Origin of the sequence: Streptococcus marmotae, assembly GCF_001623565.1 — a bacterium.
GTDB lineage: Bacteria > Bacillota > Bacilli > Lactobacillales > Streptococcaceae > Streptococcus > Streptococcus marmotae.
Map to the genome: position 1 here is coordinate 1,310,514 of NZ_CP015196.1, position 230,686 is coordinate 1,541,199.

At 41.3% G+C, this 230,686-nt stretch carries 195 protein-coding genes, 2 tRNA genes and 16 pseudogenes (2 of these 213 only partly in view); 178 read left to right on the top strand and 35 right to left on the bottom strand.

What is annotated here, in order from left to right; translation table 11 throughout:
• The 3 genes in view from secA2 to gtfB are tightly spaced (at most 13 nt apart) and all read left to right on the top strand, a layout consistent with a single transcriptional unit that may run on beyond the window.
• Positions 1-471: the 3' portion of an accessory Sec system translocase SecA2 gene (gene secA2 / locus A4H00_RS06700; RefSeq protein WP_067088430.1), read on the top strand. 1,920 nt of this gene lie to the left of the window's left edge; the window shows 471 of its 2,391 coding nt (coding positions 1,921-2,391); its start codon lies off the left edge, out of view; its stop codon occupies positions 469-471.
• Positions 472-484: 13 nt separating this feature from the next.
• Positions 485-1,990 carry an accessory Sec system glycosyltransferase GtfA gene (gene gtfA / locus A4H00_RS06705; RefSeq protein ID WP_067088432.1) on the top strand — a complete coding sequence of 502 codons (1,506 nt, stop codon included), beginning with the start codon at positions 485-487 and terminating at the stop codon, positions 1,988-1,990.
• Entirely contained in the window at positions 1,983-3,296 is a 1,314-nt protein-coding gene (gtfB, locus tag A4H00_RS06710) for an accessory Sec system glycosylation chaperone GtfB (RefSeq protein WP_067088434.1), read from the top strand. Before gtfA ends, gtfB begins: the two co-directional genes overlap by 8 nt.
• Positions 3,297-4,292: 996 nt before the next feature.
• On the opposite strand, the pseudogene A4H00_RS06715 reads toward gtfB, so the two are convergent.
• A pseudogene (locus A4H00_RS06715) lies at positions 4,293-5,089 on the bottom strand (peptidylprolyl isomerase).
• Positions 5,090-5,224: 135 nt separating this feature from the next.
• Here A4H00_RS06715 and A4H00_RS06720 point away from each other — a divergent pair.
• From A4H00_RS06720 to gloA2, 6 genes are all read left to right on the top strand, one after another.
• Positions 5,225-5,560 carry a DUF2500 domain-containing protein gene (locus A4H00_RS06720; RefSeq protein WP_067088436.1) on the top strand — a complete coding sequence of 112 codons (336 nt, stop codon included), beginning with the start codon at positions 5,225-5,227 and terminating at the stop codon, positions 5,558-5,560.
• Positions 5,561-5,602: 42 nt separating this feature from the next.
• A complete protein-coding gene (locus tag A4H00_RS06725; protein WP_067088438.1) occupies positions 5,603-6,142 on the top strand; it encodes a hypothetical protein in 540 nt (179 codons plus the stop codon).
• A gap of 62 nt (positions 6,143-6,204) precedes the next feature.
• The gene (locus A4H00_RS06730) at positions 6,205-6,420 is read left to right on the top strand and encodes a PspC domain-containing protein (protein WP_067088440.1); all 216 of its coding nucleotides are present in this window, start codon (positions 6,205-6,207) and stop codon (positions 6,418-6,420) included.
• Positions 6,421-6,596: 176 nt separating this feature from the next.
• On the top strand, positions 6,597-7,721 hold the full coding sequence (locus tag A4H00_RS06735; RefSeq protein WP_067088442.1) for a LysM peptidoglycan-binding domain-containing protein: 1,125 nt from the start codon (positions 6,597-6,599) through the stop codon (positions 7,719-7,721).
• A gap of 102 nt (positions 7,722-7,823) precedes the next feature.
• The gene (locus A4H00_RS06740) at positions 7,824-10,154 is read left to right on the top strand and encodes a DNA translocase FtsK (RefSeq protein WP_067088444.1); all 2,331 of its coding nucleotides are present in this window, start codon (positions 7,824-7,826) and stop codon (positions 10,152-10,154) included.
• Complete coding sequence (gloA2, locus tag A4H00_RS06745; protein WP_067088446.1) at positions 10,154-10,540, top strand: SMU1112c/YaeR family gloxylase I-like metalloprotein; 387 nt, start codon at positions 10,154-10,156, stop codon at positions 10,538-10,540. Before A4H00_RS06740 ends, gloA2 begins: the two co-directional genes overlap by 1 nt.
• A 130-nt stretch (positions 10,541-10,670) precedes the next feature.
• On the opposite strand, the gene A4H00_RS06750 is transcribed toward gloA2, so the two are convergent.
• Complete coding sequence (locus tag A4H00_RS06750) at positions 10,671-11,027, bottom strand: DUF3397 domain-containing protein (RefSeq protein WP_067088448.1); 357 nt, start codon at positions 11,025-11,027, stop codon at positions 10,671-10,673.
• 153 nt (positions 11,028-11,180) lie between these two features.
• Between A4H00_RS06750 and rplK the strand changes: the two genes are divergently transcribed.
• Positions 11,181-11,606 carry a 50S ribosomal protein L11 gene (gene rplK, locus A4H00_RS06755; protein WP_067088449.1) on the top strand — a complete coding sequence of 142 codons (426 nt, stop codon included), beginning with the start codon at positions 11,181-11,183 and terminating at the stop codon, positions 11,604-11,606.
• 94 nt (positions 11,607-11,700) lie between these two features.
• Positions 11,701-12,390: a 50S ribosomal protein L1 gene (gene rplA, locus A4H00_RS06760; RefSeq protein ID WP_067088451.1), complete on the top strand. Its 690-nt coding sequence runs from the start codon at positions 11,701-11,703 to the stop codon at positions 12,388-12,390.
• A gap of 48 nt (positions 12,391-12,438) precedes the next feature.
• Here the strand turns inward: rplA and A4H00_RS06765 are convergent, their stop codons facing one another.
• Positions 12,439-13,533: a hypothetical protein gene (locus A4H00_RS06765; RefSeq protein WP_067088453.1), complete on the bottom strand. Its 1,095-nt coding sequence runs from the start codon at positions 13,531-13,533 to the stop codon at positions 12,439-12,441.
• Positions 13,534-13,698: 165 nt separating this feature from the next.
• Here A4H00_RS06765 and yghU point away from each other — a divergent pair, with 165 nt between their 5' ends.
• Positions 13,699-14,481: a glutathione-dependent disulfide-bond oxidoreductase gene (yghU, locus tag A4H00_RS06770; protein ID WP_067088455.1), complete on the top strand. Its 783-nt coding sequence runs from the start codon at positions 13,699-13,701 to the stop codon at positions 14,479-14,481.
• Between the two features lie 483 nt (positions 14,482-14,964).
• Here yghU and A4H00_RS06775 read toward each other — a convergent pair whose 3' ends face one another.
• Positions 14,965-15,909 (bottom strand): beta-1,6-N-acetylglucosaminyltransferase, encoded by a 945-nt coding sequence (locus A4H00_RS06775; RefSeq protein WP_067088457.1) that lies wholly within the window; start codon positions 15,907-15,909, stop codon positions 14,965-14,967.
• A gap of 132 nt (positions 15,910-16,041) precedes the next feature.
• On the opposite strand from A4H00_RS06775, the gene A4H00_RS06780 reads away from it, so the two are divergent.
• The 9 genes and pseudogenes from A4H00_RS06780 (at position 16,042) to A4H00_RS06825 (ending at position 23,636) form a co-directional block, all read left to right on the top strand.
• The gene (locus A4H00_RS06780) at positions 16,042-17,682 is read left to right on the top strand and encodes a putative polysaccharide biosynthesis protein (protein WP_067088459.1); all 1,641 of its coding nucleotides are present in this window, start codon (positions 16,042-16,044) and stop codon (positions 17,680-17,682) included.
• 103 nt (positions 17,683-17,785) lie between these two features.
• Positions 17,786-18,517 carry a UMP kinase gene (pyrH, locus tag A4H00_RS06785; protein WP_067088461.1) on the top strand — a complete coding sequence of 244 codons (732 nt, stop codon included), beginning with the start codon at positions 17,786-17,788 and terminating at the stop codon, positions 18,515-18,517.
• Between the two features lie 10 nt (positions 18,518-18,527).
• Positions 18,528-19,085: a ribosome recycling factor gene (frr, locus tag A4H00_RS06790; RefSeq protein ID WP_067088463.1), complete on the top strand. Its 558-nt coding sequence runs from the start codon at positions 18,528-18,530 to the stop codon at positions 19,083-19,085.
• Between the two features lie 152 nt (positions 19,086-19,237).
• Positions 19,238-20,092, top strand: coding sequence for an RNA-binding virulence regulatory protein CvfB (cvfB, locus tag A4H00_RS06795; RefSeq protein ID WP_067088465.1), 855 nt, complete (start codon positions 19,238-19,240; stop codon positions 20,090-20,092).
• A 56-nt stretch (positions 20,093-20,148) separates the two neighbouring features.
• Positions 20,149-21,504 carry a DUF1958 domain-containing protein gene (locus A4H00_RS06800; RefSeq protein ID WP_067088467.1) on the top strand — a complete coding sequence of 452 codons (1,356 nt, stop codon included), beginning with the start codon at positions 20,149-20,151 and terminating at the stop codon, positions 21,502-21,504.
• Between the two features lie 17 nt (positions 21,505-21,521).
• A complete protein-coding gene (locus A4H00_RS06805; RefSeq protein WP_067088469.1) occupies positions 21,522-21,737 on the top strand; it encodes a YozE family protein in 216 nt (71 codons plus the stop codon).
• A 142-nt stretch (positions 21,738-21,879) separates the two neighbouring features.
• Positions 21,880-22,842 (top strand): PhoH family protein, encoded by a 963-nt coding sequence (locus tag A4H00_RS06810; protein WP_067088471.1) that lies wholly within the window; start codon positions 21,880-21,882, stop codon positions 22,840-22,842.
• Positions 22,843-23,234: 392 nt separating this feature from the next.
• A pseudogene (locus A4H00_RS06815) lies at positions 23,235-23,384 on the top strand (ISAs1 family transposase); the annotation flags it as partial.
• A 179-nt stretch (positions 23,385-23,563) separates the two neighbouring features.
• Positions 23,564-23,636, top strand: a tRNA-Thr gene (locus tag A4H00_RS06825).
• Between the two features lie 57 nt (positions 23,637-23,693).
• On the opposite strand, the gene A4H00_RS06830 is transcribed toward A4H00_RS06825, so the two are convergent.
• Positions 23,694-24,950, bottom strand: coding sequence for an ISL3 family transposase (locus A4H00_RS06830; protein WP_067085967.1), 1,257 nt, complete (start codon positions 24,948-24,950; stop codon positions 23,694-23,696).
• A 274-nt stretch (positions 24,951-25,224) separates the two neighbouring features.
• On the opposite strand from A4H00_RS06830, the gene A4H00_RS06835 reads away from it, so the two are divergent.
• From A4H00_RS06835 to A4H00_RS06865, 7 genes are all read left to right on the top strand, one after another.
• Complete coding sequence (locus A4H00_RS06835; RefSeq protein WP_067088477.1) at positions 25,225-27,114, top strand: BglG family transcription antiterminator; 1,890 nt, start codon at positions 25,225-25,227, stop codon at positions 27,112-27,114.
• Positions 27,101-27,559 carry a PTS sugar transporter subunit IIA gene (locus tag A4H00_RS06840; RefSeq protein ID WP_067088479.1) on the top strand — a complete coding sequence of 153 codons (459 nt, stop codon included), beginning with the start codon at positions 27,101-27,103 and terminating at the stop codon, positions 27,557-27,559. Before A4H00_RS06835 ends, A4H00_RS06840 begins: the two co-directional genes overlap by 14 nt.
• A gap of 12 nt (positions 27,560-27,571) precedes the next feature.
• Positions 27,572-27,886 carry a PTS fructose transporter subunit IIB gene (locus A4H00_RS06845; RefSeq protein ID WP_067088480.1) on the top strand — a complete coding sequence of 105 codons (315 nt, stop codon included), beginning with the start codon at positions 27,572-27,574 and terminating at the stop codon, positions 27,884-27,886.
• Positions 27,887-27,905: 19 nt separating this feature from the next.
• A complete protein-coding gene (locus tag A4H00_RS06850; protein WP_067088482.1) occupies positions 27,906-28,952 on the top strand; it encodes a PTS fructose transporter subunit IIC in 1,047 nt (348 codons plus the stop codon).
• 12 nt (positions 28,953-28,964) lie between these two features.
• Entirely contained in the window at positions 28,965-30,242 is a 1,278-nt protein-coding gene (locus A4H00_RS06855; RefSeq protein ID WP_067088484.1) for a class II D-tagatose-bisphosphate aldolase non-catalytic subunit, read from the top strand.
• Between the two features lie 370 nt (positions 30,243-30,612).
• A complete protein-coding gene (locus tag A4H00_RS06860; protein WP_067088486.1) occupies positions 30,613-32,343 on the top strand; it encodes an ABC transporter ATP-binding protein in 1,731 nt (576 codons plus the stop codon).
• On the top strand, positions 32,340-34,082 hold the full coding sequence (locus A4H00_RS06865) for an ABC transporter ATP-binding protein (RefSeq protein WP_067088488.1): 1,743 nt from the start codon (positions 32,340-32,342) through the stop codon (positions 34,080-34,082). The genes A4H00_RS06860 and A4H00_RS06865 overlap by 4 nt, the downstream gene beginning before the upstream one ends.
• 711 nt (positions 34,083-34,793) lie before the next feature.
• On the opposite strand, the pseudogene tnpA (A4H00_RS06870) reads toward A4H00_RS06865, so the two are convergent.
• Positions 34,794-35,266 (bottom strand): annotated as a pseudogene (gene tnpA, locus A4H00_RS06870) (IS200/IS605 family transposase).
• A gap of 565 nt (positions 35,267-35,831) precedes the next feature.
• On the opposite strand from tnpA (A4H00_RS06870), the gene A4H00_RS06875 reads away from it, so the two are divergent.
• From A4H00_RS06875 to A4H00_RS07055, 39 genes and pseudogenes are all read left to right on the top strand, one after another.
• Positions 35,832-37,229: a glycoside hydrolase family 1 protein gene (locus A4H00_RS06875; RefSeq protein ID WP_067088496.1), complete on the top strand. Its 1,398-nt coding sequence runs from the start codon at positions 35,832-35,834 to the stop codon at positions 37,227-37,229.
• A gap of 8 nt (positions 37,230-37,237) precedes the next feature.
• Positions 37,238-38,338 carry a DUF871 domain-containing protein gene (locus tag A4H00_RS06880; RefSeq protein ID WP_067088498.1) on the top strand — a complete coding sequence of 367 codons (1,101 nt, stop codon included), beginning with the start codon at positions 37,238-37,240 and terminating at the stop codon, positions 38,336-38,338.
• A 156-nt stretch (positions 38,339-38,494) separates the two neighbouring features.
• Entirely contained in the window at positions 38,495-40,489 is a 1,995-nt protein-coding gene (locus A4H00_RS06885) for a BglG family transcription antiterminator (protein ID WP_067088499.1), read from the top strand.
• A gap of 16 nt (positions 40,490-40,505) precedes the next feature.
• A complete protein-coding gene (locus A4H00_RS06890) occupies positions 40,506-40,817 on the top strand; it encodes a PTS sugar transporter subunit IIB (RefSeq protein ID WP_067088500.1) in 312 nt (103 codons plus the stop codon).
• Between the two features lie 2 nt (positions 40,818-40,819).
• Positions 40,820-41,146, top strand: coding sequence for a PTS lactose/cellobiose transporter subunit IIA (locus A4H00_RS06895; RefSeq protein WP_067088501.1), 327 nt, complete (start codon positions 40,820-40,822; stop codon positions 41,144-41,146).
• Between the two features lie 3 nt (positions 41,147-41,149).
• Entirely contained in the window at positions 41,150-41,590 is a 441-nt protein-coding gene (locus tag A4H00_RS06900) for a DUF3284 domain-containing protein (protein WP_067088503.1), read from the top strand.
• On the top strand, positions 41,591-42,937 hold the full coding sequence (locus A4H00_RS06905) for a PTS sugar transporter subunit IIC (protein WP_067088506.1): 1,347 nt from the start codon (positions 41,591-41,593) through the stop codon (positions 42,935-42,937).
• A 408-nt stretch (positions 42,938-43,345) separates the two neighbouring features.
• Positions 43,346-44,095 carry an HAD family hydrolase gene (locus A4H00_RS06910; protein WP_067088508.1) on the top strand — a complete coding sequence of 250 codons (750 nt, stop codon included), beginning with the start codon at positions 43,346-43,348 and terminating at the stop codon, positions 44,093-44,095.
• Positions 44,088-44,672, top strand: a complete 585-nt coding sequence (locus A4H00_RS06915) for a VanZ family protein (RefSeq protein ID WP_067088510.1) — start codon at positions 44,088-44,090, stop codon at positions 44,670-44,672. Before A4H00_RS06910 ends, A4H00_RS06915 begins: the two co-directional genes overlap by 8 nt.
• A 60-nt stretch (positions 44,673-44,732) precedes the next feature.
• Complete coding sequence (gene ybeY, locus A4H00_RS06920) at positions 44,733-45,230, top strand: rRNA maturation RNase YbeY (protein WP_067088512.1); 498 nt, start codon at positions 44,733-44,735, stop codon at positions 45,228-45,230.
• Entirely contained in the window at positions 45,211-45,612 is a 402-nt protein-coding gene (locus tag A4H00_RS06925) for a diacylglycerol kinase family protein (RefSeq protein ID WP_067088514.1), read from the top strand. Before ybeY ends, A4H00_RS06925 begins: the two co-directional genes overlap by 20 nt.
• Positions 45,613-45,621: 9 nt before the next feature.
• A complete protein-coding gene (era, locus tag A4H00_RS06930) occupies positions 45,622-46,521 on the top strand; it encodes a GTPase Era (RefSeq protein WP_067088516.1) in 900 nt (299 codons plus the stop codon).
• A gap of 95 nt (positions 46,522-46,616) precedes the next feature.
• A complete protein-coding gene (locus tag A4H00_RS12350; RefSeq protein WP_335339452.1) occupies positions 46,617-46,781 on the top strand; it encodes a hypothetical protein in 165 nt (54 codons plus the stop codon).
• Between the two features lie 27 nt (positions 46,782-46,808).
• A complete protein-coding gene (locus A4H00_RS12355) occupies positions 46,809-47,051 on the top strand; it encodes a GNAT family N-acetyltransferase (protein ID WP_335339453.1) in 243 nt (80 codons plus the stop codon).
• Positions 47,052-47,250: 199 nt separating this feature from the next.
• Positions 47,251-48,075 carry a DNA-formamidopyrimidine glycosylase gene (mutM, locus tag A4H00_RS06940; protein WP_067091533.1) on the top strand — a complete coding sequence of 275 codons (825 nt, stop codon included), beginning with the start codon at positions 47,251-47,253 and terminating at the stop codon, positions 48,073-48,075.
• Complete coding sequence (gene coaE, locus A4H00_RS06945) at positions 48,072-48,668, top strand: dephospho-CoA kinase (RefSeq protein ID WP_067088518.1); 597 nt, start codon at positions 48,072-48,074, stop codon at positions 48,666-48,668. The genes mutM and coaE overlap by 4 nt, the downstream gene beginning before the upstream one ends.
• Positions 48,669-48,672: 4 nt before the next feature.
• Positions 48,673-49,875: a multidrug efflux MFS transporter gene (locus A4H00_RS06950; RefSeq protein ID WP_257721995.1), complete on the top strand. Its 1,203-nt coding sequence runs from the start codon at positions 48,673-48,675 to the stop codon at positions 49,873-49,875.
• Positions 49,875-50,024: a 50S ribosomal protein L33 gene (gene rpmG, locus A4H00_RS11490; protein WP_082815604.1), complete on the top strand. Its 150-nt coding sequence runs from the start codon at positions 49,875-49,877 to the stop codon at positions 50,022-50,024. The genes A4H00_RS06950 and rpmG overlap by 1 nt, the downstream gene beginning before the upstream one ends.
• 45 nt (positions 50,025-50,069) lie before the next feature.
• Positions 50,070-50,303 (top strand): preprotein translocase subunit SecG, encoded by a 234-nt coding sequence (gene secG, locus A4H00_RS06955; RefSeq protein WP_067088520.1) that lies wholly within the window; start codon positions 50,070-50,072, stop codon positions 50,301-50,303.
• Between the two features lie 206 nt (positions 50,304-50,509).
• Positions 50,510-52,843: a ribonuclease R gene (gene rnr, locus A4H00_RS06960; protein ID WP_067088523.1), complete on the top strand. Its 2,334-nt coding sequence runs from the start codon at positions 50,510-50,512 to the stop codon at positions 52,841-52,843.
• Between the two features lie 2 nt (positions 52,844-52,845).
• Positions 52,846-53,313 (top strand): SsrA-binding protein SmpB, encoded by a 468-nt coding sequence (smpB, locus tag A4H00_RS06965; protein WP_067088524.1) that lies wholly within the window; start codon positions 52,846-52,848, stop codon positions 53,311-53,313.
• Positions 53,314-53,711: 398 nt separating this feature from the next.
• Positions 53,712-61,871, top strand: a complete 8,160-nt coding sequence (locus A4H00_RS06970; protein ID WP_067088526.1) for a Rib/alpha-like domain-containing protein — start codon at positions 53,712-53,714, stop codon at positions 61,869-61,871.
• Between the two features lie 501 nt (positions 61,872-62,372).
• Entirely contained in the window at positions 62,373-64,613 is a 2,241-nt protein-coding gene (locus A4H00_RS06975) for a glycoside hydrolase family 68 protein (RefSeq protein ID WP_067088527.1), read from the top strand.
• An 897-nt stretch (positions 64,614-65,510) separates the two neighbouring features.
• The gene (tehB, locus tag A4H00_RS06980) at positions 65,511-66,371 is read left to right on the top strand and encodes an SAM-dependent methyltransferase TehB (protein WP_067088528.1); all 861 of its coding nucleotides are present in this window, start codon (positions 65,511-65,513) and stop codon (positions 66,369-66,371) included.
• A gap of 152 nt (positions 66,372-66,523) precedes the next feature.
• Positions 66,524-68,974: a heavy metal translocating P-type ATPase gene (locus tag A4H00_RS06985; RefSeq protein WP_067088530.1), complete on the top strand. Its 2,451-nt coding sequence runs from the start codon at positions 66,524-66,526 to the stop codon at positions 68,972-68,974.
• Positions 68,975-69,084: 110 nt separating this feature from the next.
• Complete coding sequence (gene tpx, locus A4H00_RS06990) at positions 69,085-69,576, top strand: thiol peroxidase (protein ID WP_067088532.1); 492 nt, start codon at positions 69,085-69,087, stop codon at positions 69,574-69,576.
• Positions 69,577-69,735: 159 nt separating this feature from the next.
• On the top strand, positions 69,736-70,437 hold the full coding sequence (locus A4H00_RS06995; RefSeq protein WP_067088536.1) for an ABC transporter ATP-binding protein: 702 nt from the start codon (positions 69,736-69,738) through the stop codon (positions 70,435-70,437).
• An 18-nt stretch (positions 70,438-70,455) separates the two neighbouring features.
• The gene (locus A4H00_RS07000) at positions 70,456-73,818 is read left to right on the top strand and encodes an ABC transporter permease (RefSeq protein ID WP_067088538.1); all 3,363 of its coding nucleotides are present in this window, start codon (positions 70,456-70,458) and stop codon (positions 73,816-73,818) included.
• A 319-nt stretch (positions 73,819-74,137) separates the two neighbouring features.
• Positions 74,138-74,831, top strand: a pseudogene (locus tag A4H00_RS11495) (protein rep).
• Between the two features lie 26 nt (positions 74,832-74,857).
• The gene (locus tag A4H00_RS07015; protein ID WP_067088542.1) at positions 74,858-75,145 is read left to right on the top strand and encodes a hypothetical protein; all 288 of its coding nucleotides are present in this window, start codon (positions 74,858-74,860) and stop codon (positions 75,143-75,145) included.
• Positions 75,129-75,689, top strand: coding sequence for a hypothetical protein (locus A4H00_RS07020; protein ID WP_067088544.1), 561 nt, complete (start codon positions 75,129-75,131; stop codon positions 75,687-75,689). The genes A4H00_RS07015 and A4H00_RS07020 overlap by 17 nt, the downstream gene beginning before the upstream one ends.
• A gap of 874 nt (positions 75,690-76,563) precedes the next feature.
• Positions 76,564-79,203, top strand: coding sequence for a DNA polymerase I (gene polA / locus A4H00_RS07025; RefSeq protein ID WP_067088548.1), 2,640 nt, complete (start codon positions 76,564-76,566; stop codon positions 79,201-79,203).
• Positions 79,204-79,393: 190 nt separating this feature from the next.
• Entirely contained in the window at positions 79,394-79,861 is a 468-nt protein-coding gene (locus tag A4H00_RS07030) for a deoxycytidylate deaminase (RefSeq protein ID WP_067088550.1), read from the top strand.
• Between the two features lie 136 nt (positions 79,862-79,997).
• Positions 79,998-80,891 carry an ABC transporter ATP-binding protein gene (locus A4H00_RS07035; protein ID WP_067088553.1) on the top strand — a complete coding sequence of 298 codons (894 nt, stop codon included), beginning with the start codon at positions 79,998-80,000 and terminating at the stop codon, positions 80,889-80,891.
• The gene (locus tag A4H00_RS11855; protein ID WP_157770991.1) at positions 80,888-81,082 is read left to right on the top strand and encodes a hypothetical protein; all 195 of its coding nucleotides are present in this window, start codon (positions 80,888-80,890) and stop codon (positions 81,080-81,082) included. Before A4H00_RS07035 ends, A4H00_RS11855 begins: the two co-directional genes overlap by 4 nt.
• Complete coding sequence (locus A4H00_RS07040) at positions 81,016-82,104, top strand: ABC transporter permease (protein WP_067088555.1); 1,089 nt, start codon at positions 81,016-81,018, stop codon at positions 82,102-82,104. The genes A4H00_RS11855 and A4H00_RS07040 overlap by 67 nt, the downstream gene beginning before the upstream one ends.
• Before the next feature lie 668 nt (positions 82,105-82,772).
• Entirely contained in the window at positions 82,773-86,447 is a 3,675-nt protein-coding gene (locus A4H00_RS07045; RefSeq protein ID WP_067088567.1) for a GbpC/Spa domain-containing protein, read from the top strand.
• 235 nt (positions 86,448-86,682) lie between these two features.
• On the top strand, positions 86,683-87,717 hold the full coding sequence (locus A4H00_RS07050) for a M42 family metallopeptidase (RefSeq protein ID WP_067088569.1): 1,035 nt from the start codon (positions 86,683-86,685) through the stop codon (positions 87,715-87,717).
• An 89-nt stretch (positions 87,718-87,806) separates the two neighbouring features.
• Positions 87,807-88,739 carry a DUF4268 domain-containing protein gene (locus A4H00_RS07055; protein ID WP_067091541.1) on the top strand — a complete coding sequence of 311 codons (933 nt, stop codon included), beginning with the start codon at positions 87,807-87,809 and terminating at the stop codon, positions 88,737-88,739.
• Between the two features lie 230 nt (positions 88,740-88,969).
• Here A4H00_RS07055 and A4H00_RS07060 read toward each other — a convergent pair whose 3' ends face one another.
• Positions 88,970-89,818: a DUF975 family protein gene (locus A4H00_RS07060; protein WP_067088571.1), complete on the bottom strand. Its 849-nt coding sequence runs from the start codon at positions 89,816-89,818 to the stop codon at positions 88,970-88,972.
• 181 nt (positions 89,819-89,999) lie between these two features.
• Here A4H00_RS07060 and tgt point away from each other — a divergent pair, with 181 nt between their 5' ends.
• The 5 genes and pseudogenes from tgt (at position 90,000) to A4H00_RS07085 (ending at position 93,834) form a co-directional block, all read left to right on the top strand.
• Entirely contained in the window at positions 90,000-91,139 is a 1,140-nt protein-coding gene (gene tgt, locus A4H00_RS07065; protein ID WP_067088573.1) for a tRNA guanosine(34) transglycosylase Tgt, read from the top strand.
• A 439-nt stretch (positions 91,140-91,578) separates the two neighbouring features.
• The gene (locus A4H00_RS07070) at positions 91,579-92,031 is read left to right on the top strand and encodes an Rrf2 family transcriptional regulator (RefSeq protein ID WP_067088575.1); all 453 of its coding nucleotides are present in this window, start codon (positions 91,579-91,581) and stop codon (positions 92,029-92,031) included.
• On the top strand, positions 92,028-92,222 hold the full coding sequence (locus tag A4H00_RS07075) for a hypothetical protein (RefSeq protein ID WP_067088577.1): 195 nt from the start codon (positions 92,028-92,030) through the stop codon (positions 92,220-92,222). The genes A4H00_RS07070 and A4H00_RS07075 overlap by 4 nt, the downstream gene beginning before the upstream one ends.
• Before the next feature lie 130 nt (positions 92,223-92,352).
• Positions 92,353-92,982, top strand: a complete 630-nt coding sequence (locus A4H00_RS07080) for an NAD(P)-dependent oxidoreductase (protein ID WP_067088579.1) — start codon at positions 92,353-92,355, stop codon at positions 92,980-92,982.
• A gap of 6 nt (positions 92,983-92,988) precedes the next feature.
• Positions 92,989-93,834, top strand: a pseudogene (locus tag A4H00_RS07085) (VOC family protein).
• A gap of 259 nt (positions 93,835-94,093) precedes the next feature.
• Here A4H00_RS07085 and A4H00_RS07090 read toward each other — a convergent pair.
• Positions 94,094-94,525 (bottom strand): MarR family transcriptional regulator, encoded by a 432-nt coding sequence (locus A4H00_RS07090; protein ID WP_067088581.1) that lies wholly within the window; start codon positions 94,523-94,525, stop codon positions 94,094-94,096.
• Positions 94,526-94,640: 115 nt separating this feature from the next.
• On the opposite strand from A4H00_RS07090, the gene A4H00_RS07095 reads away from it, so the two are divergent.
• Genes A4H00_RS07095 through A4H00_RS07110 form a run of 4 tightly spaced genes read left to right on the top strand, consistent with a single transcriptional unit; the run spans position 94,641 to position 98,055 of the window.
• On the top strand, positions 94,641-95,984 hold the full coding sequence (locus A4H00_RS07095) for a dihydrolipoyl dehydrogenase family protein (RefSeq protein ID WP_067088583.1): 1,344 nt from the start codon (positions 94,641-94,643) through the stop codon (positions 95,982-95,984).
• A 9-nt stretch (positions 95,985-95,993) separates the two neighbouring features.
• Complete coding sequence (locus A4H00_RS07100; RefSeq protein WP_067088585.1) at positions 95,994-96,731, top strand: SDR family oxidoreductase; 738 nt, start codon at positions 95,994-95,996, stop codon at positions 96,729-96,731.
• Between the two features lie 18 nt (positions 96,732-96,749).
• On the top strand, positions 96,750-97,142 hold the full coding sequence (locus A4H00_RS07105) for a DUF1304 domain-containing protein (RefSeq protein ID WP_067088587.1): 393 nt from the start codon (positions 96,750-96,752) through the stop codon (positions 97,140-97,142).
• A gap of 7 nt (positions 97,143-97,149) precedes the next feature.
• Entirely contained in the window at positions 97,150-98,055 is a 906-nt protein-coding gene (locus A4H00_RS07110; protein WP_067088589.1) for an alpha/beta hydrolase, read from the top strand.
• A 511-nt stretch (positions 98,056-98,566) separates the two neighbouring features.
• Here A4H00_RS07110 and A4H00_RS07115 read toward each other — a convergent pair.
• Positions 98,567-99,649 (bottom strand): M24 family metallopeptidase, encoded by a 1,083-nt coding sequence (locus tag A4H00_RS07115; protein WP_067088592.1) that lies wholly within the window; start codon positions 99,647-99,649, stop codon positions 98,567-98,569.
• 346 nt (positions 99,650-99,995) lie between these two features.
• Here A4H00_RS07115 and ccpA point away from each other — a divergent pair.
• The 7 genes and pseudogenes from ccpA to A4H00_RS07155 all read left to right on the top strand — a co-directional run bounded on the left by ccpA (position 99,996) and on the right by A4H00_RS07155 (position 108,432).
• Positions 99,996-100,996, top strand: a pseudogene (gene ccpA / locus A4H00_RS07125) (catabolite control protein A).
• Between the two features lie 226 nt (positions 100,997-101,222).
• A complete protein-coding gene (locus tag A4H00_RS07130) occupies positions 101,223-102,242 on the top strand; it encodes a glycosyltransferase family 4 protein (RefSeq protein ID WP_082815608.1) in 1,020 nt (339 codons plus the stop codon).
• 113 nt (positions 102,243-102,355) lie between these two features.
• The gene (locus tag A4H00_RS07135; protein ID WP_067088598.1) at positions 102,356-103,672 is read left to right on the top strand and encodes a glycosyltransferase family 4 protein; all 1,317 of its coding nucleotides are present in this window, start codon (positions 102,356-102,358) and stop codon (positions 103,670-103,672) included.
• Between the two features lie 79 nt (positions 103,673-103,751).
• Positions 103,752-104,099 (top strand): hypothetical protein, encoded by a 348-nt coding sequence (locus A4H00_RS07140; RefSeq protein WP_067088602.1) that lies wholly within the window; start codon positions 103,752-103,754, stop codon positions 104,097-104,099.
• A 394-nt stretch (positions 104,100-104,493) separates the two neighbouring features.
• Positions 104,494-105,111 (top strand): DUF1349 domain-containing protein, encoded by a 618-nt coding sequence (locus tag A4H00_RS07145; RefSeq protein ID WP_067088610.1) that lies wholly within the window; start codon positions 104,494-104,496, stop codon positions 105,109-105,111.
• Positions 105,112-105,139: 28 nt separating this feature from the next.
• Positions 105,140-107,089: a threonine--tRNA ligase gene (gene thrS / locus A4H00_RS07150; protein ID WP_067088612.1), complete on the top strand. Its 1,950-nt coding sequence runs from the start codon at positions 105,140-105,142 to the stop codon at positions 107,087-107,089.
• A gap of 329 nt (positions 107,090-107,418) precedes the next feature.
• The gene (locus A4H00_RS07155) at positions 107,419-108,432 is read left to right on the top strand and encodes a DUF3114 domain-containing protein (protein ID WP_067088619.1); all 1,014 of its coding nucleotides are present in this window, start codon (positions 107,419-107,421) and stop codon (positions 108,430-108,432) included.
• A gap of 118 nt (positions 108,433-108,550) precedes the next feature.
• Here the strand turns inward: A4H00_RS07155 and adhP are convergent, their stop codons facing one another.
• Entirely contained in the window at positions 108,551-109,567 is a 1,017-nt protein-coding gene (gene adhP, locus A4H00_RS07160) for an alcohol dehydrogenase AdhP (RefSeq protein WP_067088622.1), read from the bottom strand.
• Between the two features lie 128 nt (positions 109,568-109,695).
• On the opposite strand from adhP, the gene A4H00_RS07165 reads away from it, so the two are divergent.
• A tRNA-Thr gene (locus A4H00_RS07165) sits at positions 109,696-109,768 on the top strand.
• A gap of 442 nt (positions 109,769-110,210) precedes the next feature.
• On the opposite strand, the gene A4H00_RS07175 is transcribed toward A4H00_RS07165, so the two are convergent.
• A complete protein-coding gene (locus A4H00_RS07175) occupies positions 110,211-110,630 on the bottom strand; it encodes a CFI-box-CTERM domain-containing protein (protein WP_157770992.1) in 420 nt (139 codons plus the stop codon).
• Positions 110,631-110,878: 248 nt separating this feature from the next.
• Between A4H00_RS07175 and A4H00_RS07180 the strand changes: the two genes are divergently transcribed.
• The 7 genes from A4H00_RS07180 to A4H00_RS07210 all read left to right on the top strand — a co-directional run bounded on the left by A4H00_RS07180 (position 110,879) and on the right by A4H00_RS07210 (position 123,139).
• Entirely contained in the window at positions 110,879-114,124 is a 3,246-nt protein-coding gene (locus tag A4H00_RS07180) for a helicase-related protein (RefSeq protein WP_418080444.1), read from the top strand.
• A complete protein-coding gene (locus A4H00_RS07185) occupies positions 114,121-114,801 on the top strand; it encodes a DUF4391 domain-containing protein (RefSeq protein WP_067088634.1) in 681 nt (226 codons plus the stop codon). Before A4H00_RS07180 ends, A4H00_RS07185 begins: the two co-directional genes overlap by 4 nt.
• A gap of 153 nt (positions 114,802-114,954) precedes the next feature.
• Complete coding sequence (locus A4H00_RS07190; protein WP_335339454.1) at positions 114,955-116,766, top strand: site-specific DNA-methyltransferase; 1,812 nt, start codon at positions 114,955-114,957, stop codon at positions 116,764-116,766.
• Between the two features lie 10 nt (positions 116,767-116,776).
• Positions 116,777-117,430: a hypothetical protein gene (locus A4H00_RS07195; protein WP_067088637.1), complete on the top strand. Its 654-nt coding sequence runs from the start codon at positions 116,777-116,779 to the stop codon at positions 117,428-117,430.
• A gap of 194 nt (positions 117,431-117,624) precedes the next feature.
• Positions 117,625-118,374 carry a DUF6261 family protein gene (locus tag A4H00_RS07200; protein ID WP_067088640.1) on the top strand — a complete coding sequence of 250 codons (750 nt, stop codon included), beginning with the start codon at positions 117,625-117,627 and terminating at the stop codon, positions 118,372-118,374.
• Positions 118,358-121,432 (top strand): type III restriction-modification system endonuclease, encoded by a 3,075-nt coding sequence (locus A4H00_RS07205; protein WP_067088643.1) that lies wholly within the window; start codon positions 118,358-118,360, stop codon positions 121,430-121,432. Before A4H00_RS07200 ends, A4H00_RS07205 begins: the two co-directional genes overlap by 17 nt.
• A gap of 9 nt (positions 121,433-121,441) precedes the next feature.
• Positions 121,442-123,139: a hypothetical protein gene (locus A4H00_RS07210; RefSeq protein WP_067088648.1), complete on the top strand. Its 1,698-nt coding sequence runs from the start codon at positions 121,442-121,444 to the stop codon at positions 123,137-123,139.
• 105 nt (positions 123,140-123,244) lie between these two features.
• Here the strand turns inward: A4H00_RS07210 and A4H00_RS07215 are convergent, their stop codons facing one another.
• On the bottom strand, positions 123,245-123,466 hold the full coding sequence (locus tag A4H00_RS07215; RefSeq protein WP_067088650.1) for a hypothetical protein: 222 nt from the start codon (positions 123,464-123,466) through the stop codon (positions 123,245-123,247).
• Between A4H00_RS07215 and A4H00_RS07220 the strand changes: the two genes are divergently transcribed.
• From A4H00_RS07220 to A4H00_RS07230, 3 genes are read left to right on the top strand one after another with little or no spacing between them, the layout of a single operon-like run.
• Complete coding sequence (locus A4H00_RS07220) at positions 123,465-123,845, top strand: hypothetical protein (RefSeq protein ID WP_067088652.1); 381 nt, start codon at positions 123,465-123,467, stop codon at positions 123,843-123,845. The two genes, A4H00_RS07215 and A4H00_RS07220, sit on opposite strands and share 2 nt — an antisense overlap.
• A gap of 57 nt (positions 123,846-123,902) precedes the next feature.
• Complete coding sequence (locus A4H00_RS07225; protein WP_067088655.1) at positions 123,903-124,745, top strand: hypothetical protein; 843 nt, start codon at positions 123,903-123,905, stop codon at positions 124,743-124,745.
• Positions 124,742-126,019: a toxic anion resistance protein gene (locus tag A4H00_RS07230; RefSeq protein WP_067088657.1), complete on the top strand. Its 1,278-nt coding sequence runs from the start codon at positions 124,742-124,744 to the stop codon at positions 126,017-126,019. The genes A4H00_RS07225 and A4H00_RS07230 overlap by 4 nt, the downstream gene beginning before the upstream one ends.
• A gap of 523 nt (positions 126,020-126,542) precedes the next feature.
• Here the strand turns inward: A4H00_RS07230 and A4H00_RS07235 are convergent.
• Positions 126,543-127,175 carry an HXXEE domain-containing protein gene (locus A4H00_RS07235; protein WP_067088660.1) on the bottom strand — a complete coding sequence of 211 codons (633 nt, stop codon included), beginning with the start codon at positions 127,173-127,175 and terminating at the stop codon, positions 126,543-126,545.
• A gap of 100 nt (positions 127,176-127,275) precedes the next feature.
• Here A4H00_RS07235 and A4H00_RS07240 point away from each other — a divergent pair, with 100 nt between their 5' ends.
• The 11 genes and pseudogenes from A4H00_RS07240 (at position 127,276) to A4H00_RS07285 (ending at position 139,751) form a co-directional block, all read left to right on the top strand.
• Entirely contained in the window at positions 127,276-127,899 is a 624-nt protein-coding gene (locus tag A4H00_RS07240) for a TetR/AcrR family transcriptional regulator (protein WP_067088664.1), read from the top strand.
• A 151-nt stretch (positions 127,900-128,050) separates the two neighbouring features.
• A complete protein-coding gene (yycF, locus tag A4H00_RS07245) occupies positions 128,051-128,755 on the top strand; it encodes a response regulator YycF (RefSeq protein WP_067088667.1) in 705 nt (234 codons plus the stop codon).
• On the top strand, positions 128,748-130,097 hold the full coding sequence (gene vicK / locus A4H00_RS07250; RefSeq protein WP_067088670.1) for a cell wall metabolism sensor histidine kinase VicK: 1,350 nt from the start codon (positions 128,748-128,750) through the stop codon (positions 130,095-130,097). Before yycF ends, vicK begins: the two co-directional genes overlap by 8 nt.
• A 6-nt stretch (positions 130,098-130,103) precedes the next feature.
• A complete protein-coding gene (locus tag A4H00_RS07255; RefSeq protein WP_067088673.1) occupies positions 130,104-130,907 on the top strand; it encodes an MBL fold metallo-hydrolase in 804 nt (267 codons plus the stop codon).
• 583 nt (positions 130,908-131,490) lie between these two features.
• Positions 131,491-132,894, top strand: coding sequence for a ribosomal protection-like ABC-F family protein (abc-f, locus tag A4H00_RS07260; protein ID WP_067088676.1), 1,404 nt, complete (start codon positions 131,491-131,493; stop codon positions 132,892-132,894).
• An 89-nt stretch (positions 132,895-132,983) separates the two neighbouring features.
• The gene (pbp2b, locus tag A4H00_RS07265; RefSeq protein ID WP_067088679.1) at positions 132,984-135,062 is read left to right on the top strand and encodes a penicillin-binding protein PBP2B; all 2,079 of its coding nucleotides are present in this window, start codon (positions 132,984-132,986) and stop codon (positions 135,060-135,062) included.
• 431 nt (positions 135,063-135,493) lie between these two features.
• Positions 135,494-136,090 carry a recombination mediator RecR gene (gene recR, locus A4H00_RS07270; protein WP_067088682.1) on the top strand — a complete coding sequence of 199 codons (597 nt, stop codon included), beginning with the start codon at positions 135,494-135,496 and terminating at the stop codon, positions 136,088-136,090.
• Between the two features lie 60 nt (positions 136,091-136,150).
• Positions 136,151-137,197: a D-alanine--D-alanine ligase gene (locus A4H00_RS07275; protein ID WP_067088685.1), complete on the top strand. Its 1,047-nt coding sequence runs from the start codon at positions 136,151-136,153 to the stop codon at positions 137,195-137,197.
• A 116-nt stretch (positions 137,198-137,313) separates the two neighbouring features.
• Positions 137,314-137,481 (top strand): annotated as a pseudogene (locus tag A4H00_RS11670) (hemin ABC transporter ATP-binding protein); the annotation flags it as partial.
• Between the two features lie 123 nt (positions 137,482-137,604).
• A complete protein-coding gene (locus tag A4H00_RS07280) occupies positions 137,605-138,969 on the top strand; it encodes a UDP-N-acetylmuramoyl-tripeptide--D-alanyl-D-alanine ligase (protein WP_067088688.1) in 1,365 nt (454 codons plus the stop codon).
• 86 nt (positions 138,970-139,055) lie between these two features.
• Complete coding sequence (locus A4H00_RS07285; protein ID WP_067088690.1) at positions 139,056-139,751, top strand: YwaF family protein; 696 nt, start codon at positions 139,056-139,058, stop codon at positions 139,749-139,751.
• 262 nt (positions 139,752-140,013) lie between these two features.
• Here the strand turns inward: A4H00_RS07285 and A4H00_RS07290 are convergent, their stop codons facing one another.
• Positions 140,014-141,180 carry an IS30 family transposase gene (locus A4H00_RS07290; protein ID WP_067088693.1) on the bottom strand — a complete coding sequence of 389 codons (1,167 nt, stop codon included), beginning with the start codon at positions 141,178-141,180 and terminating at the stop codon, positions 140,014-140,016.
• Between the two features lie 242 nt (positions 141,181-141,422).
• On the opposite strand from A4H00_RS07290, the gene A4H00_RS07295 reads away from it, so the two are divergent.
• Both A4H00_RS07295 and A4H00_RS07300 read left to right on the top strand, forming a co-directional pair.
• Complete coding sequence (locus tag A4H00_RS07295) at positions 141,423-142,967, top strand: peptide chain release factor 3 (RefSeq protein ID WP_067088696.1); 1,545 nt, start codon at positions 141,423-141,425, stop codon at positions 142,965-142,967.
• A gap of 15 nt (positions 142,968-142,982) precedes the next feature.
• Entirely contained in the window at positions 142,983-143,363 is a 381-nt protein-coding gene (locus tag A4H00_RS07300) for a PH domain-containing protein (RefSeq protein ID WP_067088699.1), read from the top strand.
• A 245-nt stretch (positions 143,364-143,608) separates the two neighbouring features.
• On the opposite strand, the gene A4H00_RS07305 is transcribed toward A4H00_RS07300, so the two are convergent.
• Positions 143,609-144,232, bottom strand: a complete 624-nt coding sequence (locus A4H00_RS07305; protein WP_067088701.1) for a hypothetical protein — start codon at positions 144,230-144,232, stop codon at positions 143,609-143,611.
• 408 nt (positions 144,233-144,640) lie between these two features.
• On the opposite strand from A4H00_RS07305, the gene cshA reads away from it, so the two are divergent.
• The 7 genes from cshA to A4H00_RS07345 all read left to right on the top strand — a co-directional run bounded on the left by cshA (position 144,641) and on the right by A4H00_RS07345 (position 148,946).
• Positions 144,641-146,206, top strand: coding sequence for a degradosome RNA helicase CshA (cshA, locus tag A4H00_RS07315; protein ID WP_067088707.1), 1,566 nt, complete (start codon positions 144,641-144,643; stop codon positions 146,204-146,206).
• 450 nt (positions 146,207-146,656) lie between these two features.
• Positions 146,657-146,872, top strand: coding sequence for a hypothetical protein (locus A4H00_RS07320; RefSeq protein ID WP_067088710.1), 216 nt, complete (start codon positions 146,657-146,659; stop codon positions 146,870-146,872).
• On the top strand, positions 146,856-147,062 hold the full coding sequence (locus tag A4H00_RS07325) for a helix-turn-helix transcriptional regulator (protein ID WP_067088713.1): 207 nt from the start codon (positions 146,856-146,858) through the stop codon (positions 147,060-147,062). Before A4H00_RS07320 ends, A4H00_RS07325 begins: the two co-directional genes overlap by 17 nt.
• Before the next feature lie 44 nt (positions 147,063-147,106).
• The gene (locus tag A4H00_RS07330) at positions 147,107-147,304 is read left to right on the top strand and encodes a hypothetical protein (protein ID WP_067088716.1); all 198 of its coding nucleotides are present in this window, start codon (positions 147,107-147,109) and stop codon (positions 147,302-147,304) included.
• Positions 147,301-147,480 (top strand): hypothetical protein, encoded by a 180-nt coding sequence (locus A4H00_RS07335; protein WP_067088719.1) that lies wholly within the window; start codon positions 147,301-147,303, stop codon positions 147,478-147,480. Before A4H00_RS07330 ends, A4H00_RS07335 begins: the two co-directional genes overlap by 4 nt.
• A 40-nt stretch (positions 147,481-147,520) precedes the next feature.
• Positions 147,521-148,267 (top strand): DUF3169 family protein, encoded by a 747-nt coding sequence (locus A4H00_RS07340; RefSeq protein ID WP_067088721.1) that lies wholly within the window; start codon positions 147,521-147,523, stop codon positions 148,265-148,267.
• A gap of 10 nt (positions 148,268-148,277) precedes the next feature.
• Positions 148,278-148,946, top strand: a complete 669-nt coding sequence (locus tag A4H00_RS07345) for a CPBP family intramembrane glutamic endopeptidase (protein ID WP_067088724.1) — start codon at positions 148,278-148,280, stop codon at positions 148,944-148,946.
• A gap of 138 nt (positions 148,947-149,084) precedes the next feature.
• On the opposite strand, the pseudogene tnpA (A4H00_RS07350) reads toward A4H00_RS07345, so the two are convergent.
• The 4 genes and pseudogenes from tnpA (A4H00_RS07350) to nrdH all read right to left on the bottom strand — a co-directional run bounded on the left by tnpA (A4H00_RS07350) (position 149,085) and on the right by nrdH (position 153,409).
• Positions 149,085-149,518 (bottom strand): annotated as a pseudogene (tnpA, locus tag A4H00_RS07350) (IS200/IS605 family transposase).
• Positions 149,519-149,724: 206 nt separating this feature from the next.
• Complete coding sequence (gene nrdF / locus A4H00_RS07355; RefSeq protein ID WP_067088727.1) at positions 149,725-150,684, bottom strand: class 1b ribonucleoside-diphosphate reductase subunit beta; 960 nt, start codon at positions 150,682-150,684, stop codon at positions 149,725-149,727.
• Between the two features lie 307 nt (positions 150,685-150,991).
• Positions 150,992-153,151, bottom strand: a complete 2,160-nt coding sequence (gene nrdE / locus A4H00_RS07360; RefSeq protein WP_067088731.1) for a class 1b ribonucleoside-diphosphate reductase subunit alpha — start codon at positions 153,149-153,151, stop codon at positions 150,992-150,994.
• Positions 153,152-153,184: 33 nt separating this feature from the next.
• Positions 153,185-153,409, bottom strand: a complete 225-nt coding sequence (gene nrdH, locus A4H00_RS07365; RefSeq protein WP_067088734.1) for a glutaredoxin-like protein NrdH — start codon at positions 153,407-153,409, stop codon at positions 153,185-153,187.
• Positions 153,410-153,744: 335 nt separating this feature from the next.
• Here nrdH and A4H00_RS07370 point away from each other — a divergent pair, with 335 nt between their 5' ends.
• The 14 genes and pseudogenes from A4H00_RS07370 (at position 153,745) to A4H00_RS07430 (ending at position 166,494) form a co-directional block, all read left to right on the top strand.
• Positions 153,745-154,008 carry a phosphocarrier protein HPr gene (locus A4H00_RS07370; RefSeq protein WP_067088737.1) on the top strand — a complete coding sequence of 88 codons (264 nt, stop codon included), beginning with the start codon at positions 153,745-153,747 and terminating at the stop codon, positions 154,006-154,008.
• Between the two features lie 5 nt (positions 154,009-154,013).
• Positions 154,014-155,747, top strand: a complete 1,734-nt coding sequence (ptsP, locus tag A4H00_RS07375; RefSeq protein WP_067088739.1) for a phosphoenolpyruvate--protein phosphotransferase — start codon at positions 154,014-154,016, stop codon at positions 155,745-155,747.
• 766 nt (positions 155,748-156,513) lie between these two features.
• Positions 156,514-156,861, top strand: a pseudogene (gene trxA / locus A4H00_RS07380) (thioredoxin); the annotation flags it as partial.
• Between the two features lie 9 nt (positions 156,862-156,870).
• Positions 156,871-157,791 carry a thioredoxin-disulfide reductase gene (gene trxB, locus A4H00_RS07385; protein WP_067088746.1) on the top strand — a complete coding sequence of 307 codons (921 nt, stop codon included), beginning with the start codon at positions 156,871-156,873 and terminating at the stop codon, positions 157,789-157,791.
• Positions 157,788-158,111: a hypothetical protein gene (locus tag A4H00_RS07390; protein WP_067088750.1), complete on the top strand. Its 324-nt coding sequence runs from the start codon at positions 157,788-157,790 to the stop codon at positions 158,109-158,111. Before trxB ends, A4H00_RS07390 begins: the two co-directional genes overlap by 4 nt.
• Positions 158,112-158,221: 110 nt before the next feature.
• Positions 158,222-158,878 (top strand): DsbA family oxidoreductase, encoded by a 657-nt coding sequence (locus A4H00_RS07395; protein ID WP_067088753.1) that lies wholly within the window; start codon positions 158,222-158,224, stop codon positions 158,876-158,878.
• Entirely contained in the window at positions 158,875-159,012 is a 138-nt protein-coding gene (locus A4H00_RS11860) for a hypothetical protein (protein WP_157770993.1), read from the top strand. Before A4H00_RS07395 ends, A4H00_RS11860 begins: the two co-directional genes overlap by 4 nt.
• 3 nt (positions 159,013-159,015) lie before the next feature.
• Positions 159,016-160,068: an LLM class flavin-dependent oxidoreductase gene (locus A4H00_RS07400; RefSeq protein WP_067088756.1), complete on the top strand. Its 1,053-nt coding sequence runs from the start codon at positions 159,016-159,018 to the stop codon at positions 160,066-160,068.
• Positions 160,069-160,071: 3 nt separating this feature from the next.
• On the top strand, positions 160,072-160,635 hold the full coding sequence (locus A4H00_RS07405; protein WP_067088760.1) for a TMEM175 family protein: 564 nt from the start codon (positions 160,072-160,074) through the stop codon (positions 160,633-160,635).
• Between the two features lie 359 nt (positions 160,636-160,994).
• Positions 160,995-162,263 carry an ABC transporter permease gene (locus tag A4H00_RS07410; protein ID WP_067088764.1) on the top strand — a complete coding sequence of 423 codons (1,269 nt, stop codon included), beginning with the start codon at positions 160,995-160,997 and terminating at the stop codon, positions 162,261-162,263.
• Positions 162,264-162,290: 27 nt separating this feature from the next.
• Positions 162,291-163,658 (top strand): ABC transporter permease, encoded by a 1,368-nt coding sequence (locus A4H00_RS07415; protein ID WP_067088768.1) that lies wholly within the window; start codon positions 162,291-162,293, stop codon positions 163,656-163,658.
• A gap of 10 nt (positions 163,659-163,668) precedes the next feature.
• Entirely contained in the window at positions 163,669-164,292 is a 624-nt protein-coding gene (locus A4H00_RS07420; protein WP_067088772.1) for an ABC transporter ATP-binding protein, read from the top strand.
• 193 nt (positions 164,293-164,485) lie between these two features.
• A complete protein-coding gene (locus A4H00_RS07425) occupies positions 164,486-165,139 on the top strand; it encodes a response regulator transcription factor (RefSeq protein ID WP_067088776.1) in 654 nt (217 codons plus the stop codon).
• Positions 165,139-166,494, top strand: coding sequence for a sensor histidine kinase (locus A4H00_RS07430; protein WP_067088779.1), 1,356 nt, complete (start codon positions 165,139-165,141; stop codon positions 166,492-166,494). Before A4H00_RS07425 ends, A4H00_RS07430 begins: the two co-directional genes overlap by 1 nt.
• 64 nt (positions 166,495-166,558) lie before the next feature.
• Here the strand turns inward: A4H00_RS07430 and A4H00_RS07435 are convergent, their stop codons facing one another.
• A complete protein-coding gene (locus A4H00_RS07435; RefSeq protein WP_067088781.1) occupies positions 166,559-167,707 on the bottom strand; it encodes a cobalamin-independent methionine synthase II family protein in 1,149 nt (382 codons plus the stop codon).
• Positions 167,708-167,892: 185 nt separating this feature from the next.
• On the opposite strand from A4H00_RS07435, the gene A4H00_RS07440 reads away from it, so the two are divergent.
• Positions 167,893-169,056, top strand: coding sequence for an MFS transporter (locus tag A4H00_RS07440; RefSeq protein ID WP_067088784.1), 1,164 nt, complete (start codon positions 167,893-167,895; stop codon positions 169,054-169,056).
• 81 nt (positions 169,057-169,137) lie between these two features.
• On the opposite strand, the gene A4H00_RS07445 is transcribed toward A4H00_RS07440, so the two are convergent.
• The gene (locus A4H00_RS07445) at positions 169,138-169,986 is read right to left on the bottom strand and encodes a helix-turn-helix domain-containing protein (protein ID WP_067088788.1); all 849 of its coding nucleotides are present in this window, start codon (positions 169,984-169,986) and stop codon (positions 169,138-169,140) included.
• 108 nt (positions 169,987-170,094) lie between these two features.
• Between A4H00_RS07445 and A4H00_RS11865 the strand changes: the two genes are divergently transcribed.
• From A4H00_RS11865 to A4H00_RS07465, 5 genes are all read left to right on the top strand, one after another.
• The gene (locus A4H00_RS11865) at positions 170,095-170,238 is read left to right on the top strand and encodes a hypothetical protein (protein WP_157770994.1); all 144 of its coding nucleotides are present in this window, start codon (positions 170,095-170,097) and stop codon (positions 170,236-170,238) included.
• Between the two features lie 98 nt (positions 170,239-170,336).
• Entirely contained in the window at positions 170,337-170,675 is a 339-nt protein-coding gene (locus A4H00_RS07450; RefSeq protein WP_067088792.1) for a hypothetical protein, read from the top strand.
• A gap of 66 nt (positions 170,676-170,741) precedes the next feature.
• The gene (locus tag A4H00_RS07455) at positions 170,742-172,715 is read left to right on the top strand and encodes an ABC transporter permease (RefSeq protein WP_067088796.1); all 1,974 of its coding nucleotides are present in this window, start codon (positions 170,742-170,744) and stop codon (positions 172,713-172,715) included.
• Positions 172,715-173,338, top strand: coding sequence for an ATP-binding cassette domain-containing protein (locus A4H00_RS07460; RefSeq protein ID WP_067088799.1), 624 nt, complete (start codon positions 172,715-172,717; stop codon positions 173,336-173,338). Before A4H00_RS07455 ends, A4H00_RS07460 begins: the two co-directional genes overlap by 1 nt.
• Positions 173,335-173,826, top strand: a complete 492-nt coding sequence (locus A4H00_RS07465) for a hypothetical protein (protein ID WP_067088802.1) — start codon at positions 173,335-173,337, stop codon at positions 173,824-173,826. Before A4H00_RS07460 ends, A4H00_RS07465 begins: the two co-directional genes overlap by 4 nt.
• Before the next feature lie 912 nt (positions 173,827-174,738).
• On the opposite strand, the gene A4H00_RS07475 is transcribed toward A4H00_RS07465, so the two are convergent.
• Positions 174,739-175,434, bottom strand: a complete 696-nt coding sequence (locus tag A4H00_RS07475) for an ABC transporter permease (RefSeq protein WP_067088810.1) — start codon at positions 175,432-175,434, stop codon at positions 174,739-174,741.
• Positions 175,421-176,317: an ATP-binding cassette domain-containing protein gene (locus tag A4H00_RS07480; protein WP_067088814.1), complete on the bottom strand. Its 897-nt coding sequence runs from the start codon at positions 176,315-176,317 to the stop codon at positions 175,421-175,423. The genes A4H00_RS07475 and A4H00_RS07480 overlap by 14 nt, the downstream gene beginning before the upstream one ends.
• Before the next feature lie 94 nt (positions 176,318-176,411).
• Here A4H00_RS07480 and A4H00_RS07485 point away from each other — a divergent pair, with 94 nt between their 5' ends.
• Together A4H00_RS07485 and A4H00_RS07490 are read left to right on the top strand one after the other, a co-directional pair.
• Positions 176,412-177,272 (top strand): Rgg/GadR/MutR family transcriptional regulator, encoded by an 861-nt coding sequence (locus A4H00_RS07485; RefSeq protein ID WP_067088817.1) that lies wholly within the window; start codon positions 176,412-176,414, stop codon positions 177,270-177,272.
• A gap of 93 nt (positions 177,273-177,365) precedes the next feature.
• Positions 177,366-177,620: a hypothetical protein gene (locus tag A4H00_RS07490; protein WP_067088822.1), complete on the top strand. Its 255-nt coding sequence runs from the start codon at positions 177,366-177,368 to the stop codon at positions 177,618-177,620.
• A 431-nt stretch (positions 177,621-178,051) separates the two neighbouring features.
• On the opposite strand, the gene A4H00_RS11500 is transcribed toward A4H00_RS07490, so the two are convergent.
• The gene (locus tag A4H00_RS11500; RefSeq protein WP_082815611.1) at positions 178,052-178,222 is read right to left on the bottom strand and encodes a DUF3042 family protein; all 171 of its coding nucleotides are present in this window, start codon (positions 178,220-178,222) and stop codon (positions 178,052-178,054) included.
• Between the two features lie 68 nt (positions 178,223-178,290).
• On the opposite strand from A4H00_RS11500, the gene miaA reads away from it, so the two are divergent.
• The 8 genes from miaA (at position 178,291) to A4H00_RS11875 (ending at position 185,628) form a co-directional block, all read left to right on the top strand.
• Entirely contained in the window at positions 178,291-179,181 is an 891-nt protein-coding gene (miaA, locus tag A4H00_RS07495; protein ID WP_067088826.1) for a tRNA (adenosine(37)-N6)-dimethylallyltransferase MiaA, read from the top strand.
• The gene (gene hflX / locus A4H00_RS07500; RefSeq protein ID WP_067088828.1) at positions 179,178-180,428 is read left to right on the top strand and encodes a GTPase HflX; all 1,251 of its coding nucleotides are present in this window, start codon (positions 179,178-179,180) and stop codon (positions 180,426-180,428) included. Before miaA ends, hflX begins: the two co-directional genes overlap by 4 nt.
• The gene (locus A4H00_RS07505) at positions 180,415-181,041 is read left to right on the top strand and encodes a cystathionine beta-lyase (protein WP_067088833.1); all 627 of its coding nucleotides are present in this window, start codon (positions 180,415-180,417) and stop codon (positions 181,039-181,041) included. Before hflX ends, A4H00_RS07505 begins: the two co-directional genes overlap by 14 nt.
• A gap of 10 nt (positions 181,042-181,051) precedes the next feature.
• A complete protein-coding gene (rnz, locus tag A4H00_RS07510) occupies positions 181,052-181,981 on the top strand; it encodes a ribonuclease Z (RefSeq protein ID WP_067088836.1) in 930 nt (309 codons plus the stop codon).
• Positions 181,978-182,733 (top strand): SDR family NAD(P)-dependent oxidoreductase, encoded by a 756-nt coding sequence (locus tag A4H00_RS07515; RefSeq protein WP_082815612.1) that lies wholly within the window; start codon positions 181,978-181,980, stop codon positions 182,731-182,733. The genes rnz and A4H00_RS07515 overlap by 4 nt, the downstream gene beginning before the upstream one ends.
• A gap of 633 nt (positions 182,734-183,366) precedes the next feature.
• The gene (cls, locus tag A4H00_RS07520) at positions 183,367-184,914 is read left to right on the top strand and encodes a cardiolipin synthase (protein WP_067088839.1); all 1,548 of its coding nucleotides are present in this window, start codon (positions 183,367-183,369) and stop codon (positions 184,912-184,914) included.
• 349 nt (positions 184,915-185,263) lie between these two features.
• A complete protein-coding gene (locus A4H00_RS11870; RefSeq protein WP_157770995.1) occupies positions 185,264-185,419 on the top strand; it encodes a hypothetical protein in 156 nt (51 codons plus the stop codon).
• 53 nt (positions 185,420-185,472) lie between these two features.
• Positions 185,473-185,628, top strand: a complete 156-nt coding sequence (locus A4H00_RS11875; RefSeq protein WP_167541357.1) for a hypothetical protein — start codon at positions 185,473-185,475, stop codon at positions 185,626-185,628.
• Between the two features lie 145 nt (positions 185,629-185,773).
• Here A4H00_RS11875 and A4H00_RS07525 read toward each other — a convergent pair whose 3' ends face one another.
• Entirely contained in the window at positions 185,774-186,919 is a 1,146-nt protein-coding gene (locus A4H00_RS07525; RefSeq protein WP_067088843.1) for an IS110 family RNA-guided transposase, read from the bottom strand.
• Positions 186,920-187,173: 254 nt separating this feature from the next.
• Here A4H00_RS07525 and A4H00_RS07530 point away from each other — a divergent pair, with 254 nt between their 5' ends.
• From A4H00_RS07530 to ftsX, 16 genes are all read left to right on the top strand, one after another.
• The gene (locus A4H00_RS07530; RefSeq protein WP_067088848.1) at positions 187,174-187,788 is read left to right on the top strand and encodes a CPBP family intramembrane glutamic endopeptidase; all 615 of its coding nucleotides are present in this window, start codon (positions 187,174-187,176) and stop codon (positions 187,786-187,788) included.
• 140 nt (positions 187,789-187,928) lie between these two features.
• On the top strand, positions 187,929-190,154 hold the full coding sequence (gene recJ / locus A4H00_RS07535; protein WP_067088853.1) for a single-stranded-DNA-specific exonuclease RecJ: 2,226 nt from the start codon (positions 187,929-187,931) through the stop codon (positions 190,152-190,154).
• 114 nt (positions 190,155-190,268) lie between these two features.
• A complete protein-coding gene (locus tag A4H00_RS07540; RefSeq protein WP_067088858.1) occupies positions 190,269-190,781 on the top strand; it encodes an adenine phosphoribosyltransferase in 513 nt (170 codons plus the stop codon).
• 130 nt (positions 190,782-190,911) lie between these two features.
• The gene (metA, locus tag A4H00_RS07545) at positions 190,912-191,853 is read left to right on the top strand and encodes a homoserine O-acetyltransferase MetA (protein ID WP_067088864.1); all 942 of its coding nucleotides are present in this window, start codon (positions 190,912-190,914) and stop codon (positions 191,851-191,853) included.
• Between the two features lie 9 nt (positions 191,854-191,862).
• Positions 191,863-192,540, top strand: coding sequence for a DnaD domain-containing protein (locus A4H00_RS07550; protein ID WP_067088868.1), 678 nt, complete (start codon positions 191,863-191,865; stop codon positions 192,538-192,540).
• A gap of 3 nt (positions 192,541-192,543) precedes the next feature.
• Complete coding sequence (locus tag A4H00_RS07555; RefSeq protein ID WP_067088874.1) at positions 192,544-193,230, top strand: tRNA (adenine(22)-N(1))-methyltransferase; 687 nt, start codon at positions 192,544-192,546, stop codon at positions 193,228-193,230.
• Entirely contained in the window at positions 193,217-194,011 is a 795-nt protein-coding gene (locus tag A4H00_RS07560) for a Nif3-like dinuclear metal center hexameric protein (RefSeq protein WP_067088876.1), read from the top strand. Before A4H00_RS07555 ends, A4H00_RS07560 begins: the two co-directional genes overlap by 14 nt.
• Before the next feature lie 82 nt (positions 194,012-194,093).
• Positions 194,094-194,963: a glucose-1-phosphate thymidylyltransferase RfbA gene (rfbA, locus tag A4H00_RS07565; protein ID WP_067088879.1), complete on the top strand. Its 870-nt coding sequence runs from the start codon at positions 194,094-194,096 to the stop codon at positions 194,961-194,963.
• Entirely contained in the window at positions 194,963-195,556 is a 594-nt protein-coding gene (locus tag A4H00_RS07570) for a dTDP-4-dehydrorhamnose 3,5-epimerase family protein (protein ID WP_067088882.1), read from the top strand. The genes rfbA and A4H00_RS07570 overlap by 1 nt, the downstream gene beginning before the upstream one ends.
• Position 195,557: 1 nt before the next feature.
• The gene (locus tag A4H00_RS07575) at positions 195,558-196,046 is read left to right on the top strand and encodes a phosphoribosylanthranilate isomerase (protein WP_067088887.1); all 489 of its coding nucleotides are present in this window, start codon (positions 195,558-195,560) and stop codon (positions 196,044-196,046) included.
• Positions 196,047-196,088: 42 nt separating this feature from the next.
• Entirely contained in the window at positions 196,089-197,135 is a 1,047-nt protein-coding gene (gene rfbB / locus A4H00_RS07580; protein WP_067088890.1) for a dTDP-glucose 4,6-dehydratase, read from the top strand.
• A gap of 349 nt (positions 197,136-197,484) precedes the next feature.
• Entirely contained in the window at positions 197,485-197,982 is a 498-nt protein-coding gene (locus A4H00_RS07585) for a VanZ family protein (RefSeq protein WP_067088895.1), read from the top strand.
• Positions 197,983-198,020: 38 nt separating this feature from the next.
• Positions 198,021-199,148 (top strand): tRNA epoxyqueuosine(34) reductase QueG, encoded by a 1,128-nt coding sequence (queG, locus tag A4H00_RS07590; protein ID WP_067088898.1) that lies wholly within the window; start codon positions 198,021-198,023, stop codon positions 199,146-199,148.
• A 33-nt stretch (positions 199,149-199,181) separates the two neighbouring features.
• A protein-coding gene (prfB, locus tag A4H00_RS07595) for a peptide chain release factor 2 (protein WP_099092161.1) occupies positions 199,182-200,277 on the top strand; the annotation gives its coding sequence in 2 pieces (ribosomal slippage) (positions 199,182-199,253 and positions 199,255-200,277; 1,095 coding nt in all).
• Between the two features lie 36 nt (positions 200,278-200,313).
• A complete protein-coding gene (gene ftsE, locus A4H00_RS07600) occupies positions 200,314-201,006 on the top strand; it encodes a cell division ATP-binding protein FtsE (RefSeq protein WP_067088906.1) in 693 nt (230 codons plus the stop codon).
• Complete coding sequence (ftsX, locus tag A4H00_RS07605; RefSeq protein WP_067091556.1) at positions 200,999-201,928, top strand: permease-like cell division protein FtsX; 930 nt, start codon at positions 200,999-201,001, stop codon at positions 201,926-201,928. Before ftsE ends, ftsX begins: the two co-directional genes overlap by 8 nt.
• A gap of 34 nt (positions 201,929-201,962) precedes the next feature.
• On the opposite strand, the pseudogene A4H00_RS12445 reads toward ftsX, so the two are convergent.
• Positions 201,963-203,518 (bottom strand): annotated as a pseudogene (locus A4H00_RS12445) (IS1182 family transposase).
• Positions 203,519-203,723: 205 nt separating this feature from the next.
• A complete protein-coding gene (locus A4H00_RS07620) occupies positions 203,724-204,365 on the bottom strand; it encodes an MBL fold metallo-hydrolase (protein ID WP_067088910.1) in 642 nt (213 codons plus the stop codon).
• A gap of 139 nt (positions 204,366-204,504) precedes the next feature.
• On the opposite strand from A4H00_RS07620, the gene A4H00_RS07625 reads away from it, so the two are divergent.
• The 10 genes and pseudogenes from A4H00_RS07625 (at position 204,505) to proC (ending at position 216,112) form a co-directional block, all read left to right on the top strand.
• Complete coding sequence (locus A4H00_RS07625) at positions 204,505-206,970, top strand: bifunctional DnaQ family exonuclease/ATP-dependent helicase (protein WP_067088913.1); 2,466 nt, start codon at positions 204,505-204,507, stop codon at positions 206,968-206,970.
• Between the two features lie 480 nt (positions 206,971-207,450).
• A pseudogene (locus A4H00_RS12200) lies at positions 207,451-207,694 on the top strand (group II intron reverse transcriptase/maturase); the annotation flags it as partial.
• A 296-nt stretch (positions 207,695-207,990) separates the two neighbouring features.
• Positions 207,991-208,806, top strand: a pseudogene (locus A4H00_RS07635) (IS30 family transposase); the annotation flags it as partial.
• A gap of 73 nt (positions 208,807-208,879) precedes the next feature.
• Positions 208,880-209,984 (top strand): annotated as a pseudogene (locus tag A4H00_RS07645) (IS3 family transposase).
• A 43-nt stretch (positions 209,985-210,027) separates the two neighbouring features.
• Positions 210,028-210,762, top strand: a pseudogene (locus A4H00_RS07650) (ABC transporter ATP-binding protein); the annotation flags it as partial.
• Positions 210,755-211,564, top strand: a complete 810-nt coding sequence (locus tag A4H00_RS07655) for an ABC transporter permease subunit (RefSeq protein ID WP_067088920.1) — start codon at positions 210,755-210,757, stop codon at positions 211,562-211,564. The pseudogene A4H00_RS07650 and the gene A4H00_RS07655, both read left to right, overlap by 8 nt.
• Before the next feature lie 188 nt (positions 211,565-211,752).
• Positions 211,753-212,706: an alcohol dehydrogenase catalytic domain-containing protein gene (locus A4H00_RS07660; RefSeq protein ID WP_257721996.1), complete on the top strand. Its 954-nt coding sequence runs from the start codon at positions 211,753-211,755 to the stop codon at positions 212,704-212,706.
• 275 nt (positions 212,707-212,981) lie between these two features.
• Entirely contained in the window at positions 212,982-214,058 is a 1,077-nt protein-coding gene (proB, locus tag A4H00_RS07665) for a glutamate 5-kinase (protein ID WP_067088923.1), read from the top strand.
• A 17-nt stretch (positions 214,059-214,075) separates the two neighbouring features.
• Complete coding sequence (locus A4H00_RS07670; RefSeq protein WP_067088926.1) at positions 214,076-215,314, top strand: glutamate-5-semialdehyde dehydrogenase; 1,239 nt, start codon at positions 214,076-214,078, stop codon at positions 215,312-215,314.
• 12 nt (positions 215,315-215,326) lie between these two features.
• A complete protein-coding gene (gene proC / locus A4H00_RS07675; protein ID WP_067088930.1) occupies positions 215,327-216,112 on the top strand; it encodes a pyrroline-5-carboxylate reductase in 786 nt (261 codons plus the stop codon).
• An 817-nt stretch (positions 216,113-216,929) separates the two neighbouring features.
• On the opposite strand, the gene A4H00_RS07680 is transcribed toward proC, so the two are convergent.
• Complete coding sequence (locus tag A4H00_RS07680) at positions 216,930-217,343, bottom strand: TetR/AcrR family transcriptional regulator (protein WP_067088934.1); 414 nt, start codon at positions 217,341-217,343, stop codon at positions 216,930-216,932.
• A gap of 191 nt (positions 217,344-217,534) precedes the next feature.
• On the opposite strand from A4H00_RS07680, the gene A4H00_RS07685 reads away from it, so the two are divergent.
• From A4H00_RS07685 to A4H00_RS07695, 3 genes are all read left to right on the top strand, one after another.
• Positions 217,535-218,380 (top strand): DegV family protein, encoded by an 846-nt coding sequence (locus A4H00_RS07685; RefSeq protein ID WP_067088938.1) that lies wholly within the window; start codon positions 217,535-217,537, stop codon positions 218,378-218,380.
• 161 nt (positions 218,381-218,541) lie between these two features.
• Positions 218,542-219,033 carry a rhodanese-like domain-containing protein gene (locus tag A4H00_RS07690; protein WP_067088941.1) on the top strand — a complete coding sequence of 164 codons (492 nt, stop codon included), beginning with the start codon at positions 218,542-218,544 and terminating at the stop codon, positions 219,031-219,033.
• Positions 219,034-219,054: 21 nt separating this feature from the next.
• Positions 219,055-219,462: a GNAT family N-acetyltransferase gene (locus A4H00_RS07695; protein WP_067088946.1), complete on the top strand. Its 408-nt coding sequence runs from the start codon at positions 219,055-219,057 to the stop codon at positions 219,460-219,462.
• A gap of 132 nt (positions 219,463-219,594) precedes the next feature.
• Here A4H00_RS07695 and A4H00_RS07700 read toward each other — a convergent pair.
• The 3 genes and pseudogenes from A4H00_RS07700 to A4H00_RS07710 form a co-directional block, all read right to left on the bottom strand.
• Positions 219,595-220,862, bottom strand: a pseudogene (locus A4H00_RS07700) (aminotransferase-like domain-containing protein).
• 61 nt (positions 220,863-220,923) lie between these two features.
• Positions 220,924-221,574 carry a PAQR family membrane homeostasis protein TrhA gene (gene trhA, locus A4H00_RS07705; protein WP_067088950.1) on the bottom strand — a complete coding sequence of 217 codons (651 nt, stop codon included), beginning with the start codon at positions 221,572-221,574 and terminating at the stop codon, positions 220,924-220,926.
• Positions 221,558-222,007 carry a DUF1836 domain-containing protein gene (locus A4H00_RS07710; RefSeq protein WP_067088954.1) on the bottom strand — a complete coding sequence of 150 codons (450 nt, stop codon included), beginning with the start codon at positions 222,005-222,007 and terminating at the stop codon, positions 221,558-221,560. The genes trhA and A4H00_RS07710 overlap by 17 nt, the downstream gene beginning before the upstream one ends.
• 102 nt (positions 222,008-222,109) lie before the next feature.
• On the opposite strand from A4H00_RS07710, the gene yaaA reads away from it, so the two are divergent.
• Positions 222,110-222,841 carry a peroxide stress protein YaaA gene (gene yaaA / locus A4H00_RS07715; protein WP_067088959.1) on the top strand — a complete coding sequence of 244 codons (732 nt, stop codon included), beginning with the start codon at positions 222,110-222,112 and terminating at the stop codon, positions 222,839-222,841.
• A gap of 734 nt (positions 222,842-223,575) precedes the next feature.
• Here yaaA and A4H00_RS07720 read toward each other — a convergent pair.
• The 3 genes from A4H00_RS07720 to A4H00_RS07730 all read right to left on the bottom strand — a co-directional run bounded on the left by A4H00_RS07720 (position 223,576) and on the right by A4H00_RS07730 (position 225,797).
• A complete protein-coding gene (locus A4H00_RS07720) occupies positions 223,576-224,577 on the bottom strand; it encodes a hypothetical protein (protein ID WP_067088964.1) in 1,002 nt (333 codons plus the stop codon).
• A 112-nt stretch (positions 224,578-224,689) separates the two neighbouring features.
• Positions 224,690-225,235, bottom strand: coding sequence for an NADPH-dependent FMN reductase (locus A4H00_RS07725; protein ID WP_067088967.1), 546 nt, complete (start codon positions 225,233-225,235; stop codon positions 224,690-224,692).
• Positions 225,236-225,353: 118 nt separating this feature from the next.
• On the bottom strand, positions 225,354-225,797 hold the full coding sequence (locus A4H00_RS07730; protein WP_067088971.1) for a MarR family winged helix-turn-helix transcriptional regulator: 444 nt from the start codon (positions 225,795-225,797) through the stop codon (positions 225,354-225,356).
• Between the two features lie 145 nt (positions 225,798-225,942).
• On the opposite strand from A4H00_RS07730, the gene A4H00_RS07735 reads away from it, so the two are divergent.
• The 3 genes from A4H00_RS07735 (at position 225,943) to asnS (ending at position 229,046) form a co-directional block, all read left to right on the top strand.
• Complete coding sequence (locus A4H00_RS07735; RefSeq protein WP_237334193.1) at positions 225,943-226,440, top strand: cell wall elongation regulator TseB-like domain-containing protein; 498 nt, start codon at positions 225,943-225,945, stop codon at positions 226,438-226,440.
• A complete protein-coding gene (locus A4H00_RS07740) occupies positions 226,437-227,615 on the top strand; it encodes a pyridoxal phosphate-dependent aminotransferase (RefSeq protein ID WP_067088979.1) in 1,179 nt (392 codons plus the stop codon). Before A4H00_RS07735 ends, A4H00_RS07740 begins: the two co-directional genes overlap by 4 nt.
• 84 nt (positions 227,616-227,699) lie before the next feature.
• Complete coding sequence (asnS, locus tag A4H00_RS07745; RefSeq protein WP_067088984.1) at positions 227,700-229,046, top strand: asparagine--tRNA ligase; 1,347 nt, start codon at positions 227,700-227,702, stop codon at positions 229,044-229,046.
• A 42-nt stretch (positions 229,047-229,088) separates the two neighbouring features.
• Here asnS and A4H00_RS07750 read toward each other — a convergent pair.
• Positions 229,089-230,448, bottom strand: a pseudogene (locus A4H00_RS07750) (transposase).
• 236 nt (positions 230,449-230,684) lie between these two features.
• On the opposite strand from A4H00_RS07750, the gene A4H00_RS07755 reads away from it, so the two are divergent.
• Positions 230,685-230,686: a 2-nt sliver of a TlpA family protein disulfide reductase gene (locus tag A4H00_RS07755; RefSeq protein ID WP_067088988.1), read on the top strand. The gene runs 559 nt beyond the window's last position; only 2 of the gene's 561 nt are visible here; only part of the start codon is in view: it crosses the right edge, with 2 bases visible at positions 230,685-230,686; its stop codon lies beyond the right edge, outside the window.

The following is a 230,686-nucleotide window of genomic DNA, read 5'->3' on the forward strand; positions in this document are numbered from 1 at the left end:
GTCATCACTGGGGTGATTGACGATTTTCTTGCACAGGAGGAAAGCTTGAGTGAATTTGTTGTCAAACGCTTTATCTTTGATAACCTCTCCTACCATAGTCCTATGATTCACCAACCAGTTGATTATCAGAATCCTCGGCAAGTTCGCTCTCATTTGTTGCGGATTGCACAGGAAGAATTGGAACGCAAGAAAGAATTTCTCAAGCAGGATTTTGCCCAGTTTCAACGTGTGTCTATCCTGAAAGCTATTGATGAAGCTTGGATTGAGGAGGTGGATTATTTGCAGCAGCTAAGAGTAGTTGTTACTGCACGATCAACTGCTCAACGCAATCCAATTTTCGAATACCATCGGGAGGCTTTGGAATCGTACAATCGTATGAAACAATCTGTTTATCAATTGGTCGTACGGCATGTTCTCTTGAGTGAAGTTTCCTATAATAAAAAACAGGAAGTTCAGATTTATTTCGCATAAGAAAGAAGAAAAAATGACAGTTTATAATATCAATTTAGGAATTGGCTGGGCTAGCAGTGGCGTTGAATATGCCCAAGCCTATCGTGCCACTGTTTTTCGAAAAGTTGGCATAGAGGCAAAATTTATTTTTACAGACTTTTTTAGCCAAGACAACATCTGTGATTTGACCCGCAATATTGGTTTTCGTGATGAGGAGATTATCTGGTTGTATACCTATTTTACCGATATCAAGGTTGCACCAACAACCGTTACGATAGCCGATATTCGAAATGAACAGAGTAGGACTATTCTCCGAGAAGAAACAGACAACTCGATTACTCGCCTCTTTTTTGGTGAGAATGATTTTTTAACAATCTACCATAAAGGGAGTGATTCAGAGCTTGTTCGTTGTGTGGAAATCGTGTCAAAGGGGCATTTGGTTCGCAAGGATTTTTATACTTATACTAAGGTTTTTAGTGAGTATTACGCTCCCAAGGAAAATACAGCTACCTTATATCAGCGTAGTTTTTTCAATGAAGACGGTAGCCTTGCCTATGATGAAATGATTGGAGAAAACCAATCCATTTACCGTTTGTCAGATATGATTTGCTACTCTAAGGAAGAATTCATGGCCCATTTTATGAAGTCATTGCATCTAACAACGAAAGATGTTGTCATTTTAGACCGTTCAACGGGTGTGGGTCAGGCAGTATTTGCCAATCATGAACCCGCAAAACTAGGTGTCGTGGTGCATGCAGAGCATTACAGTGCAAATACGGTAACAGAACATACAATTTTATGGAATAACTTTTATGATTACCAATTCACTTACTCAGATGAGGTTGATTTTTTCCTAGTTGCTACCGAGCGTCAAAAGGAAACCATGGCAACACAATTTGCGCAATTTGAAGGCCGAAATCCAGTGATCTGGACGATTCCAGTTGGTAGTTTAGAGCAACTGCGCCAACCAGAAGTAGTGAGAAAGGCGTATTCTACAGTCACGGCTTCTCGCCTAGCAGCAGAAAAGCATATTGATTGGCTAATCAAAGCAGTTATCAAGGCTCATGAGCAAATACCAGAACTCACATTTGATATTTATGGGGCAGGTGGAGAAGAGCAAAAACTTCGTGAGTTGATTTCGAAGGGCCAGGCAGGCAGTTATATTCAGCTGAAAGGTCATAAAGACTTAGCAGATGTCTACCAAGAATACGAGGTTTACTTGGCTGGATCAACCAGTGAAGGTTTTGGACTGACGCTTCTTGAGGCAATCGGTTCTGGACTGCCTATCATTGGATTTGATGTGCCTTATGGTAATCAGACTTTTGTGAAGGAAGGAAAAAATGGCTTTTTAATCCCTAAATACGATACAAACCAAGAGTCAGAGATCGTAGCTGCTTTTGCAGATAGGATTGTGGCTCTATTCCAAAAACAAGATTTAGGAACTTTCCAACAGGTTTCTTATCAGGTGGCAGCAGACTACTTAACGGTAAACGTCGAAGAGAAGTGGAAACAACTGATAGAGGAGATGACGCATGATTAACCTATTTGACCATTATCACCAACAGAGTTGGGATTTGCATTTTTCACTTTTAAGAGCCGGGTACACACATCCTACCGTAGTCATTCAAGACGATGGCTTTTTACCGGAAGATGTAACGTCACCGTATTTGTACTTTACAGGTTTTTCAGAAGCAGAAGGTCGTCCCTTATACTTTAATGACTTGCCGCTACCGCGTTTTTGGGAAATTCGTTCAACAAACCGGCAGGCAGAAGTGTTTGACTTACATGAGAAAAAAGCGATTATTCATTTTTCTCCTGCACATTATAATCGTTTGGTTAAAACAGTAGATTGGTTAGATAGCAAGGGAAGAGTACGTTTTATCGATCGTTATAATCGCTTCGGAGCTCGATTTGCTCAGACAACCCTTTCTGAGCAAGGTGAATCTATAAAAACCAGTTATTACAATCGCAAGCAGCAGGAAGTTATTGTCGAACATCATGCAACAGGTAGCATCTTACTGCAAGATGGAGGGAAACAGCATATTTTTGCCAATAGAGAGCAGTTTGTGGCCTACTATTTGCAGGTGGCAGGTTTTGACTTGGATCGTATTTTTTATAATTCACTCTCTACGCCATTTTTTGTAACTCTGTCGCTGGCAGGGGCTGGAGAGGATATTCTCTTTTGGCAGGAACCAATCGTAGATGACATTCCAGGAAATATGCGGTTCTTATTTGATCAATCACCACGTACAACAAAGGTCGTGGTACAAGATAAGGCAACCTATGAAAAGATGCTCCCACTTTTGACAGAAGCCCAGCGTGAGTGCGTGTCGTATGTCGGCTTCCTGTATCCATTTAAGGAAGAGAGAGAATTGACAAAGGATGCGCTTATTTTAACCAATTCAGATCAAATCGAACAGCTAGAATTTCTCATTCAAGCCTTACCAGACTTGCAATTCCACATTGGAGCCCTGACAGAAATGTCTGGAAAATTGATGCACATGGGAGAGTATCCAAATGTTCAATTGTATCCAAATATAACGGTAGATAAAGCGAGAGAATTGCTGGAAAAAAGTAGGATCTACCTGGATATCAATCATCATGAAGAGATTTTATCGGCCGTCAGAGCAGCCTTTGAGCAACGGACATGGATTTTTGCCTTTAACGAGACTGTTCATCACAGGCAGTATGTAGCACCCCAGCTGGTCTTTCCAGCAGTAGATGTGTCTGCTATGGTTGCACAATTGAAATCTTGTTTGGAGCAGCCAACCTTTAGATACGAACTCTTGCAAGCGCAAGATCGACAAGCGAATGTAGCAAGCGAAGCAGATTATCAGAATCTTTAAGCTTCTGATACTTCTAACAGATACACCTTGCTCGCCAAACATCAGCATCTTTCGTCGTTCCCTTACCTTGCTGAACTGTTTAAAAAAGCAAATGTTTTTTCTGTAATAGTTATCAATTGTTGCAACTACCTATGGCTTCGTGTCCAATCAGATTTTGACTCTTATACTCAATGAAAATCAAAGTTAGCATTTTTGCGATTTTCTTAGATGGTTTGAGCATAAACTTCCTTTTTCTATCACTAGTCATTTCGTTTACTGAGAAAGTCTCCATTGAGCTCACTCGAATCCTTATATTTTTATACCCAAGAATGAATGGATATAGACATGATATGGGAGTGAGACAAAAATCGGTATTTCTCAGAAATCAATTTACTTCCCTTCTCTTTACTTCTGGGTTCGGGCTAAACTACTCCACTGGATTAGTTTACTACCCCCACCGCAAAGTTGACTAGCTTTCACAATTGAGAATTGTGAAAGGTTGGAAATAGGGCTAGCAAAGAAATGCTCGCTAGCCCCCTTTAATAGCATGTTGAACTATCAATGTTTTACAAACCAGACAAACCCCGCTTTCAAATTTTTAGGCTCAGGTATTAATAGTCACTCTCCTGACTATTGATATAAATCAAACTATTAAAGCTATAAACGAAGCAAAGCTGGACACTTTGGTCTCACTCCCGGTACAACAAAATGGCTATTTTTGAAATTAATACTCAATGAAAATCAAAAATAGCTACTTCGTCATATAAATATCTATTCTCTAAGAAAATAGATTAAACGAAGTGATCTAAAGGCGATACATTCAAAATAAGGGAGGTTGCTTGCGACCGTACTATTTAAGAAAGTATCCCAAAGTGCTAACTTTGATTTTAACTGAGTATAAATGAGTCTTATAGAGTATTAGACAACAAGAAAAGCGAATAGGTGTCGTTTTCTGTCAATCAGAATCTACACTTATCCGCTTTTTATGGTCATACTTGGATGTTTGTTTTGCTATCTTTATTTTTTTACATCCACATCCTTTATAATGTCAATCGCTTCAATTTTGATGTCTGTTTTGGGGTTGTCTTTTTCATCTGTTTCAGTCGCTGCGATGGTATCCACAACGTCCATGCCTTCAATGACTTGTCCAAAGACCGTATAACCACCGTCTAGGTTTGGATTTCCACCGTTTTTATAGGCTTCCTTGATTTTAGCGGGGTATTTACTAGCATCTAGCTGTCCAGAAGTATCTTTGGGATTTTGATTAATGAAGAACTGGCTACCATTAGTATTAGGACCAGCATTTGCCATGGATAAAGCGCCACGAATATTGTAGAGGAAGGCAGATTGTTCGTTCATAAAGCCACGTCCTTTATCAATACTTTCATCTTTGCCAGCCCAAATGGATTCTCCGCCTGTACCATTTCCTTGAGGATCCCCCCTTGAATCATAAATCCATTGATGACACGGTGGAAAATCACTCCATTGTAATAGCCTTCTTTGGCATGAGTCAGGAAATTTTCAACGGCCAAGGGAGCTTGCTCTGGGAAGAGTTTCAACTTGATATCGCCTTGACTTGTCTTGATGAGGACAGCCGCTTCATTGTCTGCAATTTCCGTTGTCAATTGTGGGAAAGTCGCATCAGGATTGTTAATAGCGTAAGCCAAATCCTTGGCATATTGACTGGCAGCGGTTGTGTCAGAGCTTGCGGCTGGGGCTGATGAAGGAGTTGAAGAAGTTGTGGTTGTAGAGTTAGTCGTACAAGCTGTTAGAATGAGGCTTGTAGCAAGCGCAAGTAATAGTCGTTTTTTCATAAGATTCCTTTCCGATTCATAGATTAGTCCTATTGTAGCATGAATTGCTCTCTTTTTCAAAAATCGCATAAAAGGAGTATTTTTGAGTAAAATTTGCTATACTAATAATATAAAAATTGAAAGGTGGATAGGGCTATGGGTACATTACCAATGATTCCTGTTTGGTTTTTGTTAGTCTTTACGGTTGTTATTGGAATGATCCTATGGCGACTGGGCAGCTCTCTTTTTGAAGCTCTACGAAACAATGCTTCGCCTAAGGAGGTTTTGCCTGCTAAGCTGATTGGCAAACGAACGCATGTGCATGGCAATGAGGGAGCCTATACTGCTTACTATGTCACCTTTGAATTCGACACTGGTGAGCGCAGGGAATTTCGGGTGAAAAGCCAAATCTATGCCCTATCCGCTGAAGGTGACAAGGGTGAATTAGCCTTCCAAGGGACACGGTTTCTTGACTTTAAGAGGCTTGACTAGGAAATGTGGCAGAAATAGATAATAAGTGAGGTAGAATACGATATGACAGTAGAAGAGCAGGTAAGAGAACTTTATAAGGACCATGCTCGGATGCCCTATATTGCTCCAGACCGTGATTTAGCGACATGGTTACTGGATGCCAAGCCTGTTCCCAAGCGGAATATGGAACCTTTAACAGACGGATTGTTAGCAGGGGATATCATCCTTTTGTGGCGAATTCAGTTTGATACCTTTACAACGGATTCCGTTTTTCCTAAATATTTTGAATATACTTACGGCATTGATGCGGCTAAGCATTTGGCAGATTTGGTGAAGAATGGCTACGCCGCTGTCGAAACAGCCTTTGATTCGCTGGATCATGTCAATGCGACCATGAAGAAAAACATGCTCAAAACAAAGAGTGTTACAGGTCTATCTAAAATGAGGTCAGCAGATTTGGATGTTGCTTTAAAAGAGCAGTTTTCGGAAGAAGAATTAGCACAATTCTTCAGTGTTCGCGGCTATAAACTGACAACTAAGGGAGAAACAGTCCTTGCAGCACATTCTGAGGTGATTGACCGTCATCCCAAGAAGAAATTTTAAGGATTGAGACTGTTCAAAGACAAGTTATTTAGTCATATATGAAGAGAAAAGGAGAAAAGAGTATGCAAAAACGATTAATGCGTGATCGATATGATGTAAAAATTGCAGGAGTATGTGCGGGAATTGCCAAGTATTTTGACTTGGATCCAACTCTTGTGCGTGTGATATGGGGAGTTTTAGCCTTTGCCTATGGCTTTGGTGTCATTCCTTATTTAATCTGTTGGTGGGTGATGCCAGTTGATAATGGGCAAGATGATGATCAGGAGATTCTTTTTTAAACAGAAATGGATGTAATATTGTAAATTACAATATGATGACAGAAAAGACAATCAGATGACAACTATTTCTTTTTGTAACAGTCAAAATACAGTTTCATGAAAAAGGCTTAAAAGGCCTTTTTTGTTTTCAAAATTATGGTAAGATGGTCTCTATCACAAAAGAAAAGGAAGAAATGATGTCTTTAAACGTAACGAAAAAAACACTCTTATTCTCAACTCTTGCTTTGTCGCTTTTTACTGCGACTGCTCAAGCAGATGAATTGCTGCCAGTTTGGACAGCTCGCTCGGTCGAGGAAATCAAAGCAGATATCTTAGCAAAGAAAGATAAGCAAACCTACACGATTCAGTATGGGGATACGCTTAGCACGATTGCTGAGGCTATGGATATCGATATGACGGTCTTAGCAAATATCAATAAGATTGCCAATATCAATTTGATTTTTCCAGAAACTGTCTTGATAGTCCAAACCGATGCGCGCCAAGAAGTAACGGCTATTGAGATTCAGTCGCCTCAAGGTGAAAACACTGAGGAACAGGTAACGACTAAAGTCGATTTAGAGAAGCAGGAGGTGGTTGTCAATGATCAAACAATCCCTGTGGAGGACTTAACAGAGCCAATAGAAACTCCACAAAAAGCTCCTGTTTCAGAGGCTCAGGAGTCAACTGCCCCAACTACTATACAAAATGAAGAAGCTGGCACATCGCTACCTGTAGCAGAAGCCGTAGAATCGCAAGAGGAAGTCGCTTTTTCTTCCCCAGTAGAGGAAAATCCTGCCCCAGCTCAGGGAACAACTGATCCAACTACTGTACAAAATGAAGAAGCTGGCACATCGCTACCTGCAGCAGAAGCCGTAAAATCACAAGAGGAAGTCGCTTTTTCTTCTCCAGTAGAGGAAAATCCTGCCCCAGCTCAGACTTCGACAGACTTCACTAGCATTGCGGCGGCAAATCCTGCTAATGCAGGACTTAAGCCACAGACTGCAGCATTCAAGGAAGAAGTAGCTAGTCTCTATGGCATTACCTCGTTTAGTCTCTATCGTCCAGGTGATGGTGGTGATCATGGTAAAGGTCTCGCAGTTGACTTTATGGTTGGCAATGACGCTGCGCTAGGAGACCAGGTCGCCAACTATGCGATTCAACAGATGACCAGTAAAAATATCTCGTACATTATTTGGAAACAACGCTTTTATGCCCCTTATCCAAGTATCTACGGACCGGCTAATACTTGGAATCTGATGCCTGATCGTGGCAGTATCACAGAAAATCACTTTGATCACGTTCATGTGTCGATGAATCCCTAAATAATTTATACTTGTAAACTCTCCAATCAACTCGACTTGTTGGAGAGTTTTTGCGATCAAGCCAATACTAGACCTACTAGTAAAGTATGGTATAATAGAAGCATGGCAAGACAAAATCAGACAAACAGAGGGCGGAACACGCGACGCCCAACAAAGGGTGAATTAGCCCGACAAGAAAAAATCAAATCCATTTTACTTCGGTTCCTAGCTGTTATTTTTCTCCTTTTTGCCGCAAGCAGATTAGGAGTTTTTGGTGTGACAGCCTATAATCTTTTTCGATTACTAGTTGGAAGTACGACCTACCTGTTGATTGTGGCTTTAGTTCTCTATCTTTTCTTTTCCTCCAAACTAAGGCAAAGAGAAGGAATGATTTCGGGTTTCTGGCTGGTATTCGCTGGAATTTTACTGGAATATCAAGCCTATTTTGATCTTTTATATAAGAAAAAAGATCTGCTACACCATACCTTTCAACTAGCCCTATCAGAGCTTTCTGCCTTTCGAGTAAAGGAATTCTTGGGCGGTGGTCTGCTAGGTGGCGGTCTGTATGTGCCCGTTTCTTTTCTATTTGCAACGCTAGGTACTTTTTTCATCGGTGCACTCTTGATTGCCTTGGGGCTGTTTTTCATGAGTCCGTGGTCAATTTATGATTTGGCAGATGGTGCAGTTTATTTGCGGGACAAATACCGAGAGGGAGCAGCGATTCGGGCAGAAAAGCGTGCTGTAAAGGCAGAAGAAAAAGCGCTGCGCCAAGCAGAGGAAGAAGCCAAACGATTGGTAGAAGAACAAAATGAGCCAGTAGAGCTTGAATTTTTTGAACCAGCAGAACGTCTTCCAGTTGATAGAGAGACAGGTGAAATCCTCGAAGCAGAAGAACGAGAGATTCCAATATTAGCAGAAGAGCGCGTCGAATCCTTTGAGGATGACTTCCCTGTCTTGTTAGCTGATGAAGAAGAAATCTTCGAAGAACCAAGAGCAGAAGAAATTGCGCTTGACTTCAAGCCGAAAGCCCAATTGGCCTACAAATTACCGACAATTGATCTTTTTGCACCAATAAAAGTTAAAAGTCAAGCCAATGAAAAGAAAATCGTCCGTCAAAATATCAAGGTCTTGGAAGATACCTTTGCAAGTTTTGGAATCAAAGTAGTGGTTGAGCGGGCAGAAATCGGTCCATCAGTAACCAAATATGAGGTGAAGCCTGCCGTTGGTGTGCGGGTGAATCGGATTTCGAATTTGGCAGATGATTTGGCCCTAGCCCTTGCGGCCAAAGATGTGCGGATTGAAGCACCGATTCCAGGAAAATCTTTGGTCGGTATTGAAGTGCCAAACTCTGAAGTTGCGATGGTACCGTTTAGAGAATTATGGGAACAAGCAAAAACTTCTCCGACTAAATTATTGGATATTCCACTTGGTAAGGCAGTAAATGGCTCCGTACGTTCCTTTGATTTGGCTCGTATGCCACATCTATTGGTCGCTGGTTCAACAGGCTCAGGAAAATCTGTTGCAGTTAATGGGATTATTGCTTCTATTTTGATGAAAGCAGGACCAGATCAGGTGAAATTTATGATGATTGACCCCAAAATGGTCGAATTATCGGTGTATAATGATATTCCTCATCTTCTGATTCCCGTTGTGACTAATCCTCGGAAAGCTGCGCGAGCACTCCAAAAAGTCGTAGATGAAATGGAAAAACGCTATGAACTCTTTAGCCATTTAGGTGTTCGGAACCTCGAAGGCTACAATACAAAAGTTGCAGAATTTAACCGTAACTCAGATGAAAAACAGATTCCTCTGCCCTTGATTGTGGTCATTGTAGATGAGTTAGCAGACTTGATGATGGTAGCCAGCAAGGAAGTAGAAGATGCTATTATTCGTCTGGGACAAAAGGCGCGGGCGGCTGGTATTCACATGATTCTCGCAACCCAGCGTCCATCGGTTGATGTCATCTCTGGTTTGATTAAGGCAAATGTTCCGTCTCGGATTGCCTTTGCTGTATCAAGTGGAACAGATAGCCGCACGATTTTGGATGAAAATGGCGCAGAGAAATTATTAGGTCGAGGTGACATGCTCTTCAAGCCGATTGATGAAAATCATCCTGTCCGCCTACAAGGATCCTTTATTTCAGATGATGATGTTGAAGCGATTGTGAGCTTTATCAAACACCAAGCAGAAGCTGAGTATGATGAGTCCTTTGACCCTGGTGAAGTAACAGAAGGAGACTTTGAGGGTGGAGCAGGTGATAGCGGTGGTGATCCGCTCTTTGAAGAAGCAAAAGCCCTAGTTATTGAAACGCAAAAAGCCAGTGCTTCTATGATTCAGCGTCGTTTATCGGTTGGCTTTAATCGTGCAACCCGCTTGATGGAAGAATTGGAAGCTGCAGGCGTGATTGGTCCTGCGGAAGGAACGAAACCAAGAAAGGTATTGGAAGCGCAATGATGCCATTAGACACCCTACATCATATTGCCATTATCGGTAGTGATTACCAAAAGACAAAAGAATTTTATGTCGATAAACTAGGCTTTGAACAATTAGATGAGCATATCCGACCAGAAAAGAATGATATTCTCTTCAACGTTCGCAAAGGAAATCTGGTACTCGAAATCTTTATTAAACCAGATGCCCCTAAACGCCCACCCATGCCGCAACCAGAACACACAGGATTACGACACCTTGCTTTCAAAGTAGCAGATGTCGAAAAATGCTTGATGGAGTTTGAACGATTAAACATTCCTCATGAACCCTTACGCTATGATGACTTTGATGGCAGAAAAATGGCCTTCTTCTTTGACCCCGACGGCCTCCCCTTGGAGATACATGAATGAGAAAAAAACAGCCCAGTGGGCTGTTTTTTCACGAGCCAAGAAGTGAGCGAGCTGCCAGTATAGCAAAAGAAGTGGATGGCTGCTAGAACAGAATTGTCAATAAAAAAGCGCTCCTTCTTGGAGCGAGAACTTAGCTTTTCATGGTGAATAAGGCAATAACGAGTGCAAGATACATCAGGAAAGTGAGAATGAAACCTGCTCTCCAAAAGAACTTCAAAAAACGACGATAGGAAAATGTTCGTCTGCCAAATAAGAGAGAACAGGTGATGCCTAGTGCTAGAATCGATAAAGCCAATATCAAATGTGGCAAAAAGCTATGATAGTAGACCTTGTCTGAAACAAGATAGAATTCAAAAGCAAAGATAGGAAAGGCGATGTCGGCAAAATTCCAGCCTTTCTTGTGCAATTTAAATAGTTTTACCATTGAAATCGAAACGATTAAGGGAAGGACGATAAAGAGTACAGAAGCAAATTTCAAGAATATCATGGTTTTATTCTATAAAAAAAGTAAGAAAAAGTAAACATAAAGCTTGATTTTTAGCGAAAATATTGTATAATGAGAGGGTATGTGGAAAATCACATACTTGTGGGAGGTAAAAATCTGTCATTACCGCAAAAACCACAATAGGAGGATTTAAAGATGGCTAAAAAAGTCGAAAAACTTGTAAAACTTCAAATTCCTGCGGGTAAAGCTACTCCAGCTCCACCAGTTGGACCAGCACTTGGTCAAGCAGGGATCAATATCATGGGATTCACTAAGGAATTTAACGCTCGTACAGCTGATCAAGCTGGAATGATTATCCCAGTTGTAATCTCAGTATACGAAGATAAATCATTTACTTTCATCACAAAAACACCACCAGCTGCTGTTCTATTGAAAAAAGCTGCAGGTGTTGAAAAAGGTTCAGGTACACCAAACAAAACAAAAGTTGCAACAGTTACTCGTGCACAAGTACAAGAAATTGCTGAAACTAAAATGCCAGATTTAAACGCTGCAAACCTTGAGGCTGCAATGCGTATGATCGAAGGTACTGCTCGTTCTATGGGATTCTCTGTTGTTGACTAATCAATAACAGCCCACAACCCGCAAGACTTCATCATTTCTGATGAGTGACGTGGGAGATGAAAATCGATATGACCACATTACAAGGAGAATAAACATGGCTAAAAAAAGCAAACAAATGCGTGCTGCACTTGAAAAAATCGACAGTACAAAAGCTTACAGCGTAGAAGAAGCTGTAGTACTTGCAAAAGAAACTAACTTTGCAAAATTCGATGCAACTGTAGAAGTTGCTTACAACTTGAACATTGATGTTCGTAAAGCAGATCAACAAATCCGTGGTGCAATGGTATTGCCAAACGGAACTGGTAAAACTTCACGTGTATTGGTATTTGCACGTGGTGCAAAAGCTGAAGAAGCAAAAGCTGCTGGTGCAGACTTCGTTGGTGAAGATGACCTCGTTGCAAAAATCAACGGTGGTTGGTTAGATTTCGATGTTGTTATCGCAACACCTGATATGATGGCACTTGTTGGACGTCTTGGACGTGTCCTTGGACCACGTAACTTGATGCCAAACCCTAAAACTGGTACTGTAACAATGGATGTTGCAAAAGCAGTTGAAGAGTCTAAAGGTGGTAAAATTACATACCGTGCTGACAAGGCAGGTATCGTACAAGCAATCATCGGTAAAGTATCATTTGATGCTGAAAAATTGGTTGGAAACTTCAAAGCGTTCCACGACACAATTGTAAAAGCAAAACCAGCTACTGCTAAAGGTACTTACATGACTTCTGTGACAATCACTACGACACAAGGTGTTGGTATCAAGGTTGATCCAAATTCATTGTAAAAATAGATAAAGTCCTATCGGTTGATAGGACTTTTTTACATGCCATTTCTACTTCATCCAAAGGGAAATAATCTGGTCGGATTCTTCGAGGGTGAGGGTGTCAAGCACTTCTTGTTTTTCACTATCAAAATAGATAAGGCGATTATGAACGGTGAAGAGTAGTTTTCCATCTGTAGTATACTTGAAGTTTTTAAGGTGTGATGTACTAATCTCATGCGTGTCATTGTTTAGAATATGCGATACATCAGTAAATGTTGTTTCACCTGTATCTAGGTTAAGAGTAGAGAAAGACAATTTTAGAGTGCCGGACGCAGAGGAGTCATGGGTGATAAACAGACGATTGCCATCCTGATAGAGATAGTCAGGATTTTTTTCGTTCAAGTTGATAAATTCTGGTTGCATAGTCTGTAAATCAAGGACTAGGAGTCGATTATCTGCTACAGTCCCAATCGAATGCAAGGAGGCATAAAGTACCCCCTGAATGATGGTAGCCTGTGTAAATCGGGGAACACCTCCATCTAATTCAGAGAGTGTTTGATCCGAGATAAGGGAGAGGTCGGCTTCGTCTAACTCAAGTAGGTGGATAGTTGAGTCCTTAGCAAAAGCTAGTAAATAAATGCGATTACTTGCAACATTAAACGTTTGCATTCCATCGGTAAGGTGCTCAAAGGTTTTACTCTGGACTTCTTTTCCTTCCTTGTCAAATTGGGTGAGGTTATTGGCAGACCATGTATAGAAAAAGTTTTGACTACTTCCCATTCCAATAGTAGAAGCGTGCTTGGTCTTTTGTACCTGTGTTTTACCTGTATCAAAGTCGATGCTAAAAATAGCGGACGGAGGAGAAGATGAGTCCATTTCCTCTTTTCTATGTTGGAAGACAAGATAGCGTTTATCAAATGAAATAGCAGGATAGAGCGTCGTATTCGATGGAAGTTCAGAATGTTTGTCTTGTTTGATGACTTGGAGTTTATCGTTACGAATCTGGATGGCAGAGATAGACTGGGTACCAATAAGGTAGGCATCTGCTTGTTCTGTTAACGGAATTTCCGGTAGCTTAGCAGGTATAAGCTTGGAGATAACCAGGTAACCCAGTAGTCCAATAAAAGTGAAAATAATAGCTAGGATAAGTCGTTTACGGTTCATGCTACTTTACCTCCGGTACTTTTGACAATCTACTTTCTAAGGATAGTATAGCATATAAAAGATAGAAAAGAAAGCGTTTTCTGGTTTTTGCGTATCAAATAATTGACATTTTTCCTAAAATTTTATAAGGTTAATACGAAGCGAAAAGAAGGGAAGTCATAGATTATGTCAGAATATGTAAAACCTCAAGTATGGGCGTGGGCAGATCAAAATGAAAAACGAGGCGGAAATCGTCCGACAGCTGGAAGCCGATTTGAACAGGTCTTGCCACGAGGAGAACAGCCGTTACAAGTGTACTCGCTAGGAACTCCAAATGGGATAAAAGTCGCCATTATGTTAGAAGAGTTGAAAGAAGCAGGCGTAGCAAATGCAGGTTATGACTTGTTTCGTATCAATATCAGTCAAGGTGATCAGTTTGGTTCAGACTTTGTTGAGATCAATCCAAACTCCAAAATTCCTGCCTTAGTCGATCAATCAGGCAATGAAGATATTAAGGTCTTTGAATCGGCTCATATCTTGCTCTATTTGGCGGAAAAATATGGGCACTTTATCCCCGAAAATCTCCAAGATAAGACGGAGATGATGAATTGGCTTTTCTGGCAAACTGGAGCAGCCCCTTTTGTCGGAGGTGGTTTTGGTCATTTCTTCCATTATGCTCCAACTGCACAAGAATACCCTATTAACCGTTATACTATGGAAACCAAGCGTCAGCTGGACCTCTTAGATCAATTATTGGCAACTCGTCCCTATATCGCAGGAGATGATTATACTATTGCAGATATTGCGATTTGGTCTTGGTACGGTCGGTTGGTAGAGGGCAATCTCTATCCAGGTTCGGCAGCATTTTTAGATGTCAAGTCTTATAAATATCTAACAGAGTGGACAGAAAAAATTGCGGCTCGCCCAGCTGTTCAGCGTGGACTAGCGGCAGAGTATCGTCCAATATAATTTTAATGCTCGTCAAAAATTAACATCTGGCATCGTTAACTCACCTTGCTTCAACAGCCCAGTGGACTGTTAAAGGTCGGAAATAAAGCTAGCAAAGAATTGGTCGCTAGCCTCTTCTAATAGAATGTTGCTTTATCAACGTTTTACAAGCCAGACAACTACTACGTCAAACTGTTAAAGCTATAAAAGAAACGGGGCTGAACACTTTTTATACGTAATCTTCCAGATTACATTATTTTGAGGATGAGTGCATCGCGCTCATCCTGGTTTGTCTCAAACTCTCAGCTAACTTACGTTTCCCCTGTGGTCTTTAGGACTATCACCGTCCGCAATTCTCAATTGCAAGGGGCAATCTGCGCTCGTTCTATTTCCAGCCTTCCACAATTCTCAATTGTGGAAGCTAGTCAGATGTTGATTTTTATAGAGTACAAATAATGAAAGAAAAAATCACACAAGTTTCAGCTGAGCTTGTGTGATTTTGGCTTATCTTTCGTTTACCTTGTTTAAAATATACTCTTTTAAATTAGGGTATTTTTCCAGATTAAATTTACGTGAAAAGAGGTGACCGAGAGCAATTCCCTTATCAAGCTGCGCCAAGTCTGCTTCGGAATCTGTCCATTCATAGGGGCGTCCGTCCCACCAGTTGATATAACGAAGATTGCCTTGAAATTCATCAGGAATATCATTGACAGGTTCATAGTGGTAGATAGCGCTAAGCAGGTCGAGACGCTTGAGGACCATTGGCAAGTAGTACTCATCTGAGCAAAAAGTATGGTGGAAGTGTTTCTCGATGAAAGGGCGTTCCCTTAGAATGCTCATCAGGACTTCGTGATTAAAGGATTTCCACTGTGAAAAGCCATCAAAGCCCATTTCAGATCGTTTTCCATGTAATCGGTCTACCCGAAGCAAGGTCTGGATTTTCCGTTCGAATCGCTGGTAGAACTGTAGCAGTTTCCTTGGCAAAGGAGAGAGGGTGCGCGGAGTAATTTTCCGGAAAAAGTGGTAGTGTTCGACAGTGTGGTATAATTTGAACTGTTCTGCTTCTTCCTGATTGTAGCGGGTGATGAAAATCTTGTCCAACTTGTCAGCGAAGAAAGCATGAATCGTATCTTGTGACCGTAAGGGCAAATCAGTACCTGAAATGAGATGATAGAAGGCATAGGGGCCTTTTTCCGCGACAAATTGATAGAGTCGGAGCTCGCATTCGACAAGCGAGAAGTCTCCCCAGTAAACAGCCATTCGTGGCGTAAAATACACTGTAGAATGCTGGGCAACCGCTTGGATATGCTGAATATCATCGTCGCTCAATGGACTTCGTTTATCAATATGAATGAAGATGTCATTTCGTGGGTCATCTAATAAGGATATTTGGAAAGCCAATTGGTCAAATTTGTCATAAGCCATAATGAGGTAGGCATGTTTGTGCATAGAAGTGTATCCTTTAGGTGTAGAGAGTAGTTTAAAATTCATTTTATTCTACCTAAAATGTTCTGATTTTACAAGTCAAGACTAAAAGTTTATAATGAAGGAACGACAGAATTTAGAATGAAAGACAGAGTTATGACGGAAAATACAAAGACAAATAGTGCAACGCGACAGGAAAAATTAGCAAAGGGAGTTGCTTGGCTGACCGCTGGGGATTTTATCAGTCGTCTCTTGGGGATTGCTTATATTATTCCATGGTTTATGTGGTTGGGCAGTCATCGGGCAGAGGCGAATGCCTTGTTTAGTATGGGTTACCAAATTTATGCGATTTTTCTCTTGATTTCAACAGTTGGTTTACCTGCTGCAGTTTCGAAACAGGTTGCTAAGTATAATGTATTGGGTCGTGAAGATACTTCCTATTATCTGGTCAAAGAATTTTTGAAATTGATGCTATTGGTTGGAGCTGTTTGTGCAGGAATCATGTATCTTTCCTCAGGCCTTTTAGCAGAGTTATCGGGTTCTCGTGAGAAGCTCATACCAGTCATGTACAGTCTTGTACCTTCTTTGTTTGTTTTTCCGGTGATGAGTACCATTCGCGGCTTATTTCAGGGGCATCACAACATGATGCCGACAGCTGTTAGCCAGGTGATTGAGCAAGTCGTTCGAGTTATTTGGATTCTGACGAGTACTTTCTATATTATGAAGTTGGGTTCGGGTGATTATCTGCAAGCAGTTGTCTATTCGACATTTGGTGCTTTTGTAGGCATGCTAGCCAGTATGGGGATTTTAGTCTATCTACTGTATAAAGAGGGGTTACTACAGAAAATTTTCAGACCCAAACCTGCGTCCGTAACAATTGATATTCAATCATTGATTATTGAAACAGCCAAGGAGGCAGTTCCGTTAATTGTGATGGGAAGTGCCTTTCAACTGTTTCAAACGGTGGATCAACTAACCTTCATCAAAACACTAGAAAAGATTACAGACTACTCCAATTCAGAATTACTGGGGCTATATACCTATATGTTAGCCAACCCAAGTAAAATCACTATGTTGATTGTAGCGATTGCAGGATCTATTGGTAGTGTGGCCCTTCTCTTGATTACAGAGCATTTTGTGAAAAAAGATTGGAAAGGGACAGCAGAATTACTGGTCAACAATATTCAAATGCTATTGATGTTGATTATTCCCGCTATGACAGGCACCTTGCTTTTGGCACGCCCGATTTACACAGTCTTCTACGGTCCGGCAGAGCCGATTGCCATCTATCTCTTTATTGCCAATATTTATCTGATTTTCTTCCAAGGTCTTTATATGGTCTATAACGTCATGATTCAAGCCCTCTTTGAAAATCGAAAAGCTATTTTGTACTTTTTTATTGGCTTTGGGATAAAAATAGTGTTACAAATTCCCTTTTTATATCTATTCCAGGCTTATGGTGCACTTTTATCAACAGCGGTTGGAATGGGAGTGTCAATTGTCTTGTTTGCACGTCGGATTCAACAGGTAGTTCCAATCAATTACAACAAGGTAGCTAAGGACTTTATGACGATTGGAGGAGTCTCTTTGATAATGGCTGTTTTCGTTATACTATCAGAGTTGCTACTCAATCGTGTGACTCCAGCAACAGGCTATGTTTCTAGTGCTGTTCATGTTGGGATTTCGGGGGTGCTTGGTGTTGCAGTCTTTGTGCTATTGACATTAAAAACACGTCAATTGGATCGCTTGCTTGGCGCTCGGGCTGTTGCCTTGCGTAAAAAATTACATATTTCATAGAAAAGTCTCATTCCCGAGATTTTTCTTTTTTATCTGCTCATCAGACTACATAAAATGAAAATTTTATGATAAAATGATAAAGATAGAATAGAGGAGTAAGATGATGAAACCAAAATATGAACGTATTCTTATAAAATTATCTGGAGAAGCCTTGGCTGGTGAACGTGGTGTAGGAATTGATATTCCAACCGTTCAAAAAATGGCGCAAGAAATTCAAGAAGTAGCTGCTTCAGGTGTTCAGATTGCTTTGGTCATTGGTGGTGGAAATCTTTGGCGTGGCGAGCCAGCTGCGGCAGCTGGTATGGATCGTGTTCAGGCAGACTATACTGGTATGCTTGGGACGGTGATGAATGCCTTGGTCATGGCAGATGCACTGCAACAGTTTGGTGTTGATACTCGTGTGCAGACAGCCATTGCCATGCAATCAGTCGCAGAGCCGTATATCCGTGGACGTGCCTTGCGCCATTTAGAAAAAGGTAGAATTGTCATTTTTGGTGCAGGAATTGGCTCTCCTTATTTTTCAACAGACACAACGGCAGCCCTTCGTGCGGCTGAGATTCAGGCAGAAGCCATTTTAATGGCGAAAAATGGGGTGGACGGTGTCTACAATGCTGATCCGAAAAAAGACGCAAATGCTGTGAAGTTTAACGAGTTGACTCACCGAGAAGTGATTAGTCGAGGCTTGAAAATCATGGATGCGACAGCCTCTACCTTATCGATGGACAATGACATTGACCTTGTTGTCTTTAATATGAATGAGCCTGGCAATATCAAACGAGTGGTATTTGGCGAACAAATCGGAACAACGGTTTCAAATAACAAAGAAGCAAAATAAAGGAGATTTTATGACAAAAGAAATTATTTCAAAAGCGCAAGAGCGCATGGCACATTCGCATCAAAGTTTAGCACGTGAGTTTAGCCATATTCGTGCAGGTCGTGCTAATGCAAGCCTATTAGACCGCATTTCAGTTGAGTACTACGGAGCAGATACTCCGCTCAACCAGTTGGCAGGGATTACCGTTCCAGAGGCGCGTGTTCTATTGATTACTCCATTTGATAAGTCTATCTTGAAGGACATTGAGCGTGCGCTTAACGCTTCTGATCTTGGTTTAACACCGCAATCTGACGGTACAGTTATTCGCTTGGTCATTCCAGCCTTAACAGAAGAGACACGTAAAAGCTTGGCCAAAGATGTGAAGAAGGTTGGAGAAAATTCGAAAGTGGGTATCCGCAACATTCGCCGTGATGCCATGGACGAAGCAAAGAAAGCGGAAAAAGCCAAAGAAATTACAGAAGATGAGTTGAAAACACTTGAAAAAGATATTCAAAAAGTTACCGATGATGCTATTAAGAAAATTGATCAAATGACAGCTGAGAAGGAAAAAGAACTCTTGGAAGTCTAAGGAAAATGTAGGGGCGGGGCTGTTGCCTTAGCCTTTTTGGCGTTACGGAGCCGTTATACTCAGGCTAGTTGGACAAGATTCTACAGAAGATGCACGAATGCATAAGAACAATCTGTCGCTAACTACCTGATAATAGAAATAGAAAGAATGATATGAACCAATTATTAGCGACCATTATCACGGGTCTGGTAACAGATGAAAACAAAGAATATTACTTTGTCCAAAAGGAAGGGCAGACCTTTGCTTTGGCAAAAGAAGAAGGAGTACACCAATTAGGTGAGTCTGTTAAGGGCTTTGTCTATACAGATATGAAGCAAAAACTTCGTTTGACGACCAAAGAAGTGACGGCAACCCGTACGAGTTTTGGCTGGGGAGAGGTGACAGAAGTCCGCCGTGATTTGGGTGTCTTTCTTGATACCGGTTTACCAGACAAGCAAGTGGTTGTCTCACTAGATGTGCTGCCAGAAATCAAAGAGTTGTGGCCAAAAAAGGGTGATAGGCTGTATGTTCGATATGATGTGGACAAGAAGGATCGCATTTGGGCACTTCCGGCATTTCAAGAAGACTTTCAACGTTTGGCAGGACCAGCCTATGACAATATGCAAAACCAGAACCTACGTGCCATTGTGTATCGTTTGAAGCTGAGTGGGACCTTTGTTTACCTACCAGATAACAATATGTTAGGCTTTATTCATCCAAGCGAGCGGTATACAGAGCCACGTTTGGGTGAAGAATTGCAGGTACGGGTCATCGGATATCGGCAGGTAGATCGGACCTTAAATTTGTCTGTTAAGCCACGTTCTTTTGAGATGTTAGAAAATGATGCGCAGATGGTCTTGACGTATTTAGAGAGCACTGGCGGTTTTATGACCTTAAATGACAAATCATCTCCAGATGAGATTAAGGCGACATTTGGGATTTCAAAAGGTCAATTTAAAAAAGCCCTTGGTGGTTTAATGAAGGCTGGAAAAATTAGGCAGGACGAATTGGGGACAGAGTTAATCTAGTTGTGACCCTTGTCCGTTTTGATTCGTTATATAGATAAAGTTATAGGAGAGACAGAGTGAAGAAAGTTTTAGCATGGTGCTTGGCGTTGCTATTATCCACTATTTCGGTTCCTGTTTGGGCGGATGAATTGATGGATATTACACGAGCTGCAGGTTATGAGGTGAGTGACATCAACCGGCCTAGATCCTCTATCATTATTGATGGCAATACGGGTGCTATTTTATGGCAAGATAATCCTGACGAAGTGCGTGACCCTGCAAGTATGAGCAAGGTGATGACACTTTACCTCGTTTATGAAGCGATAGGTCAAGGAAAACTAACAGAAGAAACGGTTATTACAGCGACAGAAGCCGACCAGGCTGTTGCAGGGATTTATGAAATTTCGAATAATAAAATTGTTGCAGGAGTAGATTATACCGTTGGCGAATTGATCACCATGACGGCTGTCCCGTCTTCAAATGCAGCGACCATCATGCTGGCAAATTATCTTTCAAACAATAACCCAGATACCTTTTTGGATATGATGAATGCCAAATCGCAAGAGTTGGGAATGACCAATACGTATTGGTATAATGCAAGTGGGGCTGCGGCGAGCGCTTTTCAGGGGTATTATAATCCAACACGATATGATCATGATGCTACCAATCAAACGACGGCAAGAGACTTGGCTATTTTAGTTTATCATTTTTTGAAAAACTATCCTGCAATTTTAGAACATACCAAACACCCAGTAGTGACAGTCAAAGCAGGCACTCCGTATGAAGAGACCTTTGAAACCTATAATTATTCTTTGCCAGGTGCTCAGTACGGCATTGAGGGGGTAGATGGATTGAAAACAGGATCGAGCCCGAGTGCTGGCTTTAACTACATTGCAACGGCAAAACGTGGAGAACAGCGATTGATCAGTCTTATTATGGGAGTAGGGGATTGGTCAGATCAAAATGGAGAGTATTATCGTCATCCATTTGGCAATGCCTTGCTAGAAAAAGCCTATGCGGATTACGAATATCGTAAGATAGTAGATGCCGGGAAGCAGCTTATCAACGGAAAAAACTATGAATTGGCTTCCGATCTTTATGCGACAATTCGTAAGGGTGAAACACCAAATTATATAGTTGAAAACAATCAATTACGAGTTGATAATGGTTTGGAAAGTGTCAGCCCAATGATTTCAGCCGGTGTACCAGTAGAAGATATCTCTGGAATAAACCTTACAAAGAAACAATTGAGCGAAAAAGTTAGTTTGGGAGAGTTGCTCAGAAAACCATGGATATGGGGAGTAGGAGTGTTCTTCCTGGTAGCTGCTTTGTTAGTATGGATTTTAAGTCTGAGTCATAAAGAACAGAGTCAGCGGCTGATGGGAGATGAGACGGACTATCGTCCACGGCGCAGTCGTCGTAGAAGAAGATAAGTGGAAAGTGAGCAGTCGTGAGAAAAAGTTTTTATAGTTGGCTAATGACGCAGCGCAATCCTAAAAGCCATGAGCCAGCTGCTATTCTAGCAGATTTGGCCTTTGAAGAAGCGGATTTCCCAAAGCAATCTGATCATTTTGATGAAGTGAGTCGTTTTTTAGAAGAGCGGGCAAGTTTTAGTTTTTCCATGTCAGACTTTGACCGAATATGGGAAGATTATCTAGCTCATTAACTTTTATAATACGTAGAAAAAGTATATCTTGCCTGTTTGATTACGAACAAATGTGAAAGACCAGTCATTTTTGACTGATAAAAAACGTCCAAGGGACGTTTTTTTGGTATAATAGAAAAAAGACCGATAAAGGAGCAAGCTATTGCAAGAACATTCAATTGATATTTCCCTGTCCCACCCAGATGATATGCTGAGCTTATTTGGGTCAAATGAACGTCATCTGCGCCTTATGGAGCAAGAATTGGACGTGGTGATTCATGCGCGTACAGAAGTGGTACAGGTGATTGGAGAGCCAACTGATGTTGAGCTGACACGCCTGGTTATTCAGTCCTTACTCGTTTTAATTCATCGTGGATTGACCATTCAGTTACCAGATGTGGTAACGGCTATTTCCATGGCTAAAAATGATGAGATTGAGAAATTTGTGGCCTTGTATGAAGAAGAAATTATCAAAGACCACTATGGTAAGCCCATTCGAGTCAAGACCTTGGGGCAAAAACTCTATGTCGATAGTATCAAAAGTCATGATATTGTCTTTGGGATTGGACCAGCAGGGACAGGAAAGACCTTTCTTGCGGTGACCCTTGCCGTGACTGCCTTAAAACGTGGACAAGTGAAGCGGATTATCCTCACCCGTCCTGCGGTGGAAGCAGGGGAAAGTCTGGGATTTTTACCGGGTGATTTGAAGGAGAAAGTCGACCCTTATCTTCGCCCAGTTTACGATGCCCTTTATCAGATTTTAGGAAAAGATCAAACAACTCGACTGATGGAGCGTGAGATTATTGAGATTGCGCCCCTTGCTTATATGCGTGGTCGAACCTTGGAGGATGCTTTTGTAATTTTGGATGAGGCACAGAATACAACCATTATGCAGATGAAAATGTTTCTGACTCGCCTTGGCTTTCACTCCAAGATGATTGTCAATGGCGATAGCAGTCAGATTGACCTCCCACGCAATGTCAAGTCTGGGCTGATTGATGCGACTGAAAAGCTCAAGAAAATTCCGCAGATTGACTTTGTGCATTTTTCAGCCAAGGACGTTGTCCGCCACCCTGTTGTTGCGGAAATTATCAGAGCTTATGAACCAGAAGAAAGTAAGGAATAGGAGTTTTCATTCTTGTAATGAATCCTATCTTGGGAAAGAATAGAAAATGTTGGAGGTGGGGGTCCAAAAGTTCTGCCTCCTTTTTTATGTCTATAGTCTATATGAAATTGCTTGAAAAATCAATCAAGAGTGGCGGGTTCTCAGTGAGAGGAAAGATGGCGGTCAGCTGAGTAGCCTACCTTTAGTGCCAAAGAGGAAATAATATGGCAAGTAACTATTTCATCAATCTGTTTTTCTAATTTTGATAAGAGAAGTCAGAATTTTTGCCCAGTCTTTAAAAATGAGCTAAAAATATGACACGTCAAACGCATGAAGAAACTTTTGTTTTCGGAAAACTAGATTCATCATGACAAAATCAATCAAAGTAGTATACTATCTATGAGGTGACTACGATGATTGATTTTATTATTTCTATTGATGATTGCGCAAGTGAATTGGATAGTCGACAATCTTGGAAAATTCGCCATCTCTCATCAACCATTCTATTTCTTGTCTTCGTTTGTCAGTTAGCAGGCATTGAAACCTGGGAGGAGATGGAAGATGATGTAGTCCGATTATTTAGAGAAAGAGGCTAAGCAGATGATTGATTTAAAAAGCTATCTTTTCAAAATTGATGTCAAGGTACAAAAGGATGAAGAAAAAGTTTTCATGCGCACGGTGTGAAAAATATGGCTTGAATGATTGACAAATCGAGGCCTTCTTGGTATACTATTGGAGTACTGCTGGTTTAGCTCAGTCGGTAGAGCGCATCCATGGTAAGGATGAGGTCGCCGGTTCAATCCCGGCAACTAGCATAAAACAAAAAGTCTATGAAAATAGGCTCTTTGTCAACTGTAGTGGGTAGATGTCAGCTAACATCTAGAGAGGACCAAGTTGGTCTTCTCTTTTTTGATATTGATGGCAATCAAAATCCGCTTTTTGAAGTTTTCAAAGTTCCGAAATCCAAAGGCATTACGCTTGATGACTTTGATAAGATTATTGGTAGCTTCCAATTTAGCGTTGGAATAAGGCAATTCCAAGGCGTTTAAAACCTTGTCCTTATCCTTTAGAAACGTCTTAAATACCGTCTGGAAAATAGGGTTAACAGTGGCTATTTCTTGCTCAATTAGGTCAAAGAAATGATCTGAGTTTTTCTCTTGGAAATGGAATAAAAGAAGTTGATAGAGTTCATAATGTTGTCGTAACTCATCTGAGTAGGATAGGAGCTTGTCTAAGATTTCCTTATTGGTCAAATGCATGCGAAAAGTAGGGCGATAAAACCGCTTGTCACTGAGTTTACGGCTATCTTGTTGTACCAGTTTCCAGTAGCGTTTGAGCGTCTTGTATTCATGCGATTTGCGGTCAAAAGCATTCATGATTTGGGTACGGACACGGTTCATAGCACGGCTGAGATGTTGCACAACGTGGAAGCGATCCAGCACGATTTTAGCATGAGGAAAAAGTTGTTTGGCTAGTTGATAGTAAGGGCTAAACATGTCCATAGTGATGATTTTAACGCGGTTTCTGACCTTTCTAGGGTATCTCAGAAAGTGATTTCGGATGGTTGCTTGCGTTCTTCCATCAAGGATAGCGATGATGTTATTTGTGTCAAAATCTTGAGCGATAAAGCTCATTTTCCCTTTCTTGAAGGCATACTCATCCCAGGACATGACTTCTGGAAGCTTATCCCAATCCGTTTCAAATTTAAACTCATTGAGTTTTCGAATAACTGTAGATGTAGAAATGGAGAGTCTGTGTGCGATATGTGTCATTGCTTGCTTTTCGATGAGTAATTGTGCGATTTTCTGGTTGACAGCGACAGAGATTTGATGGTTCTTCTTAACAATAGGAGTTTCAGCGACCGCTATTTTCCCACAGTCTTTGCACTTGAAACGACGCTTTCGAAGGCGGATAAGTAGCGGGTAGCCAGCAGTTTCTAAGTAGGGGATTTTAGAGGCTTTCTGGAAGTCGTACTTAGCCATTTGTCCCTTGCAGGAAGGGCATTTAGGGGCTGTGTAATCCAAGTGACCGTGGAGTTCTAAGTGTGTTCCCATGTCGCATTCATTAGTGATAGTGATATTTTTGTCTTTCATTTTGAGAAAATTTGTGATAAGATTTAGTTGTTCCATATGAGTCTTTCTAAATGATAGTTTTGTCGCTTTTCATTATAGGTCATATGGAACTTTTTTTCTACACTGAAAAAGGCTCCATAATCTCTGTGGCGGGCGTACCCACTACAGATATTATAGAGCCTGAAAATAGGCTTTTTGTATTTTATTATTAGGAAAAGTGTTTGATTTGTTGCAAGAAGTTCTTGCAACTTTTTGTTATTTACAAACAAATTGATAGCGGTTACAATTTATGTGTAAGGGAGCAGTATTGGATAGTTGATGGAGGTGAGAGATGCCTACCCAAAGACAGGTAAAATTGTTGAGAATGATGGCAGGAGAAAGAAATTCAAAAACGGTTGCATACTTTGCCAATAAATTAGGAGTTTCAGTACGGACAGTCCATAAGGAAATTGCCGAATTAGAAAAAGAAGGTATTGTATTTGAAAAACGGCGTGGAGTGGGAATACAGTTACTAACTTATAACGATTCTGTTAAGGAAGTAGATTATTATAATATTCAAGTGACGCGTCGGATTGATATGATGCGAGAACTACTGTTTCATCGTAGGCAGACTAGCTTCAGCGACTTGGCAGAACGTTATTTTGTGAGTAAGAGTTCCATCAAGCAAGATTTAGAGATAATTACTCCTATGCTGCTTCGTGGAACTGGTGGGACATTACTCAGTAACCACCAAGGGACACGTCTGTTATTACATACGACAGAGGATAAAATTACCGCTTTTGTAAATTTCAATCACTATATTATTGAGCAGAGTGACTTGATGAAGGAAATCAAAACTTCAGACACCATTGATTGTTTGTTACCTTACTATACACGAGACATTATCCAGGTTTGTTCCAATGTACTGTACACTTATGTCAGAGAACACATCCAGACTATCTCGGAAGTCTATGTCCAACATTTTCTTAGTTTTTTAATTGCTCAGGTTTATCATCTCATTCAAGGTGAACATAGTATAGAAAGGAAATCACTTTTTAATCAGAAAAAACATGCTTTTTATACTGAAAGCGCAGTAAAAATACTACATAAAATTTCTCTTAGGTTAGATTTTGAATATACCAATGGAGATGTGGAGTATCTGTCTCAAAAATTACTTCTCTATCGATTTGAGCCGATGCCTAGTCAGTATGTGGATAATTCTCTTATTGCAGGACTAATCAATCGAGTATCTCAAGCCTTAAATGTCGATTTCACCAATGACAAGACGTTACTAGAACAATTGACATGGCATATTCCACCTATGTTATCACGGCTAAAATCTCAAACTCTCGTTAAAAATCCATTTACAGAGCAAATTAAATTGGAATTTTCAATTGTGTTCAATGTTTTATGGTTAGCTGTCTCGGATTTTAGCGAAGAAATCGATGTAGAATTTAATGAGGATGAGATTGCATTTTTAACCATTTATTTCCAATTAGCATTAGAAAAAATAGGTGTGAGTCGAAAAATTCTAGTAGTCTGTGCTACTGGTATCGTGACATCAGAATTGCTCATTCATCGCATTAAGAATAATCTACCTTCACTTGATATGGTAGAAGTTGCCTCTTCTATGGAAGCAGCCCAATTAGACTTAGATGCTTATGATATTATTTTGACAACGATTCCCTTGTATCAAAAGGCATCACATGTGTACTTTGTGTCTCCTTTAATTAGTGAGCAGGAATTATTGGTAATTCTCAATTCTCATGTGCCAGCAAATGTCGTAAGCCAACAGTTGACTATTTCAAATCTAGCACCGTATTTATCTGAAGAACTTATCTTTTATGAAAATCAGTACCATTCTTCTGAACATGCTATTCAAGTGCTAAGTGATACATTGGTAGATAAGGGATTTGTGACTGCTGCTTTTAAACAAGCCGTGTTAGATCGAGAGATATTAGGCAATACTGATTTGCCGATTGGAGTTGCGATTCCTCATGGTAAGCCACAAGAAGTGCAACGAACATTTGTTGCGATTTCAAAATGTTCCAAAAAGTTTAAATGGCAAGATTATTTTGTTGATATGATATTTATTGTGGGAATTCGTCCGAATGATATGTCAAAGACAAAATTAATCATTTCTGGTATTTATGAATTGATTAATACAGAGGAGAAGTTAGAGGCTTTACGTCATGCTAAAAATAGAACGGAGGTTTTAAAAATTATCTATGGAAGGACATAATATTTTACATAAAGAATTGATTTTTATAGATGAACCGACTGCTACTAAAAAAGAGATTATTCAAAGGATTACAGATAAAGTCTATGATTTAGGATATGTAAGGGATAAGGCTGGATTTATGGATTCTGTATTGGCTCGTGAAGAGGAGGTTCCTACAGCGATTGGATATAGCATTGCTATCCCCCATGGCAAATCGGATGTTGTTGATAAGCCGTTTATTGCTTTTTTAAGAACAAAAGCGCCCTTTGAGTGGACAACAGGACATGAGGAAACTGTCCAATTAATTTTTCTCATTGGAGTTCCAAATATTGGGACAGAAAAATTACACTTGCGGTTTATTTCGCAAGTTAGTAAAAAATTGTTAGACGAAGAATTTCGCCAACAATTATTGACCATTTGTAATAAAACTATTCTGTTCGAGCTACTGAGTTCGATAGATATTTAGGAGGAAACGTTTATGAAAGTCGTTGCTGTAACAGCTTGTCCAACAGGGATTGCTCATACTTATATGGCCCAAGAGGCCATCGAAAAAGAGTGTCTAAAACGAGGATATGAAGTTCAAGTTGAGACACAAGGAGGGATGGGAATTGAACAAGAACTTGAACAAGATCAGATTGATCAAGCGGATTTCGTTATTTTAGCAATTGCTGTTGAGATAGAAGGCCAAGAGCGCTTTGATGAAAAGCGTGAGGAAGGAAAGGTGTTGTTGGTTGATCCAGGAGAAGCTATCCGTCATCCTGAGAAGGTTCTCGATCAGGCAGAAGCATTGTAGGAAAAAAAGGAGAGTAAAAATGGAGAAGACATTGTGGAAGGACTTACAAAAAGCCTTTAATACTGGGGTATCCTATATGTTGCCGTCTGTTGTCGTTGGTGGGGTTTTTATTGCTCTATCTCTAGCGACTGGGAAACCTGGAGAAGGAGGAATGGAAGTTAGTAGCCAATTCATGCAGGATTTGCTTGACTTAGGGGTAGCTGGGTTTTCAATCATGATTCCTTTGTTAGCAGGCTACATTGCTTATTCTATTGCAGGAAAACCTGCTCTTGCACCTGCGATGATTTTGGGCTATGTGGCCAATAATCCAATCGGATCCGCTCAAGTCAAGACTGGATTTTTAGGAGCAATGTTGCTGGGGGTGTTAACTGGTTACTTTGTAAAATGGTGTAAAACTTGGAAAGTAGCACCGACTATTCGTACCTTGATGCCCATCTTAATCATCCCGATTCTAACAGTCTTTTTATTGGGAATGCTCTACATTTATGTCATTTCTGTTCCGATTGGTGCTGCGATGACATGGCTAGTAGCTACTTTAGGTGAATTGCAAGGTGGTAGTGCCATTGTGCTTGGTCTCATTATCGGAGCAATGACTGCTGTCGATATGGGAGGTCCAATCAATAAGACAGCGACAGCCTTTACACTAGCTCTGATGGCAGAAGGAATCTATGCTCCAAATGGGGCTCACCGGATTGCGGTTGCTATTCCACCGCTTGCAGTTGCTATCTCAACTTTTATTGACCGAAAAAAATATACGAAAGAAGACCGAGATTTGGGAATGTCCGCTTTCTTTATGGGATTGATTGGAATTACAGAAGGAGCTATTCCGTTTGCAGTAAAAGATATGAAACGGGTCTTGCCAGCCATTATCATCGGTAGTGCTGTCGGTGGAGCTTTGGGAATGATTAATAATGTTGAAGCTCTTGTGCCACATGGAGGGTTGATTATTTTACCAGTTGTAAATGGCAAGTTATGGTATTTCTTTGCTATGATGATTGGTACTCTAGTTTCTGTTGCCATCATTCATTTTACAAAACCAAATTTATCCGATGAGGAATTAAAATAGGAGGAAAAAGGCATGTCGAAATTATCTATAAAATCAGTAGTAGAAGGTTTATTAGCTTTACAAAGTAGAGGAGAATCCGCTACCTTGTTGGGAATTGGTCCAATGTCTAGGAACTGTGTTCAAGCAACTCTAGAGCTATCAAAAGAAGATGATTATCCAGTTATGTTCATTGCGAGTCGGAATCAAGTTGACCTAGATGAACTTGGTGGAGGATATGTTAATGGCTGGAATCAGTTCACATTTGCCAAAGCAGTAGAAGAAGTAGCTGAAGAGATTGGTTATGATAATCTATATTATCTCTGTCGAGATCATGGAGGACCTTGGCAACGAGACAAGGAAAGAAATGACCACTTACCTGTAGAAGAAGCCATGAGATTAGGGCAACAATCCTATGTTGGTGATATTGAAGCTGGATTTGATCTACTGATGATTGATCCCACCAAAGATCCTTTTGAAGTTGGAAAGGTTATCCCACTTGAGGTTGTTTTGGAACGGACGGTTGACTTGATTGCATTTTGTGAAGAGGAACGAAAAAAACGTCAATTACCAGAAATTGGTTACGAAGTCGGTACAGAAGAAACAAATGGTGGACTTACTTCTACGGAGACGTATGAAACATTTATTCAGCAATTACAAAAAGAATTAGGAAAACGCCAGTTGCCAATGCCAACCTTTATTGTAGGTCAGACAGGAACATTGACACGTAAAACAGAACAAGTAGGCCATTTTAACTTCCAAAATGCTTATGATTTAGCGCAAATGGCTAAGAAATATGGTGTTGGGTTAAAAGAACATAACGGAGATTATTTGGATGATGTCACCTTATTGGAACATATTCCATCTGCAATCACTGCAACGAATGTAGCGCCTCAATATGGTACAGAAGAGACACGGGCTTATCTCAATCTAGGAAAAGTAGAAGAGAAATTAGTTGCGCAAGGCTTAATTGCTGAACCTTCAACCATTCGTCAAACCCTTCTTCTACATGCTATTAAAAGTGAGCGTTGGAGAAAGTGGATGATTGGAGAACAGAAAGATTTGACCGTTGAGCAAATCTTGGAGAGTGGCAATCAAGAACTGCAAGAAGAAATCCTAGATATAGCTGGTCATTATACCTTCAATGATGCTGAAGTCAAGGAACAAATTGACAAATTATACGCTAATCTAGCAGTTTATCATATTGACGGTAAACGTTATGTTATTGATCATATTAAGCGACCAATTCGAGATTACGCTGAATGTTACAATCTCAAAGGCGTAACTAGTCGAATTCGAGAGCTACAAAAATAAGTTAAAATGAAGTTGGGAATTTCCTGACTTCTTCTTATTCAGCTTTTTAGAAACTATTTTCGAAAAAAAGCCAGTCAATTCTTGACATCCTATTATATTCTGTTACAATGATAGGTATATAATGATTTGAAAGGAGAATAAAAATGAACAACAATGTAGTTATGAACGCTTATGTTTTTCAGAATGAACTCCTTTCTAAGTATAGGCCTTAGTGTCTTTTTGTGGACTTGAGGGACTCGGGATGGAGTGATTCTATCTCGGGCCTTTTGTGTACTTTAATGTATTTCAGTTTTCATTTATTTCATCGTTAACTCAACTTGCCTGGTATGAAATCGAAACTGGGAGACAATGGAATTTTGAGGAGGAAGAAATGATAGGATTTATTATGAACTATGTAAAACAGCACAAGTGGCTGTATTTACTAGTTGCCATTACCTTGATAATATATGATATTAGTTTATTGGTGCCGACCAAGATTATTCAAGGCTTGGTAGACAAGATTAGTCAGCAGACCTTGACAGAAGCCAGTTTGATACAGGATATGCTGATTTTAGTAGGGGTTACTATTTTAACCTATATTACCGGCTACATTTGGCATGTGAAGTTATTTCAATCATCGGTGCGCTTTAAATTCGAGATGCAGCAGCAATCATTTTGGAAATTGGTTGTGATGCGAACTCCTTTTTATGAAAAATTTCGTTCAGGCGATGTGATGACGCGCTTTTCAACAGATGTAGAAGGCTTGATGGACATGGTAGGCTATGGTCTGATGATTGTAGTCTATGCAGGTGGAATGATTGCCTTTATTATTCCGACCATGTTCGTCATCTCTTGGCAAATCAGCCTTGTAGCCCTAATTCCTATGGTCATGTTAGTTGCGGCGATTTACTTTATCGGTCAGCAACAGGATAAAGCGGTTGAAGCCAATCGTGAAGCAGTTGCTGATCTTAATGATGAGGTGTTGGAAGTTGTCGAAGGGATTCGTGTAACAAGAGCGTATAGTAAGAAAGAGCGACAAGAACGTAAATTCCAGGAACGCACGCGCAAACTAGCCCGTGGCGGGGACAATATTATGGTCTTTCAATCCTTGTACAGTCCCTTAGCGACCATTTTATTGGGACTTGCGACAGTAGCAATTTTAGGAATGGGAGCAATTTTCTTAGAGCGAGGGCAGGTATCGCTTGGTCAAGTGATTGCCCTGCAACTCTATACAGGAACCTTGCTAGAACCTTTCTGGATGTTATCGGACTTTATCTTAGTTTATCAGACTGGGAAGGCCTCTTTTGCCAAATTGCAGGAACTGGTAGAAACTGGTGATGATATGGAAGAAGATGGCAAGGACTTACTGGTAAGCCTGCAAGAAGTAGCCTTTAGGGACTATGATTTTCGCTATCCACAGGCAGAACGCAATAGTTTAACAGGAATTTCATGGACCTTAAAAGCTGGTCAGACAGTCGGGATTGTCGGAAAGACTGGTTCAGGAAAGACGACCTTGGTTCGTCAGTTCTTGCGCCAATACCCTATCGGAACACAAGGATTTACTATCAATGGTCAATCTGTACTGGATTTCAAGCGGTCTTCAATTGAAGGTAAGATTGGCTATGTACCACAGGAGCATATTTTATTTTCCAAGACGGTACGAGAAAATATCGCTCTTGGAAAGCCCGGTAGTCAGATAGAGGAAATTGCTCAGGCGATTGAAACAGCAGATTTCACCAAGGACTTGGAGCGTATGTCTGAGGGGATGGAAACCATGATTGGTGAGCGTGGGGTGTCGATTTCAGGAGGACAAAAACAGCGGATTTCGATTGCTCGTGCCTTTTTGAGAAATCCAGAATTACTTATTTTGGACGATTCCTTGTCTGCGGTTGATGCGAGAACGGAACGCCAAATTATTGAAAATATCCAAAGAGAGCGTGAGGGTAAGACCAATATCATTGTGACTCATCGCTTGTCTGCAGTCCATCATGCGGACTGGATTCTGGTGTTAGAAGACGGTCGTATTATCGAAGAAGGAACTCCAGGACAACTCTTAGCAAATGAAGGCTGGTATTATGAACAATACCAACGTCAGCAAAGTCAGGAAGGAGAAGAAGCATGAGAGTGATGCTAACCTTATTAAAAGAAGTCCGTCATGTCAAGGGCTTGTTTGGTCTTGGGATTCTCATCTATCTTGGGGCTTCGACCTTTGTACGTCTATCACCTATCCTTTTGCAACAAATCATCGATGGTCCCATAACAGATTTGAGTAAGGGTTTACCTTTCGACCAAGTAGCCTTTCTCTGGCAATTAGCAACGTATATTGCGGTTAATATCGTAGGTGCTCTGTTTTTCTATCTCTCAACACGTATCCTGATGCACTGTGCCAACCGGATTGCCGAGATTCTACGCAACAGAGCCTATGATCAGATGCAGCGGTTGCCGATTTCCTATTTTGATGACAAACCAGCAGGAAAGATTGCAACACGGATTGTTAACGATACAGAGACCTTACGCAATCAATTCTATGCGACCCTAGTCTACATCTTCAATAACCTTGTTTATTTGGTCTTTACCTACGGAGTTATTTTTTACATGAATGTCCATCTTGGACTGGTTCTGCTGGCTTTATTGCCAGTATTCTATGGTTTGCAGCTTCTGTACAAACGCTTGACGGATCAGCCGATGAAAGATTTTTACGATGCCCGAAGTGACATCAATACCAAGGTTAATGAAGCCATGAATGGGGCAAGTTTGATTCAGCTCTATGGTCAGGAAGAAGCCATTATGCAGGATTTTGAACAGACGGCTACTAAGATGAAACAAGCAGAGAATCGGGTCATCTGGGCCCAATCCATTGCTACATGGAACATGACAGAGATGGTCAAATACTTGGTCATTACCTTAGTCTTAACGATTATCGGTCAGCAATTTTTGGCAGGACAATGGTATCTGACTGCCGGTCTTCTCTTTGTGTATATCAACTATGTTTCCAATGCTTTTGATGCGATGGGACGATTGGTACAGCAACTTCCAAATATGTTGCGCTCCTTAGAAACAGGGAAACGCCTATTAGCTTTACTCGAAGAACCTATGGAAAATGATAGTGAGGCTGAATTAGTTGTCACAACGGGTCGTGTGGTATTTGATCATGTTCAGTTTGCTTATGAAGAAGGGAAACCGATTCTGAAAGATATTTCCTTTGAAGTCGAAAAAGGGGAGACGATTGCGCTTGTCGGTCATACTGGATCAGGCAAGACTTCCATTATGAACCTTCTCTATCGCTTCTATGACCCGCAAAAAGGGCAGGTTCAGATTGATGGTCAAAATATCAGAGACTATTCACGTGAAAGTGTGCGTAGCCATATGGGTATAGTTCTCCAAGATCCCTATCTCTTTACAGGAACCATTGCTAGCAATGTTAGCATGAACGACGAGGAGATGGATCGGCAGAAGGTATTGGAATCCTTAGAAAAGGTCGGTGCAACGGATTTGTTGTGTCGTCTGGAGAAAGGAATTGATGAGCCTGTAGTGGAAAAAGGAGCTGCGTTTTCAAGTGGGGAGCGACAGTTAATTGCCTTTGCTCGTACACTGTACTCGGACCCTAAGATTCTCATCTTAGATGAAGCAACTTCGCACATTGATACAGAAACCGAAGAAATTATCCAGCATGCTATGGAAGTTGTGAAAGAGGGACGGACAACCTTTATTATTGCCCACCGCTTGTCTACCATTCAAAATGCCAATCAGATTTTGGTACTGGATAAGGGGGAAATTGCAGAGCGAGGCAACCATGAGGAACTCATTGCGCTTGACGGAATCTATGCACAAATGCAGGCCATTCAGCAGCAGGTGAGATAGACAGTTGTCATGAATTCTACCCAATCTTATTTGAAAAGCTTATTTAATAATGTTATCATATGGGTGTGTAGAATTTATTCATGTAAAAAAGGTGGTAAGAGAAATGGATAAAAATTTTAGGGGCCTTTGCATCGTTATTCTAATTTCTGTTTTGGCGACATTTTTATATGTAGACTCACGCTTACTTTATTTACACGAATATTTGGCAACGCTAGCTTACATTTTAATCATCATGAGTCTATTTTTTCTAATTGTCTATCATTTTGATTTGAGCAGGAAGAAAAAGAAATGAAAAAAGTTGTTAGTACAATGATGCTAATGCAGTTAGATAGACTAGTGGAAACTTGAATGATAGATAGTTGGAAAAGAAAAATGGGAGTGGGATTCAATCGTAATTTCATAGAAATCGATTTTGTCAATTTCGCTTTCTCATTTCTAGGCTCAAGTATTAACAGTCCACTGGACTGTTAATACCCCTCATGTTGACTAGCTTCCACAATTGAGAATTGTGAAAGGTTGGAAATAGAACGAGCGCAGCTTGCCCCTTGCAATTGAGAATTGTGGAAGGTTGGAAGTCATAACCACCCGTGAAAACGGGTGGCTTGTACACCGGCTATAAGCCGTTTCCCTCCAGCGGGCGTCTAAAGACGCTCGCTGAACTTCGTTCAGGTTAGCTTCTATTACTTGACTAATGCTAGTCACAACGGGCTTTTATCTTGTTCTAAAACCTCCATCTGAAAATGGATCTTCATACTCTTTAACACTCAACTTATCAAGAGCGATGTCAGTCTTTTCCTGCTCACGGATATACTTCGCAACAGTTTTCTCGTTTAATCCTACCGTACTGACGTAATAGCCTCTTGCCCAAAACTTGCGATTTCCATACTTATATTTTAAATTCGCATGTTTATCAAATATCATTAAGGCACTTTTACTTTTCAGATAGCCCATAAAATCAGAAATCGCAAGTTTTGGAGGAATGAGAACTAACATGTGAACATGATCTGACATCATGTGACCTTCAATAATTTCAACTCCTTTATATTGGCATAGATGACGGAAAATCTCGATTAAATCCTGCCTAATCTTGTAGTATATGGCTTTTCTTCGGTACTTCGGTGTGAAGACAATATGATAGAGCACATCCATTTGGTGTGTGATAAACTATAACTGCTTTTAGTCATTGCTAAAATAGTCCACTGGACTATTTTACTCCTCCTTTGTCTAACCTGAACAATTAGATTATACTAGGAAAAATAAATGAAAGCTAGAAGCCTTGTTAGCCACCAGCTTAGCTGGTGGTTTTCTTGTTCTTCTCTGCGAGAAGAACTGGCTTGAAGCCATAATAAAACGAGCGAAATGTTCGCTAGCCTCTTCTACTAGAATGTTGATTGATTGACGTTTTACAAACCAGATAATCCTCGCTTTTTGATTTCTAAGCTCAGGTATCAATCGTCACTCCCCTGACGATTGATATGCGCTAAACGGTTAAATCTACAAAAATAATGAGGTTAGGGACTTTTGTCCCAGCCTCGTTTTATTTTTTACTTTTCCTTAAGAATGTGGAAAAACATCTTGTTTGAAAGCATTTACAATAAATTCTGCTGGGATTATACTAGAATTAAAAATAGGAATAGTCTTTCAGTTTTAATCTAGTAGATTTTTCATTCGTCTTACTTTAGAAAGTAAGACGAATGATGATGTTAATAGAGTGTAAACAAAACAAAGAGGCTATTAAAAGGAGAAGTTATGTCAGAAAAAAAAGTGTATCGTTTCCCAGAAGGTTTTTTGTGGGGTAGTTCGACATCTGGACCACAGAGCGAAGGGATTGTGGCAGGAGACGGCAAGACGAGAAGTAATTGGGATGCTTGGTATCAACAGGAGCCAGAACGTTTTTTTGATCAGGTTGGTCCTGAACAAACCTCGACCTTTTATCAGCATTACCAAGAAGATATTCAGCTCTTGAAAGAAACAGGGCATACCGTTTTTCGGACCTCTATTCAGTGGTCACGTTTAATGGCAGACGGGGTCGGTCAGGTCAATGAAAAAGCTGTTGCCTTTTATCGTCAGGTTTTTCAAGGCATTGTAGCCCAAGGAATCAAGCTGATTGTCAATCTCTATCATTTTGATTTGCCATATGCCTTACAAGAAAAAGGAGGCTGGGAAAATAAGGAAACCGTTTATGCTTACGAGCGGTATGCGAGAACATGTTTTGACTTATTTGGGGATATTGTAGACACTTGGATTACCTTTAATGAGCCGATTGTGCCTGTTGAATGTGGTTATTTAGGTGATTATCATCTTCCTGGAGTGATTGATGCGAAAGCTGCAGCTTTGGTGGCTTACCATACGCAATTAGCAAGTTCCCTAGCGGTCAAGGCCTGTCATGAATTACATCCAGAACACCGGATTTGCATTGTCTTAAATTTGACTCCGGCCTATCCACGCAGTGATAGTAAAGAGGACCAAGATGCGGCTCGGATTGCGGAGTTATTCCAAATGAAGAGTTTTCTTGATCCGTCTGTCTTAGGTAGTTACCCGGCTGAATTGGTGGATATTTTAAAAAGGCATGCTATTTTACCTCCGGCAACGGAAGAGGAATTGCGCATCATCAAAGAAAATACAGTAGACTTTTTGGGTGTGAACTACTACCAGCCGATTCGGGTGCAGGCAAGAAGCAAGCAACCAAGTCCTGATGAGCCACTAACACCGCATTACTATTTTGAACCCTATGATATGCCTGGTAAGAAAATCAATCCACATCGGGGTTGGGAAATTTATGAAAAAGGGATTTATGATATTGGGATAAATCTCAAGGAACAGTACGGGAATATCGAGTGGCTAGTGACAGAAAATGGTATGGGTGTAGAAGGCGAGGATAAATTCCGCAAGCAGGGTGTCATCCAAGACGATTATCGCATTGCCTTTATCGAAGATCATTTGATAGAACTCCACAAGGCGATTGAAGAAGGGGCGAACTGTAAAGGTTATCTGCTGTGGACCTTTATCGATTGCTGGTCTTGGCTCAATGCTTATAAAAATCGCTATGGTCTGATTGAGTTGAATTTGGAAACGCAAGAACGAATCATCAAAAAATCAGGTCATTGGTTCAAAAAACTAAGTGAGAACAATGGTTTTGAACGCTAGGAGGTTTTATGCTAACACTTGGCTTTTCACTCTATCCAGAAAAATATGACCTCAAGCATTCCCTTGATTATATTGACCTACTAGCTAGATATGGAGCGAAGCGACTCTTTATGAGCCTTCTGCAATTGTCAGATGGAATAGACGATTATGGTCAGCTTTATCAAGCCATTATTGCCTATGCAAATCAGCAGGGGATTCGAGTGATTGCGGATGTCAGCCCAGCTTTTTTGGAAGCAAATGGTTGGCAAGATTGTCTGATTGAAAAGTGTCGTGAATTTGGACTAGCAGGCCTAAGACTTGATGAGGCCTTACCATTAGCTGATATGGTGACCTTGACCCATCATTCTTACGGCATTAAAATCGAGCTCAATATGAGTACTGATAAGCGGCTTTTGACAGACTTAATAGCAGCCGGTGCCGATTTGAGTAATATCATTGCCTGTCATAACTTTTATCCTCATGAATTTACTGGTCTATCTCGCTCACATTTCTTGGAGATGTCACGTTTTTACCATGAGAGAGGTATCGAAACAGCAGTCTTTTTGAGTTCGAATACGGCCTTAGAAGGACCGTGGCCTGTTACAGAAGGTCTTCCAACTTTAGAAGAAATCCGTCATGCTCCACTAACTGTTCAGGCAGAAGTGATGAAAGCAACTGGCTTGTTTGATACGGTTCTAATTTCTAATCAATTCATAGCAGAAACAGAATTGGCAAGTTTGGTGGAGGTATTGGGACAGGACAGCGTTGGGCTAACCTATGAGCCCTTGGTGGAGTTAACAGATATAGAACAGAAAGTCCTAGCTTTTCCTCATCGCTATCGGGGAGATGTATCTGATTTTGTTATTCGCTCAACTGAACCACGTGTCCAATATCAAGAAGCGACTGTTCCTGCGCGACTTCAATCAAAAGCAGTTACCCGCGGAACCATTGTGATAGATAATGATGCTTACTCGCGCTATAAGGGAGAAGTGCAAATCGCTCTTAAGTCCTTTACCATGACGGATAAGACAAACATCGTCGCCCAACTGACACCTTGGAGTTTGCTGATTTTAGATTATCTGCAACCTTGGCAAGCCTTTCGACTGGTAGAAGAGATCAATCCCCTTTAAAGACTTGAACGAATCCTATTTCGTTACTTGTTTCTATCTGTTAGAAATTAGTGAGTACAAACTTCACTAGCATTACGGAAAAAAGAAGTGTAACAACTTCTCAACTATTTGTTACAATAGAATTAGGAAAGGGTTTTCAAGGGTAGGAGGTGAGAAATGCTAACAAAAAAAGAAGCAGCAATTGTGGACGTTTTGCTGCAGCACCAAACTAGCTACCTTTCAAGTCAAAAAATTGCAGCAGCAATAGGGATGAGTGATCGAACCATTCGAAAGTATTTGGGGCTGATTGAAGATAAGATAGGTCGTCACGGAGCTGTTTTAACGTCTAAGTCAGGCTATGGTTACTTGCTTTCCTTTACAGATGAGGAAGCCTTTCAATTGTATTGGCAAGAAGTGCAGAAAGCAGATCGGTTTATCAAGGAAGTCACCCAATTAGAAGAATCGATTGATAGGCGGCACTATATTATTCACAAACTCTTTTTGGAGGATGACTGTCCAACTATTTCTGACCTATCGCAGGAATTATATCTGAGTAAAACGAGTATTGCGCAACTGCTTCATGATATTAAGGACTTGGTTCTACCATATGGCATTAAGGTTCAGACGGGTCGTAAGGGTATTCGGATTGTCGGGAAGGAAGGTGCGATTCGCCATTTCATCAAAGATTATTTCTTTTTAGATAGTTTTCAGCAGTCAGTTTTTTCATTGATACATGATGAATTATTGGAGGAAAGCCATTTTTCAGAGATTATCATGGTGGTGATTGACGAATGTCGCAATGCCCAGCTACATTTGCCAGATTTTATTCTTCATAATTTAGTAGTTCATTTAGCCTTGATGATTCGTCGGATTCATCTAGGAAAAGAGATTAAGATTGTGTCCGGTGAGCAGCTAGGAGATAGTCGCGAGTATCAGGTCGCACAAAGAATGTTACATCGTCTGTCTGAAAGTTTTGCCTTGGTCTTTCCAGAGAAAGAGGCAGAATATATCTCCATTCATCTCCATAGGGGGAGTATAAAAGATACTGAGGAGCAGGAAATTCCTCAGAAAACAGATGATCTAGCGACTCAGCTTACTCATCAATTGGAAGAACTGGGGCAAGAATTACAGGTGCCATTGCAAACCGATGGACATCTGCTAGAGTCGCTAAAAGCTCACTTTGTTCCTCTTGTGCACCGACTAGATAATCATATTCAACTGCTTAATCCTTTAAAAGAAGATATTATCAGGCAATATCCACTTGTATTTGAAGCTGTGAAGCAGCATTTTTCAAGAATGCCTCTATTGCAGCATCACCAGATTACTGATGATGAGTATGCCTATATTAGTCTGCATATCTTGGCCTCTTTAGAAAAAATGAGCACCCAAAATCACCACCGTGTTTTGGTGGTTTGCGCGAGTGGCTATGGAAGTGCACGGATGTTACAGAGTCGATTGGAAAAGGAATTCCCCCAGGAGTTGGAGATTGTAGAAGTTGCTAGCTACCTTGACTTGTCTGAACACAAGCTAAAAGGAATTGATTTTATCATTTCCTCAGTCGATTTAGGAAATTTGGTCTTTCTCGTTCCAGTTGTTAGAGTAAATGTCCTCTTGCAGTCACGAGATATTGCGCGTATTCGTGCTCATATGGCGAAAAAAGCATGGACGAGTAGTGACTCTGGTCTGGTTCATACGAGTGAACCGAGGCAAAATCAGCAGTCATTAGATATCACACAACTCTTTCAGGAACATCAATTTTTATACTTTGACAAGGCAGTTGATAAAGAAACGATTTTGTCAGAAATGATACAACGTTTGGATGAAGCAGAAAATCAGCCATTTCAGTTGGATTTCCGTAAGCAAATTGCTGTCCGTGAAAATCTGAGTTCGATTGTCTATGATGAAGTTCTAGCCTTTCCACATCCAGCAAAAGCTCTATCTTTGATGGAACAAGTAGTAGTAGCGATTTGTCAAGAACCCGTAAAGTGGGACAAAGAACATGAAAAGGTACAGTTTATCTTCCTTCTTTCGCCTTCAAAAGGAAAAAATGAGCGGATGAAGGTACTAACTCCAGCCTTGGTTAGTTTTGTCCACTGTCCAGAGCTACATAAAGAATTGTTGAGCAAACCAACACTAGAAAATTTTATAACAGTAGTACGCCCTTTATTATAGGGAAGGAGGAATTAGAATGAAAAATATTATGTTAGTATGTAATGCTGGTATGTCTACTAGTATGTTAGTGACCAAGATGTTGAAATCTGCAGCCGATAAGGGAATTGAAACAACTATTTGGGCTGTTCCTGTCTCAGAGGTTGCTGATGAAGTAGCGAATAAATCAATTGATGCCTTGCTAGTCGGACCTCAGGTCAAATTTATGTTGGATGAGTACAAGGAAAATTATGAGCCTGCAATCAAAGTAGGCGACATCAATATGGTAGATTACGGAACAATGAATGGGGCCAACGTCTTAGACTTTGCCTTGAAGTTACTAGGAGATTAACAATGGTAGAACCAGTAAATCTTGAAGCAATCATGGGGCTGATTATGCATGGAGGCGATGCCAAGGGAAATGCCGTTAAAGCGATTCGGTCTGCGAAGAAAGGCGATTTTGAAGAAGCAGCAGCCTTTCTTGAAAAAGCAAATCAATCCTTGAGCATTGCGCATAAATCTCAAACAGCTTTGTTATCAGAGGAAGCATCCGGTCAGTCGGTAGAAGTTTCCCTTCTAATGGTGCATGGACAGGATCATCTCATGAATGCTATTACATTTTTGGATATGGCCAAGGAGACGGTTGACCTTTACCGCCGAATAGAAGATATGGGAGGATAGTAAATGGAAGCACGTTTGACAGTTACTGGCCAGCCTGAGTTATACTATCAGCTCTGTTTAGAACTGTTTCAGGCCGACTATCAAGGAGCAACGGGACAAACGATTCCACTGTCTGAGATAAGAGAGGGCTTGAGTTTCGTCAAGCGATTTGGTAAGAAAAGAGAGCAATCTGTTAAGGTTACCTTGCAACAGTTGGTTGAAAATCAGTCTTATGCTGTCGCTATTCAATCTAATCGTGGTGTGCAATTTTTGACCTATCAATTACGCTCTTTAGGACAGGATGAGGTAGAGATTTGCTATTCAGAGGATTATCTACCAGAGGGGCGCTTTAATCAGCTTAATTACAAGCTATTGTTGCCTCTTATGAGAAGGAGTTTAGAGAAGCGGATGCTTCTTCAAATTAAAAAATTTGCAGAATTTGCAATAAAAAAGGAGGTTCCTTAAATGGACACATTTATGAAAATTTCTGGCAAACTAGGATCGCAAAAGCACTTGGTTGCCATACGGGATGCATTTCTTGCTATGTTTCCACTCACCATGGCAGGAGCAATTGCTGTTTTAATCAATGTCTTAGTACGTGATATTCCAAATAGCATGGGAAATACTGGTTTTGCAGAGTCTATGCAGCCACTTATTACCTTAAATGGTTGTGTGTATTTTGGTACAATTGCCATTATGGCGCTAGCCTTTGTCTTTGCTCTTGGCTACAACCGAGCACAACATGAAAAATTGAATCCTATTGCCGGTGGTCTGGTTTCTTTTGCAGCTTTTATCTCAACCATTCCACAAACAATGACCATTGTAACAGATGTGGCAGGCTTAGATAAATCAATTGTTAAAGCCTTAGCTGATTTTGGTTTGACTATTTCTGAAAGTGGTTTGGAAACATCAGATTGGGGAGCAATTAAGGTAGCCTATGCTGGAGCTACGGGCTTGTTTACAGCGATGATTATCGGTCTTCTTTCAGCAGAAATTTACTGCTTCTTGATGAAAAAGAAAATTACGATTAAGATGCCAGATACGGTTCCACCAGCTGTTAATAAGGCCTTTGCTTCTATGATTCCAGGGATTGTAGCGATATATGTATCTGCTTTCATCGGCTTCATGGCGATGCAATTATCTGGTCAACCCTTAAATGATTTAGTATCAACCTATATTCAAAAACCATTACTTGGATTATCACAAGGCTGGTTCAGTGTTATCTTACTTTCTTTCTTGGTTCAATTATTCTGGTTCTTCGGACTTCATGGCCACAATGTATTGGGTCCTGTTTTGGACGGTATTTACCTACCTGCTTTGCTCGAAAATACAGCAGCGCATGAAGCTGGTAAAACCCTTCCATATATTTGGACTCGTGGGTCATTTGATGCTTATGGGCAAATGGGTGGTTCAGGAGTGACCATTGCCTTCATTATCGCAGTCTTCCTATTTTCAAAACGCCAAGAATACCGTGCAGTTGCAAAATTGTCTGCACCGATGGGTGTCTTTAATATCAATGAACCAATCACCTTTGGGATTCCAATGGTCTTAAATCCACTCTTCATTATTCCATGGCTTATCGTACCACCAATCTGTTGTGGAATTGCTTATACAGCAACAGCTCTAGGCTTGATTCCTTCAGTTTATGTATCTATTCCATGGATTACTCCTCCAGGACTTTATGCCTTCCTTGCAACAGGGGGAAATCTCTTAGCAGGTGCTATTTCACTCTTTAATGTCTTTGTTGCTTTCCTTATCTGGACACCATTTGTTATTGCAGCAAATAAGGTAGAAGTAGGGGAAAATGCGTAACACAATATGAGGGCCGGGACAGCGATTCCAGGCCTTTTATAGTGAATTGAATAAAGATTAGGACATCGTTATACTCTATAAAAATCAAAATCTGACTAGGCAACGAAATCGTAGCTAGAACTGAAGTTCAGCAAGGTGAGTTAACGACGTCAGACTTTGATTTTTGACGAGTATAAGTCGCTTTACTTCAATAGTCCAGTAGACTGTTGAAGGTTGGAAATAGGGATTATGGAGTAATCCTCAATTAACGCCAGCTCTATCTGCAGCTCCTTGCCTTGTCCTATTCCTTTCTCAATTCACTATATTTGCTATCATTTTTATCATTGAACGGAGTATGGAGGTAGGAAAAGATAGGGAGAGATTAGCCTCGTTTCAGCAATAAATCAGGATTTTTGCTAGAATAGAAGTATGAAAGCATTGATTTTTGATTTGGATGATACCTTGTATAATCAGGAAGAGCCTTTTCAGCGGGCGGTTCAGGCACATCTACCTGTCCAAGATGAGCAAATGGGTGACTTATATATAGCCTTTAGACTGTATGCAGATGAGGTTTTTGAAGCCGCGACAGCAGGCGATATCACACTCGAAAGTAGCCATATTTACCGAATGAAGCGAGCTTTGGCTGATGTTGGCTATGCAGTTTCAGATGAATTGGCGCTCACTATTCAGCAAGAGTACCAAGAAAACCAAGGGAAGCTATCGCTTAGTCCAGAATTTCCAGCTATTTTTGACTATTGTCGTCAGAACAAGATTCGTCTGGGGATTATTACCAATGGCCCACATCTTCATCAACTGCGCAAGTTGCAATCCTTAGAAATGACCAATTGGATTTCAGAGTATGTGACTATTATTTCTGGTCAAGTGGGAGTAACCAAGCCTTCTAAGGAGATTTTTGACCTAATGGTAGAGAAGATGCAACTCTTACCTGAGGACATGTGCTATGTTGGTGATTCCTTTGAAAATGATGTTGCCGGTGCAAAAGCTGCAGGTTGGAAAGCCATTTGGCTCAATCACCGGAAACGGAAACAGCCCCAAAGTCCCTATCAAGCAGATGCGGTGGTGGAGGAGCGGGAAGAACTGCTCGGTGTGATTGAGCAATTAGTCAGTCACTCAGTTACCCAGTTTGAGGCAGAGCAGCAAGGAAAAGCCAATGAATAAGAAGTACCTCCTGTTAGATAGTATGAATGCCCTGCTTTCTTTTTTCGTGTGTCGCTACGTCTTTATGCACTATCTTTATTTTCAATATTATCTTCGGATGGTAGTGCGTATGCCTGAGATTGATTTTGTGGGACCATTGCTGGTCATTCTCGTCATGAGCTATAGTGTATTTGTTTTTATGAGCTTTTTCTATCGGAAGCACGTAGACAGGAAAATGATTCTAGTGCTATATGCCATTTATTTTGCTTGTTTAGCTTTCCTACTGGTTTTCAAAAGCATGGGGATTAAAGGGCTTGTCTTGAATCCGATGGAAACACTACAAGATATACAAGCTGGAAATATCTTCGTTCCTTTGATGAATCTTGTCATGTTTATTCCTCTAGGGACACTCGTTACAAGGAAAAAACAATTTTTAGTCGCAGTTGCTGGCGTGATAGGAGTTGAAATCGCCCAGTATGTCTTTAGCTTTGGGATTTGTGATACAGGAGATATTGTGCTAAATAGCGTAGGGATCTTGATTGGAATAGCCATCAGACAAATCGGCTTGCTAAAATTCTTCTTAGAGAAGATAGGCTAGCACTTTTTCCTTTCTTCTGGCTTTGTGATATAATAAATAGAGAAAGAAGTGTGGTGAAACATGTATATTGAAATGGTGGATGAAACAAAACAAGTGACAGAGGAAATGCAGCAACAGATTCGAGACTTGTTGGAGTTTGCGGCTCAAAAGATTGGTAAAGAGCAAAAGGAAATGGCTATTACCTTTGTTGATAACGCGCGTGTTCATGAGGTCAATTTGGAATACCGTGGCATCGACCGTCCGACAGATGTAGTGAGTTTGGAGTATAAGCCAGAGACCGAGATTGTCTTTGATGAGGAAGATTTGCTTGAGAATCCAGAATTGAGCGAGATGCTAGCGGATTTTGATGCCTACATCGGTGAGTTGTATATCTCCATTGATAAGGCGCATGAACAAGCAAAAGACTATGGTCATAGTTTTGAACGTGAAATGGGCTTTTTAGCTGTGCATGGTTTTCTGCACATTAACGGTTATGACCATTATACGCCGGAAGAAGAAGCAGAAATGTTTGGTTTACAAGAAGAAATACTGACAGCTTATGGACTTACACGAGAATAATCCACAAAAAAAATGGAAAAATAAAGATCTGGTTGCTAGCCTTGAGTTTGCGGTGACAGGTCTTTTTACGGCTTTTAAGGAAGAACGAAACATGCGAAAGCATCTGGTATCTGCGATTTTAGTCGTGATAGCTGGTTTGATTTTTCGTGTTTCAACAACCGAGTGGCTGTTTTTGCTCCTGAGTATTAGCTTGGTGATTGCTTTTGAAATTGTCAATTCTGCGATTGAAAATGTTGTTGATTTGGCGTCAAGCTACCATTTCTCCATGCTAGCAAAAAATGCCAAGGATATGGCAGCAGGGGCGGTTTTGTTTGTATCAGCTTTTGCTTTATTGACGGGGCTGATTATCTTTCTTCCAAAAATTTGGAATGTGATATTTTAAGGGGTAGAAATGACATTTAAATCAGGTTTTGTAGCTATTTTAGGACGTCCAAATGTTGGGAAATCAACTTTTCTCAACTACGTAATGGGACAAAAAATTGCTATTATGAGTGACAAGGCGCAGACGACGCGCAATAAAATTATGGGGATTTACACGACAGAGACAGAGCAGATTGTCTTTATTGATACGCCCGGTATCCATAAGCCCAAGACAGCCTTGGGTGATTTTATGGTGGAGTCTGCCTACAGTACTCTTCGCGAGGTGGATACGGTACTTTTTATGGTGCCAGCCGATGAGCCACGTGGTAAGGGTGATGATATGATTATGGAGCGCCTCAAATCTGCTAAAGTACCTGTTATTTTAGTGGTGAATAAGATTGATAAGGTGCATCCGGATCAGCTCTTGGAGCAGATTGATGATTTTCGAACGCAGATGGACTTTAAGGAAATCGTCCCAATTTCTGCGACCCAAGGAAATAACGTCAATCGACTTATGGAAATCTTAAAGGATAATCTAGACGAAGGTTTCCAGTATTTCCCAGCTGATCAGATTACGGATCATCCAGAGCGCTTTTTGGTGTCTGAGATGATTCGGGAGAAGGTGCTTCATTTGACCCGTGAAGAGATTCCGCATTCAGTAGCTGTTGTCATTGATAGTATGAAGCGAGATGAGGAGACGGATAAGATTCACATTCGAGCAACCATTATGGTCGAACGTGATAGCCAAAAAGGCATTGTCATCGGAAAAGGTGGAGCTATGCTCAAGAAAATTGGCTCCATGGCTCGCCGTGACATCGAGTTAATGTTGGGTGATAAGGTCTTCTTAGAAACCTGGGTCAAGGTCAAGAAAAATTGGCGGGATAAAAAGCTAGACTTGGCGGACTTTGGCTATAATCAAAAAGAGTATTAATGAGTTTTTCCGTGATGAAAAATGATTGAAGAAACGGGCAGCAAAGCATAGCCCGTTGACTTTTTGTGCTGATTGTAAGGAGTGAAGTGTTAGGAATGTGTGGAAAGATTCGATTGGTTGAGCCAAATGAAGTCGAAATCTGGCTAGGTTTTGCAAAACAAATCTGGTCTAGCGATAGAGAGAAGTTACGGACAGGCTTTTTAAGCAATCCATTTCCCTATGAATTTCTCTACTGGCGTGGAGGAAAGGCTCTTGCCTGATTAAGTCTTTCTATTCGCAAAGAATATGTGGAAGGGTGTGCTAGTCTTCCAACTGCCTATTTAGAGGGGATTGCCGTTCTCCCAGAAGCGAGGCAACAAGGCATCGCACGAGAATTGCTTGCCTTTGCCAAACAATGGGCGAAAGACCAGGATTGTCTACAATTAGCTTCCGATTGTTCCTTAGAAAATGAGCTTAGCCAAGTATTTCATCACAGAAACGGCTTTTGTGAAGTAAGTCGAACGGTTCATTATATCTTGAACGTGGATTAGAAGCGGTTCTATACAAGAGGTAAGTCGAAGGATTAGGCTAAGCTTGCTCTTTATATAAAAAATAATGAAGAAAGGATAGGGAAGCTGGTGTTCGAAATGAAATACTAGTTGCGGACGGTGTCAAAAAGTTACAACTTACCTAAAGTAGGTGTTATTGATAGATTTGGCTATGTCCGCTTACGCCCTTTGTATCTTAATCATGCCAGAATTACCAGAGGTTGAAACCGTTCGCAAGGGACTTGAAAAACTGGTTGTTGGAAAAAGAATTCAGAAAGTAGAGATCACCTATCCTCGTATGGTGTTGACGGGGGCAGATGTTTTGCGTGAAGTCTTGGTTGGACAGGAGATTTGCGAGGTCAAGCGTCGCGGGAAGTATCTTTTGCTTTACTTGACAGATTTCGTGCTTATTTCCCATTTGCGGATGGAAGGTAAGTACAATTACTTTCCTGATCAAGTACCAGAAAATAAGCATTTTCATGCCTTTTTCACCTTTACAGATGGCAGTCACTTGGTCTATCAAGATGTGCGGAAGTTTGGAACTCTTGAGTTGCTAACAAGAGAACAAGTTGAGGATTATTTTCTCTCGAAAAAGTTAGGGCCAGAGCCGACCGCAGAAGATTTCGACTATGAGCGATTTACCGTTCAACTCGCCAAATCGAAAAAGCCTATTAAAGCCCACTTGCTGGATCAGACCTTGGTGGTAGGGCTGGGCAATATCTATGTGGACGAAGCCTTGTTTCAAGCAGGCATTCATCCTGTAAGAACTAGCCAAAGTCTCTCAACCAAAGAAAGCAAGGCCTTGCACCAAGCGATTATCGCCGTATTGCAACTAGGGGTTGAAAAAGGTGGCTCGACCATTCGAACCTATAAAAATGCCCTTGGAATGGATGGGACTATGCAAGATTATCTACAAGTTTATGGAAAGCAGGGACAAGAGTGTCCGCGTTGTCAGACAGAGATGATGAAATTCCAGTTATCTGGTCGTGGAACGCATATTTGTCCCAAGTGTCAGGTCGCGCCATGACGAGAGTGATTGGATTAACAGGTGGTATTGCTTCGGGGAAATCCACAGTGACAGCTTATTTGCGAAAACGTGGCTATCAGGTCATTGATGCGGACCAAGTCGTTCACCAGTTGCAAGAAAAAGGTGGGAAACTCTATCAGGTTTTAGTCGAAGAATTTGGAACAGGCATTGTAGCAGCCGATGGCAAACTTAACCGAGAGCGATTAGGAGAGCTGGTTTTTGGGCAAAAAAAAGTCAGAGAACGACTTTCTCAGCTGCAAGATGGAGTTATTCGACAGGAACTGGTGAAAGAACGCGATCGATTGGCTGAAATGACAGATGTGCTGTTCATGGACATTCCCTTGCTCTTTGAATTGGGCTATGAAGAAGTAGTCGATGAGATTTGGCTTGTCGTACTGGCACCAGAGCTACAATTAGAACGGTTAATGGAGCGAAATCAGCTCAGTCTAGGGGCAGCAAAGGAGCGTTTAGCCGCACAAATGCCTCTTGAAGAAAAGAAAAAGCGGACACCGTATCAGATTGATAATGGTGGAGAAAGGCTTGCAACTTATGCACAAGTTGACCAGCTTTTACAGCGTATAGAAAGAAGATGATTTTATTTTAAGTCAGGATGTTTGGAAGCAAAATCTAAAAATTGCTTGGGTAGGAAATTTTTTTGTTGGATCAAGTATTTCGATGGTTATGCCCTTTATTTCCGTATTTGTCGAAGAATTGGGAGCCCCGAAAAATCAGGTAGAATTTTATGCAGGTCTGGCAGTATCAACAACAGCCTTGGCCTCAGCAATCATGTCTCCGATTTGGGGGAGTTTGGCTGACCGGTATGGGCGTAAACCAATGATGGTACGGGCTAGTGCCGTCATGGTCATTAGCATGGGAGGTTTGGCCTTTATCAACAATGTGTTTTGGCTCATTCTCTTGCGAATACTAACAGGAATGTTTGCAGGATATGTGCCCAATTCAACTGCCTTGATTGCCAGTCAAGTCCCTAAAGAAAAGACAGGTTACGCTCTTGGTACCTTGTCAACAGGTTTAGTGGCAGGAACCTTAATTGGTCCAATGCTCGGTGGTTTCCTGGCAGAAGTAGTCGGTATGCGCTTGGTTTTTCTGATTGTAGGTTTCTTACTCTTTCTCGTGACGATTGTGACCTATTTCTATATCAAGGAAGATTTTACACCGATTAAGGCAGGTGAGGAGATGAGCCTAGGCGAAGTCTTTCACCAGATTAGGGACAAGCAGATTGTGCTGAGCTTATTTGTCACCAGTATGATTATTCAAATGGCAGCCCAGTCGGTCGTGCCAATCTTGACACTTTACATTCGGTATTTGGGCCAAACGGAAAACCTCTTATTTGTATCTGGGGTGATTATTTCGGTACTGGGTGTTTCTTCGATGGTCAGCTCACCGCAGCTTGGAAAATTGGGCGATAAGATTGGAAATCACCGTCTCTTGCTCATGGCTCTGCTATACAGTTTCATCATGAATTGGCTCAATGCCCATGCGACAACTCCCTTGCAATTAGGAATTTTCCGCTTTTTCTATGGTTTTGGAACAGGAGCGCTTTTGCCGTCTGTCAATTCCTTACTGGCGAAATTAACCCCCAAAGAAGGGATTTCACGGATTTTTTCTTTCAATCAAACCTTTATGTACATGGGTTCTGTTTTGGGACCAATGCTGGGGTCAGGTGTGGCAACGTATCTAGGTTATCGTTGGGTATTCTATGTGACCTGTAGCTTAGTGCTGGTCAATCTCATCTGGTCGCTCTATAGTTTTAGAAATTACTTGAAAGTCAGGGAAATTTAGTGAGAATTAAAATCAATTTACAATGTTCAGAATGTGGTAGTAAAAATTATCTGACCAGCAAAAATAGCAAGACCCATCCACAAAAGATTGAAGTCCTAAAATACTGTCCAAAAGAGAGAAAAGTGACACTACATGTTGAAACCAAGTAGATTTTGTGGTATACTGTTGGGAGTTATTAAAGAAAGAGAACAATTATGTATAACGTTTTATTAACCATTCTTTTAATTTTATCTGCTATTATTATTATCGCTATCTTTATGCAACCAGCTAAAAATCAATCAAGTAATGTGTTTGATGCGAGTTCAGGAGCTCTCTTTGAACGGACAAAGGCGCGTGGTTTTGAGGCTGTTATGCAGCGATTAACCGCTATTCTCGTCTTTTGCTGGATGTTGATTGCGCTGGCCTTGGTAATTATTTCAAGTAAGTAAAAAGACTGGGACTTGTTCTTAGTCTCTTTTTTATCATGTGCTAGAATCAGGTTGTTTTCATTTATTAGGTCATTAACGCGTCCTGCCTAGTGCAAATACTTTATAAAATTCAAAATGAAACGACAATAGTCCAGCAGAGAAAAACAATCAGAAGAAGAGTTGCTACCTGTCACTAGGTGCACATATAAACCAACGAAAAGAGAAAAATGAAAAAAGAAATTATTGCCTATATTGAAGCAGTAGGTCCTGTCACTATGGACCAGCTGGCAGACCATTTTCAAGCGCGGTCTGCTAAAGAGTTTACGAATTTGGTCAAGCAGGTATCCCAGATGGAGGGACACCGGCAATTAAGTTTTGATGATCACGGTCGAATTGCCTTACCAGAAAAGAAGAAAAAAAATCGTGTAACCCTGACTGGGATTTTTCGGGCCAACAAAAACGGTTTTGGCTTTGTCACCGTTGATGAAGCAGAAGATGATCTTTTTGTCAGCCGAAATGATGTCAACTATGCTATTGAAGGAGACAGGGTTGAAGTTGCGATTAAGAAGGTCGCAGACCGCCTCAAGGGGACGGTAGCAGAAGCAGAAGTGATTGACATCTTAGAGCATAGTCTAAAGACAGCTGTTGGGCAGCTTGTCTTTGATGAAGATAAAAAAGAATTTGCAGGCTATATCAAGTCTAAAAATCAAAAAATCAGCCAGCCGATTTATCTGAAAAAATCAGCCTTGGTCTTGGACGGAACAGAAATTGTCAAGGTCGATATTGAGCAATACCCCAACAAAAAACGGGATTATTTTGTGGCGACGATTCGAGACGTCATTGGACACAAGGATGATGTCGGTATTGATGTCTTAGAGGTGCTAGAGTCCATGGACATCCTATCCGAATTTCCCGATGAGGTATTGGCAGAAGCCAATCAAATTCCAGACCAGCCTACCGAAAAAGACTATGAAGGGCGCTTGGATTTGCGTAAGGAGATTATCTTTACGATTGACGGAGCAGATGCAAAAGATTTGGATGATGCAGTGCATATCAAGCAACTCAAAAATGGCAATCTGGAGCTGGGAGTCCATATCGCAGATGTTTCTCACTATGTGACAGAAGGATCTGCCTTAGATAAAGAAGCTCTTAATCGTGGAACCTCAGTCTACGTCACAGATCGCGTGGTGCCCATGCTACCTGAACGCTTGTCAAATGGTATTTGCTCCCTAAATCCTAATGTGGATCGCCTAACCCAGTCTGCTATCATGGAAATTAACCGTAAGGGGCGTGTGGTGAAGCATTGGATTGGTCAAACGGTCATCAACACCACCTATCGGATGACCTATGCAGATGTTAATCGGATGATTGCCGGAGACAAAGCCAAACAGGAAGAATTTTCAAAAATCGTCCCAAGTGTGGAGAAAATGGTTCTGCTTCACGAAACGTTAGAAGCCATGCGGCTCAAGCGTGGAGCGCTTAATTTTGATACTAGTGAAGCGAAGATTATTGTCAATAAAGAGGGTCTGCCAGTTGATATCCAATTGCGGCAACGTGGCATTGCTGAGCGAATGATTGAGTCCTTTATGCTGGTCGCAAATGAAACGGTCGCAGAGCATTTTAGTCAGTTAGAACTGCCTTTTATCTATCGGATTCATGAGGAGCCAAAGGCTGATAAATTACAGAAATTCATCGACTATGCGAGTAGTTTTGGTCTTGGTATTGCAGGAACAGCTAGTTCCATTACTTCAGATGCCTTGCAAGACCTCATGGCGCGTGTGGCCGAGGAGCCTTATGCAGATGTTCTCAATATGATGCTTCTTCGTTCCATGCAACAGGCTCGGTATTCAGAGCATAATCATGGCCACTATGGACTCGGTGCGGATTACTATACGCATTTTACCAGTCCGATTCGGCGCTATCCCGATTTGTTGGTGCATCGAATGGTGCGACAATATAGCACAGTGACACCTGAAGTGGTCGCGCATTTTGAAGCAGAAATTCCTGCCATTGCCAAACAAACTTCTAGCTTGGAGCGTCGGGCGTTCGAGGCAGAGCGTGAAGTAGAAGCCATGAAAAAAGCAGAATACATGCAGGAATTTGTCGGGCAAGAATTCGATGGCGTGGTGTCTAGTATTGTCAAGTTTGGTCTTTTTGTGGAATTACCAAATACCGTTGAGGGCTTGATTCATATTCAACATCTACCTGAATTTTACCACTACAATGAACGAACCTTGACGCTCAAAGGAGAAAAATCAGGACGTACTTTCCGAGTTGGGCAAAGCATTCGCATCCAATTGACACGGGCAGATAAGCTAACCGGTGAAATTGATTTTGCTCATGTACCGTCTGATATGGATCAAATCGAGCCACCCCTAAAGGCAGTTCGCAAAAGCAAGAGCCATGCCAATCGAAATCGTTCAGACCGAACTGGTCGTGGAAAAGGCAAGGGACATAAGCAAGAGGAAGTAGCTCATCGTTCCAGTAAAAAAGGAAAAGAGAAGAAAAAGAAGCCATTTTATAAGGAAGTGGCCAAAGGAAAACGCAAAAAAAGGAGATAGAGATGGCAAAGGGTGAAGGAAAGGTCTTAGCGCAGAACAAGAAAGCCCGGCATGATTATACGATTGTCGATACCATTGAAGCAGGTCTTGTCTTGACTGGTACAGAAATCAAATCAATCCGTGCAGGACGGATCAATCTGAAAGATGGCTTTGCCCAGATTCGTAAAGGCGAAGCCTGGCTCAATAATGTCCATATTGCCCCCTATGATGAGGGAAATATCTGGAACCAAGATCCGACGCGCACACGTAAGTTACTCCTGCGCAAGAAGCAAATTGCCAGCCTAGAACATGAGGTAAAAGGAACAGGTATGACCCTTGTTCCCCTTAAGGTCTATCTGAAAGATGGCTTTGCCAAGGTGTTGATTGGGATTGCCAAAGGAAAACACGATTATGACAAGCGTGAATCGATCAAGCGCCGTGAACAAAACCGCGACATTGCTCGCACGATGAAAGCAATCAATGCGAGGTAGAGGTGCCAAGGAGTTGGAACTGGCGCTGTCAATCACGCAGTAATGACTTGTAAGAGAAGCTGGAATTGTGTCCGGCTTCTTATTTTTTTACGACTAAGGTACAGTTTATATCCAAAGCATTTAAGTAAGTATCCTAAAAGCGCTAACGTTGATTTTCATTAAATATAAGGTAATGTGACTACCAAAATATGAAAATAGTAAATAATCAGATAGCAAACAAGATGAGAAAAGCATCTAAAACAGAAAAAATATAGAAAAAATAGATAAAAAGCTTAAATTTGCAAGGGATTTCATTGACAAAATATTCGGGGGGGGGTATAATATAAGGTAAGATACTAGAGGTACTTTTTAATAAAGGTAATTCTTTGTCTATAAAATTTATAAAGGAGTATCTACTTGTGAAAAGAAATAATAAAAGCAAGTTTGATTGGTATGGCTTGAGCCAACGGTTTTCCATTCGGAAATACCATTTTGGTGCAGCCAGTGTTCTTCTAGGAACTGCGGTGACGTTGGGACTAGCGACTAACGTATCAGCAGATGAAGTTGAGGTGGCAAACACAGCACCTGTAACGACAGAAGTTGCTAAAACAGAAGTTGCCCAAGTAGAAGAAGTAGCACCAGCTGAGGTTAGTAGCCCAGTTGAAACAAGCAAGCCAGTAGTAGACCTAGTCACAGTTAAAGGATTGGCGCTTGATACCTTGAAAGAATTAACGGCATTAACTGATGCAGAAAAAGCTGTTTTTGAAAAAGACATCGAAGCAGCTTCTACTCAAGAAGCGGTCAATGAGATTGTAGAACTAGCAAAAGTTGCAAACAACAATGCAGCGCTAGCAGCGGACCTCAAGGCGCAAGAAGCAGCAGCTGAAGCTGATTTAGCAGCAGCAAAAGCAACTGCCGTAGCAGGTCTAGAGGCTTACACACACATCTCAGCAGAAGCTAAAGCAGACTTTGTAGCTCAAATCAATGCAGCTGAAAACCGAGTAGCGCTTGACGAGATAGCAAAAGAAGCAAGTAAGGCTGAAAAGCGTGCGATTGCTTTCCCAACACAAGGAGAGCCAATTCCAACTGGAACAGGCATTCGGAAAGTAAGCTCACAGCTTTACACAGATGCAGTTAGAGAAATCAAGGCTTTGGAAAATCTGACGGATATTGAAAAACGTTATTACACAGCAGAATTGACCAAGCTCACAAAGGGCATCATCAATCGTGATGATCAAGCAAATGATGTTCTTGCAAAAGCAAGAGCACACAATACGCTGGTTGCTAAAAATCGTGGAACTTCTGAAGCAGATGCAATTGAAAATACCGTTGCGCCAAATGCAGATAGCAGTGCAAGCGGAAGTGTCCGCCAAAAATTTGGTGGTGATATCAATGATAACGATGAACGGTATACTCGCCCACTTCCAGGTGTGAAAGTCTACGCCCAATGGTTTGAAAAAAATGGATATGCCTCTCCGATTTATACCTCTACTTCTAATGAAGATGGTAGTTTCGGTATTGGATTAGCAGACTTCATTGGTGCAGATGGGAAACTGTATCGCTTTGATGCCGATGCGGCTCTACCACAGGGAGAAAAATGGCGTATCTGGTCTATCAATCCAGACACCAATAAATACACCCTTCTTTACTCATTTGGGGATGAGCAAATTGCTCCTGAAGGCATTGTAAAAGATATTACTGCGGGAGCGAATCAAAGTCTTACAAATGACAATTTGACAAATGCTAAGATTTTGTATGCTTATAAGACCGATGATGTATGGCGTCAAGATGCAAAACCAACAGAAGCGGTTATCACCGAAGGTGGGTACGTCAAAGGTTCGGTCTACTGGAATAACAACTCTCCAGCAGGGAACCAGATTACAGTTGACCTAGCGAGTCGTGAGAATAAATTTGACCTTGGGATACCAGGAGTTAAAGTGTATGCTTCTTATCTAAGTGACTACGCTGTTGCCCAATTGAATGATGCAGAAGTATTGAAAAACTTTATCGATGCTAGTTCAGAATGGCAACCATCTGTCAATAGGGACAAATCGTCAAATATCCGTGGTGCAAAATGGACACAGGCAAACGAAGATAAACTACGTGCCTATATCCTTAAACAAGTAAAAGCTGACCGTGCAAAATGGGTAGCTGAAACAGTTTCCACTACCACAACTGGCGACGGTGATTTTGCCCTTCAATTCAACGGTACATTTGGTTTGAGGTGGAATCATCAAGGACCAGGTTCGGCAGCAAGCGTTCTTAAAACAAATGCGAATGTTGTGAATGCTCAGACTGGTGAATCAAAACCAGGTACAGAGTGGAATGGGGTAGTAGCACCAAGTCCTTCTTATGGTTCATGGACATCGCTTCCTAATATTGGAAATCCAAGAACATTGGCAGATGCACCAAAACACGTCAATACTGATTGGGTATTTGTAACGACAGAAGAAAAAGAAGGCATTTCCTTCTACACACCATTCTATGGCGATGTGCCAAAAGGTGGTACTGGTGGTAAATTTGACCTTCAAGGTGTTGGAACACGTTGGGATACCGTCATCCGTGATGGAAATACGCTTGGTTTAAATAATGACAGTGTGACCAATGTTTACTTTGCGGCTGTTAATGACAATTTGACATTTGACATCTACAACTACGATTCGTTCAAAAATGTGGCTCATCCAGGAGATACTGCAAGCACGAAAACAGCTGGATTGGCACCAAACCACGGAGAAACCTATAAGATTATCTGGAAGGATGAGGATGGAAAAGTTGTCCAAGAATCAGATCCATTGCAAGTAAATCCAGACGGAACTCTTCCAGAAAGTTCATTCATGGTTCCTAGCGACCTTAAAAAGACAACGATTTACTTTGCAGAATTATACGCACTAGGAAAAGACGGAGCTCTTCCAAACTATCCTATTCAAAAAGATTCATTTACAGCGGTTTATCGTGAACTTCCTAAGTATGAAGATACCTACTCCGATTTGGGAGTGAAGAAAGCTTCTGCAGCTCCGACATTTGATATTGAGCACACACCAGACGTTGAGAAAAATCCAGCACCAAAAGGAGCAACATTCGATTTCGTATCAGCAGATGGTTCTGATACTGCTCCAGCAGGATTTGCGATTGATTCTAAGACCGGTGTCATCACCTGGAACAATCCAACAGAAGATACAACCGTTGATGTTGAAGTTACATATGCAGATGGAACAACAGCAACAACAACTGCTAAATTCTTTATCAATAAACCGGACAAAGACAAGTATACCCCGGCTTATGAGGATACAGAGGTGAAAGCTGGCAAAACCGCTGCTACTAAAGCGCCAACCTTTACAGATAAAGAAGGTGCGCCAGCAACTCCGACAGTTACGAAGTATGAATTGGGCGTAGAACCACCAGTAGGAGCGAGCGTAGATCCAACGACAGGTGTAGTCACTATGCCAATCGGAGACAGTGCTGGTCCTGGTACTGTGTTTACTGTTCCAGTTAAGGTTACTTATGAGGACGGTTCGAGCGAAGAAGTAAAAGCTAAAATTTCAGTTGTTGCTTCTGACAATGACAAATACACCCCAGCTTATGAAGACACAAGCGCAAAAGCTGGTGCAACTGCTACTTCTAAAGCCCCAACCTTTACTGAAAATGGAGGCACTGAAGCTACACCAACCGGTGTGAAATATGAATTGGGCGATAATGCTCCAGCAGATGCTCAAATCGATCCAAACACAGGCGTTGTAACCCTTCCAATCCCAGAGGGCACTGCTCCTGGTACAGCATATACTGTTCCAGTAAAAGTTGTCTACGAAGATGGAAGCAAAGACGATGCAGCAGTCAAAGTGACAGTTGCTGATTCAGATAAAGACAAATACACCCCAACATACTCAGACGCTAGCGGTAAGCCAGGTGAAGCAGTGACGACAAAAGCGCCAACCTTCAGTCCAGAATTACCAGCAGATGCTAAAAAACCAACCTACACAATCTCAACAGAGCAACCAGCAGGAACAACTCCACTTCCAGCAGGAACAACAGCGACAGTTGACGGAGATGGTAAGGTTAGCGTAACTGTTCCGTCAGATGCAGCTCCAGGAACAGAGTACACGATTCCAGTTGAAGTAACCTATGGTGATGGCTCTAAAGAAGTTGTCCCAGTTAAGGTAACAGTAGCAGAACCAGATAAAGACACTACTAAACCAACTATTGAAGCAATCGGTGACCAAACAGTTGTGGAAGGTAAAGCAATCACTCCAATCACTGTTAAAGCAACAGACGATTCAGGTAAAGCACCAACAGTAACTGTTGACGGTCTTCCAGATGGTGTTACTTACGATCCAACAACAGGTGTGATTTCAGGTACTCCAACTGTAGACAATTGGGGCACAGATGAAGAGAAACCATTCACAGTAACGGTTACAGCGACTGATGAAGCTGGTAACAAGACAACTGAAACGTTTGACATCAAGGTTCAACGCGACACTGATAAAGACGGAATGCCAGATGTGACAGATCCAGATGATGACAACGACGGATTTAGTGACGAAGATGAGAAAACAGCTAAGACAGATCCGAAAGATCCAACCAGCAAGCCAACAGTCACTACAGACGCTGACAAGTACACCCCATCTTACTCAGACGCTAGCGGTAAGCCAGGTGAAGCAGTGACGACAAAAGCGCCAACCTTCAGTCCAGAATTACCAGCAGATGCTAAAAAACCAACCTACACAATCTCAACAGAGCAACCAGCAGGAACAACTCCGCTTCCAGCAGGAACAACAGCGACAGTTGACGGAGATGGTAAGGTTAGCGTAACTGTTCCGTCAGATGCAACTCCAGGAACAGAGTACACGATTCCAGTTGAAGTAACCTATGGTGATGGCTCTAAAGAAGTTGTCCCAGTTAAGGTAACAGTAGCAGCACCAGATAAAGACACTACTAAACCAACGATTGAAGCAATCGGTGACCAAACAGTTGTGGAAGGTAAAGCAATCACTCCAATCACTGTTAAAGCAACAGATGATTCAGGTAAAGCACCAACAGTAACTGTTGACGGTCTTCCAACAGGTGTTACCTTCGATCCAACAACAGGTGTGATTTCAGGTACTCCAACTGTAGCTGATTGGGGCACAGATGAAGAGAAACCATTCACAGTAACGGTTACAGCGACTGATGAAGCTGGTAACAAGACAACTGAAACGTTTGACATCAAGGTTCAACGCGACACTGATAAAGACGGAATGCCAGATGTGACAGATCCAGATGATGACAACGACGGATTTAGTGACGAAGATGAGAAAACAGCTAAGACAGATCCGAAAGATCCAACCAGCAAGCCAACAGTCACTACAGACGCTGACAAGTACACCCCATCTTACTCAGACGCTAGCGGTAAGCCAGGTGAAGCAGTGACGACAAAAGCGCCAACCTTCAGTCCAGAATTACCAGCAGATGCTAAAAAACCAACCTACACAATCTCAACAGAGCAACCAGCAGGAACAACTCCGCTTCCAGCAGGAACAACAGCGACAGTTGACGGAGATGGTAAGGTTAGCGTAACTGTTCCGTCAGATGCAACTCCAGGAACAGAGTACACGATTCCAGTTGAAGTAACCTATGGTGATGGTTCGAAAGAAGTTGTCCCAGTTAAGGTAACAGTAGCAGCACCAGATAAAGACACCACTAAACCAACTATTGAAGCAATCGGTGACCAAACAGTTGTGGAAGGTAAAGCAATCACTCCAATCACTGTTAAGGCAACAGATGATTCAGGTAAAGCACCAACAGTAACTGTTGACGGTCTTCCAACAGGTGTTACCTTCGATCCAACAACAGGTGTGATTTCAGGTACTCCAACTGTAGCTGATTGGGGCACAGATGAAGAGAAACCATTCACAGTAACGGTTACAGCGACTGATGAAGCTGGTAACAAGACAACTGAAACGTTTGACATCAAGGTTCAACGCGACACCGATGGCGACGGAATGCCAGATGTGACAGATCCAGATGATGACAACGACGGATTTAGTGACGAAGATGAGAAAACAGCTAAGACAGATCCGAAAGATCCAACCAGCAAGCCAACAACAACTATCGATGGTGTGTCAGATAAGACCGTTACCGAAGGACAGCCAATTGAACCAATCACTGTTACAACTACCAACGTTCCAGAAAGTGGTAAGACAGAAGTGACAGGTCTTCCAGACGGATTAACCTTTGATCCAGAAACTGGTAAAATTTCAGGTACTCCAACTAAATTGACTGATTGGGGTAAAGAGGAAGAAACACGTGAGTTCAAAGGTAAAGTTGAAGTAAAAGACAAAGATGGTAAGGTAATCGCTGAAAAACCATTTGTTATCACTGTTCAACGCGACACTGATGGCGACGGAATGCCAGATGTGACAGATACAGATGATGACAACGATGGCTTCACTGACGAACAAGAGAAAACAGCTAATACAGATCCGAAAGATCCAAACAGCAAGCCAACAGTCACTACAGATGCCGATAAGAATGATCCAAAAGCGAAGGAACAAACAGTTGGTTTGAATGAAACACCAAAAGCAGAAGATTCAATTGAAAACTTGAAAGACCTGCCAGCGGGCACTACAGTTTCCTTCAAGGACCCAGTTGATACTTCAACCGAAGGTGAAAAGAACGCAACAGTAGTTGTGACTTACCCAGATGGTTCAAGTGAAGAAGTTCCAGTTAAGATTGTCGTGAAAGACAAACTTACAGACGCCGATAAGAATGATCCAAAAGCGAAGGAACAAACAGTTGGCTTGAATGAAACACCAAAAGCAGAAGATTCAATTGAAAACTTGAAAGACCTGCCAGCGGGCACTACAGTTTCCTTCAAGGACCCAGTTGATACTTCAACAGAAGGTGAAAAGAACGCAACAGTAGTTGTGACTTACCCAGATGGTTCAAGTGAAGAAGTTCCAGTTAAGATTGTCGTGAAAGACAAACTTACAGACGCCGATAAGAATGATCCAAAAGCGAAGGAACAAACAGTTGGCTTGAATGAAACACCAAAAGCAGAAGATTCAATTGAAAACTTGAAAGACCTGCCAGCGGGCACTACAGTTTCCTTCAAGGACCCAGTTGATACTTCAACAGAAGGTGAAAAGAACGCAACAGTAGTTGTGACTTACCCAGATGGTTCAAGTGAAGAAGTTCCAGTTAAGATTGTCGTGAAAGACAAACTTACAGACGCCGATAAGAATGATCCAAAAGCGAAGGAACAAACAGTTGGCTTGAATGAAACACCAAAAGCAGAAGATTCAATTGAAAACTTGAAAGATCTGCCAGCGGGTACTACAGTTTCCTTCAAGGACCCAGTTGATACTTCAACAGAAGGTGAAAAGAACGCAACAGTAGTTGTGACATATCCAGATGGATCAAGCGAAACAGTTTCAGTTAAGATTGTCGTGAAAGACAAACGTACAGACGCCGATAAGAATGATCCAAAAGCGAAGGATCAAACAGTTGGCTTGAATGAAACACCAAAAGCAGAAGATTCAATTGAAAACTTGAAAGATCTGCCAGCGGGTACTACAGTTTCCTTCAAGGACCCAGTTGATACTTCAACAGAAGGTGAAAAGAACGCAACAGTAGTTGTGACATATCCAGATGGATCAAGCGAAACAGTTTCAGTTAAGATTGTCGTGAAAGACAAACGTACAGACGCCGATAAGAATGATCCAAAAGCGAAGGATCAAACAGTTGGCTTGAATGAAACACCAAAAGCAGAAGATTCAATTGAAAACTTGAAAGATCTGCCAGCGGGTACTACAGTTTCCTTCAAGGACCCAGTTGATACTTCAACAGAAGGTGAAAAGAACGCAACAGTAGTTGTGACTTACCCAGATGGTTCAAGTGAAGAAGTTCCAGTTAAGATTGTCGTGAAAAATGCTGATAAGACAGCTGATAAGCCAACTATCATAGCCAATGAGGATGGGTCTGTAACAGTTAAACCAGGTGCAGATAATGTAAAAGAAAGCATTACCTACACCGATGAAGCTGGTAATAATCACACAATTACCATCACTAAAGGTGAAAATGGCAACTGGACAGCAGCAGGTGCACTTCCAGAAGGTGTGACAATTAGCAAAGACGGTGCCCTAACTATTCCAGCTGATAAGGTTAAGGACGGGTCAACTGTTACTGCTACAGGTACAGACAATCAAGGCAATACAGAAACTGCGACTGGTACTGCAGGACATGCCAAACATCATGAAGTATCGAAAAATCCGCCAGTTGTGGAAAAACCAACCTTGGTGATTCCAAGACCAGTACCAGCTCCAGATTTAGGAACTCCAAAACCAGGTAAGCAAGGTCAACCAAGTACGGAGTTAGCTGGTAAACAAGAAAAACCAAGTACAGAGTCAATGAGCCAAAAATCACCAACTCCAGTGAAGATGGCTTCAGATAAAACAGCAGATAAATCAATGGAATCATCCGCTACGACTGCAGCACTTCCTAAGACAGGTACAGAGGCTTCTAATGTGGGAGTTTATGGCCTAGCAGCCCTTGGACTTGCAGGCTTCTTAGCCCTAGGTAAACGCAAGAGAGAAGACGAAGAGTAGACTTCTCTTCCCTCTCATACTATACAAACGCTTAGAAAGAAATTTCTAGGCGTTTTCTTTTAATGCTCGTCAAAAATTAACCTCTGACGTCGTCATACTCATTTAATTTAAAAAATAGCCATTTTATCTATAACTGTTTATTTATGCTGATAAATAAATGTAACAAAGTAAGTCCAACAGAATATTCTTTCAGTAAATGGAATGGACAGTAATTAAAAAAATAGGTAGTTTATGCCTGAACCTTCTAAGAAAGTAGTAAAAAAGCTAACTTTGATTTTCATTTAGGATCACCTTGCTGAACTCTAGTTCCATCTGGCGTTTCGTTGCCTAGTCAACTGTTGATTTTTGTAGAGTATAGACAGATAGTGGAGGATCTACTTTGTTGTTTTGAAAATAAAGAGAAATTTTCATAAAAGCACTCAGAAAATATGCTAAACGTTTGACATATTTAGAAAAAATCTGTAGAATATCTAATGATAAATTAAAATTTAGGAGTATAGTATGCAACAGTCAAAGAAGAAATTAATCGCTCTTGGTGTAGCGAGTGCTTCGTTAGCAGCTAGTCTGACATCGATGAATGTAAAGGCAGACACAGAACCAGCATCAAATCTTACTGACAGTGAAAATATTCAAGCACCATCTGAATCGGTAGAAAAGTCAAAAACAGGAGTAGCAGAAACAACTGCTTCTACGACTGAAAAAGATACGGCTGAGGTTTCTAATAATAATAATAATAATGCTTTAGAAGAAGCAACGAAGGAAGAAACAGGACAAGGCCAACCTACTGATGAGGCAGCACAAAAGGAAGAAAAGGCAGCAGAAGTATCCTCACGTCTCAATAGCCCAGCTCTTCCAATCAATCCTACAACTGGACTGACAAGTGATGCAGAGAAAATTGCTTCAGAAGCGCAAATCGATATTGCAACCTTAACTGAAAAGCAAAAAGAAGCCCTTAATAAAATTGTTTTAGTTGATACGGCAGAATCTGGCAATCGGATGACGTACAAGCAATTTGAAGATATTGCGAATGCTCTGGTAGAACAAGATCCTAAGTATGCAATTCCATATTTTAATGCTGAAGTTATCAAAAATATGCCTGCAGCAACAACAAAAGATGCGCAGACGGGCGAAGTAGCTGATTTAGATGTCTGGGATTCATGGCCAGTACAGGATATCCGGACAGGGCACGTTTCGAACTGGAATGGTTATCAGCTTGTTGTGGCTATGATGGGTGTTCCAAATACAAACGACAACCATCTTTACCTCCTTTACAATCAATATGGGGATAACAATTTTGATAATTGGAAAAATGCAGGTTCCATCTTTGGATATACTCAAACGCCTGCCATCCAACAGTGGTCTGGTTCAGCGGTTGTTAACTCAGACAACTCGATCCAATTGTACTACACACATGTGGATACAACGGATCAAAATAGCAATAACCAACAACTTGCCACTGCAACCTTAAATCTTGTTCTTGAGAACGGAGAGGTTAAAATCAAGTCAGTTGAAAATGATAGAGTATTGACACCTGAGGGTGGAGATGGGTACTTCTACCAAAGCTACAAACAATGGCGTAAAACCTTTACAGGGGCTGATAATATCGCGATGCGTGATCCACACGTGATCGAAGATACAGATGGAAGCCGTTATCTTATATTTGAAGCGAGTACAGGGGAGCAAGATTACCAAGGAGAGCATCAAATCTACCGCTGGTCAAACTATGGTGGAGATGCTAAGTATAATGTCAAGAGCCTTTTCCGCTTGTTAGAAAATGCTGACATGTATGACCGTGCAAGTTGGGCAAATGCTGCGATTGGTATTTTGAAATTGACTGGTGATGAAAAAACACCAGAAATTGAACGTTACTATACTCCACTTGTAAGCTCTCCAATGGTAAGTGATGAGATTGAACGTCCAAACGTTGTCCGCTTAGGTGATAAATACTATCTCTTTGCAGCGTCGCGTCTGAACCATGGAAGTAACAATGATGCGTGGGTGAATGCAAATTACAATGTTGGGGATAACGTTGTCATGCTGGGTTATGTATCTGATTCCTTGACAAAAGGCTATAAACCACTAAATATGAGTGGTGTTGTCTTAACGGCATCTGTACCAGCGGATTGGCGTACAGCTACCTATTCTTATTACGCAGTACCTGTAGAAGGCTCATCAGATACCCTACTTGTTACGTCCTATATGACAAACCGTAATGAAGTCGCTGGAAAAGGTAAAAATTCTACTTGGGCTCCAAGTTTCCTTATTCAAATTCTTCCAGATAATACGACACGTGTCTTGGCTAAGATGACACAACAAGGGGACTGGATTTGGGATGAAGGTAGTGAGACTCAAATCACGGTTGGAACAAGAGATACTGCGCATCTTCCAGGTGAAGATGATGGCTATATCGATTGGAATGTTATTGGTGGTTACAACTTGAAGCACCATACAGCTCACGTTCCAACACGAACAACGCCAACTCCAACGCCAACACCGTATAGACCGACTCCAAGCACTCCACGGGTAACTCCTGAAGTGCCAGTGAGAGAAGTTCCGAAAGCTCCTGTGGCAACTCCAGCGGTCTTGAAGCCAGTGACTCCGACTCCTGTGTCAAGTGGGGAGAGCAAGTTACTTCCGAAAACAGGTGTTGCAAGTGAACAAAGTGGATTTGTTTATATGGCAACTGCTCTAGGTTTAGCTGGTTTGGCAATGCTTCCTAAACGGAAAGAAGAAAGGGAGTGAGACAAAAATCGGTATTTCGTAGAAATCGATTTTGTCAATTTTGCTTTCTTATTTCTAGGCTCAAGTATTAACAGTCCATTGGACTGTCTTAACTCTCTAGTTTCTAAGCTCGGGTATCAATAGTCACTCACCTGACTATTGATATGCGTCAAACTGTTAAAGCTATAAAAGAAGCGAGGCTTGGGCACTTTTGTCTCAGCCTCGTACCAGTTCAAATGTTTCTAACTGTTCATCAGCTCCTGTAGCGTGGGAATAGTTAGGTATAGGAGAGAGAATTGAAAGAGTTCTCTCTTTTTCTATTCTATAAGGGAGTGGGGAAAATCAGGATGAGCGCGTCGCGCTACCTATAAAAAAATCGTGATTTTGAAGAAATCGATTTTCCTCACTCCTTTCTTTCTAGGTTCGGGCTAAACGAACCCACTGGATTAGTTTACTCCCACCCCGCATGTTGACTAGCTTCCACAATTGAGAATTGTGGAAGGCTGGAAATAGAACGAGCGCAGCTCGCCCCTTGCAATTGAGAATTGTGGAAGGCTGGAAATAGAACGAGCGTAGCTCGCCCCTTGCAATTGAGAATTGTGAAAAGTTGGGAATAAGGCTAGCGAAGAACTATTCGCTAGCCTCTTCTAATAGAATGTTGATTCATCAGCGTTTTACAAACCAGACAATCCTCGCTTTGGGGGTCTCTAGGCTCGGGTATCAATAGTCACTCCCCTGACTATTGATATGCGTCAAACTATTAAGGCTATAAAAGAAGCGAGGCTTGGGCACTTTTGTCTCAGCCTCGTTAGTTAGAATGGGATAGACAGAGATTTCTAGGTGTTTCCGTTTAAAAACTGGAGAATAGTTGCAATGCGGGCAGGATTCTTTTACAATAGTAGAAAAAAGGAGATTTCTATGCAAGAGTTAGTAGCCTATAAACGGATGCCCATATGGACAAAGGAAACCGTTCCGACGGAGATTACCCATAAGCACAATACCAAGGTGGGTACTTGGGGCAAAATCAAGGTCGTAACGGGCGAAATCAAGTATGAAGCCATTTCAGACGAAAATGAGATTACTGCTATCCACCATTACCGAGCGACTGATGACATTCCCATGGTGGAGCCACAGGCTTGGCACCGTGTGACGTTGCTGACAGATGATACTAGCTTTTTTGTCGAGTTTTTCTGTCAACCAGAGGATTATTTTGCCAAGAAATACGGCTTTACCCGTACGCATTCGGAAGTCATTGAAGCTTTAGAGACCATTACTGAGCCATGCAAGGTCCTAGATTTAGGCTGTGGTCAAGGCAGAAATGCCCTTTATTTGTCTCAAAAAGGATTTGAGGTGACAGCTGTCGATCATCACCTGCCAAGTCTGGAGACCCTTTTGACAGTAATGGAAGCGGAAGATTTAGAGCTACAAGTTGGTCAGTATGATATTCATCAGGCACATCTTGAGCAATCCTATGATTGGATTATTTCAACGGTTGTCTTGATGTTTTTAGAGCGGGAGCGCATTCCAGCTATTATTGAAAATATGCAACAGCAGACCAATAGTGGTGGCTATAATTTGATTGTTGCGGCTATGAGTACGGATGACGCACCATGTCCGATGCCCTTTTCCTTCACATTTGCTCAGAATGAGTTGAAGGATTATTACAAGGATTGGAAATTAATCAAATACAATGAGGATTTTGGCCAGCTTCATCGTCGAGATGAAAATGGCAATTTCTTACGTTTTCGCTTTGCGACCATGTTAGCGCAAAAACCATAAGGAACTGGAAGGGGGAGGAATCAATTTCTGTGAAAGCAGGATTGAATGTTCCTCCTATTCTTCTTTTTTGGAACAAATTGTTTACAAGTGTAGTCGAAAAAGGTATACTAGTTATATAGAAACTACATTTGTAGACAAAGAAAGGAGATTGGATGAAGAAAACCTATGCTGTAAAGGGAATGACGTGTGCATCTTGTGCTATGACGGTTGAAAAGACGCTCCAGTCCTTAGCGGGTGTGAAAGAAGTGAGTGTGAATCTGGCGACTGAGCAAGCAAGTATTGGTTACGAAGAAGAAATCATAACAGAAAAAGAGCTGATAGCAGCGGTGACAGGAGCTGGCTATCAATTGATTTCTCATGCCAAAGAGGAAATCTATCAGATTAAGGGAATGAGCTGTGCCTCCTGTGCTATGGCAGTCGAACGGAGTGTCGGACAACTTAGTGGAGTTGAAGAAGCTGCGGTTAATTTGGCAACAGAAAGCCTCACTATTCGCTATGATGCGAGTATTCAGTCTCCTTCAAGCATTCAAGAAGCGGTAAAGGAAGCGGGCTACGAAGCGTTATTAGCTGAGACAAGTCAGCAGCTAGACAGGGGGGTGGAGCAGGCAGAGCAAGCAAAGAAATTATGGCAACGATTCATCTGGTCAGCGATTTTTGCCCTTCCCTTAGTATATCTTGCTATGGCTCCGATGCTTCCATTTGGAAAAGCATTGGTACCAGAAATCTTTCACAAGGCTCCGGTAGCTGCCCTCGTTCAACTTATCTTGGTCTTACCAATCGTGTATGTTGGACGTAGCTTTTACCAAAAGGGGCTCAAAACCTTGCTGAAAGGGCATCCGAATATGGACTCCTTGATTGCGATTGGCACAGGAGCTGCCTTACTGCAAGGTCTAGTCATGACAGCTCTTTTGTGGTTGGGTAAGGTAGAGGTTGGGCATGGTGAGCATGCCGAATTATATCTTGAATCAGTTGCGGTTATTCTCGCCTTGATTACGCTTGGTAAGTATTTAGAGACGGTATCAAAAAGTCGGACCTCGGAAGCCATTCAGCATTTGCTGTCCTTAACTCCTCCAACTGCCCGTGTTCTTCGAAATGGGGAGGAATTAGAACTTCCACTTGAGCTGGTTATGGTAGGCGAGCAATTGTTGGTTCGACCAGGCGAAAAAATCCCTGTTGACGGAGAAATTAGTGAGGGACAATCCACAGTAGATGAAGCCATGCTAACAGGAGAAAGCCTGCCAGTGTCAAAAACAGTTGGAGATAGCGTATTTGGTGGTTCAATCAATAAAAATGGAGCCTTTAAAATGATAGCTACCAAAGTTGGAAAGGATACGGCCCTTGCACAGATTATTCGCCTGGTAGAAGAAGCACAAGGGTCAAAGGCTCCTATTGCTCGATTAGCCGATCAGGTGGCAGCCGTCTTTGTTCCTATTGTCATGATTTTGGCTTTGGGAGCAGGTCTATTTTGGTTAATAGCTGGAGAGTCAGTAACCTTTTCCTTGTCGATTGTCATTGCGGTACTCATTATTGCCTGTCCTTGCGCTTTGGGACTTGCTACGCCAACGGCTATCATGGTTGGTACAGGAAAGGGTGCAGAGCAAGGTATGTTAATCAAGTCAGGTGAAGTGCTAGAACGTGCGCAAAAGCTAGATACGATTCTGTTAGATAAGACGGGAACCGTAACAGAAGGCCATCCACAAGTAACGGACATCCTGACTTATCAAGGCAAATCTGAGGAGGAAATCTTGCTACTAGCAGCTAGTATGGAGTATTACTCAGAACACCCCTTGGGGGAGGCAATTTTGTCTTTTGCTAAGGAAAAAGGATTAGCTTTGCAGAGCGTCGATGCTTTTCAATCTGTTTCTGGAAAAGGAATTATAGGGATAATCAATGGACAAGAAATCCTTCTAGGGAATCTTTCTTTCATGGCTGAACAGGATGTTGCTATTGAACAGGCAGCATCCGACAGTTACCTTCTTTCTCAAAATGGGAAAACACCAGTCTTGTTAGCGTTGGATAAGCAGTTAGTCGCAATCATTGGTGTGGCAGATAAGATGAAGCAAACAAGTTCACAGGCGGTGAAACACTTGCAGCAGATGGGGCTAGAAGTTGTCATGCTAACTGGAGATACACCAGAAACGGCTGAAGCGATTGCAGCGCAAGCGGGCATTCAAACAGTTATCAGTCAGGTTCTGCCAGAAGATAAGGCAGCTGTTGTCAAAGAATGGCAAGAAAAAGGGAAAGTGGTTGCCATGGTTGGAGATGGAATTAATGATGCTCCAGCTCTTGCTCAAGCAGATGTTGGTATTGCCATTGGTTCGGGGACTGATGTGGCCATTGAATCAGCTGATATTGTTTTGGTGCGCAGCGATTTGGTGGATGTAGCTCGGACGATTCGGTTGAGTCAGGCAACTCTGCGTGTCATTAAGCAAAATCTTTTTTGGGCCTTTGCCTATAATGTCATTGGGATTCCAGTTGCTATGGGGGTATTGCATCTCTTTGGAGGTCCCTTGCTGAACCCCATGTTAGCTGGAGCAGCCATGTCCCTCAGCTCGGTATCGGTCTTAACAAATGCCTTACGCTTGAAGAAAACTCGTCTGTAATAGACAAGACCAGGGATTGTTAGAAAAAAGAATCGAAAATGGGAAACAAAATACTAGCATTTTTGAGTCAAAACGCTTACAATAGAGGTAGTAGAGAAAAGGAGCCTATTATGACAACATTTATCGGAAAACCAGTTACTCTTGTCGGACCTCAATTACGTGTAGGCGACAAAGCCCCTGATTTTGTCCTTATGGCCAATGATTTGACCTTGAAGAGCCTCAATGATTTTGGTAAAAAGTGCAAGGTCATTAGTGTTATTCCTTCAATTGACACAGGAATTTGTGATGCGCAAACACGTCGCTTTAATGAAGAATTGGCAGGGCTAGACAATCTAGTTGTTATTACTGTTTCAGCGGACTTACCATTTGCACAGGCTCGTTGGTGTGGGGCAGCAGGACTTGATGGAGTCATTACCCTATCAGATTACTATGACCATGCTTTCGGGAAAGCATACGGCTTGTTAATGCGTGAGTGGAATTTGCTAGCGCGTGCCGTCTTTGTCCTCAATGAAAATAATGAGATTGTCTATGTAGAATATTTGGACAATGTAAATGAACATCCAGATTATGATGCAGCTTTAGCAGTCGCTAAGAATCTGTAACAATCTTAAAACGGGTAAGAAATTCTTGCTCGTTTTTTCTTGCTCGTTTGTCAATTGGAAAACAAAGGATTTGTACTTGCCATGTCGGATTGTTTCATAAGGGGAATACTCGATATGAAAGCGAAAACATGGTATAATAGGGAAAGAAAAGAGGTAGATATGGCATATATTGAAGTACGCAATAGTTCTAAATCTTACATCATGGGCAATAATCGTATTGTGGCAAACAAGGATATTTCGTTTGATATTGAAAAGGGAGAATTGGTCATTATTCTCGGTTCTTCTGGCGCAGGAAAATCAACCCTGCTCAATATCTTGGGCGGTATGGATACAAATGATGAAGGTGTAGTCAAGATTGATGGGGTGGACATTGCTCAACTAACTAGTAAGCAGCTGACCAAGTACCGCCGTGAAGATGTTGGTTTTGTCTTTCAGTTTTACAATTTAGTGGCGAATCTAACTGCGAAAGAAAATGTCGAATTGGCCTCAGAAATTGTGCGTGATGCCATGGATGCGAGGGATGTCTTGACCAAAGTTGGTTTGGGAGATCGTTTGGATAATTTTCCAGCTCAATTATCAGGTGGTGAGCAACAACGAGTTGCGATTGCACGAGCAGTTGCCAAACGTCCTAAGATGCTCTTGTGCGACGAGCCAACTGGAGCTTTGGACTACCAAACTGGTAAACAAGTGTTACACATTTTACAAGAGATGTCAAAACAAGAAGGAGCAACGGTTGTGATTGTGACCCACAATGCAGCTCTGGCTCCCATTGCAGATAAGGTCATTCAGATGCGGGATGCGTGTATCCATTCGATTCAGGTCAATCCACAGCCGCAAGACATTCGAACCTTGGAATATTAAGAAAACTAGGAAAGCTAGATGAATAAGAAAATCTATTGGAAAACGATTCGTCAATCGTTGCTGTCTTCTAAAGGGCGATTCTTTTCGATTTTTAATTTAATGATGATTGGTTCAATGGCCTTTATTGGTTTGAAGGTCGCAGCGCCGAATATGGAAAAAACAGCGCAGCGCTATATTGAACAGGGACAGATGATGGATTTGGCTGTGCTGTCCGATTTGGGAATCAGTCAAGCAGACAAAAAAGAATTAGATAATATTAGAGGTGTCCAGATTGAGTATGCCTACTTCAAGGATGTGACCATTGGGGGTGGACAGGAAGCAATCCGTTTGTTTTCTACTCCAAAAACCATTTCACGCTATCAGCTAAAAGAGGGCAAGGATCCTACATCAGAAAAGGAAATTCTTTTATCGACCAATCTTAAAGGAAGCTATCAGATTGGAGATCGCATTACAGTCCAAGAAGGCAATAAACAGGCTAGGGTTTTAAAAGAAACAGAATTTATTGTGACCGGTTTTGCGGATTCGGCAGAGATATGGGGAACAATCAATCTCGGTCCTGCCAGTACAGGAACAGGTCAGCTAGCTGCCTATGCCTTTGTGGATGAGGCTGCCTTTGACTCGGAAGTGTATATGTTAGCCCGCCTCCGCTATGACGATGTAGCGGCTATTCCCTATTATCAAGGGTCCTATAAACAAAAAATAAGAGCTCATCAAGAAGAACTGAATCAAGTATTAGCAGACAATGGGAAAGAACGCCTGGCTAGCATTCGGAAAACAGGTCAGGAAAAGATTGCTGACGGAAGAAAAAAAATAACAGAGGCAGAACAGCAACTCCAAGAAGCTCAGCAAGCCTTTGACACAAAGGAAGAGGAGCTAAGCAAAGGTCGGCTCCAATTAGAGCAGGGACAAGAGGAATTGAAATTACAGGCAAGGGAATTAGAATCAGCTAAGGTTCAACTTGACCAAGCCAAGGAAGAATTAGACAATAGCCGGGCACAGCTAGATGCTGCGCAACGTCCTCTTGAAATCAGTCGAAAGCCCTTGGAGGAAAATCGAAAAGAGCTAGTACAAGCCGAGAGGCAATTGAATGAGGTGCGGACTAGTTTGAGTGCAAAAGGAATTGAATTAGACCAAGCAGCAGCTCAGATTGCCACAGCCCAAGGCGAATTTCAGCGCTTAGCCCAAGCTATTCAAGATCAGATTACCTTTGCGGTGGGTTCAGGAGAGAAACCAGCAGAACTTCCAGAGTTGGTAGAAGCCCAGCAATGCTTGAAACAAATAGAAACAGACATTGCATCTGCTCAACAAATTTACCAACAAGGATTGGCAGCCTATCAATTAGGGAAAATCCAATACGAAGAAGAGTTAGCCCGCTATCAAGAAGGGAAAAAGCAATATGAAGCTGCTCTAATCCGGTATCAAGAAGCCCAGGCAGCCTACCAAGAAGGAGAAGCCTCCTATCAAGCTGGACTTGCTGAATACGAGGCGAATCGAATTGCCTACGAATCAGGGCAAGAACAACTGGCGACTGCTAGAGCCGATTTGAGAGAAAAACAAGAGGAGTTGGAGAAAGGGGAACAAGCGCTTCAGGAAGCCAAAAGTGACTTTGAACGGAGGCGGTTGACCATTGAACAAGAGTTAGGACAGTCGCACAGGGAATTACAGAGCGCTCAGGCTGATTTGGCACACTTTGATACACCAGAGTATCGTACCTATACACGAGACAGCCTACCTGGTGGAAATGGCTATGCCAATTATGATAGCAGTACCCAGAGTATTTCTGCGGTCGGAAACATTTTCCCTGCTGTATTATACTTAGTTGCGGCTCTGGTTACATTTATGACCATGACCCGCTTTGTGGATGAGGAGCGTTCAAATATCGGTATTTTTAAGGCTCTCGGCTATACAAATCGGCAAATTATCATCAAGTTTATCGTCTACGGGTTAGCGTCAGGCTTATCAGGTACCATTGTAGGGCTTCTTTTAGGTAACTTTCTCCTAGCTCCGATGATTAGTCGCATTATCACAGATACGACGGTGATTGGAAGAAGCAGCCTTTCTTTTTATCCGAAGTGGTATCTTCTAGCAATTCTCTTTTCTCTGCTTGCTTCTGTGTTACCAGCCTATTGGGTTGCACGCAGGGAGTTAAAAGCCAAACCAGCCCAGCTACTGCAAGCTAAGCCACCTGTTTCAGGGGCTAAGATTTTCTTGGAATATGTACCAATTATTTGGCAGCGTTTGAGTTTTACCCAAAAGGTGACAGCCCGCAATATCCTACGTTACAAAAAACGGATGCTCATGACCATTATCGGCGTAGCAGGCTCCGTGGCTCTCTTATTTGCTGGTTTAGGAATTCGCTCGTCTATTTCGCAGGTCATCGACCGTCAATTTCAGGACCTTCTTCATTATCAATTGGTACTTGTCAAGCAAAGTCGAGTTAGTCAGGAAGATAAAGATCAAGTTGAAAAAGCCCTTCGTTCACCAGTTGTTCAAAAGACCCTACCGCTTGCTTACTATGGTCTAACAGAAACAGTAAAAGGTCAGGACGATGCCCTTGCTATTAGCCTTTTTATCAGTCCAGAAAAAGATTTGTCCTCCTTTGTCACCTTGCGAAATCCTAAGAATGGTCAAGGGTTACTCTTATCAGATGAGGGGGCAATTATTTCTCAGAAGTTGGCTCAATTGTATCAGGTTGATGTTGGAGATAGGCTGACGGTGAAAGTTCAGCAAGAAGAGTTGACATTGAAAGTGGCTGGAATCACGGAGATGTATGCAGGTCATTTCATCTATCTGTCGGATGTTGCCTATCAGCGAGCAAGTGGAAAAGGTTATCAGGCAAATGCAGATTTGGTGATGTTAGACAAGTCAGATAAGAAGGCTGTTGAAAAGGTTGCACGTGATTTTCTAGCCATGAAAGGTGTTGTTGCGGTCGTACAAAATCTATCTCTGGTTACCTTGCTAGAAACCATTGTTCAGTCCCTTCAATCCGTTATGCTGATTTTGATTGTCTTGTCCATTTTACTGGGAATTGTTATTCTCTATAATTTGACGACCATCAATATGGCAGAGCGGATTCGGGAATTGTCAACCATTAAAGTCTTGGGATTTTATGACCATGAAGTGACCTTTTATATCTATCGGGAAACCATGATCCTATCAGTCTTGGGGATTGTCTTAGGTCTATGTGCAGGCTTCTTCTTACATCGCATACTTCTAGTCGTCATTGCTTCACCGGCTATCCTATTTGCCCCAACTGTATCCATAGATGTCTATCTCGTCCCAATTGTGGCTGTACTAGGAATACTCACCTTGTTAGGCTGGCTCGTTCACCATCAGTTGAGTCAATTAGATATGCTTGAAGCCCTCAAGTCTGGGGAGTAATCGGATAACTCCAAGAGTCCAGTTAGCTGTTATAGTGAATTGAATAAAGGTTAGGACATTGTTATACTCTATACCATGAAGAACCCACAAAATCAAGGGGAAATTCTCCAGGATAAGAATTCCAAAGGTGAAGCAAAGGACTGGCGAGGAAGAAAAATTTTAGGCTTGAGATTGTCTGAAATTTTTGGGCATCTTGGATATAGACAGAACTTAGTCGAGCGAGTCGCCACGTGTGGCGATCAGCTCGAATTTGTAAAAAAAAACAGACGGTAGTCTGCGATTAGCCAAGGCTTATTTTTGTCAAAACAAACTCTGCTCGATGTGTAACTGGAGGCGGTCGATGAAACATTCTTACCAGACTTCTGTGGTCGTTGATGAAGCTATGAAGCAACACCCAAAAGCTCGTTTTCTCTTCCTGACCTTGACCGTTAAGAACGTACCAGGCGAGGAACTGAGCAGGACATTTACGTCCTTGACCCAGGCGTTTGACCGTCTCTTTAGACGGGCTAAGGTCAAGAAGAATCTGATTGGCTATTTGCGAGCAACCGAGGTTACTCATAACGAAATTATAGGTGAGTATCACCCCCATTTGCACGTTTTACTGATGGTCAAGTCGAGTTATTTTAGTGGGGCTGGAAACAACTATATCACCCAGGAAGAATGGGGGCAGATGTGGTCACAATCGCTTAAGGTGGATTGTCGATGTCAGAGCCGTCAAGGAGCAGGGAAAAGGTCTAAAAGGGGCAATCCTTGAGACGGCAAAGTACCCAACCAAACCCATCAAGCTGGAGCTAGAAAATGCCCAGGTCGTGGAAGATTTATACAACGGACTTTACCGAAAACGACAGATAGCTTACGGTGGTTTGTTCAAGGAAATTAAGAAAAAACTGGAGCTCGATGACCTGGAAAATGGTGACCTGGTTCATACCGGAGAGGACAAAGAAGAGCTATCCGGTGGAACAAAAATTATAGCCGTTTGGAATGCCAGCAGGCAGAATTATTTTATCAAATAATTTAATTAGTTAGGAAGGAGCTTGTGATGAAAAAAATAAAATTTGATTCTTTATTTTTGTTATTAGGAGGTATATTTTTTGGAGTATATTTAGCTCTTTATGAGAAAGAATTTTTAAAATTTCCGAATGTGTTTTTAACTGTTTATTTTTTTATATGCTTAATTTGTTTCTCTCTAGTGGGAGAATATTATACAAATAAATTTTCTCAAAATTCATTTGTGCTTCGGTTGGTTTACGTTGGTCTCTATGTATTTTCACCTTTACTTATAGTCTTTATTATCTTTGGAGGAAAGAAGTATGAAGATAATAAATAAGTTTTTGGTTATAGTTATGTTATTTGCGATAACATTTCCTGTCTTAAGTAGTTTTCCTACAGTTGTTTTTGCTAATGAGGAGATTTCTTCATTAGCAACTGACGAAGAGGTGGAAATATTGTCTTCAGAGCTTGAATTTTATTTTAATCAGGTGGGGCATATAGATGGAAATGGAAATTATCAAATAACAAATCCTGAATTACTTCTTGAAAGAGCTAATTCAGGAGATATATATGCACAACAACTTTATGAAGCTTATAAGATTAGAATAAGTAAACGAAGAAAACGTTCTGCAGCTGATTTTGGTATGTGCGTTTTAAGAGATTATTTTGGCGTTTACATTGATATAGCAAATGGACAATTTTGGAAAGCTTTTACTATGGATTTGGAAAATGCTCTATGGGAAAAAGCAGCAGGGACAGTTCTTAAACTTTTGGGTAAAAGCGCAAGTAAAGCTAATGTGTTAGCTACAGCAGGACAATTGGCTTTAGCTACAGCAGGACAATTGGCTTTAGCGGCTTATAATTGTCGTTCTAAGTGGTAATGTGAATGGTGGATACATAGAGATTTAAGCCGGTTTTTAACCGGCTTTTTATGTATAAAAATAAAAATCTGACTAGGCAACGAAATCGTAGCTAGAACTGAAGTTCAGCAAGGTGAGTTAACGACGTCAGACTTTGATTTTTGACGAGTATAAGTCGCTTTGCTTCAATAGTCCAGTAGACTGTTGAAGGTGGAAACAGGGATTATGGAGTAATCCTCAATTAACGCCAGTTCTATCTGTAGCTCCTTGCCTTGTCCTATTCCTTCATAAGATACAAAGGACGTCAAGAGCAAAGTAAAAATAGGAGATTTCCTTGTGTTCGATGAACACAAGGAAATCTATCTTTTTTACACAGCTCTTAGTCCGTGTTCAGTTCTCAATCCACTATAAAAATCTGTACTATATGAAGAAAATAGCAAAACCAAGAACTTTGATGTTAAAGAGGCTGAGACAAAAGTGTCCAGCCTTGCTTCTTTTATAGCGTTAACAGTTTGACTTATATCAATAGTCAGGGGAGTGACGATTGATACCTGAACCTAAAAATTTGAAAGCGAAGATTGACTGGTTTGTAGAATGTTGATCAATCAACATTCTAGTAGAAGAGGCTAGCGAACAGTTTTTTGCTAGCCCTATTTCTAACCTTTTACCATTCTCAATTGCAAGGAGCGAGCTGCGCTCGTTCTATTTCCAGCCTTCCACAATCCTCAATTGTGGAAGCTAGTCAACCTGCGAGGTATTAACAGTCTAGTGGACTGTTAATACTTGAGCTTAGAAATGAGAGAGCGAAATTGACAAAATCGATTTCTGCGAAATCACGTTTGAGTCCCACTCCCTTTTTCTATTCTTGACGAGAAGAACATGATATAATAAAAACATGAAAAAAAATAGATTATTACTAATAGACGGCTCATCTGTAGCCTTTCGTGCCTTCTTTGCCCTCTACAATCAAATTGATCGTTTTAAGAGTCCGACTGGTCTTCATACCAACGCTATCTATGGTTTCCACCTCATGCTGGACCATATGATGAAGCGAATCCAGCCAACCCATGTACTGGTCGCTTTTGATGCGGGGAAAACGACCTTCCGTACAGAAATGTACCAAGACTACAAGGCAGGTCGTGCCAAAACACCTGATGAATTTCGAGAGCAATTTCCTTTCATTCGCCAAATGCTAGAAGTCATGGGCATTCGCCATTATGATTTAGAACGCTATGAAGCAGATGACATCATTGGAACCTTGGATAAGCTAGCAGAAGGAAGTAGCCAACCGTTTGAGGTGACCATTGTCAGTGGAGATAAGGACTTGATCCAACTGACGGATGAAAATACCATTGTTGAAATTTCGAAAAAGGGAGTTGCTGAATTTGAAGAATTTACCCCAGCCTATCTCATGGAAAAAATGGGGATTACGCCGACCCAATTCATTGATCTAAAAGCACTCATGGGAGATAAATCAGATAATATCCCCGGTGTGACCAAGATTGGTGAGAAAACAGGCCTTAAACTTTTGACGGAATATGGGTCACTGGACGGTATTTATGAGCATATCGACAGCATGAAGCAGTCCAAGATGAAAGACAATCTGATTCAGGATAAGGAACAGGCCTTTCTATCACGAACCCTTGCGACCATTGATACGCAAGCGCCTATTACAATTGGTCTTGAAGATATTGCCTATCAAGGTCCAGATCTTGAACAATTAGCGCGCTTCTATGAGGACATGGGCTTCAAATTGCTCCGTGCCCAATTAGGCAGTGAAGCAACAGCACCGACAGCTATCAAGAATGACTTTGTATTCGTTGAAAAGGTTGCGGCAGACATGCTCCATGAAGACCAGTTTTTCCACTTTGAAATCTTTGGGGATAATTACCACAAAGAGCCAATTATCGGTCTTGCTTGGGGAGATGAGCAGGCTATCTATGTCGGAGGAGCAGAGCTTCTGTCACAAGACATTTTGCGTGACTTTCTGACAAGAACAGCCGTTAAAACCTATGATTTCAAACGGAGTAAGGTCTTACTTTCCCATTATGGGATTGACCTGAAATTAGCAGCTTTTGATAGTCGTCTAGCCAAATATCTACTGACGACAGTAGAAGATAATGAGATTGCCACCATTGCCAAGTTATACGGTCAGAATAGCTTAGATGCGGATGAAGTTGTCTATGGTAGAGGGGTAAAACGAGCCATTCCTGAGCCAGAAACACTCTATCAACACTTGGCTAATAAACTGGCCGTTCTCGTTGAAACGGAAGCCATTATGCGGACAAAATTGGCAGAACACCAACAGTCAGACCTGCTCTTTGAAATGGAATTACCACTAGCCAATGTCCTTGCTAAAATGGAAATGACAGGGATTAAGGTTGAGGCAGAAACCTTAAAAGCCATGCAGGTTGAAAATGATCTCGTGATTGAAGAATTGACACGGGATATTTATGACTTGGCTGGTGAAGAGTTTAATATCAACTCTCCTAAGCAACTAGGAGTCATTCTCTTTGAAAAAATGGGCTTGCCACTCGAATTGACCAAAAAGACCAAGACAGGGTATTCTACGGCAGTAGATGTCTTAGAACGCTTGGCTCCAATTGCTCCGATTGTGTCAAAAATTCTTGACTATCGTCAGATTACCAAGTTGCAATCGACCTACGTGATTGGCCTTCAAGAAGCCATTATGGAAGATGGGAAAATCCATACACGCTATGTGCAAGATTTGACCCAGACAGGTCGTCTGTCTAGCACAGACCCCAATCTGCAAAATATCCCTGTGCGCTTAGAACAAGGTCGCTTGATTCGTAAGGCCTTTGTGCCAGAATGGGAAGATAGTGTCCTACTAAGCTCGGATTATTCCCAGATTGAGTTGCGGATTTTGGCGCATATTTCGCAGGATCAACACTTGATTGAAGCCTTTCGTCAAGGTGCAGACATCCATACTTCGACTGCTATGCGGGTATTTGGCATTGAAAAGCCGGAAGATGTGACGGCAAATGATCGTCGAAATGCAAAAGCAGTCAACTTTGGAGTGGTTTATGGTATTTCGGACTTTGGTCTGTCTAATAATCTAGGCATTAGTCGTAAGGAAGCAAAAGCCTATATTGATACCTATTTTGAACGCTTCCCAGGCATTAAAAATTACATGGAAAGTATTGTGCGTGAGGCGCGTGATAAGGGCTATGTCGAAACGATTTACCACCGCCGCAGGGAAATTCCTGACATCAATTCTCGGAATTTTAATGTGCGAAACTTTGCCGAACGGACTGCTATCAATTCACCGATTCAAGGATCAGCTGCGGATGTGCTCAAAGTGGCTATGATTAACTTAGATAAGGCCATGACAGAAGCAGGTTTACGCACTCGCATGCTCTTACAGGTGCATGATGAAATCGTCCTTGAAGTACCAAATGATGAGCTAGACACCGTTCGCAGCATGGTCAAGGAAGTCATGGAATCGGCGATTTCTCTCTCCGTTCCATTGCTGGCTGATGAAAATGCAGGCAAGACTTGGTATGAAGCTAAATAATAGAACAAGGAAAAGGATGGGCGATACGTGGCTCATTCTTTTTTCTTTTCCACGCTGAGATTAGCTGCTTGATGGTGTCAACTTGTGCCATCTGGGGTAGATTGTTGTAAGAGGTGACTTGTTTTTTATTTCTCTCCTTTTGCAAAAAAACATGGTATAATAAGGAAAATAAATCTGTGGAGGCTAGGAGATGTCAGAAAAACGTTTAGCATGGGATGAATATTTTGCGGCACAAGCTCTCTTGATTGCCAATCGAGCAACCTGTAAAAGGGCTAAGGTGGGAGCGGTCTTGGTCAAGGAAAATAAGGTTGTAGCAACAGGTTATAATGGTTCTGTTTCAGGGACCGAGCACTGTTTGGACCAAGAATGTCTGGTAGTGGACGGTCACTGTGTCCGAACCTTACATGCAGAGGTCAATGCGATTTTACAAGGAGCAGAGCGAGGAATTCCCAAAGGTTTTACAGCCTATGTCACGCATTTTCCCTGTCTGAACTGTTCCAAGCAGCTCCTTCAAGTCGGCTGTAAGCGCGTGGTTTATATCAATGAATACCGCATAGACGACTATGCTACCTATCTTTATCACGAAAAAGAGTGCGAACTTGTTCACCTGCCGATTGAGAAGGTCAAAGAGGCGATTAGCCAGACGGATTGGATTTAAAGGTTCCATTTTTCAAAAAAAACTCAAAAAAAAAAGTAATATTTTCTTGCATTCGCCATGAAATAGGAGTATAATAGACTTATTATTATTTTGGAAATGCTTACAGAGCATCGTGATGCAGAAAAAGGAGGGTGCGATGTTAGAAGTAGTGGGACTGAAGAAACGTTTTGGTGACAAGGCTGTTTTGCATGGGATTGATTTTCAAGCAGAAAAAGGACGGATTATAGGTCTTGTCGGGAAAAATGGTGCAGGAAAAACAACGATTTTTCATAGTATCTTGCAGTTTTTGGACTATGAAGGTCAGGTTCGTTTCGATGGGCAAGCCATTTCACAAGCAAGTTATGAGAAGATTGGCTATTTGCCAGAAGAACGAAGTTTGATGTCAAAATTAACGGTCTATAATCAGGTTCGTTATTTGGCCAGTTTGAAAGGCTTGTCGACTTCTTATATCAAGGAACAATTGCCCCTGTGGATGGCGAAATTGCAGGTCAAGGGAAATCCAACTGATAAAATTAAAAGTCTATCAAAGGGAAATCAGCAGAAAATCCAGTTGATGATTACCCTGATGCACCAGCCAGATTTGATTATCTTGGATGAGCCTTTTAGTGGTCTTGATCCAGTCAATACAGAATTGCTGAAACAAGTGATTTTAGAAGAAAAACAGCGTGGAGCGACCATTATTTTCTCAGACCATGTGATGACCAATGTTCAAGAAATCTGTGATGACATTTTGATGATTCGTGATGGGAAAGTAGTTGTTTCAGGGAGCATTGACGAGGTTCGAAATAGCTATGGCAAGACACGACTATTCGTTGCGAGCGAGCGTACACAGGAAGAATTGGAAGCTCTCCCCCATGTGGTTAGTGCCAGTCGGACCAAGCAAGGGACTTGGCGTCTCGTCTTGGATGATGAGTCAGCAGGCCCAGCCTTATTTGACATTCTCACTCAGGGACAATACGTGTCAACCTTTGACCAGCAAGCCCCAACGATTGATGAAATCTTCAAGTTAGAATCAGGAGTAGCCCTATGAAACAAATGAGTATTGTCATGAAAGAAACCTATCTCCGTCATGTAAAATCATGGAGTTTCTTGTTTATGGTCTTGAGTCCCTTTATCTTTTTAGGGGTCTCTGTCGGTGGGGTATTCTTGTTAGTATGTCCCAATCTTCTTCTGAACCGCTCCCAATCGTTTCGACCAGTCCTGAGATTGAACAAGCCCTAGGAGAGGATAAGGATAAGTACGATTTTGAATACCAAGACCAAACGGCTGCCCAAAAAGCGGTGGACGATGGAAAAATGGATGGTTACCTCGTGCTAGATGTCAAAGACGATCAAGTGCATGCTGCTTATCATGGTAAGGAAAGCATAGACCGTTTTGCTAAGGAATCTATCTTGAGCAGTCTGAAAAAACTTCAGGCAGATTTGAACCAGAAAGCCGCTCGGTTGACTGGAGAGCAAGAAAAAATCTTATCTCAAGAAATAAGCTATGATGAAGTCATTGAGAAAAATACGGAATTAGCTCAGACACTGCAATCCGGTCTGGTTTTTGTCTTATCGATGGCACTCTATATGCTCCTGATTATCTACGCAACGACAACCGCGCAGGATATTGCGAATGAAAAAGGCACCAAGATTATGGAGGTCATTTTCTCCAGTGTTCGTGCCTCAAATTATTTTTACGGGCGTATGTTGGGGATTATGGCAGTTGTCTTGACACATATTTCCATCTATGTAGTTGGTTTTCTCCTCGCTTACTTTGTCGCGGGTCGGTTTCCACTTGTTCAGATGTTCTTGGAACAATACCAAGAAATAGTAGCGCTCTTATTCCAACCTTCTACCGTTTTTACTGCCTTCTTTATGCTATTGGGCTTGGTTTTCTACATTGTCCTGTCGGCAGCTTGTGGTGCCTTGGTAACGCGTGTGGAAGATGTCAATAAGGCGGTTCAACCTCTCGTCTTACTGGTTGTTGTGGCCATGCTGATGAGTATCAGTTTAGGAACAAAAGGGGAACATATTTTACTCACTGTTGGGTCTTATATCCCTTTCTTCTCACCATTTTTCATGCCGATTCGTCTCATTCATGAAGAAGCTTCTACTCTTGAAGGTCTGCTCTCCCTACTTATTTTGCTTGGGACGACAGCAGGTAGCATTTGGTATATTGGAAAAATCTATTCTAGCCTTATCCTCCAGACAGATGATTTAGGCTTGTGGAAAAATTTCCAACGTGCACTGAAAAATAGATAAAAAATCACATTCTAATTAAAAAGTAGTTTATCAGGTATGAACTGTAGATTTCGTAAGGTTCGTACCTTTTTTCTTTTGCTGTGGGTCAGTCTGATGTCTCCAATCATCTTTATAGAGTATAATTTGTTCTTCTATTTTGTCCATCAATAGTAACTCGACTTGGTTTTTAAGGAAGTTTTTTCTTATTCTAGCGTCATAAAGTAGTGTTTACGTCGGCTAGCATCTCTGTTAGACTGCAATTCTGATAACAAGTGAGGCGAATTTGACTAGTTTGATGAATGCGTCCTACTTCTTTTATCGACAGGTATCACACTTATTCCTCGAGGAATGAAGGTTATGATGATGTGTATCGTTTCTAGGACGAATTACAATTTTTTTGAGTTAGCTATCACAAAATTATTTTGTAGTCTGATTATATTGCTATTCTGAGATTTATTTAGCATGAAATGACACAAATCTCACATTGTAAAAATCAGCTAGTAGGTAAAATATGAAAATCTCCAAAAATAAAAAAACACATAAAAAATAGATGAAACATATAAATTTTCAAGTAATTTCATTGAAAAAAATATTCGGGGGGGGGGGTATAATAATATATACAATACTAGAAATGCTTTTTGCTAAAGGTATTTTCAGTATCTATAAAATTTATATAGGAGTATCTGCTTGTGAAGAACAATAATAATAAAAACAAGTTTGATTGGTATGGCTTGAGCCAGCATTTTTCGATTCGGAAATACCATTTTGGTGTAGCATCAGTATTGCTTGGAACATCACTTTTAACAAATCCTGTCGGTGTCGTATCTGCTGATGAAGTAGCAACTGTCGTTTCTCAACCAGAGTCATTTAATCTTCAGTTGCAGCAGAAACACAAGTATCAGCAACAAAAAGAACTGTTACTAAACGGTCAAGTTCAAACAACAACATGGGTATCATCATCTGCGCTTGAAAACGCTGTAAACGAAGCGAAACAAGCAGGAGTTGAAGTAACTGAAACCATCCCTCGCCAGCAGTCATCTGTGTCAGCAGCGATAGCTGACAGCGTTGCGCAAATCAAAGAAGTTAACGCAGCAATAACAGCTCAAAAAGGTGCAGATGCTATTTATGCTCAAAAGCAAGCTGAATATGAAACTGCAGTGAAGGCTAACGCTGAAGCAGTAGCTAACAAAGCTGTTGTAGATGCACATAATGCTGAACAAAAAGCAGCCTACGAGCAAGCGAAAGCTGAATATGGTGCTGAGAAGAAAGTTTATGATGATACCCTTGCAGCTGCAAAAGCTGCAGAAGCAACTAACGATAAAATCAAAGCTGACAACGCATCAATGAAAACAAAATATGATGCTGCAAAAGCAGTTTACGATAAAGAACATGTGGAATTCGTAGCAGCTAAAGCAGCTTATGATACAGCTGTAGCAGCCAAAGAAAAGGTAGAAGCTCACAATATACAAATTGAGACAGATAACGCACAAGCTCAAGCAGCCTACGATAAAGCGATGGCTAAATATCAGGCAGATCTAACTCAATACAAAGCTGACCTTGCTGCCTACTCTGAGGCTGTTAAAAGTCGCACAATAGCTGAAGCTAAGAACGCAGCAGTGAGTGAAGCTAACGCTAAAGTTCAAGCTGATTATGAAGTGGCTAAAGCAGCATATGAAACAGAAAAAGGTCGGTATAACAAAGATCTTAAGGACTACAACGATGCCGTAGCTAAGAAAGCTGAAGTAGAAGCTCACAACACACAAATTGAGTCAGATAATGCACAAGCTCAGATTGACTATGAAAATGCTGTAAAAGCACACGAAGTAGCCAAAGCTGAATACAAAGAAGCCCTTGATGCTTTTAACAAAGCTGTGGCAGCTAAAGCAGCAGCAGAAGCTACAAATGCTAACATTACTAAAGGTAATCATGTGGTTTGGGACGCTTACAATGCAGATAAAGCGGAGTATGATGCCAAGAAAGCATCATATGATGTAGCTAGAGCAAAATACGAAGCTGAGAAAGCTCAATATGATCAAGCTAAAGAAGCCTTTGATGCTGCTAAAACAGCTTACGAACAAGCCCTTTCTAAATACGAAATTGACTATAATCACTATCTTGAAGACCTTAAAGCACGTTCGAATAATGGACTGAAATATGCTAGTGAATTAGCTAAATATGAATTGGCTAAGAAACAGTATGACGAAGCAAAAGCAGCTTACAATGAGTATTTGGCCTCTGCCAATCTTCAAAATATTGTACAAGACTTGACTTTCCTTCGAGAAAGCAATGCCACGCACACAACAACAGGGATTGATATGTGGTTGAAACGCGAAGCACAAGCTCGTCTTGGTTCGGGCGGAACTGTTGCGCAATACCGTACTGACCAAATGACTGCTACAGACACAGAAAGCAATAATCCATACAAGAACCAAGGTGAGAGTGAATGGGCTGTCGTTAAAGAAGGTCAGAAATTTGACGTTATTTATGAAAACCTTTCAGGTTCAAAACTTGGAGGTAAAACAATCTCTAAAGTAGTTTACAAATACGAGATTGTTAAGCTTCCATCTGCTGATGGTGTCGGTATCGCCCAAATCCATCAAGACCCAACACTCACAATGACGATTGGATCTGCTACAGATAATGACAAGCCAGTACACGTTAATGTTGATGTAGAGTTTTACGACGAAAATGGGAACAAAATTGATTGGGCTAATAAGAGCGCTATCTTTGCCCTCAATTCGCTTAACCATTGGGATGGCTCACCATACGTCGAGGCTTCTAAACCACGTGTATTGACTGTAGAAGCTAAGGATACTGAGAATAATGTAGTTCGTGGGACTTGGGATCCATACGCTGATGGCTCATCGCCCCAAAGCGCTGATGATCAACCAATTAAGAAATATGGTTCAGTTGCTGATATCGTATGGGAAAATGGTGCTAAAGTAACCATTAATGATTCGAACCCTCTTAAATTAGTAACAGCTAAATCTGAATGGAAAGATAATTCCTTCCAGGTTACAGAACAAAAAACAGTTACGGAAACATCATTGAATGCTTCAGGTAGTGCAAACGGCAAATCAATTGGAGCGGATACTTATGTATGGAATGACAATGGTGTTGAGAAGAATGATGTTCTTGGTACATACAAAATTGACCCAACAACCGGGTCTCTTGTCTACACACCAAAAGTTATTTTCCAAACAACTCGTCACCAAGAGTATGTAGGAATTGGTGATCAAGAATATATCTTGATGCCTCGTTCATCTGTATCATTTGATTCAGCGACTAATCAGGTTACATCACAAAAATCTAATCAATACACGTCACAAGGCTCTGTCTATAATGCTAACGCTAATGCTGTAACAAGTTCTGAAGGATGGGATAATCCAGCTTCAACAATCTTTTACTATGGTGGTGCCGGAGTTAAGATGATTACAGGCCATCTTGAGTTCATCGCAAAAGGTGCAAACGCAACAGGTGATGCAACTGTTTATTGGTTTGCAATCAACTCTAATTTGGCCTTTCCTAAAGATCCAGGTGAGGAACCTACTCCCCCAATACCTCCAACTGATCCAGTTGAACCGGAAAAGCCATCATTTGATGAAACAGAGCCAACTGCTCCAACTGAACCTACTCCCCCAACTCCCCCAGCAAAGCCAATCAGCAAACCAGAAGTTGAAGTTCCCGAAGTTCCTATCCCACCGGTAGAGCCAGCACCTCCAAGTCCAGTAACCCCGACACCTAAGTTGGATATTCCTGAGGTTCCAGATAGACCTACTCCTCCAATTCCACCAGCAGAACCACGGTATAAACCAAAAGTTGAAGTGCCAGAGGTTCCTGCCATTCCAAGAGAACCTACCCCTCCAAGTCCAGTAACCACCACACCTAAATTGGAAGTTCCCAAAGTCCCAAGTGAGCCTACCCCGCCTACCCCGCCAGTAGAGCCAATCTACAGGCCCGAAGTTGGTATCCCTGAAGTTCCCTCCAATCCGATCCCGCCAGCAGAACCAAACTACAAACTAGAAATTGAAGTTCCAGAGGTACCAGTAAGTCCAGAGCGTCAACAATTTTATGTGAAGTGGCATAAAAATTTTGTTGTCGAGCTTTCTGAAAAATTACTTCCGCCTGCAAACTCAAGCCTACCAGTAGAACCAGAAGTTGATATTCCTGAAGTCTCAGGGGAGTCAACTCCACCAGTCATGACAGAAAAGCCAAATACTGCAATTCCTGTGAAGTCTGTAACTCCTGCTCAAAAAGTATTGCCAGAAACAGGTGCTTCATACGGTGTGCCATTATTCATGGCTGGTATGACAGCATTTACAGCAGCTACCTTATTGGCGGTAACAAAATGTAAAGAAGACTGATTCAAAGCGGATTCGATTAGGAAAAAATAACATTTTAATAACTGTAGTGGGTGACTTATGGGTAAGCATAAGGGGAGACGACTGTCGTCTTCTCCTTTTGCATGCGTTAGAAAAGTATTAAAGGAGACTAGCTGGAAGAAAGTAGTGGAAAATTGAGTTTTATGTTCTGATATTGATTCAGCCAACAAACGTGGTATAATAAGGAAAAGATGGATAGAAAGTAAAAGGAGAAAAGATGAACACACTTGATTATCTTGTTACATTAACCAATACGCCTTCCCCAACAGGCTATACGACAGCGATTATGGACTATGTTCAGTCAGAGATGACGAGATTTGGCTATCAAGCCGTGAAAACGCCCAAGGGTGGTGTCATGGTGAGTGTAGTAGGAGCAGATGATAGCCGTCATAGAGTAGTGACGGCGCATTTGGATACCTTAGGAGCTATGGTGCGCGCAATTAAACCAGACGGTCGATTGAAAATGGATTTAATTGGTGGCTTTGGCTATCCTTCTATTGAGGGAGAAAATTGCTTGATTCATGTCGCTAAAAATGGGAAGACCTATACAGGAACGATTCTTATGCACCAGACCTCTGTCCATGTATACGCTGATGCGAAAACCGCAGAGCGCAATCAGACGAACATGGAAATTCGTCTAGATGAAAAGGTAAAATCTGCTGAAGAAACACGCGCCTTGGGGATTGATGTGGGCGATTTTATTTCCTTTGACCCACGGACCGTTATCACAGAAAGTGGCTTTATCAAGAGCCGGCACCTAGATGATAAGGTATCTGCTGCGATCTTGATGAACTTGCTCAAGGTGTACAAGGAAGAGGGGATTATTCTGCCCTACACGACCCATTTTTACTTCTCAAATAATGAAGAGATTGGCTATGGGGCAAATTCTAGTCTACCAGAACAAGTTGTAGAATACTTGGCTGTCGATATGGGAGCTATGGGAGATGACCAGCAGACCGACGAATACACTGTGTCAATCTGTGTCAAAGATGCTTCTGGTCCTTATCATTATGAATTACGTCAGCATTTGGTCGCTTTGGCGGAAGAAAATGGTATTCCTTACAAGCTTGATATTTATCCCTATTATGGCTCAGATGCCTCAGCAGCTATGCATGCAGGAGCAGATGTCAAGCATGCCCTACTTGGTGCAGGAATCGAGTCTAGCCATTCCTACGAGCGTACTCATGTAGACTCTATCGAAGCCACAGAGAGTATGGTAGATGCCTATTTGAAATCAGCGATGGTGGATTGATATTTCTGGAAAAAGAAAATATATCTATTGTCTATTGCTTCTAAAAACGTAAGATTTGCTAGGGATACTCAAAGATAACTTACAAGGTGGTGTACCAGTTGAAACTAGGTAAATTAACAGAAATAAATATTAGAGAACTCTGGAAACATGAGCAATATGATTTTTCGGAATGGTTATCTAAAGAAGAAAACATTGAAATGTTAAGTGATGAAGTAGGGCTAACATTGACAGATGTACATAAAGAAGTTTTTGTTGGGTCCTACCGTTGTGATTTAGTTGCCAAAGATGAAACAACAGGGATTAAGGTCATTATTGAAAATCAATTGGAAGCTACCAATCATGACCATCTAGGGAAGCTAATAACATATGCTTCTGGACTAGATGCAAATGTTGTGATTTGGATTGTTCAAGAGGCAAGAGAAGAACATAGAAGTGCGATAGAGTGGTTAAATAATAAGACGACTAAAGAGATTTCATTTTTTCTAATGGAAATTCGTGCATACAAGATTGGGGATTCCTTGCCCGCTCCTAAATTTGTGGTGATAGAAAAACCTAATGATTTCTTAAAAACAGTAAATTCCAGTATAGAGAGTGGAGAACTAAGTAAATCACAGGCTGAAAAATTGAATTTCTGGAATCGTTTTAATGAAGTTGTTCTTTTGAAAAATAAACCTTTTAATATCAGAAAGGCAACAACAAATCATTGGTATGATATTGCTCTTGGTACAAGTGAAGCTCACATCTCTATCACATTAGTAAATAAGAGTAATTCCATAGGGATAGAAATATACATAAATGATAATAAGAAACTTTTTGATCAACTATATGCCTTATCCGAAGAAATTCAGAATAAACTTGGATTTAATATGGATTGGCAAAGATTAGATAGTAAAAAAGCATCTAGAATTATTTACTATATTGAAGGCTTAGATTTTAATCATCATGAAAACTATGATGAACTCATAAATGAAGTTATTGATAAAACAGTTGTTATGAGGAGAGTTTTTAAATATTATTTATAGTAGAGATTACATTCGTACAATATCGTAAATGTAGAACAATCTGTGTACAGTAATCAAAAGGGGAGTGAGACAAAAATCGGTATTTCGCAGAAATCGATTTTGTCAATTTCGCTTTCTTATTTCTAGGCTCGGGTATCAATAGTCACTCCCCTGACTATTGATATGCGTCAAACTGTTAAAGCTATAAAAGAAACGAGGCTGGACACTTTTGTCTCAGCCTCGTTTTTGTATTATGGTATCATGCCTTGTACAAATTTTTCTTTGATTGCCCGTTCATCAAGAACTGCTTGATAGAAGTAAAGGTGGCTAGTACGGTAGTAGGGAATGACATAGATTCCGACAATACCAAAACTAATGAAGGTTAAAATATACCAACCAATGAAAGATAGGTTAAGGACAAATCCTTGCATTTTATACCCTTTCATCAAGCGACGACTTTCTTTGATGACGGCCATGGGTCCAGTATAGGTATTGTGCGTCAATTGGTCAAAGAGAAGTGGTTCTACAAGGAAGTAGGCGAAGAATTGTGGAATAAAGAGGGCGACTCCCGCAATCAGAACCAGTAATCCGATCATCATCATGAAGCCAGCAATGACCAATAGATTTTCTTGGGGAGCTGGAGTAGAGATGGTTGCAACCACGCTTAAGATTGCGCCACCGAGCATGACAGATAGTCCGATTGTAGCCACAAGTCCCCAAAGAAAGAGCAAGATAGCTTTTACTAGGTAGGTTACAAGGATACTGCCAAATCGTTGGTGATTAAAGATAGTGAAAGCATCTTTTGCTTGGACCTTCTCACGTAGCTTGTAGATTATTTGAAAAAGAGCAAAAGATATGGATAGTCCCATTAAATCTACTAAAATACCATATAAGAATGGAAAGGCTGTTGCATTAATAATGTGAGATGGACTTGGGACAGGATTATTTATCAGTTGCAGAACTAAATTGTTAGACTCTGATGATGTCATCAAGTTAATCAAAACTCCCATAATGACAGGGATAAGAGCAATGAGATAAGCTCCGGGTGTTTCTGCAATCGTTTGGCGTGCCTTAGCACGAATTTGTTGAACTGAAAACATAAAAACCTCCTTCCAATAGTGTAGCATAATATGAGATGACAAGCTAGTTTTTTTTTGATAGACTAGAGAGGCTTGTACGGTTTCTTTTTATAAGGTCATGGGGAAATAATTTCCCGTGAAGAAGAAATCGTGTAGACAAGACAAAATACCTAGGACTGTTTTTCCTAGTGGGAGGTAGAAGATGACATCACCGATTCAATATCGATTGATCAAGAAAGAAAAGCACACAGGGGCTCGTTTGGGGGAGATTATCACACCGCACGGAACCTTTCCAACACCTATGTTTATGCCGGTTGGAACCCAAGCAACGGTTAAAACCCAGTCGCCTGAGGAACTCAAGGAAATGGGGTCAGGCATTATCTTATCCAATACCTATCATCTCTGGCTTCGTCCAGGGGATGAGTTGATTGCGCGTGCGGGTGGGTTGCACAAATTTATGAACTGGGACCAAGCTATTTTGACAGATAGTGGTGGTTTCCAAGTCTATTCGTTAGCGGATAGCCGAAATATTACTGAAGAAGGGGTCACTTTTAAGAACCACCTTAATGGTTCAAAAATGTTTCTATCGCCAGAAAAGGCGATTTCCATTCAGAATAATCTCGGAAGTGATATTATGATGAGTTTTGACGAATGCCCGCAGTTCTATCAGCCCTATGATTATGTTAAAAAATCAATCGAACGGACTAGCCGTTGGGCTGAACGTGGCTTGAAAGCACACCGCCGTCCACATGACCAAGGCTTGTTTGGCATTGTACAGGGAGCTGGTTTTGAAGATCTTCGTCGTCAATCAGCCCATGATTTGGTGAGCATGGATTTTCCAGGCTATTCGATTGGTGGTCTGGCCGTTGGCGAGTCGCATGAAGAGATGAATGCGGTGCTTGATTTCACAACGCCACTCTTGCCAGAAAATAAACCACGTTATCTTATGGGAGTGGGGGCACCAGATAGCTTGATTGATGGGGTAATTCGTGGAGTAGATATGTTTGACTGTGTCTTGCCGACACGGATTGCAAGAAATGGGACTTGTATGACCAGCGAGGGTCGTTTGGTAGTGAAAAATGCTCAATTTGCAGAAGATTTCACCCCACTTGACCATGATTGTGATTGCTACACTTGTCGCAACTATACGCGTGCTTATCTTCGTCACTTGCTCAAGGCAGACGAAACCTTTGGTATTCGCTTGACTAGCTACCACAATCTCTACTTCTTGATTAAGCTCATGAAGAATGTTCGTCAGGCAATCATGGATGATAATCTTTTGGAATTCCGTGAAGACTTTATCGAGCGTTATGGCTACAACAGTTCAAAACGTAATTTTTAACAGAACCATCATTTAATCGTCTCGTGTTAAAGTAAATAAGAACAGGTTAGGACAAGCAATCGCTTGTCCTAACCTGTTCTCGCTAGTTGGAAGTGAACGTTGCTTGCTGTAGGGAGACAGACATGTTTACCTTACTTTTTGTGCGAAATCTCCTTGAATAGATTATCCTTTCCTCTCTCTTTGTTCTTTATCTTGCAAGATATTTGAATGAGTCTTAGACCCTCTGTAGAATTTATAGATTGAACAGCTCAATGTGCAGTGGTTTCTAAGAAAAATTCTTGAAAATAATGAATCTAGTGAGTTAGAAAGAATACTAAATCGATTTTCATGTGTTTTATCAATGATATAAAGAAATACCTAGTCAGTCTGGCTAGGATTTTTAACGTAAGACTTGCAGTTACAAGGAAAAATAGTTATACTAAAGAAAAAGGAGGACGATATGCAAATTTCAAGTCGATTTACAATTGCGACCCATATCTTGGTCGTGCTTGCCTTAGAAGGGGAGCAGACAAAGGTAACAAGCGATTATTTAGCAGGGAGCGTAGGGGTAAATCCTGTGATTATTCGTAACGTCCTATCTCAGTTAAAGGCTGCTAATCTGGTGAGTGTTGCAAGAGGGACAGGTGGTGCCAAGGTGATTCAAGACTTGTCTACTATTACGCTCTATGATATTTACGAGGCGGTTGATAGTTTGGGACAATCCGGTCAGCTGTTTGGTTTTCATGATAATCCCAATCCAAATTGCAATATCGGTCGCAACATCCATGCCGTGCTAGACGATCGCTTAGAAGCTGCCCAGCGGGCTTTGGAAGCCGAACTTAACCAAACAAGTCTGGCAGATTTGGTTCAAGATGCACAGGGCAAGAGTCGTTTAGGAGGAAATAGGATATGAAAAAAACAACTGACAACTCCCTAGCTATCGGAATCAGCCTTGGTTCGTCTTTTGGGGTCTCTCTAGGTTTTGTTATCGGTAGTTTGATAGATAATATTCCAATTGGCCTGGTAATGGGACCAGTGTTTGGCATGCTACTTGGCATCATCATTGCTAGCCTGATTTCTAAGTCAAAACAGGATGAGGAGTAGTATATAGAAAAGACTGGTTGAGCCAGTCTTTTTTTGACGAAGTGAGATATGAGTTGTAATGATTGACATGACAACAAGTATGTGTTAGAATTGTTGTAACAAAAATAATTACAACAAAAGGAGAAACGAAATGAAACTAGCAGTGATTGGAGCAAATGGACAAGCAGGACAGGCGATTGTGGCAGAAGCAGTAGCCCGTGGCCATGAGGTGACAGCGATTGTTCGCTCAAGTAATCAATCTCAAGCACAAGCGGTTCTGCAAAAGGATTTATTTGACTTGGAATCAGCAGATTTGAGCGGATTTGATGCAGTAGTGAGTGCTTTTGGTGCTTTTGCTCCTGAAACATTGCCGCAACACACGACTGCTTTGGAGCATGTAGCGAGTATTTTGGATGGAAGCGACACGCGACTTTTAGTAGTTGGTGGGGCAGGAAGTTTGTATCTGGATGATAGCCTGACTACTCAACTCTATCAGACACCTGATTTTCCAGAGGGTTTCTTCCCATTGGCAGAGGCGATGAGTAAGGGCTTAGCAGCACTCCGTAAGGTATCAAAGGTCAATTGGACCTATATCAGTCCTGCGGCAGATTTTGAAGTAGATTATCCAAAAACAGGTGAGTATCTTCTTGCGGGGGAAATCTTTACGGTGAATCAAGCTGGTGAAAGCAAGATGAGCTATGCAGACTATGCGATTGCCATGGTGGATGAAATCGAAAATGGCAATCATCTGAATGAGCGGATTTCTGTTCTTGGAAAGTAGGTTGACATCATGTATCCCTACCACAGTCAGATTTATCTAGGAGAAGTTGCGCTTTATGTGGAGGATGTGTATCGGGTTAGTCAATTTTATCAGTAGATACTAGGCTTAGCAGTGCTTGCAGAAACTGACACAGAGGTCTTATTAGGAGTAGGAAAGGAAGGGCTTGTTCGTCTGTTACCTGCTACTCAAGGAAAATCCAAGACGTATGGTCTTTATCATCTAGCCCTTTTAGTTCCTAAACGAAAAGATTTGGCAGCTATCTTTAAACGATTGGTGGAGAACCGCATTTCGATGGTGGGAGGGTCAGATCATGGCTATAGCGAAGCCATTTATTTGGAAGATCCAGAAGGAAATGGCATCGAAATCTATCATGACAAGGATGTGATCCAGTGGGATATCCGAGAAGATGGGCGAATTGTTGGTGTGACGGAGGAATTGGCTGCGCAAGAATTGTATGAAGATGGGGCTTATACAGAGCCTTTTCAGCTAGCAAGAAGCACTCGCATGGGGCATGTCCATTTATCTGTTCGAGAAAGTCAGCCAGCCAGTGCATTTTATCAAGCCTTGCTAGGGTTGGAGGATAAATTTTCTATACCGACAGGAAGCTGGTTGGCTTCTGGCGATTATCATCACCACCTTGCTGTTAATGAATGGTCGGGGAAACACCTTGCGCCTCATCAAAATGGCCAAGCTGGACTAGCATATTTTACCGTTCTTGTCGAAAGCAAGGAACATTTACTCGCGATGTACGAACGGGCAATCCATTTAGGAGTTTCTGTTCGATGGCTTCAGTCTCGTATGCTCGAAATTACAGATACTGACGGCATTGTCGTGCGGGTTAGTGTGAAATAGTGTATCAAAAAAGAGGCCGGGACAAAAGTCCTTGCCTCCATTATTTTTGTAGTTTTATCAGTTTGACGCAGTAGTTGTCTGGTTTGTATCACGTTGATAAATCAACATTCTAGTAGAGGAGGATAGCGAACATTTCGCTAGCTCTATTTCCAACCTTTCACAATTCTCAATTGTGAAAGCTAGTCAACCTTGCGGGGGTGAGACGACAAAATCGATTTCTTCGAAATCACGATTTTTGTCCCACTCCCCTTTTTGATAGTTATAAGCTATTTTTCAGTGCTTGAATCAGCTGATTATTTTCTTGAATCAACTGATCGGCTCCTTCTCGTGTCAGTCCTTCAATCTGGCGAAAACACTCTGACAAGTGCGTTTTAATATCCTGTTGGAGATGTTTTCCTCCTTCTGTTAGCTGTACATACAGTTGCCGTTTGTCCTTTTCAGGTCGCAACCTGAAAAGATATCCTTTTTCCTCTAAACGCTTGAGCAAGGGAGTTAAGGTATTGCTGGATAAGTCAAGGCGTTTACCAATCTCTTTTAAAGGCAAGGAAGCCTCCTCCCACAGCACGACTAGAACCAGATACTGGGTGTAGGTTAGATCAAATTTCTCCAGATTTTTCTTATAAAATTGACGGAACAGCCGCTCTACATTGTAAAAAGAGTAACAGAGCTGGTGGGATAGTAAATCGTTCATTTTTTTCTCCAATCGTTTGCGAGTGATTCTAGGATAGCATAAACCTTTTTGATTGACAAAGAATAGGACTTTTATTAGAATAATCGTGCACGATTAAATTTTGGAGGAAAAGAATATGTATCAATACGATGTAACCTTTATCGGCTCAGGACATGCTAGCTGGCATGCGGCGGTTGACTTGTCAAAGGCTGGTAAGAAAGTCGCCATTATCGAAAAAGATGTCACTGCTGGGACCTGTACCAATTATGGCTGCAATGCGAAATTTTTGCTCGAAAGTCCTTTTGAATTTTTAGATGGCTTGGCACGGTATGAAAAAGCTGGTATCGCAAAGAGTGGTGAGATTTCTTGGGAAAAATTAATGGCTTATAAGCAAGAAGAAATCGGAAGCTATGCACCAATTATGGAGGGAATGTTTGCCCATGTCGGCATTGACCTCTTGAAGGGGCATGGTCGTTTGATTGATGCTCACACAGTAGCCTATGGGGATGAAACGATTACAACAGAATTTGTAGTGATCGGAACAGGTCAGCGTCCAGCTAGGTTGAATGTACCGGGGAATGAATTTTTCCATGATAGCCGCGAATTTCTTGATTTAGAAACCTTACCAAATCGCATGACTTTTATTGGAGCGGGGATTATTTCCCTAGAATTTGCGACAATGGTCTCAAAAATGGGCAAAGAAGTTCATATTGTTGAATTTGCGGACCGGGCCTTGGCTGCTTATCCGGAGTCTTATGTAGCTACGGTTGTTGAGAAAATGACGGCTGAGGGAGTTCATTTTCATTTTGGGCAAGCTGTGTCAGAAGCTATCAAAACGCAAGATGCCTATCTTGTTCGGACAGCAAGCGGGCTAGCGATTGAGACGGACTATATTGTGGATGCGACAGGACGTGTGTCAAATGTAGAAGGTCTTGGGCTAGAAGAGCTAGGTATTGAGACTGACCGTGGCGGAATTGTGGTCAACGAGTTTATGCAAACAGCTGTCCCAACCATTTATGCGTCTGGGGATGTTGTTTCAAAAACCATTCCGAAATTGACCCCAACGGCTAGCTTTGAGTCAAGCTACATTGCACGCCATATTTTAGGCGAGCGAGAAGCGATTGCTTATCCTGTCGTTCCAAATGTAGTCTTTACACTTCCACGGATTGCCCAAGTCGGAGTCACAGTGGAAGAAGCTAAGCAGCAGCTTGATCTCTACCACATCGTGGAAATACCATTTGGACAAAAATTGAAATTCCAAACAAAATTAGAGGAAGAAGCACACATCACCTTTATTGTTGGCAAAGACAAGACCTTAAAAGGAGCAGCACTTCTTGGACATGAAGCAGGGGAATTAGTCAATTTAATCACATTCATCATTCAGCAAAAGGTAACAGCCAAGGACTTAGACCAGATGATTTTTGCCTTTCCAGCCGTTACGAATGGTATTTTGAATGATTTGAAAATGGCCTTGGCCTAAGGAGGAAAGATGACAAAGGTTATTGTAATTACAGGGGCTTCATCGGGTATTGGAGAAGCAACGGCTACCTTATTAGCAAAAAGCGATGCGAAGCTAGTATTAGGAGCAAGAAGAGAAGACCAGCTAAAAGCCATTGTTCAGGCAATTCAAGAGCAGGGAGGCGAAGCTGTCTATGCAGCGACGGATGTGACGAAGCAGGAGCAAGTTGAGGCCTTAAAAGAGCTTGCCTTGAGCACTTTTGGACGTGTGGATGTCTGGATAAACAATGCAGGCGTCATGCCTCAAGCTCCCTTTATGGCTGCAACAGTTCAAGAATGGGAGCAAGCAATTGATATCAATGTGAAGGGTGTCTTATACGGCATCACAGCTTCCCTTCCAGTCATGGCTCGCCAAAAAGCTGGTCAAATTATCAATATTGCCTCTGTGGAAGGCCATCATTCGCATGTTGGAGGTGGTGTCTATTCTGCCACTAAATATGCCGTTCGAGCAATTTCAGACTCGCTTCGTGAAGAAATGGCACAAATGGAGGGCAACCTACGCTGTACGGTGATTTCTCCAGGTGCTATTCAAACGGAATTGGTAGGAACTGTCGCTGATGAGAACATCAAGTCAGCTTATGAAGATTTTTACCGCTCACACGGCATTTCCGCAGAACGAGTGGCGTTAACGATCCAGCAAGCCATTGATTTACCGGAAGATACTGCTTGGAATGAGGTCGTCATGCGTCCGATAAAGCAAGTGCTGTAAATAGAAAAGGAAGTACAAATGAAAAAAATCGGAAACCTCACATGCTTTTTTAGTAGTCTGGTTGTCTTAGAATTTCTCTATATTTTTTATCTGGAGACCATGATGACTGCTTCAGAGTCTACCTCTCGCGTCTTTGCCATTCCTGTTGAGGTGCTAAAGACGGATACGGTTCAATTACTCTTTCAAAATCAGGGTGTCTACAATCTGATGATTGCTGTCGTACTTGTTTACACCCTAGTTTTCAGTAAAAATAAGATTGAACTACTATTTGTAACACTGATTTATATTTTAGTTGTGGCGCTTTATGGTGGCTGGACCAGTGATATCAGTATTTTCTTCAAACAAGGGAGTGTCCCTCTCTTAGCAACACTTAGTCTGGTCTATGATATTGCAAAAAATAGGAAGGATTGAGACATCAATGAAGTGGTGGAAAGTTATTGGTCTAGGGGGAGTTTTTATGTTCGTTCTAGCCTATGTGGGGGCTTCCTTTTACTTTGCGAAAAGTATTGTAAAACCTACTCCGATGACCTTAGCTGAGGAAGAAGCATGGGAAAAAGAACATGGCATGTGGAATGAATTTGACCAGTATGAGGTAGAAGAGTACACCGTTAAGGGGGTGGATGATTATCCCTTGCATGCGGCCTTGGTCAAGGCAGCGGATCCTAATAGTAAAAAGTATGTGATTATCACCCACGGCTTTCGTTCCAATCGAAATGGGGCCGTCAAGTATGTGGAAGTCTATCGTAATTTGGGCTATCACTGCATTATCTATGACGTTCGTGGCCATGGGAAAAACGCTCCTGCTACGGTAACATTGGGCAATGTCGAGTCAAAAGATCTTCTGTATTTGATTGAAGATAGTTACCAACGCTATGGTTCTGATAGTTATCTAGGACTTCAGGGGGAGTCAATGGGTAGCTCCATTTCGCTAAACGCCTTACAATACCAACCCAAGGTTCAATTTGTCGTAGCAGATTGTGGTTTTACCAATCTGTATGACTTAATTGCGGCTGGTTATCAGGCCAATCACGTCAGTTTTCTCATGCCGGGAGTTAGTTGGATGACCAAACATATTTACGGTGTCGATATGAAAGAAACTAGTGCCATTGATGCAGTTGCAAACAATCAAAGCATTCCCATCACCTTTATCCATGGTGCAGATGATCGATTTATTTTACCTGAAAATAGTCAGCAATTGGCGGAGCAAAATCCAACTCCAGACACAGTCAAGTTGGTTGACGGTGCAGCTCACGCAGCATCAAGAGAGGTCTTAGGCGTCGCAGGCTATCAGGCACTCGTCCAGCAAAATCCAAATGTAAAATAGAATTTGAAGTTGAGAGCTATTTCATTCCTATAGTTACAAAGTATAAAAACAAACTAATCCTTACGAACCCAGTGACTCAGTCAGCGTGATGGAAACTGTACCGAATCATCTAATACAAAAATTAAAAGAAACATCTAAAAACCGAATGATGGTTATTTAGTCTCTTTTGAGAAAGTACCAATATTCGGTTTTTATTGCATTATTTTTTATCAAAAGACTTTTTCGATGGGTTCCCCTTTGCTAGCTTGTTTTCTTGCTGATAGTCTATAAACATTTAACTAGGCAACGAAACTGTAGGGAGCGAGGTTAGGACAAAAAGATGTTGAGTTTTGACATTCTTTATCATCATACACTAAACATAAAAAACGAACAAGCTAGCATTCTGAAGGTCAGAAAACGAGCTTTGTTCGCTTTTTGCATTTAGAATTGGATTTTTGTCTCGCTCCTGAGTAGTTCCTTTTTTCAACAGTTCAGCAAGGTAAGGATGGGAGAAGCTGATTTTTGACGAGTGTTAGTCAAAATACAAGAGTTCCTTGCTGGTATCAGTAAAGACTTCAAAACCATTTGCTGTTACGTAGCCACAGTCCTCAATGCGGACGCCGACTTTTCCAGGGATATAGATACCTGGTTCAACAGAGAAGCACATGCCTTCTTCGAGGACGAGATCATTTCCTTCCATAATCGACGGGAATTCGTGGACATCCATGCCGATTCCGTGTCCCAAGCGGTGGTTAAAATACTCACCGTAGCCAGCTTTTTCAATCACTTCACGTGCTGCGCGGTCTACTTCATGGGCTGTCACACCTGGTTTGATAAAGTCAAGGGCTGCTTGTTGGGCTTCAAGCGTGAGGGCGTAAATGTCTTTTTTGAACTGATTCGGTTGGCCAACCGCAACTGTTCTAGTCATATCGCTTGCATAGCCATTTGCCATAACCCCTAGGTCAAAGAGGAGAAGGGCATTATTTTCTACCTTGTGAGGGCCGGGGATACCATGAGGATTCGCAGCATTGTTACCTGTTAAGACCATGGTTTCAAAACTCATTTCAAGTCCTTCACGTTTCATTGCAAATTCAATTTCAGCGATAATATCTGTTTCTGTTTTAGCGAGTGAAATCGCCTCAAAACCTAATTGAACGGCCTTGTCAGCCCATTTTCCTGCAATCATCATCTTTTGGATTTCATCTGCTGATTTGATTAAACGCATGCGGTTGATGATCGGAGTAAGATTGTCAAATGTTGCTTGCTCAAAGACAGTTTTTAAGCCCTGATATTTGGTCAGAATCAGATTGTCAAACTCAAGTCCAACGTGGTTGTAGTTTTTGGCTGGTAAAGCAGCTTTGATTTTTTCCCAAGGATTTTCAGAATCTACATAGCCTACAACTGGAAAAGCAACTGATTGACGAGCACGTTCGGCATCCAAGGCTGGGACAAAGAGGAGCGGTGTGCTTTCTTCGCTGATAAAGAGGAACATTTGGCGTTCATGCGGATCGCTGTAAAAACCAGTCAGATAGTAAATCGAAACAGGATCTGAAAAGACAGCCATATCTAATTCAGTCCTGCGTAACTGTGTCAGTATATCATTGATTTTAGTCATAAAAGTACCTTCTTTCTACCCTTTCATTTTGGCAGAAAATAGCCGAAAAATCAAGGATTTATCGTAAAAAGCAGCAGAAAAGGTAAAAAGGATTTCCTGATAGCAGGTGCCGTTTTCTTTAGATAATGAAAATAGATAGAAAATAAAATGAAAAAGAAAGAAAAACAGCTCAGGAGCAGGATTGGATTCTCCAGCTCTTTTCATTTCCAATGATTTTCTTTGATTTCTCAAAATTTTTCAAAAAAATGTGGTTTATCTCTTGAAAGGGATTTCAAAAAATGATACACTATAAAGAGGTGAAAGCGTAATTTTCATAAAAAGAAAGTGAAAGGAATTTACGATTATGTTGAATACGGATGATACAGTAACGATTTATGATGTCGCGCGCGAAGCAGGCGTTTCCATGGCGACCGTTAGTCGAGTGGTAAATGGAAATAAAAATGTAAAAGAAAACACACGAAAAAAAGTATTGGAAGTGATTGACCGCTTGGACTATCGACCAAATGCGGTAGCGCGTGGTTTAGCGAGCAAGAAAACGACAACGGTTGGGTAGTGATTCCAAATATTGCTAATGCCTATTTTGCGACCTTGGCAAAAGGGATCGATGACATTGCGGACATGTATAAATACAACATTGTCTTGGCAAATAGTGATGAAAATGATGAAAAAGAAATCAATGTGGTCAATACACTGTTTTCAAAACAGGTAGACGGTATTATTTTCATGGGCTATCATTTGACAGATAAGATCCGTGCAGAGTTTTCTCGTTCACGGACTCCGATTGTCCTTGCGGGGACAGTTGATTTAGAGCATCAACTGCCAAGCGTTAATATTGATTATGCCCAAGCGACAAAAGATGTTGTTGAATTATTAGCCAAAAATAATCAGCACATTGCTTTTGTGTCTGGTCCGCTAGTTGATGATATCAATGGAAAAGTTCGTTTTTCTGGCTATAAAGAAGGTCTGAAGGAAAATGGCCTAAAATTCAACGAAGGTCTTGTCTTTGAATCCAAATACAAATACGAAGAAGGCTATGCTCTTGCAGAGCGTATCTTGAATGCGGGTGCCACAGCTGCCTATGTAGCAGAAGATGAGATTGCAGCAGGCTTGCTCAACGGGATTGTCGATAAGGGAATCAAAGTACCAGAAGAGTTTGAAATTATCACAAGTGACGATTCCTTGGTAACAAAATTCACCAGTCCAAACTTAACTTCTGTCAGCCAGCCTTTGTATGACATCGGTGCGATTGCCATGCGGATGTTGACTAAGATTATGCACAAGGAAGAGTTGGATACACGTGAAGTGATTTTGAACCACGGTATCAAAGAAAGAAAATCTACGAAATAAGACTTTTTCCCAAGACAGACTGAGTAAAAACTGTCGTAATTATCAGTCCGAATGGCTGATGTGGTAGAAAAAAGATGAGCGGAGGTTGGGATATAGTCCCTTCCTCTATTTTTATTTTATATTACTCAGGAAATGGGAAGAAGTTTGCTATTTCAAACGGTCGATATGCTGTTTTCATGTCATATTTTCAGTTACTATATTTATCAAAGTAGTGTATAATATTAGTATGAGCACAAAAAAAATAATCAATATGCTAAGTTCTAGTGAGAAGGTCAAGGGACAAGGAGTGTCTGGAGCCTATCGGGAATTGACGAGTTTACTCCGAGAAAAGGGGCAAGACGCTCTTCTTTTAGTGGAAAAGCCATTTGCTCAAGCAGATATTACCCATTATCATACGATTGATCCCTTATTTTATCTGACGACCTTCTTTAAAAAGCGGACTGGACGCCGAATTGGCTATGTCCATTTTTTGCCTGAGACCTTGCAAGGAAGTCTTAAGATTTCTCGTTTGCTACAGGGACTTGTTTCCTGGTATGTGATGAGTTTCTACGGTCGGATGGATGAGCTAGTTGTGGTGAATCCAAGTTTTATCGACGAATTGGTGGATCTAGGGATTCCACGGGAAAAAGTGACCTATATTCCTAACTTTGTCAATAGGGAGAAATGGAACCCTATCACAGATGAGGAAAACAAGGCTACACGTCAGCGTTACAAGATCGCTGAAGATGCATTTGTTGTATTGGGAGCAGGGCAGGTACAAAAGCGAAAAGGAATTGATGATTTCGCTCACTTAGCTCAGGCAATGCCAGATGTCATCTTTGTCTGGGCGGGTGGTTTCTCTTTCGGCAGTATGACAGATGGCCACGAGAAATACAAAAAACTCATGGCAAACCCTCCTGCAAATCTCATTTTTCCAGGCATTGTAGAGGCAGATGAGATGCGGAGACTCTATGGAATGGCAGATGTGTTTTTGTTGCCTAGCTACAATGAATTGTTTCCTATGACAATCTTAGAGGCAGCGAGTTGCGGGAGTCCGATTGTATTACGTGATCTGAGTCTATACAAGGTCATTTTAAGTGGGAAGTATGAATCTGCAAAAGATGTGACAGGGATGGAGGACATTCTACACAAGCTACAGGACAACCCAGAAGAGTTGGCTGAGTTGAGGCACAAAGCTTCCTTGATTTCAAAAGAATATTCACCAGAGGCTTTGTGGAAGATTTGGTCAGAATTTTATGATTTGTAGAATAGCGATTTATCAACGTTTTACAAACTGGACAACCACTGCGCTAAACTGTTAAAGCCAGAAAAGAAGTGAGGCGGGACACTTTTGTCTCAGTCTCTTGAAAGGGGGAGTGCATGAGAATTGGACTATTTACAGATACCTATTTTCCTCAGGTATCAGGCGTTGCAACGTCAATTAAGACCCTGAAAACAGAGCTAGAAAAGCAGGGGCATCGTGTCTTTATCTTTACGACAACAGATAAGGACGTCAATCGCTATGAAGATTGGGAGATTATTCGGATTCCAAGTGTGCCGTTTTTCGCCTTTAAGGATCGAAGAATCGCCTATCGGGGGTTTACAGATGCGCTGAAGATTGCTAGTCGTTATGATTTAGATATTATCCACACGCAGACGGAATTTTCCTTAGGAATTTTAGGCAAAATGGTCGCCCGAGAATTGGATATTCCCGTTGTGCATACCTACCATACGCAATACGAAGATTATGTGCGCTATATTGCAAATGGGAAATTGATTCGTCCCAGCATGGTCAAATACTTGGTCCGAGCTTTTTTCAAGGATTTGGATGGGGTGATTTGTCCGAGCGAGATTGTGGACAATCTTCTGAACGACTATCATATTTTAGTATCAAAGCGCGTGATTCCAACAGGGATTGAATTAGCAAAATTTGACCGACCAGAAATCACGTCAGATATGGTAGCCGAATTGCGTGAGAATTTGGGGATTCAAGAAGATGAAACCATGTTGCTGAGCCTGTCACGGATTTCCTATGAAAAAAATATTCAGGCTGTTATTGCAGCTATGCCACGGATTTTATTGGAAAATAAGAAGGTCAAACTAGTCATTGCAGGAGGTGGCCCTTATGCGGAGGTGTTGAGGCAGCAAATTATGGATTTACAGCTAGAAAATCATATCTTGATGACAGGAATGATAGCGCCAAGTGACACAGCGCTCTATTATAAGGCTGCTGATTTCTTTATCTCTGCTTCAACTAGTGAAACGCAAGGGCTGACTTATTTAGAAAGTCTAGCCTCTGGCACACCGATTATTGCAGCATGGAATCCTTATTTGAAGAATGTGGTGACGGATAAGATGTTTGGTACTCTGTATCGGCGTGAAGCTGAGTTGGCTGACGCGGTGTTGGATGCCATAGTCGTCACCCCTAACATGAATGCCTATCAGTTGGAAAGAAAACTATATGAGATTTCGGCTGAAAATTTTGGTCGTAGGGTCTATGAATACTATCTGGATTTGAAAATTTCCCATGATTTTAGACGGGAACACATCAATGAAGATAGCACAGCAGAAACCTTAATAAAAGAAGCGATTAGTCTACCCAAACGAGCCTTTGTCAAGTCATCGGACACGACGGCAACGATTGTAAAAAAATCCGTAGAGCAAGTAAAATTGATTCGGAATTATTTTGAGGATTAGCATCTTTCTTTTTACAGCGTTCGATTAAGAAGTAGTGGGAGTATGTCTGAACAATTAGACATAGAGAGGATAATTTATTATGAAAGAATTAAAAAGAGATAGTCTATTTCTACTTTTGATAGCGTTTATCTATGCCGGTTTTCCTTTACTGATTCCGTATATCAGTAGTGATTCACTGGCTCAAAAATCACTTTTTGTAAACCATATAATGTTTTTTATTCCTGTCGTCGTTTTTCTGGCTGCTCTTGTCTATGGGATGATAGCTGGTTTTAAAGTTCGGTATGTACTTTTTGTATTTTTTCTCTTTCCTCTAACGATGCTTTTCTGGCAAGAATGGATTTTCCTTTATCAAGTGTTGTATAGTTTACTAGCTCTTTTGGGAAATGGACTTGGTTACTGGATGAGACGTTTGTACAAGTTGGGCTGAAAAAATCTGCAAAACACTTGAAATTTCGTCCAAAGATGCTATAATAGCAATCAGAGACAAGTCTGTTAGGATCTTTTTTCAAGAGAGTGCGTGGTTGCTGCAAACGCATAAAAAGCCTGATAAGATACTCCTCTCCTAGCTTTTATGAAAACATAAAACGGTTGCTACGATAGAGCTGATTCGAGGTGCTTGCCCTATTTCTATGAGGTAAATAGTTGGTCAGCACGAATGAAGGTGGAACCACGTTACGACGTCCTTTTCGGGATGTCGTTTTTTATGTGAAAAGGCGATGACTACTGCTCTATGAAAATCACTTGCTTCACAACTGAAAATTGTGATAGGTCACCCAGATGAAAGGCGATGATTTTTAAGGAGTTTAAGAAAGGAAGTTGCGATGAATTCTACAGTTACAGCTGATAAGCTCAAGTGGACGAGGGAGCCTGCTGCCTACAGTCTATCAGATGAGGAAATCACGATAACGACTCTGCCGCATACGGATCTTTGGCAGCGAACCTATTACCATTTCCGTAATGACAATGCCCCAGTGCTACAAATGGAGACAGACGAGGAATTTTTCTCTTTTGTCGTAAAGACGCAGTTTGATAGCAAGCATCGGTTTGATCAATGTGGTGTTGTGGTTTATCTAGATAGTGAAAATTGGCTCAAAGCCTCGATTGAGTATGAAAATGAGACCATTCAGCATTTGGGGAGTGTCGTGACCAATCAAGGCTATTCGGACTGGGCCACGACAGAGATTGCAGCAGATGTAAGAGAGATGTGGTATCGTCTGAGTCGCAGAGGTCAGGATTTCCGTCTTGAATGTTCGACAGATGGCCAGCATTTCCAGCAGATGCGGATTTGTCACTTGCATGAAGCGAAAGAAACCATTTCTTTTGGTATCTATGCTTGCAGTCCAGAAGATTCATCTTTCACCGCTCGCTTTACCAACCTATCCCTAGGAGAATGCATGTGGCTGGCTCATGATGGTCAGGCACCTGATGACTTCGTTTAAATTGATACTAGAAAATAAGGAGAAAAACATGATAAAGATTACATTTCCAGATGGCGCTGTGCGCGAATTTGAGTCTGGTGTTACAACCTTTGAGATTGCACAATCAATTAGCAATTCTCTAGCTAAAAAGGCACTTGCTGGTAAATTCAATGGCAAATTGATTGATACCACTCGTGCGATTGTTGAAGATGGTTCACTTGAAATCGTCACTCCAGACCACGCGGATGCGCTTGACATCTTGCGTCACTCAGCAGCTCATTTATTTGCCCAAGCAGCCCGTCGCCTTTTCCCAGACATTCATTTGGGAGTTGGTCCTGCGATTCAAGACGGTTTCTACTATGACACAGACAATGAGGCTGGACAGATTTCAAACGAAGATTTGGCTGCCATTGAAGAAGAGATGAAGAAAATCGTCAAGGAGAATTTCCCAAGCATTCGTGAGGAAGTGTCAAAGGATCAAGCGCGTGAGATTTTCAAACACGATCCGTACAAATTGGAGTTGATTGAGGAGCATTCGGAGGACGAGGGTGGTTTGACCATTTACCGTCAAGGAGAATATGTAGATCTTTGCCGTGGTCCTCATGTGCCGTCAACTGGTCGTATTCAAGTCTTCCAATTGCTCAACGTAGCAGGTGCTTACTGGCGTGGAAATAGTGATAATGCCATGATGCAACGGGTCTATGGTACAGCTTGGTTTGACAAAAACGATTTGAAGAAATACATCCAAATGCGGGAAGAAGCCAAAGAACGTGATCACAGAAAACTTGGTAAAGAGCTTGATTTGTTCATGATTAGTCAGGAAGTAGGACAAGGTTTGCCTTTCTGGTTGCCAAATGGAGCGACAATCCGCCGTACCTTGGAGCGCTATATTACGGATAAGGAGTTGGCTTCTGGCTACCAACATGTTTACACTCCACCACTTGCTTCCGTTGAATTGTACAAAACATCTGGTCACTGGGATCATTATTCAGAGGATATGTTCCCAACCATGGACATGGGAGACGGTGAGGAATTCGTCCTTCGTCCAATGAACTGTCCACACCATATTCAAGTCTATAAAAATCATGTGCGTTCCTACCGCGAATTGCCAGTTCGTATTGCTGAGCTTGGGATGATGCACCGCTATGAAAAATCAGGTGCCCTTTCAGGGTTGCAACGGGTCCGTGAAATGACCTTGAATGACGGACATATCTTTGTCGCGCCAGAGCAGATTCAAGAAGAATTTAAACGGGCGCTTCAATTGATTATTGATGTGTATGCAGATTTCAACTTGACAGATTACCGATTCCGTCTGTCTTATCGTGATCCAGAAGATACACATAAATATTACGATAATGATGAAATGTGGGAAAATGCTCAATCCATGTTAAAAGCAGCCATGGATGACATGGAATTGGATTATTTTGAAGCAGAAGGAGAAGCTGCTTTCTACGGTCCAAAATTGGATATTCAAGTGAAAACAGCTCTTGGAAATGAAGAAACCTTATCGACGATTCAGCTGGATTTCTTGCTTCCAGAACGTTTTAATTTAAGCTATATTGGAGCAGACGGAGAAGAACATCGCCCAGTTATGATTCACCGTGGAGTTATCTCTACTATGGAGCGTTTCACTGCTATCTTGATTGAAACCTATAAAGGTGCCTTCCCAACTTGGCTTGCCCCAACTCAGGTCACCTTGATTCCTGTTTCTAATGAAAAACATGTGGACTACGCTTGGGAAGTCGCTAAAGAATTGCAAAATCATGGTGTACGTGCCGTTGTTGATGAGCGAAATGAAAAAATGCAGTACAAGATTCGCCAAAGTCAAACTGGTAAAATTCCATACCAATTGATTGTCGGAGATAAGGAAATGGAAGACCGTGCAGTTAACGTTCGTCGCTATGGACACAAGGAAACGCAGACAGTGAGTCTTGCAGACTTCAAAGAGCAAATCTTAGCAGATATTGCAAACTACTCCCGCGCCCCAAAAGATGCCTAGGTAGCGGAGCAACAATCGAACTTTCGAATCAATCGATTTTGTTGTGATACCCCACACAGTTGATGAAATCTTCAGCTATGTCTGAAATTCTGTTAGCATAGACAAAACAATAGGGGCTGAGAAAACTCAGTTCCTATTATTTTATAGCTCGTCATTTTTGGATACCCAATCGCTACTCAATGAAGTATAGTGAATTGAATAAAGGTTAGGACATCGTTCAGTCGCTTTGATGAACGCCAGTTCTATCTACAGCTCCTTGCTTTGTCCTATTCCTTTCTCAATCTACTATAACTCTATGAATAGTTTTTAGAATTGGAAAGGAGGAAATCATGTGGCAAATCTTATCGAAACGCAAGTGGGAATTTAGCCAGATAGGGCTGGAAGAACGCTACCGTATAGCAGGGCAATTTTTAGCTTTAAAGGCTCAAGGCTGGTCAGACCAAGTCCTGACTAAGCTAGTAGCCTCAAAATGGGATCTGGCAGACAGTCGGATTGGCTCAGCTTTGTTTCGTGAGCTGTGGCAGTTGGAAAAAAATTATTTGCCTCCTAGACAGCTCTTGGAGATTGTCATTGCTATCGTGGGAATGCCAGATGATGTGTCAGGAGAATTGGCTGAAAATCAAGCCCTAGTCGCTCGTTTTCATCCGAATCTTGCTCCTCATGATCCTTTTTGGTGGGACTTGTCCCATGTTGTTGATCAAACCTTTCCAGGAACGAGTATGGCAGAAAAAGACTTACTGGCAAGGAAAGTCCATCAACTGCGTTATGTTATCTCTAGTCAGCAGGCCGAGTATATCCGCCAGTATGTGAAAAAAGTGGGAGAAACAGATAGCCGTGCTCTTGCACGTTATCTGCGAAAAATCTATCCTTGGTGGTCTTGGAAGAAGGATTATACAATCGGAACGTCTGCTCGCTTGCATAACAAGCTCAAGTTTGAAAATGGTGAAAAGCGGTATCCGTCAGGCTATTCGTCCTTTAATATCAAGATTTTGATTCATTTTCATACGGAATTTATCCTTGACAGTAGAGGTAACTTTCTCAATGAAATGGATGCTCAGAAAGTAGATGAAATCGGGATTGTCAATGGGGCTAGTTTTAACTATGGTAAGGCTGGTAAACGCCACTGGGACTTGGATGTTGATACGGTTGGCCCTCATGATCCCGTTTTTCGAAATCAAGCTACCAAAGGCTTTCGAGCGCCCAATCGTAGCGGTAAATGTGAAGCTGATTATGACCGTAGCTATTTTAACCCGCAAGGATTGTATGCGGAAAATGCCCTATCCAACTATCAACAGACCAAGTTGGTTGTAAGAGAGTTTAAACGCATGATGAGGGGAGATTGAGACCAGAAAAAGATGGGACGATGCTGAAGAGCCTGGTAAGATGGATTCGATAACAACGCAACAACCGCCGAAGAAATTCTTCAGCGGTTGTTGCGTTGTATAAAGTATAGAAAATAAATTAGTGAGTGAAATCAAGTACCATCCGACCTTGAATCGTTCCTTCAGTCATTTCGTCAAAGATAGCAGGAGCGTCTTCGACTGGACGAGTTTGAACGACTGGGACAACGAGTCCTTCCGCCCCAAATTGGAAGGCTTCTTCGAGGTCTTTGCGAGTTCCGACAAGAGAGCCAACGACTTGAATGCCGTCAAGGACAGTCTTGACGATGCTGAGGTCCATCATTTCAGATGGAAGACCAACAGCTACGACACGGCCGCCAGCACGGACACTATCGATAGCTTGGTTAAAGGCAACTTTTGAGACAGCTGTTACAACAGCGGAGTGAGCACCGCCTGTTTTTTCTTGAATCAGACCAGCCACATCTTCTACCTCACGTCCGTTGATGACGATGTCGGCTCCGACCTGTTTCGCTAATTCTAATTTATCATTATTGATATCAATGGCGATAACATGGGCGTTGAAGACTTTCTTCGCATATTGAACAGCCAAGTTTCCAAGTCCACCTGCTCCAAAGAGAGCAATCCATTGACCTGGAGCGAGTTGAGCTTCTTTGATGGCTTTGTAAGTCGTTACGCCGGCACAAGTGATAGAGCTTGCTTGGGCTGGGTCGAGGTTTTCAGGAACTTTGACCGCATAGTCAGCAGTGACGATACATTGTTCAGCCATTCCTCCGTCAACAGAGTAACCAGCATTTTTCACCGTACGGCAAAGTGTTTCGCGACCTGTATTACAGTATTCGCAAGCACCACAACCTTCGAAGAACCAGGCTACACTAACACGATCGCCGACTTTCAAGCTTTTCACATCTGGAGCGATTTCTTTGACGATCCCAATTCCTTCATGTCCGAGGATACGACCAGGCACTTGCCCAAAGTCACCGTGAGCTACGTGAAGGTCTGTGTGGCAAACACCACAATATTCAATTTCAACGAGGGCTTCGCCAGCCTCTAGTGGACGCAGTTCTTTTTCGACAACTTCTACACCAGTAGATTCAGGATTTACAACAACAGCTTTCATAACGTTTCCTCCGATTTGTTTTGATATGTTCATTATATCACAAACTTTTCAAAAAGCAAGCGATTACAAAGGTTCTATTTTTTTATTACTTGACATGTAAAATAAAAGTGCTACAATATGACTGAAAAGCCGATTTAGCTCAGTTGGTAGAGCAACGCACTCGTAACGCGTAGGTCGTAGGTTCGAGCCCTATAATCGGCATCGTTTCTGATTCATTATGGAAATTATCGAATGGTACGATAGCGCTGAAAAATACCTCTTGGCAAAGGAAATGTTGGCGGATTTGCCGGAATGGTTTGGAATTTTAGAGAGGTGTGACAGTTGCTTTCGTGCTTCGACTGTGAGCAGGAAGTTCATAAAACTGGTTAAGAAATTAGTTCAAGATAATAATAAGAAAAAACAATACCGACAGATGAAGTCACTGAAAAAGTCAGAGTGATTGAAAATGAATCGAATCATCTCATACAAAAATGAAAAGCCGAATGATTGACACTTAGTCTCTTTTGAGAAAGTACCAATCATTCGGCTTTTATCGCATTATTTTTATCAAAAGACTGTTTCAGTAGACGCCAGACGCTCCAGACAGATTAGCCGATTTTCATCACAATCAGCTGCATTCTGTCTGTTTTTCCTGGCATCTGTCCTAATGGAGCAATTCTTTTTCAAGTGCCAGTGTATAGTTCTTATACAGTTGATGAGTTTCGGCGAATTTTCCTTCCTTGATGAGCGTGAGGCAAGGGAGAATCAAATCTTGGTAGATACTGTTGAGGAGCTCTGCCCTGCGGTCGGATTGTTGAATTATTTTGACAAGCTGAGGGGCGATTTGATAATAATGCTCAACATCTTTCTCGCCTTCTTCGAAGGTGAGAAGGTAGCGATCACGAAAATCTCGTAAGGCAGTTAGTTCCGCGCCTTCATCTGCCAATCCCATGTAATCTACGGTAGCAGTCGTCAAATAGCAGCCACCAGTTTCCCTAATCTCGTAGTAATCCACAGGATCTCCAAAGAATCCTGTCTTACTCTTGATATACTCTGTCGCTTCTCGCTTTGTATCAAAGGACATAATCACCTTGCCCTTGCGCAATACATCATAAGCAATCTATTATTCTCCTTTGGTGAAATAGCAAGGCCGTTGTAAACGATTCCAAAGAGAATGTCAAGGGGGAAAATAAGAAATAAAGGTTACTAATAGATTTTCCTTACATAACGGCCTATTATCCCCACTATTTCCCCTATTGGAGCGAAGAAAAAGGGTTAGTTTCTCTATTTTTTTGGTAAAATAAGAGTAGCAAACAATTATAGTTAGGAGGTGTGGATTTGGAAATTGATAATCGTTCTGTTCGCTTAGGTGATGAATTGAAAAAAGTTCTGCAGCCCAATAGTCGGGTGAAGATTGCAGCGGCAACTTTTTCCATGTTTGCTTATAAGGCTCTCAAAGAAGAGCTGGAGCAGATAGAAGAGTTGCAATTTATCTTTACCAATCCAACATTTGTCACGGACGGCAGCAAAAAGGAATTTCGTGAGTATGCGATTCCCAAGAAAAAACGGGAACATTCTGTCTTTGGTGCGGCCTATGAACTAAAGCTGATGAATGAGTTGACCCAGAAAGCTCTGGCACGTGAATGTGCAGACTGGGTGCGACGCAAGGTTCGGTTTAAGTCCATCAATGTTGACGAGGAAATCAACGATGGCCTTCGGATTGAGACAGAAAGGGAAACCTATGCTGTTGACCGCTTGAGAAACTTTGATATGAAAGAGTTGGGCTATGAAGCGTCTCGCTTTAAAATGACACGCAATCTCTACTCATCCCCGCAAAGTCAAGCCTACTTGCAGGAATTTGAAGAAAATTGGCAAGACGATGAGTATTTCCGTGATGTGACGGAGGAGATTTTGGACAATCTGAGTCTGGCCTATAAGGAGCAAACGCCTGAATTTCTCTACTATGTCATGCTCTACAATATCTTTAGTGAGTTTTTAGAAGATGTACAAGAAGACCACTTTCCAAATGAGGGGGTCAAATACCGTGAGAGCAAGGTCTGGAATCTGCTCTATGATTTCCAAAAAGATGCGGTTGTTTCCATTATTTCAAAATTAGAAAAGTACAATGGCTGTATTTTAGCGGACTCGGTGGGACTGGGGAAAACCTTTACTGCTCTAGCTGTCATGACCTACTATGCTTATCGTGGCAAGCGAATCTTGGTACTCTGTCCGAAAAAGCTGGAAAACAACTGGAATATGTACCGGCATGATTACAAGAACAATCCGATTTACGACCGCTATTTGCAGTATGATGTCCTTTATCATACGGATTTGAGCCGGGAGAAGGGACAGTCAAATGGGATCGATCTGGCCCTCAACCGTTGGGATACCTATGATTTAGTCGTCATTGATGAATCGCATAATTTCCGCAATGGTGGCAATGAGACGCAAGAAGATGGGCGGGAAAATCGCTACAACCGCTTGATGAATCGGATTATCAAAGAAGGGGTGCCGACCAAGGTTCTCATGCTATCCGCAACACCGGTGAATAATCGCTTCAATGATTTGAAAAATCAGATTGCCCTTGCTTATGAAGGCGATGTTGCAAAAATTGATGATAAGCTAGAGACCAAGTCTTCGATCAACGATATTTTCCGCTTGGCCCAGATGGAGTACAACAAATGGGCAGACTTACCAGCAGAAGAGCGGACAACCACGCGTCTCCTCGAGCGTTTGGATTTTGACTTTTTCAAGGTTTTAGATAGTGTCACCATCGCCAGAAGCCGCAAGCATATCCGAGAATTTTATGACAATCAGGCAATCGGTGATTTTCCAACTCGTCTCAAACCGAAAAACTACTATCCAAATCTGACAGTAGACGGGGAGAAGGTGACCTATAAAGAGATTTATGGCTTGCTGTCTCGTCTCAATCTTATGATTTATCAGCCGAGCTTTTACATCCATCCATCTAAGCTGGCCAAGTATGACCAGTCTGGCGGAAAAGGCTCCAATCTGACGCAAATCGGCCGTGAGCGTGGTATGCAAAAGCTGATGATGATCAATCTCTTGAAACGCTTGGAAAGTTCTGTCGAAGCCTTTCGCTATACGATGGTTGAGGTGGTCAAGGCCTACATTGACAAAACCTTGCAGGCGATTGAGCGGTTTGAGCAATCGGGTGCCCAAGGATTTATCGAGGAGTTCAATCCTGATGAGGCTGATTTTGACATGGAAGATAGCAATACGGACTACTTTGTCGGCAAGAAAATCCAAATCGCTCTTCAGGATATGGACTATCTAAGCTGGAAAGTGGAGCTGATGGAAGACGCTGCGATTCTTGCGGAAATGGAGCAGTTAATCCAGCAGATTTCCCCAGCAAATGATGCGAAACTCCAAGAGCTCTATAAGCTCATCGATGAGAAGATGGCACAGCCTATCAATGAGGGCAATCAAAAACTGATTATTTTCAGTGCCTTTGCGACGACCACCCACTATCTCTACCAGCATGTGAGTCGCTATGTGTCTAAAAAGTACGGCCTTCATACGGCTCAGATCTCAGGAGTGACAGGCTTTACGACGACTTTGCCGACCAAGCACAAGGATTTGAATTCCCTTTTGACCTATTTTTCACCCCGGTCCAAGTCCAAGGAACTTCTCTTTCCAGATGATGAGGGAGAAATTGACATTTTGATTGCGACCGATGTGATTTCAGAAGGGCAAAACTTACAGGATGCGGATATGCTGGTCAACTATGATATCCACTGGAATCCAGTCCGCATTATCCAGCGTTTTGGACGGATTGACCGGATTGGGAGCCGTAATACCTACATCCAGCTGGTCAACTTCTGGCCCAATATCGAGCTGGACGAGTATATCGATCTCAAATCGCGTGTGGAGACTCGGATGAAGATTTCTGTCTTGACCGCCACAGGAGATGACAATATCTTGTCAAGCGAGGAGCAGGATGAGACCAACTATCGGAAGAAACAGCTCGAACGCTTGAAAGAGGAAGTCGTGGACCTGGAAGACATGAGCGACGGGATTTCCATCATGGACTTGGGCTTTGAAGAGTACCGCATGGACATGCTGCGTTATCTAAAGGAACACCCAGACCTTGAGCGAGTGCCAAAGGGCTTGCAGACAGTGGTGAAAGCAAGTGACCAGCACCCAGAAGGGGTCATCTTTCTCTTGAAAAATGTCGCAGAGACCAAGGGACTCAGTCAGAAAAATCGTCTGCACCCTTACTATCTGGTCTACATGGCAGAGGCCGGTCAGGTGGTCATTCCTATCTCAGAAGTCAAAACGATGCTGGAAACCATGCGTGCCTTATGCAAGGGGAAAAAACAGCCAGATGATGACCTGGTCCAAGTCTTTAAGCAAGCTACCAATGATGGGCAGGAGATGTCGTCTTATTCGGACTTGCTCCAGCAAGCCATTGAGCAGCTGGTGGAAAGTGATGAGGCTTCCTTTATCGACTCTCTCTTTAGTGCTAGTCAGCTGGACTTTGGTAAGGGAATCGAGGGGATGGATGATTTTGAACTCATCTGTTTCTTTGTCGTCATTAAGGGAGGCGACCAATGATTACGCTACCCGAACGAACAAGACTGCCCCAGGAGCAGGTAGTCTATGAGCCCCACAAGCGGGGCAATAGTGCCTTTTTTGACCACTTAGAGCTATCGCCCAAGGACAGGCAGGAGCTCCGCAGGCAAATCGGAAAGCTCAGCATCACCCATCTCATCGATACAAAAACGACCAATATCCCGAGAGGGCAGCTGGTAGAGCAGCTGGTCGTCATACGAGTGAGCCTCTTGAGTACTCAGCTGGACAAGGACTTGCTGAAGCAGCTCGATATGCGTTTGAAATTCTATCCCCTCTTTGTCCTTGCCTATCCAGATGGACGAGAGGAGCTACTCATCCACTACAAGGAGGCACTGAGCCGTGAGGTGGACGGTCGCTACTTTCGGATAGAGAGGACCTTTACCAGTCAGGAGGAGTTGGAAGTCCGGTTTGAGGGGAGAAGTCTCGATGAGGTCTATGCTTGTCTTGTCAAGGATATTGGGCAAGAACAGCTGGTCGCAAAGAAGAGCCAAAACCTCAAGGAAGTCATCGAAAAAAGCAATCAGCTAGCAAAGCTGGAAAAACAAGCGAGTAGCTTAGATAAGAAAATGCGTCAAGAAAAATCGACCAAGAAGGCCATGGAACTACGAAAGGCCTACAAAAACCTACTACTACAAATCAAGGAAATCAAAGGAGAATAAAAGAATGAACGAAAACATGCTAAAAAATAGTCGGGGGGGGGTAACCTTTCTAAACTAAACTTAGAAAGTCCAAACCTCACCTCCCAGTATATCGACAAAATCGGTCAACTTTTTCCTGAAGTTCTGACAGAAAGTCGTGACGAAAACGGTCGCTTGCAGCAGGCGATCAACTTTGACAAGCTCAAAGACCTACTCTCGCACCAAATCACCGAAGGCCGAGAGACCTATGAGTTTACTTGGGTCGGCAAGCGTACTGCCATGGCAGAGGCCGCCAAACCCACAAGCAAGACATTAAGACCAGATCTTGATGAAAGTGTTGACTTTGAAAAGAGCAGCAATGTCTTTATCACTGGGGACAATCTGGAAGTCCTGAAAATCCTACAGGAATCCTACCTTGGGAAGATCGATATGATCTACATCGATCCACCCTACAATACCGGCAAGGACTTTGTCTATTCGGATAAATTCCAAAAGACACAAGAAGAACTAGATGACGACATGGGTCTACGCGATGAAGAAGGGCGACAAGTCGTCGGTCTGACCAAGAATGAAAAAAGCTCAGCCCGCTACCACTCGGACTGGCTCAATATGATGTACCCACGCCTCCGCCTTGCCCGCAACCTCCTAAAAGATAGCGGCGTTATCTTTATCTCGATTGATGACAACGAACAAGCCAACCTAAAAGCCCTCTGCGATGAAATCTTTGGGGAGGAGAATTTTGTAGCGAATTTAGCTCGTAAAGTAATGGAGGGAGGGAAGTCAGATTCTAAAGGTATAGCTATAGAACATGAATATTGTTTGGTATATTTAAAAAAGCATGGTAGAGAGTTAAATAAAAAAACTAGTGAGAGACTATCCCATTATAATAAAAAAGATGATTTTTTTAATGAAAGAGGGTATTACTATCTAAAGCCTTTAGAAAATGGTGGTTTAGGTTATGTTAAGTCATTAGACTACCCTATACAAGGTCCAGATGGACAAGATATATATCCTGGAGGAGTTTATGGAGATAATGGCTATCGTTGGGTGTGGGGAAGAGCGAAATTCTTAAATGCTTTAGAGTTAGGAATGATTGAGTTTGTGAAATCACAGAAAGATTCCTCGAAATATAAGGTATATTATAAAATTTATGAAAAAGTTGACACAAATGGAAATAAATCTGAACGAACTTTACCCTACTCATCTCTTTATCTAGATGGTTTTACTAATAGACAGGCTGTAAATGAAATAAAAAAATTATTCAATAATAAAAGATATTTTGATTATCCTAAGCCATCAAATTTTATTAAAGAAGCTATAAAAATGTCTGCTGATGTTAATTCTCTCGTCCTCGACTTCTTTGCTGGTTCGGCAACAACGGCAGATGCTGTCATGCAGTTAAATGCTGAGGACGGTGGCAATCGTAAGTATATCCTTTGTACACTGGATGAAGCAGTTGCCGATAAGTCGCCCGCTAAAGAAGCTGGTTTTGAGACTATTGACCAGATTTCACGGGAGCGGATCCGCCGTGCGGCCGCCAAAATCCGTGACGAACAGCCCGATAAGGCAGCTGAGCTAGACCTAGGCTTTAAGGCCTATCGCTTAGATAGCTCCAACTTCAAAGATGTGACGCACAAGCCAGGGGAAACCAGGCAGCAAAACCTCTTTGATGAAGTTTCAAACATCAAGGAAGGTCGGAGTGATTTGGATATTCTCCTGCAAGTCATGCTAAGCTGGGGGTTGGAGTTGTCTGACACCATTGAAAAGAGAGTGATAGAAGGAGTCACGGTCTATGATGTGGCTGAAGGCGGACTACTCGCGACCTTCTCTGACCATGTACCAGACGGCGTTATTCGTGTTATGGCACAGGAAAAACCACTCCGTGCCATTTTCCGCGACAGCTCCTTTAAGACCAGTGCTGAGAAAATCAACCTCACCGAAATCTTCAAAGAACTCTCACCAAGCACCAAAGTAAAGGTGGTGTAGGGGGATGGTCATGGATTGTAAAATTTTATCTTCTTTCTTATCACAATTATCAGTAAGTGATTGGACTCAGTTGGGAGGAGTTGTTTTAGATTTTGTTGGGATTCTTGTTGCAATTTTTTCGTTAAAGAAGGTCTATAAAGATAATTTAAAGCAAAATTTGTTTACGAGAAAGCTTGAACTCTATGTAGAAATAACGGGATGTATTGAAAATTGCTTAAGAGACCACGATAAAATCGGGAAATGGTCTGATGAAGCTATGCCCAATATCAAAAAATTAAAAGCCAAATCGTATTTTGTCGTGGGTAAAGACTTTTATCAACTATTTTCCGAGTTTGTAGATATAATGAGTTTTCAAAATAGACATTTTTCAAAGGATTTTGCCGTTTATTTGGAAACTTTAAAAAGAAGTATGAGATGGGAAACAGATCATTTTTCTGACATTTCAAGGAAAGATATAGATAAAATTAGGAAAGAAGAGAGCGAAAAACACTCTAATCCTGACTTTGAAAATCAGACAAGACAAATGGAGAAAGATACTAAAAAACAGTATGAGGAAGAAGGGTTAAAACCAAGTACTATTGATGAACTTGATATTCGACCAACTTTAAGATCGGATGAACTTGAGAAGCTAGCGAAACGGTATAAAAAAGAGTTTGACAAGTAAAAGTATACTCCCCCCTCTCCCAAATCCCCAGCGGCAGCGGCAAGGACACTTTCTGGCTTCCCTGACCGCAAGGCTCGTCAGCAAGCACACTTTCTGGCTAGCCTAGGAGCTAGGGAGAGAGGAAAAGAGATAAACCGACAAAGCTCAGAAGAAAAAATAGAAAGAATAGAAAAAATACACAAAAGGAGTAAGAAATGGCACAAACCTATGGAGTAAAAAGTTTAACAACGACAACATTAGACAATGCAACCTTTTTTCAGTTGATGACAGAGAGTAAGGATACGATATCAGCCTTTGCCAAGGCTCATGCCAAAGAGAGCGTCTATCATCAGCAGTTGGAACAATTGACCAAGCTTTTAGAGAGCTACCAAGTCGCTCTGACCCCAAAAAGTGCGAGTAAGACCGTCAAGAGCTTGGAGCTGGCAGACCAGGAGCGAGACGATGCCTTGACCACGCTCACTAGCTTGATTCGAGCCTTTTCTCGGGTGAAAGACCAAGGAGCTAAGGCAGCCTATGAGACCCTATCCACGGTTCTCAAGCAGTACAAGGTTGAGACGACCACGAGCTATGAAAAAGAAAGTGCAGGGATTAGCCAATTGCTCAAGGCTCTTTCAAATAGTGCCTGCCAAGAAGCTCTTGAGCAGCTTCATCTGACACTCTATGTCGAGCAACTAAGCTCAGCACAAGCGAGTTTTGACAGTGCCTATAAGGCACGATTGACCGAGCAAAAGGAGGTGCTTCCGAGCCAGACCAAAAAACTCCGTGCCCAGCTAGCAGAGATTTACACCTTCTTGGTCGACTTTACAGCTATCATGGCTCATGCCTATCCAGACAGAGCCGAGCTTGCGGATCTCCGTGACCAGCTCAATGTCATCCGTTCCCGCTATAAGAAACGGAAAGTCACAAAGACCAGTGAGGTAGCCAGCCATGAAACTGCAATTTAAACACCAAGGGTTCCAGCTGGATGCGGTAGAAAGCATTGCCTCCCTCTTTCAAGGCCAGCCCAAGGAACAAGGGCAACGCTACCAGCTCGATCCAGGTCGAGGAAAGGCTGATGAGACGGACTTGATGATGGATGGATTTGGCAATACCCCTATTCGACTGGATGAACAGCTGGTGCGAGAGCAAGTCCGCACCCAGCAGATTGCTCAGGGCTTGGAGCCGTCTCAAAAGCTCCACACGGACATGGTTAACGGACGGCTAGCCTATCATTTCTCTATCGAGATGGAGACAGGGACAGGAAAGACCTATACCTACATTCGAACCATTATGGAGCTGAATAAACGCTACGGCTGGCTCAAGTTTATCGTTGTTGTGCCTAGTGTTGCCATCAGAGAAGGGGTGCTCAAGTCCTTTGAGATGATGCAGGATCATTTTCAGATGGAGTATGGCAAGAAGCCACGCTACTTTGTCTATGATTCGAGCCGTTTGGGAGATCTTGATACCTTTGCCAATACATCTGATATCCAGGTCATGATTATCAACTCCCAAGCCTTTAATGCCAAGGGCAAGGACGCAAGACGGATACACATGGAGCAGGAGAGTTTCCGCTGGAGACGGCCGATTGATGTGATCGCGAGTATGAGACCCATTCTTATCATCGATGAGCCCCAGTCTGTGGAGGGAAAGGCGACCAAGGAGCGGCTCAAGGACTTCAAACCGCTCTTTACGCTCCGCTATTCTGCTACGCACAAGGAAAAGTATGATATGGTCTATCGCTTGGACGCCATGGACGCTTACAATAAAAAGCTGGTCAAGAAGATTGCGGTTAAGACAATCGAGTCTTCTGGCACGACAGGAACCAACGGCTATCTCTATCTACAAGATTTGCTTCCTCAAAAGTCTGGTGCCCCCAAGGCCAAGATTGAGTTTGAAGCCCGCACTCAGTCAGGAGTCACACGAAAGACCAAGACAGTAGAAGAGGGCTTTGACCTGTATGCCGAGTCAGGTGAGCTAGCTGTGTACAAGGGCTGGACTCTGAGCCATTTTGATGCCCGTGATAATCGCATCCAGATTGGGGTAGATAAGCCGTTACATAAGGGGGAAATCATCGGCGAGCAAAACGAGGACGACTTGCGGATCTTGCAGATTCGTGAGACGATTAAGACCCATTTAAAAAAAGAAGCAGTCCTCTATCGCAAGGGGATCAAAGTCCTCTCGCTCTTTTTTATCGATGAAGTAGCTAAGTATAAGCAATATGATGAGCAACACAATCCCTTAAACGGCTCTTACGCTAGGGTATTTGAAACAGAATATAAGACTCAAGTCGCTGACTATCTAAAAGAGCACCCAGAGGGGCCTTACAGTGATTACTTGAGAGAGGCAGGTTCAGCTAGTCAGGTACATGCGGGGTATTTCTCTGTGGACAAGGTTAAAAAGTCCACTAAAACGATTTTTATCGATTCAAAGGGCAAGGGCGAGGAAGGTATTTCTGAGGATAAGGATGCCTATGACTTGATTATGAAGGACAAGGAACGCCTTTTGAGCTTTGAGGAGCCAGTTCGCTTTCTCTTTTCTCACTCGGCCCTGAGAGAAGGCTGGGACAATCCCAATGTCTTTCAGATTTGCACCCTTCGTCATACAGGCTCTGAGACAGCCAAGCGTCAGTCGATTGGGCGAGGCATGCGTCTAGCGGTGGATCAGGCAGGCGTTCGGCAGGATGTGGACTTGCTCGGGGCAGATGTCCATCAGATTAACCTACTCACGGTCATCGCCAATGAAAGTTTTGACAGTTTCTCACGAAGCTTGCAGGAAGAAATCCGAAAGGAGCTGGCCGATCGACCAGACAAGGTCGATACCGCTCTCTTTATCAAGTACACGGTACTTAAAAATGCTGCTGGTGCTAGCCTAGAAATGACCGAGGAAGTAGCACATAAGATTATGGATTATTTGATTCGTGAAGATTATCTAGATAGAGACGGCAAGCTGACAGAGGCCTGCTATCAGGCACGAGAAGCCAATGCCTTTGTATGGCCAGAAGAAGTAGCAGACTTTGGAGACCAGCTTTTGGCAATTCTTGATAGCGTTCATGATGGTAGTAGTTATCCAGTCGAAAATGGCAACCAAACCAGCATTGTGCTAGGAGATGAAATCAACCAAGAAAATCTGAACAAGGCTGAGTTTCTAGCACTGTGGAATAAAATCAATCACAAGACAGTCTACCAAGTTGCCTTTGATGATGAGGAGTTGATTGAAAAAGCGGTGAAGAGTCTCAATCACCACCTCCATGTCAAGGAAATCAGCTACCAAATCCGAGAGGAAAGTCTGGACAAGATTGACAAGGAAGGGCTCTCTTTTACCGTCGCAGAAAACAGTATCCAGACGCAGTATAGGAAGCCAACGGACATCGAGACGACCTATGATTTACTGGGTGAGGTGACCGAAAAGACCCAGCTGACCAGACGGACAGTGGCACAAATCTTACAAGCCATCTCGCCAAAGAAATTTGACCTGTTCCAAAAAAATCCAGAGGAGTTTATTCAAAACGTATCGAAGTTGATTAACCAAGAAAAGGCGACGCAGATTATCGAGCATATCGAGTATCACATGATTGATGAGGTCTATGAGACGGATGTATTTACGGAAAATCGCTTGAGTGCGAAGATTGGGGATGACTATCTTTTGGAGTCTAGAAAAGGCATCTACAACTATACCAAGGTCGACTCGAAGATTGAAAAAGAGTTCCAAAAGGATTTGGAACGGCATGAGGAAGTCAGTGTCTATACTAAGTTGCCGTCTGGATTTTTCATTTCAACACCACTTGGCAAGTACAATCCTGACTGGGCGGTGACCTTCAAGGAAGGCAGCGTCAAGCATATCTACTTTGTGGCAGAGACCAAGGGCAGCATGTCGAGTCTTGATCTCAAGCAAGCAGAGCAGTCCAAGATTGCCTGTGCAAGGGCACATTTCAAGAGCCTGAGAAAAGCAGGAATCTTGGAAGACGATACAGTTTATGATGTGGTAGACAGCTATGAAGGCCTGCTATCCATTGTGCGAGAGTAGGAAGAACATATGGAAACAAAAGAATTTCGCAAGATTGTGAACGCTCTTAAAAAACGTTCGTTACCAGAGAGCTACAAGCCGGAGTTGCTGGCTTCTTATAAAGCTGGACGGCTAAGCAGGCAGGATATGTTTGAGCATTTAGCGTCGCAGCTTGATAGGGATAAGTATTGGTATGTTGGTGGCAACACCTTCCTTTTTCTGAGTGTGCCAGAGCGCATCGCGATATTGACTGACATCCTTGGCAATGATTCGGTCCCTCTACTGATGGAAAAAGTAGAATACTCCTTTAGGGATTGGGATGATGAAGAAGAAAAAGTGCAAGTAGTGTGGGATGATGAAGAACAAGCGCAAGCAATGTGGGACATACTGCATCAGGATTGTTCTGGCCTTTCCGAGCGTAAGACAGAGAAGTTGCGCAAGTGGTTTGAGTATGAGATGTACTTCAACGTGTTCGAATTCCTAGTGGAACGATTTGTCAGCCTATGGCCCCGCTATCCCTTTGTCATGGCTGAGATGTTCAAGGAGAGATTTTGGCAGAATCGCGACTATAGCGAGCAAGAAGCCTTGTTACAGTGTGTAGGTATATTCAGCCCTTCTCCTTCCTTGTCTACTAGAAAGAAAAAGCGCTTGATCAAGGATTTTGTCACTTTTACGGTGGAAGAAGAAGAGGTGACAAAGGAAGTGATGCGTGCGAGGCAGGCTTTTGAAGAGGAGTTGTTCCAGCAGATTTTGGCGCAGAAAAAAGAGTTTGGTAAGGTAACGATTGATTTTTACAAAACAGTACCGCATTCTTTGGTTGAAGACTGTGTAGAGTATTACAGTTCTCTCTGCTGGTGGCTGGAATTTTCTGAGGTGTCGCCTGGTATGTATAGATGTGCTTTCAGTTTGTCTTGGAACGAGCCAATTCACATCGAATCTCACCTAAAGAACGAGTCAGAACTGGTTTTTTACAACACTGTTTTGGACCAGATGATTCTCGCTCCCTATCCAGAGAAACAACGAAGACACTGGCAGCAGCTGTTTCAGGCAGATAGGCAGAACATAGACCGGATCTTTAAGGAGATTTTAATCTATCTCTATCAAGGTGGCGGTTTATACGACCTCGTTTACAGTTTTTCAAAAACGCTCGAACCAGTCTTTAAGCTGTTAATTCTCAAACAAATAAGGGGCATCATTCCATCAGAGATACCGTTAGAAGATCGTCTGATTATTGCTTACCGGGAATCCCTCTATCCAGTTCCTGAGCATGAAAATGGTGAAGAGGGGCAACCAGAAGGAGCCGGCGTAGAAACAGGTGAACAGTTGCTTGAGCGCTTGAAATTACAAACCCTCACAGCAGCAAAAGAAAAAGAGCTCGTCGCAACATTGGCTCCTGAATCGCTAGAACTGTACCAAGAAATCCGCAAAAGAATGGACTATGTGAGACAGAAGTGTGAACAGATGTCTGGCAGTCGGGAAGAAGTTTTGGCACAGTATGAAGCCAAAAAGCAGGATTTTTATCATCAGTTACATGCCTATCTCTTGATTTGTCACCGGCCATATGACTATTCGGATGCCCAAGAGCTGATGCAGCAGCATCATGCGCGTTTGGAAGTTTTTTCGGATGATTTGCAAAAGTGGATTAGGGATCTAAACGAGGAAGAGCTGAGTGATTTTGAGATTAGTATGCGCATGATTTTTAGCAGTATGGAGGACGAAGATGACTAAAAAGGAATTACGGCTGTATTTGCTTATCAGTGTTTTTGCAAATGCCATATTGCTCCCATTCTTTCTCATCAACATGTTGGAACAAGAGATCAAGACTGAAATGCGTCAATCGGCTAGTCCATCTACTAGCCAGTCATCTAGCACAAGCTCATCAATGCCAAGGAGCTCAACGTCCAGTACTTCGAGCACAAGCTCATCTAGTAGTTCAAGCACTAGTAGCGCTTCTTCTACGGCTACGTCAACGACTAGTTCTTCTACTACAAGTCCTTCTACAGAAGCACCTCCAGCTCCTGTATCTAGCTGGGCTTCGGAGGTGATTGTTGGCATGCCTCAAGAGTTAATCGACAGCTGGTCAGGGGAAAATGCGGTGACAGGTGAAAAATATGATGTGAGTTTTCATGTCACTGGATTTGTCGTTGCACGAACGATCTACGACGAGAACCGTCATGGGACAACTTTCAGTGGTATTACGGGTCTGGAGCGAGTCGGTGACCACCTATTTCGCTACCAGTTAGCTGCGGGAGAGGATGCTAGCGCACTTATTGTTGGAGGAGGGATTGGTGGCCATAGCGTCAAGTTTGATCATGGGATTCGTATCATTGATGCAAATACTATCCAACCTGTTATTTGGCAGGCTAGCATTACGGAAGACTTTAATTATGCCAACCCTTTGCCAGGCCCTCTATTGACACGAAGAGGAAGCTAGCTTTTGGTAGACGAAGATAGTAGAGACATGGTACAATGAGATGAAATGGAGGGTTATATGGCAAAGAAAACATCTTCTTCTGATGGTGCTAGGAGTTGTATGGGATTGACACTTGGCTTAGCATGCCTCATTTGGTTGTTGGGGGTCATCTGGAAGTTTCTATTAGGGGGCGCTCTGCTAGCGTTAGTAGGATGGGGAACCGTCGTGTTACTAAAACGATATAAAGAGACGCAAATCCGCCAACTAGGAACATTGATGGATCAGATTTCAATTGATTATGCAAAGTGGGAGAGTCTTTCAGCTGCTGGTGAAGAAGCGGCGCTCAAAATGGGGCTAGAAAAAAATCTTCGAGATAACTTTGAAGACTTAAAACTTCTTCTCGGTCGGTCAAAAGTAGCCGATGATGTCTTGAAAAGAGCTACTGACTTGCTTCAGCTAGAAAAAAATCTATCGCTTCCTGCCACCAAATCAAAGGGGCCTGTACAGAAACAAGAAGAACCGGAAGTGCAAGAAGTGCACGCCACCTCAGATAGTTCTTCTCCAGAGCGAGCTGAGATTGTCCAGTATGCTCCGGAGATTGCAGAAACCTATGCCAGTATCATGGTAGATCACGAAGCTATCCTCCAGAAAATAGAAGAATTGGAGGATGGCCAATCCGAAGAATTATTGGCCTTGCATATGGTTGATATGAGGAAATTTTCGGATGTTTTAGATGGTTATTTGAAAATAAAGAAAGAACCGAAGAATTACAACCAAGCGCAGGAGCGCTTAGATAGAGCGAAAAAAGCGCTGGAAAAATTTGATAAAAAATTGGATATTTCATTGCGTTTACTAAATGAAAATAAACTACGAGATTTTGAAGTTAGTTTACGGATGATGGAACAGGAGGCTAAAGAATGAGCGAGTTTAATTTTGATTTAGATGAAATTGCTTCAAATACAATCAAGACGGTCGATAAAACGACAGAGATCATCAGTAATCAGTTACCGTCGGACAGGAAGGAGTTGCGTTTTTTAACGACCCTGAGTCCAGAACAACAAGAGGGCATTCGGCAACGAACCCCTCAGTTGGTTGACAAGTTTGTCGAAAACCAGACCATGCTCTTGGATTTTGGGAAAGAAGCTATCGAAAATGTCAATAATATTATCAATCAGCTGTCGAGAGAACAGAAAAATCTTCAAATTCCACAGGTAGATGATTTATTTCTTCAAGTCCATCGTGAGATGAATGGATTTGTCGCAAAATACAAGGATGCCAAACCGGTTGAATTGGAGAAAAAACCGAATCTTTTCCAACGGATGTTCAAAAAAACAAAAAATTCCTTGGAGGAAATGTATCTGACCTCTCAGTCGATAGAGGATCGTTTGGATAGCATAGCTGCTAGTACGGTCAAACAAGAGGATGATTTGGCTCGAAACATTATTGCGGCAGAGCGGTTGATTGAGGAAAATACCCAATCAATCGAAAAGTTGGTCGGTGTGATTGCCTTTGTTGAATCCAGTTTGGAAGAATCCAATCAGCGGGCAGTTGCATTGCAAGGTGAGATGGCTCAACTAGATAGCAGCAGTCCGGTATACCATGTCAAATCGGAAGAACTGGCTCGTATGACAGAGGTAGTGAATATGCTTGAGCAACAGCGGACAGAACACATGAATCGTCTTTATACTGCTTGGGCGACGACACCAGGTCTCCGTAATTTGGTCAAGACCTCTTCAGATATCCGACAAAAATTTGGTATGGTTCGCCGACATACGATTCCGCAACTGAAGCTAAATCTTGTGAATATAGGATTTATGCAGCAATCACTCAAAGCTGGTATGACGATAGATGCTATTGTCAATGCCAATAATGCCGCAGCTCAGATGTTAGCAGAAACTAGTAAGGAAGTTATTCCCCAGCTTGAACGCTCAGCGCAGAATCCAACCATGTCTATAGAAGCTGTGACCAGTTTGGCGGAGAGCATTGTTGCCCAAAATGAGGGGATTATAGCAGCTATCGAGGAAGGACGCAGAAAACGGCAGGAACTAGAAGCAACCATCCTTCGTTCTGCTGAGGTTATCAATGATTCCAATAAACTTCGTGATGAAAAAATCGTCCAAGCCCTTTTGAATCAAGGGCTGGAAAACCAGAAAGAAGTTGATGGAGCGAGTGAAGAAGGGATGGGAGCAAACTAGTCCAGCCCAAGATTAGAATAAAAGGAGTGGGACAGTCGATTTCTACGAAATCACGATTGAGTCCCACTCCCTATTTTTGGCTAAATTAAGAAGCTATATTCATAAATTATACATTGACTTATGACACGAAAAAGATAGGATACAGATTTAACTGATGGAGGATGGGCTAAGCTTGAGTCCTATTTCTCAAACCACAGCACCTAAATGAAGCCTTATTGCAACAGTTTTGACGAAATGATGACTGAGGAGTTCTAGTGTCCAGTCGATATTTCTAAAAAATCAAAGGAAGCTGGCAAATTATTCCCAAGCGAGGGGGCAATCGGACTTACTCTTGCTTGAATCACTCTAGATAATTAGCTAAGAATGTTGAAAAATCAGTAGCTTCAGAGGTTGCTTTTGTGAAATGAACATGCATTAGTCGGCTTTTAAGGACTTTATGATGTTGGGAATACAAGTTCTAAAATGAAGACTTCTTCCGAGTATTCTTGTCCTACCAGAAAGAAGTCTTTTTAGATATTTCAGATTAGTTTTTTGTTAAATGAGTTACACCAAATGCAGTTTGATCAGTAAGTACATATCCATCTTTCTTGCCAAGTCCCCAATAGATTTTAGAGCGAAAACAGAATATAAATACGATAATGAACCAAAGTACGGCAAGAGCATAGTCATACCAGATATACATTTTGCTATCAAATACATTTATGAAATAGTATAAGCCAATAGGCCCTAGTCCCAAAATTGCGGTAATTAAGCCAGCATTGTAAATGCTTTTTAACCTTAAATTAAATATGGAATGCATAATGACTTCCATTAAAAGAAACAACATGGCAGATAATGTTAGAAAACGCACATTAGGTAGTAAAAGTGGGAATACATAAACTAAAATTAGGAATGTCCAGTTTCCAAACATCGAATTGAGATTGTTGCAATCCCACTTGGTTTTATCCATCTCATTGTTGCCAAGGAGTAGTTTTACTCCGAGTAGGGGAAATCCTCCAGGATAACCGAATTCCTCGAAAAAATGTAGAAACAACATACAAATGGAAGCCAAAAGACATTTTTGCACCTCGGTTACTGGCAAAAAAATCGCAAGCAGAGCCGTTAGACCAGCGAGATAGATAGAAATGTTATACCAATTATTTATCATTTTTTTCATAGAAATTACCTCTCAATTATATTATAATTAAATTATAATACGACACAGTGTAAAATAAAACAGGCAGTAGAGTGTAAAATGTCTAATTATAGGGGGCAATATGGCACGTCCAAGGAAAACAGAGTATGCTAATAGGGCTGTAGTAAAAATAGAAAATGCTTTTTGGAAACTTTTAGAGACGGAGAAATATACGGATATTACTGTTCTTAGGATTGCTCAAGATTCTGGGGTTAATCGTAATTCTTTTTATTATCATTATAAAGATATGGATGATTTGGCTTATCAAGCATTTAAGAATAATGCAAGGAACGATGCCTCGAGAATGATGATTTCGTCAATTTTAACTGTCTTAACATTGCAAGATGATGAAAAAAAATCAGATATTGATATGTCTATTTTACCAAATTCGAGACGTATCATGTTGTGTGCTAGAAGTGAGTCAACATACCTGAAACAACTGGTGAATGACTTTTTAAAGGAGATATGGTTAGATTCTTTTTCGATTGATGAAAGTCATTTGACAACAGAGGAGAAATTACAACTTGATTTTATTTTTGCAGGGATTGTAACTACTCTGGGAAGTCAAGAGGTTGAGGATGATCCGCTTTTGATGTTAAAACTTGTGTCGTCAGAAATAGGAAAATCGATGCTTTTAACGATGAAGAAAATATCAGTAGCGCAAAATAATCGTTTTCTAGAAACTAAGCAGAATTTGCAGGGATGATAAATCCCAATTTTCATAACGATAGTAAATCTTAATTTCTAGTTACAGTCTTTATTCATTTTAGTAGCTAGAAAATCTCTCCCCACACTTCCTTCATGCTAATTTGGAGGAGATTTGGTATAATAGCAGGAGAATGACGAGGTGAGAAAAGATGAAAAAAATCTTGATTGTAGATGATGAAAAGCCGATTTCAGATATTATTAAATTTAATATGATACGAGAGGGGTATGAGGTAGTGACGGCCTTTGATGGTCGAGAAGCCTTGGCCTTATTTGAAGCAGAATTTCCAGATATTGTGATTTTGGACTTGATGTTACCAGAAATTGATGGACTTGAAGTGGCACGTACGATTCGCAAGACTAGCAATGTGCCTATTTTGATGCTATCTGCTAAGGACAGCGAGTTTGACAAGGTGATTGGTCTTGAGATTGGGGCGGATGACTATGTGACCAAGCCGTTTTCAAATCGGGAATTGCAGGCACGGGTCAAAGCCTTATTGCGCCGCAGTGAATTAACTGAAACGCAGATCACATCGGAAACAGCGGGAACACCTGAGTTGGTCATTGGTGATTTGGTGATTAACCCTGATGGATTTGTGGCGAAAAAGCACGGCAAAGAGCTAGAATTGACCCACCGTGAATTTGAGCTGCTCCATCATTTGTCTAAACACTTGGGACAAGTCATGACTCGGGAGCATTTACTTGAAACCGTATGGGGCTATGATTACTTTGGTGATGTACGGACAGTCGATGTGACCGTTCGTCGCTTACGTGAGAAAATTGAAGACACACCGAGCCGTCCAGAGTACATCTTGACACGGCGTGGTGTGGGGTATTATATAAAGGGAAATGATTAATCAATTACGGTATTTAATTACCAAGCCGGAGTTTTGGTTTGTCGTCATTTTGATTGGTTTTGTCATTGCGCTCAGTATTTTGTTGATTGAAAATCATCGTGATAATCAGCAGATTAAAGAACTCAATAAAAAAGTCAAGCATTTGATTGAGTTAGACTACTCGGATATTCTTGATTTACGAGGCAGTCCTGAGATTACAGATATGGCTAATTCACTCAACGATTTGTCTGAAGTGATTCGTTTGACCCATGACCATTTGGAGCAGGAAAAGACGCGTCTCGCTTCTATTCTTGCTTATATGAGTGACGGAGTGATGGCGGCAGATCGTATGGGGCGAGTCATTATGGTCAATGAAACCGCGCAAAAGCAGTTGGGCTTGGCTTCCAAAACGACGGAACAACGGGATTTGTTGGACATTTTAGGACTTCGTGACCAGTATAGTTTTCGTGATTTGCTAGCCCAGACCCCTGAAATTGTCATCGAGCACGATAATGAAGAGGGAGAATTTCTGACCTTACGGGCCAATTTTGCAACGATTCGGAGTGAAAGTGGTTTGATTTCAGGTCTGGTCGTCGTTTTGCATGATATGACTGAGCAGGCTAAGGAAGAGCGGGAGCGACGTTTGTTTGTTTCCAATGTCAGTCATGAATTGCGGACGCCACTTACCTCGGTCAAATCCTATCTAGAGGCTCTTGATGATGGAGCCTTGACGGAATCTGTCGCACCGAGCTTTGTCAAGGTGTCACTCGATGAGACCAACCGCATGATGCGAATGATTTCAGATTTGCTCAGTCTGTCACGGATTGACAATCAAGTCAGTTTAGCAGATGTGGAACTGATTAACTTTACAGCCTTTGTCACCTTTATCTTAAACCGATTTGATCAGATGAAGAACAAGGAGACAGACAAGGAGTATACGATTATCCGTGATTATCAAATTACACCGATTTGGATTGAGATTGATACGGACAAGATGACCCAGGTCATGGATAATATTTTAAACAATGCCCTCAAATACTCACCTGATGGTGGCAAGATTACCTTTAGCATGAAGACGACAGATACCCAATTGATTGTGTCGATTTCAGACGAAGGATTAGGAATTCCCAAGGCCGATTTGCCCCGCATTTTTGACCGTTTTTATCGAGTGGATAAGGCTCGTTCAAGGGCGCAAGGTGGGACAGGACTTGGCCTTGCTATTGCCAAGGAAATTGTCAAGCAGCATAAGGGCTTTATCTGGGCTAAGAGCGAGTATGGGCATGGCTCAACCTTTACCATTGTTTTGCCGTATATCAAAGAGATTACGACGGATGATTGGGAGGATGCAGAAGAGGAAGAATAGGAGTGTATGGGAAAAACGGGATTTCGTTATAGTATTTTAGCCTCTGGTTCGAGTGGAAATTCCTTTTACTTGGAGACAGAGAAGAAAAAGATTTTAGTAGATGCAGGCTTGTCTGGTAAGAAAATTACCAGCTTGCTAGCAGAAATTAATCGTAGGCCAGAAGACTTGGATGCCATTTTGGTCACGCATGAGCATAGCGATCATATCCATGGAATTGGCGTTCTAGCCCGCAAATATGGTATGGACATTTATGCTAACGAAGCGACTTGGCAGGCTATGGAGGGAAAATTAGGTAAGATTGCCCTTGAGCAAAAGCACATTTTTGAGTTGGGTGTGACCAAAACCTTTGGGGACTTGGATATAGAGAGTTTTGGAGTCAGCCATGATGCAGCTTGTCCACAATTTTACCGCTTTATGAAGGATAACAAGAGCTTTGTGATGCTAACAGATACAGGTTATGTGAGCGATCGACTGGCAGGGATTGTGGAAAATGCAGATGGATACCTGATTGAATCCAATCATGACATTGAAATTCTACGCGCAGGTTCTTACTCATGGAATCTCAAGCAGCGGATTTTGTCAGACAAGGGACATCTTTGTAACGAAGACGGAGCAGATGCTATGATTCGTTCTCTTGGTAATCGAACCAAGAAGATTTACCTAGGTCATCTGAGCAAGGAAAACAATATCAAGGAACTGGCCCACATGACTATGGTCAATCAGCTGGCTCAAGCTGATTTGGGAGTTGGCGTTGACTTCCAAGTATATGATACATCACCAGATACCGCTACCCCCTTAACGGAGATATAGTCACATCAGAGCCATATGGATGTTTACCGTCTGTATGGTTTTTGTTTATAGGAAAAATCCCCTTGTCAGTGGCTAAAAAGTGTGGTATAGTATGGTTAATAAATGAAAAGAGGTTAGAGAAACCATGAATAACAACTAAATCTACTGTTTGTTTTACCCCTTATACTCTATAAAATCAAGATCTGACTAGGCAACGAAATCGAAGGTAGGAGGCTGAGACAAACCCAGCCCGACCCTAGAAATACAGGAGTGAGGATAATCGATTTCTTCGAAATCATGATTGAATCCCACTTTCGAAGATGAGTTAACGATGGAAGAAGCTGATTTTTGACGAGTATGATTTCTGTGCACTAAGGATAGTGCTGATACAAGGGGTAAGACTGTACTGTTGAGATTTAGAAGTTCTACTTGATGGACATGGTGAGGTGATGAATTGACCTGTCTCACTTGGATGTTCATGAGTAGTTAGTGGTTTTTCTTTGACTGTCACAGCAAAGGAAGGCTATGTTAGAGATTGCTACTTTAGCATGGCTTTTTGTGTACCCTTCTAAATCTTTTTGTAAGCATCAGAAGGAGACGAAGTATGGAAGTTATCACCTGTATCAATCTTAAAAAGGAAGTGGAAGGAAGAGAGTTAGTCACTATTCCTCATCTGAACGTTCAATCAGGACAAAGAATAGGGCTTATAGGTGAAAATGGAATAGGAAAGTCTAGTTTGTTAAACATCTTTATCGGAGCAGATGAAGAATACAGTGGACAGGTATGGATACGCTCAGATTGGGCTTATGTGCCCCAGCTGAAGGAGGCGAGTAGTTTATCGGGTGGTGAACAGACCTTGAAGGCTATCAAAAAAGCCTTGTCTCAACGGGCAGGTATCCTATTTTTGGATGAGCCGACGGCTAGTATGGATCAAGAAAATCGTCAGTGGTTGATTCATCAATTAAGACGGTATAAAGGGACAGTTATTGTCGTGAGTCATGATCGCTATTTTTTGAATCAAGTTGTTGACCATATTTGGCTATTAGCCGAACAAACAATTACATCCTATGTAGGCAACTATCAGGCATTTGAAGAAGCGAGAAAAAAGGATCGTGAACAGCAAGAACAGGCTTATCAGCACTACCAGCAGACGGTCAATCACTTGGGTGACGTTGTACAAACGCGAAAACAAAGAGCAGACAAGCTAACCAAACGCAAAAAAGGGCGATCGAGTTCGGAGTGGAAAGTCCAATCTCAAATGGGAAGCTACGACAGTCAGGCAAAAGCTATGGCCAAGGGCGCAAAAGCAATTGAGAAGCGAATAGAGCGTTTAGAAACGATTAAGCAGCCTCGCAAAGAAGCTTGGGCAAAATTGGAAATGAGAGGAGTAATCGAACAAGACATTCACACCTTATTCCGTTTAGCGGCTGGTCAGGTTAGGATAGACGGTCAGCGGTTATTTGACTATCCGTCATTTTCGATGCAAAAAGGAAATCGTCTCGCACTTACGGGGAGAAATGGCTCTGGTAAAACGACTTTTATTCGTCAGTTGATGAGAAAAGAGCTTGCAGGTTATTTTTCAGAAAAACTAGCCATAGCCTATTTTGCTCAGGATTTGCAGGATCTTGATGAAACACAATCAGCCTTTGAAAATGCCGCTAGTTGTTCAGTCCAAGATAGGGTAACGATTTTAAATCTACTGGCAATGCTCGGCATTCGCTATGAGAAAGCAAGGCAAAAGGTGGCTGTTTTATCAGGCGGTGAGCGGGTTCGTCTCTCTTTAGCAAAGACTTTGTTGAGTGACCATCATTTATTGATTTTGGATGAACCAACCAATTTTTTAGATTTGACGACCATTCTAGCTTTGGAACAATTTTTAAAAGACTATAAGGGAAGTTTGATTGTCATCTCCCATGATCCAGCATTTGTCGCTAACGTAACGAATCAGACATGGAACATTGAAAACGGTGTCTTGAAACAAGTCAGTCACGGGTATAGGCTTGATTAGAAATAGGCTGAAAAACACTTGTCCAAACAGAAAAAAATGAGTTCGATATGTTATAATAGAGGAGAATTTTCTAGAATGAGGTTTGATGAGTGACAAAAAATACCTATTCCCGTAAAGGACGTGAGGACAGTTTTATTCCTCGACGATTAGCAATTCTATTTGCGATTGTTATCGCCTTGTTTTCTATTTTGATTGCAAGGCTGGCTTATATGCAGATTATCAATAAAGATTTTTACACCGATAAATTGGCGAAAGCTAGTCAAAAAGTGATTACCAATAGCTCTGTGCGAGGTCAGATTTATGATGCTAAGGGTGTTCCCTTGGTGGAGAATCAGGTAGAGCAAGTAGCGACCTTTACACGCTCCAATAAAATGACAGCTCAGCAGATGAAAGAAGTCGCCCAAAATCTATTAAAATGGTTAACGTTGACAGATGTGACTGTCACACCCAGAGACCGAGCGGATTTTTATTTGGCAGATCCTGCTGTTTATGCTGAAGTGGTCAGACAGTTACCAAAAGAGCAGCGGATGGATACAGCAGGAAATGCCTTAGATGAATCGGTTATCTACAACAATGCTGTCGCAAGTCTGACAGAAGAACAGACGACCTATTCAGAAGAGGAATTAAAAGTTGTTGAATTATTCTCTCAAATGAATGCTGCAGCCTATTTTGAAACGGTTAATTTGGTGACCGATCCACTAACTGCTGAGCAGATTGCTATGATTGCGGCAAATGAAGCAGAATTACCGGGCATTTCTACCGCAAGCAACTGGAATCGGATTGTGACTCCCACCTCTCTAGCCTCCATCATTGGTACAGTAACGACTCAACAAGCTGGCTTACCGAAAGAAGATGCTGAGGAGTATTTGGCTAAAGGCTACTCCCTCAATGATCGTGTGGGTACTGCTTACTTAGAAAAGCAATATGAAGAAGTGTTGCAAGGTCAGCGCGAAAAGAAAGAGATAAACCTTGACCGCAATGGAAACGTAGAGAGTATTACAACGATTCAAGAAGGAGGGAAAGGCAATAATGTTAAGTTGACCATTGATTTAGCCTTCCAGGACGGAGTGAACGCTATCTTGAAGAAATATTTTGATAGCGAGTTGGCTACGGGGAGCGCACGCTATTCCGAAGGTGTGTATGCTGTTGTATTGGAACCACAGACAGGAGCAGTCCTTGCCATGGCAGGTTATAGCCATGATAAAAAGACCAATGAAGTTAAGGAAAATGCTCTAGGGACCCTTACAAATGCCTTTGTACCGGGATCTATCGTTAAGGGAGCAACCATTACATCAGGATGGGAGAACGGTGTGATTTCGGGCAATCAAGTTTTGAAAGATCAACCGATTCAATTTGCAGGTTCCGCTCCAATCAATTCTTGGTTTACAGCTTATGGTAGCCGAGATATTACCGCTGTGGAAGCCTTGCAATACTCTTCGAATACCTATATGGTGCAAATTGCACTTGATATTCTTGGACAACCCTATGTGCCTGGTATGATTCTGAATGAGACAAATCAGCTCACCCCATCTATGGAGAAAATGCGGTCAACCTTTGGGGAATATGGACTTGGTGTGGCAACGGGGATTGACCTCCCACTAGAGTCGACAGGATTTATTCCTACAGACTACACCCTTTCTAATTATCTTACAAATGCTTTTGGACAATTTGACAACTATACACCTTTACAGATGGCTCAATATGCGGCCACTGTTGCAAATGACGGGACTCGTGTGTCACCTCATCTTGTTCAAGGGATTTATGATAACGATGAAGAAGGTGGGTTGGGTAAGTTAGTGGAAGAAGTTTCTGGAAAAGAATTGAATAAGGTACAGATTTCTGATGAAGAGATGGGCATCATTCAAGAAGGATTTTATATGGTTGTAAATGGCGGCTATGGCTTTACAACTGGTTCTGAAATCAGAAATGGTGCAAGTGTCCCAATCAGTGCCAAAACAGGGACCGCCGAAACATTTGTTACAACAGAAACAGGACAAGTGCTGAGCGCTGTCAATACGAATATTGTCTCCTATGCGCCAAGTTCCCATCCAAAGATTGCTGTAGCGGTTGTCCTACCCAATCTGACGAATCTAAATTCCACTACTAGTAAGTACATTACAACGGAAATCATCAACTTGTACAATTCGCTCTATCCTATGAATCAGTAGAGGCTAGCGGAATCTTCTGGGAGATTATCCGTGAAAAAGAGACTATTCAGTCTTGAGACCGATGTCTTTTTCTTTGGGCTAGGGTATACTATAGTCAATCCTAAAATTTTTCATAATCTCCGAAAACAACCAGCCATAAGGCTGGTGTTTTTTTGCTAGATGATACTCGTCAAGAATCAAAACCTGACGTTGTTAACTTACCTTCCTTCAGCAGTCCAGCTAACCTTCGTTACCCTTGCTGTTTTTTAGGGGATAAGCTACGCTAGTTTTATCTATCACCTTCCACAATTCTCAATTGTGGCACCTAGTCAGATGTTGATTTTTATAGAGTATAAAGTGAAATTTGTGTTATAATGGGAATGTAGCCAGATGACTTTTGTGATGAAAGTCAAGGTTTTTCAAACGAAAGATTAGAAAGATAGAAAACAGAATTGTTATACCCCACACCTATTGCAAAATTGATAGAGAGTTATACGAAATTACCAGGGATTGGGATTAAGACAGCGACCCGCCTGGCCTTTTATACGATTGGTATGGAAGAAGATGTCGTGAATGAGTTTGCTAAAAATCTGCTAGCGGCTAAGCGCGACTTGTCCTATTGTCAGATTTGTGGTAATTTGGCAGAAGAAGAGACTTGTGCCATTTGCCAAGATCAGACAAGAGATCTGTCTACGATTTTAGTCGTTGAAGACAGCAGAGATGTCTCAGCCATGGAAAATATTCAAGAATATCACGGACTGTATCATGTTCTGCATGGCTTGATTTCGCCTATGAACGGTGTTGGACCAGATGATATTAACCTCAAAAGTTTGCTAACACGTTTAATGGAAAACGAGGTGACTGAAGTCATCATTGCCACCAATGCAACAGCTGATGGCGAAGCGACTTCTATGTATATCTCAAGGGTTCTAAAACCTGCCGGAATTAAAGTGACACGATTGGCAAGAGGATTAGCAGTTGGTTCAGATATTGAATATGCCGATGAAGTAACGCTCCTGAGGGCCATTGAAAATCGTACAGAGCTCTAAACTTGTCCTTTTGGGAGCTGAAATAAGATGAAAATTGTGAGAGAAAGTTAGGAAATAGCCATGTCAAAAGAAACCATTATCCTCCTTTACGGTGGTCGTTCGGCAGAACGTGAAGTGTCTGTCTTATCTGCTGAGAGCGTGATGCGTGCGGTTAACTATGAAAAATTTTTGGTTAAAACGTATTTTATTGCGCAAAATGGTGATTTTATCAAGACACAAGAATTTACTGCGACACCCTCTGCGGATGAAAAATTAATGACCAATAACACTATTATTCCAAGCCAAGTGGTTCGACCGAGTGATATTTATGAAGAAAATGCGGTTGTTTTTCCTGTGCTTCACGGTCCTATGGGCGAAGACGGATCCATTCAAGGCTTCCTAGAAGTGTTGCGCTTGCCTTATGTTGGAACCAATGTCCTCTCTTCAAGTGTAGCTATGGATAAGATTACGACCAAGCACGTTTTAGCTTCAGAAGGCATTCCACAAGTGGCTTTTGAAACGGTCATTGAAGGTGAAGATGTAGAAGCAAAGATTTGTGCAGTAGAAGCTAATCTGACTTATCCTGTCTTTGTTAAGCCAGCGAATATGGGCTCAAGTGTCGGTATTTCTAAGGCAGAAAATCAAGCTGAGTTACGAGCTGCGATTGAACTGGCTTTTCGTTATGACAGCCGTCTCTTGGTAGAGCAAGGAGTGAACGCTCGAGAAATTGAAGTTGGACTATTAGGTAATGCTGATGTTAAGACAACCCTACCAGGTGAAGTTGTCAAGGATGTTGCCTTCTATGACTATGATGCCAAATACATTGATAATAAGATTACCATGGCAATTCCAGCAGCCATTTCATCTGAGATTGCGGAGCAAATGCGGACCTATGCAGCAGCAGCTTTTCGAGCAATTGGTGGCTGTGGTCTATCTCGTTGTGATTTCTTTTTAACGGAAGAAGGCGAGATTTTTCTCAATGAGTTAAATACTATGCCAGGGTTCACTCAATGGTCTATGTACCCACTTTTATGGGATAATATGGGTCTTACCTATCCTGATTTAATCGAAACCTTAGTATCTCTAGCCAAGGAGACTTTTGTAAAACGTGAGCAACATTTAATTTAATAGTTAGAAAGCTTAACAGGAGCAATAGTGACACCTGTTAAGCTTTTTTCTTGCGGTAATGTTACTTGAGAAATAGAAATATGAAGCTAAATGATGTGTCAAAATCGGACATCTAGACAGCCAGTTTGGATACGGAACGAGCTTTTGAAGTGGTAGCGCTCCTTGTTAGAGAAAGTAAAGAACGCCATAAATCCATTATCAAGGTCACCTACGATTACCGGATGATTGAAGAATGCGATAAGGTGTATGGAATGAAAAACGGCGTTTTAACTCAGGTTCGATAAGAGCCTTTTCCGAAAATATGATATAATGAAAAGAGTGCAGGCTCTTTTTGTTTATAGTTCGACGATTTGGGAATACAGGTTCTTAAAGAACCAGACTAGACAAGAGCGTTTTTGGAGAAAAAGATGAAAGTAACAATCTATGAAGTTGCTCGTGTTGTCGGAGCAAAAAATGATGTAACGGTATATGAAGATGGCCCGCTGAATAAGGTTGAATTTGATAGCCGATTGATAGCCGAAGGGGATTTATTTGTCCCGTTAAAGGGAGCAAGAGACGGTCATGATTTTATTCCAGTAGCTGTTGAAAATGGCTGTGCTATTACCTTTTCTGAAAAAGAAGTAGCGGCTCCCCATATTTTAGTTGAAGACTGTCTGCTTGCATTTCAGGCTTTAGCGGCTTACTATCTTGAGAAAATGCAGGTCCAAGTGATAGCCGTGACAGGTTCAAATGGCAAAACGACGACGAAAGATATGATTCATGATATTCTAGCGACGACTTTTTCCACCTATAAAACCCAAGGAAATTACAATAATGAAATTGGATTGCCCTATACGGTTCTTCATATGCCGGACAATACTGAAAAACTCGTTCTTGAAATGGGACAGGATCATCTGGGAGATATTCATCTCTTGTCTGAAATTGCAAAGCCCAGTCTTGCTGTGATTACACTCTTTGGTGAAGCTCACTTGGAATTTTTTGGATCACGAGAGCAGATTGCACAAGGAAAATTACAGATTGCAGATGGAATGCCAGCTGGAGCAACCTTGTTGCTACCAAATGATTCAATTGGGGACGCCTACCTTCCTAGCAAGCAGCAGCTTGTTCGCTTTGGAGAAGGAGGAGAGATTTATCTCACCAGCTTGTCAGAAAATAAAACTAGTCTGACGTTTACAACCAACTTTATTGACGGTGCCATCACCCTCCCTGTAACAGGTAAGTATAATGCTACCAATGCTATGGTAGCAAGCTATGTGGGAAAATGTCTCGGTATTTCAGATGAAGCGATTAAAGTGGCTTTAGCCCAATTACAACTGACTCGTAACCGAACAGAATGGAAAAAAGCGGGAAATGGGGCAGATATTTTAAGCGATGTCTACAATGCCAATCCGACAGCCATGCGGTTGATTTTAGAAACCTTCTCAAGTATTCCAGCTAATGATAATGGGAAAAAAATAGCCGTTTTGGCGGATATGAAAGAATTGGGTGACCAGTCTGTTGCTCTGCACCAAAAAATGATAACCAGTCTGTCACCAGATTATCTGGATACGCTTTTCTTTTACGGACAAGATATAGAAGGCTTGGCTCAATTGGCTTCCCAGATGTTTCCAATTGGAAAAGTGTATTTCTTTAGGAAAAATGAAGCAGAAGACCAGTTTGAGGAGCTTGTTGCGCGTGTCCTCGAATGTGTTGGGGCTCAGGATCAGATTTTACTCAAAGGCAGTAATTCCATGCACCTTGATCAGCTAGTAGTAGCACTGGAGAACAGATAATCAAGTATAGAAACGATTTTATCTGTCATCAGATAAGATGAAGGCGAATGGGGAGTTTGCTCTCAGTTCGTAAAAGGAAAAGCAATATGAAAGAATTTTTTACGGATCAGCCTGGTTTTCCACCTGAAATTGGCTTTTCTGAACATTTGTATTTAGTATTAGGTCTGATTTTAGTGATATATGGTGCTATCAAGTATCATGAAAATCAGAAGTGGCAGCGAACTTTTAAGGGACTTCAAGTGCTTCAACTAGTTCTGCTCTATGGCTGGTATCTAGCGATATCAGCATCACTTTCTGGAGCGTTACCGCTCTATCATTGCCGGATGGCGATGTTTGTGCTTTTGCTCGCACGAGATGAGTCATCCTATAAGGAATATTTTTCCTTGATGGGGGTGTTTGGTTCTATTGTCGCCCTTCTCTATCCAGTCTTTGATCCCTTTCCTTGGTTTCATGTGACGATTTTTTCCTTTATTGTGGGTCATTTGGCTCTCTTGGGAAATGCCTTGAACTATCTTTTGCGCCAGTCTACCTACCAATTAACCTTAGAAAAGATTGCGATGTTGACCTTCGGTATCAATACCTTTATTCTGATAGTAGATGTGGTAACTGGTGGAGATTATGGTTTTTTACGCAAGTTACCCTTACTAGGTGATTTTGGACTTGTCAAGAATTACTTGATTGAATCTATTCTCTTCACGCTGATTTTAACTGCCTTATCTAAGTTGTTTCATGTGGTGCAGGCAGCTCATCAAGTAGAAAAACAAGATTATGAAAGAAGCTGAAAGGCTTCGCTAAATTCTCAAACTAGCTTCCATAGCCTCTTAAAGTGGCATTTAGTCTGATAAAAACGTTAAAAACCAGTGGAAATCTATGTCAGAGTAAGTTCCACTGGTTTTTATAATTGTTGATTTCATGGCTTTTTTAGGCGAATGGTAGTTGGAAAAAGAGCGCACAAAATCCCCTCATCTGAAAGCGTTTCAGATTAAGTTCCGCTATGGTGGAAGTTAGTGTGAGACGTTTGAGTGGATTTTATTCGGTTCGTTTTTAGGATTTATGTTGCAATACTTTAGGAGACTGGCAGACGTCTTCAGCGGGAATTAAGGAAATACCGAGAAGCTTAGCCAGTTCTTCGTCATAGGTAAACGTAAAAAGTTCATAAGCTGACTTTCCATTCAAAGCAGCGCGTTTCACGCTATTGACATGCGAACAGACCAGGTTGATATCGTCCTGAGTTAAGGTATCAAAGCTCGTTCCTTTAGGGAGAATATCTCGCATAAGGGTATGATTCTTCTCGATTCTTGCTTTCTGGTCAGACCGGTTAGGGTCACAGAAGAAGAGACTTACCTCTCCTCTCACGTCCATTTCAATATCATCGACTCTAGCGAACTCTCCGCCATTATCGGTAAGAATGACAGGAAAGATTTCGAAGAAATCTCTCTCAGTCTCATAAAGTGTATTCTTTATGGCATAGAGATGCTTAGCGACTTCAGCGGCAGTTTTATTGTCCAGAAGTCTAGCGAAGATAAAGTTACAGAAAGAGACATTGAAAGTGAGGAGTAGTTTCCCACCAATACGCCCCATAACCGTGTCCATTTCTAACCAAGAAGTTAGTTGGTTATGGGTCAAATACTTTTGGAAGTCCTCATAAGACCGTCCTTTTTTCGCTTCTTTAGGGATAGAAGGTAGAGTCGATTTGCGTCTTTCTTTGAATTTTACGGCCCTAGCGAGATCAATAGGAGCGATAGAAAGATATCCTTTACGGATGTGTCGATAGACGGTTGAGGAGCTGACATCAAGGTTATGAGTTTTAAGGATGTGATAGATGTGTTGTCCCTTTCTCACCCCATCTGAAATGATTTTATCCATGTCCCAGAAGGTTTGAGAATTGAGAGGTGTTCCTTCACGAGCCTCAATGAGAGTTTGTTCGTATTGTTTTTGAGCTTGTTTAGCGAAATAGAATATTTTTTTATAGCCACAATTTCGTCTTCTCTTAGGGCAAGCGTTACAGACAAAAGGAGCCTTATCAAGGAGAGGACAAGGAAGCCCATCACTAGTAGATGTTCTGATCTGTCTATTACGTTTGACTTCTTTGGAAACAGTAGTAGGATCTTTAAGGATGAATTGTGCGATGGCTTTGAAGGATTCTCCTCTTTCTAATCCTATCTGGATATCATTGCGGTCTGAGAGGGTAAGGTGTTTGTATTTTGTCATCGTAAGAGCTCATTTCTAACCCAAACGTCTCAGACTTAATTCCACCATAAAAATCCGTTTTAGACTAACTTCCGCTTCGAAAACGAAAGTGGAACTTACTTTGGGAAATTACGGCTGAAAGGCTTCTTTTTCTTTGTCTCACTCTTATTTGAAAAATCCTATTCTTTTAGTTATAATGATAAGGATATAGGAGAGTAGCTCTGCTATTTTCAAAGAGAATAAAAAACGAAAAAGGAATGAAGATGACATTACAAGATGAGATAAAAAAACGCCGTACCTTTGCCATTATTTCCCACCCGGATGCGGGGAAAACAACGATTACAGAGCAGCTGCTCTACTTCGGTGGGGAAATTCGTGAAGCTGGTACGGTTAAGGGGAAAAAGACAGGAAATTTTGCCAAGTCTGACTGGATGGATATTGAGAAACAGCGGGGAATTTCAGTGACTTCTTCTGTGATGCAGTTTGACTACGATGGCAAGCGGGTTAATATCTTAGATACCCCAGGACACGAGGACTTCTCAGAAGATACTTATCGGACGCTGATGGCAGTTGATGCGGCGGTCATGGTGATTGACTCCGCAAAGGGGATCGAGGCTCAGACGAAGAAATTATTTGAAGTCGTAAAACACCGCAATATCCCTGTTTTTACCTTTATCAATAAATTGGACCGTGACGGTCGTGAGCCACTTGATCTCTTGGAAGAATTGGAAGAAGTTCTTGGGATTGCAAGTTTTCCAATGAATTGGCCAATTGGTATGGGAAAATCGTTTGAGGGCTTGTATGACTTGCACAACAAGCGTTTAGAACTCTATCGTAGTGAGGAACGCTTTGCCAGTTTTGATGAGGGAGAAGCGCTCTTTGGAAGCAATCCTTTCTATGCTCAAGTCTTAGAGGACATTGAACTTTTGAGCGAAGCGGGAAATGAATTTTCAGAAAGTTCCATTTTAGAAGGAAAATTAACACCTGTTTTCTTTGGCTCGGCCCTAACGAATTTTGGGGTGCAAACCTTCCTTGAAACCTTCTTGCAATTCGCACCAGAACCGCATGGGCATTTGAAAACGGACGGTGAAATAGTCGAGCCCTTATCTAATGACTTCTCTGGTTTTGTTTTTAAAATCCAAGCCAACATGGATCCTCGTCATCGCGACCGCATTGCCTTTGTCCGCATTGTTTCTGGTGAATTTGAGCGTGGGATGGATGTCAATCTTACTCGCACAGGAAAGAAAGCCAAACTGTCCAATGTGACCCAGTTTATGGCAGAAGCGCGTGAAAATGTTGAAAATGCAGTAGCAGGTGATATTATTGGGGTCTACGATACAGGAACCTACCAAGTCGGTGATACGCTAACGGTTGGAAAAAACAAGTTTGAATTTGAACCCTTGCCAACCTTTACTCCTGAAATTTTCATGAAAGTTTCTGCCAAAAATGTGATGAAACAAAAATCCTTCCACAAGGGAATTGAACAGTTGGTGCAAGAAGGGGCCATTCAGCTTTACACCAATTATCAGACAGGCGAGTATATGCTGGGGGCCGTTGGTCAGCTCCAGTTTGAAGTTTTTAAACACCGCATGGAAAATGAATACAATGCAGAAGTTGTGATGACTCCAATGGGGAAAAAGACCGTGCGTTGGATTTCTGAGGAACAGTTGGATGAGCGGATGTCGTCTAGCCGTAATATTCTTGCCAAGGATCGCTTTGACCATCCTGTATTCCTCTTTGAAAATGACTTTGCCCTTCGTTGGTTTGCGGACAAGTATCCAGATGTGGTACTAGAAGAAAAGATGTAAGAAAGAAGGCTTAAAATGGGACTATTATCTGGTTTAATGGGAAATGCTGGCCAAACGGATGCAGCAAGAGTAGAAGCACAACTAGAGGTGATTTTATTGCCAAACGAGCAAGTCAATGAAGCCTTTAGTCTGATTCGTGATTTAATCGTCTTTACCGATAAGCGCTTGATTTTGGTAGATAAACAAGGAATGACCGGAAAGAAAACATCCTATAAATCTATTCCCTACCGTTCGATTTCGCGTTTTGAAGTCGAAACATCTGGGCATTTTGATTTGGATGCTGAGTTGAAAATCTGGATTTCATCTAGTATAGAACCTGCAGAAATCTTGCAATTTAAGAGTGATAAAAGCGTCATTGCCATTCAGCAGGCTCTTGCCGAAGCGGTGCTAGGTTAAGATAAGGATGATGAAAAAAGAAGAACTCAAAAATACAGCCTTAGTTATTCTTAGGTCACTGAAAAAGCCAAAGTGATAGAAAATATAACAAATAATTTAATATAAAATTTAGAATAAAAAGATAAAAACCGAATGATTGAGATTTGATTTCCTTTAAGAAAGTACCAATCATTCGATTTTTATCTTTTAATTTTTTATCAAAAAACTTTTTCGGTGGGCATGGTGGCTCAACTCTTTTTGAGAGGTTAGGGAAGTTTGTTGAAGCGATAGTCATGATTTCCAGCAAAGGAAATGGTAGAGCCAGAACGCCAGTAAGGAATGACGCTGCCCTCTTTGAGGCCAGTGGCTTCTAAGCCTGTCCAAGGAGCGGTATTGATAGTTTCAATCGTGATGATATGAAGAAGTGGATTGAGGTGCCCTTCAAAGAGTGTGGTGGAAAGGGTTCCTTTGGCGCTATCATAGTGAATTCCTTGGTTTTGCAGGGTGGTGGTCATGGCCTGCTCGAGAGTCGCAGTCAAGGTTTCTGCAAGAAAAGAATCAGCTGAAATTCCTATGCTAGCAAGGAGGGATTCCTTGTCCAAAGTAGCAGTGAGCTTGAGAGTCGCTCTATCGTCTTTGACTTCTAAGATGACTTGCTGTTGCTTTAATAGACTATTAAGGTTAAGTTCTGTTCCAAGTCCTTCCACTTGCTTGTTCAGCTCTTCTTGGATTTTCTGACGAGCGATTTGTTCTAGATTTGGGCTATGCCATTGTCCAGCGATACGACCATTTTGGTAGAGAAAAATGCTGGCCGTAAGGAGTAGGGCTGAAATGATGAGAATTGTACGAAGGAATTTTCCCTTCTTTTTTCTTGATTTTTGACGTTTCATAGACCTTCTTCTTTCTCTTTTTTTGGCATTATACTACATCCTTTTTCTTCTGTCAAAAGTTTGAAAACGAAATCTCTTTGAAATAAAAGGATAAAAAGCTATCTATTTCTGAGATTTGTGTTATACTAGAGAAGTTGCAATGCAACAAGATTGTAAATATTGGGAAAAAAGCTCCACTTCTTGCACCAGAGTGATGTCTAAAAAAACCTGTCCTACGTAGACAGTTTTCTTTTTTAGACGAGGGCTACTGTCCCATTGGTGTTTAGAGTGGAATATCTGTTTGGCCTCTTCAATTCCTTTTATAAAAAAGTATTTGAGCGCAGTAATGTCGAGTTTGTCATAGACCTTCGACAACCTTGCGGAGGCGAAACGACAAAGATAACTCCACTCTCTTAGAAAGAAGGATAAATGAAATTTAATGAATTACAGTTATCTGCTGACTTGCTAGCAGAAATTGAAACAGCAGGGTTTGTGGAAGCCAGCCCCATTCAAGAGAAGACCATTCCCCTTGCCCTTGAGGGAAGAGATGTTATCGGTCAAGCACAGACAGGAACAGGAAAAACAGCTGCCTTTGGTTTGCCAACTCTTGAAAAAATTCGCACAGATGAGCTGATTGTGCAAGCCTTAGTGATTGCACCAACGCGCGAATTAGCCGTTCAAAGTCAGGAAGAGCTCTTCCGTTTTGGACGAGGTAAGGGGGTCAAAGTACGCTCAGTCTACGGTGGTTCGAGTATTGAAAAACAAATCAAGGCACTGAAAACAGGTGCGCACATTGTCGTTGGAACGCCAGGTCGTCTTCTTGATTTGATTAAACGCAAGGCCTTGAAACTCAATCATGTGGAAACCCTTATCCTTGATGAAGCAGATGAAATGCTCAACATGGGCTTCTTGGAAGATATTGAGTCTATTATTTCTCGTGTTCCAGAAGAGCGCCAAACCCTTCTCTTTTCAGCGACTATGCCAGCTCCAATCAAGCGGATTGGCGTTCAATTTATGAAAAATCCTGAACATATTCAGATTGAAGCCAAAGAATTGACAACGGAATTAGTGGATCAATACTATGTTCGTGTCAAAGAGCAGGAAAAATTTGATACCATGACTCGTCTCATGGATGTCGATCAGCCAGAATTGTCGATTGTATTTGGTCGGACCAAGCGCCGTGTGGATGAATTGACCCGTGGATTGAAAATAAGAGGTTTTCGTGCAGAAGGGATCCACGGTGACTTGGATCAAAGCAAGCGGCTCCGTGTTCTGCGTGATTTCAAAACGGGCGGTCTTGATGTCCTTGTTGCAACGGATGTTGCAGCCCGTGGTTTAGATATTTCAGGCGTGACGCATGTCTATAACTATGATATTCCGCAGGATCCAGAAAGCTATGTTCACCGTATCGGCCGGACAGGTCGTGCAGGAAAATCTGGTCAATCCATTACCTTTGTATCGCCAAATGAAATGGGCTACCTCAAGATTATTGAAGATTTGACCAAAAAACGCATGACAGGCATGAAACCTGCGACAGCAGAAGAAGCCTTTCAGGCCAAGAAAAAAATTGCACTGAAGAAAATCGAACGTGATTTTGCCGATGAAAGTATCCGCAAAAACTTTGATAAATTTGGAAAAGATGCAATCAAATTAGCCAGCGAATTTTCACCAGAAGAATTGGCGATGTATATCTTGAGCCTAACGGTACAAGATCCTGAATCCATGCCAGAAGTAGAAATTGCGCGTGAAAAACCATTACCATTTAAGTATGTCCCAGGTGATAAGGGCGGTAGCCGTGGCAAGTCTGGTAAAGGTGGCAGATCTTCAAACAACCGCCGTGGAGATGACCGTCGTAATGGTGGCCGCAGAGATTACAAGGAAAAACGCCGTTCTAATGACCGTGACCGCTTTGGAAAAGACAATAAAAAACCACGCAAACGCATTTCTAGCGAGAAAAAGACAGGCTTCGTCATCCGCAATAAGGGAGATAAGTAAAATAATCCAGTGGATTATTTTAGCCCGAGCCTAGAAATTCGAAAGCGAGGTTCACCCGGTAGATTTCTTTAGATGTCCAGTGAACCAGTTTGTCTTAACAAATTAGTGGATTTCTTTAGCGACTGTTCTTCAGGTTCAGCCAACCTCAAGATTTAGTCAGTCTGCTATTCAAGTAACAAGTAGACCTATGAAGGAAATAATCGAACCAGTTTCAGCTGAAATAGTTGGAGCTGGTTTTCTTTTTTGAAACTATTTCGATTTTTTTAATATTCAATGAAAATCAAAGGGAACATTTGTACTACTTTCTTAGATGGTTCGGATGGAAACTAGTCTCTTTTTTATTTCTGCCCATTTCACATTTTTGAAAACTATCATAACAATTTTGACAAAAATAGTTGTCAAAACGAAAAAGATGTATTACAATAAAATCAAGTTAAGGAAGAAGATGCTATGAAACTGAAAATCATGCAGGAAGTTCTGATAAGTTTTTTATTTGGATTTTTTGGGATAGCAAGTTTCATTCTTCTTATTAAGGTGCTACATACAGGATTTGGGAGAGAAAATCGTTATTTTCCAGTGTTACTAATGAGGCTAGGAATTTGCTTTTATCAAAAAATAAAAGTGTTTTTAAAGAAAGGAGCTGACATGCATGATTCTCAAAAATAGGCTCAAGGAATTACGAGCCAGAGATGGGTTAAACCAAACAGCCCTAGCCAAGGCTGCTGAGGTGTCGAGACAGACCATTAGCCTGATTGAGCGGGGAGAATACACACCCTCGGTCATCATTGCTTTAAAAATTGCACAAATATTCGACGAACCCTTGGAGCAAGTCTTTCGCTTGGTGGAAGAAGAATAGTTCTTCCATCAAGCATGAAGTAGAGTGAGAGTAGGAGAAATAATATGAAAAAGAAACAGATTCAAGCAGGAAATGAGATATCTTTTAAAGTAGTCGCGTTGCTATTTGGACTATTTATGATGGGCTATGTAGCTGGGAAAATCTTTGCAGGAAACTATGATGTGACAAACGAATTTCTCATTATCCTACCAGCTCTGTTTTGCTTGCTGATAGAAGAAGACAGCAAAGGAGATCAAAAATGAAGAAAAATGAAATCGTTATTACAGGGAGAATGGTTCTAAGGTTCGTTTTTGCACTTGCTATCATTGTTACGATGGTAAGATTGTTGCTAAAACAAACCTTTGAGAAGGAAGATGTGATTATCATTGCACTGCTTGTATCTAGTATGAGTTTGAATTTTGCTATAGATAAAAAGTAAAAAAGATGAGATGAAAAAGGAAGAATAGGAGGACGAAAAGATGAAAAAATGGAAACGAGTAAGGTATTTTAGTACATTATTTTTGTTAGGGGCATTGTTGGGAGTTATTGGGGCTTTCTTAGCAGGATTTGTTGTTGGCTATACTGGAGACTATCTATCCTTTAAGAGTCTTCAAAGTTCCCTCGTGTGGATTGCGAGAGGAACGTTCATTGTTATAATATGTAGCAGTTTGCATTTTTTGGATTCTGCAAAGAAAGACTACAGATATTATAGTGAGAATGAACTAGAGGATGATGAGTATGATCGATTTTATCGAAAAACGTTTCGTTCTCTTGAATATGCGACTATCGGCTTCGATATTGCAGGAGCACTGACTATTTTGAGTTTGTTTCTAGGAATGAACTTGGTCGATTTAGAGGATGCTCTATCTTATCAGTTTTCCTTAGTAGATGTCTGTTTCTTAGTGAGTTTAGTTGTATTGCAGAAGAATCTATACAAGCTAACTAGTAAAATTAGAGAACATTCTATCTCATTATTTCCTACTTTACAAGAACTGAAAGACTATATCTATTCTTATGATGAGGGAGAAAGAGAGTCCATCTTTGAAAATAATTTTCTCATCGTTTTTGGATTAAATCAACGGATTCTTCCGATCATCTATGCTGTCTTATTTATAATTTCTATGGTAACTGGTGAGATACAGATTGTAGCCTACCTAGTGATTGCTTTTATTCATATCTATATCAATGTCCAACAATTTAAACGAGTACGGAATTATTTTAAATAAGGAGAAAAAGATGAAAAAAATACTTATTCGCATTGTTTTATGGTTTCTTGCCCTATATGCCTATTTAAATGGAGCCGGTTTATTAACGTTTGATATGGTAGCACATCAGAGACCTGATATACCTGCTGAATGGGTAGAGCGTATGGTGCCGATTTTTGGAGTGATTGGTCTCGTTTTTCTGACAGCAATGTCCTATCTCTACTGGAAGTATGTCTATAGCAAAAAAGACATTACAATTGAACTGCCAAAACCGTGGATGTCTAACATCCTCTATCCAATCGGTTTATTTCTCCTAGTCCTTGTTGGGCAACAGGTTCTGCCAGTTCCTCCTAGTAATAACCAACAGCTTGTAGAACAAAGTGTCTTATCACAGCCTCTCTTTTCTTTCTTTGCAGTTGTCGTGTTTGCACCTATTATGGAAGAATTGCTCTTTAGAGGGGTGTTTGCGGGTTACTTCTTCCCAACTTTAACAAAAAAGATTAGTATCATTTTCTATTTGTTCTTGAGCAGTGGTCTGTTCTGCTTGGCACATGGGCCACGTACGTTATCAGACTTTTTGATTTATTTTACCATGGGAGTGAGTCTAGGATGGCTGTACTTGGCAAAACGAGATTTGCGCTACTCTGTCGGACTGCATTTCGCCAACAATCTCTTATCCTTTGTGACGATTTTGTTATAAAGTCATAACCACCCGTGAAAACGGGTGGCTTGTACACCGGCTATAAGCCGTTTCCCTCCAGCGGGCGTCTAAAGACGCTCGCTGAACTTCGTTCAGGTTAGCTTCTATTACTTGACTAATGCTAGTCACAACGGGCTTTTATCTTGTTCTAAAACCTCCATCTGAAAATGGATCTTCATACTCTTTAACACTCAAGAATCAAGAGCGATGTCAGTCTTTTCCTGCTCACGGATATACTTCGCAACAGTTTTCTCGTTTAATCCTACCGTACTGACGTAATAGCCTCTTGCCCAAAACTTGCGATTTCCATACTTATATTTTTAATTCGCATGTTTATCAAATATCATTAAGGCACTTTTACTTTTCAGATAGCCCATAAAATCAGAAATCGCAAGTTTTGGAGGAATGAGAACTAACATGTGAACATGATCTGACATCATGTGACCTTCAATAATTTCAACTCCTTTATATTGGCATAGATGACGGAAAATATCGATTAAATCCTGCCTAATTTTGTAGTATATGGCTTTTCTTCGGTACTTCGGTGTGAAGACAATATGATATTTGCACATCCATTTGGTGTGTGATAAACTATAACTGCTTTTACTCCCCCTTTATCTAACCTGAGCAATTAGATTATACTAGGAAAAATAAATGAAAGCTAGAAGCCTTGTTAGCCACCAGCTTAGCTGGTGGTTTTCTTGTTCTTCTCTGCGAGAAGAACTGGCTTGAAGCCATAATAAAAGCAATTAAGGCCAACTTAATTGCTTTTTAGATATTATAAACCGTAGAGATAGTCATTGTCTTGCATGGCTTCAACACTACCGAGGAGGTAGCCATTTCCGACTTGCGAGAAGAAATCGTGGTTAGATGTTCCTGTTGAGATACCGTTCATGACAATTGGATTGACATCATCGGCTGAATCAGGAAAGAGTGGATCTTGCCCTAGGTTCATGAGGGCCTTATTAGCATTGTAGCGAAGGAAGGTCTTGACTTCCTCGGTCCAGCCCACACCATCATAGAGGCTCTCTGTATAGCCTTCTTCATTTTCATAAAGTTGATAGAGGAGGTCATACATCCAGTCTCGGAGCTTTTCTTGCTCATCTTCAGATAATTCGTTAAATCCAAGCTGGAATTTGTAGCCGATATAAGTACCGTGCACAGATTCGTCACGAATGATCAGTTTGATGATTTCTGCTACGTTGGCTAGTTTATTATTTCCAAGATAGTAGAGTGGTGTAAAGAAACCAGAGTAGAAAAGGAAGGTTTCCAAGAATACACTCGCTACTTTCTTTTCAAGTGGAGAGCCTGTTTCATAAATCTCATTGATGATTTTAGCCTTGCGTTGGAGGTATTCGTTGCTATTGGTCCAGTCAAAAATCTCATCAATTTCAGATTTAGTATTGAGGGTTGAAAAGATGGATGAATAGGATTTGGCATGGACCGACTCCATAAATTGGATATTGTTAAAGACGGCTTCTTCATGTGGTGTACGAATATCGTTACGAAGTGCCTGAACACCTGTTTCAGACTGAAGGGTATCAAGTAAGGTCAAGCCGCCGAAAACTTTTCCAACCAGGTCTTTTTCTTCTGCACTTAATTTCCGCCAGTCATCTAAGTCATTCGAAAGTGGGATACGGGTATCGAGCCAGAATTGCTCGGTTAATTTTTCCCAAGTGGACTTGTCGATGACATCTTCAATTGCGTTCCAGTTTATGGCTTTGTAGTAAGTTTCCATAAGTATCACTTTCTATTACAGTATTCAGACCATTATACCATATTTTTAGCGAGTGGTCTAAAGGATAGCGATTTATGCAAAAAGAGAGGGAGTGGGCTTCATCGTGATTTCCATGAAATCCTATCCACACTCCGTTCTATTTATCTTAGAACCTGTATTCTCAACTCAGCAACTCTATTCAGGACTTATTTTCCGCTACATATCGTTGCTTTTTTTCGAAATACAGCCCGTTTTCCTTCAAAAAAGCGCCTTGATTATCGTAAAATAAGCTCCTAATTAGAATAACTTCGCTTATAAATACAGCTTCTTAAATCACACAGCTTTCACATTGGTTTGCGCCAACTTCTTCACCGTCATCTGTAAAGGTTCGGACGTAATAGATGGATTTCACACCCTTGTTAAAGGCATAGTTGCGCAAGATTGAAAGGTCACGTGTGGTTTGTTTGTTTTCTGTCTTCCACTCGTAGATACCTTGTGGAATGTCACTGCGCATAAAGAGGGTTAGTGATAGTCCTTGATCGACATGCTCGGTAGCAGCAGCATAGACATCGATAACTTTTCTCATATCCATATCATAGGCTGACTTGTAGAATGGAATGGTTTCTGTTGCAAGACCTGCTGCTGGATAGTAGATTTTACCGATTTTCTTTTCTTGGCGCTCTTCAATTCGCTGGGTAATTGGGTGAATCGAAGCAGAAACATCATTGATATAGCTGATTGATCCGTTTGGAGCAACTGCTAGGCGGTTTTGATGGTAGAGGCCGTCTGCTTGTACCTTGTCACGAAGCGCTGCCCAATCATCTCCACTTGGGATAAAGATGCCTTCAAAGAGTTCTTTGACACGAGAAGAATGGGGTTGGTAGTCACCAGTGATGTATTTATCGAAGTAAGATCCATTTGCGTATTTTGATTTGTCAAAGTTGTGGAAGGTGGTCTTGCGTTCACGGGCAATGTTGTTTGACTCGACCAATGTCCAGTAGTTGAGGAGCATGAAGTAGATATTGGTAAATTCAACCGCTTCAGCTGATCCATAATCAATCAAGTTTTGGGCCAGGAAACTATGTAGTCCCATTGCACCCAGTCCGATTGAGTGGGCTTGGCTATTTCCATGTTCGATAGACGGTACAGCTGAGATATGAGAATGGTCTGTTACATAGGTCAAAGCGCGTGTCATCGTACGGACAGAGCGACCAAAGTCAGGTGATTTCATGAGGTTGACAATGTTGGTTGATCCCAGATTACATGAAACATCTGTCCCCATTTTGAGGTACTCTTGTGCATCGTTCAATTCGCTTGGAGTCTGAACTTGGAGAATCTCTGAGCAAAGGTTGGACATGATGATTTTGCCGTCAACAGGATTGCTGCGGTTAGCCGTATCAATGTTAATGACATAAGGATAGCCAGATTCTTGCTGGAGTTTTGAAATTTCTGTTTCCAAGTCACGAGCCTTAATCTTAGTTTTGCGAATCTTTGGATTGGCAACTAATTCATCATATTTTTCAGTAATATCAATGTAGCTGTATGGAATACCATATTCACGCTCGATAGAGTAGGGACTAAAGAGGTACATATCCTCGTTCTTACGTGCCAATTCGTAGAATTTATCTGGAATGGTAATTCCAAGAGATAGGGTTTTAACGCGAACTTTTTCATCCGCATTTTCTTTCTTAGTAGAAAGAAAGGCAATAATATCTGGGTGGAAGACATCGAGATAGACGACTCCAGCTCCCTGACGTTGTCCTAATTGATTAGAGTAAGAAAAGCTGTCTTCAAAGAGCTTCATGACAGGTACAACCCCTGAAGCAGCTCCTTCGTAGCCTTTGATAGGAGCACCTGCTTCACGCAGATTGCTGAGGGAAATCCCAACGCCACCACCGATACGAGAGAGTTGGAGGGCTGAGTTAATGGAGCGACCAATCGCATTCATGTCATCTGTCACTTGGATCAAGAAACAAGATACCAGCTCTCCACGGCGAGCACGACCAGCGTTCAAAAAACTTGGGGTTGCAGGCTGATAGCGGAGGTGGATCATTTCATTTGCCAAGTCCATAGCTAATTCTTCGTTGCCTTCTGCAAAGTATAGAGCGTTGAAGAGAACGCGGTCTTCCATACTTTCCAAATAATAGGCACCGTCATTGGTTTTGAGAGCATATTGATTATAGAATTTATAGGCTGCCATGAACGATTTGAAGCGGAAGTTCTGCTTTTGCAAGAACTGAGCTAATTTCTCAATAAAAGCAGGACTATACTGCTCTAAAAAGGCTTGCTCCAAGTAGTTTTCGTCTAATAGGTACTGAATTTTTTCTGTAATGCTCACAAATGATTTGGTATTTGGGAGTACATTTTCCTTAAAAAAGGCCTTGAGAGCTTCTTGGTCTTTGTGAAGTGGGATTTGTCCATTGACTGGACGGTTGATTTCATTATTTAGACGGAAGTAGGAAACATCTCCTAAGTCTTTCAAACTCATATTGTAACTCTTTCTATCTATTTATAGTGGGTGTTAAGCTGAAACAAGATTTTTTAATTTTCCGGGTTGGAAACCAGAAAAACTTTCCGTTTCAGTCTCGATGACAGGGGCAGCAGAAAAGCCGAGACTTTTGACATGCTCGATAAACTCAGGTTGCTCATCAAGGTTGATTTCCTTAAATGGAACCTGGTGTTGGTCCAAGAAACGCTTGGTCATTTTGCATTGCACGCAATCATTTTTTGAATAAACAGTAATCATATCGTTCTCCTTTTTTTAATCACCCATATAGGATACAATGAAAAAGCAAGATTGTCAACCGAAAAAACTAAATATAGTGTTTTAGCAAATCAGAAAACACTATATATAGTATAAAAAGCTATAGCTAGGCTAGTCTTGGTATTTTTTGTTTTCTTACAATAAGTTTTCACCTCTTTTAAGTGAAAATACGACGGAAGAGAGGTTTACAGCTCTTACTATTTTTGAAAGAAAGATAAAAAATTCTTGAAAATGATTTCAAAAAATGGTATAATGTCGATTGTAAGGGTTATCACAAATAACCTTCAATATTGAAAAAAATAAAGGAGAATCCAATTATGGCTTCAAAAGATTTCCACATTGTGGCAGAAACAGGTATCCACGCACGTCCAGCAACCTTGCTTGTGCAAACAGCTAGCAAATTTGCTTCAGATATCACTTTGAACTACAAAGACAAATCAGTAAACCTTAAGTCTATCATGGGTGTGATGAGTCTTGGTGTTGGTCAAGGTGCTGATGTAACAATCTCTGCTGAAGGTGCTGATGCTGATGATGCAATCGCAGCAATTACTGAAACAATGAACAAGGAAGGTTTGGCATAAAGAGTATGACAGAAATGCTTAAAGGAATTGCAGCATCTGATGGTGTTGCGGTTGCGAAGGCATATCTACTCGTTCAACCAGATTTGTCATTTGAAACTGTTGCAGTTACAGATACAGATGCAGAAGAAGCTCGTTTGGATGCTGCTTTAGAAGCGTCACAAAACGAGCTTTCTGTTATTAGAGAGAACGCAGTAGCAAGCCTTGGTGAAGAAGCGGCAGCTGTTTTTGATGCCCATTTGATGGTTCTTGGTGACCCAGAGATGGTTGGTCAAATCAAAGAAACGATTCGTGCAAAAAAAGTCAATGCTGAAGCTGGTTTGACAGAAGTCACAGATATGTTCATTGCTATTTTTGAAGGCATGGAAGACAACCCATACATGCAGGAGCGAGCAGCGGATATTCGCGATGTCACAAAACGTGTCTTGGCTCATTTGTTGGGTGTTCGCTTGCCGAATCCTGCAGCCATTTCAGAAGAATCAATCGTCATTGCACATGACTTGACACCTTCTGATACAGCACAATTAGATAAGAACTTTGTAAAAGCCTTTGTTACCAATATCGGTGGCCGTACAAGTCACTCAGCAATTATGGCGCGTACACTTGAAATTGCGGCTGTTCTTGGTACAAATAACATCACTGAAATGGTGAAAGATGGCGATGTTCTTGCGGTAAATGGTATTACTGGTGAAGTGATTATCAACCCGTCAGAAGAACAAATCGCTACTTTCAAAGAAGCTGGTGAAGCCTATGCGAAGCAAAAGGCAGAATGGGCCTTGTTGAAAGACGCTCAAACAGTCACAGCTGACGGCAAGCATTTTGAATTGGCTGCCAACATCGGTACACCAAAAGACGTTGAAGGTGTGAATGACAATGGTGCAGAAGCAGTCGGTCTTTACCGTACAGAGTTCCTTTACATGGATTCACAAGACTTCCCAACAGAAGATGAGCAGTATGAAGCATATAAAGCTGTCCTTGAAGGAATGAATGGCAAACCGGTTGTCGTTCGTACAATGGATATTGGTGGAGATAAGGAGCTTCCTTATTTCGATCTTCCACATGAAATGAACCCATTCCTTGGTTTCCGTGCCCTTCGTATTTCGATTTCTGAAACTGGAAATCAAATGTTCCGTACGCAGTTGCGTGCTCTTCTTCGTGCATCTGTTCATGGTCAATTGCGGATTATGTTCCCAATGGTAGCCCTGATTACAGAATTCCGTGCAGCCAAAGCAATCTATGAAGAAGAAAAAGCAAAATTGCTTGCAGAAGGTATTCCAGTTGCGGATAACATCCAAGTCGGAATCATGATTGAGATTCCAGCGGCAGCAATGCTTGCGGATCAATTTGCAAAAGAAGTTGATTTCTTCTCAATCGGTACAAACGACTTGATCCAATACACAATGGCTGCTGACCGGATGAATGAGCAAGTTTCATACCTTTACCAACCATATAATCCATCTATCCTTCGCTTGATTAACAATGTAATCAAAGCAGCACATGCAGAAGGCAAATGGGCTGGTATGTGTGGAGAAATGGCAGGTGACCAAAAAGCGGTACCGCTTCTCGTAGGTATGGGCTTGGATGAGTTCTCAATGAGTGCAACTTCCGTCCTTCGTACACGTAGCTTGATGAAACAATTGGATACTGTGAAAATGCAAGAATATGCAAACCGTGCATTGACAGAATGCGCAACGGCAGAAGAAGTCCTAGCTTTGCAAAAAGAATACGTAAATTTTGATTAAAAAAACAGCCCAGTGGGCTGTTTTTTCACGAGCCAGGAAATATGCGAGCGAGTCAGGCCCAGTGGGCTGTTTTTTACGCATTAAGAGATGCAAAAGGTAGCTGGATAGTATAGGACAAGATTAGCGTCTCGTAATATTTGGGACAATCTCCCCGATGTTATAATTCATGCAACCAAGCTTCATGATACAATAAGGGATCTTAGTAGCACGTAAAGTGATGGATCAGTGTTCAATAGATATTTTTGAAACAATCAGAGGAAGTTGGTAAATGCTCATGCTAAAAAATTCAGGTGACAAAAAGAATCTTCTTTTGATTGAACTACTGTAGAAGATTATCCAAATGACAGGGAGCAGTTTATACTAGGAGCGAGTCTTTTTGCCGTGTTTTGGTTTTTAAGAGGCTTTTTTGGCTGACAGGCTGCTTGATTTATCGGAAAATGGTCTAGTATTTGTGGAATTTGCAATCCTTAGGCTATCCTACTTTCAGCCTCAATCGCAGTTTCGCCGATTGGAAGTGGGGCAAACGTGAAGAATGTTAAAACAGTACATGGTCAGTTTGATGGATTTTTCAAACTGATTTTTTGTCTATTCATGTTTTGAGCAAAATACTTGATTTCTATTTTTCATCTGTTAAAATATAACTATTCAACAAAATGATTGAATTGATAACAATTCGGTCATCTATTATTTTGAAAGGATTATTCAACAAAAATGTTGAATAGGGTTTAAGAAATGAACAAACGATGTTGATGGATATGAACGAGAAGAACAGTCACTAAATAAAAAGAATGGAGAAAAGACGATGACAAAACAATTAACAACCGAAACCTTTGCAAAAGAAATTGAATCAGGTGTTACCTTGGTAGATTTTGGTGCGACCTGGTGCCCTCCTTGCCAAATGATGGAGCCTATCGTTGAAGAGTTGGCTCAGGAATTTGAAGGAAGAGCGAGTGTGACCAAGGTGGATGTGGATCAATCCCCAGAATTAGCCCAACTCTTCAATGTGCGTTCTATTCCCACCCTTGTGCTTTTCAAAGATGGGAAGCCGGTTGATGCCACGCTTGGTGTCCAACCAAAGAAGGTATTGGCAGAGAAGATTTCAAGTCAATTATAGGAGAAACAAATGTACGATGCAATTATTATTGGTTCAGGCCCTGCGGGCTATACGGCGGGGATCTATCTTAGTCGAGCAGGTCTTAAAAATCGATTGATTACGGGCTATTCAGAAGGTGGTCAGCTTACAACGACTACGCTGGTTGAGAATTATCCAGGATTTGAAAAGGGAATTGACGGGAATGAACTGGTCAAAAATATGCGTCAGCAAGCAGCCTCTTTTGGAACAGAGATGACCTTTGGTTTCGTTGAAAAAATCGAAGGAGAAAGCTCTCCTTTTACAGTGCACCTTGATTCTGGCGAAATGCTGGAAACCAAGGCTGTTATTATTGCGACTGGCTCAAGTGCGAATTACCTAGGAATTGAAGGGGAAGTAGAAGCAATCGGTAAAGGTGTTAGTGCCTGTGCAACGTGTGATGCCTTCTTTTACAAGGATCGTGAAATTATTGTCGTTGGTGGTGGAGACGTTGCCATGGAAGAAGCTATCTATTTGACTCGCTTTGCTTCTAAAGTTACAGTTGTCCACCGTAGAGATGAGTTACGTGCGTCTGATATCATGGTACAGCGAGCTAAAAGTCATAAGGAGATTAACTGGGTCTTGAATGCAACTCCAGTTAAGGTTCATTCAGACATGATGGGAATGACGGGGCTGGATATTCGGGATAATGCGACTGGTGAGGTTAGACACCTCAAGGCAGATGGGCTTTTTGTAGCAATTGGTCATCATCCAAATACGGAATTTCTGGGAGGAAAACTAGAATTGGATGCCAAAGGCTATATTCAGACGCAGCCAGGGACTTCTAAGACTTCTGTGCCAGGGATTTTTGCTGCTGGTGATGTTCAAGATTCTAAGTACCAGCAAGCCGTTACTGCAGCAGCCAGTGGTGCAGTCGCAGCCTTGGATACCTTAGAATTTATTGAAAATAAATGATAAAGACAATCACGTCTAGCCTAGAACTGGACGAACTCTTACAGGAAATGGGGCACCTAGCCCTCCTTGTGTCTCCCAATCAGTGCAGTATTGCATCAGTAGAGCAAGGAGTGCTTCTTGCTTTAGCCAAGGAGAAGGGATTGCCACTGTATCAGGCGGATTTGTTTCAAGTGCCAAGGTTGCTATCTCTGTATGCCCTCAATCCCTCTATGACGAGCCTATTAATCTTTGAGCAAGGCCGCTTAGTGACAAAGGAGGAATATGGATATGGCACGACAAGCCCTGCTACAAACGACAAACCATCTCGTTTAGGGATATAGGAGATGGTTGGAGTGAGGTAGAACTCAATCTATCAAAAATTGAACTTATGTCGGCTTTGTTTGAGAAAATTTGCTTACAAAGGCATCGTGATAAATAGAAAGGAAACCTTATGGAAATTAGTTATTGGTCAGATATTGCTTGTCCCTTTTGCTATATTGGTGCAAGCCGTATGAAACGTGCGATGGAAGCAGTTGGCTTGGATCCTCATGATTTGAAAATGAAGGCTTACCAACTTAATCCTCATGCTCCTTTAGCAACAGATGAAACCATGTTGACGCAGTTTGCGGCTAGTCATGGTATGACTGAGGAGCAGGCAAGGATGCAGTTTCAGCACATGGCAGATATGGGAGCTGAAGAAGGCCTCAAGCTAGATGTTGCAGGAGCCATCCCGACAAATACCTTTTCAGCACACCGTCTCATCAAATGGGCAGAAAGTCGTTTGGATAAAAAGACGCATCATCGCCTTATCACGAAACTTTATCAACTCTATTTTGAAGAGCATGCCTCGATTGCTGATACAGCGGTTTTACTGGAAGCGGCAAAGGGAGTGGGCCTACCGCAAGAAGAAGTGACAGCTTTGCTTGAAGGAACGGACTTTAGCACTGCTGTCCAGCAAGATATCCTAGAAGCTCAAGAAGCTAGAGTGCAAGGAGCGCCCTTCTTTGTGCTGAATAATAAATATGGTATCTCAGGTGCGCAACCGTATGAATACATGCTTGCAGCCCTCAAACAAGTTCAAGCAGAGGAAGGGAACAATAAAAAATGAAAGAATTGAAAATGGACTTTTTTGGATCTGAGAGTGAAAATGGTGCTTCACTCGTTTGCGGAATTGATGGCTGTATGATAGATACAGGGTTACAGCAGGAAAATGCAGATGATTTCGAAGAAAGAAAGGACTAAAGGATGGAATTATCAGCCTTAAATTTGGTGCCGTTGCGGTCGGGCCAGAATTTTCACGAAGCGATAGAGGATATGGTTGAGCTGGCTCAACAATTAGAAGGTTTTGGCTATAAGCGGTATTGGATTGCCGAACACCACAATAGCAAAACCATCGCGAGTAGTGCAACGCAGCTTCTTATCCAGCATACGCTGTCGCAGACGAACACTATCAGAGTAGGTTCAGGTGGTGTCATGCTCCCTAATCACAGCCCTTATCTGGTTGCGGAGCAATATGGAACGCTTGAAACCCTGTATCCAAAGCGGATTGATTTGGGTTTGGGACGAGCGCCAGGGACAGATATGCAAACAGCACGAGCGTTACGGCGTTCGGATAATCTCAATCCAGATTTTGAAACGGATTTGGCAGAATTGGAGTCCTATTTTAAAGATAGCTCATCTGTCCATGCCTACCCGGCTGCAGGGCTGGATGTACCATTTTATATCTTAGGTTCAAGTACGGATTCTGCTCATTTGGCTGCTAAACTGGGACGACCCTATGTTTTTGCGGCGCATTTTGCACCAGCAGCTATGGAAGAGGCGATTCGGATTTACAGGCAGGAATTTACACCTTCTGCCTACTTGGATAAACCGTACGTTATCCTAGCTTTAAATGCCATTCTTGCTGAAACAGATGAGGAGGCAAAGGTTTTAGCGACCAGCCAGACTCAGACGTTCTTGAGTATCGTGACCAATGCCCAGAAAGGATTACAGCCTCCTAAGGCGAGCGAGGACGACGTTTGGCGGCATTATGTCGCTGCGGAAAAAGTTCCTCACTTTGGGCCGGTAGCTTTTACAAAGGATTCCCTCATCCGAAGAGAAAAAGCGATTGTGCAACAAATGTCGGCTGTCACCTTGGTTGGAAGTCCAGATACCGTAGCTCGTCAAATTGCCCAATTACACAGTCGTGTGCAGATGGATGAAATCATGGCCAATAGTTTCATTTATGACCAAACAGCCCAAGCGAGGTCGTATGAGTTGCTAGCTAAGGTCATTCAGAAAGAGAATAGCGAGGGATAATCAGTGGATAAAAAACGAATTGAAGCCTTCTCAGACGCTATTTTGGCTATTATTGTCACGATTATGGCGTTAGAATTGCAATTACCACAAGAATTAACACTCTCTGGCTTTGTGGGTATTCTTCCTATGGTCTTCGTCTACATCGCCAGTTTCTTGCAGATTATGACTGTTTGGCTCTACTATCACGAGCTCTTTCAATTGCTGGATCAGATGACCTTTCGTGTGTTTGTCGCAAATAGCGTCTGGCTCTTAACGGCCAGCTTGGTGCCCCTAGCAACGAGAGCTGTTGGTCAATACTCTGGTAGTTTTTCTGCCCTCTTATTTTATATCCTTATCTTAGGATTGTGGGATGTCGCCTGGGTCATCATGGCCACTGTCTTGTTGAAATCAACTTCCAGACAACTTTCCTTGGACGATAAACGAATTCCCTATCGCTGGGCGAAGCTTTATGCTGTTCAATTATTAGTCATTTTACTTGTGGGGTATTTGGTTCCATCCTTCATCCCCTTTGGTCCCTTACTTATGATTGTCAATGTCATCTACGGATTTTTGAGTGATCGAAAATAATATTAAAGACAACGAACATGGTTAGGTTAGCATATTAGACAGACTTCTTTTGAGGTCTGTTTTTTTGTTGAGGAAAATAAAAAACGTGATACTTCTGAATTTCTGAAAATTTGTTGAAATGGGTCAGAAAAAGGGGAGGAGGGGGTAGAAGCAATCAAAACGTAGAGAAAAAATAGGTGACCGATAGAGAAAGAAGATAGGCGTTTGTTATACTGAGCTTAGGATAGAAAATGAGGAAGTGTAGCTAGGCCAGATTGATGTTAGGAAAGATAGACAGGCCTGTTTTACCACTTGCATTTTCATCAGTTATTGTCAGTATTAAACCCATTTTGAACTGATTGCATCAGAAAGGAGAAGAGATGAATTCCTTTACCCGTGCGAGATTGTATCTTAAGCGTCATCCGGTTAAAACAGCTATCTTAACCACGTTTCTTTTATTTATTAGTATTGCCCTAAGCCTACTGATTAGCCTCAATACATCATTAACCCAAGATAGGAAACGCTTATCAGATAGTCAACTGCACCAATCCCTTGTGACACGATTGAGAGATGTTCCAGCCGCACAAGTGAATCCTGCAAGCCGAACCTATTTTGAAGAAGTTGTGTCTGAAAATCATCTGAACGCCCATCATTTAATTTCAGAAGAAGTGACAATTGGAGAGACTGAATCTGAACAAACAAGGGTTTATAGTTTGGTCAATCAAGATTTCTTTGAAAAAAGCCAGTTGGTCGACAAGGAATTGGTATTGGAAGCAGGAACTTTTTTAAATGAAAACAGTGGTAGTGAGGCTCTCATTAGTCGTAATCTTGCTAATCGCTATCATCTTGCTGTAGGAGATACTATTTCAATCACATCAACAACAGGTCAAAAGCTAGCCTTACGGATTGAGGGCATATTTAAGACCAAACATTCTCCCTTTGCGAATAGGGAAAGCGATACACTTGAACATACTATTTTAACGACAAGAAAAACTCTTGAGCAATTGAATCCTCAGTATAGCTACCATACCAGTATTTATCATGCTAAAAATGAAGCAAATATGACACAGGCTAGAGCTTGCCTGCAGGCAGGAACAGAACTAAAAGACTATCAATTAACACAAAATACCAGTATTCAACTGTTCTTAAAAACCTTGAATAGCCAGCAAGGTCTTCTCAAATGGATTCTATGGGGGACCATTGTACTTAGTCACCTCGTTCTTCTCTTTTTCCTTCATTTATGGATGAAGGGTCGGCAATTGGAGATTGGGGTTTTACAATCGCTGGGTAAAAGTCGGATGGAAATCCTACTCCAGTATATGCTGGAAGTACTGATTCTGGCAAGTATCACCTTGACGATTGGTCTAGTAGTGACAAACCTGTTTCTTCCTTCATTAAGGGAAGTCTTGCTAAGCGATATGCTGAAAACAAGTTACGAGAATGCCGATAATGGCGAATGGTTGCCGGCTGTCTTCTTGGCCAACCATCACTATGTAAAAGATTTACTTTCTCACCCTGTTCGCCTTGCGCCTCTTGATATACTCTTGATTGTTGGCAGTGTCTTAGGCTTGTCTGTGGGAGCAGTGCTTCTTTCTTGTTTGTCACTGCTTCGGTATTCACCGAAAAAAATATTTGCAATGATGTTATAAGCTATATGAAGATATAAAGGAGAAATCATGTCATTTATTACGAGAGCGTTGTATTATTTACGACGAAAAACAGTCCGAAATCTGGTTACCTTTTTCCTATTTGCTACCGTTGCTAGCTCCTTAGTGGCGGTCATGGCCCTATCAAAATCTATGTCGGGAAAGGTTATTGAAAAAAATAATATTGCCCAGACGGTTACATTATCTGCCAGCAACATTTTTGTTGGAGATGGGTATGGATCAGGAGAATTATCCGAAAAAGCTCTGCAAGAAATTGGCCATCATCCAGATGTGGAGAGCTTTGTTTCATCCGTTTCATCCTTTGCTAGTTTAGAAAATGCAAAACCTGTCCCTATTGGAACGAGCGAAGGGGATTATCGTCCTGGAAATCTTGAAACAGTAGTCAATGTTGAAGGGATTTCGACCAGTGAGAAGGATAATCGGTTTACAACCGGTATGCTCAGTCTTGTCAGTGGTCGGCATATCACAGCAGGAGACAAGCATAAGGTGATTGTCCACGAAGATTTTGCCAAGCATAACCATTTAAAAGTGGGAGATCAGTTGACACTTGGTCGTGACCCGATTCGCTATATTGGGACAGATAAGACACCAATTCAAGCAGAAATCATTGGAATTTTCAAAGGAAAAACCTTTAATAGGCCAAACTATAGTGATGAATTAGTTTCTAATACTCTCTTATCGGATACGACAATAGCCAGTGAATTATTTGGTTTTGAAACAGGAAAAACCCTCTATAGTGAAGCAACCTATACCTTGAAAAAATCTGCAGACACCAAGGCATTTATTGCCAATATTAAGCAGACAGTTGATACGGTTAACTGGCAAAATTATCAATTAACCGAGCAAAATCCTGCTCTAAAATCCTATAATCGGAGTATTGTTCTTTTGCAAAAGACGGTCAAACGGCTCTTGATTGGGACGATTATCACAAGTGCTATCGTACTCATCTTGCTCTTGATTTTTAATAGTCAAAGTCGTTTACGTGAATCGGGTGTGCTACTAGCGCTTGGTCGTTCAAAATGGGATATTATGGCTCAACACATCCTTGAAAATATTCTCTTAGCCCTTCCGGCTTTTGCGATTGCTAGTCTCTTAGGACAAATGCTGGGACAATCGTTTGCTAACCAGACAGTAGACTCTGTTGCGAAAACAGTACGTGCGGATATTTTGAAACAGTTAGGAGGCTATAGTCTTGGTGCAGATAGCCAGACGGACTTGATTATGCAAACCGTCAAGCATTTCCAAGTACAATTCACACCAAGAGAATTGTCTCAGATGTTGGTCGTATGTGCTGGTTTGATTGTAGTCGGTATTCTCATTGCAAGCATACCGCTGATGTCTTATAAGCCAAAAGATATTTTAACGAAGATTTCATAAGGAGAAGAGTATGTTAGCGATTAAAGATTTATCCTATACCTATGCAAGTATTAGTCAGCAATCCGTCTTTCAAAACTTGAATTACCAATTTGAAGAAGGGACTTTTTATTCCATTGTCGGCCATTCAGGAACTGGAAAGACCACCTTATTATCGCTGTTAGCAGGACTAGACAAGCCAACCTCAGGTCAGGTATTGCTCGACGGTCAAGATGTCCGAGAAATTGGTTATCAAGCCTATCGCAGAAACCATGTATCCTTGGTTTTTCAAAATTACAACTTGCTAGACTATCTTACTCCTTTGGAAAATATTCGCTTAGTGAATAAAAAAGCTGCTCCACAGGTCTTGCTCGATTTGGGCTTATCCCAAGAGCAGATTCATCGCAATATCCTGCAATTATCAGGTGGGCAGCAGCAACGGGTAGCTATTGCCCGTTCCCTCGTTTCTGGTGCCAACGTCATGCTACTAGATGAACCTACTGGTAATTTGGATGAAGACATTGCAATCGATATTGTAGAGCATCTAAAAACCATTGCCCATGAGGAGAAGAAATGTGTCATTATGGTGACCCATAGCAAGGCCTTGGCCAATATGGCGGACGTGCAGTTGACTTTACGCAATGGTCAATTTCGTTGATAAAAGAAAAAAAGAAGAACTGGCTGGATGGAAATAACCGATTCAGCCAGTATTCTTGTGCAAGTCTAGGAACAAAGCTTATCTGTACTTTGTCTGTTTTTTGGGCCATAAGCAGAAAGTTTCTTGAAACTAGTGTATAATTAAGAGGGAACTTTTTCAAAAAAGCGAGTAGAGTAGGAAAAGGAGAGCAAGAATGTACAAAATTTTAGTCGTTGAAGACGATGCAACTATCAACCAAGTTATTTGTGAATTTTTAAAAGAACATGGCTACCAAGTGAAGGCAGCAGTAGATGGCAAAGAAGCCCTAAATTATTTTGAACAAGACAGCTTTGACTTGATCCTCTTAGATATTATGCTGCCAACTGTCAGTGGTCTAGATGTGTTAAAAGAAATCCGCAAAACTTCTCAGGTACCAGTGATGATGCTAACAGCTCTTGATGATGAATATACCCAGCTCGTCAGCTTCAACCATTTAATCAGTGATTATGTGACTAAACCGTTTTCGCCCTTAATTTTGATGAAACGAATTGAAAATGTTTTACGCAGTTCTATCACCTATTCTGAAATTATCGTTGATGACTTACGTGTATCCTTAGAAGACTGCACTGTTTATTGGAAAGGGGAGAAAATGTCCCCAACCAAGACAGAGTATGAGTTGATCGAAACCCTTGCCAAACGCAAGTACCACCTTGTGACCAGAGAGCAGCTGATGGATGTTATCTGGGGTTATAGCGAATTAGATACGCGGGTTCTGGATAACCACATCAAGAATATTCGGAAGAAGATACCGGGAATTCCTTTGGTGACCATCACCGGTATGGGTTATCAGTTGGGGAGAGATGACTAGTGAAAATCGCTAAAAAACATTTTCTCTTGGTCAGCGGAATGGTCTTTGTTGTCGTAACGGCTTTACTGACGACCTTGTACTTTGTCATGCCGATATATTATCAGTCGGTTAAAACCGCAGAAGTAACACGGGAATTTACACAAGTTTCTCAAAGCATTCAGGGAAAGTCTGAAGATGAGATGACGGCTCTTCTGACCTACTATGATAAAAAGAATTTGCGTATGTGGTATGCCTTGTCGGATGCGACAGGAAAACTCCACTATCCAAAGGTAGAGACCTCAGATGAAGGGATAGCCGTCCAAGTCAGTCCTTTTATTGCCGCAGATAATGAGCGGGCTCAACTAACAGAAATCATCACAGATGCAGAAGGTCAAAGCTATACCTTAGAAGGTGAGTATTCCTTGCAGCCTGTTTCAGATGCCAGTCAGGTACTGTTTGAGTTGTCTCCCTATTTGTTGTTCTTTTCTTTGTGTTTAGGTATCAGCCTTTCCTTTGTTTATAGCCGAATTTCGACCAGACGGCTCAAGGAGATTTCTGCGACAACCCGAAAAATGGTCAGCTTATCCCCAGATGTTCTTTGCCAAGTCAATGGAAACGATGAAATTGCGGATTTGGCGCAGGATGTCAATACGCTCTATGAAAGCCTCTTGCGCAATATGGAGGCCTTGCGATTGGAAAACGAGAAAGTTGCAGAAAGCGAGCGAAGCAAGGCCGAATTTTTACGGATGACCTCGCATGAACTTAAGACACCGATTGCAGGTATGCTGGGCATTGTAGACGGCATGATTTATGGAATTGGCGATTTTAAGGATCGAGACAAGTACCTCAAAAAATGCCGTGAAATACTGGAAGAGCAGTCCCAGCTTGTCCAATCCATTCTAGCGATTTCCAAGTTAGAAATGCAGGATGTAGAAGAAGAAACCAGTGTCTTTTCCTTATCGGATGTCTTGGAAGAGCAGGTTGGATTTTACCAGACCTTGGCTACTGTAGAAGGGTATCACTTTATCGCAAAGCTGTCACCGCTAGAGGTAGAAGGCAATCAAACGTATTTACTCAAGGCCATCAAAAATATTTTAGACAACGCCTTTCATTATACGAAGGCTGGTGGGGAGATTTTGTTATCCGTAGATGAAAACCAGCTGGTCATTGAAAATGAGGCAGAAAAAATCTTAAGCAAGGAGCAAATCAAGCAGATTTTCCAACCTTTTTATCGACCGGATTACAGTCGTAGCCGCAAGGACGGTGGAACAGGACTAGGTCTCTTTATTGTACAGCAGATTTTAGAACAGCACCAGTTGACCTACCGTTTTGAAGCAATTGATGAGAAGTGGATGCGTTTTAGCATTTTCTTTTAGAGGATAGAAGAAAAGCATAGAAACAGGTAGGTCTCTATGCTTTTCGTATGTTATAGTGGGAATTTTAGTTTGCCCAGAATTTTTCTGCAATCGCTTGGCCTTGTTTGATTTTAGCCCATTGTTCAGCAGCAGACAATTCATTTCCAGAATCGCATGAGGCAAAGCCGCATTGGTGAGAAAGGTAGAGGCGTTCTTTTGGAATGATTTGACTAGCTTGCTCGAGTAATTGGTAGACCCGATCTTCATCATCTAGGGTGTTGGTCTTACTAGAAAGGAGGCCTAAGACGATTTCAGCCTTGGAATCTTTGAGGCTTTCAAGTGCTTTTAAATCTCCAGCACGCTCGTCATCCCATTCAAGGAAGAAGCGGTCATAGTGTTGGTCACGGAGGAATTTCTGAGCGATAGCTTCATAGGTGCCACCAGCTGCATGACGACTTTCGTAGTTTCCACGGCAGTTGTGAGTCCAAACTGTCAAGCCAAGTTCATGAGCGAAATCGACTACCTCATTATTGAGTGCGACGAAGGAATCTGCTAAACCAGATAAGGCGGCATTGCCCTCAGCAAAGAAACTAGCTGGATTGTTCTCATCGAATAATTCCCAGAGACAGTCATCGAATTGAATAATGTTACCACCAGCGGCCTTGTAATCTTCAAGGAATTCTTTGTAGGCCTTGACAACTCCAGCTTGTAATGCCTCTGCTGTTGGGTAAATCTGCTCTTCTCCATATAGGCGGTCAAATACAGAGAGTTCGGTAAAGGCATGGGCAGGCCCCCAGATGGTTAGTTTTGTTGCAGTATCTCCTGCTTCAGCTTGAACCAATTTGTAAATGTCGATAAAATGGTGGTTTTTCCCAGATAATTCTTCCGTAATGCGGATACCAATGTCCTTACGTGTTTCAAAATGTCCACCGTCATGATCCTTGAATGGATAACCATGCTCTGCGATATAGCGCTCAATACCTTTGAAACCCCAGATAAAGTCAAGATGCCACATTGATTTTGAATATTCACCATCTGTCACGATGTCAATGCCATTTTCCTTTTGTTCAGCGATAATCGCCTTGATATCCTTAGTTTCCGTTTCTTGGTAGCCTGGAAAATCTTGATAGAAAGGATAGTTGATGTCATCACGGTGCTCGATTTGCGTCTTGTAGTCCCGCAAATCAGCTGGACGTAGGAGTGAGCCTACGAGTTGAAATCTTGATCTTGTCATGTTCGTTTCTCCATTTCTCGTTGATGTTTTTATTCTATCGAAAATAGAGGGAAAAGAAAAATAGTTATTTTAAAAGAAAGGATATAGTTGAAAACTATACCTTATCGGAATGCCTCTCCCACCTATCTTCTTTCCGTAAAATATGATATAATAACCGCAGTGAACGTTAGAAAAATGAGGTCTCTATGAAGAAACAATCAGTCTTTATTGCAGTAGGAATTGTGATGTTAGGAGCAGTGATGCGCGTGCCGATTACAGCCATTCCTCCGATTTTAACAGATATTGCAAGTAGCTTGGGAGTGTCGGTCAGTGAGTTGGGTCTTCTTACTTCTATTCCGCTTCTCATGTTTGCTCTCTGCTCTTCTATCGCTCCGAAATTAGCCAATCGCTTTGGCATGGAGCGGTTGATGAGTGGGGTCTTACTCACTATGGCAATCGGCTCGCTGTTGCGGATTGTCAATCTCCCTTTCTTATATCTGGGAACGATTCTAGTCGGGGCAACGATTGCCATGATTAATGTCCTATTGCCCAGTATCGTTGCAGCCAGCTTTCCGCATAAGATTGGTCTGTATACCACCTTATACATTACGATGATGGGGCTCATGTCTACGGTAGCATCAATGGTGGCTGTTCCCATTGTGGCAGCAACATCATGGTCTTTCTTTATCATCTTGGTGACAGGCTTTGTCGGACTAGCTTTTCTGTTTTGGCTCCCAAATATGCGACAGAATCATCATACTGCCCAAACAGAAGTAATGGCAACTTCATCGCTTTGGAAGAACAAGTATGCGGTCATTTTTCTAGTCTTTAGCGGTCTGCAATCCATGCTCTTTTACACCGAGTTGACATGGTTGCCAACGATGGCACAAACCGCAGGTTTAGCTCAAGCTCAGGCAGGATTTTTAGCTGGGATTTTTAGCTTGGTGAGTATACCTGTTTCCATGGTGATTCCTGGAATTGTTTCACGCCTGAAAAAAGAGCAACGAGCAATCATGATGACTGGCTTATCTTGCCTAACCCTAATGGGTCTCGTCCTGATGTTATTCACACCAACAACCTTTATCATGTGGTTGATTATTCATCTCTTGCTCGGCTTATCTGTCAGTGCTTTGTTCCCTTACATGATGTTGTCGCTGTCCCTAAAAACTAGTAATAGTCAAGCAACGGCTCGCTTATCAGGGATGGTTCAGACCGGAGGCTATCTCATTGCAGCGATAGGACCTGCTGCCTTAGGGTATAGCTATTCGATTGCAGCTTCTTGGATACCCCTGATTATCAGTCTACTCCTTGTGACACTTGGTATGATAGTCACGATTTTCTTGATTGAAAAAGAAGATGTGATTGTGTGATGAAAAGAAGAAGCTGATTAGAGGTAATTTATGGGAAAATTGTTAGCGACTAGAATGCGAGCTAGAAGGAAGGAGCTAATCTTACTCACTAGAGTTTTTTTGTGTGTCAATGATATGCTGCATCCTTTTGAGCCACTCATGTTCCTCGGTAATGGTTAATAGATCTACTCCAGACTGAATGAGTTGCTCATCATCAGTGGCCAGTCCTAGATAGATCCGCCCCGTTGCTAGGTAGTCGTAGCGTTTTTGCTCTTTGGCGAGTTGAATGGTTTTTTCAGCGAAGAATTGTGTTTTCTCAGTGAGATGATGATTTAAAAAGATATTTGATAACTGCCTATACAGGGAGAGGGCAGTAACTTGAATATTTTTATAATCCCCAAACTTTTCGAGATGTTTCAGTAGCAAATCAGAGACGATTTCAAGAGTTTCAATGGGGAAGTGTCCGATGATACTACCGACCAATCGAATATCATTGTGATACCAGATATCATAGGCGGATAATTCCCTCCAAAGGAGTCGGTCAATGATATCTTTAGAATTTTTTGAAGGTTCTTGTAGTTCAAGTACAGCTTGAAGCACGAGCATTCTTCGTCTAATGGGTACTGAGTCTGGCTGTCGCTTGAGGACTTCCTGGCATTGCGAGACGAGCTCCTCCATTTTTTCTCGGCTAGGAAACTTGAGATTGTCAATCTCATAGAGGAGTTTTTGACTTTGGCTAGGCTGGTAAGAGTAGCAGATGTATTCAAACTCTTCAAAGGTCATGTCCACTTGCTGGAGCAGGAAGTGCATATGCTCGTAGGAGGGGACTGTTTCGTTGTTTTCAAAGCGTACGAGGGTACTACGGTTGAGGTGGTTTCCGCAGACCTGCTTTTGACTGAGCTGTTTCGCCCGACGAATCTCCTTATAGACACTTCCATAATCCCATCTCATCTCTTCACCTCCTAAAAATGTGAGAATTTGCAACAAATGATACCATTTTCTGGTAATTAGTATATCATAAAAGTGTAAAAAAATTCATAAATAAAGGAGGAAAATTTTATGAATAGAATGCAATTGGTAGCAAAAGCTTTATTTGGACTGTTACTTATTGGCAGTATGCTGTTTGCTATTCATCTCTTGACGGTAGATGAAGGTTATCTTCCTTTAGAAGTTCAAGGGGTGAATCGGATGATTGAAGTATAAAGTGCTTACAGAAAGGATGTGGTGGAGATGTACAGTGAGGAAGATATGTAGAAGCGCCCTTTAAATATTATAAAATAGTTAATTATAGGAGTAAAAATATGAAAAAAAGAATTAGTAACAAAGCGTTAGCTTTGCTAGCTGTAGGCTTTTTAGGTTTTGGACTTGCTACTACAGCTACTGTCGTTAGTGCAGAAACAGCATATCCAGCTCCGTATCCAATTATTGACGAATGGAATTATGGTGTAAGTGATAACTATGGTTACTCTAACTATTATGTTAAGTCTCCAAATAATATTGGTTCAAAATCTTCGGTAACAAATTTTTGGGGAACAGTGAAGGCATCCGATTCTCAAAGATATGGCTGGGCACTGTCAAGCGCAACAAAAGCTTGGAATGATGTACGATTAAATGCACATTGGAATTACTTTAGATTTTAAAATGGTTGATGAAAGTTAAGACCCTATCATACTACTGGGTCTTTTGTAATATATAGGTAGGTGATTATGAAATTAAAATTAGCTGTTATCGGCTTCTTCTTTTGTTTAATTGCTGCAATTGGTCTGGTGAATATTAGTGATACTCAAACCCCAATCCCGTTACCAATTGATGGTGCTTTTTCAATTCAAGGGAAAAGTAAGCTTTCTAGTAACGAAATATACGAAGTAATTCGGAATCTATCAGAAACGAAAAAAGTAAAGATTTACAAGCCGATAGTTCAGAGTTCAGGTCAGTTGACTTATCTAAGTTTCGATGATACAAACGACGAACTATTAAAGTCGGCACCGATAACAGGGATGTATTATACCCTCGGGAAAATAGATTCAACTAGTTTACAAACACTTACAGATACAGGACTGAAAACAGCCTATATGGCCTATCCTTGGCATATAGGAGGAATTGTACAATTCTCTGGAACTTTAAGATTGTTGTTAATGGCTACCATTTACTTAACCTTATTAGTTGTTTTATTTGTTGTCCGAACGAGGCAGATTAAAGAAGGGGTCATACGACGTTCTTTAGGCTTACCGATATACAACCTAAGAAAAGATTATGTTATTTCTTTGCTGTTTGAACTGGCTTTGGTTGCATTATTGATGATTTCTTACAGTCATTTTTTGGGAAGTGGTTTCTTCACCTATAGTTCTAAGTTGTTTTTCTCCCTGCTCCTAACTAATTTTATACTATTTCAAATCATTGACCTCCTCACTTTTGTTCTCTTTTGGTTGACGATTAAGGTTGAAAAACCAATTGAAATTATAAAAAACAAGGCAAAAAATAGACTCATTTTTATCGTATGGCTTGCAATTATTTCTGCTATCATCGTTGTTTCAGGGAGTTTGTTACACGAAACAAAGAGTAGTCAATCCAGAATCAATCGACAGATACAGCATTTAGAACCGTGGAAAGAAGTAAAAGACTGGAAAAGACTAGAGTTTCTGGGGATTGATGATGAACCTGTTCATGATGGACAAGCAAATGATTCAGGAGCTAAATATATACAGATAGCCTCTTCCTTCAAAAAATTAGATTTTTTATATATCAAACCATCGTCGGTGTATATTCCAGATCAGATGAAAACTTCTAATTTTGCAGAAGATTTTTCTAAGCAATTAAAAAGTGATGGGATAACGAATCCAGAAGTCAATAAAGAGTTGATCTACATCAACCGAACAGGTGTTCAAGTACAAAATGCAGCGAGTGGAACAAACTATCAAGTGTTAGATAATAAGGTAGCCACCGTCTATATTCCTGATAAATTTAAAAAGTATAGGACATCAATTGAGAACACCGTCGTGGCCGAACAATTCACTGGAACAAACTTCACAAAAGAGAATCTTGCAGTGCAAATCATTCCTAATGGGAAAACATTCTTTCATTTCAATGAGAATGGAGATGATGGTCATGAAGACAGTCTACCATTTGCAAATGCGTCAGAAACCAAGGATAACATAGTCGTGGTATTAGACACAGATAAGATGATTGAAGGCAAAGATTTTATTTTGGCTAGCAATATACTATATAACTCACTTTTTAGTCCTGAAGCGATAAAGAAGGTAAATGATGTGAGTGGCCAGTTGAATTTTTCAATCAATCCAGTAGACGTTTACCAAATTGTAAAGCTGAATATTCAATCTTTAGAGCACCAAATTTTCCTTTCAAAAATCTTGCAGAAGATTATTTATGGTATTGTATTTCTACTCATTTATCAGTATATTCAACTATTTATTTCTTCAAAACAAAATGATTACGTGAAAAAAATCATTTTAGGTCTATCAAAAACAGGGATAGCCTTGTCTAGTCTCAAATATTTTATTGTAACGATTACAATGGTTATCCTATTTACATTTGTTAGGACAAGGCAAGTAGAACTACTGTACATTGGTACCGCTTCTTTAATGGTGTTAATTATTTCAACGACAATGAGTTTCAGAAAATTATCTGAAAAATATACTCAAATTTTAAAAGGAGATGAATAATGGCAATTGAACTGTTGAATGTTAGCAAAAAATTCGGCTCAAAAGAGATATTTACAGACTTAAATTTAAGATTCGAAGCTGGAAAAAGCTACGCATTGATTGGAGGTTCTGGTTCAGGTAAAAGTACACTGCTTAATATTATAGGAAGACTAGAAAAAATCAACAATGGGAACGTTTTAGTTGATGAGCAGGATATTTGGAAAACAAAAGAAAGAACTTTCTTTAAAAATGTAATTGGGTATGTGTTTCAGAACTATTCTTTAATAGAAAATAAAACAGTATATGAGAATTTAAGGCTCATCAATAAAGACAAAAACATAATCTCTGATGTACTTGAAAAAGTAGGGCTTTCTAGTGACTATTTAAACCAAAAAATATATGAACTGTCGGGAGGGCAGGCTCAGCGTGTAGCGATTGCAAGAATGTTACTGAAACCACGTAAAATTATTTTAGCGGACGAACCTACAGGGGCTTTGGATGGTGAGATTGGAAAAGAAATCATTCAGTTACTTTTGAGTGAAGCAACTAAAAATAAATATGTTATTATAGCAACACATGACCCAGCGGTATATAATAAAGTTGATGTTATCATTGATATGAAAGAGATAGGGAGCAAGATATGAAAAAGAAAATGTATATTACAGTAATACTAATAGCAGGAATACTCGCCGTTTTCTTATTTGGGAAATACGTTATAAAAAATGAACATCAAAATAAACCTACGATAGATTTAACAGTCTATACAATTTCTTCTAGTGATACCCAAAAATGGAACAAAGTAAAGCAATTTGAAACGGAAGAAGCGATATACCCAATAACGGTAAAAGAAGCAGCGTCTTCAGAAGAAATATTTTCCAATATCATTGAAGATGGATTTGCTATTGGCTTTGGCGTTCGTGAAGAAGAAGTGAAGCAATTTAACAGTCATTTAGGAAGTGATATAGAAGATGCTAAGAACAATAAATTAATTGGAATAGAATTTTTCACTTTTTCAAATGAGGATGAGGGATTTGTGGTAGCTGATTTTGACTACGGTAAAAAAGAGTATAATTCGCAGAAAAACGAAAAGAAAGAATTATATAAAAAACTATATGAAGCTTTTAAGGAGTAAATGATGAGATATCTGTAGGCTAGAATACCTATTATGTTTGAGAGAAATCCTTGTACTTTTCTATAAAAGGAACCACCTCACGTAAAAGGAGTTTTAAGGTAATTTTAAATAAATATGTAAAAAGTAAAAAAAATTTCTTCTATCAACTATGCCAGCGATTAGGAGAAAGTAGTAGTTTTTCCATATTGCAGCAGTCATTAAGGGGAAGGCTTGATGTGCTGATTGGCTCAACTAAAAGAACAGAATTTTCTGAAAATAATTGACCAAGCCATTGAAGTAGGATAGAATAGTAAGAAAAGAATACGAGCCTGTAAGGGCTTCGTAGATGGTATGTTGGATAGTTTCTGGGTGTGAGGGAAGTCAAATGAATAGCATTAGGAGAAAGATTGACAAAATCAAAGAAGAATATCAAGAAACAAGAAGCCATGCAGGAGAAGACTTTTTAGAGTGGGTCATTAAACGAAAGCTTAGCTGGGGAGTGAGGTGGGTCCTTGTTCTCCTGATTGTAGTTGGTTGGCATCTTTTTTTGCTTGATGTGATGAATCTAGCAAGGCTGTTTGGGCTCCTAGTGCTTTTCTTCCTTTGCTTTATGTTAAGGAGTTTGTTCCACTTTTTCAGTTCAATTTATAGGCAAATAAAAAAGAAATGGATAGAATAGAATCCGTTACGCTCTTATCTTGTGGAAATGAAAAAGAGGTTGGGACAAGCTCAATTTTGAGTCAAAATATAAAAAACACATAAAATCAAGGTTCAGAGAACATGATCTTATGTGTTTTTACTATTTGAAGAGCTTTGCTCAGCTTTTTTATATGATAATGTTCACACTCAATTTTTTATACGTACTCGTCCCAGATTACCTTCTTTTGTGGGTGAGGACGAAGTCACAATGGAGGTTTGTCCCAGCCTCTGAAGTTATTTCAATTCTTTCTTTTTGAATAAGTAGAAGCTACTTGCTAGATAGATAATCGTAAAAAAGCAAGCGATGATTGTGCTAGCAGTCCAATTTGTATCTGTATTTTGTAAAGCTAGGAAGAGGAAGATACTATTTGGAAGGGGGATATGGAGGAGATTTTCAGTAATCAGATGAAGAACATTATCGAACAGGAGAACGATGAGAATAAAGGAAAGATAGGCCTGATTGATTTTCTTAAAGGCGATAAAGAGGGTAGAAGCGAGTAGGATAATACAGATGTAAAGAGGGAGTTGGTGAATAAAAATCGACCAACTAGTTGTGATATCAACTTCGCCTCCTAGAAGAATACGCATGAGAAGTGCTAGAGTGTAAGCAAAAAGGATGTATAGTAGGTTGATAACAAGATTTGTGAGAATTTTGTAGAGAAAAATAGCATTTCGTTTTTGTTTTTTGACAATGAGATTGTTAATTGTTCGGTGATGGAAATCTTCTCCAAATAGGAGATTTGTAGGAGCAAGAAAAAAGAGTGGAAGAAACTGTGTCAAGAGTTGAATTAGGTTGTAGGAATCCTCCTTTGAAGGGCTACTGCTGAGTAAAAAGGCAGATAGTAGTGATAAGGCAAATAGGATTGAAAGGGATAAAATCAGTTTTCTTTCTTTTAGGATACGATAAAGGTCTGCTTTAAGATAATTCATTGCTAGATTCTCCTTCTTGAATGAGTTGTAGATAGTAGCTTTCAAAAGCGATTTTCTTATTAAAAATTGCTTTTAGTTCAATGCGTTCGTGAATTAGCTGTGCTATGAGGGACATAATCTCTGTTTCCTTTGGAAGAATGAGGTAATCATCTTCTTCTTGGAACGAAATGTCTTGTTTTTGCAGAAGAATTTTAGTTGCTTTAAGATTGGTTGTTGCTAGATAGAGTTTTTCTTCTAGTTCTTGCTGGAGTTCTGTTTTTGAAAATTGTCGTAAGACTTTCCCTTTATGCATGATAATATATCGATCTACGACTAATTCTAATTCTGATAAGATATGGCTAGAGATTAAAATAGTCATGTTGTACTGTTCACGTAGAGTAAGAATGATATTTCGCATATCTCGGATACCTGCGGGGTCTAAGCCGTTGATAGGTTCATCGAGAATGAGAAAATCTGGACGATCCAAGATAGCCATAGCAATCGCTAGTCTTTGCCGCATACCAAGGGAAAAATCCTTAGCTTTCTTGTGTGGATTAACCTCTTGGAGACCAACTATTTCAAGAGTTTCTTCAATAATCTGCTGTCTATTTTTTAATCCTAGTTGTAGGGCAATATAGTGAAGATTTCCTTCCGCTGAGAGATTTGGTTGCAGAGCAGGTGATTCAATGAGTGCACCGATGCGATAGGGTTGGGATGAAAAAATTTCACCGGATGTTGGTGCGATTAGACCAGAGAGGATTCGCAAAAGAGTCGTCTTTCCTGCTCCATTTTCTCCGACAAGACCACAGATTTCCCCTTTTTGAATGGAGAAGGAAATGTGGTTGACAGCCTTTTGAGAGGCATACTGTTTTGTTAAGGATTGTAAGGTTAAAAGTGTGGACATGTTGTCTCCTTTCCAATTTCTATTAAACTAGAACTATGGTATACTATTTTTTAACTGAAATAGATTTTATTACATATCTGTAAAGAGGTGTTACATGAAAGAACAGTATGGAAAAGTTTTTAAAATTATTCGAGAATCAAAGAATATGTCTTTAAAAGAGGTCGCTGGAGATTTTGTAACTCCTGCTCAGTTATCACGTTTTGAGAATGGAAAGAGCAATCTGACCGTTGATACATTTTTCCATTGTTTGAATAATATGGATGTTTTGCAGGGAGAGTTCTCAACTTTTTATAATACTTATTATCAAGATGAAGATGTGAGAACTTCTAAAGAACTATATTTAGCTATAGAAGCCCGTAATATTGAATTTTTTCAAAGGTATATTAAAGATTATGAAAAAAGATATGGAGATTATAAGAGAAAGTCAGATAGACTGATGATTGCGGTTTTTCATGTTTTTATGAATAGATGTGACCCATCTATTATTATTCCTGAAGAAGAAAAGAGAGTGATAACCGATTATTTGATGTCTATTGATGAGTGGTGCAGATATGAGTTATGGATATTAAGTAATTGTGCTCGTTCTCTAAGTACAAAAACGTTAGAAATTTTAGGTATGGAAGTAATAAAGCGCAGTCAGTTTTATGATAATATTGAGGAAAATGCGAGAAAAACGTATGGATTATTATTAAATATAATAGGTCATTTATTAGATAGAAAAGAAGAACGATTCGCTTCTAAGTTTATTAAGATGTTAGATAGTGCGAATATGCTAGAAACATACATGTTAGAAAGGTTACAGTTAAAATTTTGTAAAGCACATTTACGTTATTTACAGGGAGTTGTAGGAGGTTTAGATGAGATGAAGGAGTGTAAGCATATAATGGAGTTTTTGGATTGTTACGAGCTATCTATTCAAATTTCTGATACAATCAGCCAACTTACAGATATGTAACGATTTTAAAATGAATTGATTTTTCCTGTAGAATGATTCTTGTAAGTCTTACAAACAACAAGCATATATTGATCATCCATTGGAGGGAAAATTATGAAAAAATTATTAGTCGTTATATTATTAGTGGGAATTAGTTTTGCGTCAATATTTCATTTTGCTAAACCATCATTAGAAGAGCCAATGAATACTAAATTTATTCCATTTGGGAAGGTTGATTTTTCCGATGATTATGATGATTATAATTCTGATTCTGATTATGATACAGATGACTCAGATGATATTACCAGTCGATTTGGAAATTTTATTAAGAATCACAAAACTCCGTTTTCTAAAACAATTGAAAGATAGTTGTCTTCTTCTTTTGAGCATGAAAAGATACTGAAAAAGAAATGGATAGGCTAGAATCCGTTACGCTCTTATCTTGTAGAAATGAAAAAATACCCTAGTAGGGTATAACTCGCCTGTTTATTTCTAGGCTCGCGAAAAACGAGGTTGAGACAAAAGTCTCTTACCTCGTTACGTTACATAGTTTTAACAGTTTAGCGCAGTAGTTGTCTGGTTTGTAAAATGTTGATAAATCAACATTCTAGTAGAAGAGGCTAGCGAACATTTCGCTAGCTCTATTTCCAACCTTTCACAATTCTTAATTGTGAAAGCTAGTCAACTTGCGGGGGTGGGACAACGAAATCGAACTCTTACGAGTTACTGATTTCTGTCCCACTCCCAACTCGCTTTTTGATTTTCAGGCTCGTGAAAAAATGCTCCAGTGGAGCATTTTTTTAATGTGCGACACGGCGGCGTGCTGCTTTTTTGCGATTTTCTTCGATGAACGCTTCTTTCTTTTCTTCAGGTTCAATGATTGTTTTATGAATCGTAAAGACAGCACCTGCAGCAAGAGCGACTGTACTAGCTACTCCCGTTAAGAAACCTTTTCCAAAACCTTTAGCCATAGTTCTTTCTCCTTTACTTATGTTATAATAGATTGTAGCGAAAAAACAAAAAATTTTCAAGGAAAAAGATGAAAACAAAGATAATAGCAGTGGTAGGACCGACTGCGGTGGGGAAAACTGCCCTAGGAATTGAGCTTGCACAGCGCTATAATGGAGAGATTATTAGTGGCGACAGTCAGCAGGTTTATCGACAATTAGATATTGGAACAGCCAAGGCAACCAAGGAAGAGCAGGGCCTTGCGCCCCACCATTTGATTGATGTGCGCGATGTGACAGAAGGCTATTCTGCCTATGATTTTGTAGCAGAAGCTAGCCAGTTGATTGCGGAACTTGCTGAAAAAGGAAAGGTGCCGATTATCGTAGGTGGCACAGGTCTTTATATTCAAAGTTTGCTGGAGGGCTATCATTTGGGTGGTCAGGTGGCACATGAGGAGATTCTTGCCTACCGAAAAGAGCTAGACACTTGGCCAGATGAGCGTTTATTTGGGAAAATAGCAGAGCTGGGAATTGAAATTCCCCAAATCAACCGCCGTCGTGCTATGAGGCAATTGGAGTTGGCACATTTTGGTCAAGAGTTGGAAAACCAAGAACCACCTTATGAAGCCTTAGTGATTGGCCTGTCAGATGAACGAGCTGTCTTATATGAACGCATCAACCAGCGTGTGGATCAGATGGTGGAAGTCGGCTTGCTAGAAGAAGCCAAGTGGCTCTATGAAACCTATCCAACAGCTCAAGCCAGTTTGGGAATTGGATACAAGGAATGGTTTCCTTATTTTAAAGGGGAGATAACTGTCACAGAAGCGATTGACAAGGTCAAGCAAAACACCCGCCGCTTTGCCAAACGCCAATTGACATGGTTTCGTAACCGCATGCAGGTGGTGTTTGACCTCGTATCTGAAGAGGGGTTCAAGGACCAGATTTTCCAACGAGTAACGGAATTTTTAGAGGAAAAATCATGATTGAAACGAGAAAAGAAGAAGAGCGTGCCTTGCTGATTGGAGTAGAACTGCAGCAGACAGAAAACTTTGTCATGTCTATGGAAGAACTTGCGAGTCTTGCTAAAACAGCTGGTGCAGTTGTAAAAGGTAGCTACACCCAGAAGCGAGAAAAGTACGACAGCAAGACCTTTATCGGTTCAGGAAAATTAGAAGAAATCAAGCTCATGGTGGAAGCAGATGGCATTGATACCGTCATTGTCAATAATCGCTTGACCCCACGGCAGAACGTCAATTTAGAGGAAATCTTGGGCGTGAAAGTCATTGACCGCATGCAATTGATTTTGGACATCTTTGCCATGAGAGCAAGGAGCCATGAGGGGAAATTACAAGTGCACTTGGCTCAATTGAAGTACATGCTACCACGTCTGATTGGACAGGGAATTATGCTGAGTCGTCAGGCTGGGGGAATTGGTTCTCGTGGACCTGGTGAAAGTCAGCTAGAGCTCAATCGTCGTAGCATTCGTAACCAGATTGCTGATATTGAACGGCAATTGAAAATCGTTAAGAAAAATCGTGCAATGATTCGAGAGCGCAGAATCCAATCAGGTGTGTTCAAAATCGGTCTTATTGGTTATACTAATGCAGGAAAGTCTACGATTATGAATGCTCTGACAGATAAACGCCAGTATGAGGCAGATGAATTGTTTGCGACCTTAGATGCAACGACTAAGCAGGTACAGCTGTCCGATACCTTCCAAGTAACGGTGACCGATACGGTTGGATTTATCCAGGATTTACCGACAGAGTTGATTTCAGCTTTTAAATCAACCTTGGAAGAATCGATGACTGTCGACTTGCTACTCCATGTGATTGATGCTTCTGATCCCAATCATACTGAGCAGGAAGAAGTTGTCTTGACCATTTTGCAAGAGTTAGAGATGTTGGACATTCCCCGCCTCGCCCTTTATAATAAATTAGATAAGACAGATGACAGCTTTACACCGAGTCAATTTCCGCATGTCATGCTATCTGCCAAAGATGAGAATGCCAAATCCCATATCCAGATGATGGTCTTAGCAAAAATCAAAACCATGTTTGAGCCATTTGAGATTCGCGTCCCCCTGAAAGACAGTTATACACTGCATGACCTTGGGCGGATAGCCTTAATCGATAAGCGCTTTTATGAAGATGATGTGGAGGTCATCAAGGGCTATATTTCAAAGAAAGATAAGTGGAAATTAGAGGAATTTGAAAATGGATTATATTGATCTGGCCTTGAAATACGGTGGTTTTACGAGTCTTGATAGGGTGTATCTGACACGGCAATTAAAATGCTTAACGGATCGTCAAAAGCTGGCCTTTATCACACCGCCACCCTCTGTGATTAATGCTTATTTTGCAGAAATCTATCAGAAACAAGGGCCACAGGCTGCGACCGATTATTATCTCGAACTATCCTGTCAACTTCATCTCTTGACAGCTTGTCCGTCATTTGAAGAGAAAAAACCATTTGTTCGCCTGAATCTATCTGGAAAGTCGTTTGGTTTTGCCTATCATAATGAGGCAGAATTAGCACAAGTATTTGCTGAAAAAAATGAGCCAGTAACGTCTGATTTGCTTTTTGAGATTGCACAGATTTTTCCTCATTACTCCGTTTTTGTCAAAGATGACCTGATTTGGATGCAGCCCTTGGCTATCGATGAGGACAGTCTTATAGCAGTAGAGAGTTCTTATCTCTTAACAGACCTTGCTGAAAGTGCGGACTGGGTGCAGATTTCAGGTTTTAACCAAGAAGAGGTGATAGAGATTGCAAGCCAGTATTCCGGTCAAGCCTACTATGCTTGGTCAGGAAGAAAAGCAATTATCTCTATTCAAAAATAGAAAGAAGTATATGTATATTCAATTTTTAGGAACTGGAGCGGGACAGCCCTCCAAAGCACGTAATGTATCGAGTTTAGCATTGAAATTACTCGATGAAATCAATGAAGTCTGGTTGTTTGATTGTGGGGAGGGAACGCAAAACCGGATTTTAGAAACTGCTATTCGACCACGAAAGATTAGTAAGATTTTTATTACTCATTTACATGGTGACCATATCTTTGGTTTACCAGGCTTTTTATCGAGTCGCTCTTTTCAAGGAAATGAAGAGCAGACTGATATTGATATGTATGGACCGACAGGTATCCGCCAGTTTGTCTTGACGAGTCTGAAAGTATCGGGTTCTCGCCTACCTTACCGCATTCATTTTCATGAGTTTGATGTTGATACGGTAGAAAGGGTGCTTGATACAGATAAATTCACGGTATTTGCAGATCAACTTGACCATACGGTACCCTGTGTCGGCTATCGTGTGATTCAAAAAGATTTGGAAGGAACGTTAGATGCAGAAGCGCTTCGTGCGGTAGGTGTACCATTTGGTCCCCTTTTTGGAAAGATTAAAAATGGTGAAAATGTCATCTTAGAAGACGGCAGAGAAATTGTAGCTAGCGACTATCTTTCTCCTCCGCGACCTGGTAAGGTTGTCACAATCTTAGGGGATACCCGCAAATGCCATGCTAGTGTGCGGCTAGCGGTTAATGCAGATGTATTGGTGCATGAGGCGACTTATGGTAAGGGTGATGAGGTCATCGCTCGAAAACATGGTCATTCGACCAATATGGAGGCAGCCTTGGTGGCAAAAGATGCAGGAGCCAAACGCTTGTTGCTCAACCATATTAGTCCGCGCTTCTTATCTAAGGATATTAGTCAGCTTCGCAAGGATGCAAGTACGATTTTTGAGAATGTCCACATTGTAAAAGATTTGGAAGAGGTTGAAGTGTGAGAAAGATTTTAATAACAGGAGCTTCTGGTGGTCTAGTACAAGAAATGGTGCCACTTTTAGCAGAGGATTTTCTGATTTTATTGGGACGAGATAAGGAAAAATTAGAGCAATTATATGCCTTTCATGAGCAAAAGGTTATTTATGATACAGATCTTCGAGACGAAGAGGCCCTAAAGACCCTCATCCAAAAAGTAGAGCAGGAAATTGGTCGGATTGATATTTTGGTCAATAACGCTGGATATGGGCGGTTTGCGGATTTTGATGAATTTTCAAGTCAAGAAGTACGGGACATGTTTGAAATTAATACCTTTGCCTTGATGACCCTATCTCGCTTGGTCGGTGAGCAGATGAAGCAGGTACAAAAGGGACAGATTATCAATATTGTCAGCATGGCTGGCTTAATTGCGTCAAGTAAATCTTCTGTTTATTCGGCTAGTAAATTTGCAGCAATTGGTTTTTCCAATGCCCTTCGCTTGGAATTGGCTCCTTCACAGGTTGTCGTCACAACCGTCAATCCTGGTCCAATTGCAACGACCTTCTTTGATCAGGCAGATCCAGAGGGAGCCTATTTAGAATCTGTCAAGGCCTTTTTACTACAGCCTAAAGATGTCGCACGTAAGATTGTTTCCGTTATGGGAACGAAAAAGCGAGAATTGAATCTGCCCTGGGTCTTGGCAGTAGCCCATAAATGCTATACCTTGTGGCCTAGCTTAGCTGATTTTTTAGCCCGAACCGTTTTTAATTATAAGTGATTACTATTATGGATGAATGGAACATGGATTAAAAACTATGTAAAAAAGGGACGCAGATGTTCCAACTTTAGTTGGTTACAACTGAGGCTCCCTTTAGTGGGGACGCAGATGTTCCAGCTTTAGTTGATTACAACTGAGACGCCCTTTAGGCATAAGTCTTCCTAGCTCCAAAGGTATAGTATACCTTTGGAGCTGAGTGATAGGAGTTTGCAGAGCAAACTCTCCTCTGATTCTTCGTCAGACTTCCTATTTTGCCGTAGCTGTTACGAGCTTACTCGTCTTACAGATACGGATGCCCTAGGGGTACACTGTGTGCTTTTAACGCTCTCGTATCTTATGAAATTGAACTCGAGCTAAGCACTGTGTGAAAAAGATAAGTCTTCCTAGAGTTTGCTGACTCTTCGTCAGACTTCCTATTTTGCCGTAGCTGTTACGAGCTTACTCGTCTTACAGATACGGATGCCCTAGGGGTACACCGTGTGCTTTTAACGCTCTCGTATCTTATGAAACTGAACTCGAGCTACAACTCACTGACAAAAAGATAAATCTCATTGGTTGCAAGCCAACCTGCTTCGATTTCCTATTTTGTCTAGGAGTTGTTTAACGCTCTCGTATCTTATGAAAGGAGATGGAATGACAAAGTTATGGAGATTAATCTATAGTCGTACTTTTATTGTTCTTTTATTGCTTGGAGTGACGGTTGGAGCTGTTTTATGGACTGTGACCTCGGCGACAGCATTGGCTCCAGCCTTGTTATCTGTTTTACAACTCTTTTCGATTCTTGTAGCGATTTCGGTCATCAACCGGCCTATGAATGCTAGTTTCAAGTTGACCTGGCTTATTTTTATCATTGGTATTCCTATTTTCGGTGCTCTTTTTTACTTTATTTTACAGTCCAATATTGAAACCAAACGCTATCGTAAGACGTTTAAACGGCAGAGTTTGTTGCTCCGCCAGTATGGGCATACCTCTCATAAGGTGCTAAATGCCCTTGCTGAGCAGGATAAGGATCAATTAAAATTAGCCCATTACATGAATCAGTATGTCGGCTATGCCCTTCATGCCAATACAGATGCGACCTATTTTTCATCTGGAGAAGCTAAGTTTGAAGCCTTGTTAAGGGAATTGCGCAAGGCCGAAAAATATATCTTCATGGAATATTTTATCGTTGATTTTGGCTATATGTGGGATTCTATCCTAGAAATTTTAAAGGAAAAGGCAGCTCAAGGTGTAGAAGTTCGTTTTTTGTATGATGGGACCAATTCCTTGACTTTGTTGCCCTATACCTATTATAAAACCCTGAGAAAATATGGTATTAAAGCTAAGGTCTTTTCTCAGATTATCCCAGCCTTATCCACTGTGCAAAACAATCGTGACCACCGAAAAATTGCGGTCATAGACGGGAAGGTGGCCTTTACCGGTGGTGTCAATATTGCAGATGAGTACATCAACCGCAAAGAGCGCTTTGGTCATTGGAAAGATGCGGCGATTATGGTCAAGGGAGAAGCGGTTGCCAATTTTACTCTCATGTTCTTGCAGATGTGGAATTTCAATGAAAAGACACAAAATAATGATTTGACCTACCTGAAAGACCACCATGACCAAGAAAAGGCAATCGTTGACTCAGAAGGCTTTTTCTTGCCCTATGGGGAAAGTCCATTTGACGGAGATGAGGTGGCAAAGCGTGTCTGCTTGGATATGATTCAGTCAGCTACCAAGTATATCTATATCATGACTCCTTATCTTGTCTTGGATGATGAAATGATGGACAATTTGACTTATGCAGCCAAACGTGGGGTAACTGTCCGCTTGCTCTTGCCTCATATTTATGATAAGCAGTCGGCTTATCTGGCGGCTCGAACAGATTTTCCAACCTATTTGGAAGCAGGCGTTGAGATTTATGAATACACACCTGGTTTTGTCCATTCTAAGGTGGTCCTTGTTGATGATAAAAAAGCAACGGTTGGTACGGTCAATATGGATTTTCGTAGTTTCTATCTCAATTTTGAATGTGGTCTGTATATCTACAAACACCGTCAAGTCCTAGCAGATATTCACAAGGATTTTGAAGAATCCTTTGCCAAGTCAGAGCGTATTACCCTCATCGATTTTGCTCGAACTTATCCGTGGTATAAGCGCTTTGCAGGCGCATTTATGAAGATTATCGCTCCCCTCTTATAAGAAGAAAGTTCCTTGGTGCTCCAACACCAAGGCTTTTTTAGTACTAGGCGTGTTTCCTAGAAGCAAATTTTTTAAAGGGAAATGGCCTATTTTATAAGTGAAAACGGTTTATTTTATGGTAAAATAGGAACTAGATAGATGATGTTGTAGTTCGGCTGAACAGTCGCTTACGGTTAGACAATTCATGAAAAAAACGTGGTTCTTTCAACTCATCATGATTGGGCTATTCATTTGGAATTTGCTGAATCAGAGTAGCCCCTTTAATCCATTTTTTCATCTAGTTGTCTTACTGTTATGTTATATGGTTGGTTTTATCAAAGTGATGAAGGGATAGAAAAGGAGAAGGAATATGGAAAAACAACTACAAAAAGGGAATTGGCTTGTTATCACCCTTGATATTGCGCTCTTTTTTGCATGGATTATTGGAAAGAGAAGTAGCTTTCCTTATTTTATTATCTGTGCAATTCTTGTCTTTATAGGGACTCTAGTTCTTACCATCTTTTGAGACAGAAGGGGATTTCTTATCACTGGCCTCCATATCAAAAATGGATGATTGGAGTGACCTTCTTGGCGACCCTTGTTCTTTCGGTGCTTGACGGTCAGACCCCAGTGCAATTTTGCTCGACCTTTTTTATGTTTTTGACAGGGGTGGTCTTACAGGCCTATCCCAATCGTGAAGGATATAAGCAGGCTATTTCATCTGAAATCAGCTAGTGATGGATTTCTTGAAAGACAAACTATAAGAAAAGTCAAGTTTAATTTTTTAGATTGTTGTTTTCTTGTAATGAGTTTGAAGGTAAGCTGAAAAGCCTTTGAAAGACGTCGAATTTTCAAAGGTATGTACTATTGAATTTTATCCTTACCTTAGCCTCTTCTCGTCAAAAGGTATGTCATGCTTAAGCAAGTAAAAGATTACTCGAATAAGCTTTTTAGCGACATGTGTGATAGCCACATTGTAGTGTTTCCCTTGTTCCAGCTTAAGACTAAGGAACTGTCTAAATTGGGGCGAATAGCGAGTACATGCTTTTGCGGCCTGTAAGATTGCCCATCGTAGATGTGGGGAACCTCTTTTGACCATCTTTCCCGTCATCTCCATCTGCCCAGATTGGTAAATGGCTGGCTCTAAACCAGCGAATGCCTGGAGTTGAGCAGGGTTGTCAAAGGTATGGATGTTCCTTATCTCGGCTAGAATAACAGCCTCTAGACGATTTCCAATCCCCGTAACAGTGGTGATGACCGACTTGATGTCAGCCATCAGTTCATCAATCTGCGTCTCTGCGGTCTTGATAAGCCTGTTATAGTGCTGGATGTTCTCGATAATCTCTCTGAGTTCAAACTCACGGGCTAGTGAGCTTGTTCCGATGGAAGATGGAGCGATGTCGAGAATATCCTTGATTTTATGGGCTGATAGCCTCTTGATGTCAAGGAGGTTATCGAATCCCGCCTGTACCATTTTCTCAGGGCTAGGGTAGCGTGAGAGGAGCTCGTAGGCATAGTCAGAATGCTTTCCGATAAGTTTATCCAACTCAGGGAAGATGATGTCAATGCACTTGGTATACTGGACTTTCCAGTCAGTTTGTTTCTTCTTGAGTCGGTTAAGGTGTCTGGTTAGGATTTTCAACTCTTCTTGTCGTTTATCGTGTTTGAACTGTTCCCGATTTGGGTCAGATAAGAGTTTTAAGGCAATGACACGAGCGTCCTTCTTGTCTGTTTTAGTCTTTCTAAGTGATAAGGACTTGGCGAATTCCTTGATGAGTAGCGGATTGTAGGTATAAACCTGATAATGGTGTTCATGTAGGAAGTTCAAGAGGTTAAAGGTATAGTGTCCTGTATCTTCCAGAGCGATGAGACAGTCTTGGTTGAGCTGTTTGAGAGATTGATGTAGTAAGTCAAAACCAGCTCTGCTATTTGACACCGTCAAAGATGTGAGAATGGTCTTTCCTTTGTCGTTTAAGACAGCGATATCGTGTTTATTTTTAGCGACATCAATGCCAATATAAAGCATAGGTCATACCTCCGTATCATGTATTCAAGTCCACTTGGTTATCCACGAACTTTTTGCCTTGTGACCTTACACGAGATAAAACGTCTAGCGTTATCAAACTCATTACCAATTGAAACAAAAAGCTGTGGTTAGAGCCTTTCACAAATCGTCTAGCGATTGGAGGTGATAAACTAATCCACAGTGGCTTATTCCAAGTGTAGCACTTGGGCTTTGGCAGTAGCTAACTGCACTAAATCTAATATAAGGAGATTTTAATGATTTTTGAGAAGATGATGTCATTTTTTGCTGCTACCTTGGGCTATTTTGTCTCTGCTCTGATTTGCTGGCAGCTGAACCAAGGAGATTTTCACCAACATCAGCTAGTCTATATTGTGGGCAATAGCCTGCTTGTCTTGCTTCTCCTCTATGTGATTTCCAAAGGGAAGATTGCGACCTTAGAGCTTCCAAGCTGGTCGGACTTGGGACTGGTCGTTCTTGCCTTTCTAGCTCTCTTCTTGTTTGACGTGGTGTATACGAATGTTATTTCCTTTCAGTCAGGAGCAGCTCGGGAAGTCCATGATACAATAGTACAGGGGATTAGCCTTTCCTTCTTCATCGATGTTTGCTTTTTTGGTCCAATCCGCGAGGAAATCTTGACGCGAGGTTTTTTGCAAAAAGGTGTCTGTAACAATAGTTGGTGGGGCTTGTTGCTAGCAGCTACCTATTTCTCTATCCTACATGGGCCTGAAAATAGTGCCACTTTTCTATACTACGGAGTCATGGGGGCGACGTTTGGCTGGCTTCATAAGAAGTCAGATAATTTAGTGTTGCCGATATTGCTACATATTGCTTGGAACAGCATGGTGATGTTCTTTGTACTGCGTCATTAGGGACAGGGAGATAACTTCCTGCCTTTTTCGTTTTCCAATAGCTGACGATAACTCTGCTTCGTGATATAATGATAGACAAACATCATACTCATGTAACATCATTGAATTCTTGATGTTCAAAGGGTATAAGGAGAATGATCGTGATACAATCAACTTATGAATGGACCTTGGTTCCGACAATTTCAGATCAAGCCTTTGTTAAAGCAGCCAAAAAAGAGGGCTTGGACTCGGTGGCAGCAAATGTGCTGTATACGAGAGGAATCCAGACAGAAGAAGCGCTAAAGAAATTTTTACAACCGAGCTTGGACGACTTGCATGATCCCTATTTACTCTATGGAATGGATAAGGCTGTGGAGCGGATTCGTCAGGCTATTCAGGCAAATGAACTGATTTTGGTCTACGGTGACTATGATGCAGACGGCATGACTTCAGCGTCCATTGTTAAAGAAGCCTTGGAAGAACTTGGTGCAGAATGCATGGTCTATCTGCCGAATCGCTTTACAGACGGTTATGGTCCCAATCAGTCGGTTTACAAGTATTTTATTGAGCAACAGGGCGTTTCTCTCATTGTCACAGTTGACAATGGTGTGGCAGGGCATGAGGCTATAGACTATGCCCAGAGTGTCGGTGTTGATGTCATCGTAACAGACCACCACTCACTTCCTGAAACCCTGCCTGAGGCCTATGCCATTATCCATCCCGAACATCCAGACGGAGCCTATCCTTTTCCTTTCTTAGCAGGCTGTGGAGTAGCTTTTAAGCTAGCCTGTGCTTTGTTGGAGACGGTGCAGGTGGAATGGCTTGATTTGGTTGCCATTGGGACAATCGCCGATATGGTTAGTTTGACAGATGAAAACCGTGTCTTGGTCAAGTATGGTCTTTCCATGCTCAAACAAACAGAGCGAATTGGTTTGCAGGAGTTGATGGCTCTAGCTGAGATTCAAGCAGACATACTAGATGAGGAAACCATTGGCTTTCAACTGGCTCCGCGTTTAAATGCCCTAGGGCGTTTGGATGATCCTAATCCTGCTATTGACTTGTTGACAGGATTTGATGAGGAAGAAGCGCAAGCAATTGCCCAGCTGATTGACCATAAAAATGGCGAGCGCAAAGCGATTGTCCAAGCTATTTATGATGAAGCAAAGACAATGGTTAACAAGGAAAAGCCGGTTCAAGTCTTGGCTCAGGAAGGCTGGAATCCCGGTGTATTAGGTATTGTCGCAGGTCGGTTATTGGAAGAATTACAGCAGCCGATTATTGTATTGTCCATTGAAGACGGAAAAGCAAAGGGCTCTGCTCGGTCGGTTGCCGCAATTGATATTTTTGAAGCCTTGCAAGCTCATCGTGATTTATTTATCGCCTTTGGTGGGCATGCAGGTGCGGCAGGAATGACCTTGGAAGTGGACAAGCTAGATGCATTATCTGAAGCTCTTTCTGACTACATCCTTGATAATGGGTTGGATCAGGTTCGTAAGGGCGAGTTGTGCCTTGATGAGGAATTGGATTTGGAGGAGTTATCGCTTGATACCCTAAAATCATTTGAGAAATTAGCTCCCTATGGCATGGACAATAAAAAGCCGGTCTTTTATCTTAAACATGTTCAGGTCGAATCCGCTCGTACGATGGGGCAACAAAATGCTCATCTCAAATTCCGAATCAGTAAGGGGAAGGCTAGTTTTGATGTTCTTGCCTTTGGCATGGGACAGTTTGCTTTAGAAATTGGGCAGAGTAAAGACCTAGAACTGGCTGTTAGTCTGTCAGTCAATCAATGGAATGGACAGACCACCTTACAATTGATGCTGGTTGACTTGCGGGTAGAGGGGGTTCAGCTCTACAATCTGCGCAGTAAGAAAACACGTTTTCCAGCAGACCTGGTCGTGGTGGATTTTGCACAAGAAATCCCAGATGTGACGGGACAAAAAGCGATTGGAATTGCGACAGTTCCAGACGATATCCAAGTCCTCAAGGATTTCTTGCAAGCGAATGACTTTCAAGCCATTTATTTTAAAAATGAGATGGCACAGCCTTATTATTTGGATGGTTATGGTAGCAGGGAGCAATTTGCGCGCCTTTACAAGACCATTTATCAGTTTAAGGAATTTGATGTGCGCTACAAATTAAAAGAATTGGCAGCTTATTTGAAAATGAAAGAACATCTCTTAATTAAGATGATTCAGATTTTCCAAGAATTGGACTTTGTTACGATTACAGATGGGGTCATGAGGGTCAATAAAGAGGCAGAAAAACGAGAGATTAGCAGCAGTAGTATTTACCAACAGTTGAAAAAACAGGTCGAAGAACAAGAACTACTGGCACTTGGGACAGTCCAAGAAATCTATGCTTACCTAATGGAGAAAACAGTCTGAGAACTTCATTTCAAAATCTCCCAAATACGGAAAAAACATGGTATAATAAAGAGTAATGCTCTTGACGATTTTTGAGATAGTCGGAGCACAAAACAACTAAAAAGTGAGAATACGATGAATTTAAAAGATTATATTGCTTCTATTGAAAACTATCCGCAAGAAGGGATTACCTTCCGTGATATTAGCCCTTTGATGGCTGACGGAAATGCCTATAGCTATGCTGTTCGTGAGATTGTCCAATATGCAACAGATAAGAAAATTGATATGATTGTAGGGCCTGAAGCGCGTGGGTTTATTGTGGGTTGTCCAGTCGCTTTTGAGCTTGGAATTGGCTTTGCCCCAGTTCGTAAGCCAGGGAAATTACCACGCGAAGTGATTTCAGCAGATTACGAAAAAGAATACGGTGTTGATACCCTCACTATGCACTCAGATGCGATTAAGCCAGGTCAACGTGTCTTGATTGTGGATGATTTATTGGCAACTGGTGGAACAGTGAAGGCGACGATTGACATGATTGAACGCCTAGGTGGAATCGTTGCAGGCTGTGCCTTTTTGATTGAATTGGATGATCTTAAAGGCCGCGAAGCGATTGGCGATTATGATTACAAGGTCTTGATGCATTATTGATAGTGTCATTCAGTTTGGCATTAGGTCGTTAGCGTATCTTATATAGTTTAAAACTATAAGGATTACTATTTTTCTTCTAATTGCAAGGTATACCCTCCTGTTATATAATAGACAAAAGGAGGAGGGAAGTATGCCGATTACATTAAAAAAATCATTACCAGCTGTCGAACAACTAAAAGCAGAAAACATCTTTGTCATGGACGATGATCGCGCAACGCATCAGGATATTCGTCCTTTGAATATCTTGATTTTAAATTTGATGCCACAAAAGATTGTGACAGAAACACAGTTGTTGCGCCTCTTGGCCAATACACCTCTACAATTGGAAATTGACTTTCTCTACATGGCTAGTCACGAGTCAAAGACGACTCAAGCAGCTCACATGGAGGAGTTCTACCATACGTTTGATGAAGTCAAAGATCGTTATTTTGATGGTTTGATTGTGACAGGGGCTCCTGTTGAGAATTTGGCGTTTGAAGAAGTGGACTACTGGGAGGAACTGGTAGAGGTTTTCCGTTGGGCAAAGCAGCATGTCTATTCGACCTTGCATATTTGCTGGGGTGCCCAAGCAGGTCTTTATGCTCGCTATGGGATTGAAAAGCATAGCCTGCCTAAGAAGTTATCCGGAGTTTATTGCCAGGAAGTAGTGGCTGATCGCAATCCCTTGATGAGAGGTTTTGATGATGAGTTTCGCTCGCCTCATTCTCGTCACACAGATGTGAAAGTAGAAGATTTGGAGCGATTAGATAATCTGCATGTCTTGGCAAGAGGAGAAGAGGTTGGTGTCTCTATTGTTGCAAGTAGTGACTTACGTGAGGTGTATAGCTTTGGGCATTTGGAGTATGACCGCGATACCCTTGCAAAAGAATACGAAAGAGACTGTCTAGCCGGTCTACAACCAGACCTTCCAGAACATTATTTCAAACAGGATGATCCAAACTCACGTCCAGCCTTATCATGGAATCTTCCAGCAGCCCAGTTTTTTACTAACTGGATTAACTACGCTGTCTATCAAGAAACGCCGTATGATTGGCAGATTTTTGAGCAATCTGCCTTATCAGCTAGCCTATAAAGAGGAACTATGAATTATTTACAGCAATTTCAGAAGGGCTATTTGGTCTTACCACCAGATTTGCTCTTTCATTTCAAGGATTTATTTCCCTCAGCCGATGATTATGTGGTCTGGCAATTCTTCTTTTATCAAAATACAACGAATATAGAAGGATTGGCTCCGAGTCAGATTGCCGAGGCCTGTGGAAAGACGGTTTCTGAAATCAATCGTTCCATTGAACACTTACAAGAAGCAGGTCTGCTTGATTTTAAAACGATTAATTTATCGGGTGAAATTGAGATGATTTTTGATGCTTCCCCTGCTTTGGAAAAACTAGATGCTTTGCTACAACCCAAGGAATCAGGGTATGGACCAACAGCGATTGGCTATGACTTGAAGCAATTGGTTACAGAGTTTGAGGCAGAATTGGGTAGATTGTTGTCTCCGCTTGAATTGGAAGATTTACAAAAAACAGTAGGTGATGATCAAGTTGCGCCAGAACTAGTGCGCGAAGCTCTTCGTGAGGCTGTATTTAATAACAAGACAAATTGGAAATACATCCAAGCTATTTTAAGAAACTGGCGTCGTGAGGGAATCACGACAGTCGCCCAAGTTGAGGCCAAGCGTGCCGAGCGAGAAGGACAGCTTCCTCGAAATGTCGCTGTATCATCCGATTTCTTAGAAGCCATGGATTATTGGAAAGAGTAGAAAATGAATCAGAAAATCTCAAAACGTTTAGAAACAGTGGCAAGTTTTGTACCACAGGGGGCTCGTTTGGTAGATGTAGGGAGTGACCATGCTTATCTCCCTCTTTTTTTGGTAGAAAACGCAGTGATTTCTTACGCCATTGCAGGAGAAGTCGTACAAGGACCCTATCAATCCGCCCTGCAACATGTCAGAGAATCAGGCTATGTTCAGCAGATTGAGGTGCGCTTGGCGAATGGACTTGCTGCCTTTGAACAAGCAGACCAGATGACAACTATTACCATTGCCGGTATGGGTGGTCGTTTAATTGCAGATATCTTGGAAGCTGGGAAAGGTCAGTTGGAAGGAATTGAACGGCTTATCTTACAACCAAATAATCGAGAAGATGATGTGAGAGAATGGCTGGAAGCACATCATTTTAGGCTAGTTGCAGAAACCATGGTCGCAGAAAATGGGAAGTTCTATGAGATTCTTGTCGCAGAGCCTGGGGAACAGTCGCTGACAGCCCTGGAGAAACGGTTTGGCCCCTATCTCTTACAAGAGATTTCTCCTGTTTTTCAGCAAAAATGGGAGCGCGAAGCTGACAAATTGCAGCATGCCTTGGCACAAATTCCGACAGAGCATAGCCTAGAACGTGCCCGCATTGAGGAAAAGATTCAGCAAATCAAGGAGGTTTTACATGTTAGCAAGTAAAGTGATTGAACGATATCAGGCTTTTTGTCCTCCGAGTCTGTCCCTGGAGGGCGATGTATCAGGTCTTCAGATTGGAACCTTACAGAAAGAAATAAAGAAGGTTATGGTGGCACTCGACATTCGTGAAACAACGGTCGCTGAAGCGATTGACAAAAAGGTAGACTTGATTATCGTCAAACATGCCCCAATTTTTCGTCCGTTAAAGGACTTAGTGGCAGATGACTTGCAAACGAAAATTTGCCTTGATTTGATCAAGCATGATATTGCAGTTTATGTTAGCCATACCGATATTGATGTGGTTTCGGGTGGGCTAAATGACTGGTTTTGTGACCTGTTAGATATCAAGGATACAGACTATCTGCACGAAACACAGGAAGGTTATGGGCTTGGTCGGATTGGAAGAGTTGAGCAGCAGACTCTAGAAGAATTGGCGTTCAAGGTGAAGCGAGTCTTTGGTTTGGATGCGGTTCGCTTGGTGACCTACGGCCATCAGGCCCAACAATATGTAGAACGAGTAGCTATTTGTGGTGGTAGTGGTGGCAGTTTTTACAAGGATGCACTTGCAAAAGGAGCAGATGTCTATATCACAGGAGATATTTACTACCATACGGCTCAAGAAATGCTAACACAGGGCTTGCTTGCTATCGATCCAGGGCATCATATTGAGGTACTCTTTGTGGAAAAAATTGCCCAAGAATTACAGAAATGGAAAACAGAAGAAGGCTGGGATATCACTATTGAGGCTTCAACCGTCTCAACCAATCCGTTTCGCCATTTGTAACGTAGCTATCCTTGGAGCAAGAAGTGACATTTATAGTGAAAAATGGTAGAATAGTAAAAAACACGGAAAGGCTTTCGCAACTATGAAAGGTATTATTCTCGCAGGAGGGTCAGGTACTCGTTTGTATCCCTTGACTCGTGCAGCATCGAAACAATTGATGCCCATTTATGATAAACCCATGGTTTACTATCCCCTCTCAACCCTTATGTTGGCAGGAATTAAGGATATTTTAATTATTTCGACACCAACTGATCTACCTCGTTTTGAGGAAATGTTAGGAGATGGATCTGAGCTTGGGATTTCACTTTCTTATGCCGTTCAGCCAAGTCCAGATGGTCTTGCTCAGGCCTTTATTATCGGAGAAGAATTTATCGGTGACGACAGGGTTGCACTAATTCTTGGAGACAATATCTATCATGGAAATGGTTTGACCAAGATGTTGCAACGGGCAGCCAGCAAGGAAAAAGGTGCAACTGTTTTTGGCTATCAAGTCAAAGATCCAGAACGCTTTGGTGTTGTGGAATTTGATGCGGATATGAATGCCATTTCGATTGAAGAAAAACCGGAGCAGCCAAAATCAAATTTTGCTGTAACAGGTCTTTATTTCTATGACAATGATGTGGTAGAGATTGCCAAAAATATTCAGCCGTCTCCTCGTGGAGAATTAGAAATCACAGATGTGAATAAGGCTTATTTGGAACGTGGCGACTTGTCTGTTGAGTTGATGGGGCGTGGTTTTGCTTGGCTTGATACTGGGACACATGAGAGTTTGTTAGAAGCAGCGCAATACATCGAAACGGTTCAGCGTTTGCAAAATGTTCAAGTGGCAAATCTTGAAGAAATTGCCTATCGCATGGGCTACATTACCAAGGAGCAAGTTTATGAACTCGCTCAACCATTGAAGAAAAATGAATACGGACAATACTTGCTCCGTCTGATTGGAGAGGCCTAATGACAGAGAATTTTTTTGGTAAGACCTTAGCAGCTAGAAAGATTGATGCTATTCCTGGCATGTTAGAGTTTGACATTCCTGTTCATGGGGACAATCGTGGTTGGTTTAAGGAGAATTTTCAAAAAGAGAAAATGCTACCCTTAGGATTTCCAGAGACTTTCTTTGCGGAAGGAAAATTGCAAAACAATGTCAGCTTTTCTCGTAAGCATGTCTTGCGTGGACTTCATGCAGAGCCTTGGGACAAATACATTTCTGTCGCAGATGGTGGAAAAGTACTTGGTTCTTGGGTTGATTTACGTGAGGGAGATACGTTTGGAAATGTCTACCAGACAGAGATTGATGCGAGTAAGGGTATTTTTGTTCCGCGTGGTGTGGCAAATGGTTTTCAAGTCCTATCTGATACGGTAGCCTACAGCTACTTGGTGAACGATTACTGGGCCTTGGAATTAAAACCAAAATACGCCTTTGTCAACTATGCAGATCCAAGTTTGGGCATCAAATGGGAAAATCTTGAGGCAGCAGAAGTATCTGAGGCTGATAAGAATCACCCAATGCTCCAGGATGTTAAACCATTGAAAAAAGAAGATTTGTAGGATGTATCATCGTTTTTTAGAGATTGCGCAAGCCTTAAATGAATTGGGAATTATTCCTCTTTTAATGGGATCAGTTGGTCTAGAGCAGCGAACAGGTAGAAGTTGGGCGGCTCGTGATTTGGATATTCATGTCCCCAGTGATCCTAGGGGTTGGGAAGCTCCTGATGAAGAGCGAATTTATCGAACAACTGAATTGATTGCAATGATGGAACAACTAGGTTATACCTTGGTAGATCGCCACGAACATGAATTTCAAAAGGAAGATTGTTCAGTAGAATTCGGTGGTCTTCATTCGCTCCCAGCTTTTGCAGGTATTCCACTAGAAGAATTAGAGGAGATAAGAGATGGCGATGTCCGCTATTATTTGCCCACTCTAGAGCAATATCTAAACATCTATCAAGCATCTTCCAAAGACAGTTATCGTAATGATAAGAATAATCAAAAAGACTTTGCTAAAATTGCATATTTAAAAGAAGTATTAAAAAAATAAGCCTAGCTCAGTCAAAACAATAGAACAGTTATCGGAGAAATCATGTCTGAATTTAAAAATATTATCGTCACAGGTGGAGCTGGTTTTATCGGCTCAAACTTTGTACATTATGTCTATAATAATCATCCAGATGTCCATGTGACAGTCTTGGATAAGTTAACCTATGCTGGAAACCGTGCCAATCTAGTTGAGATTCTAGGTGAGCGTGTTGAGCTTGTGGTTGGCGATATTGCTGACAGTGAGTTGGTTGATCAGTTAGCAGCAAAAGCAGATGCGATTGTTCACTATGCCGCAGAAAGCCACAATGACAATTCACTGAATGACCCAAGTCCCTTCATTCATACGAACTTTATCGGAACTTATACTCTGTTAGAAGCAGCACGTAAATACGATATTCGCTTCCACCATGTGTCAACAGATGAGGTTTATGGGGACCTTCCGCTTCGCGAAGATTTACCAGGTCATGGTGAGGGCCCAGGTGAGAAATTCACGGCTGAAACCAAATACAATCCAAGTTCACCGTATTCATCAACCAAGGCAGCTTCTGACTTGATTGTGAAGGCTTGGGTACGTTCATTTGGTGTCAAAGCAACGATTTCTAACTGTTCAAACAACTACGGACCTTACCAACACATTGAAAAATTCATTCCACGCCAAATTACCAATATTTTGAGCGGTATCAAGCCAAAATTATATGGTGAAGGAAAAAATGTCCGTGACTGGATTCATACTAATGACCATTCCTCTGGTGTGTGGACGATTTTGACCAAGGGTGAAATTGGCGAAACCTATCTAATTGGTGCTGACGGTGAGAAGAACAACAAGGAAGTCTTGGAGTTGATCTTAGAGAAAATGGGTCAACCTGCTGATGCCTACGACCACGTGACAGACCGCGCTGGTCACGACCTACGTTATGCGATCGATGCAAGCAAACTCCGCGATGAGCTTGGTTGGAAACCAGAATTTACCAACTTTGAAGCAGGTCTGGAAGAAACGATCAAATGGTATACAGACCATGCAGATTGGTGGCAGGCTGAAAAAGAAGCTGTTGAAGCTAACTATGCGAAAACACAGAAGGTGATTAAATAAGGAGGAGAGGTATCCTATATAGGTAGTAGGGTACCTTTTATAAGTATGATTCGAAAAATCTATTCATACTCAATGAAAATCAAAGTTAGCATTATTGCAACTTACCTAGATGGTTCGGACGTAAACGAATCCAGTGGATTCGTTTAGCCCGAACCTAGAAAGAAAGGAGTGAGGCCAATCGATTTCTTTGAAATCGTAATTGAGTCTCGCTCCTTTTCTACTGCTCTAAAATAGGAATAGAAGCTGTAAAGAAACTGTAATACGTAGCCTGATTTGTCATCATTGTGTAACGTTTTCTCTATGATTTTTTGATATAATGATACAATGCTTATAAAGGGGAGGAATCAGAATGCAGTCTCGCAACGTAACGATTCTTTTATTTGGAATCTATCTCATGTTTTTGACATGGATTATTTTGTTTAAATTAGACATTTTTTCCACTCTCCAGCTGGCTTATATCGGCTCACGAGAGTCTAGTATCAATTTGATTCCTTTTGCAGGGACAGCTATGTATAATGGGATGCTGGATTTTCAAGAAATCGGCTTAAATGTCCTATGTTTTGTTCCCTTTGGAATCTACCTGGAAATGTTAAATCGAACAGCTACTTGGGGCAAAAATCTTAGCCTTATGATAGCGGTTAGTCTAGCCTATGAAGTACTTCAATACACGTTTAGAATAGGTGTAGCAGATGTGACAGACATTCTTGCTAATGGCTTTGGTGGTGCAATTGGTATCAACATCATGTATGTTTTGACCAGCATTTGGCGTGAAAAAACCTATGAGCGAGTCAATCAACTGGCTTTGCTACTGACGATTTTAGTAGCTAGTCTGCTCTTTTTGATTTAGATATTGCAAAGTTTACTATTTTTGTTACAATAAAAGAAATGAATCTAAAAGAACAAATCATCGCCTTATCGAAGGAAATTGGTATTTCGAAGATTGGCTTTACAACAGCTGACGATTTTGCCTATTTGGAGAAATCCTTGCGGGCTGCAGTCGAAGAAGGGCGTACATCAGGCTTTGAGCATAAAAACATTGAAGAACGCATCCAGCCCAAATTGAGCCTAGCCTCTGCTAGGACCATTATCTCGATTGCCGTTGCTTACCCAAGAAGGCTACCACAAAAACCGCAGAAAACCCAGTATAAACGAGGGAAAATTACGCCCAATTCTTGGGGCCTAGATTACCACTATATTTTACAGGACAAGTTGGAACGCTTGGCGCGTGGCATTGAAGAATTGACGGCTAATTTTGAATATAAGGGCATGGTAGATACCGGTGCACTTGTTGATACAGCGGTCGCAAGACGGGCAGGTATAGGCTTTATTGGTAAAAATGGCCTGGTCATTTCAAAGGAATTTGGTTCCTACATGTTTTTGGGCGAACTTATTACCAATTTAGAAATAGAGCCTGATCAACCAGTTGACTATGACTGTGGGGACTGCAATCGTTGTGTGACAGCCTGCCCCACATCTTGTTTGATTGGGGATGGAACCATGAATGCCAAACGTTGTCTGTCCTTTCAGACCCAAGATAAGGGCATGATGGATCTTGAATTTCGAAAGAAAATCAAGACGGTCATCTATGGCTGTGATATTTGTCAGATTTGCTGCCCCTATAATAAGGGAATTGACAGTCCACCAGTTGTGGACATTGACCCTGATTTGGCTGAGCCAGAACTCATTCCCTTTTTGGAGTTGTCAAATGGCCAGTTTAAGGAAAAATTTGGCATGATTGCTGGTAGCTGGCGTGGAAAAAATATTCTTCAGCGAAATGCCATTATCGCACTTGCCAATGCAAATGACAAATCGAGCGTCCCAAAACTTTTAGAAATTATTGATAAAAAGCAAAATCCGATTCACATGGCAACGGCAATTTGGGCGCTTAGTCAGCTGGTCAAACAACCCAATGAGGAGTTGATTTCCTTTATCGAAGACATTACCAGTGACCATCCAGATGTCCTAGCAGAGCGCGAAGTCTTTCTAACACTCGCTAAAAAGCCACAAGTATGATATAATAAAAAGAATATAGAAAATGAGGTATTTATGGATATAGCAGAAATTCGACAAAAAATAGACGAGCTAGAAGCCAAATTAAACTCATTCAGGGGGTCTCTTTGACTTAGAAGGTTTGGAAGAAGAAATTGCCATCTTGGAAAACAAGATGACCGAACCTGACTTTTGGAATGATAATTTGGCAGCTCAGAAAACATCTCAAGAGCTCAATGAATTAAAAGCTACGTATCAGAATTTTCATCAGATGATGGAATTACTTGATGAAGCGGGGATTCTCATGGAATTTTTAGCAGAAGATGATTCTGTTCAAGAAGAACTAGAAGAAAAGCTGTTGGAATTAGACAAATTGATGACGAGCTATGAGTTAACTCTTCTTTTATCTGATCCTTATGATAGCAATAATGCTATTTTAGAAATCCATCCTGGATCAGGTGGTACAGAGGCACAGGACTGGGGAGAAATGCTGTTACGAATGTATACACGCTTTGGGAATGCCAAAGGTTTCAAGGTGGAAACCTTAGACTATCAAGCAGGAGATGAAGCAGGGATTAAATCTGTTACGCTCAGTTTTACAGGGCCTAATGCCTACGGTTTGCTCAAGTCTGAAATGGGGGTCCACCGCTTAGTGCGTATCTCACCATTTGATTCGGCGAAACGCCGTCACACCTCCTTTACATCAGTGGAAGTCATGCCAGAATTGGATGACACGATTGAAATTGAGATTCGTGACGATGAGATAAAAATGGATACCTTCCGTAGTGGCGGTGCTGGTGGACAGAACGTCAATAAGGTATCAACAGGGGTTCGTCTGACCCATATCCCGACAGGCATTGTGACTCAATCGACTGTTGATCGTACCCAATATGGAAACAGAGATCGTGCCTTGAAATTGCTGCAAGCCAAGCTCTATCAATTGGAGCAAGAAAAGAAAGCAGCTGAAGTGGATTCCTTAAAAGGGGATAAAAAGGAAATTACCTGGGGCAGTCAGATTCGTTCCTATGTTTTTACTCCCTATACCATGGTCAAAGATCACCGCACAGGCTATGAAGTTGCTCAGGTAGATAAGGTCATGGACGGAGATATTGAAGGATTTATCGATGCCTATCTCAAATGGCGTATTAGCTAAAATAAAAAGAAAGGACTGTCTTAGACAGAGTACCTTATGAGAATTATCGAAATGAAAGACGTTTCCAAGAAATATGGAAACGGGACGACTGCACTTCGAGGAGTGTCTGTCAATGTTGAATCAGGAGAGTTTGCCTATATTGTAGGACCTTCTGGTGCCGGGAAATCAACTTTTATCAAGCTCTTGTATCGTGAAGAAAAGTTGGATAAAGGTTCGCTTAAGGTTGGAAAATTCAATCTTGCTAAAATCAAGAAAAAAGATGTCCCAATGCTACGCCGTAGTGTTGGAGTTGTCTTCCAGGATTATAAACTGCTTCCAAAGAAGACGGTATTTGAAAATATCGCCTATGCCATGGAAGTTATTGGTGAGAAACCACGTAATATTAAAAAGCGGGTTATGGAAGTCCTAGATTTAGTTGGTTTGAAGCATAAGATTCGCTCGTTTCCAAATGAATTATCCGGTGGGGAGCAACAGCGGATTGCAATTGCTCGTGCGATTGTGAATAATCCCAAAGTTTTAATTGCCGATGAGCCAACGGGAAACTTGGACCCTGAGAATTCTTGGGAAATTATGAATCTTTTGGAGCGGATCAACCTCCAAGGAACGACGATTTTGATGGCAACGCATAATAGCCAAATCGTAAATACACTTCGCCATCGCGTTATCGCAATCGAAGACGGTCGAGTGGTACGTGATGAAGTAGAAGGAGAGTATGGATACGATGATTAGACGATTTTTTAGACATTTTATTGAGTCCTTAAAAAGCCTTAAGCGAAATGGTTGGATGACGATTGCTGCCATTTCATCAGTGACCATCACTCTTACACTAGTTGGTCTCTTTGCTTCCGTCATCTTGAATGCAACGAAATTAACCTCTGACTTAACCAATAATGTCCGTGTCAATGTGTACTTACGGGCAAATTCAACAGATAATCAGAAAACGATTGTCAATGACCAAGGACAGACGGTTGAAAATCCTGATTACCAATCAGTTTATAAACAAATCCTGTCTTTAGACAATGTGAAAAGTATTGATTATTCTAGTAAAGAAGAACAGTTAAATCACTTAACAGAGACTTTGGGCTCTACATGGAACCTTTTTAAAGGAGATGCGAATCCGCTTTATGATGCCTATATCATTGAAACAACAGACCCTCAATATGTGAAATCCGTTGGAAAAGAAATTGCTAAAATTGATGGTGTGACAGAGGTTCGTGATGGAGAAGTTGAGACAGAGCGGATTTTCAAGCTCAACAGCCTTGTTAAAACATGGGGCTTTGCGGCAACCGGTCTCTTGCTCTTTACAGCAGTATTTTTGATTTCCAATACCATTCGAATTACCATCATCTCTCGCAGTCGTGAGATTCAGATTATGCGTTTGGTAGGAGCAAAGAACAGCTATATTCGTGGTCCATTCTTGTTTGAAGGGGCATGGGTTGGCTTACTTGGTGCAATTGTACCGTCTGCTTTAGTTTATTTCGCTTATCAGATGCTCTATAATTCTGTCAATGCAAGTTTAGCATCACAGAATTTATCATTGATTGATATGCAAATCTTTGTCCCAGCGATGATTGCGATTCTATTTGTACTAGGGATTGTCATCGGTGCATTGGGATCAGTTATTTCCATGAGAAGATTCTTGAAAATTTAAGAACACAAAAACGAAAGTTCAGCTAACTTTCGTTTCAGACCGAAGACAAACTAGCCCTTAAACTAGTTTGTCTTTTTGTTTGCTGTGTTATTTTTGAAAAAAGTAGTCTAAAAGAGTAGATTAGGGCAACATAAAAAGGCCTTCCTGCCCTTATTTTCACCAGTTTTTTGAGATTAAGGCACGCCAAAGTCAGCCCAACCTTATCTCGCATTTTGGGCTTACCAATTTCTCTTGTATAGCGGAGATTATGGTATTCTTTAGCCGTCCCAAAGAGTCGCTCTATCGTCTCCTTGCGGTGCTGATATCGCTCTTTCATCCCTCTTTGGTGGCGAATCTCTTCACAAATCTCCATGTAACCTTTCCAGATATGTCTGGTGACTAGCTTCTGCTTGGTCTTACTTTCAGTACAACTCTTTAGGAGTGGACAAGTTGCACAAATCTTAGGGTTACTCTTGTATTCTCGATAGCCAGAACGGTTGGTAGTGCTGTAAGACAAGACTTGGTTTTCAGGGCAGAGGTAGACGTCATAATGCTCGTCATAAATGAAATCATTCGGTCGTAACATGCCCTTCTTGCCACGAGGTCTGGTGTAGGGAAAGACAGGTGTGATATGCTGGTCCAGTAGACATTTGGCAATACTGGGAGTTTTATAACCAGAGTCAGCGATGATATAGTTGGGGTGAAACGGTTCTAGCTTTGCGAAAAGAGCAGGGAAAGCTTGACTATCATGGACATTGCCTGCTTCAACAGTATAGGCTAATGCCCAACCGTGTTTGTCGCAAGCCACCTGTGCTGCATAAGCGAAAACCTCCTTATGCTCCCCCTTATGAAATTGAATTCGAGCTAAAAGTCTAGCAAAAAAGATGACTTGTTTTTGTGTTTTCAAACACGAAGCAAGTCCCTATTTTTGTACGACTTTTTTAACGCTCTCATATCTTGACGAAACCAGCCACTATCAGGGTCAGTCGTGGACATCTTTTTAGTGTTAGCCTCGCCTTTTGCGGCGGGCTTTAAGGGCTTTTTTTCATGTGTTACCCGATCTTGTGCGATTTCTTTTTCGAGTTGTTCACTCATCCATTTAGCTTGAGCCTCGACCTCTTGTCGTCTGTATTTATGGTTGTTGGCAGCTGCCTTGATGTGCGTTCCGTCGATGAAAATCTCATCTGTATCCACTAATCCAGCAGTCAAACAGAGATTGAGGACATGTTCGAAGATACGCGTGATCACTTCTGTTTCAGCGAAACGACGGCTGTAGTTTTTACCGTATGTGGTAAAATGAGGCACCTTATCGTCCAGACTCAAGCCCAGAAACCAACGATAGGCAACATTGACCTCAATGTCCTTGATGGTCTGACGCATGGAGCGAATGCCATAGAAGCACTGAATCAGAGGGATTTTGACCAGCATAACAGGGTCAAGGCTAGGACGACCATTATCGGAAGAGTAAGCATCCTCGACCAAGTCATAAATGAAATCAAAGTCAATCACGGCATCTACTTGACGAAGAAAATGATCTTCTGGAACGAGTTGCTCAAGCGTATAGAAGCCATACTGCTTACGGTTATATTCTGGTTGTTCTTTATGGAGCATAGCTCTTATCCTCCTCATGTGAGATACTTTCATTATACTCCTATTTAGAAAGAAAAGCCCTCAGAAACAGGTGTTCCTAGGACTTTGTCTTCAATCTGAAACGAAAGTTCAGCTAACTTTCGTTTTTGTGTTATTCTCAACCATTATTCAATAGGTCATCTCAAGTAGTGTTTGTTGTCTTTCGGTCTTCTTTCCTTGGTGAGGGCTATTTGTTTCGCAAAAATGGGTTGAATATCTTTTCATGGGAAATGGTGGTGGACTGTCCATGTCCAGGATAGACTTGGTAATGCCCTGGTAGGGTGAAGAGGTTGGTTTTAATACCAATTAGCAGATCGTCAAAGTTGCTAGTTGGTAGATCAGTGCGACCGACTGATTCTCTAAAAAGGGCATCGCCTGTGATGACGAGTTCTTGATCTGGAAAGATAAAAGATACACCGCCGATAGAATGTCCTGGTGTCTCGACAACTGAAAAATGAAATCCGTCCAACAGATAATCGTAGTCATATTGGAAGGTTTTCTCAGCAGAGCGACAGACGACATTGTCCATATCATCGTGGCGAGCTAGACCGGACAAATTCAACTCAGGAGTATAGAGCCAACTGGCCTCACTTGCTGCGACATAGACAGGAGGTGCACCAAAATGGTCACGTACCAAGTCTAGGCTCATAATATGGTCATAATGGGTATGGGTCAAGAGAATAGCGGAAATTGGTTTGCCAATTTCTTCAATCGTTCGCTTGATGCTAGCCCAATCGCTTCCAGGATCGACCACGACAAGATGGGAGTCATTTTCAAGATAGTAAGTATTTTCATAGGCAACAGGATTAACGGTTTTATGTAGTTTCATAGCGAATCTCCTTTAGCAATTTGCTATCTCTAGTCTAGCAAAAAAAGCAGAGCTTGTCTGTTTTGGAAAATCGATCTACCGTAAGAATAGTGAAGTCGAAATCCATTTTTTGGTCAAAATATGGTATAATTTTACTGTTATGACAGAGAAAAAACAAGCAAATCGGTATGCGGTTGTAGACTTGGAAGCAACGAGCAGCAGTAGTTATGCTAAAATCATTCAGATTGGGATTGTTATTGTTGAAGCAGGGCAGATTGTTGATACCTACGCGACAGACATCAATCCATATGAAAAGCTAGATGTTCATATCCGAGAATTAACGGGCATCACCGACCAGCAATTAGCAGTAGCACCTGATTTTAGTCAGGTGGCAAAAGAGATTTATGATTTACTAGAGGGAACAATTTTTGTAGCCCATAATGTGTCCTTCGATGCCAATTTACTGGCAGAAGCGCTCTTTTTTGAGGGATATGAATTGCGGACACCTCGGGTTGATACGGTGGAATTAGCCCAATTATTTTTCCCGACCTTAGACAAGTATAGCTTGGTAAATCTAGCTCAGGACTTGGATTTGGAGTTGGAACAGGCTCATACGGCCATTTCAGATGCGACAGCAACGGCAAAATTGTTGTTAAAAATACAAGAGAAGATTCAGCAACTACCTAAGCAGACGGTTGGGCAGATTTTAACCTTTGCAGATCAGCTTCTATATGAATCGCGACTAGTGATTGATGAGATTTATCCTACTCTTTCAAATTATCTACCAGATGATATTATCAATGTGAATGGCCTCTGTCTCAAAAAAATAGCAGATCAGCAACCAACCCGCTACTTATCAAAGAATGTTGCAAGGAATCTGGCGCTTTTAGAGCTCGATGAACGTCCACAACAGCTGGCCTTTGCGGAAATCGTAGAAAAACGCTTATTGGAAGAGCAAGAACGAGTCCATTTCATTCAAGCGCAGGCAGGCATTGGAAAAACGTATGGGTATTTATTGCCGCTTATAGCGCAGGGAGACAAGCCTTTATTAGTAATTGTCCCAACTAAGGTCTTGCAGCAACAGATTCTGGAAAATGAGGGGCGAAAGCTATCTGAAGTATTTCATATCTCGATTGCATCCATCAAATCCTCGCGACATTATATCAAGTTAGATACCTTTTGGCGGACCTTGGAGCGATCAGATGATAATCGCTTGCTCAATCGTTATAAGATGCACCTGTTGGTCTGGCTTTGTGAGACTGAGACAGGAGATATGGATGAGCTCAAGCAGAAGCAGCGCTACCAAAGCTATTTTGATGAATTGCAGCATGATGGTCATTGCACTAGTCAGTCCTTGTTTGGTGAATGGGATTTTTGGAATAGGGCGCAAAAAACTGCTCAAACTAGTCAGCTGGTCTTGACAAATCATGCCTACTTTTTAGAGCATTTGCGGCATACAAATTGGATGAAAGAGCGGGTTCTTGTTATTGACGAAGCTCAAAAGTTTATGTTGGCAGCAGAAGAATATGCTAGTCAGGAATTGTCCATTTCGGATTGTCAAGCCTTATTGCAAAGTAAGTTGGACCGTTCAAAGGAAGTGTTGGAAACACGTTTATTGGAAGCCTGTTATTTTGAATTACAGCATCTGATAGAGCAGTTTCAAACCCAGGGTAAGCGTGAATTGACAGCAGGGGATCTTGCTTTATTAAAGCAAAATTTAGCAGAATTAGATGATATAGATTTTTGGGACTGGGTAGCACTTCTTGAACAAGATAGAGAATATTGGCTAGAAGAACGACGTTTGCAGGAGCAGCGCTCACTGTTCTTGCGTGCCGGTCAAGTAGATATGTTAGATGTGGCACGTTTTTTACCATATACGAAGATTTTTTGCATTAGCGCAACGCTCGAGATAAGCAAGAGGGTCAATGTGGCAGACTTACTTGGCTTTCACGAAGTCACTCATGATTGCCTTCCATCTACGGAAAAAAGTAATCAGTTGATTATATATCCTCGTCATTTACCTGACTTAGTCTCGATGAATAAAGTAGAACATGCGCGCTTCATTTGCCAACAGATAAACGGCCTTATCCAACTAAGACGTCCCATTTTGGTCTTACTAACGTCTATTCAGTTGCTGCTTGAAGTATCCAATCAGCTAGAAGAAATGGGGATTTCCCATTTAGCTCAGCACAAACATGGTCAGGAGATGAGTATCAAACGTCGTTTTGAAAAAGGGGAAGTAGCAGTCTTATTAGGAACAGGAGCCTTTTGGGAAGGAGCTGATTTTGCCAGTCAACCTGAGCTTATCCAAGTCATTCCTCGCTTACCCTTTGAAAATCCCCAAGACCGTTTTGTAAAAAAAGTGAATCGTCGTCTGAAAGCAGAAGGCAAGAATCCTTTTTATGACTATCATCTCCCTATAATGATGTTAAAACTTAAACAGGCCATTGGGCGGAGCAATCGGTCAGCTCAGCAGAAATCTTGTGTCCTCTTACTGGACAATCGTCTGATAGAGAAGCAATATGGACAGCAAATCCAGCATTTCTTAGAGACAGGATATCAAACAGAGCAGCTTTCTCGGAATACTGCAACAGAACGAATAAAACGCTTTTTTGAGGGAAATTAAGCTAGAGGAACGAACTAGCGGTTAGCTACATTCACGCCAAGTAGTGAGCTGGCTGTTGGACAAGTGAACGTATAAAAGAAAGGAAGAAAATTTCTTTCTTTTTTGTTAGGGATAACCTTAGCAATTACTAAAAGCTATATAATCGCTCCATAATGAGGTGTCTACCGAGATTGTCATTTCTTTAGTATACTGTTAGTAAAAAATAGAACTGAAGGCTATGTTGATGATACAATCTATCATTCCTTTGAAAATCTCCTGCCTTGTCGTTTTGATAAGAAAAATAAAAAAGAGATGGTGCTGAACATGCGTATTGGAAGACTTGAATTAAGCTTGTTCCAATCTCTTCATCAAGAAACGCTAGAAGCTATATTAGCAAAAGTATTTACTTATGACCATCCAACTAAGTGATTTAGGACAAGTTTACTTGGTCTACGGGAAAACCGATATACGTCAAGCCAGCGAATCACTGACTTACATGAAATTATGGAAAAGATTGATGAGAGTCTGAGAACACAGACTAGAGTTATTATCTGGAAACAATGGAAGAAGAAATATAAGAGACTTTTGGGACTGTTCAAACTAGGAATACCGAGGTGGATAGCGGATAAAGTATCTGATTTGGGGTGACCATTATCAATTTGTGGCACAAAAGCCAGTGCTGAGAAGCGCTATATCAAAGAAGCTGGGCAAAAACTCAATTTTTGACCTTTCTCTTAAAAACTGAACAAAATAAAATGGCTTAGAATCAACGTTTCTTGACAACGTTAATCTAAGCTATTTACTCTTTTTAAGACTTTTGCCCAGCCTCTTCCTGCTTGGATTATTATATAGAACGACATGCGTTAAAAGTTAGTTAAACTGCCGTGTGCTAGACTAGTATGCACGGTGAGGTGGTGTGAAAGGCTAGAGCTTAGACCTTCACGATTACTGTCTTGAATTTACAATATAAGTGCACAATAAAAAAACATAAGATTTTCTAGTAAAATAGAGTTAAACGAACATCTTACAGAAGGAAATCTTATGAGCTACCATCATTTTACCATAGAAGAGCGAGAAAGTATCCTAATTTATCGTGCACAGGGATTAAATTTGTCTGAAATAGGAACTTTACTGAATCGCCATCCATCTAGTATCAGCCGAGAATTGCGTCGTCATTCCAAAAATGAAAGTTATTCCCCTAGTGCGGCACAAGCATCTTACCACATCTCCAAATCACACTGTGGACGAAAAAGAAAACTGGAAACAGACTTAGAATTGAGCCACAAGATTAAACATCTCTTTCTTGATCATCAATGGTCACCTGAAGAAATAGCAGGACATTTACGGTTAGAATGTGGAAAATCAGTCATTAGTTATCAAACCATCTATAGAGCCATTTATCGAGGGCATTTTGATGATATCGCTCTGTCCCATGGCGCTCGCGGTGCTATTCGGAAACTTCGTCATCGAGGTAAAAGTCGTCACACCAAAGACTATGTTGAAAAACGCGGAAAGATTGCTATCTCACATACAATCCATGAAAGACCACAAGAAGCACAGATACGCTCTAGGGTAGGAGATTGGGAGGCAGATACAGTTGCTGGACAAACAGGAAAAGCCTGCTTAGTGACCCTAACGGATCGCTATTCTCGTTTTCTTAAAATCAAGAAGGTTGCAGTGAAGAAGAGTAAGCTAGTCATAGAAGCCATGGTAAAGATACTGGAACCCTTACTAAAAGAGACGGTGACTCCCGATCGAGGAAAGGAATTCTCAAAACATCAAGAACTGACAGATAAACTACAAGTAGAAGTCTATTTCCCTGACCCTCATGCGCCATGGCAACGTGGAACAAATGAGTGAATAGGTTACACTAAACTAGACAAAAATTATAAAGTGTTCTACACTGAACTAAAGAAAAGAGGAATCCCTTATGTCTAGAAAACCACGTCGTCACTTCACCGATGATTTCAAAAAACAAATCGTTGACCTTTACCAAGCAGGGAAAAAGCGTAGTGAGCTCATCAGAGAATATGAGCTAACCCCTTCAACCTTCGATAAGTGGGTGAAACAATCCAAAACAACTGGATCGTTTAAGACCGTTGATAACCTTACTGCTGAACAGCGCGAGCTGATTGCCCTCAGAAAACGAAACAAAGAGCTTGAAATGCAGGTTGACATCTTAAAGCAAGCAGCGGTGATTATGGCGCAAAAAGGGAAGTAATCACCGCTAATAAAGATAAATACAAAATTGTAGACATGTGCCGTTGCTTAAATATCCCGCGTTCTAGCTATTATTACAAAGCCGTTGAACCTGTATCTGAAGCAGAGATTGAAGGAAAGGTTAGAAACATTTTCTCTGAAAGCAAGTCCAGATACGGGGCTAGGAAAATCAAGAAATGCCTGGAAGCTGAAGGCATCTGCTTGTCTCTCCGACGGATTCGGCGCATCATGAAGCGCCTAAATTTGGTCTCTGTTTACCAGAAAGCTGTCTTCAAGCCTCGTTCTAAAGGAAGAACGAAGCTCCCATTCCTAATCTCTTAGATCGACAATTCGACCAACACAAGCCTTTAGAAGCCCTTGTCACGGACTTGACCTATGTTCGTATAGACCAGCGTTGGGCTTACGTTTGCCTCATCATCGACCTCTTTAATCGAGAAATCATTGGCCTGTCAGTCGGTTGGCAGAAGACCGCAGATCTGGTAAAGCAAGCAATTCAGAGTATCCCTTATGCTTTAACCAAGGTCAATCTTTTTCATTCTGACCGTGGCAAGGAGTTCGATAATCAGCTGATTGATGAGATGCTAGTGGCCTTTGGTATCACCCGTTCTCTTAGTCAAGCTGGTTGCCCTTATGACAATGCCGTGGCTGAAAGCACCTACCGTGCTTTCAAGATTGAGTTTGTTTATCAAGAACAATTTTCAACACTGGAAGAACTGGCCATCAAGACAAGAGACTATGTCCACTGGTGGAACCATCATCGTATTCACGGTAGTCTCAATTACCAAACTCCCATAGCTAAGCGAGGTATCGCTTAAGAAAAACACTTTATAAGACTGTACAGAAAACTGTTGCCTTTTCAGACTTTTTGGAGAGAAGCTAACAGATCAATCAAGAACTGATTTACTATTACGTATTGGAGTTCAAAATGATGGTAATCTATATGAAAATCTATCTGTTGAAGAGAATTTAGCTTTATGGGGTGAAATATATGGTCTAGGTCAAGGAACTATAAAAAAACGAATAGACGATTTAAAGAAGATGTTCCATTTAGAAGAGTATATTGACATGACTGTAGGCAATCTCAGTAAAGGGAATAGGCAGAAAGTGATGCTAGCTAGAGCTATGTTTCATAGTCCAGATGTTTTGATTTTAGATGAACCGACAACTGGACTAGATCCTGCTGCAATTGATGAGTTTTATCAGTTCATTAAGAAATTAAAGAAAGATGGTGTTACAATTATCATGTCCACCCATTATTTATATGGTATGGATGGTGTTGTCGATAGTATAGGTATTATATTTGAAGGAACTTTACTTATCAGTGATGAGGTTGATAAGCTACGTCGTCAAGAAAATAAAGTCCATTTTAAAGGTAAATTTAATCCTAAAGATATTAAAGAGTTGACTTCGTATGGTGAACTATTTGGGAATCTTAATGATGAATTTACTATCTCAGTTGATAACAATGATAAGATAGCTTACATTGTCAAAACATTAGTTCTAAAAGGAAATGATATTTATGATGTTTACAAAGTGACTGAGACAGTGAAAGAAATATACTTTAGAATTATTGGAGGACACAGTCATGGATAGACATCGATTGAAGGTCATGATAACAAAGGAGTATAAAGAATTAGTTAGGGATAGGGGATTACTGATTTCCCTGCTTACCCTGCCAATTGTCTTTAGCATTGTATTACCAGTGTTATTATTAGTATTGGGTACTAGTCAGGAAGTATCGACTAGCATAGCTGGTTTAAATAGCTTCATTGAACAATTCAAGATTATAGATTATCCAAATTATCTTACAACGGAAAACTTACCTCTTTATGCTGTCTTTACTTACTTTTTTTTACCGTTATTCATGCTTCTCCCCATTATGATTTCGACAGTATTAGCTAGTAGTAGCTTTATTGGAGAGAAAGAGCACAAAACTTTGGAGGGGTTGTTATACACGCCACTGTCTCCTAGAATACTTGTTTTAGGAAAAGCATTAGGTTGTGCGGTACCTGCAGTTACGCTATCCACTGTTTCTGTTGTAGTTTATACATTGGTTGTTAATACTGTAGGTTGGGGATATTTTGGGCATATCATATTACCTAATGTAACATGGTTATTAGTTACAATTTTGATCTCTCCACTTCTTGTTTTATTATCAATATTGTTAGTGATTGGAAGTTCACAATATTTGAAGAACAGTAAGTCAGCTCAGGGAGTATCTATGATAATTGTAGCACCGATCTTTGGTATGTTGATTTCTCAATCCACAGGGGTATTAATTTTAGGAATCTTTGAAACAATAGTTTTCATCATAGCTTTAATATTATTAGTTCTTGTTGTTTTTTTTGTTGTTATGAAACTATTCAATTTTGAGAAATTTATTCTAAACAATTGATTGTTTAATAAACAAAGGAGGTAAATATGGAAGCATTAGCTATTATTAATACAGAGTTACTACCAGAAGAATGTATAAAAAACAAATAAGATATTGATATTTTAGGGACAAGTGTAACCAGTGGTGTAGTTGATGTCATCAGACCTAACTTTGATCCTAAAAATCCTCAAAATGATGATTTCGTTTTAATTCATGTAGATGCTTTTTCTTGTAATTATCGTGATAAGGCATTAATAGTCAAATCAGCAATAAATATGAAGAATAAAGGAACTTCAGCAAAACCAGTCAGTTTTTTTGGTTCAGATTTTGTTGGAACAATTACTGAAGTCGGTGCAGGGGTAACAGATCTGAAAATCGGAACGAGAGTAATCCCAAATTGCTATTATCCATATAGAGAATATGAAGGAGTAGCAACAGGTGTTGTTACAAATGAGGCTTCAAAAGGATGGTTGAAACTCCATAAATCTAAAGTATTAGCGATTCCAGATGATATGAATGATTACGTGGCAGCATCATTTTCAATTGGAGCACAGACTTCTTCAAGTATGATTCGGAGATGTAATATCAAGAATAGCGATAAGATACTTGTTACGAGCTCTCGATCTAATACTTCTATGTTTATCATTAAATCACTATTGACAGATGGGTATGATGTCACAGCTCTTACGACAACGGATTGGTCCATAGAAGAATTAGACTTTGTGTCTCCAGCGAAGGTTATTAAAATTGAACGAGGTTTAAAAAGTTGGGAAGAATTAAATTTAGGAAAATTTGATGTTATTTTTGACCCATTCTATGATTTAAATTTACTGAATTGTATTCCTCATCTTAATTTTAATGGTAGATACATTACTTGTGGATTTAAAAATCAGCACAGCTCTTTTGAAGAAAAAACTGATGATATCCGTTCAAACAAATTCAATTTATTGATGCTTCAAGCAATGATTAATAATCTTTATATTATTGGGAATTGTATTGGGACAACTGAAGATTTGCGTCTAGCAATTAGTAACTATAATCCCAATAATGCTCCTATTCAGATTGATAAAATTGTGGATATATATCACGGCGCTGAATTTTTAGATTCTACATATAATATGCGAAGTAGATTTGGAAAAGTAGTAATGACATATAAAAAGTGAGCTTTAACCACTTAATTATAGAGATAATAGCGTTTAAAATACTGAAATTAAACTTTAATAATCTAGCAAAAAATAAAATCACAAAGTCGATAATTTGTATAAAATAGCTTATTAACTTATCATAAAAACAGTAAGGCGACGTTAATTGTAGTCTTGCTCTTTTTATGATAGTAACCGCCCAATACACTTTGTTGTTGGGCGGTTACAAAGCTATGGTCAAATTGCTTGAAATATGCTATACTTTTCCTTATCTAATGAGGAAATGAGAAAGTGCAATGAGTGGTAAATTAATTGTATTTAAAGTGGGGACGAGTTCCCTCACGCAAGAAAATGGTAGTTTAGACCGTATCAAAATTGCGCGGATTACTAATCAATTGGCCCAGCTTCATCAAAAAGGATACCAGTTGGTTTTGGTGACTTCAGGATCCATTGCAGCTGGTTTTCGTCGTTTAGGTTTTGACAAGCGACCAACCAAAATTGCAGAAAAGCAGGCAAGTGCTGCGGTTGGCCAAGGGCTATTGATTGAAGAGTACACGCAAAACCTGATGAAAGACGGGATTGTATCAGCCCAAGTTCTCTTAACACAGGAGGATTTTGCAGATGCTAGGCGCTATCAGAATGCTTCACAGGCCTTGCAAGTTCTTCTACATCAGAAGGCCATTCCGATTATCAATGAGAATGATACGATTGCTATTGAAGAAATCAAGGTTGGAGATAATGACACCTTATCTGCTCAGGTTGCTTCCCTTTTAAAAGCGGATTTGCTGGTTCTCTTAACGGATGTGGATGGTCTTTATACTGCCAATCCCAATACAGATCCGAACGCACGCCATTTGGCTGAAGTTGCAGAAATTAGCGAAGACTTATTTGCTATGGCAGCAGGGGCAGGGTCAACAAATGGTACAGGTGGCATGACGACAAAATTACAGGCGGCGCAAATTGCCACTAAGTCAGGAGTACCCGTCTTTATTTGCTCATCAAAAGAGGATACAGCTCTTATTCAAGCTGTCACTCAATCTAATAAAGGAACCCTTTTCTTGGCAGATCATGAAGCACTCAACCAACGCAAACAATGGCTAGCCTTTTATGCAAGAACAGATGCTTCGGTAGAGATTGATACAGGTGCAGCAGAGGCCATGCTACTGCAAGGACGGAGCTTACTGCTTGCAGGAATTAAGGCGGTAGAAGGGACCTTTCAGTCAGGTGATATTGTATCTGTCTACCATCAAGATACCCACCGAATCATTGGAAAAGGTCGCGTAAAACTTTCCTCGAAAGAATTAGAGCAAAAATTAGCGACGAAAAGGGCGGAGGGAATCTTTATTCACCGCAATGATTGGGTTAGTTTATAGAAAGGATAAAACAGAATATGACGACAACGCAAGCTTTGTTAGACAGCCTGTTAGCGCATAAGTCTGCTATCAATTTGGCTAGTACAGATCAAAAAAATGCAGCCCTTCAAGCGATGGCTACCCAATTGGAAAGCAATAGTGAGCAGATTTTAGTAGCAAATGCCCGTGATATGGAACAAGCACAAGGAACAATCGCACCTGTCATGCAGGATCGCCTACTCTTGACAGCAGAACGTGTACAGGCCATGGCAGACGGTATTCGAGCCCTCATTGACCTTCCAGATCCTGTTGGTTTGGTTCTGGATCAGTACCAGGCAGTAAATGGACTTGAAATTCAGAAAAAAGCGGTTCCTTTCGGCCTCATCGGAATGATTTATGAAAGTAGACCCAATGTGACCTCGGATGCAGCTGCGCTTGCCATTAAAAGTGGAAATGCCGTCATTCTTCGTGGTGGAAAGGAAGCCTTTCATTCGAATCAAGCGATTGTCGGCGCCTTAAAGGCTGGTCTTGAGCAGGCAGGAATTGCCCCAGAAGTGATTGAATTGGTGCAGGACACAAGTCGTCGATCAGCTCAAGAACTGATGACAGCTAAGGGGAAGATTGACTTGCTAGTACCAAGAGGTGGAGCCGGCTTGATTCAAGCAGTTGTCGAGCAAGCGACAGTACCTGTGATTGAAACAGGAACGGGGATTTGTCATGTTTATGTGGATCAAAAGGCAGATATTCAAAAGGCTCTGTCCATTGTCAGCAATGCTAAAATAAGTCGCCCGTCTGTCTGTAATGCGGCAGAAGTGTTGCTGGTCCATGCAGATCTTGCAGCCTCCTTCTTACCATTATTAGAAGAAAGACTAGCTGGTCAGGTAGAGTTGCGGGCAGATGAGCGAGCTATTACATATTTAAAACAAGCTCATCCAGCAGGAGACAATGACTTTGATACAGAATTTTTAGACTATATCCTAGCAGTAAAAGTAGTAGATGATGTGGTAGCAGCAACAAGACACATTGCAGCTCATTCGACAGGTCATAGTGAAGCAATTGTAACAGAAGAGGAAGCAACGGCAACCTATTTCACTCAAGTAGTGGATTCAGCAGCTGTCTATGTCAATGCCTCTACTCGTTTTACAGATGGCGGTGAATTTGGTCTAGGCTGCGAATTAGGAATTTCAACGCAAAAAATGCACGCACGTGGTCCAATGGGCTTGCGTGAGATGACGACCTACAAGTATATTATTACTGGTACAGGTCAGGTACGATAGAAAGGGCTATTTATGAAAGTTGGATTTATTGGCTTGGGCAATATGGGATCAGCTCTTGCGCTTGCAGTTTCAAAGTTGGCAGATGTAGAACTCCTTCTTAGTGATCATCACCAAGAGCAAGCAGAGGCCTTACAGGAGCAACTAGGTGGACGTATTCTTTCGAATTTTCAAATGGCTCAGGAAGCGGATGTTCTCTTTTTAGGGGTAAAACCCTATCTATTGCCTTCCCTACTGGATAGTTTGAAGGAAGCGATTCAGGAAAATACCTCTGCGGTTTGGATTTCCATGGCAGCAGGCGTTAACTTAGAACAACTAGCGCAGTATTTGCCGATTAGTCAAGTGGTTCGAATCATGCCTAATACTCCTGTTGCAATCGGTCAAGGAATGACAACCTATGCGCTATATAATCCAGATTTGGCTACGATGACTGAGTATCTCTTATCCCAATCAGGTCAAGTCAAGCGAGTGGATGAACAATTGATAGATGCTGCAACAGCTCTTGCAGGATGTGGACCAGCGTTTGTCTATCAATGGATTGAAGCCATGATGGATGCTGGAGTAGCACATGGATTGAGTGCAGATGATGCTAAATATCTAGCAGCTCAGACCCTAGTAGGTTCTGCGCAAATGGTCTTAACCAGTAGCAAACATCCAGCCCAATTACGCCAAGAAGTCACCTCGCCAGGAGGCTCAACCATTGCAGGAGTCATCAGATTAGAAAAAGAAGGCTTCCGCTACACCCTTATGTCAGCCATAAAAGCAGCCATAAAACGGACGAAAGAATTGGGACTAAAATAATCCAGTGGATTATTTTAGCCCGAGCCTAGAAATTCAAAAGCGAGGTTAATCCAGTGGATTATTTTAGCCCGAGCCTAGAAATTCAAAAGCGAGGTTAATCCAGTGGATTATTTTAGCCCGAGCCCAGAAATTCAAAAGCGAGGTTAATCCAGTGGATTATTTTAGAATGTAGACAAACCTCACAATTCAGAAAAACATTACAATGATATTTCATTTTCTGTAGTTTTAAGGTTAGAAAACTTGCGAGCGTAGCGAGCACAATACCGCACCTCCTCCGTGCTAAAAGTGACAGAAAACGGTATTAAATGAAGGTTTTCTGTCACTCGGCATCTTCGAGACCTTAGACTCGAAGATGAATCATGGAATTCCGAAGGAAGTCGCTGATGTCCGAAAGCACATGAGGATGGTGGCAATAAAAAGACTTTTTCTTCAAGCTGAAATAATCCAGTGGATTATTTTAGCCCGAGCCTAGAATCTCGAGAGCTAGATAAGCTAAAACGGGAGTGGGACTCAATCGTGATTTCGAAGAAATCGATTTTGTCAATTTCGCTTTCAAATTTTTAAGCTCAGGTATCAATCGTCACTCCCTTGGCTATTGATATAAGTCAAACTGTTAAAGCTATAAAAAAGCGAGGCTGGGCACTTTTGTCCCAGCCTCGTTTTATAGTGGATTGAAAAAGGAATAGGACAAGGCAAGAAGCTGCAGATAGAACTGGCATTAATTGAGGATTACTCCATAATCTCTATTAACAGTTCACTGGACTATTGAAGCAAAGTGACTGAACGATGTCCTAACCTTTATTCAATTCACTATAGCTTATCTGTTATTCAACTGATTGGTTTTATCCTTAATCCATTGACTAATATTGGAAAAGGTCTTGGTATCTTCCACCTTTCCTTTTTGCTGCTGAAGAAAGTCTGTAAAGCTTTGTTGGATGCCTTCTTCTTGGACCTTTTTTTGCAGTTGTTGCCATTTGTCCATGAGATTTTGCGATGTTTTGGCATAGGCCAACTCTAAAATTTCCTCTTTGGATTTGTAATTTCGATAAAAAGCATTGCGTGATACACCAGCCTTTTTGACTAATTCGGAAATAGAAATGTGCTTCAGCTCCTTTTTTTCCAATAAAAATAGCAGAGCTGTCTCAATAGATTCACGGGTTAATTGGTTGATTTCGGTATTTGATTGCGAAAGATTTTTTAACGACTTAGGGGAAATCATTCGTTTTTTCATGGGTTTCCTTTACTCATATCAATCGATTTTTTAACGGTATGCCAGTTGCAATGGGAAGAAGCATTGGGGCTGTTACAGCCGAAAGAAAATGCTTTCACTTCGTATTGTTTCATGATATAATTGTAAAGTAAGATAGTTTGCTTGTCAAATAAAAATCTCAGCCTTACTACTAATAGAATGGAAATACATTTATGGCTAAATGGAAAATTGTTGCGGACTCAGGATGTGATTACAAAGAATTACCGAATCTTGCACCAGATACGCAATTTGAGATTATTCCCTTTACAGTTCGTGTTGAAAATCAAAGTTTTCTTGATGACAAAGACTTGGACATTGACCAGATGATGGAAGTGATGTCTGCCTCATCAGAAGCAGCAGGTTCTGCCTGTCCTAGCCCACAAGCCTATGAAGCAGCTTACCAAGGGGCAGACAATATCATCGTCCTAACCTTGACAGGTTCCTTGTCTGGTAGTTACAATAGTGCTCGAGTTGCTAAAGAAATGTTTTTAGAAGAACATCCTTCAGCCAATATTCATTTGATTGATAGCCTTTCTGCGGGGGGAGAAATGGATTTATTGGTTGGAGAAATCAATCGTCTGATTGCTAAAGGACTAGAGTTTGGAGAGTTGGTTTCCGCTATTGTTGATTATCAAAAGCGTACGAAATTACTCTTTGTTCTTGCTAAGGTGAATAATTTGGTTAAAAACGGGCGCTTGAGCAAGTTAGTTGGTGCAGTTGTTGGATTGCTTAATATCCGTATGGTAGGGGAAGCAAGTAGCGAAGGCAAATTGGAATTGCTTCAAAAAGCGCGTGGACACAAAAAATCAGTTACAACAGCATTTGAAGAATTGCTAAAAGCAGGCTATAAGGGTGGTCGGATTGTGATTGCCCACCGCAACAATGAAAAATTCTGCCAGCAATTTGCTGAATTGGTGCGCAATATGTATCCGGAAGCCTTGATTGAAGCCCTTCCAACTTCAGGACTGTGTAGCTTTTATGCAGAAGAAAATGGTTTGTTAATGGGCTATGAAATTTAATGATGAGATGAATAAGGCAGTAACTTCGGTTGAATGCCTTTTTCTACTCTTAGATATGCTAAAGATTTTGCTCCTCTCAGTGTGTTTCAGTTTACTATTGAGTAAACTAGCCTATTTTTAGTGTTTAATGAGTAGATAGATGATGGAAAATGGGGAGGTCAATGAAGAAATCAGCTAGTATCTTCTTAGTCCTGGTCCTTTTGCTAGGCTTTGTTGGATATGTACAGTTTCAGCCAAAAGCTCCTCCCAAGGAGAATCAGCTGATTAAGACGCAGTTGAGGGGAGGGGAAGGAATGGAAGCAAGAATCAACTGGTCCAAAGCTAGTCAAGATGCGCAGACCTATCAGATTCGTTTTGAACAGGTGCGTGCTGCTGTTACGAATGGTGCCAAGTGTTACGATGTCCGCTCTTTTATCGAATACCAGCTCGGTCATGTTGACATCGCAGAACCTCTTCCTTTATCGACTCTAGAAAAGCAGGAATTTCCAAGTCTTATCCATGATGTGCCTATTTATCTTTATGGTTCGGATGGTGTGTCTTCGGCTCAAGCAGCTAGATCTTTGCGTGACCAAGGATTTCGATATGTTTATGATCTTGGCGGCCTTGAACAGATCAAGGTGATTGGCGCTAGATTAAAGGAATGGTGGGAATAAATCAAAGAAAGAGGTGAGAATGTGATAACATTTAAGACTATTGATGAAGAAAACTTTCAAGCCTGTATTGACTTGACAGGTGGTGTAGAGAAAGAGCAGAATGATTTTGTCGATTCTGTCCTCTATTCCCTAGCAGAAGCATGGGTCTATCGAGATAGTATGGAGGCCTTTGCGATTTATCAAGAGGAGCAAATTATTGGCTTTGTATCTATGTATGTTGGAGAAGAGAATCCGCAAATCATTAATTTTTTAATTGATATCGCCTTTCAAGGCAGGGGGTATGGGACTCAGGCGGCAAGCCGTTGCACAGAGTATTTGCAAGAAATGTATCGGGCAAAGCGTATTTCGTTACCTGTTCGCATTCAGAATGAAGAAGCCCAAAGGTTCTGGGCGAAACAAGGATTTTCATTCTCGGATACGGTTGAATAAGACTATATGTTTATGCGTCGGTATGAGTAATGAGCTTACAGGATAACAAAATATAATCAATTGATTACTTTTTGATAAAATCATTATCGTCAACATTGTGTGCTTCAAGCAAAAATCAGCTAGGTATAGAATCTAGCTGATTTTTTCTAACTCTTCTATCATCTGATGCAAGTCTGTTGGAAACGTTTGGCTATAAGATAGTTGGAGATAGTCATAGGACTGACCTGTGATGAGCTGGGTATTGACTAGGCCATGTTTGAGACGGGCGCTGATTTTTTCTTTCGGAAGCTGAACGGTCAGTATGTCTTGGGTAAGATGATGAGGATAAGTGAGATGATAGCGGGATAAGCGTTCACGCATTTCTTGCTCATGTGCCTGCTTTAACTGATAGAGGTGGCGTGTATTGCGAGCAAACATACCATTATCAATATAAAGCGAGAGAGCCTTTTGCATGATGAGGTTGGTGTCATAATCAATCAAACTCTTGTGCTGTAAAAAACGAGACCGTAGATAATGAGGAAGTACAATCCCCCTAGACGCAAAGCCGGAAAGAGGGTAGGAGTAAAGGATTTGATGTAGATGACACGATCATGCGTATCCAGATAATGGAGTGGCAAGGTCTTTGCAGCATCGAAGTCCGCCAGATAATCATCCTCAATGACATAGACATCATATTGGTCTGCTAATTGCACAATTGCCTCTTGAATGGTACGAGTATAGGTTGTCCCCAAGGGATTGTGGAGACGGGGAATAGTATAGAAATACTTAATTTTTCCGCTTTTAAAAATGGTCTCTAGTTGAGTAAGGTCAATTCCATTTAAGGTGCGCTCAATCGTTTGATAGGGGAGTTTCTGCTCATCTAATAGGGTTTTCATCCGATAGTAAGTCGGCTCTTCAATCAGGATTTCCTGTTTGCCTGAAGACAGCTGCATTTGTGTTAGGATGTAGAGGGCTTGTTGGCTACCTGCTGTAATGACCAGTTGGTCTTTTTTACAATAAACATGGTAGTCCATAAGGAGCTGGTAGAGCGAGTCAATCAATTCTTCCAACCCTTCCTGCTGATGATAGTAATTAAAAAGATACTTTTCCCTTCCGACTAGGCTTTCATGGACGCAGGTTCGAAAATCATCGTAGGGTAGTTGCAAAAAATCCTCTGGATTCAGCGAGAGGGTCGTGTCTTGAAAATCTTGGTCTTCTAAGATGTAATAGCCACTTTTTTCTACTGCATAAATCCGATTTTGGTATTTCAACTCCAACATGGCCTTTTGAACAGTGTCTTTACTACACTGGTATTGTTCACTGAGTTTGCGAATGGAAGGTAGTTTTTGCCCTCTTTTAAAACGGTGTTCTTCAATGCCTGTGATAATATCCTGAATAATTGTTTGGTATTTAGTCGTCATAACTGTCCCCCTACAGATAGTATACGGTCTTTTAGTCTTAGAAACAAGTCTTACAGATAGATTAGACCATATAAAAGACAATCGCAAGGTACTGCAAGAAACTAGCTAAAATGATAAATAAGTGCCAAATCATATGAAAATAGGGCTTTTTCTTAGCGTAAAAGATAGCTCCGATACTATAAGCCATTCCCCCTGCCAACATCAGAAACCAGAAAATTGGACCTGTTTGAGCAAGGACTTGGGGGAGGATAAAGACAACCAGCCAGCCCATAATCAGATAAAGAGCTAGACTGAATCGTTCGTTGATTTGTTTGGCAAAAATTTTGTAGAGAATGCCAAAAATCGTTGTTGCCCATTGGATAACTAAAACGAGATAGCCTTGCCAATTGGGCATGAGAGTCAAGAGGATAGGAGTGTAGCTACCTGCAATAGCAATGTAAATCATACTGTGGTCGATAATCCGTAGAATATATTTGTGGGTTGAACCATAGGCCATTGAATGGTAAATAGTGGAGGAGAGAAACATGAGAAAGAGGCTAATAATAAAAATAGACACCCCAATAGCTTGAATCAAGCCAACGCGTTCATAGCTATAAATCGCTGAAAAAGGCAGCAGAAGGAGCATGAAAAAGGCACTAACTGCATGAGTAATGGCATTGCCTACCTCTTCTCCGAATGAGAGTTGGAGGGATAGTTTAAAATGTTGATTCATCAGCTTCTCCTTTCAAGGCTGGAACGAGTGCGAGTGTGGCTTGGTAAGAGTGAATGGTCTGACAGGCTTTTTGTAAAATCAGTGGTTGCTCTTCATTTTCGATACCAGAAAGGCAATCCACAAAGGCATCGTATAGAAGGGAAGCCTCATCATTTTCTGTTAACAGATCAATCATCTCCTGTATGGTTGCAATCGGAAAAATTGGCTTATAAATACTCAAAACAATCAAGCGAGCGACTTGTGTACGACTGTATTTTTTCTTAATCGGTTTAGGAATATAGCCGTGTTTGACATAATTATTGACCATAGAAGCAGTAAGAGGCTTTTCACGATTGGCTAAAAAGGGGAGAGTCTGTTGATTGACATAGAGTAGAACTTGGTCTAGATAGAGATCCAAATCGGGTAATTGCTGCCATTTAGGTAAGGAAATCATTGTTTACTCCTTTATATCTAGTTATTATAACTAGATAATAACATCTTATAAATAAAAAAGCAAGAAAAGAGTAAAAGGAGGAAGGTATGATATAATCAGAATATGAAAATTATCTTGCCAAATGCGAAAGAATTAAATACCAATTTAGACAATCATCCCTTTGTGCCACTTTCTGAAGAATCAAGTGCGGTCTTAGGAGCAATCAGAAATTTGTCCGTAGAAGAACTAGCGGCTTTTTATAAACTAAACAGCGACAAGACAGAACTGGAAGCCGACCGCTGGTACAGAATTGCCCATGGACAAGCCAAGACTTATCCAGCCTGGACACTCTATGATGGCCTTATGTATCGGTATATGAAACGGAGGGAATTGAGCCAAGTAGAGCAGGAATACTGGCAGCGCTATGTTCGAATTGCAACGGGTTTTTATGGTCTGATTTCCCCCTTTACCTTGATTTCTCCACACCGTTTGGATTTTCAAGGTCAGCTAAAAGTTGAGGGACAATCGCTTAAGCAATTTTGGCGGGCTCAATATGATGAGCAGGTGGCAGAAGAGGATTTGATTATCTCCCTTTCTTCATCTGAATTTGAACAGGTTTTTTCACCAGCTATTCAAAAGCGGATGATTCAGATTGTCTTTATGGAAAATCGGGCTGGACAATTGAAAATTCATTCGACCATTTCTAAAAAAGGGCGCGGTCGTCTCGTCTCACTCATGGCAGAACAGGATGTTCAGACCCTTGATGAGATTAGCCAGCTCACCTTTGATGGCTTTGCCTACCGCGCGGATTTGTCAGAGGAGCAAAAATTAGTCTTTGTAAGAAAGCAACCGTAATGTGTTCTGTTCGTTATAGTGGATTGAGAACTGAACACAGACCAAGAGCTGTGTAAAAAAGAGACGCAGATGTTCCAGCTTTAGTTGGTTACAGCAGAGGCTCCCTTTAGTGGGGACGCAGATGTTCCAACTTTAGTTGGTTACAGCAGAGGCTCCCTTTAGGGATAAGTCTTCCTAGCTCCAAAGGTATAGTATACCTTTGGAGGTGAGTGATAGGAGTTTGCAGAGCAAAATCTCCTTTGGCTCTTCGTCAGACTTTCTATTTTCACTTTGTGCTTTATACGCCCTCGTATCTTATGAAACTGAACTCGGGCTAAGCACTGTGTGAAAAAGATAAGTCTTCCTAGAGTCTGCTGGCTCTTTGTCAGACTTCCTATTTTCACTTTGTGCTTTATACGCCCTCGTATCTTATGAAGGAATAGGAGAAGGCAAGGAGCTGCAGATAGAACTGGCGTTAATTGAGGATTGCTCCATAATCCCTATTTCCAACCTTCAACAGTCTACTGGACTATTGAAGCAAAGCGACTTATACTCGTCAAAAATCAAAGTCTGACGTCGTTAACTTACCTTGCTGAACTTCAGTTCTAGCTACGATTTCGTTTCCTAGTCAGATTTTGATTTTTATAGAGTATAACGATGTCCTAAACTTTATTCAATTCACTATATCCTAACAAAAAAGCATGTCCTAGCACCAAAGCGAGTGACATGCTTTTTGATTTTCCGTATAGAAGAAATTATTTCATTGAAGAGATAATGGCTTCCATGGTTGATTGTAGAAGTGCAGTATCGCTCGTTTTGGCAGAAGCAGTAAAGGTAACGAGCGTTTCATTGATATGAAAAGCGTAGATATGAACGATATAATTGGATTGGGTACTTGATGTTTGGCTAAGAGACAGGCGATACCCGTGGTAATTACCGAGAGTAATTTCTTCCTTAGTTGGCTTGCTGTTTTCAGGGGCAAGTTGGTCAGCAATTTCGTTGAGATCGACTGTATAGCCTGTAGTAGAAACTCCTCGGATAGATAGACGAATCCCATTGCTACTGTCTTGATAAACTATAGTATCAGCAGGAGCACCTTCTGTATCTTGCTTCCAACTAGTTGGAAGGGCGACACTCAAGGCAGAATTTGGAACGGTAACCGCTTGACCGTAGTTAAAGTTCACTTGTTTCGTAGTAGCAAGTGTGGTCCAAGAAGCAACAGATTGGTTTAGAAATTCCTGAGTCTTATTAGCGTTATCAGGATGTGCTACAAGACTAATCAAACGATATTCCCCATCTTCTTCGTAGAAAAAGAGAAGTAATTGTTTTTCTTTATTGACCTCTTTGGTGTAAAGAAAGCCAGACTTACCAGAAATGGTTGTTTGGGTTAGTTGAAGATTTTCTGATTTTGTTTCTTCTGAATTGTTTAAAAGTGAGCGAGCAAAGTCTTCCAAGGATAGTGGCGAATCGACTTTAGCGTAGCGATTTGCTGTGAGAAAATAATCATTTCCAGCAGAATAGGCTGAAAAATCATTGCTAGTATCGCTGTCGCTAGCAATCCAATCGCTTGGTACTTGAATTGAAAATAAGCCTGATTTAGCGGTCATTGGTTTAAAATCTGAATTGCTGAATGTATTTGTCAAAGCAGGTAGATCAGATGAAGGGCTGGTCTTTTCTGATGGACGAGAGCAGGCAGTCAACAATGCTAGCCCTACAACACTGCACACTCCTATACGAGATAGTAATTTCATGTTCATGGTTTTCCTCCTACGTATTATTATAAGCTATCTTATCCTTTTTTCCAATAGATAGGGTCGCAAAAAATTGAGAATGAAAAAACTAGAGACGCTTGCCTCTAGTTTGATAGGGTTAGCCAATAGCTGTTAAGAGATCGCTTGCTTGTTTTTCAAGCTGTACAGCTACTTCTTCTGAAAGGACGAGTTGACCAGTCCCCCAAGCTTCTGGATTGATTGCAGAGGCTGTAAATTCACCGACTACTTGTGTGCGGATGAATGGTAGAAGTGCTTTATAGGCTGTAAAGAGTGGCTCGTGTCCACCATTTGCAACGGCAGATACTGTCACTAATTTATCTTGTAAGACAGAAGGCCCTTTTGGATTTGATAAGTCAAGAGCACGGCTGAGCCAGTCAAGAATATTTTTCACAGGACCTGGAATACCGTAGTTGTAAACTGGAGAGAAAATCCAGATAGCATCTGCTTGCTCAACTGCTTGACGAGCTGCAGCAATCGCAGGAAGCACAGGTGTCTCAAGATCTTCGTTAAAGACAGGAACTTGAGTGTAATCCAGATAAGATACAGTCGCCTTGCCCTTTAGTAATTCTTCGGCTTGTTTTGCCAGTTGGTGGTTGAATGAACCTTCACGCAGTGAACCGACTAAAAATAATACATTTGCCATAGGTATGGCCTCCTTAAAAGATAATAAATGGTGCCTCCATCTGCTAGAAAAAATCTTCTGCTAGGAATGCTATGAGGATAGAATAACAAAAATATCACTAATTAGCAATAATATTGTCTTATCTTTTGAATTTTTTTAAAATGGTGTTTAATGTATCTTGTTCTTCAAGGCTTAAGACATCAAAAATACAGCCAATATTGTCATAATGTTCAGGGAGAATCTCTTCAATCGTCTTGCGACCAAGATCGGTCAAGTGAATCCTAGAAGCTCGCTTATCATCACAATCTGGAACCTTAGTGATATAGCCGTCCCGAATCATATTCTTGATGACGACGGTCATATTGCCAGAGGTGCTAAGCAGTTTATCAATCAATTCTTGAATGCGGAGGTCTCCCTTGTTATACAAGGTCTCTAATACACCAAACTGCCCCATAGTCAAATGGTATTTTTTCATGGTTTCAACTTCTTGTTTGTAGATGGTATCAGAGGCTCTATGTAAGATAATCAGACTACGAAGTGCTTCTTGATTGCGAGCAATAGCTTTTTCGACTTTTTCTATCATAGGACTAGTGTAGCAATATTTGGAGAGAACTGCAAGGAGAATCACTCTTAGAAGCAATAGAATCTGGCGAAAATGGCTGGAAAATTCGGATAAATGACTAGAAAAAATGGCATTTTAGCTTAAGATATAGTATAATAATCCTATTATGGCAAAAAAGAGAAATGTATCCTATAAAAACGGTATGACACTTGGAAAACAATATGCGATAGGATTTTTTGTCCTAGTATCTGTGTTGATTTTTTCTTTCCTCTATATTTTAGAGGTTTCTGCTAAGCCTTTTTTGGAAGGCCGGCAGCATGCAGAGCAGATAGCGATAGACTATGCAGGGGTAAGCTCGATTACAAATGTTGCTCGCTATACTGGAGAAACAAGCTATTATAGTGTTTCGGGAACGAATCAAGAGAATGAGCCTATCTTCGTCTTGATATCAGAAGAATCCTCTAACATTTTTGTTTACAAGGCTACGGAGGGAATTTCTCAAGAGGATGCAAAAGCCATTGCCAAAGAAAATGGGGCTGGTGAGATTGAGCGAGTTGTCTTGGGTTACTTCAACAATCAACCGATTTGGGAAGTCAAGTCGGGCCAGACCTACTACGTGATTTCTTTTGAAAATGGAACATTTCTGAGCAAGGAGGGAATATGAAGGTATCAAAACGAGTGCTTGAAATGGAAGAAAGTGTGACCTTGGCTGCGGGTGCGCGTGCTAAGCAGTTAAAGGCAGAAGGAAGGGATATTTTATCCTTGACCTTGGGAGAACCTGACTTCACCACTCCAGAAAATATTCAAGAGGCAGCCATAGCTGCTATTAGAGATGGTCGTGCGAGTTTTTATACGGTAACAAGTGGGTTGCCAGAATTAAAGGCGGCTATTAGTGACTATTTTGAGAAATTTTATGGCTATTCTGTAGCACCAAATCAGGTGACGGTAGCAACAGGAGCAAAATTCTCTCTCTATACCTTTTTCATGAGTGTCATCAATCCGCTTGATGAGGTGATTATTCCAACCCCTTATTGGGTTAGTTATGCGGATCAGATTAAAATGGCGGAAGGTATACCTGTTTTTGTGCAGGCAAGAGAAGCCAATGATTTTAAGGTGACCGTTGCGCAATTAGAAGCAGCACGAACGGCTAAAACCAAGGTTTTGGTTCTCAATTCACCGTCTAATCCAACTGGTATGATTTATAGCAGGGAGGAACTTCTTGCGATTGGGAATTGGGCTGTAGAGCATGACATTCTCATCCTAGCAGATGATATTTATGGACGACTTGTCTATAATGGGAATACCTTCACCCCTATTTCCAGCTTGTCAGAAGCCATTCGGAAGCAGACGGTTGTGATTAACGGTGTCTCTAAGACCTATGCTATGACTGGTTGGCGAATTGGCTATGCGGTTGGGGAGCCAGAGATTATTGCAGCAATGACCAAGGTTGCGGGACAAACAACGTCTAATCCAACAGCCGTAGCCCAGTATGGAGCGATTGAAGCCCTAATTGGCGAGCAGGATACAGTAGAAGAAATGCGTCAAGCCTTTGAAGAGCGGCTCAATACCATTTATCCCTTACTGGCTGAAGTTCCAGGCTTTGAAGTGGTCAAGCCGCAAGGTGCTTTCTATCTCTTTCCAAATGTAAAAAAAGCCATGGACATGAAAGGTTTCACGGATGTGACAGCCTTTACAACAGCGATTTTAGAAGAAGTCGGAGTTGCCTTGGTGACGGGAGCAGGATTTGGTGCACCTGAAAATGTCCGTCTCAGCTATGCGACAGACCTTGATACCTTAAAAGAAGCTGTTAAACGCCTAAAAACATTTATGGAAGGGTAAGTGAAAACGGAGCTTCGTCCTTGTTGCGGTGGACTACTGCCTAAGAAAGTTAACAGAGCATTATACAAAAGAACAGGAGAAATTATGTCTAAAGAGTTAGTATCGATTATTAATGTCAAAGACCATGTTGGTGAAAAAATAACCATTGGTGCTTGGGTTGCCAACAAATCAGGGAAAGGGAAATTAGCCTTTTTGCAACTTCGTGACGGAACTGCTTTTTTCCAAGCGGTTGCTTTTAAGCCAAACTTTATTGAAACATTTGGTGAAGAAGAAGGAACAGCTAAGTTTGATACTGTTAAAAAACTCAGCCAGGAAACATCTGTGTTGGTAACAGGTATCGTCAAAGAAGATGAACGGTCAAAATTCGGCTATGAGTTGGATATTACGGATCTTGAGGTAGTTGGTGATTCAAAAGACTATCCAATTACGCCGAAAGAACATGGAACGGATTTCTTGATGGACAATCGCCACTTGTGGCTCCGTTCTCGTAAGCAAATGGCCATTATGCAAATTCGTAACGCTATTATTTATGCGACTTATGAGTTCTTTGATAAGAATGGCTTTATCAAGTTTGACAGTCCAATCCTGTCTGGAAATGCGGCAGAAGATTCGACAGAACTGTTTGAAACAGATTACTTTGGAACCCCTGCTTACTTGAGCCAATCAGGGCAATTGTACTTGGAAGCAGGAGCGATGGCACTAGGGCGTGTATTTGACTTTGGTCCAGTATTTCGTGCAGAAAAATCAAAAACACGTCGTCACTTGACGGAGTTTTGGATGATGGATGCGGAGTATTCCTTCCTCTCTCATGAAGAATCATTAGACTTGCAAGAAGCTTATGTAAAAGCACTGATTCAAGGCGTTTTGGACCGTGCACCACAAGCTCTTGAAACCTTGGACCGTGATACAGACCTCTTGAAGAAATACATCGCTGAGCCTTTCAAGCGTGTATCCTATGATGATGCGATTAGTCTTCTTCAAGAGCATGAAGCAGATGAAGATACAGACTATGAACATTTGGAGCATGGAGACGATTTTGGTTCGCCTCATGAAACATGGATTTCAAACTACTTTGGTGTGCCAACCTTTGTGGTCAACTATCCAGCAAGTTTCAAGGCTTTCTATATGAAACCAGTTCCTGGCAATTCAGAGCGCGTGCTTTGTGCAGACTTACTAGCACCAGAAGGATACGGGGAAATCATCGGTGGTTCTGTCCGTGAAGATGATTACGATGCCCTTGTTGCCAAAATGGAGAGCCTTGGCATGGATCGTTCAGAGTATGAATTCTACCTTGATCTTCGTAAATATGGTTCAGTTCCCCATGCAGGATTTGGAATTGGAATCGAGCGGATGGTAACCTTTGTCGCTGGTACCAAACATATTCGTGAAGCCATTCCATTCCCACGGATGCTCCATCGCTTAAAACCATAATCATTATCGGCTCTTTGTCAACTGTAGTGGGTAGATGAAAAGCTAACACCTAGAGAGGACCAAATTGGTCTTCTCTTTTTTGATGTTGATGGCAATCAAAATCCGCTTTTTGAAGTTTTCAAAGTTCCGAAATCCAAAGGCATTACGCTTGATGACTTTGATAAGATTATTGGTAGCTTCCAATTTAGCGTTGAAATAAGGCAATTCCAAGGCGTTTAAAACCTTGTCCTTATCCTTTAGAAACGTCTTAAATACCGTCTGGAAAATAGGGTTAACAGTGGCTATTTCTTGCTCAATTAGGTCAAAGAAATGATCTGAGTTTTTCTCTTGGAAATGGAATAAAAGAAGTTGATAGAGTTCATAATGTTGTCGTAACTCATCTGAGTAGGATAGGAGCTTGTCTAAGATTTCCTTATTGGTCAAATGCATGCGAAAAGTAGGGCGATAAAACCGCTTGTCACTGAGTTTACGGCTATCCTGTTGGAGTAAATCAGTCCAGTGGACTGATTTAGCCCGAGCCCAGAAATAAAAAAGCGAGGTTTTCCAGTAGCGTTTGAGCGTCTTGTATTCATGCGATTTGCGGTCAAAAGCATTCATGATTTGGGTACGGACACGGTTCATAGCACGGCTGAGATGTTGCACAATGTGAAAGCGATCAAGAACAATTTTAGCGTAAGGGAGTGAAACAGTCTGGGAATAGACTGTTTCAGTCTGAGCTTAGAAATTGGAGGGCGAAGGGTTTAGCCAATTTATAATAGGGGCTAAACATATCCATGGTAATGACTTTGACCCGATTTCTAACCTTTCTAGGATAACGCAGAAAGTGATTTCGGATGGTTGCTTGCGTTCTTCCATCAAGGATAGCGATGATGTTATTTGTGTCAAAATCTTGAGCGATAAAGCTCATTTTCCCTTTCTTGAAGGCATACTCATCCCAAGACATGACTTCTGGAAGCTTATCCCAATCCGTTTCAAATTTAAACTCATTGAGTTTTCGAATAACTGTAGATGTAGAAATGGAGAGTCTGTGTGCGATATGTGTCATTGCTTGCTTTTCGATGAGTAATTGTGCGATTTTCTGGTTGACAGCGACAGAGATTTGATGGTTCTTCTTAACAATAGGAGTTTCAGCGACCGCTATTTTCCCACAGTCTTTGCACTTGAAACGACGCTTTCGAAGGCGGATAAGTAGCGGGTAGCCAGCAGTTTCTAAGTAGGGGATTTTAGAGGCTTTCTGGAAGTCGTACTTAGCCATTTGTCCCTTGCAGGAAGGGCATTTAGGGGCTGTGTAATCCAAGTGACCGTGGAGTTCTAAGTGTGTTCCCATGTCGCATTCATTAGTGATAGTGATATTTTTGTCTTTCATTTTGAGAAAATTTGTGATAAGATTTAGTTGTTCCATATGAGTCTTTCTAAATGATAGTTTTGTCGCTTTTCATTATAGGTCATATGGAACTTTTTTTCTACACTGAAAAAGGCTCCATAATCTCTGTGGCGGGCGTACCCACTACAGATATTATAGAGCCTCATTATCTCCTTGTCTGTGCAAACAGACGAGGATTTTTTAAATGATAACAATGTATATTGATATAAAATAATATGGTATAATAATAGAAAAGATTTCAGGAGGTAGGATTGAT

What these genes read in the sequence shown, in the direction of transcription:
- A4H00_RS07205 (WP_067088643.1), top strand. Translation starts at nt 118,358, where the DNA reads ATGAAACTGCAATTTAAACACCAAGGGTTCCAGCTGGATGCGGTAGAA.
- A4H00_RS07655 (WP_067088920.1), top strand. Translation starts at nt 210,755, where the DNA reads ATGGATAGACATCGATTGAAGGTCATGATAACAAAGGAGTATAAAGAA.
- A4H00_RS07540 (WP_067088858.1), top strand. Translation starts at nt 190,269, where the DNA reads ATGAATTTAAAAGATTATATTGCTTCTATTGAAAACTATCCGCAAGAA.
- A4H00_RS06925 (WP_067088514.1), top strand. Translation starts at nt 45,211, where the DNA reads ATGGACTTACACGAGAATAATCCACAAAAAAAATGGAAAAATAAAGAT.
- A4H00_RS07220 (WP_067088652.1), top strand. Translation starts at nt 123,465, where the DNA reads ATGCCTCAAGAGTTAATCGACAGCTGGTCAGGGGAAAATGCGGTGACA.
- A4H00_RS07485 (WP_067088817.1), top strand. Translation starts at nt 176,412, where the DNA reads ATGAAAGAACAGTATGGAAAAGTTTTTAAAATTATTCGAGAATCAAAG.
- era (WP_067088516.1), top strand. Translation starts at nt 45,622, where the DNA reads ATGACATTTAAATCAGGTTTTGTAGCTATTTTAGGACGTCCAAATGTT.
- A4H00_RS06885 (WP_067088499.1), top strand. Translation starts at nt 38,495, where the DNA reads ATGCTAACAAAAAAAGAAGCAGCAATTGTGGACGTTTTGCTGCAGCAC.
- secG (WP_067088520.1), top strand. Translation starts at nt 50,070, where the DNA reads ATGTATAACGTTTTATTAACCATTCTTTTAATTTTATCTGCTATTATT.
- A4H00_RS07480 (WP_067088814.1), bottom strand. Translation starts at nt 176,317, where the DNA reads ATGTCCACACTTTTAACCTTACAATCCTTAACAAAACAGTATGCCTCT.
- A4H00_RS11860 (WP_157770993.1), top strand. Translation starts at nt 158,875, where the DNA reads ATGAAAGAATTGAAAATGGACTTTTTTGGATCTGAGAGTGAAAATGGT.
- A4H00_RS07330 (WP_067088716.1), top strand. Translation starts at nt 147,107, where the DNA reads ATGAAAAAGAAACAGATTCAAGCAGGAAATGAGATATCTTTTAAAGTA.
- A4H00_RS07620 (WP_067088910.1), bottom strand. Translation starts at nt 204,365, where the DNA reads ATGAAACTACATAAAACCGTTAATCCTGTTGCCTATGAAAATACTTAC.
- A4H00_RS06865 (WP_067088488.1), top strand. Translation starts at nt 32,340, where the DNA reads ATGAGAGTGATGCTAACCTTATTAAAAGAAGTCCGTCATGTCAAGGGC.
- A4H00_RS06835 (WP_067088477.1), top strand. Translation starts at nt 25,225, where the DNA reads ATGCCTACCCAAAGACAGGTAAAATTGTTGAGAATGATGGCAGGAGAA.
- A4H00_RS07460 (WP_067088799.1), top strand. Translation starts at nt 172,715, where the DNA reads ATGGCAATTGAACTGTTGAATGTTAGCAAAAAATTCGGCTCAAAAGAG.
- A4H00_RS11855 (WP_157770991.1), top strand. Translation starts at nt 80,888, where the DNA reads ATGAAACAAATGAGTATTGTCATGAAAGAAACCTATCTCCGTCATGTA.
- pyrH (WP_067088461.1), top strand. Translation starts at nt 17,786, where the DNA reads ATGAAACCAAAATATGAACGTATTCTTATAAAATTATCTGGAGAAGCC.
- A4H00_RS07450 (WP_067088792.1), top strand. Translation starts at nt 170,337, where the DNA reads ATGAAAAAAAGAATTAGTAACAAAGCGTTAGCTTTGCTAGCTGTAGGC.
- A4H00_RS06905 (WP_067088506.1), top strand. Translation starts at nt 41,591, where the DNA reads ATGGACACATTTATGAAAATTTCTGGCAAACTAGGATCGCAAAAGCAC.
- tehB (WP_067088528.1), top strand. Translation starts at nt 65,511, where the DNA reads ATGCAAGAGTTAGTAGCCTATAAACGGATGCCCATATGGACAAAGGAA.
- A4H00_RS07095 (WP_067088583.1), top strand. Translation starts at nt 94,641, where the DNA reads ATGTATCAATACGATGTAACCTTTATCGGCTCAGGACATGCTAGCTGG.
- A4H00_RS07455 (WP_067088796.1), top strand. Translation starts at nt 170,742, where the DNA reads ATGAAATTAAAATTAGCTGTTATCGGCTTCTTCTTTTGTTTAATTGCT.
- A4H00_RS07140 (WP_067088602.1), top strand. Translation starts at nt 103,752, where the DNA reads ATGAAAGAATTAAAAAGAGATAGTCTATTTCTACTTTTGATAGCGTTT.
- A4H00_RS07175 (WP_157770992.1), bottom strand. Translation starts at nt 110,630, where the DNA reads ATGTCCTTTGATACAAAGCGAGAAGCGACAGAGTATATCAAGAGTAAG.
- A4H00_RS07060 (WP_067088571.1), bottom strand. Translation starts at nt 89,818, where the DNA reads ATGTTTTCAGTTCAACAAATTCGTGCTAAGGCACGCCAAACGATTGCA.
- tgt (WP_067088573.1), top strand. Translation starts at nt 90,000, where the DNA reads ATGACATCACCGATTCAATATCGATTGATCAAGAAAGAAAAGCACACA.
- cvfB (WP_067088465.1), top strand. Translation starts at nt 19,238, where the DNA reads ATGAACCAATTATTAGCGACCATTATCACGGGTCTGGTAACAGATGAA.
- A4H00_RS07275 (WP_067088685.1), top strand. Translation starts at nt 136,151, where the DNA reads ATGTCAAAAGAAACCATTATCCTCCTTTACGGTGGTCGTTCGGCAGAA.
- A4H00_RS07505 (WP_067088833.1), top strand. Translation starts at nt 180,415, where the DNA reads ATGGATTATATTGATCTGGCCTTGAAATACGGTGGTTTTACGAGTCTT.
- trhA (WP_067088950.1), bottom strand. Translation starts at nt 221,574, where the DNA reads ATGAATCAACATTTTAAACTATCCCTCCAACTCTCATTCGGAGAAGAG.
- smpB (WP_067088524.1), top strand. Translation starts at nt 52,846, where the DNA reads ATGGCAAAGGGTGAAGGAAAGGTCTTAGCGCAGAACAAGAAAGCCCGG.
- A4H00_RS07305 (WP_067088701.1), bottom strand. Translation starts at nt 144,232, where the DNA reads ATGAAACGTCAAAAATCAAGAAAAAAGAAGGGAAAATTCCTTCGTACA.
- gloA2 (WP_067088446.1), top strand. Translation starts at nt 10,154, where the DNA reads ATGCCATTAGACACCCTACATCATATTGCCATTATCGGTAGTGATTAC.
- A4H00_RS06730 (WP_067088440.1), top strand. Translation starts at nt 6,205, where the DNA reads ATGCAAAAACGATTAATGCGTGATCGATATGATGTAAAAATTGCAGGA.
- rplK (WP_067088449.1), top strand. Translation starts at nt 11,181, where the DNA reads ATGGCTAAAAAAGTCGAAAAACTTGTAAAACTTCAAATTCCTGCGGGT.
- A4H00_RS07390 (WP_067088750.1), top strand. Translation starts at nt 157,788, where the DNA reads ATGATAAAGACAATCACGTCTAGCCTAGAACTGGACGAACTCTTACAG.
- rfbB (WP_067088890.1), top strand. Translation starts at nt 196,089, where the DNA reads ATGTCTGAATTTAAAAATATTATCGTCACAGGTGGAGCTGGTTTTATC.
- tpx (WP_067088532.1), top strand. Translation starts at nt 69,085, where the DNA reads ATGACAACATTTATCGGAAAACCAGTTACTCTTGTCGGACCTCAATTA.
- A4H00_RS07575 (WP_067088887.1), top strand. Translation starts at nt 195,558, where the DNA reads ATGTATCATCGTTTTTTAGAGATTGCGCAAGCCTTAAATGAATTGGGA.
- A4H00_RS07040 (WP_067088555.1), top strand. Translation starts at nt 81,016, where the DNA reads ATGTCCCAATCTTCTTCTGAACCGCTCCCAATCGTTTCGACCAGTCCT.
- frr (WP_067088463.1), top strand. Translation starts at nt 18,528, where the DNA reads ATGACAAAAGAAATTATTTCAAAAGCGCAAGAGCGCATGGCACATTCG.
- A4H00_RS07105 (WP_067088587.1), top strand. Translation starts at nt 96,750, where the DNA reads ATGAAAAAAATCGGAAACCTCACATGCTTTTTTAGTAGTCTGGTTGTC.
- A4H00_RS07000 (WP_067088538.1), top strand. Translation starts at nt 70,456, where the DNA reads ATGAATAAGAAAATCTATTGGAAAACGATTCGTCAATCGTTGCTGTCT.
- A4H00_RS07215 (WP_067088650.1), bottom strand. Translation starts at nt 123,466, where the DNA reads ATGCCAACAATCACCTCCGAAGCCCAGCTAGATACAGGAGCTGGAGGT.
- A4H00_RS06895 (WP_067088501.1), top strand. Translation starts at nt 40,820, where the DNA reads ATGGTAGAACCAGTAAATCTTGAAGCAATCATGGGGCTGATTATGCAT.
- A4H00_RS07685 (WP_067088938.1), top strand. Translation starts at nt 217,535, where the DNA reads ATGGCTAAATGGAAAATTGTTGCGGACTCAGGATGTGATTACAAAGAA.
- A4H00_RS07525 (WP_067088843.1), bottom strand. Translation starts at nt 186,919, where the DNA reads ATGCTTTATATTGGCATTGATGTCGCTAAAAATAAACACGATATCGCT.
- A4H00_RS07285 (WP_067088690.1), top strand. Translation starts at nt 139,056, where the DNA reads ATGAAAGAATTTTTTACGGATCAGCCTGGTTTTCCACCTGAAATTGGC.
- rplA (WP_067088451.1), top strand. Translation starts at nt 11,701, where the DNA reads ATGGCTAAAAAAAGCAAACAAATGCGTGCTGCACTTGAAAAAATCGAC.
- A4H00_RS07080 (WP_067088579.1), top strand. Translation starts at nt 92,353, where the DNA reads ATGAAACTAGCAGTGATTGGAGCAAATGGACAAGCAGGACAGGCGATT.
- A4H00_RS07100 (WP_067088585.1), top strand. Translation starts at nt 95,994, where the DNA reads ATGACAAAGGTTATTGTAATTACAGGGGCTTCATCGGGTATTGGAGAA.
- A4H00_RS06845 (WP_067088480.1), top strand. Translation starts at nt 27,572, where the DNA reads ATGAAAGTCGTTGCTGTAACAGCTTGTCCAACAGGGATTGCTCATACT.
- A4H00_RS07185 (WP_067088634.1), top strand. Translation starts at nt 114,121, where the DNA reads ATGATTACGCTACCCGAACGAACAAGACTGCCCCAGGAGCAGGTAGTC.
- abc-f (WP_067088676.1), top strand. Translation starts at nt 131,491, where the DNA reads ATGGAAGTTATCACCTGTATCAATCTTAAAAAGGAAGTGGAAGGAAGA.
- A4H00_RS07690 (WP_067088941.1), top strand. Translation starts at nt 218,542, where the DNA reads ATGAAGAAATCAGCTAGTATCTTCTTAGTCCTGGTCCTTTTGCTAGGC.
- A4H00_RS07255 (WP_067088673.1), top strand. Translation starts at nt 130,104, where the DNA reads ATGGGAAAAACGGGATTTCGTTATAGTATTTTAGCCTCTGGTTCGAGT.
- A4H00_RS07625 (WP_067088913.1), top strand. Translation starts at nt 204,505, where the DNA reads ATGACAGAGAAAAAACAAGCAAATCGGTATGCGGTTGTAGACTTGGAA.
- A4H00_RS07130 (WP_082815608.1), top strand. Translation starts at nt 101,223, where the DNA reads ATGAGCACAAAAAAAATAATCAATATGCTAAGTTCTAGTGAGAAGGTC.
- A4H00_RS07030 (WP_067088550.1), top strand. Translation starts at nt 79,394, where the DNA reads ATGTCAGAAAAACGTTTAGCATGGGATGAATATTTTGCGGCACAAGCT.
- A4H00_RS07290 (WP_067088693.1), bottom strand. Translation starts at nt 141,180, where the DNA reads ATGACAAAATACAAACACCTTACCCTCTCAGACCGCAATGATATCCAG.
- ybeY (WP_067088512.1), top strand. Translation starts at nt 44,733, where the DNA reads ATGTATATTGAAATGGTGGATGAAACAAAACAAGTGACAGAGGAAATG.
- A4H00_RS06875 (WP_067088496.1), top strand. Translation starts at nt 35,832, where the DNA reads ATGTCAGAAAAAAAAGTGTATCGTTTCCCAGAAGGTTTTTTGTGGGGT.
- A4H00_RS06900 (WP_067088503.1), top strand. Translation starts at nt 41,150, where the DNA reads ATGGAAGCACGTTTGACAGTTACTGGCCAGCCTGAGTTATACTATCAG.
- A4H00_RS06995 (WP_067088536.1), top strand. Translation starts at nt 69,736, where the DNA reads ATGGCATATATTGAAGTACGCAATAGTTCTAAATCTTACATCATGGGC.
- A4H00_RS07235 (WP_067088660.1), bottom strand. Translation starts at nt 127,175, where the DNA reads ATGAAAAAAATGATAAATAATTGGTATAACATTTCTATCTATCTCGCT.
- rnr (WP_067088523.1), top strand. Translation starts at nt 50,510, where the DNA reads ATGAAAAAAGAAATTATTGCCTATATTGAAGCAGTAGGTCCTGTCACT.
- A4H00_RS12350 (WP_335339452.1), top strand. Translation starts at nt 46,617, where the DNA reads ATGTGTGGAAAGATTCGATTGGTTGAGCCAAATGAAGTCGAAATCTGG.
- A4H00_RS06720 (WP_067088436.1), top strand. Translation starts at nt 5,225, where the DNA reads ATGGGTACATTACCAATGATTCCTGTTTGGTTTTTGTTAGTCTTTACG.
- A4H00_RS07730 (WP_067088971.1), bottom strand. Translation starts at nt 225,797, where the DNA reads ATGATAGAAAAAGTCGAAAAAGCTATTGCTCGCAATCAAGAAGCACTT.
- A4H00_RS07035 (WP_067088553.1), top strand. Translation starts at nt 79,998, where the DNA reads ATGTTAGAAGTAGTGGGACTGAAGAAACGTTTTGGTGACAAGGCTGTT.
- nrdF (WP_067088727.1), bottom strand. Translation starts at nt 150,684, where the DNA reads ATGGAAACTTACTACAAAGCCATAAACTGGAACGCAATTGAAGATGTC.
- yaaA (WP_067088959.1), top strand. Translation starts at nt 222,110, where the DNA reads ATGAAAATTATCTTGCCAAATGCGAAAGAATTAAATACCAATTTAGAC.
- A4H00_RS07145 (WP_067088610.1), top strand. Translation starts at nt 104,494, where the DNA reads ATGAATTCTACAGTTACAGCTGATAAGCTCAAGTGGACGAGGGAGCCT.
- A4H00_RS07135 (WP_067088598.1), top strand. Translation starts at nt 102,356, where the DNA reads ATGAGAATTGGACTATTTACAGATACCTATTTTCCTCAGGTATCAGGC.
- yycF (WP_067088667.1), top strand. Translation starts at nt 128,051, where the DNA reads ATGAAAAAAATCTTGATTGTAGATGATGAAAAGCCGATTTCAGATATT.
- gtfB (WP_067088434.1), top strand. Translation starts at nt 1,983, where the DNA reads ATGATTAACCTATTTGACCATTATCACCAACAGAGTTGGGATTTGCAT.
- A4H00_RS07020 (WP_067088544.1), top strand. Translation starts at nt 75,129, where the DNA reads ATGAAGATAATAAATAAGTTTTTGGTTATAGTTATGTTATTTGCGATA.
- nrdH (WP_067088734.1), bottom strand. Translation starts at nt 153,409, where the DNA reads ATGATTACTGTTTATTCAAAAAATGATTGCGTGCAATGCAAAATGACC.
- A4H00_RS06975 (WP_067088527.1), top strand. Translation starts at nt 62,373, where the DNA reads ATGCAACAGTCAAAGAAGAAATTAATCGCTCTTGGTGTAGCGAGTGCT.
- A4H00_RS07325 (WP_067088713.1), top strand. Translation starts at nt 146,856, where the DNA reads ATGATTCTCAAAAATAGGCTCAAGGAATTACGAGCCAGAGATGGGTTA.
- adhP (WP_067088622.1), bottom strand. Translation starts at nt 109,567, where the DNA reads ATGAAAGCTGTTGTTGTAAATCCTGAATCTACTGGTGTAGAAGTTGTC.
- proC (WP_067088930.1), top strand. Translation starts at nt 215,327, where the DNA reads ATGAAAGTTGGATTTATTGGCTTGGGCAATATGGGATCAGCTCTTGCG.
- A4H00_RS07090 (WP_067088581.1), bottom strand. Translation starts at nt 94,525, where the DNA reads ATGAACGATTTACTATCCCACCAGCTCTGTTACTCTTTTTACAATGTA.
- A4H00_RS06780 (WP_067088459.1), top strand. Translation starts at nt 16,042, where the DNA reads ATGACGGAAAATACAAAGACAAATAGTGCAACGCGACAGGAAAAATTA.
- A4H00_RS07300 (WP_067088699.1), top strand. Translation starts at nt 142,983, where the DNA reads ATGGGACTATTATCTGGTTTAATGGGAAATGCTGGCCAAACGGATGCA.
- A4H00_RS07720 (WP_067088964.1), bottom strand. Translation starts at nt 224,577, where the DNA reads ATGAACATGAAATTACTATCTCGTATAGGAGTGTGCAGTGTTGTAGGG.
- trxB (WP_067088746.1), top strand. Translation starts at nt 156,871, where the DNA reads ATGTACGATGCAATTATTATTGGTTCAGGCCCTGCGGGCTATACGGCG.
- A4H00_RS07680 (WP_067088934.1), bottom strand. Translation starts at nt 217,343, where the DNA reads ATGAAAAAACGAATGATTTCCCCTAAGTCGTTAAAAAATCTTTCGCAA.
- A4H00_RS07425 (WP_067088776.1), top strand. Translation starts at nt 164,486, where the DNA reads ATGTACAAAATTTTAGTCGTTGAAGACGATGCAACTATCAACCAAGTT.
- A4H00_RS06890 (WP_067088500.1), top strand. Translation starts at nt 40,506, where the DNA reads ATGAAAAATATTATGTTAGTATGTAATGCTGGTATGTCTACTAGTATG.
- A4H00_RS07230 (WP_067088657.1), top strand. Translation starts at nt 124,742, where the DNA reads ATGAGCGAGTTTAATTTTGATTTAGATGAAATTGCTTCAAATACAATC.
- A4H00_RS07410 (WP_067088764.1), top strand. Translation starts at nt 160,995, where the DNA reads ATGAATTCCTTTACCCGTGCGAGATTGTATCTTAAGCGTCATCCGGTT.
- A4H00_RS07550 (WP_067088868.1), top strand. Translation starts at nt 191,863, where the DNA reads ATGAATTATTTACAGCAATTTCAGAAGGGCTATTTGGTCTTACCACCA.
- asnS (WP_067088984.1), top strand. Translation starts at nt 227,700, where the DNA reads ATGTCTAAAGAGTTAGTATCGATTATTAATGTCAAAGACCATGTTGGT.
- A4H00_RS07320 (WP_067088710.1), top strand. Translation starts at nt 146,657, where the DNA reads ATGAAACTGAAAATCATGCAGGAAGTTCTGATAAGTTTTTTATTTGGA.
- rnz (WP_067088836.1), top strand. Translation starts at nt 181,052, where the DNA reads ATGTATATTCAATTTTTAGGAACTGGAGCGGGACAGCCCTCCAAAGCA.
- yghU (WP_067088455.1), top strand. Translation starts at nt 13,699, where the DNA reads ATGTCAGAATATGTAAAACCTCAAGTATGGGCGTGGGCAGATCAAAAT.
- A4H00_RS07050 (WP_067088569.1), top strand. Translation starts at nt 86,683, where the DNA reads ATGAACACACTTGATTATCTTGTTACATTAACCAATACGCCTTCCCCA.
- A4H00_RS06735 (WP_067088442.1), top strand. Translation starts at nt 6,597, where the DNA reads ATGTCTTTAAACGTAACGAAAAAAACACTCTTATTCTCAACTCTTGCT.
- A4H00_RS06855 (WP_067088484.1), top strand. Translation starts at nt 28,965, where the DNA reads ATGTCGAAATTATCTATAAAATCAGTAGTAGAAGGTTTATTAGCTTTA.
- A4H00_RS07415 (WP_067088768.1), top strand. Translation starts at nt 162,291, where the DNA reads ATGTCATTTATTACGAGAGCGTTGTATTATTTACGACGAAAAACAGTC.
- A4H00_RS07530 (WP_067088848.1), top strand. Translation starts at nt 187,174, where the DNA reads ATGATTTTTGAGAAGATGATGTCATTTTTTGCTGCTACCTTGGGCTAT.
- A4H00_RS07725 (WP_067088967.1), bottom strand. Translation starts at nt 225,235, where the DNA reads ATGGCAAATGTATTATTTTTAGTCGGTTCACTGCGTGAAGGTTCATTC.
- queG (WP_067088898.1), top strand. Translation starts at nt 198,021, where the DNA reads ATGAATCTAAAAGAACAAATCATCGCCTTATCGAAGGAAATTGGTATT.
- A4H00_RS06775 (WP_067088457.1), bottom strand. Translation starts at nt 15,909, where the DNA reads ATGCACAAACATGCCTACCTCATTATGGCTTATGACAAATTTGACCAA.
- A4H00_RS06840 (WP_067088479.1), top strand. Translation starts at nt 27,101, where the DNA reads ATGGAAGGACATAATATTTTACATAAAGAATTGATTTTTATAGATGAA.
- A4H00_RS07400 (WP_067088756.1), top strand. Translation starts at nt 159,016, where the DNA reads ATGGAATTATCAGCCTTAAATTTGGTGCCGTTGCGGTCGGGCCAGAAT.
- A4H00_RS11500 (WP_082815611.1), bottom strand. Translation starts at nt 178,222, where the DNA reads ATGGCTAAAGGTTTTGGAAAAGGTTTCTTAACGGGAGTAGCTAGTACA.
- A4H00_RS07440 (WP_067088784.1), top strand. Translation starts at nt 167,893, where the DNA reads ATGAAGAAACAATCAGTCTTTATTGCAGTAGGAATTGTGATGTTAGGA.
- A4H00_RS06880 (WP_067088498.1), top strand. Translation starts at nt 37,238, where the DNA reads ATGCTAACACTTGGCTTTTCACTCTATCCAGAAAAATATGACCTCAAG.
- miaA (WP_067088826.1), top strand. Translation starts at nt 178,291, where the DNA reads ATGAAAACAAAGATAATAGCAGTGGTAGGACCGACTGCGGTGGGGAAA.
- cshA (WP_067088707.1), top strand. Translation starts at nt 144,641, where the DNA reads ATGAAATTTAATGAATTACAGTTATCTGCTGACTTGCTAGCAGAAATT.
- A4H00_RS07570 (WP_067088882.1), top strand. Translation starts at nt 194,963, where the DNA reads ATGACAGAGAATTTTTTTGGTAAGACCTTAGCAGCTAGAAAGATTGAT.
- rfbA (WP_067088879.1), top strand. Translation starts at nt 194,094, where the DNA reads ATGAAAGGTATTATTCTCGCAGGAGGGTCAGGTACTCGTTTGTATCCC.
- A4H00_RS07710 (WP_067088954.1), bottom strand. Translation starts at nt 222,007, where the DNA reads ATGATTTCCTTACCTAAATGGCAGCAATTACCCGATTTGGATCTCTAT.
- metA (WP_067088864.1), top strand. Translation starts at nt 190,912, where the DNA reads ATGCCGATTACATTAAAAAAATCATTACCAGCTGTCGAACAACTAAAA.
- A4H00_RS07240 (WP_067088664.1), top strand. Translation starts at nt 127,276, where the DNA reads ATGGCACGTCCAAGGAAAACAGAGTATGCTAATAGGGCTGTAGTAAAA.
- A4H00_RS07015 (WP_067088542.1), top strand. Translation starts at nt 74,858, where the DNA reads ATGAAAAAAATAAAATTTGATTCTTTATTTTTGTTATTAGGAGGTATA.
- A4H00_RS07070 (WP_067088575.1), top strand. Translation starts at nt 91,579, where the DNA reads ATGCAAATTTCAAGTCGATTTACAATTGCGACCCATATCTTGGTCGTG.
- A4H00_RS07075 (WP_067088577.1), top strand. Translation starts at nt 92,028, where the DNA reads ATGAAAAAAACAACTGACAACTCCCTAGCTATCGGAATCAGCCTTGGT.
- A4H00_RS06830 (WP_067085967.1), bottom strand. Translation starts at nt 24,950, where the DNA reads ATGGAACAACTAAATCTTATCACAAATTTTCTCAAAATGAAAGACAAA.
- A4H00_RS06740 (WP_067088444.1), top strand. Translation starts at nt 7,824, where the DNA reads ATGGCAAGACAAAATCAGACAAACAGAGGGCGGAACACGCGACGCCCA.
- A4H00_RS07280 (WP_067088688.1), top strand. Translation starts at nt 137,605, where the DNA reads ATGAAAGTAACAATCTATGAAGTTGCTCGTGTTGTCGGAGCAAAAAAT.
- A4H00_RS07475 (WP_067088810.1), bottom strand. Translation starts at nt 175,434, where the DNA reads ATGAATTATCTTAAAGCAGACCTTTATCGTATCCTAAAAGAAAGAAAA.
- A4H00_RS07370 (WP_067088737.1), top strand. Translation starts at nt 153,745, where the DNA reads ATGGCTTCAAAAGATTTCCACATTGTGGCAGAAACAGGTATCCACGCA.
- hflX (WP_067088828.1), top strand. Translation starts at nt 179,178, where the DNA reads ATGATTGAAACGAGAAAAGAAGAAGAGCGTGCCTTGCTGATTGGAGTA.
- A4H00_RS07345 (WP_067088724.1), top strand. Translation starts at nt 148,278, where the DNA reads ATGAAAAAAATACTTATTCGCATTGTTTTATGGTTTCTTGCCCTATAT.
- A4H00_RS07420 (WP_067088772.1), top strand. Translation starts at nt 163,669, where the DNA reads ATGTTAGCGATTAAAGATTTATCCTATACCTATGCAAGTATTAGTCAG.
- A4H00_RS06860 (WP_067088486.1), top strand. Translation starts at nt 30,613, where the DNA reads ATGATAGGATTTATTATGAACTATGTAAAACAGCACAAGTGGCTGTAT.
- A4H00_RS07335 (WP_067088719.1), top strand. Translation starts at nt 147,301, where the DNA reads ATGAAGAAAAATGAAATCGTTATTACAGGGAGAATGGTTCTAAGGTTC.
- A4H00_RS11870 (WP_157770995.1), top strand. Translation starts at nt 185,264, where the DNA reads ATGGAAAAACAACTACAAAAAGGGAATTGGCTTGTTATCACCCTTGAT.
- A4H00_RS07740 (WP_067088979.1), top strand. Translation starts at nt 226,437, where the DNA reads ATGAAGGTATCAAAACGAGTGCTTGAAATGGAAGAAAGTGTGACCTTG.
- A4H00_RS06985 (WP_067088530.1), top strand. Translation starts at nt 66,524, where the DNA reads ATGAAGAAAACCTATGCTGTAAAGGGAATGACGTGTGCATCTTGTGCT.
- A4H00_RS07555 (WP_067088874.1), top strand. Translation starts at nt 192,544, where the DNA reads ATGAATCAGAAAATCTCAAAACGTTTAGAAACAGTGGCAAGTTTTGTA.
- coaE (WP_067088518.1), top strand. Translation starts at nt 48,072, where the DNA reads ATGACGAGAGTGATTGGATTAACAGGTGGTATTGCTTCGGGGAAATCC.
- A4H00_RS07295 (WP_067088696.1), top strand. Translation starts at nt 141,423, where the DNA reads ATGACATTACAAGATGAGATAAAAAAACGCCGTACCTTTGCCATTATT.
- A4H00_RS07490 (WP_067088822.1), top strand. Translation starts at nt 177,366, where the DNA reads ATGAAAAAATTATTAGTCGTTATATTATTAGTGGGAATTAGTTTTGCG.
- mutM (WP_067091533.1), top strand. Translation starts at nt 47,251, where the DNA reads ATGCCAGAATTACCAGAGGTTGAAACCGTTCGCAAGGGACTTGAAAAA.
- A4H00_RS07195 (WP_067088637.1), top strand. Translation starts at nt 116,777, where the DNA reads ATGGATTGTAAAATTTTATCTTCTTTCTTATCACAATTATCAGTAAGT.
- nrdE (WP_067088731.1), bottom strand. Translation starts at nt 153,151, where the DNA reads ATGAGTTTGAAAGACTTAGGAGATGTTTCCTACTTCCGTCTAAATAAT.
- A4H00_RS07560 (WP_067088876.1), top strand. Translation starts at nt 193,217, where the DNA reads ATGTTAGCAAGTAAAGTGATTGAACGATATCAGGCTTTTTGTCCTCCG.
- ftsE (WP_067088906.1), top strand. Translation starts at nt 200,314, where the DNA reads ATGAGAATTATCGAAATGAAAGACGTTTCCAAGAAATATGGAAACGGG.
- A4H00_RS07340 (WP_067088721.1), top strand. Translation starts at nt 147,521, where the DNA reads ATGAAAAAATGGAAACGAGTAAGGTATTTTAGTACATTATTTTTGTTA.
- A4H00_RS07735 (WP_237334193.1), top strand. Translation starts at nt 225,943, where the DNA reads ATGGCAAAAAAGAGAAATGTATCCTATAAAAACGGTATGACACTTGGA.
- ftsX (WP_067091556.1), top strand. Translation starts at nt 200,999, where the DNA reads ATGATTAGACGATTTTTTAGACATTTTATTGAGTCCTTAAAAAGCCTT.
- thrS (WP_067088612.1), top strand. Translation starts at nt 105,140, where the DNA reads ATGATAAAGATTACATTTCCAGATGGCGCTGTGCGCGAATTTGAGTCT.
- A4H00_RS07670 (WP_067088926.1), top strand. Translation starts at nt 214,076, where the DNA reads ATGACGACAACGCAAGCTTTGTTAGACAGCCTGTTAGCGCATAAGTCT.
- A4H00_RS06910 (WP_067088508.1), top strand. Translation starts at nt 43,346, where the DNA reads ATGAAAGCATTGATTTTTGATTTGGATGATACCTTGTATAATCAGGAA.
- A4H00_RS07225 (WP_067088655.1), top strand. Translation starts at nt 123,903, where the DNA reads ATGGCAAAGAAAACATCTTCTTCTGATGGTGCTAGGAGTTGTATGGGA.
- proB (WP_067088923.1), top strand. Translation starts at nt 212,982, where the DNA reads ATGAGTGGTAAATTAATTGTATTTAAAGTGGGGACGAGTTCCCTCACG.
- A4H00_RS07585 (WP_067088895.1), top strand. Translation starts at nt 197,485, where the DNA reads ATGCAGTCTCGCAACGTAACGATTCTTTTATTTGGAATCTATCTCATG.
- A4H00_RS07210 (WP_067088648.1), top strand. Translation starts at nt 121,442, where the DNA reads ATGGAAACAAAAGAATTTCGCAAGATTGTGAACGCTCTTAAAAAACGT.
- ptsP (WP_067088739.1), top strand. Translation starts at nt 154,014, where the DNA reads ATGACAGAAATGCTTAAAGGAATTGCAGCATCTGATGGTGTTGCGGTT.
- A4H00_RS06750 (WP_067088448.1), bottom strand. Translation starts at nt 11,027, where the DNA reads ATGATATTCTTGAAATTTGCTTCTGTACTCTTTATCGTCCTTCCCTTA.
- A4H00_RS07155 (WP_067088619.1), top strand. Translation starts at nt 107,419, where the DNA reads ATGTGGCAAATCTTATCGAAACGCAAGTGGGAATTTAGCCAGATAGGG.
- cls (WP_067088839.1), top strand. Translation starts at nt 183,367, where the DNA reads ATGACAAAGTTATGGAGATTAATCTATAGTCGTACTTTTATTGTTCTT.
- A4H00_RS07465 (WP_067088802.1), top strand. Translation starts at nt 173,335, where the DNA reads ATGAAAAAGAAAATGTATATTACAGTAATACTAATAGCAGGAATACTC.
- A4H00_RS07435 (WP_067088781.1), bottom strand. Translation starts at nt 167,707, where the DNA reads ATGACAAGATCAAGATTTCAACTCGTAGGCTCACTCCTACGTCCAGCT.
- vicK (WP_067088670.1), top strand. Translation starts at nt 128,748, where the DNA reads ATGATTAATCAATTACGGTATTTAATTACCAAGCCGGAGTTTTGGTTT.
- A4H00_RS07115 (WP_067088592.1), bottom strand. Translation starts at nt 99,649, where the DNA reads ATGACTAAAATCAATGATATACTGACACAGTTACGCAGGACTGAATTA.
- A4H00_RS07445 (WP_067088788.1), bottom strand. Translation starts at nt 169,986, where the DNA reads ATGAGATGGGATTATGGAAGTGTCTATAAGGAGATTCGTCGGGCGAAA.
- A4H00_RS06915 (WP_067088510.1), top strand. Translation starts at nt 44,088, where the DNA reads ATGAATAAGAAGTACCTCCTGTTAGATAGTATGAATGCCCTGCTTTCT.
- polA (WP_067088548.1), top strand. Translation starts at nt 76,564, where the DNA reads ATGAAAAAAAATAGATTATTACTAATAGACGGCTCATCTGTAGCCTTT.
- A4H00_RS07395 (WP_067088753.1), top strand. Translation starts at nt 158,222, where the DNA reads ATGGAAATTAGTTATTGGTCAGATATTGCTTGTCCCTTTTGCTATATT.
- A4H00_RS06725 (WP_067088438.1), top strand. Translation starts at nt 5,603, where the DNA reads ATGACAGTAGAAGAGCAGGTAAGAGAACTTTATAAGGACCATGCTCGG.
- A4H00_RS11865 (WP_157770994.1), top strand. Translation starts at nt 170,095, where the DNA reads ATGAATAGAATGCAATTGGTAGCAAAAGCTTTATTTGGACTGTTACTT.
- gtfA (WP_067088432.1), top strand. Translation starts at nt 485, where the DNA reads ATGACAGTTTATAATATCAATTTAGGAATTGGCTGGGCTAGCAGTGGC.
- A4H00_RS06765 (WP_067088453.1), bottom strand. Translation starts at nt 13,533, where the DNA reads ATGAACCGTAAACGACTTATCCTAGCTATTATTTTCACTTTTATTGGA.
- A4H00_RS07200 (WP_067088640.1), top strand. Translation starts at nt 117,625, where the DNA reads ATGGCACAAACCTATGGAGTAAAAAGTTTAACAACGACAACATTAGAC.
- A4H00_RS07110 (WP_067088589.1), top strand. Translation starts at nt 97,150, where the DNA reads ATGAAGTGGTGGAAAGTTATTGGTCTAGGGGGAGTTTTTATGTTCGTT.
- A4H00_RS06850 (WP_067088482.1), top strand. Translation starts at nt 27,906, where the DNA reads ATGGAGAAGACATTGTGGAAGGACTTACAAAAAGCCTTTAATACTGGG.